Source organism: Vibrio sp. QJM3NY_21 (assembly GCF_057785975.1).
On record NZ_CM173513.1, the window covers coordinates 865070 to 1095755 of the forward strand.

Below are 230686 nucleotides of genomic sequence, written 5' to 3' on the forward strand. Positions count from 1 at the left end.
GGTTATCGACCGAAAAATCCCCTTTCCATGCAGCCAACTTGTCTAGCATGGTATGGCCAAACGAGAGCAGATGGTTATAACTGGTTAATTCCGCTGGTAACTCAATATTCTGTTGTTCAGCGTATGCCTTAAGCTGAAATAGGTACTGTTCTGAGGCGTTTCGTGCACGTTTGCCCGTTAGATGGTAGTAACGCATCACACCGCGTAAAATCAGATTAAATACGCCTCGGCCTAACAAGGTATAAACGGCCAATAACAGTTTGATTCCCAGCACAGTGCCGCGTTCTTGAGTACGTGACCAATGGGGTTGTTCTGAACCTATCTGTTCGGAATTTACCTGTCTTGAATCTGCCGAGGAATCTTGGCTATTTTCAGCCGATAACTTCTTCGCTGAATCCGACTTGAAATGACGCGCGATCAGTTTTGGTGCTCTTGGCAGCATGCCGAAGAACAGTCGCGTGTGCATCCAACTGATTTTTACGTTGTCCCACAGTGCATCGAAATGAGAGATACCATTCTCTGGGTAGATAACACGCGTTTCAACGAAGTCGATATCGCAGCCTTCCCAATACAAGCGAACCAAAATCTCGATATCGAAGTCCATTCTCGACCCAACATCGTATTTGCTCAGTACCGCTTGTGTTTGATTGATCGGGTACGCTCTAAAGCCACACATACTGTCTTTAATAGATAGAGATAGGGTTTCTATCCATACCCAGATATGTGTCGCGTAGCGTCCGTAGAGCCTTGCCTTAGGTACGCTCTCGTCATATATAGGCTGACCTGATATCAAGCGCTGAGGTTTGCCTTGCGAAGCTTGGATTAATGCGGGTAGTGCTTCAAGGTCGTGCTGACCGTCAGCATCAATCTGAATGGCATGACTAAAGCCGAGCTCTTGCGCTCGCTTGATGCCCTCTTTTACTGCGCCGCCTTTGCCTTGGTTCTGATCAAGTGTTACCAAAGTCACGCTTGGGCTATCGGCAAGTGGAGTCAGAAACTGTTTGGTCTCGAGTTCACTGCCATCATCAACAATAATGATCGGAAGTTCGAAATTAAGAAGTGATGAGACCACCGAGGGCATGGTTGCGCCGTGGTTAAAGCACGGAATTAGGAAGCAAGCCTTGTAGTTGCTTTCTTCAAGTGCGTGTTGAGAAACAGCCTCAGCGCTATTCACTTTTCTCTCCCAGCTTCATTTTGCCTGAAGAGTGAGTCTGTTCGCCATTGTTCGACGTGTAACTAAAGCTCAATTTATCTTTGTCAGCATCCCACTTGAGTGACAGCTGAATGGTCGAATCAGGCAGGATCGGCTGTTGGAATTTGATGACTTCCATGCCTTTAAAGTAACCAGGGACACTCAGCTCTTGAACTGCATAGTGAAGTGCCCAATCAATCTGTGTAACACCCGGAAGAATAGGGAAGCTCTTGAAGTGCCCCTTAAAATCGGTGATGTCCCCAGTAACATGGAGTGTCAAAGTCGATTCTTTCTCTACAGAGTCAACAGCAATGACGTTTGGTTTTCTCTTATCCATAGCGCGTGCTTAGAATCCTTGGGCTGAAAATGGGTGTTGTGACAAAAATATAAAAAGACAGTCTCAGTGTAAAACACGATAAGCGATTTCTATGATTTTACGAGCTGCTCTATGTGAGAGGTTAACCGCTTACCTTGGCTGTTGAGGGGAATCTCGTCAACAACACGATATTTTCTTGGGATAGCGATCGGTTCTAACCACTTTCTCAATTCTGAACGCAGCATCAACCAGAATTTACCTTTACTCATGGTTGCGAGTTTCACTTGGCCTTGATCTGATAATACCAAAACCGACGCTAAGATTAAGCGCTCAGGTTCTTCAAATGGAATCACCACGCATTCACTGACCCAAGGGAGTTGCTCTAGTCGTTTTTCGACTTCAACCAGTGATACTCGTTTTTCTTCTATCTTGATCACTCGATCGGTTCGGCCTTTCAATATGAATTGATTGCTCGAGACCATTTCACACTCATCAGCGGTTTGATACCAGTTGTTTTTGTCGATGTACGGCGACAATAACTTAATGCAATTCTCACTGTTGAGACTAGCCTCAATACAGTCAAAAAGCTGCCAAGGTGTTTGAGCGCTCTCTTGCTGACGAAATGCGATACCGCCGGTTTCGGTGCTACCAAAAACTTCGATGGGCAAATGTCCTAACAAGTTAAGAGCTTGGTGAGCCGATTCGGTTGGTAAAGGACCACCAGAAGAGAACACACCAGCTAGCTGTGCAGATTTTGTTTCGTGTTTTAATCGTTTGAGTAGCGCAGGGCTGCTGATCAGCACGCTCTGTTTGTTAGCGTGAGATAGGATTTGTTCTGGGTACTCAAGATTGTGTCGAGCAAATGGAACACCAGAACAAAGTGGCCATAAAATTCGGAACAATAGACCATAGATATGTTGGTGTGAGACTGTACTGTGGACTCGGTTGCCCTTAAGTAAATCGCCCCAGTTTTTATCTAGCTGAGCGATTTCAATATCTAGGTGCTCTAAGGTTTTGTCTATAGCTTTGGGTGTACCACTTGAACCTGAAGTAAACAGGGTCAAGTGGATAGCAGCTAAGTCTATAGAATCTAAGTCGATAGAAGCTAAATCAATAGATACTGGGTCAATAACAGCTAGTTCAATCGCGGCTAGGTCATTCACTAAAAGTGTTGGTGTTTCGGTGTTTGAGCGTTTGGAATTCAAGATCGTTTGAATGTTGCAAACTTCACTAACCTCAACTTCACCAATCGAGTCATCAACTAACAGGCAATCAAAATGTTCACTCAATTCGGCAAGTGCACAAGGTTGATAGTTACCCGGTAAGATGATGTGTTTTTTGCTGACAGCACATGCCAAAAAGGCCACCGAAAATAGGCAGCTGTCTTGGGTACAAATCGCAACTCGTTGAAAAGGGGATGAAGATAAAAGGTTTACGAGTTGAGATAAGTCGTCGTTAAATGTTTGCCAAGTAATCTCACTATTGTCGTCAAAGCAGACAATAGATTCAGGGGCTCGGTTTTGACTGAGGAGTTCAGACAATGAGATGTAAGATACGGTTTGGGTCATAACAATTTAACTCTGACGAATGCGCTGTCTTACCAACCACTCTCCTGCAAAGAGTAACCCGGCGAACAAATAGCTGAGTAAGCCATTGTATAGGGTCCATATTTCAAGAGGTTGGAAGCAGGTGTAAAGGGCGATAGAGCCATTGATAACAAAGAACAGGCACCAAACCTTGGTGACTTTTCGTGTGTAATCAACGCCACTTTGCGGAAGTTCAGGCTCTTGGAGTCGAGCAAGACGTTCGATAATGGTTTGCGGTTGCCATAGGCTTGAAGCGAATACAGCCAACATACAAACGTTAACGATGACGGGATAATAGGTTAACCAGCCATGCTGTTTGAAGGCTAACCCTAATGCCAGTAGAACAATTCCGGCACTTCCACTGATCCAAGCTAGGTGTTTTAGCTCTTTGATCTTAGCCTGACCGCCGGTGAAAATACGGACAGCAAAGATAGCGGCTAAGACGATACCAACGGTTTGTAGGCCAAACTTGTTGAGTCCAAAGTAAACCGCTATTGGATAAGTGAAAAGTATGATTGCCGACAATAAAGTCAGCAGAGGACGCATTAGGCGTCCTTCAATAGTTCAACCACAGACTCCACAACGTCATTAACGGTGCGTACTGCTTTGAACTCTTCAGGTTTGATCTTCTTACCCGTTACGTTCTGTAAATGAACGACCAAATCAACCGCATCAATGCTGTCTAGGTCTAGATCGAGATAAAGGTGTGCTTCAGGCGTGATATCTTCAGCATCAAGCTCAAACAGCTCAATAAGCGCATCTTTAACCTGATTGTATACTTGTTGTTGGTTCGCTTGTGTCATAAAGATCTGTCTAGTTGTTTGTTTGAGAAGAGATGTAGTTCGCTAGATTTTCAACTGACGCAAAGTGCTGTCGAGTGTTTGAATCGTCGGCATCGATAACAATGTTGTACTTTTTCTTGATAGCAAGACCAAGCTCAAGTGCATCGATAGAATCTAGTCCAAGTCCATCACCAAATAGTGGAGCTTCTGTTTCAATCTCATCAATGCTCATGTCTTCAAGGTTCAATGCGTCGATGATCAGTTGTTTCAGTTCGTTGTGTAATGTTTCCACTTTGGCCTACTTAATGCTTTATCTGAATGCTGCTTTAAGGGGGCGATTCTACATTATGCGATGTATTTTCGAAATGCCGATATCGCCGGTTGTTTATTGATGAGCTAAATGTTTTCTTCGGAAGGGAAAATAGTATATGCAAGATGATGATTAAGGCGTCTTGCTGCCGAAGTTAAGTTATTTGCATTCTCAATAAATGGTGCGACTTCTATTTTACCTTTCACCGCGATATGAAAAAAGGGTTTCGTAGCAGGAACTTGATACCATTTTTTCTCTTTCGTTAAGAATGTCGGAGAAACCGTAATATGAATCACGCGTAAATCGGTTTGTGTTCGAGTCGCAATTTGTGCCGCACCACGTTGTAAGGATGGTTCAATTCCCGGCGTTGTGCGAGTGCCTTCTGGAAAAACCAGCAGGACATTGCCACGTGAAAAGCGTGCTTCACAACGTTCTAAAAGATCGTCAGGTGCTTGATTGGGTATGTAACCCGCCGCTTTAACAATCCTCTTCATAAACGGGTTTTCCCAAATGGCCGCTTTGACGAGGCAATCACATTGAGGAAGTTGAGAGGCGATCAGCACATAGTCGATTAAGCTCGGATGGTTGGCAACGATGATGCAGTTGCGATCTTCGCGTAGCAGTTCGGCGCCATCAATTCTGTAATCAATTGCGCCTGTGAATTTCATGATTTGGCAAAAAGCATTGAATGAGAAACGAATCAGTCGCTGAACTTTGAGCTCTCTTTCATTGGTATTGGGTGTCGTTATTGCAATAGAAGGTAAGATTAAGAAGCTTAGTACTAAGCCTCCCAGCCCAAAGGTGGTAAAGCAGAATCCTGTCGCAAACACTCGCCAATATTGCGCTAACTTGCTCATTGCTGTGTTCCTGTCTTGGCGTTATTTATCCACGACCAAGTTTGGTGTTTACCTACAATTGTCCAACGTTGTGTATTCTGAAGAATGTTCTGCAATGTTTGCAGGCCTTGTGGTAAATCAGCCGTTGACCTGTCGCTAGCTATGGGGCTACTAGCTATTGAGCTGCTAGTGGCTGTTCTCGAAATTGAGTATTCATTGCCTGCTGTGATCACTAAACCCAGAGCATAGTCGGCATAGTGTTGTGTTTCGTATTCTTGGTAAAGCTCAGGCAAAGGTTGGTCGAAATCAATGACGAGTACACTATGCGATGGGTATTGGTGAAGATAAAGGTAAGCTTCAATCAGGGCGTTATGAAAGGTGTCTTGCCCCGCAGCGATTGAGGTCAGTGGAATCGGTGCTTTCGCGGCAATGGTGGTTAGGCCCGCTGCGGTATTATGTACCGACTGCGAGAACGCCATTGGAGAGGCATCGTCACCTTCGAGTATCGACTGAATCAATGTGGCGGTTCGGTGTAACTCACCATGTCGGCTGGCAAAAACCAGATAGTCAATCGAGGTGTCTTTTAATAGCGTTAACGCGGTTTGGACGGCAAGCTTACTTTGCAGGCTCATGCGGCGGCGCATCATCGGCGGGATAGCTTTAAATTCAGTTGAGCCATCTTGTGGCCAATCTAAATTCTTGCTCCATGTTTGCCATTCGGCATCAGAATTGAGCCCCGCAGAATTTGCAGACCATTTCTCAATATTAAACGACATTAATTGGGATTGATTTGACATAGAGTATTGATTTGCTTTGGGTCTAACTAAATACTACGCGTGCTTATAAATAAACACAGATAAGGAATTTAAATGAAATTACTAAAAATAGCCGTTTCAATGTTATTCATATTCGTTCTTGCAGGGTGTGGACGTGTCCAACCTGTAATGAATGTTGAGGATACTCCAGTTGCACTTAATCTTCAAAGCAAACAGGTGAAATCAGCTATTTATGAGTCGGCTGAGAATCGAGGCTGGTTGGTTTCAGAAATAAAACCTGGCTTGATCCGTGCGGAACTGTATGTTCGTTCACACCATGCGGTGGTTGAAATTCCTTATAGTGACAAGTTTTACTCTATTCTTTACGTTGAATCAGAGAATTTGAAGTATGACGATGGTGAAATACATCGTAATTACAACCGTTGGGTTAATAACTTAAACGTTGATATTAAACGTAAGCTTGCACAAATGGCAGCTGAGTAACCCTCTATTATTTTAAAGTTAGGTTTTTCGTGTCGGAATATAAATTAGATCCATTCAATGCATTAGAAGCAAAAACAGAAGCGCAAAAGTTGTCTTTCGCTCCAATTGTTTTTCACACTGCTCGTACACTTCGTGATTTAGGTATCTTGAAAGCGTTAGATGACGCGGGTAATGATGGTTTACCTGCAGAGACTCTTTCGGAAATAACGGGCGTATCTGAGTACGGCGTAAAAGTTCTGCTTGATATGGCGTTAAGTGCTCATATTGTTACTTGGGACAAACCTAACTATAAAATGGCCAACCTTGGTTTTTACCTTCTGCACGATGGTATGACCAACGCAAACATGGATTTCACAGCCGATGTTTGTTACGCCGCGATGATGCATCTAACTGAAGCAATTGAAGAAGGTACACCTGCGGGTTTGAAAGAGCTGGGTGGCTGGGAAACTATTTACCAAGGCTTGTCTCAATTGCCAGAAAAAGCAAAAGAGAGCTGGTTCAAGTTTGATCACTTCTATTCAGATCGTTCTTTCCCTATTTTGCTTGAGAAAGTCTTCAGTAAGAAACCTAAATCGCTGGTGGATATTGGCGGTAACACCGGTAAGTGGGCGATGCAGTGCTGCAACCATGATGCTGACGTTGAGGTCACGATTGTTGATTTGCCACAGCAACTAGAAATGGCAATGGCAAACGCGACACAACATGGCCATCGAGACCGAGTGACTCCATTCCCAGCCAACATGCTCGACAAACAGCAAGCCCTGCCAACGGGTGCCGATGTGTGGTGGATGAGCCAGTTCCTTGATTGCTTCTCGCCAATGGAGATTCTGAGCATATTAAAGCGTGTTCGCTCTCATATGTCAGAAGAGGCGACGGTCTATATCCTTGAACTGTTTTGGGATGCACAGAAATACGATGCGGCTTCTTATAGCTTAAACGCGACCTCTCTTTACTTCACTTGCTTGGCCAATGGCAACAGCCGTTTTTACCGCAGTGAAGATTTCCTAGAGATCGTTGAAGAAGCTGGCTTTGAAGTGGTGACCCGTACCGACGATATCGGCCTTGGTCATACGCTTCTTGAATTGAAAGCTGGCGCGCAATAAAAAATAATAAACATGGCTTAAATTAATGAAAAAACTGTCAACTCAAGTAGTGATCATCGGAGCTGGGCCATCAGGGTCTATTGCCGCGTCTTTGCTTCACAAAAAAGGCATCGATGTACGAGTGATTGAAAAGAGCCTTTTCCCGCGCTTTTCTATTGGTGAAAGTTTGTTACCGGCTTGCATGGAAGTGATTGAACAAGCTGGCATGAGCGAAGCGGTGGCTGACGCTAACTTCCAATTTAAAGATGGTGCCGCTTTTCGTAAAAATGGCGTGTACACCGCGTTCAATTTTGAAGATAAGTTCTCTGCTGGGCCGGGAACCACGTTTCAGGTTCAGCGAGGGGCCTTTGATAAGGTGTTAGCAGACACAGCCGAAGCACAAGGCGTTACTATTGATTATCAACATGAGTTGATGGGTATTAACTTCACTGAAGATAGCACCATTTTAGACGTACAAGTGCTTGATGGAGAACGCTATCAGCTAGAAGCTCAATACGTGCTGGATGGCAGTGGCTTTGGTCGCGTGTTACCGAAGATGCTCGATTTAGAAGAGCCATCATCGCTTCCTCCACGCAAAGCTATTTTTACGCACATTAACGATCATATTTCAGCGACGGAGACAGACCTTGAATATGACCGCAACAAAATCCTGATCTCGGTGCACCCAACCAACCCTGATGTTTGGTATTGGTTGATCCCGTTTAGTAACGGTGTGTCTTCGTTTGGTGTAGTCGGGGAGCCTAAGTTCTTTGAATCATACCCACAAGACAAGATTGCCGCGATTAAGCAACTGGTAACGGAAGAGCAGGGTTTGGCTGATATTTTGGCAAATGCAGAGTATCCGAACCCTGCGGGCGAAATCGGTGGTTATTCTGCCAACGTAAAGCACCTAGCAACAGACAAGTATGCGCTGCTGGGTAATGCCGGTGAGTTTCTTGACCCTGTTTTTTCATCAGGCGTGACGATTGCGATGAAGTCGGCTCAGTTTGCCGTTGAGTGCGTAGAAAAACAGCTCAATGGTGAAAGCGTTGATTGGGATCGTGATTATGCAGATCCATTGATGACCGGAGTAAACACCTTTCGAACCTATGTCGAGGGATGGTACTCAGGTACCTTGCAGGATGTGATTTTCTATCAAGACCCCAACCCGAAGATTAAGCAAATGGTGTGCTCAATTTTGGCTGGCTACGCATGGGATCAAACCAATCCTTATGTGAAAGAGTCGAAGCGTCGATTGACGACACTGTCGGAGATATGCCGAAGCTAGGTGGTCGATTAAGGTGTAGCAACATACTAAAGCACCATGATGTATAGCTATAAATAAAAACAGCCGCAATGCGGCTGTTTCTGTATCTGCTTAATATGGGAAGCTGATTCTTAGCTTACTCGCTTTACTGAAGTTGATACTACTTCAGGTCGATGCTGTTGAGTCGTCCCATAAAGATAAGCAGTTCAATCACATCTTTGTGAGCTTCAAGCAACGCTCGTTTGGTTTGGCTGTAGGCCGCGAGTCGACCGTGTTTGCGTATAGAGCATACTTTGGTTCTGTATTTGTATTCACCACTTTCAGAGAATACGCGCCACTTAGCGATGTAGCATTCATCGCGATGTTCAGGATCTGTCTGAGTAGGGTTTGGTTTGAATACTATTTTAGGTTCTAAACTGTGTGGTAAACGTGTCATCAGATAGGGCTCTCTAAGGACTTTTGGCCAAAACTTTCCCCAGAGCTTTCTGCCAAGCTCATCTCTTAACTTGATGGTTTTCTTTAGTGCTTTGTCTTCACCCATACGAACAAAACCGACAGAACGATGTAACACTGTATCTTCGGGAGTATGGATGTGGATTTTAAAAGCGGTTTGGCCTTTCGATATAAATCGATAACCAGTCGCACCAATTAGATTATTCTGGCTCATAGTTTGCTAAATGATGATTATGTTATTAATAAGGTTACGACAAATACGTTAAAACCGAAACTAATCATCATGAAAAAAATAAAGCCTTAACAAAAGTGCTAAGGCTTTATTAGAAACTATGAAGTGAGCTTGTCGCTAACTACATGATTTTCTGCATTACATCACCAATTTGAATGCTTCCAGCAAGGCTAGGTTGATCAATCGTGAGCTCGGCTTCATTTTCATACACGCGAGAAACCGTCAGTGTGATATCGCTTTGAGAGACCTTATTACGTGGCAAGCCTCGTTGGTCGATAAACGAACCGGTGTGCCACAGTTGCAGTTTGTCACCTTGTTGAACGCCATGCATTCGACCTAAATCAATGGTCACAGTGTTGCCAAATACTGCTGCCACCTCTGGAAGCGTGATTTTACATGATACTTCTGATTCCAAGTCCAACATAATATTGCGGCTGACGCGAAGCATCATACTGCCGTAGGTTGATGCCCAAAAACGAGCACTGCGCGTATCAACCTCACTGGTCTTAGCAAAAGGCCATTTTGCCACTTCACGGTAGCTACGGTTATAAACCTGATGACCTGTTTTGCCATCGAAGACTTGCATTTCTAAGGCAAACTGGCGGTTTATAATGTCGTCTTTTAGAAGCTTGGATTCAATGGTAGCAGTTAAATCGGTGATATCACCGCCGATAATGTACTGTGCTCCTGTGTCTTGTGCGATCATTTTGATCACTTCCGGTCGACGTTTGTCGATATCGTAATTGGTTGTGCCAACAGACACAAAGCTTCGAGATTCTTGGGCCAGTTGTCGGTCAACGACATGGCTAAAATCATCACCAATATTATAGATTCTGCCCATTACAGCTTGTTGTGGGGAAGTCACATCAATGTTGCCGACCAAAAATGTCTTCTTATATTGGCTCTCATGGCAAGCATTTGCCGAAGGATAGATGTCGATCCTTGCAGTGACCATTATATTGCCACTGCGTTTTTTCTCTTTTTCTACCAAGATGTAGCGCACTTCATGATTGGTAAATTGAAACTCTTTCTTGTTTGCGTCGAGATAGGGCGTGAGGTTGGAGATACTACCAATATCAGCACCTGAGAACTGGATTGCTTTATATACCGCGTCTTCCAGAGCATGGACCCTTGCCGTTTCCTCTGACGATACGATGGCTGCGGTACCGGTAACTTCATACCATGAGGCATGAGCACTGAAGCTTATGGTTATCAGTGAACTTATTGAAAATAAGTAAGAAATTATTTTTTTCATCTATTCGTTACCAGTTGGGTATAAATATTGCTTAACAAATAACTATAAGCTTGAAGCTGACTTAAGTGCGTTTTTCTTAATCCGAACCATTAATGAAAAGCAAAGACTGTTCCAACATTGTAATCCATTGAAAAGAATAATGGTGAGAACATATTGGAACAGGGAGCACTAAAACTATCTGGAGATAAGATAATGAAAAAATGGCTCGTAGTAATGAGTGTCATGTTATTGACCTCATGTGCTTATTCGCCAATCTATAACGGCAAGTCTGAGTATTCAGGTAGTCAGTTTATGTTGATGGATAGCCCTCGTCATACCATGGACTTTTTCGTGGAAAGTATGACCGAAGATCTGATCATTTCGAATACGAGTATCTCAGCAAGAACTCCGATAGCGATTACTTCGTTTGTTGACCTGCAACACATGGACACAACGAACTGGTTAGGAAACTCGGTATCAGAAGGTTTCATTCATCAGTTTCAGCGTCGTGGCTTTAAGGTGGTTGATTTCAAAACAACAGGTTCTATTCAAGTGACTCACCAAGGTGACTTTGCGTTAAGCCGCGATTGGAAAGACTTAGCTCAAGAGCAAGATGTACAGTACGTACTAACAGGCACTATGCTTCGACAAGAAGGCGGTGTGTTAGTAAATGCTCGTGTTGTTGGCATGCAAACGCGCATTGTGGTTGCTTCCGCGCAAGGCTTTTTGCCAGCGGATCGTATTGGTCGAGATCTAGATACTCTGAATAGCATTCGAACTCAAGATGGTGTCATTATTCGTTCTGATCCAACGATGACTCAGCCTTATACCGTTATTCTTCGCCCTTAGGAGTTCGAAATGAAGAAGTTAATATTTGTTGTTGTTGCCTTACTGCTTGTTGGCTGCCAGCCATTGCAAAGTATGAGGCCAGACGACTTCTTAGTTGCCGTTGGTTACGCAAGTATCAGTGAGCAATCAGGCCGTAATGACGAAGAGAAACGTATCCGTGCCATGAGAGCATCTAAAATTGATGCCTACCGTGAGCTTGCCGAGCAAGTGTATGGTATGCGAGTGAGTGGCCGAGCTGAACTGTCAGATCAGCGATTAGGTACTGAGCGAACGACAGGTGCTGTCGATGGCGTGATCCGTGGCGCAGAAGTGGTGCGCAGTTACCCTGTTGGCGATAGTTACGTGACCGAACTTCAGCTCGATATTCGTAAGATGGAGCAGTTGCGCGATTACGGTGAAGTTCAAGCTGTGCCAGAGAAGAGACAACAAACGCTGTTCTAGTCTTTATGACCATTTAAGTCATATGACCGACGAGTTGTATAAGTTGCTCTCGCTTTCCAGATGGCAGGGCGGCAATAAATAACGACAGTGAATGTAAAAGCGGCAAGTATGAAAATACTTGCCGCTTTTTTGTGTTTATCGTTTATTAGGGGCATTTACAGGTTTAGAGAGACTTTGACGGTGTAGCGAGAAGGGTAGGCTGAGATACAGATACAGATACAAGCAAGAAGGGTGTTGTGCGAAGAAGATCAGCCCAATTAGGCTTTTACATTGGTTCCCAGCGTAGAAATCGTATGCGTTTGGCCACCGGCATTGTAAGTCATACCAATTTTACCATGGCTTTGCTGCATCATATTACTGAGTTTTTTGAAACTGAGGTGTGCTCGATTCAAGGCTTCGCCATTGACTAGGTTCGCTTGGTGGCAGTCGTGCACAATGGACTTGATGGTTGAGACTAGCTGAGCAAGTTCAGGGTTCTCGGTCAATTCTGAGATATTGGTATGGGTAGCAATTCGTTGATCGGTTGATCTTAGCTGTTCAACAAGGACCACTTTTTCTTTGGCGATTCGCTCAATATCGTTTGATTGTCGGCTCGTAATAGCGATTTTCTCTGAACTTAGTAATTCAGATAAGGCTTTGGCATTTTGAAGTTGAAAATTCACTAAATCTGCTAGTGCCGCCATAACGTAAACCTATTCATAACCTCGTGTACTTTAAGACAATAACTTCAATGAAAAGTTAGTGTTTTCTTAAAGGCCTTTTAATTCATCTTCGAACTTGATCATGTTGTCAGCCAGTTTCTCTGGATCGACAGTGTATGAACCGTTCGCAATCGCTTCTTTGATCGCAGCAACTTTTACAGAGTCAAAGCTTGGTTGCGCAGCCATGTCTTGATGGAGCTGACCAATCGCTTTGCCTTGTTGGCTTAGTGAAACCGCGTCTTTGCTTGCTGGTGATTTAGTTGATACATCAGAACGTGATGCCTCAGAGCTAGAATCAGAGCGTACTGCTGGTCGGTTAGTGGTCGTTAGGGTTTGCCCTGAACGAATATTATCAATGCCTGCCATAGTTAAGCCTTTTTTTTCAAAAATGGGAACCTGTACAGTCCATATCGACCAAGGGTTCGAATACTTTAGCAATTTTTAGCTCAATAGTCGAAAAGGGACAAAATACTACAGCCGTTATATTTTGGCGTTAAAGTTGAGAGCAAAATAACTAACGATACCGTCAATTTAGAAGTAAAGAGTTAAAAGTAAACCGTGACTTCAGACATGCTGGTAACAATACCTTCAATTATACGCTGTGATTTATCATTTTTCACCCTTACTTGATCACCCATTGAGCCATCCGTAAGCGCAGTCCCTTTGGTGGTAATGGTCATGCCACCTTTTACTGCCTGTATGATAACCTTCTCGTTTCGGCATACGACACAGATATCGCCTCTTTCGACAACGTCACCTGGCCTCAGGTTCTTTTTTACCTTGGCGCCGATCACTTGTTGGGGTGCGGTGAAACCTTGGCGACGAAACTTGTTAAGCGAAATCATAGCGGTGGTGACATCGTATTGACCAACGATTTCTCCTCTTGCTAGTGAGCGTGTTGTTGTGACTAGTGGTACTGACATTGAAATACGTACCGGCACGTAAACTCGCCACCCATCAGGAACACATTGCACTAAAACCGTAATGCTACTGCGGGTATTACTGGTGGTTGAGGCGCTGGTATCTAGAGGGATAGGGCAATCTGTTGCTTTTATTCTAGAGTCCACATTTGCTGAGTTAACAAAGAGTTCGCCGCCTTGTGGCTGCTCAACTGTCTCTAGGATGTGCTGTTCCGCCGCAGACTGAATCATTTCAATTTGCTCTGGAGTCGCAGCTTGTACAAAAAAACTAAACAATATTGATAAAATGCCGATAAACTTAGCGACAGTTTTAAAAGTAGCTCTACACATTGCTATGGAAAAAAGCGGCAGATTTGTTTTATGATATATCATTCCGTTTCTCTAGTGGTTCGTAGCCTGCAGTAGACTAACACTTTTTATCCAAAAAAGTTTGATATGGAGATGAGCTCATGACGGGTATTCTTGATTCAGTGAATCAGCGTACGCAACTCGTCGGTCAAAACCGATTAGAATTACTAACCTTTCGCCTAATGGGGCGTCAGCGTTACGGCATTAATGTTTTTAAAGTAAAAGAAGTACTTCAGTGCCCTAAACTGACAAAGATGCCAAACTTGAACCCACTGGTTAAAGGTGTAGCACACATTCGTGGCCAAACGATCTCTGTAATCGATTTGAGCTTAGCGATTGGTGGCCGTCCTACAACGGATGTTGAAAAGTGTTTTGTGGTTATTTCTGAGTTTAACCGAACCATTCAAGGTTTCTTGGTCAGCTCAGTAGAACGCATTATTAACATGCACTGGGAGTCGATTCTTCCGCCGCCAGATGGTGCAGGTAAAGCCCACTACCTGACTGCAGTCACCAACATTGATAATGAGCTGGTAGAAATTCTTGATGTAGAAAAAATTCTAGCGGAGATTTCACCTGTTGATGAAACAATGGACAGCAAAATTGCTGAAGAAATCGCAGAAGTAGAACAAGGTAAAGAATTGGTTCGTCGTATCTTGATTGCTGATGATTCAACCGTTGCTCGTAAGCAGGTTCAGCGTGCGATTGAGTCGATTGGTTTTGAAGTTATTTCGGTGAAAGATGGTAAAGAAGCCTATGAGAAGCTGGTGGAGATGTCATCAGAAGGCAGTATTTACGATCAGATTTCATTGGTGATTTCAGATATCGAAATGCCAGAAATGGATGGCTATACGCTAACTGCTGAGATTCGTCGTCACGCCGAACTTAAAGATCTATACGTAATTTTACACTCATCATTGAGTGGTGTATTTAACCAAGCCATGGTTGAGCGTGTAGGAGCTAACTCCTTCATCGCGAAGTTCAACCCCGATGAGCTTGGTGCAGCGGTAAAAGCTGCGTTAACTAACTAAAAGAGACATTAATGACTGCTATAACAATAAGTGATCAAGAGTATCGCGATTTCAGCCGTTTCTTAGAATCTCAATGTGGCATTGTATTAGGTGACAGTAAACAGTACTTAGTACGCAGCCGTCTAAGCCCATTAGTAACGAAGTTTAAGTTAGCTTCGTTGTCTGATTTATTGAGAGATGTAGTAACAGGTCGAAACCGTGAGCTGCGTGTGGCTGCAGTCGATGCCATGACGACGAACGAGACACTTTGGTTCCGTGATACTTACCCGTTTGCTGTGCTTGCGGATAAACTTCTACCGGAAATAGCGGCAAATAAACGTCCTATTAAGATTTGGTCTGCGGCAAGCTCTTCAGGCCAAGAAGCATACTCAATGGCAATGACGATTCTTGAGACTCAAGCTCGTAAGCCTGGTATGTTGCCAAATGTATCGATTACCGCAACTGACATCTCAGCAAGTATGTTGGATATGTGCCGCACTGGCGCGTACGACAACCTTGCATTGGGACGTGGACTTTCTCCTGAGCGTCGTCGTACTTTCTTTGAAGATGCGGGCGATGGCCGTATGAAAGTGAAAGATAACGTTAAGCGCATGGTGAATTTCCGCCCTCAGAACCTGATGGACAGCTATGCATTGTTAGGTAAGTTCGACATCATCTTTTGTCGTAACGTGCTGATTTACTTCTCACCTGATATGAAATCAAAGGTACTTAACCAGATGGCAAACAGCCTGAATCCTGGTGGTTACCTATTATTGGGTGCATCTGAATCGTTAACAGGCTTAACGGATCGTTTTGAAATGGTTCGCTGTAATCCAGGCATCATCTACAAATTAAAGTAATGAGTGGCACCAGTACTAGGTGCAACGTTACTGCCTAATTCCAAAACCCAGCCAAGTGCTGGGTTTTCTTTTTCCGGCTTAACCTATATCTTTAAGTCAGAGTGACATTCCAATTTACTCTATTTTTTGGCTTGTATATTGCAAGTTTACCCACGAGTAACCTGTAAAAGTATTGATAGCCCTCTTTGTTTTAAAAGTTGGTATATATATTGCTTTGGTTATCTCATAACAGTCAGTTCTTGAGTTGAGGTTTACATGGCTATTTCTTTTGACAATGCTTTAGGCATTCACCAGCACACAGTTGGTGTACGTGAACGTAACGCTGAGGTGCTTTCCACCAATATCGCGCAAGCAAACACGCCTGGGTATAAAGCAAAAGGATTAGACTTTAAGAAATCGCTGCAAGCGGCAAGTTCTGGGGCAAGCATTGGTCTTAGCCGTACAGATGGTCGGCACATTTCTGCCTCAACAACGGTGAACGGGGAAACGAAGTATCGAATTCCTACCCAACCTGATACAGGAGATGGCAACACGGTTGATTTGGATTTGGAAAGAAACCTTTTCATGCAAAACCAAATTAGGCATCAAGCCTCTCTCGACTTCCTAGGAAGTAAGTTCAAGAATTTAACTAAAGCGATTAAAGGGGAATAATTAGATGAGTTTATTCAATGTATTCAATGTGACTGGTTCTGCGATGAGTGCTGAATCTGTTCGTCTAAATACGACCTCGAGCAACCTTGCGAACGCGGACAGTGTAAGTAGTTCTGCTGAAGAAACTTACAAGGCTCGTCACGCAGTGTTCGGCGCTGAGTTAAATAAAGCACGCAACAGTGGTCACACTGTGCCTGTGAAAGTATTAGGTATTGTGGAAAGCGATAAGCCGTTGAGCGCGGAGTACAACCCAGATCACCCATTAGCGAATGACGAAGGCTATATCTACAAGCCTAACGTGAACGTTATGGAAGAAATGGCAAACATGATTTCGGCATCACGCGCGTACCAAACAAACGTGCAGGTTGCTGATTCGAGTAAACAAATGCTGCTGCGTACGCTGCAGATGGGTCAATAAGGATAAGGAGGTAGCAAATGGCTGGAATCAACAACAATGTTGGTCAAAGCGGCTTGTCCTATGTTGACCAGCTGAAGAGTCTTCAAGATGGCGCGAAAAAGCCCGACGAAACAACAGGTAAGCAGGATCTTAAACAAGAAGACTTCTTATCTTTGTTGACTAAGCAATTAGCCCAACAAGACCCTTTTAAGCCGGTTAGCAATGACCAGATGATTGCGCAAATGGCTTCATTTGCGACCGTAGATGGCATTGGCAAAATGAATACACAGTTTGAAAGCTTGAATTCATCAATGACTTCTAACCAAGCATTACAGGCATCCTCTTTGGTTGGCCGCGATGTATTGGTTCCTGGTGCGGCAGGTGTGAAACCCGGTGATGGCGGTATGGCGTCAATGGTTAAGCTTCCTCAGGCAATGGACAATGTAATCGTCCGTGTTGAGAACGAAGTTGGCCAATTGATTCGCACTTTTGATATCGGCTCTAAACCATCAGGCGACACACGTGTTGAATGGGATGGAAAAGACGAAGACGGTAACCCATTACCGGCTGGTAAATACAACGTGAAAGCGTCGGGTTTATTGGATGGCGAGAACACAGAGTTCCAAGTTTCCAGTTATGCGAACGTGAACAGTGTGCTTCTTGGTAAGGGTGATGGCAACGTACTACTCAATCTGGCTGGTTTTACATCGCCAGTACGACTTGCTGAAGTACTAGAAGTTGGTAAAGCGTAACTCTTTAAAAGAGTGATTATGCTAGCTAGAGAGATTAGGAGAATATTGGAATGTCATATGTAGCTTTGAGCGGCCTATCCGCTGCACAATTAGACTTGAATACAACCAGTAACAATATTGCGAATGCAAACACGTTTGGCTTTAAAGAGTCTCGAGCAGAGTTCGGCGATGTGTATTCAAGCTCGTTGTTTACTAACGGAAAGACTACCCCTGGTGGTGGTGCTCAAGCAAGTAAAGTTGCGCAACAGTTCCACGAAGGTTCAAGTATTTATACAAATAACCCAATGGACCTGCGTGTCAGTGGTACAGGTTTCTTTGCAGTATCGAAAGACCGCATGGTGCCAGAGATCAACGAACTAACGCGTAACGGTGCTTTTCACTTAAATAAAGACAACTTCATGGTAACCTCGAATGATGAATTTCTTCTTGGCTATGCAGTTGATCCCGAAAGTGGGGAAGTATCCTCATATGCACCCAAACCACTTAGTATTCCTGCTGAATTCGGCAAGCCAAAGCAAACTGGAAATATTGAAGTAGGGGTCAACTTACCTGCAAATGGTGATCTTAAAGATCCGGCTGCGTTTAACTTTAATGATTCTGATACGTATAATCGTTCGACATCTTCGACGGTATACGATTCTATGGGTCAGTCTTACAAGTTAACGACTTACTACCTTAAAGATCAAACTCAACCGAATACTTGGCAGACGTATTACACCATGACAGATGGCGAGGGTGAGAAGCCAGTCAACATCACTGGTGGTGATGCTACAAATGCAGCGGGTCAGGTCGGCCATACAATGCGCTTTAATAATGATGGCACTTTAGCTAGCCTTAATAACGGCCAGCCGATTATATCAGAGCAATTAGGAGCCGGTACTACTCCTATTGATTTAAACGGCGCTGATGTAACTCAAACACTTAATTTCAGTCTTGATTCATCGACTCAATTTGCTGCTCCATTTGAACTAACTAAGTTTAATGAAGATGGTGCGACAACAGGTTTCTTAACAAAAGTAGATTTTGATGAATCAGGTACTGTTTTGGGCACTTACTCAAATGGTGAAAACGTAATGCTTGGTCGTGTTGGCTTGGTTCGTGTACCCAATGAGCAAGGTCTAGATAAGAAAGGCGGCACTCAATGGGACTCTACTAGCTACTCTGGTGATAAGATCTGGGGTGAATCGAACAAAGGTTCATTTGGTAGTATTAATAACGGCTCGTTAGAGCAGTCGAATATTGATATGACTCAGGAACTGGTTGATTTGATTTCTGCTCAACGTAACTTCCAAGCGAACTCGCGTTCTTTAGAAGTACACAACCAACTGCAACAGAATATTCTTCAGATTCGTTAATCGTTTCGAGCGTTTGAATCATCTGCGAATACCCAATTCAATGTTATTGAATTGGGTATTGTTGCTGAATTTGATATGGCTGTTTGCTTTTCTATTTGCCGCCCCTATTGCCGCACGGTAATGCCACTGGCAACAATTCTTCCTCAATGATCCTTTGATGATCACCTTTCCTGTTTGTTTTCTATTTAAATCATTGATAAATAAAAGTTAAAAATATTGGCACAGTGTTTGCTTTATTAGCCTCAGAAGATGATTTTTGGAGCAAAATTATGGATCGCGCACTGTTTCTTGCCATGAGTGGCGCTAAGCAAAATATGCAAGCTTTGCAGCTACGTGCTAACAACCTTGCCAACGTAAGTACAACGGGCTTCCGTGCTGATTTAGCACAAGCACGTTCAATGCAAGCGTACGGTGAAGGCATGCCCACTCGTGTTTTCAGCATGACAGAACGTCCGGGTCATAATTTCGCACAAGGTAGTGTGGTCACCACTGGTCGAGATCTCGATGTTACCGTTCAAGGTGATGGTTGGATTTCGGTAATGGACAACACTGGCCGTGAAGGACTAACGCGTAACGGTAACCTAAAGGTTGACCAAAACGGTTTGCTAACTAACGCAAGCGGTCATTTGGTGTTAGGCGAGAACGACGCACCCATCACACTCCCCATTCCTATCAGTAAAGTCGAAATCGGCACAGACGGTACAATTTCGGTGATTCCTCAAGGCGCTCCAGCTGAAGAATTAGCGATTGTCGACCGTATCAAGCTTGTGCGTCCAGATAACCAAAGCTTATTTAAAGACACGAATGGTTTATTCCGTTCGAAAAACCCAGATCAGGCATACGAAGCCGATGCAGCGGTAACGTTGCTTAAAGGTGCTATCGAAGGCAGTAACGTAAATGCTGTAGGTGAAATGACCAGCCTAATTGACTTACAACGTCAGTTTGAAATGCAGGTCAAGATGATGAGCACGGCAGAGGAAATGGACAAATCGTCTGATTCACTGCTTCGTATGAGCTAATAGAATTTAAAGGAATTTGCTATGCATCCAGCATTATGGGTAAGTAAAACAGGTTTAGACGCACAACAAACCAATATCTCAACGATTTCGAACAACCTTGCCAACGCCTCGACCATTGGTTTCAAAAAGAGTCGTGCGGTATTTGAAGATTTGTTCTACCAGAACATTAACCAACCGGGTGGCCAATCTTCTCAGAATACTGAGTTACCGAGCGGTTTGATGCTGGGTGCCGGTTCAAAAGTCGTCGCAACTCAAAAAGTGCATACTCATGGTAATGCTCAAACCACTACAAACAGCTTAGATATGATGATCGAAGGCGATGGTTTCTTCCAAGTTGAAATGCCAGATGGTGAAACAGGCTACAGCCGAAATGGTCAGTTTACGCTGAACGGTGACGGCGCAATCGTAACCTCAGGCCAAGGTTATGCGCTGCAACCAGAAATCGTGATTCCTGAGGATGCGATCTCTGTGACGGTAGGTAACGACGGTGAAGTATCAGTACGTCTACGTGGTGAGCAAAACAACGTCGTGGTTGGCCAAATCACTATCACTGACTTCGTAAACCCAGGTGGTTTAGAGCCTGTAGGTCAAAACCTTTACTTACCAACCGGTGCTAGTGGCGACCCGCAAGAGGGTGTTCCTGGCTTTGATGGCTTAGGTAATATTCGTCAGTCGATGCTCGAAACATCGAACGTCAACGTAACCGAAGAGCTGGTGAATATGATTGAAGCTCAACGTGTCTACGAAATGAATTCGAAAGTTATCTCGTCGGTAGACAAGATGATGAGCTTTGTTAACCAACAGCTGTAACTGATTTATTAGCCGTTTAATTATTGATAATTAATAGATTATTTCCAATTAATTGACGTGTTTCTACTCATTGATCTATTTACCATTGCCTGCTGAGAGTATATCGCCATGAAACGTATTTTTTGTTTAGCTCTGTTTATGTCTATGACGGGGTGTTCTGTTTTGGATCCTATTGAGACTCCGGCAGAAGAAAACGCAACCACAGTGGTTGATGCAGTGGAAGGTGATAAGTCGGCTCAAGAGAGCTCAGGCATTATTGATACACTTCGTGGTCGAACCGATCCAGTTGCTGGTGACCCAGCGTGGGCGCCAATCAATCCAAAAGAAAAACCAGAACACTACGCAGCAGCAACGGGCTCACTGTTCAATGTTAATCACATTGGCAGTATGTATGACGACTCAAAACCTCGTGGTATTGGTGACATCATTACCGTGGCGTTGGACGAGAATACTCGAGCGACCAAGAAAGCCAACGCAGACATGTCTAAGTCGAATGATGCAACAATGGAGCCGCTGGCAGTTGGTGGTCAAGAGTTGACGATCGACAAGTACAACTTTTCTTATGATCTGAGCAACACCAACACCTTTGCGGGTGACGCGTCAGCCAACCAAAGTAACAGCATCAGCGGCTACATTACCGTTGAAGTTATCGAAGTATTAGCCAATGGTAACCTAGTGGTTCGTGGTGAAAAGTGGATGACACTGAACACGGGTGATGAGTACATCCGCCTAAGCGGTACCATCCGTCCAGACGATATTGACTTCGAAAATACCATCGCTTCAAACCGTGTTTCTAACGCGCGAATTCAGTACTCAGGGACTGGCGTTCAGAAAGATATGCAAGAGCCTGGATTCTTGGCACGATTCTTTAATGTATCACTGTAAAGCTTGAGAGGGTGTCGAGATACTGACAGCCTCTATCACGCGGCCATATTTAGCTAAGCTATTATAAATTAAAGCAATACAGACAGGTTACTCAATGAAAAAACTAACACTCGTACTATTCGGCATGCTATTTCTTGCCACCAGTGCCCATGCTGCGCGTATCAAAGACGTGGCAAAAGTGGCGGGTGTTCGTAGTAACCAACTTGTCGGTTATGGTTTGGTTACGGGTTTGCCGGGGACAGGTGAGACAACTCCCTTTACCGATCAAACGTTTAACGCAATGCTGCAAAACTTTGGCATTCAATTGCCGCCCGGCACCAAGCCAAAAACTAAAAACGTCGCCGCGGTAATTGTTACCGCTGAACTTCCGGCATTCTCTAAGCAGGGCCAGGAAGTTGACGTAACCGTTTCTTCTATCGGATCAGCAAAAAGCCTTCGTGGTGGTACCTTACTGCAGACTTTCCTGAAAGGTCTAGACGGTCAAGTGTATGCTGTGGCTCAAGGTAACTTGGTGGTGAGTGGTTTTAGTGCACAAGGTAACGATGGCTCTAAAATCGTCGGTAACAACCCTAATGTCGGCATCATATCTAGCGGTGCGACGGTTGAGCAAGAAATCCCAACTCCATTTGGCCGTGGTGACTACATCACTTTCAACCTAATCCAATCCGATTTTACAACGGCTCAGCGCTTGGCTGACGCGGTTAATAATTTCCTAGGCCCACAAATGGCTTCAGCGGTCGACGCGACTTCAGTAAAAGTTCGTGCGCCACGTGAAATCAGCCAGCGTGTGGCTTTCTTGTCTGCCATCGAAAACATTGAATTTGACCCAGCAGAAGGTTCTGCAAAGATTATTGTTAACTCTCGTACAGGCACTATTGTTGTTGGTAAACATGTTCGCCTAAAAGCGGCTGCGGTTACGCACGGTGGCATGACGGTAGCAATCAAAGAAAACCTAAACGTGAGCCAACCGAATGCATTCTCTGGTGGTAAAACGGTGGTGGTTCCCGATTCTGATATCGAAGTCACCGAAGCCGATGGCAAGATGTTCAAGTTTGAACCGGGTCTAACGCTGGATGATTTGGTTCGTGCAGTCAACGAAGTGGGCGCAGCGCCTTCTGATTTAATGGCAATCCTTCAAGCACTGAAACAAGCAGGTGCAATTGAAGGCCAATTGATCATTATCTAAGGAGTAAAGCATGATTAAGAATAACAATGACATCGGCTTTATTCACGACATCGGTAGCCTAGATCGTCTTCGTCAACAAGCAGTAAACGGTGAAGAAGGCAGCGAGAAAGAAGCATTAACCGCTGCGGCAAAACAGTTTGAATCCATTTTTACGTCGATGTTGTTTAAGTCGATGCGTGATGCGAACTCTAGCTTTAAATCAGATATGCTGAACAGCCAGAACGAACAGTTTTATCGTCAGATGCAAGATGACCAAATGGCGAGCGAACTCAGTGCATCAGGTTCGCTCGGTCTTGCGGACATGATTGTAGCTCAGTTAAGCGCAGGTCAAGCAAGCGACGCGACAGAAGATAAGGTTCGCAGTGAAGGTTTTGATACCTCGCTGGAAAGACCTCAATATTCAGGTCGTTCAGAAAATAAAGTATCTCAAGTTCAATCTGCTTCCGCTGCAAAACAACCCGCTTCATTTGATTCGCCGGAATCGTTTGTTACGTCGATGAAGCCTTACGCTGAAAAAGCGGCGAGCGCACTCGGTGTTGATTCGTCACTGCTATTAGCACAAGCGGCACTTGAAACAGGTTGGGGCTCTAAGATGATTAAGAACTCTTTGGGTAACAGCAATAACCTATTTAACATCAAAGCAGATAGAAGTTGGAAGGGCGATAAGGTCGCAACCCAAACTCTTGAGTTCCATGGCAAAACAGCCGTTAAAGAGTCAGCTTCTTTCCGTTCTTACTCTAATTTCGAAGATAGCTTTAATGATTACGTGAAGTTCTTGAATGAAAATCCAAGATACGAAACGGCACTACAGCATCAAGGCAATTCAGAGAATTTCATTAAAGGTATTCATCAGGCTGGTTACGCAACTGACCCTAACTATGCAGACAAGGTTTTACGAGTTAAAGCCAAGATTGATGAGATGAACTAGCGTCATAAATCAACATAGAGAGCTTGCTCCTGGCAGGCTCTTTTCTTCTCCGTCCCTTCAGTTCTTACGCGTCATCCATAGTTATCTCCTTACATTTCAATAAATTATTGTCTTTTAACTCTCCATTGTTTTTATTGGCACATATATTGCTATTATCTTAGTAATATGCGGTTGTAGTTAATCAGTTCATTCTGGTTTTGTTAAGTTTTTTGGGGGCATTATGGCGTCGGATCTTCTGAATGTAGGGGCACAAAGTGTTCTTACGGCTCAGAGACAGCTCAACACCACTGGTCATAACATTTCTAACGCCAACACAGAGGGCTATAGCCGCCAGTCTGTGATTCAAGGTGTGAATGACCCGCGCCAGTACGGAGGGCAAACCTACGGTATGGGTGTGCATGTGGAAAATGTTCGCCGCTCTTGGGATCAGTTTGCCGTTAAAGAACTTAACTTATCGACAACTAATGCCGCCAACAAAGGCGATACCGAAGCTAACCTTGATCTGCTATCTGGCATGTTGTCATCGGCTGCTTCGAAGAAGATTCCCGAGAACCTCAATGAGTGGTTTGATTCGATTAAGACACTCGCCGATACCCCGAATGATGTGGGTGCGCGCAAGGTCGTGCTAGAGAAAGCTGGGCTTTTAACTAAAACCTTGAATGAATTTCATGAAACGGTACGTCAACAATCTGATTCTACCAACAAAAAATTAGAAGTCGGCATTGAACGTGTTAACCAAATTGCGGTTGAGATTCGTGACGTTCAGCGTCTGATGATGCGAACACCAGGACCTCACAATGATTTACGAGATCAGCACGAAAAGCTGATCAATGAGCTATCTGGCTACACCAAAGTGACGGTAACGCCGCGATCTAATGCGGAAGGATTTAACGTCCATATTGGTAATGGTCATACCTTAGTTTCTGGTAGTGAAGCAAGTCAACTGAAGCTAGTTGACGGTTTACCTGATACGCATCAGCGTCGACTGGCGATTGTTGAAGGTAAGTCTTTGAAGCCGATTACCAGTAATGATATCGATGGGAAAATCGGTGCCATGCTCGATATGCGAGACGAACACATTCCTGACATCATGGATGAACTTGGGCGTTTGGCGACGGCTTTCTCGGAGAAAGTAAACACACTTCAATCACAAGGTTTAGATCTCAATGGCAACGTTGGCCAAGATATTTTCACCGATGTGAACTCTGAGCGAGTGGCAAAATCACGCGTGACGGCTGGTAGCCAATCAAAGGCTGATGTTGCCGTATATATTGATGACACCTCTGCCTTGAAAGGTGGCGAGTATGGTCTTAAGTATGACGGCAGTGACTATGTCGTGACCAAGCCGGATGGTGAAACGGTAAAAGTCAGCACTAATTCAGCAGGTAATGCTTTTTATCTAGATGGGATGCGAGTCGAAGTTCGAAACCCGCCGGAATTGGGTGAGAAGTTGTTACTGCGTCCAACGCGTAACTTTGCTGCTCAGATTCAGATGGAAACCAAAGACCCTAGAGATATTGCCGCACAAAGTTACGAGGCCTCGACCACGTTCGCGAAGGGCTCTGCGGGGTTCAAGATCTTAGCGGCCGGTCAATTGCGTGAGTTTGAAGTGATTGTTTCACCAAAAGGTGAGCAGTTTGCCGTGACTGACCCGAAAGGCAATATTTTAATGCAGCCTCAGCCGTACCCACCTGAGGGGCCGGTTACGATTAATGGCACGACTTTCGAGTTGACCTCTGGCGCTGTGGCAAACGATAAATTTACGGCAAACCTTGTCCCATCAGAGGGTGACAACGGTAACTTACGTAAACTGCAAGATCTTCAAACTGAAAAAGTTTTGAACGATGGTGAATCTACGATTTTAGAGCTTTACCACAACTTGAATACTAATACGGGGCTGAAGTCATCAACGGCAAATCGTCTGAGTGATATCGCTAGGTTGGAAAAAGAGTCAGCTCAAGAACGTATCGCTTCAGTGTCTGGAGTTAACCTAGATGAAGAAGCGGCAAATATGATGAAATTTCAGCAAGCGTATATGGCTTCTTCGCGAATCATGCAAGCAGCCAATGATACGTTTAACACTATTTTGGCTCTGAGATAGGAAGGTATAAATGTTGAATCGCATCTCTAGCTTCCACAATTATCAGTCAGTACAAAATGACTTGCGCCGTCAAGAGAATAAGGTACATCACAATCAAGCGCAACTTGCTTCCGGTAAGAAGTTGCAGTCGCCAAGTGATGATCCTCTTGCGACCCACTATTTACAAAACATTGGTCAGCAGTCAGAGCAGCTTAAGCAATATGGTGACGCCATTGTCCTGGTCCGCAATCGATTGGAGCACCAAGAAGTAATGATTTCTAATTCGGAGGATTTTGCAGATGAAGCAAAACGTACCGTGATGGAAATGGTAAATGGTTCGTTATCACCAGAAGACCGTCTTGCAAAGAGGCGTGAAATTCAAGAATTAGCGAGTAATTTTTTGCATATGTCTAATTCTCAAGACGAGTCAGGTAACTACACATTTGCTGGCACTAAGCCGAAGAATCAACCCTTTTTTCGAGATAATAAAGGTCATGTCAGCTATGCAGGTGATGATTACCAACGCAAGATGCGTGTTGCAAGTAGTTTTGAAATGGCGATGAATGATCCGGGCAGCAAGCTGTTTATGGAAATCGATAACCCATTTGGTGATTATGAGCCTCAATATGATTTGAAGCCAGCCTCTGCATTGTTACTTGAACGAGCCACAAATGAGTCTTTTCAAGATGATTCAACTTACAAAATTACTTTTGTCGATATGCAAAATGGTCAGTTTGCTTATCAACTCGAAAAAGATGGTAGTACTGTATCTGTGGAAGATTTTGAACCATCTAAAGGTATTGAATATGAAGGTTTGAGTATTCAAATCAAAGGTCAAATCACCAAAGGCGACTCGATTACTTTGGAGCCAAGAAGATCATTTTCAATATTTGACACCTTCCAAGATGCAGCAGAACTTGCAGAGTCATCCGTGTCTGACGCATCAGCGACGGCAAAGTTGCAACAAGCAACCGAAGAGTTCCATGCTGCGTTTATTCATTTGACCAAAGCGAGAACGGATGTCGGTGCGCGATTGAATACGCTTGATATCCAAGAGCAACAACATGAAGATTTTAAGTTGTCTTTAGCCAAAGCAAAAAGCAACTTTGAAGACTTGGATTACTCGAAAGCCATCATTGAATTCAATGAAAACTCACGAGCATTGCAAGCTTCTCAACAAGCGTTTGGTAAAACCAAAGACCTGACCTTGTTTAACTATATTTAATGATCAATCGGTATTTAGTGGTGAATTAACCCTCACCATTGAAGTTAGATTCTTTGCCGTATGTGCTATGCCGTATGAGCGAATCACTTCAACCTTTGCCGGTTTTTTATACAGGATATCATCTGTTTGAAAATAGCGGCAAAAAGCGGCAATGGGTCAACGAAGGTACTTTTTGTTCCCCAGGCTAGTTAAACCAAATCGAGTTAAGTTTTAATTTAAGTGATTGATTTTATGTATATTAAAAATTAATCAAAACAGTATTAAACTTGGCATATAACTTGTATCTGTGTTGGTCATAAAATGATTTATACAGATCTTAAACCCTACATAGGGTTTAGCGAGTAATACACGGTCAGTGCTTATCCATATGAGAGTAAAGCTGGCCGCTTCGCAGAAAGTTTGCGAACTCATAAGGAGAGCAAAATGGCTATTAATGTAAGCACTAACGTTTCTGCTATGACAGCACAACGTTACCTGAATAAAGCGTCTAATGATTTAGCGACCTCTATGGAACGTTTGTCATCAGGGCATAAAATCAACAGCGCGAAAGACGATGCAGCCGGTCTGCAAATCTCTAACCGTTTAACGGCGCAATCACGTGGTTTAGACGTGGCAATGCGTAATGCCAATGATGGTATTTCAATTGCACAAACCGCTGAAGGCGCGATGAATGAATCAACCAACGTACTACAACGTATGCGTGATCTGGCGATTCAATCATCAAACGGAACTAACACCGCAGCTGAACGTACCGCACTCAATGAAGAGTCTTCGGCACTTCAAGATGAGCTTAACCGTATCGCAGAGACAACCTCATTTGGTGGTCGTCGTTTGTTGAATGGTTCATTTGGTGAAGCATCATTCCAGATTGGTTCTAGCTCTGGTGAAGCGATGATTATGGGTCTTACTAGTGTTCGTGCTGATGATTTCCGTATGGGCGGTACTACGTTTGATTCTGAAAACGGTAAAGACAAAAGTTGGGAAGTACCAGCACAAGCTCGCGATCTTAAGCTCGAATTTAAAACAAAGTCAGGTGAAGACATCGTTTTAGATATTAATACCAAAGCGGGTGATGATATCGAAGAGCTTGCTACTTACATTAATGGTCAATCTGATCTTGTGAACGCATCGGTTACCGATGATGGTCGCATTCAACTATTTGTTGCTGAACCTGACCTTGAAGGGGCTATGTCTATTTCTGGTGGCTTAGCTTCTGAGCTAGGAATCAAGAGTGAAGGTCGTGCAACATCGGTTCAAGATATTAGTTTGATGAGCGTAGCAGGATCACAGAATGCTATTAGCGTAATTGATTCTGCAATGAAGTACGTAGATTCACAGCGTGCTGATTTGGGTGCTAAACAGAACCGTCTAAGCCACAGTATTAATAACTTGGCAAACGTTCAAGAGAACGTCGATGCTTCTAACAGCCGAATCAAAGATACGGACTTTGCGAAAGAGACGACGCAAATGACCAAATCACAAATTCTGCAACAAGCAGGTACTTCGATACTTGCTCAAGCAAAACAGTTGCCTAACTCTGCAATGACACTATTGCAATAGTTATTGGTTGAACTTGCTGCTCGTGTTCAGACGTGAGCCATGCAGCAAGGGAAACTGGCAAGCATACTTACTATGAGTGTTTAGCTCTCTCATCTCTCACCTGCTATTCATTTCTACGGTAAGAATGCAACGGCGCGTCAGAAATGTGTTCATTTCTCGATGATCTCCACACAGGCTCTGACCTGCCAACTAGCCCCGGTTCTCTCAAAGGAAAAGGGGCTTTTTCCTTTCTGTTCTTTATCTCTCTGTTTCCTATCTTTCTGCTTTCTGCTTTCTACCTTTTTGTTTTCCTGTCTTTTGCGTTTCCCACTGGTTTCTAACTTTAGTTTTCTGATCCTTAAGTTTCTATTCCCCCCATTTTCTTCGTTACAAATGCTCTCCTTGGCTAGATAAATTGCACAATCTTTATGCCCATCAGTGATCTTTTGGTGATTGATCATTTCTGAGCTTTGACCAACTTGAACGTCAGTTAGCGTGTTTTTTGAACAGGTTGGGATCTTTTCGTAATTAAATTCAAGAGCTGCCTTAGAAAAGCAATGGGTGTAAATTACTGATAAATAAGGGGTTAATATTTTTATTGTTGATTTTTCAAAAGTTTTTCTAAAGCTTCGGGATTTTGAGCCGTTATTAAATGTAACTTTGAGAGAACTACTTGGTTTTCCGAGACGTCGGAAACCGCTATACCGGAAAATCAATTGGAGAAATCACCATGGCAGTGAATGTAAATACAAACGTTTCAGCGATGACAGCGCAACGTTACCTAAACAACGCAAACAGCGCACAACAAACATCAATGGAGCGTCTAGCTTCAGGTTCAAAAATCAACAGCGCTAAAGATGACGCTGCGGGCCTACAAATCTCTAACCGTTTGAACGTTCAGAGTCGTGGTCTTGATGTTGCTGTACGTAATGCGAACGACGGTATATCTATTGCACAAACTGCTGAAGGTGCAATGAACGAGACAACGAACATCCTGCAACGTATGCGTGATTTGTCTCTACAATCTTCAAACGGCTCAAACTCAAAATCTGAGCGTGTAGCGATTCAAGAAGAAGTAACAGCTCTGAACGATGAACTAAACCGTATCGCGGAAACGACGTCTTTTGGTGGCAACAAGCTGCTTAACGGTACTCACGGTACTAAATCATTCCAAATCGGTGCAGACAACGGTGAAGCGGTAATGCTTCAACTGAAAGACATGCGCTCTGATAATGCTCAGATGGGTGGTAAAAGCTACCAAACTGAGAACGCGAAAGATAAAGACTGGAATGTTCAATCTGGCGCAAACGACCTAAAAATGTCGTTCACTGATAATTTCGGTCAAGCACAAGAAATCGATGTGTCTGCGAAAGCGGGCGATGACATCGAAGAGCTAGCAACTTACATCAACGGTCAACAAGATTCTGTTAAAGCGTCTGTAACTGAAGACGGCAACCTACAAATGTTTGCAGGTAATAACAAGGTTGAAGGTAGCGTTGAGTTTTCTGGTTCACTTGCGGGTGAACTAGGTATGCAAGCGGGTAAAGAAGTAACGGTCGATACGATTGATGTAACGTCAGTTGGTGGTGCACAAGAATCTGTTGCAGTAATCGATGCGGCACTTAAGTATGTAGATAGCCACCGTGCTGAACTGGGTGCTTTCCAAAACCGTTTCGACCATGCTATCAGCAACTTAGACAACATTAACGAAAACGTTAATGCATCTAAGAGCCGTATTAAAGATACCGATTTCGCGAAAGAAACGACCCAGATGACTAAGTCTCAGATCCTTTCTCAAGCTTCAAGCTCGATCCTTGCTCAAGCGAAGCAAGCTCCGAACTCGGCACTTAGCCTACTAGGTTAATCGATTGAAAGGCCACGTTGCCACGTTGGTTATAAGCGCTGTTGACTATAAGCGTTGTTGATCATAAGCGTTAACGTTAGGCTTCCACAAATTAGCTCGTGGTGAGAGATGAGCGCTAAACAAACCCAGCTTCGGCTGGGTTTTTTATTGTCTGCTATTTGGCGAAGGTGTATTTGGAAAAAGGTTTTTTTGGTAAATAGAAGTAAAAGCGAGATTTCCTATCATGTTCGTCTCTCGCTGTAGGGAATGACGGAGTGTAAATCAACAAATTAAGCCGTTATTCGTCATCCCAGAATCGAGTTGAACGATATACCAGGAAGCTCTTTTGGTTTTTATATTCAACACCACGCCCATTAATCCAAGCTGAATGGAAACTTTAGCGAATGTCGCTCGATTAATTGAATCCCGATCACACTTTTCTTTGTTGTTGAAAAGAATATGAAAAAAAGCACATTTTTTATTAAAGCTTCTAATTAAGGGGCCGTTAAAGGGATTGAGAGAAATGATATGTACCAATGTAAGGTGAGAGAGACACTGGTGCATAAACAAAATTGACATGTATTTGTGTGAGGTGAGAGTCACATAAGTACATTAAAAAATGCCTAAAGGAGATCAACTATGGCGATTAATGTAAGCACTAATGTGTCTGCAATGACGGCTCAGCGCTACCTAAATAGCGCGGCTGAAGGTACTCAAAAATCAATGGAGCGTTTGTCTTCTGGCTATAAAATCAATAGCGCAAAAGATGATGCTGCAGGCCTACAAATTTCTAACCGCTTAACGTCGCAAAGCCGTGGCCTAGATATGGCTGTGAAAAATGCGAATGACGGTATCTCTATTGCACAGACAGCTGAAGGTGCAATGAATGAGTCAACCAACATTCTGCAACGTATGCGTGACCTTTCTCTTCAATCTTCAAATGGTTCAAACAGCAAATCTGAACGTGTTGCGATCCAGGAAGAAGTCTCTGCTCTAAACACAGAACTTAACCGTATCGCTGAAACGACCTCTTTTGGTGGTAACAAGCTTCTTAACGGTACTTACGGTAGCCAATCTTTCCAAATCGGTGCTGATTCTGGTGAAGCAGTAATGCTGACTATGAATAACATGCGTACTGACACTCAAGACATGGGTGGCAAAAGCTACGGCGTAGAAGAAGGCAAAGATGCTTCTTGGCGTGTAGGCGCAGGTTCTGATCTGACTATCAAATACAACGATAAGTTTGGTGAAGCTCAAGAGCTGTCTATTTCTGCAAAAGAAGGCAACGATATCGAAGAGCTAGCAACGTACATCAATGGCCAAAGTGAAGATGTTAAAGCGTCTGTTGGTGAAGGCGGCAAATTGCAACTTTTCGCTTCAAGTCAAAAAGTTGAAGGTGATGTTGAGTTCGGTGGTAGCCTTGCTGGTGAGCTAGGTATCGGTGCCGCTAAAGACGTTACTGTTAACGATATCGATGTAACCTCGGTTGCTGGTGCGAACGAAGCCGTATCTGTTATTGATGGCGCACTAAAATCAGTGGACAGTAACCGCGCTTCTCTTGGTGCTTTCCAAAACCGTTTTGATCATGCAATCAGCAACTTAGATAACATCAACGAAAACGTTAATGCATCTAAGAGCCGTATCAAAGATACCGATTACGCGAAAGAAACAACGGCAATGACGAAGTCTCAAATCCTGCAACAGGCGAGTACTTCTATCCTAGCTCAAGCGAAGCAGTCACCATCAGCAGCTCTAAGCTTATTGGGCTAAACTTACCTTGGTAAGTAGTGGTAAACTCTACTCTGGGTAGAGTTTTACTGTTTGGCTCATAAAGGAGGGAGGGAGAGTGTTATGGAAATTCCATCCAACGCATCGAACATCCAGCCTTATGGCTCACCTAATGGCATTAAATTTGCAAGCGATGAAGGTAGTAGTGCGTCGAACATTTCACGACTGAAAGAAGCAACATCTTATGGCAAGGTAGAAAAATCGAAAGAGCAAGCTACCGAAGCTGCGATTCAATTAGCTCAAGATAGACAGCAGTTAAACGATGAAGAGCGAGTCAAGATGGTAGAGAAGGTAAACGAGTTTGTCTCCTCTCTCAACAAGGGTGTTGCCTTTAAAGTCGATGAAGAGTCGGGGAGAGATGTGGTCACTATTTATGAGACCACCACTGGTGATATTATTCGCCAGATTCCTGATGAAGAAATGCTTGAGATTCTAAGGCGCCTAGCAGCCCAAAACTCAAATAGTAGACTATTTGAGGTGAAGGTTTAAGTCGTATTATTGAGGTGGTTTAATGAGTTTTGGCCCAATGGGGATTTCGTCTGGCATGGATATCAATTCCATGGTCAGCAAAATTGTTGATTCGGAGCGTGTACCTAAACAGCAACGAATTGATAATGAACGAACGCGAATCGATACCAGCATTAGTGCCTATGGAAGACTCAGAGAATCCCTTGATTCGATGAAAAACCTGATGACAAACTTTCGTCAGGAAAAAGCTTTTGCTGTGCGAACAGTTGAAAGTACCGATGAAGGTCTTGTCTCTGCAACCGCGACTACCGAAGCGATCGCTGGCAAATATGCCATCGATGTGTTGCAGCTTGCCCAGAGTCATAAAGTGGCTTCTGATGTACTGTCAGAGGACATGAAATTTGGCCCAGGTAAGCTGCAGGTTTCGCTTGGTGATGACAGCTTTGATGTGCAAGTTGGCGACAGATCGAAACTTATCGATGTCGTTCGCAGTATAAACGGCGCAGATAGCAATCCAGGCGTTCGTGCATCTATTATCAATGATGTCGAAGGCCCACGACTTATTGTCGCCTCGAACCAGTCTGGTTCAGATCAGCAGATCAGCATTAATGTAGAGTCTGATGCTGCTAATCCTCTAAAAAAACTCGAATACAAAACTCTAGAAGAGCGTGTGAAGGCGCTTGAGAAAGCGCGCCTTGCTGCACAAGATGTTCTTGCTCTAACCCCTGCAGGAAAAGCCGTTGAACTCATCGATGAAGCGATCGCTAACGATGACCCAAATGCGAGTGAAAAACTCGATGAAGACGGCAATGTTATCCCAGCAACCCAAACCGATTCTGCCTCAGATGTTGACGGAGACTCTCAAAGTCTTAGCTACGGCGAACAAGCTGCAGCCGATGGTCAAGCTGCCCTAGACGCAGCTCTTGCGTCAAAGTCTGTGATGCCCGAAGACAATATCCCAGGTTGGACTGAAACAGCCTCAGGAACTCTTTTAGATTCTTACTACACACCAGAACTTGAGCTTGATGAAAAAGCGATAGAGAAGGCGCCTGACGTGCCGGGGTGGTCAAATGCTGCCTCGGGTACTCTGACCGATTCCTACGTGACGCCGAAAGAAGCTCAGCAAAAGCTTGAAGCTGAACAAGCGCGTATCGAAGATAAAATTTCACAAGAAAAAGCCGATTTGGCTGAGAAAGTTCAAAAAGGCGAATTGACCGCCGAACAAGCCAAAAAAATTGAGCGTGCGAAATTAGAACCCGAAGAGCGTGAGCTTTTAGATAAAGTCGATAAAGCGCAAGCTGAGCTCGAACAGGCACAGCAGTCTTTTGATACCTATAGCGGTATGGCTGAAGTTCAGGCAGGGCAAGATTCAATGGTCGTTCTAGACGGCGTTGCACAGCTTTCGAGTAATAACAATGTGATTGAAGATGCCGTAGAAGGTATCGATATTACGGTGAAAGGAAAAACGCCAAAAGATAAGCCACCGGCTGAAATTGGTGTTGAGTACGACCGTAATAGTGTGCGCCAAGACATTGAAGCTTTCGTTAACTCTTACAATCAGTTTTATCAAGTGTCTAAGAATTTGGCGGGCGTTGATCCAACGACTGGCCAAAAAGGGCCGCTTTCTGGCGACAGTACTGTACGTAATGCCGATTCGCGATTGAAAGGGGTGTTCTCATCAAGTATTGAAGGCGCGCCTGATAATCTCAAGTCATTGACTGAATTTGGTATCACTACCACTAGGCAAGGCTCGCTAGAAATCAACTACGACATGCTTGATCGTCAACTTAATAATAACTTCGATAAGTTGGGTGAGTTCTTTGGCGGCAACAACGGTTTCGCCAAAAAAGTGGAAGATGCGATTCAAGGTATCACAGGTATCACAGGTTCGATTCGTACTAGAGAAAAGAGCTTAGTCGAGCAAAACTACCGCTTGGTTGATGACCAAAGCGCACTCGATCGCCGTATGGACAGCCTAGAAAACCGTACACATTCTAAGTTTACTGCCATGCAAGATGCGACTAGCAAGATGCAATCCCAACTGGGCAGTATGATGAATGCGTTGGGCTAATAGATGAACAGTCAGCTGCAAGAGCTTTGTGAACTCGATCAATTAATTATCTCTAAGCTTGAATTTAGTGAAATTAATGCTGAAGAAATAACGCGGCTTGTCGATAACAGAGAACAGTTATTGCAAAACGTGCTTCAAATAATCGACTCACACCCCGACGTTAAGCAAAGTTCTGAATGGTTTGAAGCCATTACCAGAACCAGAAAATTAGTCGAATTGATGCAATCTGAGACGAGTCGAGTAGGTAAGACCCTACACAGATACCGTCACGGCGCTAAATCAGTTCAACAATACAAAAAGTTTTTATAAAAGAGGTTTACTATGCGCGGTTCTTTACAGGCATATAAAAAGGTATCAGTGGATAGTCAGCTAACAGCTGCCTCACCGCATAAGATTGTACAAATGCTAATGGCAGGTGCTATCGAGCGCTTGATTCAAGGTAAAGCGGCAATGCAAGCAGGCAACATCCCAGTGAAAGGCGAGCGACTTGGTAAGGCTCTGGATATCATTATTAGCCTACGTAGTTGCCTGTCTATGGACGATGGTGGTGATATTGCGAAAAACCTAGATCAACTTTATGAGTTCATGATCACGCAAATTTCTGCGGCAAATCACAAAAATGACCCACAGGCTATTGATGATGTTATCGATATTATCCGCGAAATTAAGAGCGCTTGGGACCAAATTCCGAACGAATATCACAACTTGACGTCTGCTGACGTAGGTATTTAAAGAAAAATTGCAGTTTTAACCAATCTCATATCCCTTAATTGGTTGGTTGCCTTATTTTTTTAATCAAATAAAATAGAAGCCATTAGATAGCCTAGTGGCTTTTTTCGTTGCTGATTTCCTAAATTTGTCCACGTAGACCATAATCATTGATACTTTTCTCTGTTTTATCGATTACGTCGCTCACCGTTTTCCGCATCGCACCAAAATAAAGGCAATAATTCCTACTTATGCAAGGTTTGGCAAAACTGCTTGTCGTCGACGATAGCGCTCAAGATCGTCACAATTTAAGCACAATATTAGAGTTTGTAGGAGAGAGCTGCGAAGTAATCAGCTCTGAACAAGCACGTAAAGTTGACTGGTCACTACAGTGGGCCGGCTGCATTATTGGTACCATTAAAGGTAAAGGCTTCAACGCATTACTGAATGAAAAGCTTGTTCACGCCAATCACATCCCTTTACTGGTGATTGGTAAAAACAATCACCCGGTTGACGAGCTAACTAACTATGTTGGCGAGCTTGAACTTCCCCTTAACTACCCGCAATTAAGTGATGCATTAAGGCACTGTAAAGATTTCTTAGGCCGCAAGGGTGTTCAAGTGGTGTCTTCGGCACGCAAGAACACGCTGTTTCGCAGCCTCGTAGGGCAAAGTGCTGGCATTCAAGAAGTACGTCACTTAATTGAACAAGTTTCTTCTACGGAAGCGAACGTGCTGATTCTTGGTGAATCTGGTACCGGTAAAGAAGTCGTAGCGCGTAATATTCACTATCACTCTAAGCGCCGTTCTGGGCCTTTTGTGCCTGTGAATTGTGGTGCTATTCCACCAGACTTACTCGAAAGTGAGTTGTTTGGTCATGAGAAGGGCGCATTTACTGGTGCGATTACCGCACGAAAAGGTCGCTTTGAATTGGCTGAAGGTGGCACACTGTTTCTTGATGAAATTGGCGATATGCCAATGGCAATGCAAGTTAAGTTGTTGCGTGTACTGCAAGAGCGCTGTTTTGAACGCGTAGGTGGCAACAGCACCATTAAAGCTGACGTTCGTGTGATTGCAGCAACACACCGCAATCTTGAAGACATGATCGACGATGACTCGTTCCGTGAAGACCTTTATTACCGCTTGAATGTATTCCCGATTGAAATGCCAGCGCTTCAAGATCGTAAAGAAGATATTCCACTGTTGCTTCAAGAGCTAATGACTCGAATGGAAGCGGAAGGCAGTATGCCTATCTGCTTCACTGCTCGCGCTATTAATTCTTTGATGGAGCACTACTGGCCAGGTAATGTTCGTGAGCTAGCGAACCTCGTTGAGCGAATGGTTATCCTGTATCCGAATAGCTTGGTTGATGTGAACCATCTACCCACTAAATATAGATACAGTGATATCCCTGAATTCCAGCCTGAATTTAATCGCTTTGTGTCGGAAGAAGAGCAAGAACGTGATGCACTTTCTGATTTGTTCTCAGAAGATTTCAGCTTTGACCAGCAAGATGATCTTGCCGATAACGCGAATGCGCCTCAAGAGTTACCACCAGAAGGTGTTAATTTGAAAGAGCTGTTGGCGGATATGGAAGTGAACATGATCAACCAAGCCTTGGAAGCGCAGGGTGGCATTGTTGCCCGTGCTGCAGACATGCTTGGAATGCGCAGAACCACTCTGGTTGAAAAAATGCGTAAGTATAATCTACAGCGATAGAGCTCAGATTCGTGTTCAGCGATATCAAATTAAGACGGGTGTTGAGTTAAAGCATCGTTTTGGTTGAGAGAATAGAGAGGGCATAGTCGAGTTGTTGCTTGCTTAACTATGTGATAAATATAGCAAATAGCCTGACGCGTGTTTTACGTGTCAGGCTGTTTTAGTATTTGAGGCAAATTTTTGACATGCACGGATCTAACGAATCAGAAAATCAGTCACACCTAGATTCAGTTGAACAGCAGGTTGAGCGCTATAAGCAAGTACTTGATGTGATGCCAGCAGGTGTCATCTTGTTAGATACTCATGGTGAAGTAAGGGAAGCGAACCCAGAAGCGCACCGAATTTTAGGTGTGGAACTGGTGGGCGAGAAGTGGTTTTCGGTTATTCAAAGTGCCTTTGACCCAAAAGACGATGATGGACATGAGATCTCATTGAAGAACGGGCGTAAAGTGCGTTTAGCGATTTCAGCCTCGACTACAGGTCAGCTAATCTTGATCACTGACCTGACAGAAACTCGTCTTCTACAGTCTCGCGTGAGTGACCTTCAGCGCTTGTCGTCGTTAGGCAGAATGGTAGCCTCGTTGGCACATCAAGTTCGTACGCCACTTTCTAGCGCCATGCTTTATGCATCAAACCTTGCCGCGCCAAACTTACCGCCGGCAACAAAGACACGTTTTCAATCTAAGCTTATGGATAGATTGCATGACTTAGAGAAGCAAGTGAACGACATGCTGTTGTTTGCCAAAGGTGGCGACAACAAAGTGGTTAAGCCTTTTACTGTGGCTGAATTGATTACCGAGTTTCATCCTATGGTTGAAGCGGCATTAAAATCGAACCAGATTGACTATTGCCAGGAAGTAGAAGATGAAGAGACTCAGATGTTTGGCAATGCTAATGCTATAGCTTCTGCTCTGAGCAACCTAGTTTTGAACGCAGTGCAAATTGCGGGTAAAGAATCGCAGATTGATGTTTTTTTTAGGCCTGTAAACGGCGAGCTTAAGATATCAGTGCAAGACAGTGGCCCCGGCGTGCCGAAAGAGCTTCAAGGTAAAATTATGGAACCCTTCTTTACCACTCGTTCGCAAGGTACAGGTCTAGGTTTAGCCGTTGTACAAATGGTCTGTCGAGCACATGAAGGCCGACTGGAATTGATATCAGAAGAAGGGGACGGCGCATGCTTTACCATGTGTCTACCGCTGGAAAGAAGCGCTTCTTCTGAAGACTAATACGTTTTAACTGAATTTACACTGGAGAATCCTATGGCTCAAAGCAAAGTGTTAATCGTCGAAGATGATGAAGGTCTACGCGAAGCCCTTGTCGACACTCTCGCGCTTGCTGGCTATGAATGGCTGGAAGCGGATTGTGCGGAAGATGCTCTGGTAAAATTGAAATCGAACTCCGTTGATATTGTTGTCTCTGATGTGCAGATGGCAGGTATGGGCGGCTTAGCACTGCTAAGAAATATCAAGCAGCATTGGCCAAATCTACCAGTATTGTTGATGACAGCGTATGCCAACATTGAAGACGCCGTTGCCGCAATGAAAGAGGGCGCTATAGACTATATGGCAAAGCCATTTGCGCCTGAAGTACTGCTTAATATGGTGAGCCGTTATGCTCCGGTAAAATCGGATGATAATGGCGATGCCATCGTTGCCGATGAGAAAAGCATCAAGCTAATGATGTTGGCTGATAAGGTGGCTAGAACCGATGCTAACGTCATGGTTTTGGGGCCAAGTGGTTCTGGTAAAGAGGTCATGTCTCGCTATATTCACAACGCTTCGAGCCGTAAAGACGGTCCGTTTGTTGCGATTAACTGTGCCGCGATTCCAGATAACATGTTGGAAGCAACACTGTTTGGCTACGATAAAGGCGCATTTACTGGTGCTATTCAAGCTTGTCCTGGTAAATTTGAGCAAGCTCAAGGCGGTACTATTTTGTTGGATGAGATCAGTGAAATGGATCTTAGCCTACAAGCGAAACTACTGCGCGTGTTGCAAGAGCGCGAAGTTGAACGTCTTGGTAGCCGTAAGAGTATCAAACTGGATGTCCGTGTTTTGGCAACCAGTAACCGCGACCTAAAGCAGTATGTTTCTGAAGGGAATTTCCGTGAAGATTTATACTATCGTTTGAATGTATTTCCAATTACTTGGCCAGCACTGTGTGAACGTAAAGGCGATATTGAGCCGCTTGCGAAGCATTTGGTTGAGCGCCATTGCACCAAACTTGGTATGCCCGTTCCTATTCTGTCCGAGCAAGCCATCAGTAAGCTCGTCAATTATCCGTGGCCGGGTAATGTGCGTGAACTGGATAATGTCGTTCAGCGCGCTCTAATTCTGAGTGAGCAAGAAAATATTTCAGGTGAGCACATCTTACTTGAAGGTGTCGATTGGCAAGACGCAAGTGGCCTACAGCAAATTGTTGAAGGCAACAGTGTTGCAGCGCCAGAAATTAAGCCGATAGCTGAAGCGAGTCCAATCAATAAACTGGCAGCCAGCAGCGAAGGGTTAGGTAATGAGCTTAGAGATCAAGAGTATGCGATTATTCTTGAGACGCTGATCGCTTGCAATGGCCGACGCAAAGAAATGGCAGAAAAGTTGGGCATTAGTCCTCGTACATTGCGTTATAAGTTGGCAAAGATGCGCGATGCTGGGATAGATATCCCAAACTGAGGATAGGTTAGTAGTGTCAGCTTTCTGACTAGTGTATTACGATATCTAGTCAATTTAATGTGTGGCACGCTAATTGCTCTGTCAATAATACAGCTAAATAGATAGTCATAATTTTGACTCCTGAGGTAGTAGATGAGAATAGATGGTTTACAAGGCGAAATGCAGGCAATGATGGTTGAAGCTGCTAGCGCGCGTCCTGCTGCAACGGGGCAAGCGGTCGGTGCAGATTTTGGCAACATGCTGACGCAGGCCATTAATAACGTGAACTCATTACAAAAAACCTCAGGTGATCTTCAAGCTCGTTTTGATAGTGGCGACCAAAGCGTGTCTCTATCGGACGTGATGATTGCTCGTAATAAATCTAGTGTGGCTTTTGAGGCGACGATCCAAATTAGAAATAGATTGGTCGAATCGTACAAAGAGCTGATGAATATGCCGGTATAAGTTGGGTAATTAAATAGTGGCAGATAATAGTCAAACAACAGATTTAACCGTAAGCGATAGCAATGACCATGCACTCATTGCAGGTTCGGAGCTTGATGGGGAAGGGCAAAATCCCGATCTAGGTGAACGCAGTTCCTCTAAGTTCGATATGGCCGTCGGTGATCTCGATTTACTTCGTCAGGTCGTCTTAGTCCTATCTATTTCTATCTGTGTAGCGCTGATTGTGATGCTGTTTTTCTGGGTGAAAGAGCCAGAAATGCGTCCATTAGGGGCTTATGAAACAGAAGAGTTGATTCCCGTACTTGATTACTTGGATCTACAAAAGATCGAATACACTCTTGAAGGTAACACTATCTCGGTACCGGCTAGTGAGTACAACTCATTAAAGCTTAATATGGTACGAGCGGGTTTGAATCAAGAGCGAAACGCAGGTGATGACATCCTCATGCAAGACATGGGTTTTGGTGTATCACAACGTGTCGAGCAAGAGCGCCTTAAATTAAGTCGTGAAAGACAGCTTGCGAAAGCCATTGAGCAGATGAAACAGGTACGTAAAGCTCAGGTTTTATTAGCCTTGCCAAAGCAGAGTGTCTTTGTTCGTCACAATCAAGAAGCCTCAGCTTCCGTATTCCTGACTCTGAAAACGGGCACTAACCTCAAGCAGCAAGAAGTTGACTCTGTTGTCGACATGGTGGCAAGTGCCGTTCCGGGAATGAAAACCTCGCGTATCACGGTGACCGATCAGCATGGCCGACTGTTGAACTCAGGTTCTCAAGATCCGATGTCAGCTGCGCGTCGTAAAGAACATGAGTTAGAGCGTAATCAAGAGCAAGCGCTGCGTGAAAAAATCGACTCTATCCTAATTCCTATTCTTGGGTTTGGTAACTATACCGCTCAGGTTGATATTCAGCTTGATTTTAGTGCTGTGGAACAAACGAGAAAACGTTTTGATCCGAATACGCCAGCGACTCGAAGTGAATACACGTTAGAAGATTACAACAACGGCAACACTGTGGCCGGTATTCCTGGCGCTTTGAGTAACCAACCCCCTGCAGATGCTTCAATTCCTCAAGATGTCGCTCAGATGAAAGACGGTGCGATGACGGGGCAGGGATCGGTTCACAAAGAAGCGACTCGAAACTTCGAGCTCGATACCACCATCAGTCATGAACGTAAACAGAGCGGCACGGTTAACCGTCAGACGGTATCGGTAGCGATAAAAGACCGTCAATCACTGAACCCTGATACGGGCGAAGTGGTTCATACGCCAATCCCTGCCAGCGAAATTAATGCGATTCGTCAGGTACTGATTGGTACTGTCGGTTTTGATGAAAATCGTGGCGATTTACTCAATGTGTTAAGCATGCAGTTCGCACCACAAGTGACGGATGTTGTCGCTGATGTGCCAATTTGGGAGCATCCAAACTTCAATGATTGGGTACGCTGGTTTGCGAGCGCGTTGGTTATTATTGTCGTGGTATTGGTACTTGTTCGCCCTGCAATGAAGAAACTGCTTAACCCAGCAGCTGACGACGACGACCAAATGTACGGCCCTGATGGTATGCCAATTGGTGCCGACGGCGAAACCAGCTTAATTGGTGGTGATATTGAAGGTGGCGAGTTGTTTGAATTTGGTTCAAGCATCGACTTACCAAACCTTCATAAAGACGAAGACGTGCTGAAAGCAGTACGTGCACTTGTAGCGAATGAACCAGAGCTAGCAGCTCAAGTAGTTAAGAATTGGATGGTAGATGGCTAACGAAATAGTTCCACAACAAACGGAAGGCGGTGAAGTGCTTGATGTCTCTAGCGTGGATATCGATTCTATCTCAGGCGACGAACGTGCTGCGATCTTGTTACTAAGTTTAAATGAAGAAGATGCTGCTGGTATTATTCGTCACCTAGAGCCAAAGCAGGTTCAGCGTGTGGGTAGTGCAATGGCGCGAGCGACTGATCTATCCCAAGAAAAAGTGGGAGCGGTTCACCGTGCTTTCTTAGATGATATTCAGAAGTACACCAACATTGGTATGGGCAGTGAAGACTTCATGCGTAATGCGCTGGTCGCTGCCTTGGGTGAAGACAAGGCGAATAACCTTGTTGACCAAATTCTTCTTGGTACTGGCTCGAAAGGTTTGGACTCACTGAAGTGGATGGATCCTCGTCAGGTGGCGAGTATCATCATCAACGAGCACCCTCAGATTCAAACCATTGTGTTGTCGTACCTCGATTCTGATCAGTCGGCTGAGATTCTGTCTCAATTCCCAGAAAGAGTTCGTCTGGATCTGATGATGCGTATTGCTAACCTTGAAGAAGTTCAACCTTCGGCTCTTGCTGAATTGAATGAAATCATGGAGAAGCAGTTTGCGGGTCAAGCGGGTGCTCAAGCTGCCAAAATTGGTGGCCTGAAAGCCGCGGCTGAGATCATGAACTACATGGACAATAATGTGGAAGGCGTCTTGATGGATCAAATCCGTGATCAAGACGAAGATATGGCAACGCAGATTCAAGATCTTATGTTTGTCTTTGAAAACCTTATTGAAGTTGATGACCAAGGTGTTCAACGACTGCTGCGTGATGTTCCACAAGACGTTCTACAAAAAGCGCTTAAAGGTGCTGATGACGGTCTACGTGAGAAGATCTTCAAGAACATGTCTAAACGTGCTGCCGATATGATGAGAGACGACATTGAGGCGATGCCGCCAGTAAAAGTCTCTGACGTGGAAGCGGCTCAAAAAGAGATATTGGGTATTGCGAGGAAGATGGCAGACAGTGGCGAGATTATGCTGTCTGGTGGCGCCGACGAGTTCCTTTAAAACAGAAACCTCAAGAGCCCCACACTGTTGGGGCTTTTCTTTATCCAATCTCGAACCCAAGATTAACTCCGTTCAACGGCTTGAATTTACAATGCAGCTGGACGCATTTATAGATAGGTACTGATATGTCAGGTGATAGAAAACGCGGCTTCCTTCGCCCTGAAGAAGATAATACGGTTGCCCAACCTCAGAAATGGGGGTTGCCTGACTACACCTCTGATGTGAATAAACAAGCCAAAGAAACGGCCTTTAATTACGATCCTAGTTGGATGCCGACGGTTGAAGAAGCCATTGAAGACGAAGAGCTTGTTCTGACTGAAGAGCAAATCGAACTGATTAAGCAAGGTGCTTATCAGGAAGGGCTTCATCAAGGCCAAGAGGCTGGCTTTAAACAGGGTTACGAAAAAGGTAAAGAAGAAGGGTTTGCTGCAGGCCACGAAGAAGGCAACCAAGCCGGCAAGCTTGAAGGCGTGACTGCTGGTCAAGAGTACATTCAGCAGCAAGTTGCCATCTTTATGGGACTAGCCAACCAGTTTGCTCAACCTTTAGAGCTGATGAACGCTCAGGTAGAGAAGCAATTGGTGGACATGGTACTTACCATGGTCAAAGAAGTGGTTCATGTTGAAGTGCAAACCAACCCACAAATCATATTAGATACCGTCAAAGAGTCGGTCGAGTCGTTGCCGATCTCAGGTCATGCGATCACATTGAAGCTTAATCCCGAAGACGTCGCGATTATTCGTTCTGCGTATGGCGAAACTGAATTGGATTGCCGCAATTGGACGTTAGTTGCAGAGCCGGCACTCAATCGTGGTGACGTACAAATAGAAGCGGGTGAGTCGAGCGTTAACTACCGCATGGAAGACCGTGTGAAAAACGTCATTCAAAACTTCTGTGGTACAAATCGCCATCAGGGCCATGAGTAATGCTTGAATTAGCAAATCGTCTTAGCCAATACAAAGTCGAAGGGCTAAAATCGCGACCAATTGCCTCTGGTAAGTTAGTACGCGTTGTTGGCTTAACGCTTGAAGCGACCGGCTGTAAAGCACCCATCGGCAGCCTGTGTTTAGTAGAAACCATGTCTGGTCAGATGGAAGCCGAAGTCGTCGGCTTCTCTGGCGATAACTTATTTTTGATGCCGAGTGAACAAATTACAGGGATATTACCTGGCGCTCGTGTGACCCCCGTGACCACTGAAAGCGGCATCCCTGTCGGAATGGAATTGCTCGGCCGAGTGATCGACGGTGTGGGTAATCCACTTGATGGGCTAGGTCCCATCTATACCGAACAACGCGCTTCATTTAATGCCGAGCCAATCAACCCGTTAGCTCGAAAACCGATTTCTGAACCACTCGATGTCGGCTTGAAGGCCATAAACGGTTTGCTGACGGTAGGTAAAGGTCAGCGTATTGGTCTATTTGCTGGTTCCGGTGTCGGCAAGTCGGTCACGCTCGGCATGATGACTCGAGGCACAACCGCGCAAGTAGTGGTGGTAGGTCTAATCGGTGAGCGTGGACGAGAAGTTAAAGAATTTATTGAAGAGATTCTTGGCGAAGATGGACGCAAACGATCTGTGGTGGTCGCTGCTCCTGCGGATTCATCGCCACTGATGCGATTGAAAGGTTGCCAAACTGCACTGGCTGTCGCTGAGTACTTCCGCGACCAAGGTTTAGATGTTCTTTTATTAATGGATTCATTAACCCGTTTTGCTCAAGCTCAGCGTGAAATTGCTCTATCTGTGGGTGAGCCGCCAGCAACCAAAGGTTATCCGCCATCAGTATTCGCTAAGCTTCCTGCGCTGGTGGAACGTGCGGGTAACGGCAACGATGAACAAGGTTCTATCACGGCTTTCTTTACCGTTTTAACTGAAGGTGATGATTTACAAGATCCCATTGCCGATGCGTCGCGAGCGATTCTTGATGGTCACATTGTTTTATCGCGTGAGATGGCCGATGCCGGACATTATCCTGCGATTGATGTTGAGAAATCCGTCAGTCGTGTTATGCCGCAAATCACCACCGAAGAACATGTATTGATGTCGAAAGCGGTGCGCCAAGTACTGTCTATCTGTCGTAAAAACCAAGATTTGGTATCGATTGGTGCTTACAAACCGGGGACTGATCCTGCCATTGATAGTGCCTTCACCTTGAAACCGAGGTTGGACGAGTACTTACAGCAAAAAATGAAAGAAACGGTTCCCTATGACATGTGTGTCAACATGTTGAAACATGTATTGGGTGGCTAACGAGTGAATAAGGTTAGTCATGGATAACGCATTAGAATTTTTGCTCGATCAAGCCAAGGATCAAGAGAACCAAGCCGTACTCGCGCTCAACAAAGCGAATTCAGAGCTTCAAGGTTACTATGAACAGGTCGCTCAGATTGAAAAGTACCGACTTGATTACTGTCAGCAACTTATTGACCGCGGAAAAGCTGGACTCACAGCGAGTCAGTATGGTCACTTGAACCGTTTCTTAACTCAATTAGATGAAACATTATCTAAACAGAGAGAGGCGGAGCACCATTTTAAAAACCAAGTCGACAACTGCCAAAACTACTGGATGGAGCTACGTAAAAAGCGTAAATCCTATGAGTGGTTGATGGAGAAAAAACAGAAAGAGAAGGCAAAGCTGCAAGATCAAAGAGAACAAAAGCAAATGGATGAGTTCTCGACACTGATGTATGGCCGAAAGAAGATGTGATCCTAAGCCCTGAATGACGCAGGTGTTGCCGTTCAGATTGTGAGAACAGAACTAATAGGCATGTTTCTTGCTCCGTTTTATATAAAATTGCGCGTTATGCCCAGCAAAGGCATGAAAAGCACCCGACTTTCTTTTTGTTGTCTGATTTATGGCAGCAAAGCTAGTAAATAGAGCTTGTATATATGAATGTTAGCCTTTCCTCAAATTCAGCTACCAACAAAACGTCATCGTTGTTGGATACCGGTTCTGCCTCTTCAAAGGTAGAAGAGACCGGAGACTCTAAAGGGTTCTTAGAGTCTTTTAAAGAAGCGCTAGGCTTTGAAGAAAGTGACAGTAAAGCGGCAGTAAAAGACACTGATGGCGCCTCAAAATTAGACGAAAAACAGACCTCTGCGAAAGACGAAGTATTGGCTGAAAAGACTAAAGGTGATTCAACTGAGTCTAAGAACGCTGATGAGGCTAGCGAAGCTCAAACCAAGCAAGCTACAGCAACGACGGATGTTGAAAAAACGGCTACTAGCAACACCGCCACTGAACGTACGTCTGAACTAAATTCACAGTCGAGCGATAAAGCCTCGTCGAAACCGTCTGATGACGATACCTTGGCTGCGGCTCAGCCCAAAGGTGACCAGTCCCAGAAAGCTCTGGTCAATAATGATTCTGATTCACAATCCGCAGAGCTGAATGCTCAAGGGGCATCTCAAGCTAGTGCTGCGATGAGTGAAGGCAACAAATTGCTTGGTCAGTTGGACGAGGCAAACAAAACACTGAATCAGCCTGACAACGGCAAAGGCTTGCCTCAGCAAGTGAAGGTTGATGAAGCACAAGGCAAGATTGTAGGTGCAACTGCTGTGGGGGTTCTTGCGACTGACACGGTGGGTAAATCGGTACAACAAACCAATACAGCAAACCAAGAAAACAGTCTTGAGGTCGATTCTGAAATTGCCGCACTTACCGGAGGTAAGGGTGTTTCACAGCTGACTGATGATGAAATTCGACAGTTGATGGATAAAGGCGTCACCCCAGAACAAATTGAAGCGAGTATGAGCCGAGAGTTGCGCCAAAAGAACGCGGCCAGTGCGGTTGCTGCCGATCAGAGTCAAGCACTCTCAGCAGCGGATATGGAACTTGCAAAACAGGTTGATGCCCATACCAAAGCGTTAAAGCAATTGAATGGACAAATCGAATCAGAACAGTCTGTTGTCGATGGTCTGGTTCAAAAGCAACAAAGTGGCGCTAAGTTGACGGTCGATGAGCAAGCTGCGCTGGCTCAAGCAACCTCTAACTTAGAAGTATTGAATCAACAGCTAACCAATGTTCAACAGCAAGCAACGGCTTTACTAAGCCAAGCTCCGAACGTGAACAGCACTCCCGGTGAACCCGCCGCTATTGATTGGGACAACACTGATTCAAATGAAGCCAAAGCCTTAGCCGCGGTGGCATCAACAACGGCAGTAGCGACGGCTGCACAACAAGTATCAGCGCAGGCCGCTTCTCAATCAGCAAATAATGCTCTTACGGATAAGGCGGCAATGCTGAACGCCAATAATGCGCATGCGGCTCAACAATTGGCTTCTCAACAAGGGAATGCCGCTCCAATGCAGCAGCAAGCGGCTTTAGACCCAAGCTTAACGGCACAAAGCTTAGCGGTGAATGCAACGCCAGCGGCCACAAAAGCAAGCTCGACTGACGCGCTTCTTAAAGCGGGCGCTGGTGCCGCTGCATTGTCTGGTTTGGGTAAAGCGGGTGCTAAAGAAGATTCTAAAGATTCGACCTTGGCCCAGCAGATCGCTTCTGCGGCTGGCGCACAAGGTACAGCAACGATTGGTTCAGCACCTACGCGAGCTGAAATTCAAGCAGCTCAACAAGCGCCTTTACAGCTCACTAAAGAGCTAGCCAATGAGCAGGTCGCGGAAAAAGTCCAAATGATGATGTCTAAGAACCTCAAGAACTTGGACATTCGTCTCGACCCACCAGAATTGGGTCAGATGAAAATCCGCATGACCATGAATAATGATGTGGCGAACGTGCACTTTACGGTTAGTAATCAACAGGCAAGAGAGGTGATTGAACAAACCTTACCTCGTTTGAGGGAGATGCTTGCTCAACAAGGTCTACAACTAGCCGATTCGTCAGTTCAGCAACAGAGCTCTGGTCAGGGGCAGGATAGATACAACAATGGTGAGCAACAATCCGGCACTAACCGCACAAATGATGGACAAGGTGATGAAAACCTTGATAGTGGCAGCAATCTTGAATTGAATGTCGCATCAAAGCGTGATGGAATTAGTTATTATGCCTAATATCAGGCTAAGAAAGAACGCTTGGTTAATAGAAAGAACCATCAGTTAAGAGAAAGTACTGTTAGTTAATAGAAAAAACCGTCAGTTAATCGAAAGAACAGGAATTTAGAGTAAAGTATGGCAGAAGAACAAGATGCACCTAAAGGGAAGAGCAAGCTCCTTATCATCATTATTGCCGTAGTCGTGTTACTGCTTGGTGTAGGTGGTGCGCTGCTCTTTTTCTTAGGCTCTGATGATAGTGCCCCTGAATCTCCCTCTCAGCCAGCAACTGCTGTGGTCGCTGCAGAGCCAGTTATGTATGTTAATATCCCTCAGCCTTTTTTGTTCAATGTGACAGGTGATAAAAAAGATCGCCTAGTTCAGATAAAAGCACAGATGATGGTTCGGGGCAGTAAGAATGAAGACCTGGCTCGTTACCACTCGCCACTTGTGGAAAGTACGCTCTTGGCGACGTTCGCCTCGGCAACAGTCGATCAATTGCGTTCACCCACTGGGCGAGTTGAACTGCGTAACAAGGCAACGGAAGATATCAAAGCAAGTCTGACTCAAGCTGTTGGCCAGCCTGTTATTGAAAAAGTGCTATTCACTGATTTTGTGATTCAGTAGGTAATTTGTGACCGATTTATTAAGCCAAGACGAAATTGACGCGCTATTACATGGCGTAGATGATGTTGAAGAAGTTGAAGATAGCGTAGAAGCTGATAACGACAGTGCGGTTAATTTCGACTTTTCTTCACAAGATCGAATTGTTCGTGGTCGAATGCCGACCCTTGAACTTATTAACGAGCGCTTTGCGCGTCATTTGCGTATCAGTTTGTTTAACATGTTGCGTAAAACGGCTGAAGTGTCGATCAATGGTGTCCAAATGATGAAGTTTGGTGAGTACCAAAACACATTGTATGTACCCACCAGTTTAAACATGGTTCGCTTCCGTCCATTAAAAGGCACAGCGCTGATCACTATGGAAGCGCGCCTTGTATTTATTCTTGTAGAAAACTTTTTTGGTGGCGATGGACGATTTCACGCCAAGATTGAAGGCCGTGAATTCACGCCTACTGAAAGACGAATTATCCAACTGCTGCTGAAAATTGTTTTTGAAGATTACAAAGAAGCTTGGTCTCCAGTAATGGGGGTTGAGTTTGAATACTTGGATTCTGAAGTGAACCCAAGTATGGCGAACATTGTGAGCCCAACAGAAGTGATTGTTGTTAGTTCATTCCACATTGAAGTAGATGGCGGTGGCGGTGACTTCCACGTCGTGATGCCTTATTCCATGGTTGAGCCGATTCGTGAATTGTTGGACGCTGGTGTTCAATCAGACAAAATGGAAACTGACGTTCGTTGGAGTTCGGCATTGCGTGATGAAATCATGGATGTACCAGTTAACTTTCGTGTGAACTTGTTAGAGCAAGATATTTCTCTGCGTGATCTGATGGAGCTGCGCCCAGGGGATGTCATTCCCATGAACATGCCTGAACACGCGACGATGTTTGTAGAAGAACTACCAACGTATCGTGTGAAAATGGGACGTGCGGGTGAAAAACTCGCGGTCCAGATTTCGGAAAAAATTCGAAGACCAAGTGTGGTCAAAACTGATCTCGCTTTTCTAGGCAAAGACCTAATGTCTGAGCTCGAAAACAGCGATGATGACGAATAGCAAAATAGATAAAAGTATAGGAATTGGTAATGGAACCTAGTGAAGATCAAAAGCTAGCAGACGAATGGGCTGCTGCACTTGGTGAAGACCCTTTAGCACCGTCAATTGATGTTGATGATGTGCTTGCGGCACCACTTGATGAACTAACCGATTCATCGTCTCCGATTTCTGAAGATGAGCGTCGTAAACTGGATACCATCATGGATATCCCAGTGACTATCTCGATGGAAGTTGGCCGTTCTCAGATTAGTATCCGTAACTTACTTCAATTGAACCAAGGTTCGGTTGTAGAGCTCGATAGAATTGCTGGTGAGTCACTAGACGTGATGGTTAACGGTACTCTGATTGCTCACGGAGAAGTGGTTGTGGTGAACGATAAATTTGGTATTCGTCTGACTGACGTAATTAGCCAAACAGAACGAATTAAGAAGCTACGTTAATGCGCTTTTCGCCAAAAAGATTGGTGGGCTCGTCTCGCGGAATATTGGGAATAGGGCTGTTGTCTACGCCTTCTATTGCCTTTGCCGCGCCTCCTTCTCTTGATTTAGCGACCACTTTTGGGTCGCTGATTTTCGTTATCGCCTTCATTTTATTTATTGCTTGGTTACTCAAGCGAATGCAAGTGCCTGCGATGTCGAATCAACAAGGTTTGGCTATTGTTAGGCAAATTCCTGTTGGTACTAAAGAACGTATTGCGATTGTGCAAGCAGGTGATGAACAGTTCTTAGTAGGTATTACCACACAGTCGATTCAGCTGATCTCTAAGCTCGATAAACCTCTTACTCAGGAGATGCTGGAAAAAAGTACATTTTCAAGTCAGCTTTCCCAGCTAATTAAAAAAGATGCAAACAAGTAACGGACTTTTTACCTCATCTTACCTTTGCCAAATCGGATCTTTTCGAGTGGTAAAAGCGTTGTTGGTTCAGCTCATCCTCCTCTGTTCTTTAGTGTTCAGTGTGTCGGTATTTGCACAGGCTGAAGATGGCACCGTCATTCCAGCGAATACAGCAGGCTCAGAGTCGGTTACCATCAGCACGATGGAACAAGACCAAGCTAAATCGCAAACCATGACGACTGGTAGTTTAACGGGTAATGGTGGTGGCATCCCTGCCTTTACCATGACAACCAACGCCAATGGCGGTGAAGACTACTCGATCAATTTACAGATATTGGCCCTAATGACCATGCTTGGCTTCTTGCCGGCAATGGTAATTTTGATGACGTCGTTCACCCGTATTGTGGTGGTGATGTCTATTTTGCGTCAGGCAATGGGTCTCCAACAAACGCCTTCAAACCAAGTGATTATTGGGATCGCGATATTTTTGACCTTTTTCATCATGTCACCAGTGATCAATCAAGTGAATGAGCAAGCGGTTCAGCCTTATCTCAATGAACAAATATCGGCACGACAGGCGTTCGACGTTGCTCAAGGCCCGATCAAGTCTTTCATGCTCAAACAAACCCGAATCAAAGATCTAGAAACCTTTGTTGAGATATCGGGTGCGGAAGTGACTAACCCTGAAGATGTTTCTATGGCGGTTCTGATTCCAGCGTTTATCACATCGGAGTTGAAAACGGCTTTCCAAATTGGCTTTATGCTGTTCTTACCTTTCTTAATCATCGACTTGGTGGTCGCCTCGGTATTGATGGCTATGGGTATGATGATGTTGTCACCGATGATTGTATCGTTACCATTTAAGTTGATGCTGTTCGTTCTTGTTGATGGTTGGAACTTGATACTCTCCACTCTCGCCGGCAGTTTTGCCTTGTAGCTGGGGGAATAATGAATCCTGAAATATTCGTAGAGTTGTTCCGAGATGCACTTTGGATGGTACTGATAATGGTATGTGCCATTATTATTCCTAGCCTATTGATTGGTTTAGTCGTAGCGGTTTTCCAAGCTGCGACGTCTATCAACGAACAAACATTGAGTTTCCTACCGCGTTTGATCGTGACGTTATTGGCGTTGATGATGTTTGCTCACTGGATGACTCAGATGATGATGGAGTTTTTTTTCGAACTCATCGAACGCTTGCCGCAAGTTCTGTATTAAACCAATATGGAATACCCAACGAGCCTTGTATTAGAGTGGTTAGCCAATTATTTTTGGCCATACACTCGCATTTCAGCCATGCTGATGGTGATGACGGTAACAGGGGCACGCTTTGTGTCGCCGCGTATCCGTCTGTATTTAGGTTTGGCGATCACCTTTGCTGTGATGCCCGCAATCCCAGCAGTTCCTAAAGAGATTGAGCTGCTGTCCTTCCAAGGATTCTTGACGGTATTTGAACAAATCGTGATTGGTGTCGCCATGGGGTTTGTTACTCAGTTTTTGATTCAAACTTTTGTTATGCTCGGTCAGATTCTAGGTATGCAATCGAGTTTGGGCTTTGCCTCTATGGTTGACCCTGCGAACGGTCAGAACACGCCAGTACTTGGCCAACTGTTCATGCTGTTGGCGACCATGTTTTTCTTGGCGACCGATGGCCACTTGAAAATGCTGCAATTGGTGGTGTTCAGTTTTAAAACCTTGCCGATTGGCAGTGGCTCTTTAACCGCCGTCGATTTCAGAGAGCTGGCATTGTGGCTTGGAATCATGTTCAAAACAGCATTAGCGATGTCGTTATCGGGTATTATTGCGCTGCTGACGATTAACCTTTCATTTGGTGTAATGACACGTGCGGCACCTCAGCTAAACATATTTTCTTTGGGTTTTGCATTTGCGCTACTCGTGGGTCTGTTACTTTGTTGGTACATCCTTGGCGGATTGTTTAGCCACTATGAGCTATTTTGGATACAAGGCGAGCAACAGATATGTCGTCTAATCCGGTTAGATTGCTAGGAGACTGAAATGGCAGAGTCAGACGGTCAAGAACGCACAGAAGACGCCACGCCCAAACGCTTGCAACAGGCCAAAGAGAAAGGGCAGGTTGCAAGGTCAAAAGAGCTGGCGTCAGCATCGGTATTGATAGTCGGTGCGATTTCTTTAATGTGGTTTGGCGAATCGATGGCGAAGGCTTTGTTCGAGGCTATGCAACGCCTGTTTTCACTCAGTCGTGACGAGATTTTTGATACTAACAAGCTACTGGAAATAGCGGGTGGCGCATTAGTAAACTTGTTGTTTCCACTGTTCTTGATTCTAATCACTTTGTTCGTTGCTGCTGTGATTGGTGCTGCGGGTGTTGGTGGGGTCAATTTCTCAATGCAAGCGGCTATGCCAAAGGCATCTAAGCTCAATCCTTTGAGTGGTATCAAGCGTATGTTTGGCTTACAAAGCTGGGTTGAACTGCTCAAATCTATCTTGAAAGTGGCTTTGGTATCGGGCATGGCCATTTATCTGATTCAAGCTTCTCAACACGATTTGATGCAGTTGAGTATGGATGTGTACCCACAGAATATATTCCATGCCTTAGATATTTTACTTAACTTCATTCTGTTGATCAGTTGTTCTCTACTCATCGTGGTCGCCATTGATATCCCATTCCAGATCTGGCAACACGCCGATCAGCTGAAGATGACCAAGCAAGAAGTCAAAGACGAATTCAAAGACACTGAAGGTAAGCCCGAAGTGAAAGGGCGCATTCGTATGTTGCAGAGAGAAGCGGCTCAGAGACGTATGATGGCTGATGTCCCTCAAGCGGATGTGATTGTGACCAACCCGGAACACTTTTCAGTGGCGCTGCGCTATAAGCAGAATCAAGATAAGGCACCAATTGTGGTTGCTAAAGGTGTCGATCACATGGCGATGAAGATCCGTGAAATCGCACGAGAAAATGACATCTATATTATTCCAGCACCGCCATTGGCTAGGGCGCTTTATCACACCACAGAGCTAGAACAACAAATTCCTGACGGTCTGTTTGCGGCAGTTGCACAAGTGCTTGCATATGTTTTCCAGCTTAAGCAATACCGAAAAAAAGGTGGAGAGAGGCCAAAACTGCAAGATTCTAATATGCCGATCCCACCTGATTTACGACATTAGATCAATTGCTTGAGCTCAGCTTGATGAACCCTGATAATAGCAACTTAGCTACCCCTCTTGTTTCCGAGGTGATGGCGATAATTTGACGTGAGATGTTGGTACAGTGTTTGCTATATCAATTCCGAACATATTAGCCCATAGCAACATAGCTTAGACCTAGGCCTCAATCTGCTTAGTGAGATAGCTACAACATAGCGAAACTGCCTAGATTTATGAAATTCACCCTGCCTTTTGCGGACAAGCTACCTAAAATTCCTAACCGTGCCATGCCTGCGATTGGCGCGCCTGTTATGGTGCTTGCAACGCTAGCTATGGTGGTGTTGCCCATTCCAGCTTTCTTGTTGGATATGTTCTTCACCTTCAACATTGCACTGTCTATGGTTGTGCTATTGGTTTCGGTTTATACCCGTCGGCCTTTAGACTTCGCTGCATTCCCGACCGTACTCCTGATTGCGACTCTGCTCCGCTTGGCCTTGAACGTTGCTTCGACACGTGTGGTATTGCTCCATGGCCATGAGGGTGGTGACGCTGCCGGTAACGTTATCGAAGCCTTTGGTAACGTGGTTATCGGTGGTAACTATGCGGTTGGTTTGGTGGTGTTCTTGATCCTGATGATCATCAACTTCATGGTTGTCACCAAAGGTGCGGGTCGTATCTCGGAAGTAAGTGCACGTTTTACCCTTGATGCTTTACCGGGTAAGCAGATGGCAATCGATGCCGACTTAAATGCAGGTTTGATCGACCAAGATCAGGCTCGTACTCGACGTTTTGAAGTGACCAAAGAAGCCGATTTCTACGGTTCAATGGACGGTGCATCTAAGTTTGTTAAAGGTGATGCGATCGCTGGTATCTTGATCTTGTTCATCAACATTATTGGTGGCCTGAGTATTGGTATGGTTCAGTTTGACCTTGGTTTTGGTGAAGCAATCGAAATCTACACGCTACTGACTATCGGTGATGGTCTGGTTGCTCAAATTCCTTCTCTACTGCTTTCTATCGCTGCTGCGATGATGGTAACGCGTCAAAATACTGATGAAGATATGGGGCAACAGCTCTTCTTCCAATTGTTCGACAATCCTAAGTCCTTGATGATCACCGCCGCTATCCTTGGCATCATGGGTATTGTGCCGGGTATGCCGCATTTCTCGTTCTTGAGCCTTGCTGTCGTTGCAGGTGCAGGTGCCTATTACATTGATAAAAAGAACAAGAAAAAAGCCGAACAACCCAACCTTCCAGCTACGGTTGAAGCGAGTGGGGAGACGGGTTCTCAGAAAGAACTTTCGTGGGATGATGTTCAGCCTGTTGATATTATTGGCTTAGAAGTTGGCTACCGCTTGATTCCTCTAGTTGACAGAGACCAAGGTGGCGAACTGCTTGAACGCGTTAAAGGGGTGCGTAAGAAGCTGTCTCAAGATTTTGGTTTCTTGATCCCAGCAGTACACATCCGCGATAACCTAGAATTGACGCCAAACAGTTACCGACTCACCTTAATGGGGGTTGCGGTTGGTGAGGCTGAGATTAAGCCGGATATGGAATTAGCCATTAACCCAGGCCAAGTGTATGGAATGATCGATGGTGAGCCGACGATTGACCCTGCCTTTGGTCTAGAAGCCGTGTGGATTCGTGAAGAGCAGCGTGAACATGCGCAAGCCTTAGGTTACACGGTTGTTGATTCATCAACCGTGTTGGCCACTCACCTCAGTCAACAGCTAACGAATAACGCATCACAACTTATTGGTCACGAAGAAGTACAAAACTTACTTGAGATGCTTAGCCGTTCAACGCCTAAGCTGGTAGAAGGCTTTGTACCGGACCAATTACAGCTTGGCGTCGTTGTGAAAGTGCTACAGAACCTATTGAATGAAGCCATTCCAATTCGTGATATTCGAACAATAGTCCAAACTTTGTCGGAGTACTCAAGTAAGAGTCAAGAACCTGACATACTTACGGCGGCTGTTCGTATCTCTTTGAAACGACTAATTGTTCAAGAAATCAATGGCATAGAGCCAGAGTTGCCCGTGATAACCTTGATCCCAGAGCTGGAACAAATCTTGCATCAAACCATGCAGGCATCCGGCGGAGAATCTGCTGGTATTGAACCTGGTTTAGCCGAACGTTTACAGACCTCACTCAGCCATGCCACACAAGAGCAAGAGCTGAAAGGTGAGCCAGCAGTGCTACTGACCTCTGGTGTATTGCGTTCAACTCTGGCTAAGTTCGTGAAGAACACGATCCCAAGCTTGAGAGTGTTATCTTACCAAGAGATACCGGACGAAAAGCAGATACGTATAGTACAAGCTGTTGGTAATTAAGCCGCCTAATTAGAACGGACGATCGAATTGAAAATTAAACGATTTTTTGCAAAAGATATGCGAACCGCACTGCTCCAAGTTAAAGAAGAACTTGGCTCAGAAGCGGTGATCATGTCTAACAAAAAGGTCGCAGGTGGCGTGGAAATTGTTGCCGCTATTGATGGCGAATCTAGCCCGTCGACAGCGAGCCAGAGATTAAATAAACCTCAGCAGCCTGCGCAAAGCCAATATACGCAAATGGCCGCGCCCGCAGCACCGGCAGGGCGTCGTCAATTAGACGATGACAAGGTTAGCCTACAGGCAAGTGCTGAAGGTGGACGCTCAATGACCAAACGCTTTGCGAATATGCTAAAGCAATACAGTCATGGTGCCGATGATGAGCCACAACACCGTGCAGAAAACGAAGACTCGTTGTCAGCATTGCTTAATCGCCAATCCAGCACGGGTCATAAGCCACATAGCAATCAGCAGCCGCATAGTAATCGTCAGTCTCTCGGCAACCAGCCGTCTCTTGGCAGTCAACAATCTTCCGGTAATCAGCAGTCTTCCGGTAACCAACAAACTCACGGGAGCCTCGATTCAGCATTTGCTCGTGAAACAGGCTTATCTAAATTGATTGCCGAAGACCGCAGAGTAGAGCGTCCAGCACCTCGTTTGGATCCTACCCGTTATGATCGTGGTCGTGAGAACCCTCAGTCGAAAGGTTCAGATGCAGAAATGGAGACGATGCGTGAAGAGATGACCTCAATTCGTCGTCTATTAGAGCATCAAGTATCAGGGCTAATGTGGCAAGAAGTTGAGCGTCGTGAACCGCTCAGAGCAATGCTTATCAAACGCCTTGAGCGTATGGGTGTATCTGCCGAACTTGCCGATCAAATGGCTTGCTACATCCCTGAAGATACCAAGCCTGCACGTGCATGGAAGGCCTTGTTAGCACTGGTTGCTGACCAGATCTCGGTAACGCAAAAAGATATTTTAAAACGCGGTGGTATTGTGGCCTTATTGGGCCCGACTGGCGTAGGTAAAACAACGACGGTTGCTAAGCTAGCAGCACGCGCAGCCATGGAATATGGCGCCGACAACGTCGCACTAGTGACAACGGACACATATCGTATAGGTGCACATGAGCAGTTATCGATTTATGGTCGAATTATGGGTTGTCCTGTAAGAGTTGCTAAAGATTCTAGTGAATTGGCCGATGTAATATATCAGTTACGTAATCGTCGCCTGATTCTGGTCGATACTGCAGGCATGGGACAACGAGATGTTCGCCTATCTGAGCAGTTAGACACATTGATGCAAGAGAGTGGTTCCGTTATCAATAGTTACCTTGTGTTGCCTGCAACTGCACAACGCAAAGTACTACAAGAAACCATTGAACACTTTAGAAGAATCCCGTTGTCGGGATGTATCCTGACTAAGCTGGATGAATCCCTTAGCTTGGGTGAGTTCATCAGTGTGGTAATACAAAATGCATTACCAGTTGCTTACATAGCAAATGGTCAACGAGTTCCTGAAGATATCGTCATAGCTCAGCCAAAGTATATGATTGCTAAGGCTAATGAGTTATTAGAAAAATCTACAGAGAATGAACCTCATTACTGGAATAGCGATTCTGAAGGGCTCTAGGCGGCGGATAAATATGAATGAGAATATGATACACGATCAAGCTAGCGGCCTCCGTCGCTTAACCAAGCCTTCACTCACAAAAGTTATCGCTGTAACCGGTGGTAAGGGAGGCGTTGGTAAATCGAATGTGACGTTAGGTATGGCTATTTGTATGGCTCGCCAAGGCAAGAAAGTCATGGTACTGGATGCCGACTTAGGGCTGGCTAACGTAGACATCATGCTGGGCATTCGTTCTAAACGAAACCTGGGTCATGTGTTGGCTGGCGAATGTGAACTTAAGGATGCGATTGTCGAAGGGCCGCACGGAATTAGAATTATTCCAGCGACATCTGGCACACAAAGCATGACTGAACTTTCACACGCTCAACACGCTGGGTTGATTCGTGCATTTGGTTCGCTTGAAGATGAGATGGATATCTTGTTGGTTGATACCGCTGCGGGTATTTCAGACATGGTAATTAGCTTCTCAAGAGCGGCGCAAGACGTGGTTGTTGTGGTTTGTGATGAGCCTACCTCAATCACAGATGCATATGCACTGATCAAGCTTTTGAGCCGAGAGCACCAAGTTCAGCGATTCAAAATTGTTGCAAATATGGTCAGAAGCTACCGCGAAGGCCGAGAATTATTTGCAAAGTTGACTTTGGTCACAGAGCGCTTCTTGAATGTGAGCCTCGAACTCGTAGCATGTATTCCTTTAGATGATAAAGTACGTCAATCAGTCAAGAGACAGAAAATCGTAGTAGATGCGTACCCTCGCTCTCCAGCTGCATTGGCAATCAGCTCTTTGGCTAATAAAGCATTGACCTGGCCAATACCAAAAACGCCAAGTGGACACTTGGAGTTCTTTGTTGAAAGGCTGCTGAATCGTACTGAATTTATAGAGGAACCATTTGGTGAATAAAGCGCTTACTTACGATCAACATGCTAATCACAATAGCCAACAGGCTTTTTTTGAGAAGTATTCTGTGTTGGTTAAACGTATCGCTCATCACTTGTTGGGGCGATTACCGCCTAATGTCTTGGTTGATGACTTAATTCAAGCTGGCATGATTGGCTTGATTGAAGCGCAACAAAACTATGATGGTACCAAAGGCGCAAGCTTTGAGACGTATGCAGGTATTCGGATTCGCGGAGCTATGTTGGATGACATTCGCCGTGGTGACTGGGTACCGAGATCGGTTCATAAAAACAATCGAGAAATCAGCAGTGCAATCGCGGAATTAGAGGGTACCCTCAATCGCGACCCAAGTGATGCCGAAGTGGCAAAGCACATGGGGCTGAGTTTAGACCAGTACCACAACGCTTTAACTGATATTAATTGCTCAAGACTTGTCGGGATCGAAGATTTAGGCGTCTCAGATGATGTAATATCTCCGAATGAAGACTCTCAAGATAATACGCCCTTTCAAGGGGTTGCTGATGAGTCATTCCGTCAAGCTTTGATCGATTCGATAAAACAACTTCCGGAAAGGGAAGGCCTTGTGCTTTCGCTTTATTACGACGAAGAACTCAATTTAAAAGAGATTGGGGAAGTACTAGGTGTCAGCGAATCTCGTGTCAGCCAAATACTGAGCCAATCTATGCAGCGTTTACGCACTAAGTTAAGTGCTTGGACACAGAACGACTAACAACACTGATTCTATTCAGTGGAGGCTAATTTGAACAAAAACATGAAAATTCTCATTGTTGATGATTTTTCAACGATGCGCCGAATTGTTAAAAACCTACTTCGCGATTTAGGTTTCAACAACACTCAAGAAGCAGACGATGGCTTAACCGCGTTACCTATGCTGAAAAAAGGCGAATTTGATTTCGTGGTAACTGACTGGAACATGCCAGGCATGCAAGGTATTGACCTGCTTAAACACATTCGCGCAGATGCAGAACTTAAGCACCTTCCAGTGCTTATGATCACTGCGGAAGCGAAGCGTGAGCAGATCATCGAAGCAGCGCAAGCGGGTGTTAATGGTTACATTGTGAAGCCTTTCACTGCTGCAACGCTGAAAGAGAAACTTGATAAGATTTTTGATCGCTTATAAGCATCAATAAGTTTTAGGCACTTCTAGGCAAACACTGACCGATAAGTTCTCTGTTTATCTCGATAGCCTAAGCGCACAAAGTATGCGGAGTAAGGCCGAACTCAGGATGATTTCATTAGAACAAGCAAAAAAATTAGTAGAGCTGCTTGAGAACGATGAGCAGCAAGATGCTGATTCTCTTGTTAGAAGCATTTATGAAGACAATTTTAGTCTTCAAGACAATCCAATGCTTCAAGAAATAGGAAGTTTGACTCGCGACCTCCATGACTCTTTGACTCAATTCAATTTCGATGAGCGCATCAGCGTTATCGCAAATGATGAAATCCCTGACGCAAGGGATCGCCTTCAGTATGTCATTGATAAAACGGAAGTTGCGGCAAATAAGACGATGGACGCTGTCGATCGTTGTATGCCAATTGCAGACAACCTACACGAGTGTTTACTTCAAGTAAGGCCTCAATGGAATGAACTGATGCATGGCCGCATTGAGCTGGCACAATTTAAAGCTTTATGTCACCGCATTGATGGATTGCTTGTCCAAGTAGAAGGCGATAGTACTGAACTACGTGGACAATTGACTGAAATCTTGATGGCTCAGGATTTCCAAGATTTAACTGGGCAGATAATTAGCAAAGTTATTACCTTGGTGAATGAGGTTGAAGGACGTTTGGTCGAGATTCTCACCGTATTCGGTGCGAATCAAACAGAGCCAACTCCAGAGTCAGAGAAGAAAGCATCTATCGCGCCTGAAGGTCCGATTCTGAACCCAGAAGAGCGTGAAGATGCTGTTGCATCTCAAGATGAAGTCGACGATTTGTTATCCAGTCTTGGATTTTAAAGGTAACGTATGAGCTACGATTTAGACGAAGATATTCTTCAGGACTTTTTAGTCGAAGCAGGAGAGATCCTTGAACTCCTATCAGAACAACTGGTAGAGCTTGAGAATAACCCTGACGACAAAGACCTATTAAATGCTATTTTCCGTGGTTTCCATACAGTAAAAGGTGGTGCTGGTTTCCTAGCATTGACTGAGCTGGTGGATACTTGTCATGGTGCTGAGAATGTGTTCGACATTCTACGAAACGGCCAGCGCAGCGTAACATCAGGTTTGATGGATACGATGCTGCAGGCTCTAGATACAGTTAATGTACAGTTTCAAGCCGTGCAAGATCAGGAACCTTTAGTGCCAGCTGATCAAGCTTTATTGGATGAACTTCACCGCCTCTGTAAACCACAGTCGACCGATGAAGCTGATCCAGTAGAAGCCCCAGCACCAGTAATCGCTGAACCCGCTTTTGAAGCGCCTGCTGAACCGATCGTCGAAAGCGCAAGCATTAGTGCATCTTCAGTGGATGATATCTCTGAAGATGAGTTTGAGCGTCTGCTTGATGAGCTTCATGGTAAAGGTGGTTCACCAACAGCATCTTCTGTATCAACACCGCCGCCAGCTCCTGTTGCTCCTCAGTCAGTTGCTGAGAGTGGTGATATTACGGATGACGAATTCGAAAAGTTATTAGATGAACTGCATGGTGCGGGCAAGAGCCCGACGGCAGTAGGTTCAGCGCCTCCTCCTCCAGCACCTTCTTCCGCACCCGTTTCGGCGATGTCTGAAGGTGATGACCTGATGAGCGACGAAGAGTTTGAGAAGCTACTAGACCAGTTACATGGTTCAGGTAATGGACCAACTATTGAAGAGCTAGATGCAGCAACTAAACCTGCTGCAGCGAAGCCTATTGCACCAGTGCCTGCTCCACAAGTAGCTCCTAAGCCTAAGCCATCTGCACCGGTCGCTGTTAAAGAAGCACCAGCGAAAGCTGAAGTTAAAGTACCAGCGAAGAAACAACAAGCCGACGCTACAGTTCGTGTCGACACGTCAACACTGGATACCATCATGAATATGGTGGGTGAGCTGGTGTTGGTTCGTAATCGACTTGTAAGCCTTGGCTTAAACAGTAACGATGAAGAGATGGCAAAAGCTGTCTCGAATTTAGATGTTGTTACCGCAGACCTCCAAGGTGCGGTAATGAAGACTCGTATGCAGCCGATCAAGAAAGTTTTTGGTCGTTTCCCACGAGTTGTCCGCGACCTTGCTCGTAGTTTGAAGAAAGACATTGTTCTTGAAATGCGCGGGGAAGAAACGGATCTTGATAAGAATTTAGTTGAAGCACTTGCCGATCCTCTGATTCACTTAGTGAGAAACTCTGTGGATCACGGTATTGAAATGCCTGAAGCCCGTATTGCGGCTGGCAAATCACAAACGGGTAAAGTGATTCTTTCCGCCTCGCAAGAAGGTGACCACATTGAACTGGCTATCGTTGATGATGGCGGCGGCATGGACCCTGATACGTTGCGTGCTATTGCGGTTAAACGTGGTCTGATGGACGAAGATGCCGCATCTCGTTTATCAAACAAAGAATGTTTCAATCTTATCTTTGCTCCTGGCTTCTCAAGTAAAGAAAAAATCTCGGATATCTCAGGTCGTGGTGTAGGCATGGACGTTGTGAAAACAGCGATCAACACACTGAATGGCTCGATTGATATTGATTCAGAGATGGGACAAGGCACCAAGATCACGATCAAGGTTCCATTGACGCTGGCGATTCTGCCAACCTTGATGGTCGGTGTTGCTGGTCATCCATTTGCATTGCCATTGGCTTCTGTAAACGAGATTTTCCACTTAGACCTCAGCCGCACTAACGTGGTTGATGGCCAGCTGACCATCATCGTTCGCGATAAGTCTATTCCGTTGTTCTACTTGCAAAACTGGCTAGCACCCAAAGCGGGTATTGTGGAATTGCGCAAAGGGCACGGACATGTTGTTATCGTACAGCTTGGTAGTCAACGTGTTGGTTTCGTTGTCGATACGCTTATTGGTCAAGAAGAAGTAGTCATCAAGCCACTTGATAAACTACTACAGGGAACGCCAGGAATGGCAGGCGCGACAATTACAAGTGATGGACACATTGCATTGATTCTAGATGTGCCGGACTTGTTGAAGCAGTACGCAGCTGCGTCAAGAATTTAATTTAAGGATAAATATGGCGATTAAAGTATTAGTCGTTGATGATTCGAGTTTTTTTCGTCGTCGCGTTAGCGAGATCATCAACTCAGAGGCTCGCCTAGAAGTCATTGATGTAGCAGTAAACGGTAAAGAAGCGGTTGAGAAAGCGAAACAGCTGAGACCTGACGTAATCACGATGGACATCGAAATGCCTGTCATGGACGGCATCACCGCCGTTCGTGAAATCATGGCTGCGTCGCCAACGCCTATTTTAATGTTTTCATCGCTAACGCATGATGGTGCGAGAGCAACATTAGATGCGTTAGACGCTGGTGCTCTAGACTTCCTACCTAAGAAGTTTGAAGACATCGCACGTAACCGCGATGATGCTGTCGCATTGCTTCAACAACGTGTGATTCAGATTGCAGCAAAGCGTGCATTTATGCGCCGTGCTCCTATTGCGCCACGAGCTACAGCCACACCGGCAACAACTTCAACACCATTGCGCCAACCGATTTCAGCCGCAGCTTCAGCAGTGAAACCAGCGGTTGCATCAACGGCGAAATTCAGAGCTTCGGGTAAAAAGTATCAATTAACTGCAATTGGTACTTCTACTGGTGGCCCTGTTGCACTACAGAAAATTTTGACGCGCATCCCTGCACACTACCCACATCCGATTGTGTTAGTTCAGCATATGCCAGCAACGTTCACTGCCGCTTTTGCTAGCCGACTGAATACCTTATGTAAGATTGAGGTTCGCGAAGCACAGGACGGAGATGTGTTGAAACCTGGAGTGGCTTATCTTGCTCCTGGTGGTAAACAGATGATGGTTGACGGCCGTGCAGGATCTGCTCGCTTAAGAATTATCGATGGCGGCGACCGAATGAATTACAAACCTTGTGTGGATGTAACCTTCGGCTCTGCAGCGAAGATCTACGGCGACAAAGTCTTGTCTATGATACTGACCGGCATGGGCGCTGATGGTCGAGAAGGTTCGCGTATGTTAAAAACTGCGGGCTCGACAATCTGGGCGCAAGATGAAGATAGCTGTGTTGTATATGGTATGCCTCAAGCTGTAGCAAAAGCTGGCATTTCTACTGAAGACCTCCCTCTAGACCGCATTGCGGAAAGGATTTTGGTTGAAGTTGGGTTAGCTTAGGTAAATCGAAATGATTGTTTGGAGTGTTGCAAACCAAAAAGGTGGTGTTGGTAAAACGACCTCGACCGTGACCCTAGCAGGTTTACTTGCGTTGAAGGGGCACCGTGTTCTGTTGGTTGATACTGACCCGCATGCATCACTAACCACCTATCTGGGTTACGACTCAGATACGGTGGAATCGAGTCTGTTTGATCTATTTCAGTTGCGTGAGTTTAGCGCGCCGACAGTAAGACCTTTGATTTTACAAACTGAAGTCGAAGGTATCGATATTATTCCCGCGCACATGTCTTTGGCAACATTAGACCGTGTGATGGGAAATCGAAGCGGTATGGGGTTGATCTTGAAGCGTGCTTTGGCCGCTTTGAAAGACGACTATGACTATGTGCTTATCGATTGTCCGCCGATCTTGGGTGTGATGATGGTCAACGCATTGGCTGCCAGTGACCGTATTTTGATTCCGGTACAGACTGAGTTTTTGGCAATGAAAGGCTTAGAGCGCATGATTCGCACTTTGGCTATCATGCAGAAGTCTCGCAAAACACCGTTTAAGGTGACGATTGTCCCGACGATGTACGACAAGCGAACTAAAGCATCACTGCAAACATTAACTCAGCTAAAAGAAGATTATCCAAATCAAGTTTGGACATCCGCTGTGCCGATAGACACTAAGTTTCGAGATGCTAGCCTAAAGCGCTTACCAGCATCTCATTTTGCATCGGGTAGTCGTGGTGTATTTGCTTACAAACAGCTGCTTATTTATCTCGAAAGGCTGGCGATAAATGAGCGCGAATAAAGAATCAACAATGGCGCGATCAAGTTTATCAAGTGAACAAGCACTTGATGATTACTTTACTGCGCTGTTAGGTGATGAAATGCTGGATTCTGACGAATTTTTTGTTGACGAGACCAGCGATGAGTCATCATCTGCAGAGCCAGAGCCAGAGCCAGAGCCAGAGCCAGAGCCAGAGCCCAAATATTCGAGTTACTCGACCTATGCCGAGTTGCGAGAAGCTGAATTTGAAGTGCCTAATCTGGAAGACGTTCAAAAATTACTGAGCCGCTTAGAAGCGACGAACGTGGTTGATGAACTGAATCTTGATGAATTAATGGATCAGAACACGCAGAAAATCGCTCAGCAAGCAGACATGCAAATGTTTGATGCTGCGGTGGAATCCGTTCAGCTTTCTGTAGAGTCTGAGATTCAAGACTGGAACCTCCCTGAGTCAGATTCGTCAATGGTTGTTGATCGACCTGTTGAACGACCAATTGAGCAGCAAGCCGAGTCTCCAATAGCGGAAGAGTCACCAATAGCTGAAGAGTCGCACGTTGAAGCTCTGCAAGACGGAACTCACACTGAAGAGTCAGAAATTGAATCTATCAGTGAACCCGAGGTTGAGGTTGAAACTCAATCTGGCGGTATTGAACGGTTTACATCTTGGGAAACTACGGCTCGAAAAGAAGATTTTCAGGTACTGTATTTTGATGTCAACGGGGTAACATTTGCTGTTCCTCTTGATGAGCTTGGTGGTATTCATCGCCTTGAAGAGCTAAGCCATTTGATTGGTAAGCCTGCTTGGTATTTAGGTTTGCAAACAAACCGAGAGAGTCAGTTAGATGTGGTCGACACCGCAAAGTGGGTGATGCCTGAGAAACTAACGAATGATGAATACAAAGAAAACTATCAATATATAGTGATGCTTGGCGAAAGCTTATGGGGGCTTGCGGGAACTGAACTTAAAGGTACCGAGCTTCTTAATACAGATAAAGTTCGTTGGCGAGAAATGGCAGGTAAACGCCCATGGCTCGCTGGTATGGTAAAAGAAAAAATGTGTGCTTTGATTCATGTTGAAGCATTGATCGCCATGCTAAACGCAGGGCTAGATGTAAAAGCATTAAGCTAGTAATAAGCATTAGGCTAACAATAAACGCATCAAGTTAATAATAGTGGTCGGTAACGACGGCAAGAGGATTAAATATGTCTCATATGAGTGAAATTGAAGTAAGAAAAGACCCAACCAATGATGAAGTACTTCAATGGGTGACATTCCAGCTAGAAGAAGAAACTTACGGCATTAATGTTATGCAGGTACGTGAAGTACTTCGCTACAGTGAAATTGCTCCAGTACCGGGTGCTCCAGATTACGTTCTAGGTATTATTAACCTACGTGGTAACGTTGTTACTGTTATCGACACTCGTTCTCGCTTTGGTTTGATGCAAGGTGAAATCACAGACAACACTCGTATCATCGTTATTGAATCTGAGCGTCAAGTCATTGGCATTCTAGTAGACAGCGTTGCTGAAGTGGTTTACCTACGTTCTTCTGAAATCGACACAACTCCAAGTGTTGGTACTGATGAAAGTGCTAAGTTCATCCAAGGTGTTAGTAATCGTGATGGCAAGCTGCTTATCTTGGTAGATCTAAACAAACTACTAAGCGAAGACGAATGGGATGAGATGGCTCACCTGTAATGTTTGAAGCGCTTCCTTTAAGCCCTGTTGCTCTGATTGCCGGAGTCGGGGTTTTTACGTTATTCATCGTGATTTTGATTAGCAAAGTAAAACGTGCGATTCAAAAGCAGCTCGATCAGTCACGCCTGCAAGTTCGTAACTTGGACAAAGAGCTTCAAAAATCGAGCAAGCAATTGCTTGAGGTTCGCTCTGTCGTGGTTGGCCTTGGTCAGAAAGTGACGGAACAGCAAGATCTAATCAAGCACTTGAATGAACGCATTGTAGAGCTGGAACATGTTGATACCGATGGGCGCTTGTACACGCGTGCAACGAAGATGGTTCAGCTTGGTGCAGGGATAAACGAACTGATCGAAGAGTGTGAATTACCTAAAGCTGAAGCTGAGCTGATGATGTCTCTGCAGAATAAGCTCGCGGGTAAGGAAAAAATTCCTTCGCTAAGAAGTAACCCTTCATCGTACGATGAACAACCAGATGCATCTCATAAGCGCAGAGACCCAACTCGACGTCGTTAAATTGAGCGCTCGCTGCGTATTGAGTAATTGATGTTTATCGTGCACTCCTCTTAAAAGAAGCTTCGGCTTCTTTTTTTATGCCTGACAGCTCTATATAGAACGATGTTTATAAGTGCTTGTATCTAAGGCAGTATCTTGTTTGTTGATGAAAATGTGTAAATTGTGATGCGGTGGTAACAGTTTCTTACGGAGTTTGTTCTATCGAAAACGCCTAGTCCTGTTTTGTCACCATATTGGTGTGCTACTATAGCCCTTTCATTACTCGACTAAATTTACCTATGCTTGAAGTCTCAAATTTAACTGCTATTCGTGACGACAGGGTTCTATTTGAATCGTTGTCTTTTCAATTGAAACCCGGTGAGCTGGTTCAAGTTGAAGGTCGTAACGGTACTGGGAAAACGACACTCCTTAGGATTATCACCGGCTTAGGTGATCGTGATGAAGGTACTATCTCTTGGGATGGTGAGTCCATTGAAACGAGTCGAGATGTGTATCACCAAAATTTGCTTTTTCTTGGTCACCAAACTGGCGTAAAACGCGAGCTTAGTGCCTATGAAAACCTGAGCTTCTATCAATCGATTCACAGCAGTGGAACGAGTAAGGAAGAACTTTACAATGCATTGGCTCAAGTCGGCCTTGCTGGACGAGAAGACGTGCCTGCAGGTCAACTTTCGGCGGGTCAACAGCGCCGTGTAGCATTGGCTCGTCTGTGGTTAAGTAAGCAAATGTTGTGGATTCTAGATGAACCGCTGACTGCCATTGATAAGCAGGGCGTTAAAGTTCTAGAGTCTCTTTTTTCTCAGCATGCAGACAACGGTGGCATTGTGTTATTAACCACACACCAAGACATGTTTGCTGATAGCCCGAAACTAAGAAAAATAAAGTTGGGTGAGTAATATGATTTCTTCAATGACAACGATCATTCGACGTGAGCTGTTGATCGCATTTCGTCGCCAAGCCGATATCTTTAACCCTCTGTGGTTTTTTATCATTGTCATCACCCTTTTCCCATTGAGTATCGGCCCTGAGCCAAACCTACTTGCGCGTATCGCAGCGGGCATTGTTTGGGTTGCTGCTTTACTTTCTGCATTACTCTCTCTCGAACGATTATTCCGAGATGATTTCCAAGATGGCGCCCTCGAGCAGATGATGCTGATGCCCATCCCGTTGCAGTTGGTAGTATTGTCCAAGGTCATAGCGCACTGGTTATTGACAGGGTTACCATTAATATTGATCAGTCCGTTGTTAGCGGTACTGCTGTCCTTGGATTTCGATACTTGGTTATCGGTGGTCTTAACGCTATTGGTTGGTACGCCTGCATTAAGCTTTATTGGTGCGATTGGTGTCGCTTTAACCGTTGGATTACAAAAAGGCGGTGTGCTGTTAAGTCTGCTTATTTTGCCGTTGTATATCCCAATTCTTATATTTGCTACATCAGCGATTGATGCGGCAGCACTAGGCGTTGCGTATAACGGTCAATTAGCTGTGTTAGGGGCAATGCTAATGGGCGCAATGACGCTCACCCCATTTGCCATAAGCGCAGCGCTGAGAGTGAGTGTTAACTAGTTAATTATCTGATTAAAACTAGCTAACTAAGCGTTCACTTCCACTTTGTTTGTTCAGAGTGAACTAATTGAAGCTTTTAAACTCATAGAGTCACTGAAAGAGACAGTAAGCCAAATAAATTATAATAATTATAGCTGTAATAGCTGTAAGCAATATGAAGTAAGAGTGAGATTACAACATGTGGAAATGGCTCCATCCCTATGCCAAAGCAGAAACCTCTTATCAGCTTGCTGGTAAACTTCTGCCATGGTTCTCTATCCTAGCGCTATTGTGTCTATCCGCCGGTACTGTGTGGGGGCTTGCATTTGCGCCTTCTGATTACCAACAGGGCGATAGCTTCCGTATCATCTATATCCATGTTCCGTCTGCAATTTGGTCGATGGGTGTATACATGTCGATGGCAATTGCGGCATTCATCGGCTTAGTATGGCAGGTGAGATTATCAGACATGGCTGCATTGGCTATGGCGCCTATTGGTGCTGTATTTACCTTCATAGCGCTGCTAACCGGTGCTGTTTGGGGTAAACCAATGTGGGGTGCTTGGTGGGTTTGGGATGCGCGTTTGACCTCAGAGCTGATTCTTCTATTCCTATACTTGGGTGTGATTGCACTACACCACGCGTTTGACGACCAAAAAACCGCAGCGAAAGCAGCAGGTATTTTGGCGATCGTTGGTGTCATCAACCTACCTATCATTCACTTTTCAGTAGAGTGGTGGAATACACTTCACCAAGGCGCGACGATTACTAAGTTCGATCAGCCTTCTATTTCAAGTGACATGCTATGGCCGCTTCTTCTCAACATCTTCGGCTTCGCCTTTTTCTTTGGTGCTGTGACTATGGTTCGTTTTAGAAACGAAATCATCAGTAAAGAAAGTCACCGTCCGTGGGTTCGTAAACTCGCGGCTGATAAAGCGTAGTAGGGTAGGTAATTATGTATTTTGAATCTCTGAGTGATTTCTTTGCCATGGGTGGCTACGCCTCATATGTATGGAGTGCATTTGGAATCACATTCCTCGCGATGATCATTTTACTGGTCTTAAGCGTTCGTCGTGGTAAGCAATTACTAAATGAAGTACAAGCTAAGATTGATCGTCAAGCTCGTATCGATGCAGCAAAAAATATGGAGAACACTCTATGAACCCAAGACGTAAAAAGAGGCTGGGCATTGTCTTAGCGATCTTTTTTGGTATCAGTGCAACTGTTGGATTAATGGTTTATGCGCTTAACCAGAACATGGATCTGTTCTACACGCCAACTGAGCTTGTTAACGGCAAAGACGGCAAGAAACCTGAAGTTGGCCAACGTCTGCGTATTGGTGGCATGGTTGTAGTCGGTTCTGTAAGCCGTGACAACGAATCACTACGTGTAAGCTTTGACTTGAAAGATGTTGGTCCTAAAGTAACGATTCTATACGATGGCATTCTTCCTGATCTTTTCCGTGAAGGGCAAGGTATTGTTGCTCAAGGCGTTCTGAAAGATGCGACAACAATTGAAGCTTTCGAAGTCTTAGCGAAACACGATGAAGAGTACATGCCTTCTGAAGTTGCTGAAGCAATGAAGAAAACCCATGAGCCAATGCAGTACTCGACAGAACAAAAAGAAGGAAGTGCTCAATGATAGCCGAGATCGGCCACTTTGCCATGATCCTGTCCTTAGGGCTGGGATTGCTATTGAGTGTGCTCCCGCTGTATGGGGCAGCTCGAAATAACACATTATTAATGAATAGTGCACGACCGCTATCATGGGGTATGTTCGGATTCCTAGCGATTTCGTTTTTTATCTTGTGCTACGCGTTCTACACCAATGATTTTACGGTTCAATACGTAGCAAGTAACTCGAATAGCCAACTTCCTTGGTACTACCGAATCACAGCGGTTTGGGGTGCTCATGAAGGTTCATTACTGCTTTGGGTTCTTATCCAAGCGGGTTGGACGGTTGCAGTAGCGACGTTTAGCCGTGGTATGCCTCAAGAGTCAGTGGCTCGCGTACTGGCTATCATGGGTTTGATTACTGTCGGCTTCTTGCTGTTCATTATCGTAACGTCTAACCCGTTCTTACGTACACTGCCTTACTTTCCTGTCGATGGCCGTGACTTGAATCCATTACTGCAAGACCCGGGTTTGATTATTCACCCGCCTATGCTTTACATGGGTTATGTAGGTTTCTCGGTTGCGTTCTCTTTCGCTATTGCTTCTCTAATGAGCGGGCGTCTAGATACGGCTTGGGCTCGTTGGTCTCGTCCTTGGACAATCGCGGCATGGTTATTCCTAACGGTAGGTATCGCACTTGGTTCATGGTGGGCTTACTACGAACTTGGCTGGGGTGGCTGGTGGTTCTGGGATCCAGTAGAAAACGCTTCATTCATGCCTTGGTTGGCTGGTACCGCGCTGATGCACTCGCTTGCGGTAACAGAAAAGCGTGGCACATTTAAAGCCTGGACAGTATTGCTGGCTATCTCTGCATTCTCTTTAAGCTTACTAGGTACATTCTTAGTTCGTTCGGGCATCTTGGTATCGGTTCACGCATTCGCGTCAGATCCTGCTCGTGGTATGTTTATTCTAGGTTTCCTAGTGTTCGTTATCGGTGGTTCACTGCTGTTGTTTGCTGTTAAAGGCGCATCGGTTCGTGTCCGTGGTAACTTTGATTTGGTTTCTCGTGAAAACGCACTACTCGGCAACAATATCTTATTGATTGCTGCGTTAGTGGTTGTGTTAGTGGGTACGTTGCTACCACTTGTTCATAAGCAATTAGGGCTGGGCTCGGTTTCAATCGGTGCACCATTCTTTGATATGTTGTTCTTCTGGTTAATGATCCCGTTCTCGTTCCTATTGGGTATCGGTCCACTGATCCGTTGGAAACGTGACAACCTGTCTAAGCTTATTAAGCCAATGTTAGTTTCGGGTATCTTCTCGTTAGGTTTAAGTGCGCTAATGGTGACCATGCTAGCTGATCGCTTTAGTGGTACTGCTTTTGCTGGTTGGGTGATGGCGTTCTGGATCTTCTTCATGCACGGCTTTGAGCTGCATGAGCGTGCAACACACCGTCATACCTTCATGAAAGGCCTAACTAAGCTGCCTCGTAGCCATTGGGCAATGATCTGTGGTCATATGGGTTTAGCCGTAACAGTGATCGGTATCGCGATGGTGCAAAACTACAGCATCGAACGTGATGTGCGTTTAGCGCCAGGCGAAAGCTACCAACTTGAAGAATACAGCTTCCTGTTTACAGGGGTTCGTGACAAAGATGGCCCTAACTATGATGGTTACATTGCTGACTTTGAAATTACCAAAGAAGGCAAATACATCAACACGCTTCACGCTGAAAAACGTTTCTACACTACAGCTAAGTCTATGATGACTGAAGCGGCGATTGATCGTGGCGTAACACGCGACCTTTATATCGCAATGGGTGAGCGTTTAGACGACAACAAATCTTGGGCTGTACGTATCTACTACAAACCATTTGTACGTTGGATCTGGGCGGGTTCTTTGATCATGTCGATTGGTGGTGTGATTGCCATCAGTGACCGTCGTTACCGTTTCCGTAAGCCAACGAAAAAGTCGGCTCAAGAGCAGGAGGCTTAATTCGAATGAACAAGAAGATTTTATTCATTCCATTGATTGCGTTCATGGTTCTAGCTGGAATCTTTGCAACTCAATTGATGCGTAACCAGTCGGGTGATGACCCGACTAAACTTGAATCGGTATTGATTGGTAAGCAGGTTCCTGAGTTTGGCCTAGAGGATTTGGAACAGCCGGGTAAGTTTCATGATCAAGCTATCTTTAAAGGTGAGCCTCTGCTTCTTAATGTGTGGGCGACTTGGTGTCCTACTTGTTATGCAGAGCACTCTTACCTGAATAAGTTAGCGGATCAAGGCGTTAAGATCATTGGTCTTAACTACAAAGATGATCGCAATAAAGCGGTTGGTTGGTTAAAAGAACTGGGCAACCCGTACTTAATCAGCTTGTTCGATGGCAACGGTATGTTAGGTCTTGACCTTGGCGTATATGGCGCTCCTGAAACCTTCCTCATTGATGCCAGCGGCGTGGTTCGTTACCGCCATGTTGGTGACGTGAACCCGACTAACTGGGCATCGACGCTTCAGCCGATGTACCAAGAGTTATTGGAGGAGGCGAAATGATTAAACAAACACTTGTAGCAATGTTCGCCACGTTCGCTATCTCTGCGTCGGTAACGGCGGCGCCTATCGAATTTCATGAGTTTGATACGGTCGATCAAGAGCAGCAATTTAAAGATTTGAGCAATACGCTTCGTTGCCCAAAATGTCAGAACAACACGATTGGTGATTCGAACGCGGAACTTGCGGTCGACTTGCGTCAAAAAGTGTATGAGATGACAAAAGATGGCAAGTCTGAGCAAGAAATTATTGATTACATGATTGCTCGTTACGGTAACTTTGTAACGTACAACCCGCCACTGACCTTGGCGACATCGATCCTATGGGTTGGTCCGTTTTCGGTTGTTGTATTGGGTTTTGGTTTGATTGTTTTACGAAGCAGAAAGTCAAAATCAAAAGCAGTAGAGTCCAATAAAGACTGGGATGCAGACAAAGAAGCACGTTTAAAAGCGTTACTCGACGAAGAGAACGACGGAGATAAACAGTAATGACTCTATTTTGGATTTCTACAATTGTCCTTTCGCTAGCAGCGATTTTAATGATTGTTCTGCCTTTTTTGAACAAGAAGGAAAACAACGATGAAGTGCTTCGTGATGAGTTGAATAAAGCCTTCTATAAAGATCGCTTAGTTGAATTAGAAGTAGAAGCTGAAGAAGGCCTTGTTGATAACCAGCAAGAACTGATCGCTGACTTAAAACAGTCGCTACTTGATGACGTTCCAACGCAAGAAAAAATCAAGAGAACACAGATATCTACGCTGGGTGTCGTTGTACCGTCAGTGATTCTGGTTCTGGTTGTGACTTATGGTATGTACTTCCAGTTTGGTGCATTAGATAAGGTTCAACACTGGCAAGAAGTGAGTTCGAACCTTCCTGAGTTGTCTAAAAAGTTAATGTCATCAGAAGGTGGAACGCTTACAGATGATGAACTTGAAGATTTGACTCTAGCGCTTCGTACTCGTCTTCACTATCAACCAAAAGATTCAACGGGTTGGTTATTGCTTGGCCGTATTGCATTAGCAAACCGTGACGCTGAAACAGCGAAAGATTCTATGGAAAGAGCTTACAAACTTGAGCCTAAGAATGAAGATGTTCAGCTAGGTTTTGCTCAAGCACTGATGCTTTCACCTGATGAAGCCGATCAAAACCAAGCGCGTTTGATTTTGAGCCGTTTGATCCAAAACGATTATGTCGACCTTCGAGTGTTCTCACTGCTAGCGTTTGATTCTTTTGAACGTCAAGATTACCCGGGAGCGGTGAAGTACTGGAGCATCATGCAACAGATGATTGGCCCACAAGACAGTCGCTACGAGATGTTGTCACGCAGTATTGAAAGTGCTCAGAAGAAAATGGGCGACACCATGGGGGTTGACCAAGGTAAGAGCGTTGCAGTAACACTTGAGCTGTCTGGCGATGTGAACGCTGATCCTAAGTCTGTGTTGGTTGTTTCAGTACATAGAGCTGATGGTTCGCCAATGCCGGTCGCTGCAGCCCGTTACCCATTGGGTTCTTTCCCTCGCACTGTTGTCCTCGATGATGGTAACAGCATGATGGAAGGCTCGAAGTTGTCTAGCCTTGAAACTCTGATGGTTAGAGCTAGGCTTGATACAGATGGTAACGTTTCAACTCGCGATGGTGATTGGTACGGTGAAAGTGAAGTGGTTGAACTGGGCGCTCCAGTGACCATTAATATCAATAAGCAATATTAATCATCATTTTGCATAGGTGTTAGCTATTCCGATTTTGCAACAAACGGTATAGACTTACGCAAAACAATTGAGGCCAGCGATTGCTGGCCTTTTTTTATTATTCCTTATGGAAAAGGTGATATGTCTGTCAGTGTTTTAAGACTCTCGAGTTTACTTTTTATCGCAAGCTTAACGGTGGGCTGTTCTAGCGCGCCAGATGAAAGCACGAACGATAATAATCTCGAAACCTCTGAATACGTAGAAGAGTCCCACCCGAATGACCCTTTCGAAGGGTTCAACCGAGCGATGTGGGATATCAACTACGAATATCTTGATCCTTATTTAGTTCGTCCTGTTTCACTCGCTTATGTTGGCTATACCCCTGTTCCAGTTCGCTCTGGTATCTCAAATTTTTTAGCCAACTTAGACGAACCTGCGAGCATGGTGAACAACATATTCATGGGTAATGGCGAGAAAGCACTCGACCATTTCAACCGTTTTTGGATTAACTCAACCTTTGGTCTGTTGGGCCTAATTGATATTGCCAGTGAAGCGGGTATCACCAAATATGACGACAAATCGTTTTCTGATGCGATTGGTCATTATGGAGTAGGGAATGGGCCGTACTTTATGGTGCCGGGTTATGGTCCTATTACGACTCGTGAAGTGACGGAGCAAGTGGATAGTCTGTATGTACCTTTGTCATTAATTAGCTTCTGGGCGAGCCTAGGAAAGTGGGCGTTCGAAGGCATGGAAACTCGTGCTCAGTTAGTTTCTCAAGAAGCTCTGTTGGATGACTCGCCAGATCCATATGCTCTGACTCGTGAAGTTTACATTCAGCGTCGTGACTTTAAAGCCGAAATCGAACCGGAAGAAGTCGATCTTGAAGAAGAAGATTTCATTGACGGATACCTAGAAGATTACTAGATATTAGGTTTTGAATATCAGATAAAAGAAAGGCTCGATGTTGATAAGAACATTGAGCCTTTTTAATGTTTATTACTTTGATTCAGTAAATAGATTAGAAGCGGTAGTTAGCTTGGATACCCACTAACCAGATGCTACCTGTCACTTCACCTTCGAAGTCGCCACCAAATGGTGCTGATGCTGCATCGTCTTCAAGCATTTTAGCGTCTTTCGCTAGAATGTAAGTGAAACCTGCGTCTAGAGTTAGTTGCTCAGACCATTGGTAGCCAGCACCAATACTTAACCAAGTGCGATCTGTTTCTGGAATCGTCGCAGTACGGTGCTCTTCGCTTACTGCTGAAGTGTCGTATGCGATACCAGAACGTAGAGCCAGTTTAGGTGTCATTTGATAAGTCGTACCGATCGCAAAGCGGTAGTTGTCTTCCCAGTTCTCTGCCTTTATATCTTGAGTTCGATCTGAGCCAAACTCAGGAATGTCCGCTACCAGTTTTTTGAAGCTGCTCCAGTTTGTCCAGTTAATGCTCGCGTGAACTGCAACAGTATCTGTTAGCTGATGGAAACTTGCTAGTTCTGCTGTTGCAGGAAGTGCTAACTCCATAGAGCCGCTATATTGTGGTTTTATAGCACCTAATCCTCCGTGTGCAGCTGCGGCCTTATCGAAAGCTGCGCCTTTAGCATGTCCTTCTAGTGTCAGATCTACCTCTGATTTATAAGTAAAACCTAAGCGGTTGTTTTCATTGATTTGCCAAGCAGTACCCACTTGCCAACCCCATGCAGTATCATCACCTTCCATGTACTTTAAAGTAGTACCTGCTAGAGGATATTGAGGGCTAGCAACAGCACCAAAGCTACCTTCTGCCATGATGTAGCGAATACCACCACCAACAGATACGCTTTCAAGTACTTGATATGCTGCGTTTAGGTTTAGCTCCATTGTGGTAACACTTGCTTCGTTACCGTGGTTCGCACCACCGAAGTCTGTGCCTAGGTCTGTTTCCATACCGTAGTTGGTACCAGCTGCAAAACCTAATGCAAACTTGTCATTGTACTTATGAGAAACGTAAAAGTTTGGAATCACTGCACTATGAGCGAAATCGCTAGAATTTGAAGGTGTAGATGTGCTACCTGATGTTGAAGTACCGTCGATATCAATATTTGGATCAACATAGATAGCGCCAACAGAAACCTGTGTGCCTTCTAGATAAGTAAGAAGGGCTGGGTTGCGCCATTGTGAACCAGCGTTGTCTGCGATTGCAGCTTCACCAGCGTAAGCACGGCCAAGACCTGTTGCTGAGTATTCTGCTAGTTGAAAACCGGCCGCGTGAGTTACGGTAGAAGTCGATAGTAGTCCAAATGCCACTGCAGCAGATAGAAGAGTCTTATTCATTTTCATTATTATGTTCGCTGAATCATAAGTATTTAGTAGCGTGATTCTACGTTTAGAGTTATTACTTTAAAAATGAAATTCGAATAAAACAGTGTTTTAGCGATTTAATTATTAAATGGGTCTGTTTTCTAGATAAATGAACTGAATGTTTCGGGCATGTTGCGGAATTTGAGCGTACACCTGTAGTGTCATATGACCTCTGTGGAGTACACCTGTAAGCCTAAATGTTTAGTTTTGATTTATTTTGGGCAAAGAAAAGGGCCGCAATGCGACCCTTAAATTTTTCTAACTGAAGCTTATATTAGAAGCTACGGCTGTACTGCAGACCTAGAAGGATTGCATCAGCACGAGTAGTTGCTGAAACAGATGTGCCTAGAGGTGTACTTTCACTTACGTTTTTAACGTCTTCACCCAGTAAGTAAGTGAAGCCGAAATCTACGTTAGATGCAGTATCTATGTGGTATGTGAAACCTGCAGAGAACCATTGGCGGTCTGAATCTGGTACAGAAACTGATTTTAGGTCATCTTGAGCTGCGATGTCATACATGTAACCAGCACGTAGATCCCAATCGTTGTTTAGGTAGTAAGTAGTACCAACTGAGATGTGACCGGCATTTTTCCATTCGTATGCTGCATCAGGTGTCGTAGCTGTGCCACCGAACTCAATTTTATCAAATGCTTTCCAACCAACCCACTGTAGAGAGTAGTGAACCGCAAACTTGGTATCTTCAAGTTTGTGGTAACCAGAGAATTCAGCCATGTCTGGTAGCGGAAGTTTGATCTCCTGACCTTTACTATCTTCGGCAGTGATTTCAGGACTGTAGCGGTAAGATAGTCCGAAACGGTTGTTTTCGTCTAGCTCATAAACCGTACCTACGTTGAAGCCAACGCCCCAGCCATCAGCTCCGTCGATATCAACTAAGCTCAACCCATTAAATGGGCTGCTTGGATCTGCTGATAAGTTACTACTCGTCGTACGTTTAAGCGTACCTTTACCGTAGATAATATCAAGACCAGCACCGAAGCTCCATTGGTCGTTCAAGCGGTATGAACCTGCAAGACCGAAGTTAAGGCTCATGATATCCGTTTCGCCACCAAATTCTGAAGCAGCGAAATCGCTACCAAAGTCTGTAGATGTACCGAAATTAGAGTAAGCATTCACACCCCAAGCAAACTTTTCATTTACTGGAACGATAAGGTGGATGTTCGGTGCAACTGATGTACCGCCTGCGTCATCGTAGTTTGATGAGGTTGGAGTACTAATTGGGTTCATTGCTGAAGTGTAAGTAGCGTCAGAAACCTTAATGTCAGTTGTGATAGTTTCGAAACCAAGAGATAACTCAGTTTTATCAAACAGTGCCATTGCTGCAGGGTTACGAGCCATTACTGACGCGTTATCTGCAATTACGGCGTCACCAGCGAAAGCACGGCCAAGACCGGTTGCTGATTGTGCGTTAAGTTGGAAACCTGCTGCCATCGCTTGCGAGGACGCCAGTGTAATGGTTACTGCTAAAAGAGACTTTTTAAACAGACGCGTGTTGTTGGTAGTCATTCATTTATTCCTTTATATATCCGCCTCTACAGGGCGATTAATTTGAGCAATTGCTCAATGGTGGCTGATCCTATTCGCAAGTATACGATATACAAATCCGACCATTGGAAATTTTGAGGGTAAAATTATGGAAATGACGCCTATCTGGCACGAAAATGGTGTGAAATGCTGTTTTTTAGAGTTTTAACTCTAGAGGTATTGGTGTGGTGAATGATTTTGCGGTTTATTGATAAGTAAAGCCCAGCAATATCAGTGATATACTTGCTGGGCCTTTTGTGACGGGGCTTTGAGAGCGAATTAGCTCATCGGTTTAATCATTTCGGTTAGCTTTTCGGCGATTTTAGAGACATCCTCGCCATCTTCGCCGACAAGGATCAAACTGCTGCCATCGATCGGTGTTACTGAGCCTGACATGCCTTTTTCATCAAAGTCGATAGACTTGTCAGTCGGAATTCCAGTTAAAAACAGAGTGACCTTGCCTTTTTCGCCTTGAAAAACCATGTGCATTGCGTTGGACTTACCAAAACCGCAATGGTTTAGGTAATACACATGATAAGGGAAGGCTTCATCAAACTGGTAAGCAAATGGATTCATTTTTGCGTTGATCTGTTGTGATGTAACTTGTTCGTCGATTGAACTAACAAAACTTTTCTCATCAACAACATGTTTCATCGCGGTATCGACCAAACTTGCTTGAGCTGGAGCAACCAGTGCGTTTCCCCAATTAACCTGTCCGACCAATAAGCCTGCAACGAACGCAACTGAAGCGGCCATCGCCATTGCTCGTCGAGCAAAAGTAGGTCTTACGACTTTGCTTTCTTCGCTCGATGTTTGATTGAACAGAATGCGATCAGCAAGATCGTCGGGCACATCAACATTCATTGCTGAATGGATATGCTTATCAAGCGATAGTACATCGTCTAAGAAGTGACTATTGGCTTCACTGCTTGCTACAGCATCGATAATATCTGGTGTTCGTTGTTTAGGTTCCGACAAAACACGACGACGAAATTCTAAATCATCCATTATGTTGCCCCCTCTCTGCCTCTTCTGTATCCAGCATCTCTTTCAACTGATTTCGAGCTCTGAATAAACGTGTCATTACTGTGTTTTTGTTGAGATTGAGGATATCTGCAATCTCTTCACCACTAAATCCACCAATCACTTGTAGGAAGAGTGGTTCACGGTAATCGACTTCAAGTTTCATGATCTGAGCTTGCAACCACAAATGTTGATGGTGCGGGTCATCACTGACACTAGCATCATTACCATGATCGTCGATATCAACTAGATCAAACTGTTTGCGTTCAAAGCGACGTGCGTTCTCGCGCCTCAAGATAGTAATAAGCCAAGACTTAGCGGCTTTTTCATCTTGAAGGCTATCTAATGACTTCCATGCACGAAGGCAAGTTTCTTGCACTAAGTCTTCGGCAATGGTTTTGTCTTTGCATAACCAATAAGCGTAGCGAAAGAGGTCACGATGATAAGCACGCACGAGTGCTTCGTATTTTCTTTGTTTGTCCATATCAGAGTTGACCGGACGCTTGGCAGTTTTCTTTCCAAACATTTTTATTATCGACACACGAGCCTCCATAATTGCTCTGTGTATAGCTGTCTTCTATACGTTGTGCTTTGTTTTTATATTGTGTTTCGTTTTTAGAGCTACCGATTTGCAGGAAATCGTAAAATCACAATGAAAATTGATCTACTTCAAAATCTAAGGCTTCGAACAAGCTATAGTACACCTTGTCGTCTAGTTAGTCATTCGTGGCTAGCATGTTGAGCAAGACGACACTTCCTTTTGAAGGCTGACTTTACTTTCTCCTAATCAGGAAACTGATTATTTCAATTGGCGTTAAGTTAATTGCTTTATATACATTCCGACCACACAGCTTTGTGTGGTTTTTTTTTGCCTCAAGAAAACAATCCTCACACACTGCAATAACAGCGCCTACTCATAATAGTTTAGTCTCTTACGACAACCTTTCCCCCCAAAAGGTTCGCCTGAAGGTGCAGTTAAATTTTCAAACAGTGAGATACTCGTATCACGTTTATTTAAACGCTCGTTTGATTTTATTAACAACTTCTTTACAATGCTTCAGGTCAGACCTCTTAACATTAAGGAGAAACCATGGGCAAACAGGAAGTCAAAACCCGTTCTGGAGAACGTGTTGCCGTTGTCGCTGGATTACGAACCCCATTCGCTCGTCAGAGCACTGAATTTAGTCAAGTGCCTGCGGTTGATCTAGGCAAAATGGTCGTGAGTGAAATGCTTGCGCGAACAGATATCGATCCTGCGCTTATTGAACAAGTCGTGTTCGGTCAAGTAGTACAGATGCCAGAAGCGCCAAACATTGCACGTGAAATTGTGCTTGGTACTGGTATGGATATTAATACCGATGCGTACAGCGTGACACGAGCTTGTGCAACTAGCTTTCAAGCCGCGGTTAACGTGGCCGAGAGTATTATGGCTGGCTCGATTGATGTTGGTATTGCTGGTGGGGCGGATTCTTCTTCTGTATTGCCTATCGGTGTTTCCAAAAAATTGGCTGCAAATTTATTGGCGCTGAGTAAAACGAAAACGTTGGGCCAAAAGCTCAAGATATTAAAAACGTTATCCGTTAAAGATCTTATGCCTGTGCCACCTGCTGTTGCTGAATATTCTACAGGCCTTTCAATGGGTCAAACCGCAGAGCAGATGGCAAAAACTCATGGTATCACTCGTCTAGAACAAGATGCGCTCGCTCATCGATCTCACTCTCTGGCTTCTAAAGCTTGGAAAGAGGGGAAAATCAAAGATGAAGTGATGACGGCATTCCCAGTACCTTATAAAAAGTATTTAGCGGAAGACAACAATATTCGCCACGACTCAACGGTTGAAGGCTACGCTAAATTACGTCCAGCATTTGATAGAAAGTACGGCAGTGTAACGGCAGCCAATGCCACGCCTCTTACCGATGGCGGCGCTGCGGTGATGTTGATGCGCGAAGGTAAAGCTAAAGAGCTAGGCTTAGAAGTGCTTGGCTATATTCGTGGCTATGCATTCTCAGCGATTGGTGTTGAAACGGATATGTTGATGGGGCCAACTTACGCGACCTCTCAAGTATTGAAGAATACCGGTCTAGAATTATCAGATCTAACGCTTATCGAGATGCACGAAGCATTTGCAGCCCAAGTTCTGGCTAACGTTAAAATGTTTGCAAGCGATGAATTTGCTCAGAAAAATCTTGGCCGTGAAAAAGCGCTTGGCGAGATTGATATGGAGAAGTTCAACGTTCTGGGTAGCTCAATTGCTTACGGACACCCGTTTGCAGCGACTGGCGCACGCATGATGACCCAAACACTACGTGAACTGAAACGTCGCGGCGGCGGCTTAGCACTGAATACAGCTTGTGCGGCTGGTGGCTTAGGTGCAGCAATGATCTTGGAGGTGGAATAATGTCTACGACTCTTGATGTGAAAAAAGAAAAGAAAGCAGTCAAAAAAACGGATTCAACTCCAGTGGCTGCATCCAAAAGTGACAAGACAGTTACAAACGATGAAGCCGTAAAACAGGCGACCGCATTTTCTTTAACTATCGATGACCAAGATATTGCATGGCTTGCGATCGATGTGCCAAACGAAAAAATGAACACGCTACAAGCGGCGTTTGCCGAAGAAATGAAAGCCATCTTCGAGCAGTTGAAGGAAAAGCAAAGCCGCGTAAAAGGCTTGATCGTTCACTCACTGAAACCAGATAACTTTATCGCTGGTGCTGATGTGCGAATGCTTGATGCGTGTAAAACCGCTGACGAAGCACAATCTTTGGCTCGCCAAGGGCAGGAGATGTTCCAAACATTGTCTGATTTGCCTTATCCAGTCGTAGCTGCGATCCATGGCCCTTGTTTAGGTGGTGGTTTAGAGCTAGCTCTTGCCTGTGATTATCGCGTATGCACCGATTCAGACAAGACTCGCCTTGGTTTGCCAGAAGTCCAACTAGGTTTGTTGCCCGGATCGGGCGGGACACAACGTCTTCCTCGCCTTATCGGTTTGCTGCCTTCTCTTGACCTTATTCTTACGGGTAAGCAACTGCGCGCTAAGAAAGCGAAATCTTTAGGTGTAGTCGATGCTTGTGTTCCGGAAACTATCTTGCTCGAAGTGGCTAAAAGCTTTGTTGAAAAGAATGCTGGTAGCAAAAAAGGCAAACGTCTAGCGTCTCAAAATCAGGCTTCAACTAAAGAAAAGCTGATTTCACGTAATAGCCTTGGTCGTAAAGTGATTTTCGAACAAGCTTCTAAGAAAACTAATCAGAAAACACGCGGCAATTACCCTGCAGCCGATGCAATTCTAGATGTAATTCGCTATGGCCTAGAGAATGGTTTTGATAAAGGCCTTCAGTATGAAGCGAAGCGTTTCTCTGAGCTGGTAATGACTACGGAATCCAAAGCCCTTCGTTCGATTTTCTTCGCCACCACTGAAATGAAAAAAGAACACGGTGCAGACGCAGAACCTAAAGCCGTTAAGCGTGTTGGTGTATTGGGTGGCGGTCTAATGGGGGCGGGTATTAGCCATGTTAGCGTTGCTAAAGCTAAAGTGCCGGTTCGCATTAAAGACGTATCCAATGAAGGTGTTCTGAACGCACTTAACTACAACTTTAAGTTGTTCGACAAGCAGCGTAAACGTCGCATTTTGAGTAAAGCTGAACTTGAAAGTAAAATGCTGCAGCTTTCTGGTGGTATCGACTTTACGAGCTTTAATCACACCGATGTCGTGATTGAAGCAGTATTTGAAGACCTCGATCTTAAGCAATCGATGATTGCCGACATTGAGGCGAATGCGAAACCTGAGACTATTTTTGCGACCAACACTTCTTCATTGCCAATCCACAAGATTGCAGAGAAGGCACAGCGACCAGAAAACGTTGTCGGTCTTCACTACTTCAGTCCTGCAGATAAAATGCCATTGGTTGAAGTTATTCCTCATGAAACAACGTCAGAAGAGACGATTTCGACAGTTGTTGCATTAGCGAAGAAGCAAGGCAAAACGCCAATTGTTGTTAAAGACACGGCGGGTTTCTACGTGAACCGTATTCTTGCTCCGTACATGAATGAAGCCGCGCACTTATTATTGGCAAATGAGCCGATTGAAAAGCTCGATAGCACGTTATTGGACTTCGGCTTCCCGGTTGGCCCTATCACCTTATTAGATGAGGTGGGTGTTGATATCGGCGCGAAGATTATTCCAATTCTAGTGAATGAGCTTGGCGATCGTTTCCAAGGCCCTGATGTGTTCGATATTCTTTTGAATGACAACCGTAAAGGCCGTAAGAGTGGCAAAGGTTTCTACACTTACAAAGGTAAGAAGAAGGAAGTCGATAAGTCAGTTTACAAGCTGCTTAAGCTGCAACCAGATCCTAAGTTGAGCGATAACGATATCGCGATGCGCTGTGTGTTACCTATGCTAAACGAAGCGGTTCGTTGTTTGGATGACGGTATTATCCGCAGCCCACGTGATGGCGATATTGGTGCTATTTTCGGTATCGGTTTCCCTCCATTCTTAGGAGGTCCGTTCCGCTATATGGATCAAATCGGTGTTAAGTCATTAGTTGAGATGATGAACGACTTCGCTAAAAAGTACGGTGACCGTTTCGCACCATGTGATGGCCTACTGACACGTGCTGGTTTGGATGAGTCTTTTTATAAGTAACTCTCTCTACAAGTAATGTTCTAGTAAATTGATTATCAAGCCCGTATCAAGCGATTGATGCGGGCTTTTTTATTTTTTTGAGTGTGCGAAAGGAAGGAGATTCCCGACTCAGTCGTTCCTCCTTCTCGGGAATGACGAGGAGAGGGATGTGTTCTGCCAGATATTATCGGTGTGTCGGGAGATTCCCAACTCGGTCGTTCCTCCCTCTTGGGAATGACGAAAGAGAGGTTGAAAGTAAGCGATTAGTGTTAATAGTGGGATTGCGGCTAATGCATTGCAATCGAAACTACCGTCATCTCCTAAAGCGACGAAGGAGCGTAATAGGAGATCTGATTTTGTGCTTCATCCAAGAAAAAAGGTTGATGCTTTCACATCAACCTTATGATTTTCATTCCAGTTTTATCAGCCAAGCTCACAGTCTTTAGGGCGTAACTGAAATTCATCAATTGAGCCAATCTCCACACCTGCCGACAACTTCTCTTCCTCATTATGAGCATTGCCGTGTGCATGCATAATCAGACGATTTGCCGTACGAGGTTTAAGCTGGCTGACCACAAAACGCATCATGTCTGAGCGTGTTAGACCTTTGAGGTCTTCCAAGACATGTTCTCTCTGATTGAATTCCAAGTCCTTATTGCCTATCGCAACCCATAAACGTTGAGCGCGACCGCGCAAGGTGGTATCTGGCGTTGAAATCTGATTCCAGAGCCCGCGTTTACTGCTGTGCCATTGATAGTCGTTAAGCTCCAGCAGCACCATGTAAAAGGCATTGAGGAACTCATCTATAGAGGCTAATAAGTCTGCCGGGGCAGCATTCGGTGATTGCACATACAACACAATACCTGGGTGTCGGTTCAACGGCATATTGCCAGTGCCGACCATATAGCCTAGCTGCTGCTTGGTACGAATCTCATGGAAGAAGGTGGCTGACATCAAATGGTTCGCCAATGAATACAGCGCAATATTTTTAGGCGAAATATCTGCACACTGGTAGTAAACCACGATGGCTGAATCATCTTGATTACATACGACTTCACGTTGGAAGCTGCCGTTTTCACCCAACATGATTAACGGGCGTAGTGACTCTTCGTAAGCTTGGTCTTGAACACGTAATGCATCTTTTAGCGTTTCAGCCATATTGTGTGCATCGGCTTTTTTCCAATCACCATACACAAACATTTCTACGTGCAGTTCTGCCAAGATAGCTTGAACAAAGGAAGAAAGCTCATCGACCTCTATTGTTTCTAGCGCTTCTATTAAAACGGAATAGGGCGGGTTGTTTGGCTGAAGTATTCCAGTCATTGCATTAAACAGCTGCGAAATAGGACGATCTTGCGACGCATTATTCCAGTTTCTGAGCAATTGGTGCTTAATAGTTTCAAAGCGTGTTGGACTAAAGTCGCGTGCTTGGAAGCGCTCAAGGATCATATTGAGCAGCTGTGGTTGCTTTTCGCTGAATCCCGAAAGCGTGAGTGTTACACCGCCCTGATGGGTATACATGTTGTAGCCCATACCCGCAATCTCAGCCTGATACGTATCTTTTTCAAGCGAGTCCAAGAACATCTCTACACACAAGCGTGTTTTAACGATGTTTCTCGGGGTGGCGACTGAGTGTGGGCTGTCGATAGCGATATACACCACACCTTTAGGTACTCGAAATTGATGGTCTTGGAGGTGCCATAACTTAAAGCCATCCAGTTCTTCTAACAGTTGTGGGTGCTTAGCATCACCTTCGAGTTCAGCAGGGTCTAAGTCGTAGCAAATAAATGGGTTTTTACTTGGCAGCTCAAACATCCAGCCGGGGTTGATGCACGTAAAGCACTGGGTCTGCTCTGGGCTAAAAGGTGTGACGGAGTAGGGCGTAAAGTACCACTTCGCTTCTCTATCATACTCGAAGCCTTGAGCTACGATGGTGACCCGCATGTTGTCGACAGATAAGTAGGGAAGCAAAGAGCGTTGTAATTCTTCGTCAAAGTGCGACATCTTATAATCGCCATACACTACGTCCTGCTCTTGATAGTGCTGCATGTTGATAACAAGATGACTGACGACATCGAGCGGTCTGGAGGGCTCTTGAAAGCGGAAAGCGGACTCTAAAACGGCGCGCTTTTCAAGATAACGCCACTCTTCGATGCCTTGTTGTTCAATGAGTTTGATGTACTGAAATATTGCTTGAACGACGTTATCGGTTTTGGTTAAGCCTTCGATGGTCATTGAACAACTGATCGTGAAATCACGATAGTTACTGCCACTTGCGCCGCCACCTGCCGAGAGGGAAGTAATCCAACCTTTCTCTTTCAGCTGCATCATCAAACTGCCTTCGCCTTCGTAACCGATAAGGTGTGCAAAGAATGATAATGGCTTAATCCCATAGTGCTCGTCCATGCTTGGCATTGGGAAGGTTAAGATAAGTTTGCGCACTTCTTTTATCGGCTCTACGTGTACCTGTACGCCAGTGCTTAACTCGCCAATAATCGGTACTTTAACCTTTTTACCTTGTAGTTTGTGATTGGTAATCGAGCTAAAACGCTCCTCAACCCAACTTTGCATCTCATCTAATGATTGATTGCCAGACAGTGTCAGCGTCATTAGATCGGCTGAATATTGTTGCTGGTGGAAAGCCAAGATCTCTTGTCGAATCGTTTCACCGTTTCTGTCACCCAACGTCTCGATATTACCGACAGAAAACTTCGAGAATGGGTGATTGTGATTCACCAGTTCTTTGGTAACTTGGTACAAGCGTCGCGAGTCGTCGTTGAGTTTCATCTTGTATTCTGAATCAACGGCTTGGCGTTCTTTGTCTAGTGCTTCTTCGTTAAAAAGTGGTGCTGTGAAAAATTGGCTGAAGCGATCGAGTGCGGTTTCAAAGGCATTCAATTCAACATCAAAAAAGAAGCAGGTGTGTTCGGTTCCGGTCCAAGCATTGTTGCTACCGCCATGTTGGCTGATAAAACTTTGGAACTCTCCGACCTTTGGATACTTTTCAGTTCCCAAAAATAGCATATGCTCTAAGTAGTGCGCTAAACCCTCTCGGTCGGTAGGGTCATCAAAATGCCCGACATTAACGGCGAGTGCGGCTGCAGCTTTTTGAGCGTTCTGATCGTGAACTAACAGTACTCGCAATCCGTTATCCAAGGTTACGTAACGGTATTGATGTTCATCATTAGGGCTTAAATGCACAGAAGCATCTCCAGAGAAGGTGGTTTTTAAATTATGTACGCGATGATTTGAGGTGCAAACCTTGCGATCACATTTTGGGATATGAAGAGCTTTTTGGCGACTTCTAAATCATTTTTATCGATTTTTATCAGTGATTTATTTTCTTTTAATAAGATTGTTAAGAAAGTCGAACTCTTTAGCAAGTGACTTGATATAATTATTTATATAGACTGCGGCTTCTCTAGTTTGAGAGCCAAACGCTAAGTAGCGTATCGCTGATATGGGATATATCGACTTTCGAAATGTTACGTAGACAGGACTGAACATGAAAATATTCATAATGCGCCACGGTGAAGCAGAACATTTTGCGGACTCGGATGCAGAACGAGCGTTAACCAAGCGCGGGAAAATGGCATCTCTTGCAGTGGCTCAAGCTGCAAATGAGCAGGGGATTAGTCAATTCGATAAAGTGCTTGTGAGCCCATATTTAAGGGCACAAGAAACGTGGTTAGAAATATCTCAGGCGTTTTCCGGAAAGAAAGTAGAAACCTGTGATGATATTACGCCTTATGGAATGTCTGACGACGTGTTTGATTTGACTTTAGCGATGGCTGAAGTAGAAAAACTAGAGACCATTTTGTTTGTTTCTCATTTACCTCTAGTTGGCTACTTAACCGCTGAGTTCGCGACAGGCATGGCACCACCAATGTTTCCGACGTCAGGTTTGGCTTGCATTGAATTCGACCTTGAGACACAAAAAGGCGAGTTACTTTGGAACATCAATCCATAGTCGAGGTTTTATCTAACCTGTAGGCTGAAAGATAACAAAGAAAAGGGCACCTCAATGATTTGAGGTGCCCTTTTCTGTTTTTGACGTTGGGGGGAAATAGTGAGTCGGAGTTATTTATCTGGAATAGCAAGCAAAACCAACAATGCCCCGTTACCACCGAACTCTAAAGGTGCTTGGTGAAAAGCCATTACATCCGGGTGCTGTGCTAACCACAAAGGCACTTTCTGTTTTAGAATGTGCTTACCGATACCATGTTGAACACAAGCACACGCGACACTTTCTTTAATGCAATGAGCAATCATTGCACCTAACTCGCGTTTCGCTTCTTGTTGAGTCATACCGTGCATGTCAAGATACACATCAGGTACGTAGACACCACGACGTAAGCGCTTCACCTCATACTTAGAGACATCATCACGCGCATAACGTGTTGGGCCTTCTTCGCTAAGATGCGGAATGAACTCATCCGAGAAATAAAACTCGCTATCACTGGCTTGTCTTGCCGTGCGAGTAATTTCTTTTTGCTTGGCATTTCTTTTTGGCTGCTGGACTATGGTATCCTGTTGCAACTTTTTAACGCCCTTTACTGCATCGTTGAATAGGGCGAAATCGTCATCGAAGTCGGTGTCTTTTTTGCTCATCAGGTTATGAATTCTAATTAGAAACGTAATTAGCAGTATTGTAGCGCTTTTCGGAGACAATTTTGGATAAGATTTTTGTAGAAGAAGCGGTATCAGAACTACACACGCTTCAAGATGTGATTCGTTGGACTGTTAGTCGCTTTAACGCAGCGGGCCTTTTTTATGGTCACGGCACTGATAACGCGTGGGATGAGGCGGTACAACTTATTTTACCTACTCTTTATCTGCCGATTGATGTTCCTTCGCATGTGATGAACTCTCGTCTAACGAGCAGCGAACGTCTGCGTATTGTTGAGCGCGTAATCAAGCGTATCAATGATCGTACACCAACGGCTTACCTAACCAACAAAGCTTGGTTCTGTGGTCTAGAGTTCTTCGTTGATGAACGTGTTCTTGTGCCTCGTTCGCCAATTGGTGAGCTGATCGAAGCTCAATTCCAACCTTGGTTAACTGAAGAGCCAACGCGCATCATGGATATGTGTACGGGTAGTGGTTGTATTGCTATCGCTTGTGCTCACGCTTTCCCTGATGCAGAAGTAGATGCGATCGATATCTCGACTGATGCACTGCAAGTTGCCGAGCAAAACGTTCAAGATCACGGCATGGAGCAACAAGTGTTCCCAATCCGTTCAGACCTTTTCCGTGATTTGCCAAAAGAGAAATACAACCTGATCGTATCGAACCCACCGTACGTGGACGAAGAAGATATGAACAGCCTGCCAGAAGAGTTTACTCATGAGCCGGAACTTGGCCTAGCAGCGGGTACTGATGGCCTTAAACTGGTTCGCCGTATTCTTTCTAACGCACCAGATTACCTAACTGATGATGGTATCTTGATCTGTGAAGTGGGTAACTCAATGGTTCACATGATGGACCAATATCCAGAAATTCCATTTACTTGGATTGAGTTCTCGAATGGCGGTCATGGCGTATTCATGATCACTCGCGAGCAGTTAGTGGCTTGTGCAGATGAGTTCTCTATCTACAAAGACTAAGTTTCTTTGAGTGCTTTTGGTTTCTGTAGTCGATAAAATTATCTCGACGAACAAAAGAAACTTTAGCCGTATTAATTTAAACGCCATGCAGTAATGCATGGCGTTTTTTTATATCTGTGATTAATGCTTTGTCATTATGATTGAGTGAATATTGTTTAATATTTAGTTGATTAATGTGAATAGCTATTACATATTGATGTTCAAAAGTTGTACGTTTTAGTGAGTTAAGGAGAATTCGCGATGAGCTTTGATACATGGATTTATTATTTACTAGCGGTGCTGATACTGACGGCTTCACCCGGGCCGAGTTCTTTGTTGTGCATGACTAAGGGAGTGCAGTCTGGCTTTAAATTATCGATATTTACCGCGCTGGGTAGCTTAACTGCGATTACTGGAATTCTAACGTTATCGTTTACTGGGCTGGGTGTGATTATCGCTTCGTCTGAGGTGGTGTTTAATGTCATTAAATGGACAGGTGCTGCCTATCTTATCTACCTCGGTTTGAAGTCATTGCGATCTAACCAACAAGATTATGACAAGTTATCAAATCAACAAGCCGGTTCTAAATCTGTTAAAGAAAGTGCTGCGCAGCATTACCTCAGTGGCTTTATTGTTGGCGCGAGCAACCCGAAAGCAATCTTGTTTTTTACGGCGTTGTTCCCACAGTTTATTGACCCTTCAATAGCACTTCTTCCTCAGTTTTCGGTGTTTGCTTTGACCTTCGCTGTGATGGAGCTGTCTTGGCTCTTGGTTTACGCATATTTAGGTGCTAAATCATCAAATTGGTTGTTCGCTAAAGGTCGAGCTAAGATATTTAATCGTGTAACAGGTGGTGTATTTATTGGTGCTGGAGCACTGCTTTCGACGACAACCCGAGCATAATTGATGAAGTGATTGATGGCTTGAATAGTTACAGAATATTCTTGATGCTGTAATAAAAGGTTAATATTAATGTGCTTGCTGATATCGGTGTAAAGTCGATATATTGGTGTTACACCATCACGTTCTCAGGAGAGACATATGCAGCATCAAGAAATGATTCAACACAGTAATTTTGGCGTAATCAGTCGTACTTGGATTTTCTCTACCCTTTCTCTTGTGGGTATTCTTGCTCTAATGTAGTCATTTTATGGCTCTATATTTTTAGTTTTTATTATGAATACACTTTTCAAAAAGTCTTCAAAGTTAGAACTCTTCCTCTCGTAAATGTGGCTTTTCTCATCAGGCTAGCCACTTAGCTTTTTCCTAGGAACTATTTTTCTTAGCATCCACTTCCTCTTAAATAGCCACTTTCTAGTTAGTAGCGATTTTCTCTGAGTAAACTTCTTCTTTTAGTAAAGCAACCAAGTCGCCTTCTCTTAACTGGCTAGACATGTAACCTGCTCTGAAGTTGTTACCAAACTGTGATAATCTTAAGTTATCTTTTATCTACAGTGTACCTCTCATGTCTGTCTGGGATTCTATTTCATTTAACAATCGATTTACTGCATTACCTCGATTGTTCTATACCCCAATTCAACCTACACCGCTCAGCAATGTTCAATGGCTTGCATGGAACCATAACCTTGCGAGTGAGCTCGGCTTTCTGTCATTTGAAGATGCTTCTGAGGAATTGCTTGAGACGTTATCTGGCAATGTTGAACCTGAGCAATTCTCACCGGTAGCAATGAAATACGCAGGCCATCAGTTTGGCTCTTATAACCCTGATTTAGGTGATGGAAGAGGGCTGTTATTAGCGCAAATTGTCGCTAAAAATGGCGAAACGTTCGATTTACACCTGAAAGGTGCGGGTAAAACGCCATATTCACGTATGGGCGATGGCCGCGCAGTTATTCGCTCGACGGTTCGTGAGTATCTATGTAGCGAAGCAATGGCGGGGCTTAATATCCCAACCACACGTGCGCTGGCTATGATGACCAGTGACACGCCGGTTTACCGTGAGAAGCAAGAGTGGGGGGCATTATTGGTGCGCGCTGCTGAATCGCATATTCGTTTCGGTCACTTTGAACACCTGTTTTATACCAATCAGTTGGCAGAACATAAATTATTGGCCGACAAAGTCATCGAATGGCACTTCCCAGAATGCCTCGATGAAGAAAAACCCTACGCTGCCATGTTTAATGAGATTGTTGATCGTACTGCTGAGATGGTCGCATTGTGGCAAGCCAATGGGTTTGCTCATGGGGTGATGAACACAGATAACATGTCAATTATCGGGCAAACCTTCGATTATGGCCCATTCGCGTTCCTTGATGAATACGACCCAAGGTTGATCTGTAATCACTCGGATTACCAAGGTCGTTACGCTTTCAATCAACAGCCTAGAATTGGATTGTGGAATCTATCGGCACTGGCTCATTCGCTTTCGCCGCTGGTGGATAAAGCCGATCTTGAGGCAGCACTCGAACAGTATGAGCCACAAATGAACGGTTATTTCAGTCAACTGATGCGTCGTAAGTTGGGGCTACTTTCCAAACACGAAGGTGACACTCGCTTGTTTGAATCTATGTTCGAGCTGATGTCGCAAAACAAAGTCGATTATCCAAGGTTCTTTAGAACGCTGTCGAACCTCGATACCTTGTTGCCGCAGGAAGTGATTGATCTGATTATTGATCGAGACGCAGCAAAATTGTGGGTAGATAACTATTTGCAACGCTGCGAACTTGAAGACAGTTCAGTGACAGAGCGCTGCGAAAAGATGAGACAGGTAAACCCTAAATACATCCTTAGAAACTACCTAGCTCAGCTTGCGATAGATAAAGCCGAGCGTGGTGATAGCAGTGATATTGAAGCATTAATGGTGGTACTGGCTGACCCATACGCAGAACACCCTGACTACGAACACCTTGCTGCGTTGCCTCCTGAGTGGGGTAAAGCGATGGAAATCAGCTGTTCCTCTTAACCTTCGATGATTCTTTGAGTCGCTAAGTACAGGTAGAGGTCACTAAGATGTGATCTTTATCTGTTCGTTCTTCTAACTTTACAAACATGTCAATAATCAAATAATCGGCCAGCCTATACACTATGTGAATAAGTTGTAAATTTAATAGGTTTGGGCGATGCCAACAAATACTCGAATTCTCGTGGTGGATGATGATCAAGAAATCCGCGAGCTGCTGGAAGAGTACCTAACAAAATCGGGTTTCGATGTCTCTTCTGTGGGAGATGGTATTGAATTAGAGACCCACCTGAAAAACCAAGGTTATCCCGATCTGATTCTGCTTGATGTGATGCTACCCGGTGATGATGGTTTTACCTTGTGCCAACGAGTACGTAAGCAATCGAATGTGCCTATCATCATGCTGACTGCAGTCTCGGATGAAACCGACCAGATCATCGGCTTAGAAATTGGTGCCGATGACTACATCGCCAAGCCGTTTAGCCCTCGTCAGTTAATGGCTCGAATCAAAGCGTTATTAAGACGTGTTCAAGTGGTGGATGACAAGCCGAGTGATGCACTACCAAAGCAGATTATTTTTGGTGATTGGACGCTTGATACCCTAGCGCATCGGATCTCCCATAATGAAAACTCAGAAGAGATGGACTTGTCGGGCAGTGACTTTTCTTTGTTAATGCTGTTCTTAACTCGTCCTAACGAAGTTCTCGACCGAGATACTATCTCTTTCGCAACTAGAGGCCGAGAAGCGCTGCCTTTTGAACGAGGCATTGACGTGCAACTTAGTCGTCTGAGAAGCCGATTGGGCGACAGTGGTAAATATCCTCACTACATCAAAACCATGCGCGGCAACGGCTACATTCTTGCTGTGCCGGTTCAGTATGAACACTAATAATCAATTGTTGTTAATGAACACCTTGCCAATGAAGTATTCTGTATGAAGTATCTCGTATGAACTGGTTGAGCCGGTTAAAGCCAAACTCCTTGGTCGCAAGAACCTTGTTGCTGACCTTGTTAGCCGTGGTGATAGCTCAGGGGATCGCAACGTCTATTTGGTATAGCGAATCCAAACACAAAGAATTAGAGGGGATTCGTTCTGCCTCTTCGAGCATGGCGAACATGTTTGCCTCAACGGTAACCTTCTTCCAGTCTCTGCCCGTTAAATATCGTCATATCGTATTAGATCAGATCCGCAATATGGGCGGTACGCGCTTCTTCGTTTCTTTCAATAAAGAGGCTTTGATTGTCGAACCGATCCCCGATACCCGCTTAAAAACCGCCTCGATTGAAGCGATAGAAAGTGTTTTGAGTAGCAAACTCAATAAAGTGGCGTCAGTGCGGGTTGATTTCTCTCGACCTGAACACCTTCGCTTGCTTAAAAACGACATCTACTTAAGCGATCTCCCACGATCGTGGGCACATCATACGTTAACGTTAGAACCTCTTAATCCGCCAATTCTGGTTGTTCAAATAGAATTAGCCAGTCATGAATGGGTGTACATTGCCGCGTTGTTACCAGCGCCATATGTGAAACTCGACGATACGATTCTTGGCAGAGAACAGGTGATTTTCTTAGTTTCTTCAACGCTCATTCTACTGGTGCTGACTTACTTGATGATTCGTCGCCAAGTGAGGCCTCTTAAAAAGCTGGCAAGAGCGGCTAATGAAATGAGCATGGATATTCAGCAGCCTCAATTGAAAGAGGAGGGGGCAACTGAACTGGTCACGGCAACCCGAGCCTTTAACCGCATGCAGCAGCGGATCCGTCGTTATGTTGCTGACCGAGAACACCTATTCTCTGCTATCTCTCATGACTTGAAGACGCCAATCACCCGTTTAAGGCTTCGAGCCGAGCTATTGGAAAGTGAGGTCAAGAAAGACAAGTTCAACAAGGATTTGGATGAGCTTGAGATGATGGTGAAAGGCGCATTACAAGCGGTCAGAGACACCGACCTTCATGAAAATAATGCCATTATCGATCTGAACGAGATGATGCTCTCTGTGATTGAACTACACAATCAATACCAAACTCAGGTCGAGTTTGAACCTGCAGTGATTGAGCCTTTTGTTGCCAAACCGCTAGCGATCAAACGCGTGCTTACTAATCTTATCGATAATGCTGTGAAATATGGACAATCAGCTGAGGTGGATATCAGCAGTGATTCTGTGTGGGTCATTGTGACGATTCAAGACCATGGCAAAGGTATCCCTGAAGACAAGTTAGAGTTGGTTTTCGAACCCTACTTTAGGTTGGCTACGGATGACCAAGGACACGGTTTAGGGCTCGGGATCTGTCGCAATATTCTGCATGGACACGGCGGAGATCTCATTATTCGCAACTCCTCTCAAGGTGGCTTAGAAGCCAAAGTCTATATACCAAGAGGCTTAGAAGTGTAATGTAACAATTGTGTTACATAGGGCTTACCTTTTGTTTCAATCTTATAAATCAGAATAAGTAGACTCTTTATTGAACCGGACGTCGAGTCCGCTAAACATGGAAGATTATAATGAAAATCAATAAAACCCTACTTACTCTATCTCTTCTTGCTGCCTCAACATTTTCTCAAGCTGGTGAAGTGGAAGTGCTTCACTGGTGGACTGCCGGTGGCGAAGCGAAATCCGCAGCGGTACTGAAAGAGATGATTGAAGAACAAGGCCATACTTGGAAAGATTTTGCTGTTGCTGGTGGCGGCGGTGAAAGTGCGATGACTGTTTTGAAAACGCGAGCAGTATCGGGCAATCCTCCATCTGCTGCGCAGATTAAAGGTCATGATATTCAAGAGTGGGGTGGTTTAGGTTTTCTAACGTCTCTCGATGCAACTGCGAAACAAGAACAGTGGGATGAACTACTACCAGAAGTAGTGACTAAAGTGATGAAGTGGGATGGTGAATATGTCGCGGTTCCTGTCAACGTTCACCGTGTTAACTGGCTTTGGGCTAACCCTGTTGTTTTAGAAAAATCAGGCGTTACGGTTCCGACTACATTAGATGAGTTCTTTGTTGCTGCAGACAAGATTAAAGCGGCCGGCTTCATTCCACTTGCTCACGGTGGTCAACCTTGGCAAGACGCGACGGTATTCGAAGCAGTGGCTCTCGACGTACTAGGCAGTGAAGATTACAACAAAGCGTTCGTAGAACTTGATATGGACGTACTATCTGGTGACAAAATGGTGGAAGTATTCACCAAGTTCAAAAAGATGCGTGACTACATCGACAGCAACTCTCCAGGTCGTGATTGGAACGTCGCAACTTCAATGGTTATCAATGGCGAAGCAGCGATGCAGATCATGGGTGACTGGGCGAAAGGTGAATTTACTGCGGCAGGCAAAGTGTCGGGTAAAGATTACATCTGTGCACCAGCTCCAGGTACTGACGGCCAATTTACCTTCAATATCGATAGCTTTGCGTTCTTTGAGTTAAGTGACAAAGAGAACCAAAAAGCGCAGCAAGATCTAGCAAAAACCATTCTTACCAAAGATTTCCAAGAAGTCTTCAACCTTAACAAAGGTTCTATCCCTGTACGTCTAGATATGGACATGTCTAAGTTCGACCAATGTGCGTTGGATTCAATGGCTACCTTCAAAGCGAGTGCTGAATCGGGCGATCTTGTTCCGAGTATGGCTCACGGCCTAGCGACAACAAGCTACGCTCAAGGCGCTATCTATGACGTAGTGACCAACTTCTTCAACGAGAAAGATGCCGATCCTAAACAAGCGGCAGCTAAGTTAGCAAAAGCAGTGAAAGCGGCTATCTAATCTAACTTGATAAGTGACACACAACGCACGTGAGTGACGGGTTGTGTTGCTTTATCGAACCCCCAGGGTGGGTAGGCTCGTAGGGAGCCTATCTACTCTTCACTCCCAATTCTGATATGCGTGATGCTGATGTGGTACCGAGAGGTAAGCCATTGGTTCGATTGTGCAACAAGGATAAGTTATGGAGCATGTTTTGACTGAGTCGACTCCAAAACCCACAAGGAGCCAGCCTGCACCGAAACCAAGTTTTGCTGACAGGTTGCAACATTGGTTACCTAAAATAGTACTGGCGCCCACCGCGTTAGTGACCGTGGTGTGTATCTACGGCTACATTTTTTGGACGGCAGCGTTGTCGTTCACCAACTCTCGATTTCTGCCGAGCTTTAACTTCGTTGGTTTAACCCAATATGAAAAGCTGATGGACAACGATCGCTGGATTACCTCAATCACCAACCTCGGTTTGTTTGGTTTTCTATTCATGGCGATTGCCATCTTGCTTGGTGTTGGTTTAGCTGTATTGCTTGACCAGAATATCCGCCAAGAAGGCGCTATTCGTACCATCTATTTATACCCAATGGCGTTGTCATTCATCGTGACGGGTACGGCGTGGAAATGGATTCTTAATCCGGGTCTTGGCATTGAAAAACTGATGCAAGATTGGGGATTTACTGACTTCAAATTTGATTGGCTAGTCGACTCTGAAATGTCGGTCTATACCTTGGTTATCGCGGCGCTTTGGCAGTCTTCAGGGTTTGTGATGGCGATGTTCTTAGCGGGTCTGCGTGGTATCGATTCTTCAATTATCAAAGCGGCGCAAATTGATGGGGCAAGCTTACCGACCATCTATCTCAAAATCATTCTGCCTTGCTTGCGCCCTGTGGTTTTCAGTGCGGTGATCATTACGTCGCACATTGCGATTAAGAGCTTCGACCTTGTGACCGCAATGACTGCAGGTGGCCCCGGTTATTCATCGGATCTTCCTGCGCTATTTATGTACGCACACTCCTTTACTCGCGGACAAATCGGCCTTGGTGCTGCTAGTGCCATGATGATGCTTGCCGGTATCTTAGCGATTCTCGTGCCTTATCTTTACTCTGAACTTAGGGAGAAAAAGTCATGATGAATAACATCAATTTTGCTCGAATCTTTATTTATTCAGCACTGCTTTTCTTCTGCTTAGTTTATCTAATGCCATTGTTCGTGATGGCGCTGACGTCATTCAAAACTCTGCCTGACATCAAAGCGGGTAACCTGATGAGCCTCCCGAAAGAGTGGGTGTTCGATGCTTGGTATAAAGCGTGGGATACCGCCTGTACGGGTGTGAAATGTGAAGGCATCAAAGGCTACTTCTGGAACTCGTTCCAAATGGTGATTCCTGCGGTTGCGATTTCAACATTGCTCGGTGCATTCAATGGCTATGTCGTGACGAAATGGCAATTCAGAGGTTCAAACCTGTTCTTTAGCTTGTTGTTGTTTGGCTGCTTCATCCCATTCCAAGTGGTGTTGTTACCAATGGCAACCATGCTCGGCAAGATGGGGTTAGCGAATACAACCATCGGCTTAGTGATTGTGCACGTTATCTACGGCATGGCGTTTACGACCCTGTTTTTCCGTAACTTCTACATCTCGATTCCTGATGAATTGATCAAGGCGGCAAAACTCGATGGTGCAGGTTTCTTTACCATCTTCTTCAAGATTTTATTACCGATCTCAACGCCAATTATCATGGTGACGGTGATCTGGCAGTTCACCGCGATTTGGAATGACTTCTTGTTCGGGGTGGTGTATTCGGGCTCTGATACACAACCGATAACTGTGGCATTAAACAACTTAGTTAACACCAGTACTGGCGTTAAGGAATATAACGTCGACATGGCTGCCGCGATAATCGCCGCACTGCCAACGCTGTTGGTGTATGTCTTCGCAGGAAAATATTTTGTTCGTGGCCTAACGGCAGGATCAGTAAAAGGATAATTACCCATGGCAACATTAGATTTAAAACAGATCCGTAAAACCTATCGCAACGCGGACAACGAAACGTTAAAGGGCATCGACATCAGTATCGATTCGGGGGAATTTTTGATACTTGTCGGCCCTTCGGGGTGTGGGAAATCCACTTTAATGAACACCATCGCTGGGCTAGAGAATATTAGTTCGGGTGAGATAGTGATTGATGGTGTAGACGTGGCGCAGGTTGAGCCGAAAGATCGCGATATTGCGATGGTGTTTCAGTCTTACGCGCTTTATCCAAACATGACGGTGCGTGGCAATATCGCCTTTGGTCTGAAGATTCGTAAGATGCCTAAACAAGAGATTGATGCTGAGGTCAATCGAGTGGCAGAAATGCTGCAAATCGAACAGCTGCTTGATCGTAAACCATCGCAGCTTTCTGGTGGCCAGCGTCAACGTGTCGCGATGGGCCGCGCTCTGGCTCGTCGTCCTAAGCTGTATTTATTTGATGAGCCGCTTTCTAACTTGGATGCCAAGCTGCGTGTTGAGATGCGTCATCAGATTAAACGCCTGCATCAGAAGCTCAACACCACGATTGTTTATGTAACTCATGATCAGATCGAAGCAATGACTCTGGCGGATCGCATCGCAGTAATGAAAGACGGTGAACTGCAGCAGTTAGGTACACCTCAAGAGATCTATACCAAGCCAAACAATATGTTTGTGGCGGGCTTTATGGGTTCACCTTCTATGAATTTCATTAAGACCATGGTGGATCTTGATGATGAGCAAAACCCGATCATCAAAGTGGTGGGTACTGCCGAACAAGAACACCACATTCGATTGCCACAGAGCATGCGTGACCAAGATGGCAAGGAATTGGTCATTGGGTTACGTCCTGAACATATTACTGAGCAAGAAGGTGATGATGTGTCGGCAACCACAAAGCTAGATCTGCAATTGGAAGTGTTGGAGCCAACAGGGCCAGATACCATCGCAATGGTTAAAGTGAACGACCAAGAAGTCGCGTGTCGTTTATCGCCAGAATTTGAAGTTTCCGTTGGGCAAATGGCACCACTTCATTTTGATTTATCAAAGGCGGTATTCTTCGATGCTCAAACCGAAGCGAGAATCGATTTCTAACTTCTAACTTCTAGTTGCTGAGTTAGTTTAACAATCAAAGTTCATGTCTAAATTAAAGGCAGTATCACCAACTAGTAATAAGTAATGTGATGCTGTCTTTTTCGTTGTCTATACTTGCTTTTTATTCCTTATAAAAACAGAGGGGTAAACGATATATATGCTTCTACTGCAATAATATCGTGATTTAGTATCCCTTAGCTCTATAAAGCTGACGTAGAAACGCGTAGGATCACACTACTTTAGATCAAAAACTAGGTTGCACTTTGGTGCATAAACAGAAGAATACATGAAACTAACAGCAAAACCAGCGGCGAATAACGCTTTACTTATTTCTATTACGACACCGGATTTTAAAGGTGACGAAGCAAAAGAGTCTCTTGCCGAACTTGCTCGCTTAGTGTCAACCCTAGGGTTTAAAGTCGTTGGTACGCAATCGCAACACCATAATTCATCTCAACGACAGAATGTGTTGGGTGCAGGTAAGCTTGCCGAAATTGCACATCTAACTGGTTACCAAGGCTCTATTGAAGAAGCTGAAGATGAAGATTTTATTGATGAGTCGTTTGATTTTAGTTCTGAAATCGATGAGCTAGATTTTGATGATCTTCCAACGGGCAACTTCCAATACGGTGCCGCTGATGTTGTGGTATTTGACTGTGATTTAAGTCCATCTCAAATGCGTACTGTTGAGGCGAGTTTGGGTGTGGAAGTATTTGACCGTACTGGCATCATCATCGAAATCTTCAGCCGTCACGCTCGTACTCGTACTGCTCGTCTGCAAGTTGATATCGCTCGTCTAAACTATTTAGTTCCACGACTGCGTGAAACGGCTGAGGGTGATAAAGAGCGTCAAATGGGTCAGGGCGCAGGTGAAACTTCACTAGAGCTAGACCGTCGTAACGTACGTGACCAAATTGCTGCGCTTAAGCGTGAGCTAGTAAGCGTACAAGATGAAATGAAGACCAGACGCACAAGGCGCGCGGAGCTTTTCACTGTTGCTTTAGTTGGCTACACCAATGCCGGTAAGTCTTCGATGATGCGTGCAATGACCGCAACCGAAGTGGTGGGTGAAGATAAACTGTTCGCAACGCTAGATACTACGGTTCGTGCACTTCAGCCAATTACTCAGCCACGTATCTTGGTTTCAGACACGGTTGGTTTCATCAAGAAACTGCCACATGATCTGGTTGCTTCATTCCACTCAACGCTAGCAGAAGCGCATGATGCTTCACTGCTTTTGTATGTGGTTGATGCTTCTGACGTTTCGTTCCGAGCTCAGCTTGATGTCGTACACGACGTATTAGCACAAGTGGGCGTTGAAGGTAGCGAAAAACTATTAGTGCTGAATAAGTGCGATAGATTGACTGAAGAACAGCAATTAGAGCTGATCGAAGAATTCCCAGATGCAATGCTAACGTCGACTCGTGATCCGTTAGATATCACGAAACTGCACAAGTACATCGTTGGTGTTGCTGAAGAAGGCATGATCGAAGAAGAGATCACTATCCCTTATTCTGGACAAGGCATCATCGGTGAGATTCGCTCAAACATGAGTGTGGTTAAAGAAGAGTACGATTACGAACACATCAAATTAACGGTTCGTTCAAGCGCTATTGATTTAGCGCGACTGAAAAAGCGTATGCAAAACTCTTAATCGTCTATCAAATTTAGATAAGAACACCTAAAGAAAAAGCGACCTAAGTGGTCGCTTTTTTTATTCGTTGAGCCTAGCTAATTTAAGTTTAGCTAAGTCATGAGTTACTTAAGCCATTCTTTGAGTTGGCTTCCAACGTGCTAGCTCTGGATCAAGCTTGATGCCTTGTGAGGTCAGCAAGTTAACGCGAGCCAAGTAGGCTGCGCCATGCATTAGGTGTTTTGCTAGATCAACGGCATTACGCTGTTGGTAATCGTCTAAGTAGCTGTCTTTTGCCCATGCGTTGAATGCGCCAAGTGCAGGGCCTGCCCATACTTGGTAATCCATTTCACGACCTTGTTCACCTGTGTTTGACCAACGGCTAGAAAGCCCTAAGTACCAACGGAAGATCAACGCCATCTTACGCTTCGGGTTGCCTTCAGCACGTTCGATCTGTTTAGGGTCGCGCTCGTTAAAGTGCGTCACAGTTCCTGCCCAAATGTCATCCAGTGTTGAACGGAATACTTGCTTCTCTAACTTCAGGCGTTCTTCTGCTGGAATCGCTTCAATTGAATCGTAGCGCGTGTATAGCTCATATAGCTTGTTTGCACGCATTGGGAACAAGGTGCCGCGTTTAACCACTTGCAGTTTCACACCCATTTCGAACATGTCGGCCGCCGGTGCCATAGTCACGTCAGCCATTTCAGTTGTCGAAAGCAGCTTACGTGTGTGTTCGCTCGCGCCAGCCTCAATACACGCTTGGTTGATTGAACCAGTAACAATGTAAGCCGCGCCCATGTTAAACGTCGCTAGAGCAGCGTCAGGCGTACCTACGCCACCACCACAACCGACACGTAGCGGAGTTTTGAATTGGTACTGTGCTTGGATTTGCTCTTTCAGGGCCAGAATCGTTGGCAGTAGGGTAACCAGTGGACGGTTATCGGTGTGACCACCAGAATCGGCTTCTGCAGTAATGTCATCAGCCATAGGAACCAACTGTGCCAGTTCCATTTGTTCTGCTGTGATTCGACCTTCATCAACCAAAGCTTGCAGCATTTTCACAGGAGCAGGCTGCATGAACTTACTTGCAACTTCAGTACGGCTTACCTTGGCAATAACCTTGTTGCCAATCTGAATCTCACCTTGTGCATCGCGACTAAGGCCTGCTGCACGGTAGTGAACGATTTGCGGTGTTAAACCTAAGAATGCTGAAGCCTCAACCGTTTTCACTTGGTGCTTCAAAAACAGCTCTACACTGCCACGTTCTAACGCTGGCTCGCTTGGGCTGTGAATCAGGTTAAATGCATAAGGACCGTTTGGCAGTGCTGCTTGAATGCGGTTGATCGCTTGCTCAACGCGAGATGGGATTAAGCCCGCCGCGCCAAATGAACAAAGAATACCCGCTTGACCAAGCGCAATCACCAACTCTTCTGATGAGATACCGTTTGCCATTGCACCTGCATAGTAAGCGTATTTTACGCCATGACAGCGACGGAAATCTTCGTCGCCTAGGCTTTGTGTACCAAGAGCTGGAGCAAATGCGCTAACAGGCTGGCTGTTTGCAGCGCTTGCTGTATCGCCCGATGTAATCTCAGCTTGTTGGCTTACGCCTAAGCCTTTTTCTGGGTGGTTCACTACGTAACAAGCAAGGCTTAAATCTTTCAAGATTGTCGACATTGCTGCGTTATCGAAATGAGTAGTGCTCCCTTCAATCTGCCAAGGCCACGGAGATAGCTTTTCGTTATTGATTGTAGTTTGAGTTGTCATACTAAATTCTTTCCTAATTCTTTGTCTCTAATGGCGGCTTAAGCTTTATTGATACCAGAAGCTTTATCGGTAGCAGGGGCTTCTTCGATACAAATTGCGATGTCTTTCACTTCATAAATACGCAGACCATCTTTGCTCAGGTTTGCGTCGCCAACGATGATGCGTTTACCGTCTTCGTCTTTGATTGCAGTGATGTGTACATCCAGTGACATCTGTTTGTTCAGAGGGTTAATCTGACCACGGTATTTCCATTTCACTTCAGATTGGATTTGGCCAAATTTCGGATTGCGGAAGCCAGCGCCAAGATCTTTGTTTAGTGCGTAGGTTTGCATTAACTCGATGATCGCTTCGACACCTAGAGAGCCGGGCATTACTGGGTCTTGATGGAAGTGGAACTGGAAGAACCAATCACTTGGGTCGATAGTGCGCTCAGCGTATAGGTAACCCAGACCGTCTTTACCACCATCGCTAGTGATCTGCACTGTATCGATGAAGTTCAAACGACCGCCAGCCAGTTGGTAGTGCTCTTGCACTTCACCAGTAGCAGAAACAGGTGCATTAAAGTAACGACTCGTTTTGTCTAGCAAGTTGATGTTTACGTCTGGCGTGCGATTGTTATCAACGTGCCATGCGTGAGTCACTTTACCGTTGTCCAAACCTAATTGGTCTTTCAGTGCTGCGCCTTTGAAATAACCAAATACTGCCGTACCTTGGTAGAAAGGCACACCGTCAGTGCTTAGCTCAAAGCTGAAGCTCTGTACGATGTTGGTGCCCATCATTACGGTTGAAAGCAGACGAGAATCGTTGGTGATGGTTTTGCCACGTAAATCGACATTGCGTAGCATTTTGCCGCTGCCGTCTAGGTTACGGAAAAATAACTCTTCACCCGGGAAGCCCAGTGTTGTGCCCATGTAGCCAGAGATAAAGCCGTTTGGCTGCAGTGAAATCTCCATTAATACCGAGTAAGGCATCAAGGTTTGGTGGCTGTTTTCATCAAAGTACCATGCGTTTTCTGGCACTTCGTATTCTGCGATACATGAAGATGGTTTCTTGAATTCACCACGTTTACCTTCAATCTCAACCACACGTGTAGTTAGCTGCAAGTCGCCACACGGAGTACGTGGTGGGATCATTCCACGGTAGATAGAGAAATCAGGACCGAAACATTTCTCGATATCACCCGTTGCGAACTCGAACATGTGATAAGGCGTGAACGGAACTGTGTCTGGCGTGCGGTTCGGGTAATCAGGCGTTACCGGAGCTTCAACGTGTTGAAGTGGAACTACACCTTTGTTTGGCGCTGTTGCTAGGTCTTCAATTTGAGCCATTAAGGGCGCATTTGCTGAAGCCTGTTGGTTCACTGCTGGTGTATGGCCCAAGTTTTCGATAACAGGAGTCGCGACCGTTGTCTCTGCTACGGTGTCAGCAACTAAGATCTTAGCTGTCTCTAAAGAAGGGAAGTAACGAGTACATTCGTCGTCTTCTTTGATCATCACACCCAAGTTTTGGAAATCAACAATCACTTTGCCGTTCAGCAAAATATCGATGTTAGCTTTCGCGTATGGGCGAGGGCTTAGACCAATCTCAGTTACTTCCATGCGGTACGTCAGTTCTGCCGATTGTGGTAGAACTTGACCACGACAACGCACTTGTTGAGGGGCATTTTCAAGCGGTTGGAAACGACCATTTTGAACAAGCGTGTGCATGCCAAGATGCATCATGAAGAATTGAAGCAGTTGACCACAACCTTCTGCCATCAAAGAGCCAGCCATTACTGAGTCATCTTTGAAGTGACAAGGGAAGTACCAGTGCTCAGGCTCTAGCTGCTTATGACCTTCAATCAGACCAAGTCCCCATGTGCCGCCTTGCGGTTCAACACGGCTAACCTTTTCGATCATCATGAACTTCTCTGAGCTGAAGCATAGAGAAGGCTGGTGGCTATTGGATTGGTGAGTTGGGCCAAAACATTCTGCAATGTTGGCAGTCAGTAGATGACGCAGTTCTTGGTGGTTAAATTGGGTTTTAGGACAGTGCAACATAGGGTTGAAGCGTTGCTTAGTGGCAAGCTTACGCGCCTTGATTTCATCTTCAGTGTGAATCACACCTTTGCCATCTGCTAGCTCTTCATCAGTGAAGAAGCCCGCACAGCCGTTATCCATTTTCAGGATCATCTTGTCGCCAACGAAACATTCGTACGAGAAGAAGAACAGCAGCGTGTCGCCATTGCGAGCAAAGTTGTTGATTGAGATATCGTAACGCAGTGTATCGCCACCACGAGGCAAGTCGCCAAGGAAGGTCAGCGTACAATCTAACAAGCGGTAAACACGCTCGCCTTTGTTTTCAAAATCGATACCTAGGTAGCTGATCAGCATTAGGTCACACTGACCAGATTCTACCGCTACAGCCCAAGGGATCTGACCATCAACAAGATACGGCGCATCAACCGGGATGTCATATTCGGTGGTCATGGTGCTTGGCTTGTACTCGTTAACGGTTGCGTTGAGCTTGGTTACACGAGATACCAATAGGTAGTCGGTAGTTGGCAAGCGAACGCGGCGCGAATAGCTATCGATGATTGCGTAATCAGGACCAAATACGTTGGCGATATCGCCCTCCGCGTATTCAACCAGATCATCGTAATCCCAAATGCATGGCTTACGGATAGGTTTTACTGGTGCTGGCGTCGCTAATACGTTGACTGGTTCTGACTGAACCTGAGCCGGTTGAGCTTGAACAGTCTGAGCTAATGTTTGCTGACCATTCGTTTGTTGACCATTTTTTTGTTGACCATTCGTTTGTTGAATAAGGGCTGAGCTATCTAAACCAGACGTAATTGCGTTTAACTGTGCTTTCAATAGTGCATCAGCCATTTGCATGCCTTGGGCACGAGTGTGCAGGAATGCTTTGTGTACTTGCTGCGCTGCTTGCTGGTTTTGAGCAAAAGCTTGGTTGTGTGGTGTTACAGACGGCTGTAATGCAGCATCCGTATTAGCGTCGATTTGAGACGTGCCATTTTTAGCGGATAGGACATGAGTCATATTGCTGTGGTTACCTGTTAGCTGACTGTGGCGAGTTGGCGCCAGAGTAGGGGATACTGATGTAGGAGTTTCGATGACTGGCTCTACCGCGTTCTGCGCTAATGCATTCTTCTCTAACTCTTTTTGTGCAAGGGCTGCTTGAATGCTTGCTGTCGTTGGAATCGACGCCACTCTTGCTGCTTGTTTACCAGAAGCTTTCTGCTGAATCGCAGCCAAGTTAGTCACTGGGGTTTGAGCAATATGTTGATAAATATCGCGACCACCTAATGTTACTTGCTTAACCAATTGGCGTTTAGCATCGCTCGCCAGTTCACTGTTCAAACGAACCGATAGTGATTGAGATTCAACACTCGATTGGCTTAGTAGCAGCTGTGAACATTGTCCTTCGCTGATGTTGGCAACAATCGCGCTCTTAGAGCTGACATTTGGATTCAGAGACTCAAGGTTCAGGTTGAGTAGACCGTGTAGCAGGCTTGCCATACCAGAGGCTGCAGAGCAGTGACCTACACGCTGACTTGCTTGAGTCGTCTTTGTGTTCCCTAAACTTAGAGATGAAGACTGATGTGATGAAGATTCTGGTGCATGGTTAAGCTCAAGCAGAGAAACACCGTTCGAGCTCATACCGACTTGAGTCAGTAACTCATCAACAACGGCGTTGTTATTCTCGCTTGAACCAAAAGCCAATGCGTTGATGCTGCCGTAAGCCGCATCTTGGTTGCTCGCTACTCGTTTTTCTTCCACAAGAACAATTGCACCTGCGCCTTCGCCGACATTCCAACTGCCGTCTTGCGGTTGTCCGAATTTTGGAGAAAGTGAGACTGGGTTCACGCTGTTCTTCAGAATCACATGTTCTGCACTGCCGCTAAGGTCAACGGCGGCAATCACGACTGCGTCCATGGATTCTTGCGATATTAGGTTTTGCGCGACATCGATACAACGAGCAACCGACTGTTCAGCGGCTGAAATCGTAAAGGCAGGGCCGTTAAAGTCCCACAATGAAGAGATACGCGAAGCCATGATGTTACCGATGAAACTGGTGTATTGGTTCAGCTTGGCTGCGTCCATCACACTGTCCATCGCGATGGTTTCTAGCGCTTGGTATTCGTCTTGAGTCAGTTCGATACCCATGTTGGCAAAGCTGTCAGCCAGTTGGCTATGCAGGTTTACGCGTCCACGGAATTGGTGCATCTCAAGCTCTGTTTCCATCGCAACGAGTACTGCAACCTTTTGGCCTGCTACAAGCTTGGCATCTTTGATGGCTTCGTCTGCAACTTTCATCAGTAGCAACTGCTGAGAGATCAAACGGTCATCTTCGTTTGGCGGCACTTTAAAACGTAGGAAATCGAGATCGAATTGGTCGATGTAGGCTCCGTTTGGAATGCCGCGTAAACCAAACTGATTCAGTAATTCTGGATGTTGGTCTAAGCCTTTCCAGCGTTTCTTAGGTAAAGCAATGAAAGCATCGTTGTTGGTTTCAATCGCAGTGCTCAGCGCATTGATGCTTTGCAGAGAACCGAAGTGAGACGCGAGGCCAGTAATGCTTAAATTAGACGGCTGTAGGCTTGGAGACGCTGACTCTAAAGTCTGGTTTACATGACTCGTGTCTGAATACGCTTCAAGCAGTAAGTGAGCGTTACAGCCACCGAAACCAAAGACAGAAACACCCGCGCAGCGCTCTGAGTTACCCGCTTTACTTGGCCAAGGTTGAACCTGCGTTGGCAGAGTTTGTGAGCCAAATAAACCCTCTGGTGACGATAGTGGCTTGTCCAAATTAATACTTGGAGGAAGCACGCCTTCTTTCATCGCAAAGATCATTTTCATGATCCCCGGCATACCCGCAGCAGTCAGTAAGTGGCCGAGGTTTGACTTCGCAGAGCCAATCGATGGCGGGTTAGAACCATTCAATTTGTCAGCAAAGAAACGCTCCATTGAGGTTAACTCAACCTTGTCACCTAATGGTGTGCCGGTTGCGTGACACTCAATCACTTCAATGCTGTCTGGTGTTAGGTTTGATGCCTCGTAAGCGCGTTCAAAGGCTTGTACTTGTCCTTTACTATTTGGGCTTAATACGAACTGGCCACGGCCATCGTTCGACAAGCCAATACCGCTGACAACTGCGTAAATATTATCGCCATCACGTTCTGCATCAGCTAAGCGTTTTAGGACTAAAACACCGGCACCTTCGCCAGCAAATAGACCTTTACTGTTGCTATCAAACGGAACCGACACGCCGTGGTCAGGGTAAGCGTGGAAGATGGAAAAACCCATATTGATAAAGAATGGGTCAGCACCGGATACCGCGCCTGCCAACATCATGTCGGCTTTGCCCGTGTTCAAGTAATCACACGCTAACTTCAATGAATACACTGAGCTTGCACATGCCGCATCTAGGCTAAGTTGCACGTTGCCTAAACCTAGCGCATCAGCCACTAACTTAGAGGCGTTGTGTGCCGCTGCACCATTGATAGGATTGAGGTCTTGCGCGGTTTCATTGGTTGGTAGCAGTGAAAATTGGTCATTAGCCAATTTAGCTTGTAGTGCTTTCTCGACCACCGAGTGATACATCGGCAGAAACAGGTCGTTTGAACGTGTGGTTGGGAACGAAAGGGCACCCATAATCACGCCTGTGCGCTCTAAAATATTGGCATTTAAATCAATGCCAGCGTCGATTAACGCCTTACGGCTGGTATCCAAAGCCCATAGGAAACTTTGGTCAACACCGTTGAATGACTCTGCTGTTAAGCGGTAGCCATTGCTATCGAAATTGAAATTTTCGATGTAGCCGCCTTTGTCACAGTAAAAGCGGTCTGATTCACCTTGCACGCCCTGATAGCTTTCAGGTTTAGCACCTAACTTTTCAGCGCTTAATGTGGTGCGAGAATCTTTTTTATTCAGCAAGTTTTGCCAAAAGTCTTTTGGTGTATCCGCTTCTGGGTATTGGTTAGCAATACCAACAATCGCGATCTTATTGCACTTCACTTGCTGTTTGTTTTGAGCCTGATATTTATATTGAGATGGTTTCGATTGAGAACTCATACTAGCTCTCCTTGATGATTCACTGCGCTGCCTTGAGACGCACCACTTAATTGCTTAGCGGCGGTGATCTGTTGTTCTAGCCCTTGGATAAGAGGCTCGACAGACAGTGGAATTTGATGAGTAATGAGCTGGCCAATACACTTGATGAGCGTGACAACATCGTCACCGCCTTTGGCATTGGAAGCGATTGTGCAGTACTGGTCGGCTACGTCGTCGCTACGATTGATCTTGTCGATCAATGTGCTGGTTTGACGATCGGCACCTACTTCGACAAACAGACGCGCACCTTGTTGACGCGCACTCTGGATCAACGCGGTGAAATCTAACGTTGAACAGAAAGTGTCGGCAATCGAAAGGGCGATGCTGTCGCTGTCGATATTGATTGGTGCGCCAGTCGGTAGACCTGCTGCGCTGATAAAGCGGATATGCTTTGGCAACTCGTCGAACAGTGGTTGAGTGTAAAACTCCTGCACTTGGCTATGCTGACTTAGCGCTGGTGTGGTGTGCATTGCGGTAACACGGTTCGCGGCAATGCCACGTTTACCCAGTTTCTTGAGCAGAGCACGACAGGTGCTTTCACAGCCTGCCAGTACGCAAGTGTCACCTTGGATGATAGCGAGATAAGCGCGTGGAAACTCTGGTAACAGAGTCTCAATCGCTTGCGCATCACTGCGAACCACAAAGCTGTTCCATTGGATGCTTTCGTCGCCGTTGAGCTGCCAATCTTGACGCACTGCGGTGAGTTCACCAGAAATAGCCGTCGTGAAAATAGGGCTAGTTTGAGTCATCTCAATCAGCGCATGTGGGTTTTTCCAAACATTCAAGCTCGCCCACATGGAGGCTTCACCCTTGGAGTAACCCAAAGCGAAATCTGGCTGTACTTTGAATTCATCACATAGCAGTTGTGTTAATAGATAACTACTGCCCACACCTGCAATGGCCAATTCACTAAGCGACATTTCTTGCGCGTCTTCAGCGTAGGTTTTGTCAGCCTGCAGCATCTCTTTCAAGTTACCTTCGCGTTCTAAACGAGCAAACAACTGTGGGAAATGGTGGTGAAATTCACGCAACATACCGGGATAAACCGTGCCAACACCAGGGTAAACAAATGCAACGCCACCTTTGCTTTGAGGCTTGGGTGAGAAACAACTGCCCGCAGGCGTTTTGTAGTGGCTATTGTCTGCCATTACTTTTGGCAACGCATTTTCTAGCGCTGTGATCTCTTGTATTGCAGCATCAATTGAAGCGGCTTGAATCACGATGTTCGCACCACGGACAACATTGTGCTGAACGCTTTGGAAGTGACTTAGGTTTGAATGCATTAAGCTGGCGATAGTAAGTTCGCTGTCCGCTGAATCACTAACGCATTTAAGCTCTTCTCTTAACGAGATTAACTGAGAAACCAATTCGGCTTGTTCGTTGCCTGAAACCACAAACATCAAACGCTCGCTTGATAGCAAGGGTTTTGGTTCTTGAAAACCGGTCGCTTGAGTCAATATCAGGCTGGTGGCTTTTTGGCTATCGTCACTGAAAGTTAACGCAGCAACACGTGCTTTGTTCGGCTCAGTGAACCAATAGTGGCTCGGTAATGAATAGCTCGGCAATGAACGGCTCGATATCGCATTAACCATATTCAACAATTCATCAAACTGCTGCGAAGCAGAGAGTGCAGAATATTGTTGTTGATGGCTTAAATCTGTCGCGGGGCGGTGTGCAATATCCAGAGCAAGCTGAACGCTATCTCCATTATTTAGATCGAGAGTTTCGGCAAAGCCCGCTAAATTCGCGTGTGGGTGAATCTTATTCTGAGCAGCATTCAACGCACTTAACATCAACAATGATGGTGAGTGAGAATCCAAACAGAGTTTAACAGTAGTGCCTTGATTTACAGTCTCAATCGCACGGCTAAGTGCTTGATTAAAATTGCCATCAACCACAACAGTTATCATGTCTGGGAACGAGGGGAATAAGTCGGCAGAAAGCTCAGCCGCGTTTGCTGGCTGAGCTAAAAGAGCGATGCGCAATGGCATCGCTTTATTAGAAGGAACAGTCACTATGACAATTGCTCCTTTTCTGCGTTCTTAGTAGCCTCTTTCTTCGATACTGCTGAGCTAGACTTCGGCAAAAATGCGTCGTTTAAGCTCTTGCTGATGGTGACTTTTGCACCTTTCATTACTGCGCTTAAACGACCATCTTGGTGGTAAAGCGAGATATCAGCTTGCAGAGAACGAGCCGTGCTTTTTATCACGTTCAGTTCTAGCCAACCTTGGTCACCATTGTGCATCGGTGCGTAACAAACAAACTCACCGATTGCAGACGGTAGGCTTGCCGCACCGTATTTCAATCGAGCCCATACCAGCATTGCTTGCAACAGATAATCTTCAGCAAATGGCTGGCTATCGCCAAAGCCTTGCTTAGGAATAAATGCTCCACAGTCGCTGTTTTCAATCTGAGGCAACTGGCATTGAGCCAATAAACCTAAGTCGTCAAAGCGTTCGACTGAGGTAATACCTTGCAGTCTTGGTCCGTGAAACAGAGTGCCGTCGCTGTATAGAGCTTGTGCCGTTGTTACAGGTGCTGAAGTGTTGGCCTCAAAGCGTTTTACTGACGCTTGTTGAACATCTTCAGACACTTGCACAGAGGCAACTTGCAACTGAGCTTGATACTGTGGTCGCCCTTGGCAACTGATCACCGCTTTTAGCTGATCTTTTGATTTAGCATCAGAAGAAAGAACCAGTTTCAGCTCTTGCACTTCATCAGTATCAAAAATCACACCCTTAAGCAGTTTGTAGTTGTGAACGCTAACGTTCACCCCTAACAGTTGCTCTGCGACTTCACGCATCCATTGGATGGCACACACTGTCGGTAACACAGGGTTACCGGCAATGCAGTGATCTTGAATGAAAGGCAATGCCTTTGGATCAAGATGACGTGTCACAGTGATGCTTGTATTCAGCGGACTCTTTGCAAGATGCACAGACTCCGCATTAAGCTTTTTTACAGCAGCTTCCTTGTTGTCAGAACCTTGCATGCTCGTACCAACCAGCAGTTGAATGCCAGTTTCGTTCAGTAGTTGAGAACTAAACAGCTCTGCACCTGCCTGAAGAGGAATTACGTACACGCCGCGCTCTGTGAACATACGTTTCAGTGCTGCGTTGACCATGCCACCGTCCCACGGTCCCCAGTTGAAGCTCATCACTTTCGCTTGAGGGTTACGCGCAGACAGTTGTAGAGCCGCTTTGTTTAGGATCTCGTTAGACATCGAGTAGTCACTTTGGCCTGTGTTTCCGTAGAAACCCGCCGCCGAAGAGAACATCGCAATCAACTTTAGCTTGCTGCTATCAAGACCACCAAGAACCGCTTCTAGTCCGCCCACTTTCGTGCCGTAAACCATGTTCAGTTCATCAAGTGTTTTATCTTGAATGTGTTTGTCAGCCAGTACACCTGCACCGTGGATAAGACCCGTGATGCCGTCGAAATTCGCCAGTGTTTTCGCTACAGACTCATGGTTCGACACATCTAGGCTTAGGTACTCAGCGCTCGCGCCAATCTCGTTGAAAGCGGCAAGTGCTGCGTTGATTTCAAGGCTGCTCAATACAGGTTTTAGTAAGGCATCAACTTTCTTTGGCGTTGGTTTGTCACCTGTTGCTTGTAGGTGAGCGATAGCCGCTGGTTTTAGCTCTTTCTCTTGCTTGCCTTGTGCCCACTGAGGTAGCTCAGCTGAAGTAATATGCTTACTACGACCTGCAAGAATGAAATGAGACTTACATTGCTTAGCAAGCGTAAGTGCACATTCAAACGTCACGCCTTTAGCGCCACCAGTTACGAGAACTTTGTCGCTCTTGGTGAGTTGAGCACCTGTGTTTTTGGTTTGTGCAGCACCTGGTGTTGCCGCAATCAATGTTGCACGACCCGATTCACCGTTTTCTGCATGGCTAAGACCGATTTCAACCGTGTTGGTATCGATATCGAACAGTTCGCCTGTGATAGCTTCAGCTAGGTGACGAGCATCAATAGAAGCGTCAGCATCCAATGCACGGCAGAACACGTTTGACCATTCATGGCTCAGTGTCTTAGTTAGACCAGACAACGCGGCTTGGTTGAGTTCTGCATTCGCTAATTGCTTAGTATCTAGGTAACCAAAGCCACCATCGATACGGCTTAGCGTGAAGAACACACTGCGACCAGAAACGGTATTCAGCTGACCATTTAGGTGCTTCGCGAATAAGAACGCTGTGGTTAGTGAAGCTCTTGAGTCTGCATTCAAGTTAACTGCTTGCTCGTTGCTTTGTTTCGCATCAACGATAGCTTGTAAATGAATGAAGCCAGCAATCACTTTGTTCGACGTTTTAAGGTCTGCTTCGATGTCGTTAATCACAGCTGTCACACCAGCATCATCGACGCTGTTAAGTGTGTAGCTTGCGATTTCACTGTTTAAAGGTGACGCGGCAGAAAGAGCACTACGCACTACAGCAACTTGAATGCCGTTAGCGGTCAACTTTTCTGCTAGAACACCAGCGTTGTGACCATCATCTGTGATCACGACACAAGCGTCTTTTGAGAAACAATCGACGAGTTTATCTGCCGCTGGTAGCTTTTTTAGCGCTACCTCATTGTGTGGAGGAAGTTCCGCTGTCGCTGTTTCTGCGATAGGCGTTACTGATTCAGCTTTAGCAGTCGCTACGGGTGCAGCAGCGGATAGCTTGCTTTGCATGTAAGTAACGATTTCACCAAGCGTACGACACTCAGCTAGGTCTTCAGGGTTTAGTTCTGGCAGTGTTGGTAGCTGGTCTTGAACTGTACCTAGGATCTCAACGCGTTTGATAGAGTCGATACCAAGGTCTGCTTCCATGTCCATCGCTAGGTCGAGCATTTCTGCGGGGTAGCCAGTTTTATCGGCAACCACTTCCATCATTGTTGATTGAACATGAGCAGGATTTAGGTCATTGCTCGTGCTTTCTACAGCGGCTGTAGCTGCTTCCGAACTAGGAGCTAACTTGCTGTTCATGTAGTCAACGATTTCGCCAAGAGTACGACACTCAGCTAGATCTTCAGGGTTCAGCTCTGGCAATGTTGGTAGCTGGTCTTGAACCGTTCCAAGGATCTCAACACGTTTGATTGAGTCGATACCAAGGTCTGCTTCCATGTCCATTGCTAGGTCGAGCATTTCTGTTGGGTAGCCAGTTTTATCAGCCACTACGCTCAGCATTGTGCTTTGAACTTGCTCTGCGTTTAAACCGTTTGATACTGCTTGCGCTGGTGCAGATGCTTGAGTTGCTACTGGAGCAGAAGCTGGAAGCTTGCTGTTCATGTAGTCAACAATTTCGCCTAGAGTGCGACATTCAGCTAAGTCTTCAGGGTTGAGCTCTGGAAGAGTCGGTAATTCGTCTTGTACCGTACCTAGAATTTCAACACGCTTGATTGAATCGATACCAAGGTCAGCTTCCATGTCCATTGCTAGGTCTAGCATTTCAGTCGGGTAGCCCGTCTTCTCTGCGACTACTTCTAACATGGTTTTTTGAACGACAGCCGCATCTAGACCATTGCTAGCTGTTGCCGGAGCAACTACTGCTGCTTGTGAAGACACGGGAGCCGAAGCTGGAAGCTTGCTGTTCATGTAGGCAACGATTTCGCCAAGAGTGCGACACTCAGCTAAGTCTTCAGGGTTTAGCTCTGGAAGAGTAGGCAGTTCATCTTGAACCGTACCAAGAATCTCAACACGCTTGATTGAATCGATACCAAGGTCTGCTTCCATATCCATTTCTAGATCAAGCATTTCCGTTGGGTAACCTGTCTTCTCAGCAACCACTTCTAGCATGGTTTGTTGAACGACTTTTGCATCAAGACCGTTAGCTGCTTGAACAGGAGCGGTTGCGCTTGGCTGTGCAGCAACAGGCGCAGATGCTGGCATCTTGCTGTTCATGTAGGTAACGATTTCACCAAGAGTACGACACTCAGCTAAATCTTCAGGGTTCAGCTCAGGTAGGTTCGGCATTTCGTCTTGAACGGTACCAAGGATCTCTACGCGCTTGATTGAGTCGATACCAAGGTCTGCTTCCATGTCCATTTCTAGATCAAGCATTTCCGTTGGGTAACCCGTTTTCTCAGCGACCACTTCTAGCATCACTTTTTCAGCATCGGCTGTTTGTACTGCTACAGGTGCAGCTACAGGAGCCGGTTGTGCTTTAACTGGCACAGGCTGAGCTGCAACCGGTGCTGCTGCTTGAGCGGCTACTTGTGGAGCAGGAACGGCTTTCTGTACTGGCGTAACTTGAACAGACTGAGCTTGAACTGGCGCGGCTTGTACAGGAGTCGCTTGTACTTGAGCTACAGGCTGTTGGACGATAGCTGCTGGAGTAGTTGGAGCTTGAATCGCTGGCTGAGTATTTACTGGCGCAACGAAGGTTGGTTGTGCCGTTTGTGCTGAACCTTGCGTCAGCATATTAAGTGCTGAGTTGTTGCTGTGCGCTTGCATCTCTAGGTAATGAGCGTGAGCTTTTAGCGTTTCAGCTTGGTGCTGGTGGAACATTTCCATAGAACGCTGTAGGTTCTCAGGAATGGCTACGCCTGCTGTTGCCATTTTCGCTTGCTCAGACATTAGGGTGTTGAACGTGTCACCGTATTGCTGAGGAATCGCCAAGAATTGCTGATGTACTTCTGCTGCTTGTTGTTGAGCATTGAAGAACGATTGCAGTGAAGATTCATCAACTGTTACTTGAGCTGCTGGCTGAATAGTCGCTGGAGCAGGTTGCGCCACTTGAGGCTTCTGAGCTGCTGTTACTACTTGTGCACTTGGTGCAGGAGCAACTGACTGTTGCACATTTGAAGCTTGAGGAGCAGCCACAGGTACTTCAACGATTTCTGTTTTAATCACTTCTTTTTCCACGATTTTCTCGACTTCAACTTTCACTTCAACAATCTCAGTCTTTTCGGTGACGTTGCCCGAAGCCAATGATTGATCCATTTTCTTACGAGTAGCAGGGCTGATGTAGTTGGTTGCATTCAGCTTGATGTTCATTGGTGATGCCTTTGCAGGTTCAGCAATGTCAGCTTGGTAAGGGTCAATGTTGTCTAATGAAACACCTGCTACGCACAGTTGAACCGCAGCTAAACGAAGCTGTTGGTCACTGTCGCCTTTAGGGCTTGGGTTGATGCTGATTGCGTAAAGCTCTTCGTTCTTATCAGCCAATGTTTTCTCAACCAGCTTTTGAAGAATGTTTTTCGGACCGAACTCAACGAATACGCGCGCGCCTGCTTCATACATCGCTTCAATTTGCTCGCTGAAACGAACCGATTGCAGCATGTGTTGCTTGAATGTTTTCTTGATCGCTTTCGCGTCTTTGCTGTGCAGTTTGCCCGTTGCGTTTGAGTAAAGCGGCAGCGTTGGAGCGCTAAATGAAGCTTTGTCAATTGCAGCAGAAAATGGTTTTTGAGCGTGAGCAACAAGTGGAGTGTGGAACGCGCCAGATACAGGCAGAGCGATTGCTTTGAAGCCTTGTTCTGTCAGCGCTTGTGCTGCTTGTTGAACCGTCGCAGTTGGACCTGCAATAACCAGTTGAGTCGGGGCGTTGTAGTTGGCAATGCTCACGCCTTCGAATTGACTGATGCAGCTTTCAACGGCTGGAAGCTTGTCTGCGTCTAGGATGACCGCAAACATAGTACCGCTGTCGCCTTGTTCAGGTGTCGCAGCCATCGCATCGCCACGAGCGAAAGCTAGCTGGTAGTAATCGTCTTGCGAGATAACACCCGAAGCACATAGTGCGCTTAATTCACCAAAGCTGTGGCCTGCGACCATGTCAGCTTTGAAGCCAGCTTGAGTCATGATGTCGAACTGACCCATAGACACAGTACCAATCGCACTTTGAGCATTGGCCGTATTGGTTAACACCGCTTCTTGAGCTTTGGTTGCTTCTGGTGTGAAAGTTGGAATTGGGAACAGAATTTGCGACAGAGCCGTTTTCTTGTGTTGACCAAATACTTGATCCGCTTGAGCAAGCTGTTGACGCATTTCAGGGTAGTGACATGCAAGCTCGCGACCCATGTTGAGGTATTGAGAACCTTGACCTGCAAATAGCGCTGCCACTTTACCTGCACCGTTTTCAGCAATCAGTGCCGACTCACGGTAACTAGTGCCGTTTGGCATCTGCCAATGTGCTTTGGTTTGGCTATCAAGCATAGAAACTGCTTGAGTCAGTTGCGCTTGAAGGTCTGCTTGGTCAGTGACAACTAAACCAAGACGAGCATGCTTAGCGTCAACTTCACGTAGAGCGTGTTGCTCAGCAAGCGCTTCCAGTTTGAACGCAGCGTCTGCAGCTTGAGTTGAAACCTGCTTGAGCTCATTGATCAGTGCTTGACGAGATTCCGCGCTGAATAACAGAGTTTGCGGTACTTGGCGCTGACGGTATTTGTCACCGCGAGCGTGTTCTGGCGTGTACTCTTCCAATACAACGTGGAAGTTAGTGCCACCAAAACCGAATGAGCTGATACCTGCACGGCGCGGTGTGCCGTCGACACGTTTCATCCAAGGACGCGTTTGTGTGTTTAGGTAGAACGGTGAGTTCTCGATATCCAGCTTAGGATTCGGAGCCGATACGTTGATCGTTGGCGGCAGTACTTTGTGGTGCAGTGCTAATGCAGCTTTGATTAAACCGGCAGTACCCGCAGTTGATTTGGTGTGACCAATTTGAGATTTCACAGAGCCTAACGCAATGTGTTGCTTCTCTTCATTGTTCTCACTGAATACCGAGTTTAAGCCACCAAATTCAGCTACATCACCCGCTGCAGTACCTGTACCGTGCGCTTCTAAAAGACCAAGCGTGTGCGGTGCGAAACCAGCATCATCGTAAGCACGTTTTAGTGCTTTTGCTTGTCCTTCAGGGCGAGGTGCATAAATACTCTTGAACTTACCATCCGAAGAAGAACCCACACCTTTAATCACTGAGTAGATTCTGTCGCCGTCGCGCTCTGCATCTTCAAGACGCTTAAGAGCAACCATGCCGATGCCTTCACCAATCATCATGCCTTTTGAGTCGATATCGAAAGGTTGAATGGTTTCATTGGTGGTAAATGCAGGTGTTTTAGAGAAGCTCATGTACATGGTTGGCGAGTTATCAGTACACACACCACCTGTGATCATCATTTCACTGCGGCCTTCAACCAGCTCACTTAGAGCCATACGCATTGCGGCTAGAGAACCTGCACACGCAGCATCTACTACACAGTTGATGCCACCAAGGTCAAAGCGGTTAGCAATACGACCTGATATTACGTTACCCAATGAACCAGGGAATGAGTTCTCTTCCCAGTGGATGTATTGGTCTTGGAATTTTTTGATCAGCATTTCGCTGTCATCGTCGCTGATACCACTGCTCTTGAAGACTTTTTTCAAAACAGGGTATTGAAGACGAGCATTTAGGCTTTGAGCGATCTTTTGACCACCACCAACACCGAGCGTGATACCGATCTTGTCGCGATCGTAACCTTCTGGAAGTTTTGCATCTTCAAGTACTTCTTTTGCAACGATCAGAGAAAGCAGCTGTGAAGTGTCTGTCAGTTCTAGGATATTTGGCGGAAGGCCGAACTCCATTGGGTTGAAGTCTACTTCTGGGATGAAACCACCGCGCTTACAGTAAGACTTGTCTGGCGTAGTACGATCTGAATCGTAGTAATCTTCTGGACGCCAGTGCGTATCTGGTACTTCAGTAATCGCATCGATCTTTTCGCTGATAAGATCCCAAAATTTATTCAGGTAGCGAGAGTTTGCAAACATGCTCGCCATACCAACGATAGCGACAGGCATATCTTTAAGGCGTTTATTCAGTCGAGTATCGTCGACTGATTCCGGTGTATTTGTCTCGGGTTGGCTCATTATGAGTCTCCACTAGAAATCACAGAAAGTGATGTCGTGTTTTGAGGCTGCGCTTTTAAAGCTATAGAAAGAAAATCTGAAACAGACTTAGGGAAGCGCAGCTGAAAATTCAGGTTGCTGAGTGGCGGCAACCAGATTGAAATTAGTTTTTCGAAGTGCGTTGACTTACGAGAGTAGGGGAGGTGTTTCATGCGCGACGGTGGCATTCAAATGTTGAGGCGATGTCCATTAAAATCCTGTTCAAAGTCTGACTAAACGACAAGTCGGTATCCGCAAAGAAAACGTGTGAATTTGTTTAATGGTTGAGCAGGCTACCCGAGGTGAGTGGTCGATACAATGCTCCCAGAGGCCACTATGATCTGTTCAGACCAGATGAATTTGGCATGGTTTTGATTTTTGTATTTTTAATTTAATTAACTTATTGATAATTAATGGGTATGAGTTGTTTTTTAGTGTTTTTACTCTATATTTCAACTTGGTGAGATCTATGTCATATTTTTGTAAGTAACATTTAATGGCTGCCTCTCGTGTAAGGCTAAGTGTGATCTGTGTTTTAATTTGTTATTATTTGAAAAATTAGTTTTAAGTCCTCATATGAAGGGGGTTTCCCTCCCGTATTCTCTAGGTTCCACTTAATTCATAGGTGAGTTAAATTTGTTCGATTGGGTTGTTCCAATCGTGTTTTGAAGAGTGATTTATAGAAGTGAGTTCGAGTTAAATGAAAACTCCCGTTGTTGATTTGTGGCTATGTTCTCTGAGTAACTTGAATGACCAGCCAGACATTGTATCTCAGCTCAAAAAGAGACTGACGGCCGACGAGATAGCCAAAGTTGAGCGCTATCGAATGCCTTCATCTCAGACTCAAGCTTTGTATGTACGAAATTATCTGAGAGCGATCTTATCTCTCTACTCTTGTTTGTCGGCTGAAGAGTGGCGTTTTGAATATGGTGAGAAAGGGAAGCCAAGATTAATTGAGAAACAACAAATAGAAACCGGCCTGAATTTCAATATCAGTCATAGCAAAGAACATTTGTTAATCGCAGTTTGCCAGAGAGAAGGGAAGTCACTTCAGTTAGGCGTCGATATCGAACATGCCAGAAGCTCGACCAATATCGACTCGATCATGAAGCACTATTTTTCAGATACGGAATTGACGGATTTACTTAAGCTCAACAAAGAAGAACAAAGAGAGCGCTTTTTCGATCTTTGGGCGCTGAAGGAGTCCTATATCAAAGCGACAGGTAAAGGGCTAGCCACATCGTTGCGAAGCTTTTCGTTCGATTTCTCCAATCTGACGGAGCAAACATTGCCAATTCACGCTTCGGATTTTCAACCAAACTTGCAGGATGAAATTAGATTGCATGATGAAATCAGCATATACAGTGGAGTTGGGTTGGATGTTACTGAGAAAACCGAGAGTTCTGCAGATTGGCAATGTTGTTTGGGGCGGTTGGATGAGCAGTATCGCTTTGCGGTTACGCTTGGTGGAAATTTGCTACCGATGAAGATAGAGATGAGAACCTTTTCATCGTCTCATCTCTTTTAAGCTAGTTTGGTGAGACGAAGTTAGCTCGTTTCGCCAAGCATCGCTTTTAAGACTTCAGCAGGCACGGGCTGCAGTTGCTTGTCTTTGTCTAGACAAACCATTTCGATATCACCAATCACCGCGGGTTTGGTTGCATCTTTACGCCACACTTCCTGTCGCCATAGCGTTTTGTATTTGCCATCAAGTTCAAAAGAGGTTCGGATGTCGCAGATCTCAGCGAACTCAACCCCATCTTGAAAAGTCATGTTGGCTTTATATACCGCAAAACCTAATCCATGTTCATTCCACAATGTTGCCAGTTTATCGCTACCCAATACATGTTCGCGTGCACGCTCAAAGTACTTTAGAAAGTTAGGGTGATAAACCACACCTGAGTGATCGGTATCTTCATAGTAAATTTGTACTGGGTGATGGTAGATCTGGCTCATTGATATCAACTCTTATTAAGTAGCGTTGTAGTAAATCTGACTAAGTTGTGCAGCACTCTACAGGATAGGTAGAAATTACTTCAAGGCATCATCGACTATCGAGCTTTTGGTCAGACCTCATTCGGCCTTATTCATTACTAATACGTTGGTCAGCTTCCACCCATTTACAAATATTCTATGTGTCATTTTCCACCCATTAATTTTTGCGGCGAGTTGGTGACTACTACAGGCCGATATCATGAAGCCTTATAGTTAAAGGGTTGTTAATGGCTTGTGTCAATGTGGCGCGCTAATTGCCTTAGTGAAAGCACGCAGTTCCCATTGAAGGGCTGTTTTGTTTACTAAGGAGAATAATAATGTTTAAGCCTCTTACCCTGCTGTCTGTATCTGCTCTGGCGCTCACAAGTTTTAATGCTGCTGCAAACTGTGACCCAGGTGAAATCGTGATTAAATTCAGTCATGTAACCAATACCGATAAGCACCCGAAAGGCATTGCCGCTTCTTTACTGGAAGAGCGAGTAAACACGGAAATGAATGGCAAAGCTTGTATGCAAGTTTTCCCTAACTCAACACTCTACGATGATAATAAAGTACTGGAAGCCCTGTTAAATGGTGATGTTCAAATGGCGGCACCTTCGCTGTCTAAATTTGAGAAGTTCACTAAGAAATACCGCATTTTTGACCTTCCGTTCCTATTTGAAGATGTAGACGCTGTTGACCGTTTCCAAAACTCAGAATCTGGTGAAAAACTGAAGAATGCAATGAAACGTCGTGGCCTACAGGGTCTAGCGTTTTGGCACAATGGCATGAAACAGATGTCAGCAAACAAACCTCTTATCAACCCTGAAGATGCGGAAGGTTTGAAATTCCGTGTTCAAGCATCAGACGTATTGGTTGCTCAGTTTGAACAGCTAGGCGCTAACCCACAGAAGATGTCCTTCAAAGAAGTGTACGGTGGCCTGCAAACTAAGGTTATCGATGGCCAAGAGAACACATGGTCAAACATCTACGGTAAGAAGTTCTTTGAAGTACAAGACGGCGTGACAGAAACTAACCACGGTATCCTTGATTACCTCGTAGTAACGTCGAACGACTTCTGGAAAGACCTACCTGAAGATGTACGTACGCAACTTGGCACAATCGTTCAAGAAGTGTCTGAGACTCGTAACGCAGAATCTTCAAAAGTTAACCTAGCGAACAAAAACAACATCATCGAAGCGGGTGGTGAGGTTCGTACGCTTACGCCTGAACAGCGTGAAGCATGGGTAACTGCGCTTCAACCAGTATGGAAGAAGTTTGAAAAAGACATCGGTTCAGATCTTATCGATGCAGCGTTAGCTTCAAACCAATAACACCGCTAAAGGAGTGGCGTGCATTTCGCCACTCCTTATTAAAATAACTATAAGCGGAGTCAATTATGGATAATCCTCAAATGGAACAACCAAATTCTAGCGAATCAGCACTGGAAACCTCTCTTTTTTCCAAAGTCGGAAGAGTTACGGATGTGATTGAAGAGTCATTAATCGCATTTTTCCTTGGCGCAATGACGCTACTTACTTTTGCCAATGTGGTGTTTCGATACGCATTCAACGACAACATCTTATGGGCACTGGAACTGACCGTGTTCATGTTCGCTTGGATGGTGTTAGTCGGCGCATCTTATGGCGTCAAAAAGCACTTCCACATTGGCGTTGATGTGATCATTAACCTTGCCCCAGAAAAGCTACGTAAAGTGTATGCGTTAATCGCCGTTGCAAGTTGCCTAGCATTCTCAATCTTACTACTTATCGGTTCTTGGAATTATTGGTACCCGTTCGCGACTGAGCGCGCTTGGTATGAAACTGATGATATTCCAATGCCAGAGATGCTTCAGTTTCTTGCCGACTGGCTGAATGAAGGCGAACGATACGAGAAATTGCCACGTTTTATTCCTTACATGGCACTGCCGATTGGTATGGCAATGCTGACGTTCCGATTCATCCAAATCGCTTATCAAGTGGCGACGGGCAAACTTGACCGCATGATTGCGGGCCATGAAGCCGAAGAAGAGCTGGATGCATTGAAAGCTGATGTTTTAGCGGGTTCTGATGAAGACGCGACAGCGGTATTGGATTCGACTAAGCAAAACAAGGCGAATGAGTCGGGTACAAAATCTAACGGTAAGGAAGACTAATCATGGCAATGTTATTTCTATTTTTAATGGTAATTGCTTTCATGTTGGTCGGTGTGCCAATTGCGATTTCCCTCGGTTTATCAAGCGTCATATTCTTATTGATGCATTCAGATGCTTCTTTGGCATCCGTTGCACAAACGCTGTTTAATGCATTTGCAGGCCACTACACACTCTTAGCGATTCCTTTCTTTATCTTGGCCTCTAGCTTTATGTCTACTGGTGGCGTGGCGAAACGTATTATCCGTTTTGCTATCGCAATGGTGGGTTGGTTCCGCGGCGGTTTGGCAATGGCATCGGTTGTGGCGTGTATGATGTTCGCAGCGTTATCTGGGTCGTCTCCAGCAACGGTAGTGGCAATCGGTAGTATTGTTATCGCTGGTATGATCAAAAACGGCTACACAAAAGAGTTCGCGGCAGGGGTTATCTGTAACGCGGGTACGTTGGGTATCTTAATTCCACCATCTATCGTTATGGTGGTTTACGCTGCGGCGACGGATGTATCTGTGGGTCGTATGTTCTTAGGCGGTGTGATTCCTGGACTGTTGGCGGGCGTGATGTTGATGATAGCTATCTACATTGCAGCACGTATTAAGAAAATTCCTGCACAGCCATTTGTGGGCTGGGGTGAGATGTTCGCAGCCGCGAAGGATGCGAGCTGGGGCTTGTTGCTGATTGTTATCATTTTAGGTGGTATCTACGGCGGTATCTTTACTCCGACAGAAGCGGCGGCTGTTGCAGCGGTTTACGCGTTCTTCATTGCTAACTTTATCTATAAAGATATGGGGCCGTTTGCGGACAAGAAAAATACAAAGCCTGCTTTGGTGAAAGTGTTCCAAACGTTTTTCCATAAAGACACCAAAGATACGCTCTATGATGCGGGTAAGCTGACCATCATGCTGTTGTTTATCATTGCCAATGCTCTGATTCTTAAGCATGTACTGACAGAAGAACGTATTCCTCAGATGATCACGGAATCGATGTTGTCTGCAGGTTTAGGTCCAATCACCTTCTTGATTGTGGTGAACGTTCTACTCTTGATTGGTGGGCAGTTCATGGAGCCATCAGGCTTGCTGATCATCGTTGCTCCGTTGGTTTTCCCTATTGCAATTGCACTGGGTATCGACCCAATTCACCTTGGTATCATGATGGTGGTGAACATGGAGATAGGGATGATAACACCGCCTGTGGGGCTCAACTTGTTTGTGACCGCAGGGGTCGCGAAGATGTCGATGATGAACGTAGTAAAAGCCGCACTGCCATGGGTTGGCGTGATGTTCTTATTCTTGATTATCGTAACTTACGTGCCTTGGGTATCAACATGGTTACCAACCACCTTGATGGGGCCGGAGATCATAACCAAATAGCGGTTCGTTCTATGTGATTAGAATTGAAAAAGTCTTATTGGAATAAAAAATGAGGAGGTCACTAGACCTCCTCATCTATATTTTTACCGCGACTCGAATGAGGATTAATCTGCTCATACAGCGCTCGCTTCGCTTCTAATTCTGGTGTGTTTAAGTCGACATGCTGATCGGTGTAGTAGATACCGTCTATCTCAAACGTATCAGTAATCGATGGTACTTTCGTTTTCTCACCCATACTTATTTCCTTATCCCATTTATTGCATAACATCCTGTTATCAAAATAAGTATAGGTGATCTTGCTCCCAAATCTAATCTAGTTTTGTTCTACCTTATAAGACTCTTTCGTGAGCTGGTGTTTTTGCATCTTATCGTAGAGTGTTTTTCGGGGAAGTTGTAGCCTTTCCATTGTCTCTTTTATACTGCCGTTACACTCAATAAGTGCTTGCTTTAACGTGTTTTTTTCAAAATCACAGACCAGCTCGGTGAGTGACATTTCATGTGCGGTGTCAGTGCTGTTTTCTGACATGTGAGAAAGCTTACCTAACAACACAAAACGTTCTGCAGTATTACGTAATTCACGTACATTTCCCGGCCAGTCATGGGCTAGAAGCTCATGTAGCTGCTTTTGTGGAAGCGCAGGGGCTGTTTTCCCATAGCGAGCTGCAGCAACCAGTAAGAAGTGGTGAAATAGTGCAGGGATATCTTCTTGGCGGCTTCTTAACGGCGGTAAATCCAAGGTCACGACATTGAGTCGGTAATAGAGGTCTTGTCGAAAAGTCCCTTCTTCAGCGGCTTTCTTTAGATCGATTTTGGTGGCGGCAATCACACGAATATCGAGAGGCACCAAGCTATTGGATCCAACTCTCTCAATCACGCGTTCCTGTAATACACGCAGTAGGCGAATTTGTGCCTGCATCGGCATGGATTCAATTTCATCTAAGAATAGGGTTCCGCCTTGAGCAAATTCAAATTTACCGACACGTTTGCTTTCTGCGCCAGTAAACGCGCCTTTCTCATGTCCATAGAGTTCGCTTTCAATCAGGTTCTCTGGAACCGCACCGCAATTGACGGCGACAAAGTTTTGTTCTCGTCGGCTGCTTTGCTCATGCAGGGAACGTGCGACTAACTCTTTGCCTGTGCCAGTTTCACCAAAGAGTAAAATGTCAGCGTTAGTGTCTGCCACATGAGTGATGATGGAACGCAGCTCAGTCATGGATTGTGTGTCCCCAATGATTCTTGGTCCAAGTGCTTTACTGGCCTTGAGCGAGCGCTTTAATTCAAGATTCTCAAGAGTGAGTTGACGTTTATCTATCGCACGCTTAGTTGTTTCAATTAAGCGTTCATTTGCGAATGGCTTTTCAATGAAATCATAGGCACCGTCATGGATGGCTTGCACTGCCATGGAGATATCGCCGTGGCCAGTGATCATGATTACGGGGACCTCTTTGTCTTTGTGCATTACGGTGTTGAGCAAGTCATGCCCGGAAATACCCGGTAAACAGATATCAGTGATGATGACGTGGGGTAAGCCGTTCTCTTGAATTGCGAGCAGAGCAGATTCGGCATCGGGAAAGAACTCCGCTTCAATATCGGCGAGCTCAAAGCTCTGTTCAATCGCCATTCTTAGATCGGATTCATCATCAATGAAATAGACGTGACACATAGTGATTCCTTTACTTCTTTGTATTCTGATTATCGCTGAGTTTTTTGCTTGTTGGTTGGCTCGCTTGTTCAATAGCTAGCTTGTTAACGGTTTAATCTCAGTCTGTTGTTTTTGCTTTACGTAATGGTTCTTCTTGCTGTTTTTGTTGCTGCTGCTGTTCAAGAAGGGGCAACTCTATGCTGAATCGAGCACCACCTTGAGGGCTGTGACCGGTAACGAGCTTGCCGTTGATTCCGCGGATTATTTGTTGAGAAATCGATAACCCAAGTCCAAGTCCATTTTTCTTGGTGGTATGGAAAGGTTCAAAAAAATCTCCGCTCGAAGAGGAAGTGAAGCCGGGGCCATTATCATCGACATGAATCAGCAAGGTGCTGGCTTGTTGGTCGGATTCCCTAATCTCTAACAGAATAGCTAATTGCTTGTCGTCTTGTTGTTCCATCGCCTGAATCGCGTTGGTCAGCAAATTAATGATCACTTGTTCCAATTGGATGGCGTTGGCGAGCACGCAAGCATCAAAGGTTTCAGGGAGTTCGTTGACTTTAACTCGCTCACTCTTGAGTTGTGGTTTCATCAGTTCTTTTGACGAGTGCAATACGGGAAGTATCTGCAACGTATGCAATTCTTCCGCGGTGGACTTCTTGGCAAAAGAGCGAAGCTGGTGGCTGATTTTCGCCATGCGATCAGTGAGCGCCGAGATTCGCGAGAGGTTGTCATCGACACGATCGGTCTTTTCTTTGGCAAGAAACAGTCGGCCGTTGTCGGCATAACTGCGAATCGCAGCGAGAGGGTTATTCAACTCATGGCTTATGCTTGCCGACATTTGCCCTAGCACCGCCAGTTTGGCGGCTTGGATGAGTTCGTCTTGTGTTTGCCTCAGTACATGCTCGGTTTCGATACGATGTTTAATCTCGACGTGCAGCTCTGATGTGCGCTCAAGCACTTGAAATTCTAGTTTTTGCTTGGCTTCAGATTGCAGTCTATCAATTTGGGCACGCCTTTGTTGTCGATGGTGATTGAGCTGCATCGTTAGATAAATAATCGCAAAGATAAGGCTCAAAACCACTAGGTAAGCCACCAGGTCCCACCAAACTAAGTGGGTCGGAGAAAATACTCGTATAGTGAGTTTCGGTTCGGCTAAGAAGCGTGAAGAGCTAAAGAATTGCTCTTGGACGAGCTTGTGCGGAGACTCAATATTGCTAGTTGCACTCTCGAAATCACCAGAGAAGTGAAGGCTTTCTATTTTGGTATCGAGATACTGCCTGCTTTCTTGAATTCGAGCTTGCTGTGCTTGGCTCAGCGGCTGAAGGCTTTTGAACAGCCATTCAGGATTACTCGACATGAATACGATTTGGTCTTTATCGTCAGCAACAAAAAAACTCTGCTTGCCTTTCCAACTTGCTTCAATCAGCGATAAATCCATCTTTACGACAATGACACCAATAATCTCAGCGGCATAGGAGACCGGATAAGAATAATAATAGCCTCGCTTCCCAGACGTTGAACCTAGCGCAAAGTATTGATTTTCATTACCTTGAATGGCTTCTTGATAGTAGGGACGGAAAGCAAAGTTTCGACGAATAAAAGAATGCGGTTGATTCCAGTTACTGGCTGCGATAGTGGTGCCAATGCTGTCTAATAAATAAGTGTCGGACGCTTGAATCACCGAATTTACGTGCTCTAGATAGCGATTGGTGAGCTCGATTTGCGCAGAGTTACTTGGAGAGTGAAGGGCATCGACCAGTTCTTTGTCTTTTGAAAGCAGCTCGGGAATGTGCGCGAACTTATCCAATTGACTGGAAATATGAACCGAAAAGCGGTCTAGCTTAGATTGATGATCATTTAACAAACTTTCATGACTAGTACTCCATACCCAATGACCGCCAAAGACCATCAGTAGACTGTATATGGCCATTAATAGTATTGGGATTCTAAAAGCTTGAAACATGAAGGCTCTCCGCTAATTTCTTTGGTAATCAATCAAGCCTGTTTTCTCTCATTTATGGTAGCAAATAGCGGTAGTTTTTGCTGAAAGGAGAAAGTCGACAGGTGGGGGTAGGTTAAGGGTTTGTAACGGGGATTGTTGAAAAAGTTATCGACTCTGAGGGGTAAAACAAGAGCAAGATCTCTTTTTAAGGTTTTTAGCAAAAAAAGCCCTCGATTCCCTTGAAAAAGTCGCTATTGTCCCCATTTCTGTTGTGCTAAGTGATGATTTGATCGTTTTTGTATCATTTAGTTGGACGAATTTAGAGCATTCATCATCATGCAGAGGTGAACGGCTCGACAGAGATTAAACAGATCGCTAGAATGTCGCATCTAAAATTTCTGTCCTGAGGCTAATCGGAGATACCTTTCTTGTTTCCGAAAACAAGCTTCACTGCTTTTTGTAAGTACGTGAGAACGTTTTATAAGTGCGTGAAAACGTTTTATAACTGCGTGAGAACGTTCAATAAGCATGTGAAGAACGAAGATATCGCTGATTAGTCTGGTGTTTGGTTGAATAATCAATTCAGACATCAATGCTCGATTTTAAATTAGGTGTTCGGATAGAGCACTACACAAGAATGCAGCCAACAACGTCGGCTTTTGAATTAAAGCTAAGTTACGGCTCATATGCTCAGATTACTGAGCCAGTTTTGAGGTTTATATAATGCAAGTTACTGTTGAAACGCTAGAAGGCCTAGAGCGCCGTCTTAATATTACTGTTCCTGCTGCTAACATCGAAGATGCAGTTACAGCTGAACTACGCAACATCGCGAAAAACCGTCGTTTCGATGGTTTCCGTAAAGGCAAAGTGCCTATGAAGATGGTTGCTAAAATGTACGGCAAAGCAGTACGTCAAGACGTGATGGGCGAAGTAATGCAACGTCACTTCATCGAAGCGATCGTTAAAGAGAAAATCAACCCAGCTGGCGCACCTACTTTCGCACCAGTTGAAAACAACGAAGGCGCTGACCTAGTATTCAACGCAACTTTTGAAGTTTACCCAGAAGTTGAGCTGAAAGGTCTAGAAAACATCACTGTTGAGAAACCAGCAGTAGAAGTTAAAGAAGCTGACGTTGAAGAGATGATCGAAACTCTACGTAAGCAACAAGCAACTTGGACTGAAGTTGAAGCTGCTGCTGACGCTGGTTCTCGTGCAACTATCGACTTCGTTGGTTCTATCGACGGTGAAGAGTTCGAAGGCGGTAAAGCTGAGAACTTCCCACTAGAGATGGGTGCTGGTCGCATGATCCCTGGTTTTGAAGACGGTATCGTTGGTAAAACAGCAGGTATGGAATTCGAAATCGAAGTAAACTTCCCAGAAGATTACCACGCTGAAAACCTAAAAGGTAAAGCTGCTAAGTTCTCTATCAAGCTGAACAAAGTTGAAGCTCGTGAGCTTCCAGAACTAAACGAAGAATTCGTTTCTAAGTTCGGCGCAGCTGAAGGCGTTGAAGGCCTTAAAGCTGAAGTTCGTAAGAACATGGAGCGTGAGCTTAAGCAAGCTGTTAAGAACCGCATCAAAGAGCAAGCAATCGACGGTCTAGTTAACGAAAACAACATCGACGTACCTTCTGCTCTAATCGATCAAGAGATCGGTGTTCTACGTCAACAAGCTGCTCAACGTTTCGGTGGCAACACTGAAGCTGCTGACCAACTTCCACGTGAGCTGTTCGAAGAGCAAGCTAAACGTCGCGTAGTTGTAGGTCTTCTTCTTGGTGAAGTAATCAAGACTGAAGAGCTAAAAGCTGACGACGAGAAAGTTAAAGCTATCATCGAAGAGATGGCTACAGCATACGAAGATCCAACAGAAGTTATTGCTTACTACGAGCAAAACGAGCAAATGATGAACAACATGCGCAATGTTGCTCTAGAAGAGCAAGCTATTGATGCAATCATCGCTAAAGCTCAAGTTTCTGATAAAGAAGTTAGCTTCAACGAGCTAATGAATCAGCAACCTGCTTAATATAGTAATATCTGACGTAGAAGGTTGACGTACGGTCAACAATTCTGCTAACAATGGTCCGTATGATTTAATCATTCGGGCCATTTATTTTAGGGACATAAGAATATGAGCTACCAAGAAAAAAATACAATGCCATCGATTATGGACGCACTAGTTCCTATGGTGGTTGAACAGACTTCCCGTGGTGAACGTTCTTACGATATTTATTCTCGTCTATTAAAAGAACGTATCATTTTCTTAACAGGTCAAGTGGAAGACCACATGGCAAATCTTGTCGTGGCTCAACTGCTTTTCTTGGAATCAGAAAACCCAGACAAAGATATCTATCTTTACATCAACTCACCTGGCGGTAGCGTAACAGCGGGCATGTCTATCTATGACACAATGCAGTTCATCAAGCCAAACGTGAGCACAGTCTGTATGGGTCAAGCTTGCTCTATGGGTGCATTCTTACTAGCGGGTGGTACTCCTGGTAAGCGTCACGTGCTTCCAAACTCACGTGTAATGATTCACCAGCCACTTGGCGGCTTCCAAGGCCAAGCGTCTGATATTCAAATTCACGCGCAAGAGATCCTAACGATCAAACAAAAGCTAAACAAACTATTGGCAGAGCACACTGGTCAGCCTTTAGAAGTTGTTGAGCGTGATACAGATCGTGATAATTTTATGTCTGCTGATCAAGCAGTAGAATACGGCTTGGTAGATTCAGTTCTTAATCACCGCGGTCAATAATTGCACGGCAATTGTTTAACGCAAAGTGATTCAAATTGATATACACTCAAGCATAGAGAGTAAAGGCTAAGAGGTTAGCGAATGACAGATAAAAGCAAAGAGGGTGGTAGCGGTAAACTGCTTTACTGCTCTTTCTGTGGCAAAAGCCAACACGAAGTTCGCAAGTTAATCGCAGGTCCTTCTGTTTACATTTGTGATGAATGTGTCGATCTTTGTAACGACATTATTCGTGAAGAAATTAAAGATGTTCTTCCTAAGAAAGAATCGGAATCGCTGCCAACGCCGCGTGAGATTCGTGAGCATCTTGACGACTATGTAATCGGTCAAGAATACGCGAAGAAAGTGCTAGCAGTTGCGGTATACAACCACTACAAGCGTTTGCGTAATGGTGACACGACAGCTGAAGGCGTAGAGCTAGGTAAGAGTAACATTCTTCTTATCGGTCCTACTGGTAGTGGTAAAACGCTACTGGCTGAAACACTGGCTCGTTTCCTAGACGTTCCTTTCACAATGGCAGATGCAACAACACTAACCGAAGCCGGTTATGTGGGCGAAGATGTTGAAAACATCATCCAGAAGTTGCTTCAGAAGTGTGATTATGACGTAGCGAAAGCAGAACGCGGCATTGTTTACATCGATGAAATCGACAAGATTTCTCGTAAAGCTGAAAACCCATCAATCACGCGTGACGTGTCTGGTGAAGGTGTACAGCAAGCTCTACTTAAACTTGTTGAAGGTACAGTTGCTTCAGTTCCACCTCAAGGTGGTCGTAAGCATCCACAGCAAGAGTTCTTGCAAGTGGACACGTCTAAGATCCTATTTATTTGTGGCGGAGCGTTCTCTGGCCTAGATAAAGTGATTGAGCAACGTGTAGAAAAAGGTTCGAGCATCGGTTTTGGCGCAGAAGTGCGTTCAAAAGATGAAGCAAAAACTGTGGGTGAACTGTTCACTCAAGTTGAACCTGAAGATCTCGTGAAGTACGGTCTAATTCCGGAATTCATTGGTCGTCTACCCGTGACAACGACATTGACAGAACTTGACGAAGAAGCTCTAGTTCAAATTCTTTGTGAACCGAAGAATGCGCTTACTAAGCAGTACGCAGCATTATTTGAAATCGAAGAGACTGAATTAGAATTCCGCGACGATGCTCTACGTGCAATTGCGAAGAAAGCAATGGAACGTAAAACGGGTGCTCGTGGTCTGCGTTCTATCTTGGAGGGTGTTCTACTAGAAACTATGTACGAACTGCCATCTTCGACAGATGTAAGCAAGGTTGTGATTGATGAGTCGGTAATTAATGGTGAGTCAGAACCACTGTTGATTTACAGCAACTCAGATAACCAAGCAGCGGTTGCAGAGTAGGTCTTTTTTAGACAAGTCACTCAAATTGAAAAAGGAGGTAAGCAATTACCTCCTTTTTTTTATTCTTCCATTGAATCCAGTCGTTTAAGCCCCATATACTGCTTTATAAGTTAAAGCGGAAGAGAGAAATATATGAACTTGGAACGTTCCGAGCGTATCGAAATCCCCGTGCTACCTCTACGTGATGTAGTGGTTTACCCACACATGGTTATTCCATTGTTTGTCGGTCGTGAAAAATCGATTACTTGCCTTGAATCGGCAATGGAAGCTAACAAACAAGTACTACTTGTAGCGCAGAAAGAAGCGGACACTGATGAGCCTTCAATCGACGACCTATTTAACGTAGGTACAGTCGCTACTATTCTTCAGTTGCTAAAGCTGCCTGATGGTACTGTGAAAGTACTTGTCGAAGGTCAGCAGCGTGCAAAAATTCACCAGTTCAAAGAGAGTGAGTTTTTCTTAGCGGATGCCGAATACGTTGTAACCTCAGAACTTGACGAAAAAGAACAAGAAGTGGTTGTTCGCAGCGCGATCAATCAATTCGAAGGCTTTATTAAGCTAAACAAAAAAATCCCACCAGAAGTTCTAACGTCTCTGAACGGTATTGATGAGGCTGCACGCCTAGCCGATACGATTGCAGCGCACATGCCACTTAAATTGGTTGATAAGCAGCACGTTCTAGAAATTGCAGATGTGACTGAACGTCTGGAATTCTTAATGGGCCAAATGGAGTCAGAAATTGACATCCTGCAAGTTGAAAAACGCATTCGTGGCCGCGTTAAGAAGCAGATGGAGAAATCTCAGCGCGAGTACTACCTGAATGAGCAAATGAAAGCGATTCAGAAAGAACTGGGCGAGATGGATGACGCACCTGATGAATTCGAGACTCTGAAGAAGAAGATCGAAGATTCAAAAATGCCTCAAGAAGCTCGTGAAAAAACCGAGCAAGAACTGCAAAAACTGAAAATGATGTCGCCAATGTCTGCTGAAGCAACAGTAGTACGTAGCTACATTGATTGGATGGTTGGTGTTCCTTGGGCTAAGCGTTCAAAAGTTAAAAAGAATTTAGCGAAAGCGGAAGAGGTCTTGAATGAAGACCACTACGGCTTAGAGCGTGTTAAAGAACGTATCCTTGAATACTTGGCAGTACAAAATCGAATTAACAAGCTAAAAGGTCCAATCCTTTGTCTTGTTGGTCCTCCTGGTGTAGGTAAAACCTCGCTAGGTCGTTCGATTGCAGCGGCAACGGGCCGTAAGTACACTCGTATGGCTCTTGGTGGCGTACGTGACGAAGCGGAAATCCGCGGTCACCGTCGTACTTACATCGGTTCACTTCCGGGTAAACTGATCCAGAAGATGTCTAAAGTTGGTGTTAAGAACCCCCTGTTCCTATTAGATGAAATCGATAAGATGTCTTCTGATATGCGTGGCGACCCATCTTCAGCGCTTCTAGAAGTGTTAGATCCAGAGCAAAACGTTGCATTCAACGATCACTACCTAGAAGTAGATTACGATCTGTCAGACGTCATGTTTGTTGCAACGTCTAACTCAATGGACATTCCTGGCCCGTTACTGGACCGTATGGAAGTGATTCGACTGTCGGGTTACACAGAAGATGAAAAGCTAAACATCGCTAAAAGTCACTTACTGGACAAACAAGTTCAACGTAACGGTCTTAAGCCTCACGAGATTAATATCGAAGATTCAGCTATCGTTGGCATTATTCGTTATTACACGCGTGAAGCGGGCGTGCGTAACCTAGAGCGTGAAATCTCTAAGATCTGTCGTAAAGCAGTTAAGAATATCTTGCTAGACAGCAGCCTTAAGTCTGTAACGGTTAACATTGATAACCTGAAAGAGTACTTAGGCGTTCAACGTCATGATTTTGGTAAAGCGGATGAGAGTAACCGTATCGGTCAAGTGACTGGTTTAGCGTGGACTCAAGTGGGTGGTGACCTACTGACTATCGAAACTGAATCAATGCCAGGTAAAGGTAAGCTAACGCAAACCGGTTCTCTTGGCGATGTGATGAAAGAGTCGATTCAAGCAGCCATGACTGTGGTTCGTTCTCGTGCGGAAAATCTGGGTATTAACACAGATTTCTACGAGAAACGTGATATTCACGTTCACGTACCGGAAGGTGCAACACCAAAAGATGGCCCAAGTGCGGGTATCGCAATGTGTACTGCATTGGTCTCTAGCTTAACGGGTAATCCTGTGAAAGCTGAGGTCGGTATGACAGGTGAAATTACCCTTCGTGGTGAAGTTTTACCTATCGGTGGTTTGAAAGAAAAACTGCTTGCAGCACACCGTGGCGGCATCAAAACTGTCTTGATTCCTAAAGACAATGAACGTGATTTGGAAGAGATTCCAGACAATGTAATCGCTGACTTAAAGGTGATTCCGGTCCAATGGATTGATGAAGTACTTAAAGTCGCGCTAGAACGAGATCCGTCAGGGGTCGAGTTTGACGTGAAAAAATAGTGATGCATAGCAAAAATAAGTAAAGAATTACGCTGATAGACCCGAAAAGGCTTGTCAGCGTTTTTTTTGGACGCTAAGTTATTTGACTAAAGCTGCAGCCCTTTTGCAATAAGGCTTGCGGCTAAATTAAAACCAAAATGGAACGTACAGTCATCGAGAAGTAGTCACAGATGACACATAGGGGAAAAACAGTGAATAAAACACAACTAGTAGAATCAATCGCAGAAAACGCAGACATCTCTAAAGCTTCAGCTGGTCGCGCTCTAGACGCTTTCATCGAAGCAGTTGGCACAACGCTACAATCAGGTGACCAAGTGGCACTTGTTGGCTTTGGTACTTTCAGTGTTCGTACTCGTGCTGCTCGTACAGGTCGTAACCCAAAAACTGGTGAAGAGATCCAAATCGCAGAAGCTAAAGTACCTGGCTTCAAAGCAGGTAAAGCACTTAAAGACGCATGTAACTAATTTTCACTGCTGAAACCTCGCTTTTAGAGAGGGGAAGGCAGTAAAATGCGTTTACTGTTTGAAAAATGATGTTTCATTCTTAGACAGTATGTGTGCAAAGCACATTGAACTTATTTAAATTATGCGCATCCTACTGATGCGCATTTCTTTTTCTGATAATATCGCGTGAATAGATTTTTATTTTGAAGCCAATGCTTCATATCCGGAGAGCACTTAAATTATGATGGATCGATTACGCGAAGGCGTGAATAGCATCGCGGTAAAAATTATCCTTGGGTTGATTATCCTGTCATTCGTATTCGCAGGTGTAGGCAGCTACATCACCGGTGGCGGTAACAACGCAGCAGCTAAAGTTGGCAACACAGAAATTGCTCGTGGTGAGTTCGAACAAGCTTACCAAAACGAACGTAATCGTATGCAGTCTCAACTTGGCGATTACTTCGCTCAAATGCTTGCAGACCCTGCATACGTAGAGTCTTTCCGTAAATCAGTACTTGATCGCATGATCAACGATGTTCTACTTGAGCAGCAAGCTGAGTCACTAGGCCTACGAATCAGTGATTCTCAAATCCGTACAATGATTCTAGAAATGCCTCAGTTCCAAACTGCTGGTCAATTTGATCAAGAAGTTTACCAATCAGCACTGCGTCGTGCAGGTTTCAGCGCAGAAAGCTTCGCTGAATACATGCGTCGTGACCTAATGCGTAACCAGCTTGTGACTGCGCTTCAAGGCAGTGAATTTGTTCTTCAAGGCGAAATCGATACGCAAAGCAAACTTATTGCTCAAACTCGTGACATTCGTACAGTGACCTTGTCTGTTGCTGATCTAGCGAAAAACATCAAGCTAACTGACGAGCAAATCGAACAGTACTATTCTGAGAACCCTCAAGCTTACACTCGTCCAGAGCAAGCTAAGGTGTCTTACATCGAGCTTTCAGCTGAAGCCCTTAAGTCTCAGCTTGAAGTAAGCGATGAAGAAGCACAGAAATACTATCAAGAGCACCTAGACAAGTACTCAACTGAAGAGCAACGTAAAGTTAGTCACATCTTAGTTCAAGGCGATGACGAAGCGAAAGCTCAGTCAATCCTAGACGAGCTAAATGCAGGCGCTGATTTTGCTACGCTAGCGGAAGAGAAATCTGACGACTTCGGTAGTGCAGATGTTGGCGGTGACTTAGGTTGGATTGAACGCGATGTTATGGACCCAGCATTCGAAGGCGCGGCTTTCGCTCTTGAGAATATTGGCGATACTACTGGCCTAGTTAAATCTGATTTTGGCTACCACATCATCAAGCTAGACGAAGTAAAAGAGTCTCAAGCTCAGCCTTATACAGAAGTAGCGGCTGAGATTAAGCAAGAACTACTAGACCAGCATGCTGTAGACCAGTTCTACGAACAGCAAACTGAGCTAGAAAAAGTAGCGTTTGAATTCCCAGATTCTTTGGATGATTCTGCTGAAGCTATCAATGCGAAGATCACGACAACTGATTTCATCTCTCAAGTTGACGCTCCGGAAGTTCTGATGACGCCTGCAGTAATGCAAGCTATCTTGAGCCCTGAAGTGAAAGAAGACGGTCTGAACTCTGAAGTTATCGAAGTTGCACCTGAGCACGTGATTGTTGTTCGTGTAGAAGAGACTCGCGACGAGACAGTTCTTCCTCTAGCTGAAGTGAAAGATCAAGTTGTCGCTGCATTGTCTGCTGTACAAGCTGAGCAACAAGCAGTTGAGCTAGGTGTTTCTCTAGTGAACGAGCTTAAGCAAGGTAACGAAGCAGTACTTGCAGATAACAACCTTGAGTTCACTGAACTTGAAACGATTGACCGTAACTCGCCACTAGCGGCGTCTGTATTCGCTCTAGCGAAACCAGAAGCAGGTCAAGCTGTGTTCGGTCAATCTAAAGACCAAGACGGTAACATCGTTGTTGTTGAGCTTTCTAAAGTAACGGCTGAAATCAACCCAGCTTACAGCACTCAAATTGGTGCACAGTTGGAGCGAGTTGGTAATCAGCAAGACCTTACTAATGTACTAAACGTACTGCGTAAAAATGCAGACGTTGAATACTACGTAGTGGGTCAGGGTCAGTAAGCTCAGGTTAGTTTGAGTTAGCTTAGCTCGGTAGTTAAGCCTGTTAGGTGACTGACTACCGAGAATCAACATGCGATGGTTGTTGTTTTGCAAATTAGGTTTATTCGATAAATCAAATTTGTGAGCCAACAAGCAAACTGATGAAAACAAGATGTATAACGAAGCGGGTCACTTAGGTGACCCGCTTTATTTTTGTCTGGTGATTGTGTTATCTAGTGCGGCAAATGCATAAATTACGTTTTTTGTTCAAAGGAACGGTTTATGCGCACGATATATTCAACACTACTTCTTTCATTTCTGATGGCCCTTAGCTCCCCAGCGTTTTCTGATAGTCCAACTAAAGCTGAGCTTTACGATGGCATCGAGATTACGGTAAACATCAATACTGCGACTGCAGAAGAACTCTCAGCGCTATTAGTTGGTGTTGGGGACAAGAAAGCTCAAGAGATCGTCGATTACAGAGATCAAAACGGTGCGTTTACGACTGCTGATGATTTGGTGAGTGTGAAAGGGATAGGTGAAGCCACGGTTGAAAAGAACCGCGAAAGAATTCAACTTTGATCCGTTTTTCTACTTGTTAGAAATGAAGCGATAGATATGAAGCCTCCGGCCAGTGCACCTGCTAGGTGGGCTTCAATCGCGACACGAGCATTAATCAGTTCGCCAGTGGTGCTAGAAGGGCCAACAAGCTGCTCCCAAGCGATTTTAGCGATTAATCCCAATACTAACAGCCAACTTGATCTCCTACCGTTTAAAGCCTCACTGAGCGCGAATAAGCCAAACAACCCATGCAAAGTGCCAGATAGGCCAACATAGATCTGAATACTCGAAAACAACAGAGCGATCCCAGTCACTAAACTAATCATAAGCAGAGCAAGAACAAGCTGTTTTTTACTCGGTTGAAACAGATAGCTGATGATCCATAAGCCTGCTAGATTCATCAGAAGGTGCGAGTAGTTGGTATGTGAAAAGTTTCCTGTTAGGATTCGCCACCATTGCCCCTCGGCAATCGCATTGCTATCCCAAACGACCCAAGCTTGTATTGGCTCAAATTGGAATAAGACGCATAAAAGTGAAGTGAAAATTAAAACAGGGTACACATTAAATCCATGTCTCGTTATTGCCCCCAATGCAGCAAGGCTTTGAAAGCTTGTATTTGTCAGTGGGTTACACCACTCGAATCGAATGTTGAGCTTATCATTCTTCAGCACCCATCAGAAGAGCACCGCCCGATGGGAACTGCGCGTATCCTCTCGTTATCTCTAAATAACAGTGTGACGCTTGTCGGTGAAGATTTTTCAGACAACGAACAATTGAACGCATTGCTGGCCGATGAACAGTACCAACATGTAATTTTATACCCAAGCGAAAACTCTGTTTCAGTTGAGTCGGCAACATCTCCTAATAAGAAGCTGCGTGTGATTTTATTGGATGGGACGTGGAAGAAGGCGTTCAAGATGTGGCAGGTGTCGAGTAACTTGCATGCGCTGAGCACAGTTCACTTACCGAAAGACCTCAAGGGTAATTATCGAATTCGTAAAGCGCCCAGTGAAAACAGCCTTTCTACAGTCGAAGCTGGCTATCATTTGCTTAGCTTGCTAGAGAGTGATGGCGACTTTAGCCCTTTGTTAACGGCATTTGACCAAATGATTCAGTTTCAAATCAATCAAATGCCGCCGGGTGTGTTTGAGAAAAACTACTTAGATTAATCCGAGTCACTGGTACGAGTCAGGAATTAAAACTCGGTATGAGCTGAGAACAATTGCTGATGCATTTTCTGCGCAAGGTCATCAGTCATTGATGAGATGTAATCGGCAATCACGCGCATCTTTCTAGATTCATCTTGATGCTGTAGCCATTGCTTCTTGATGGGCAGTGGCAGCAAGCGTTCAGGATCTGCGCTGAATGCTTCAAACATGTCCATGATGATCTGTTGGCCCTTGTATTCGATGACCTGAACCTGAGGGACTTGAATCACGAACTCGCTGACAAAGTGCTTCAGTTTATCGAGTGTGCCATCCATGCTCGGTTCAAGCACGGCATTGTAAGCCAACAGCACATTCTCAAAGCTAGCATTCACTCGTTCAATCGAAATACTGGTCAACAGAGCGTTAACTATCCCACCAATCGCATCTTTTCGACGATACTGCTCACCAGAGAAAAGCATCTCTGTAATTGAATCTAGGTGTTCACAAATCCAAGGATCGGCCATCTCTTCAAGTTGAGGGTAAGCTGAATCTACCCATTGAGCTTTGGTCACAGAGCCGAGCACAATCGCATCTTCTAAATCATGCACGCCATACGCGATGTCATCAGCCAACTCCATGATTGAACAATCAAGTGACTTATATTTGGTCTTATTGTGCTCAAGTGGCTCGGTATGCGTTTTTCTTTTCTGTTTTAGAAGCTGTTGGTCGCTACTTGAAAGCGGCTCCAGTACCCAGTTAAAAAGTTCTTCATCATGATCGTAGATGCCTTTTGCAGGCATCCAGTCTTTGGCTCGGAGTTGTCGTTGGTGCTTAACAGGCTCAGACTGTAATTTAGCTTGAACTTCGCTAAGAAGTGAAGGGTATTTAATCAGCCCCAACAGAGTGCGTCGAGATAGATTCATCCCGTGATGTTCGGTGTAAGGTTCTAGCTGGGTGACAATGCGAAACGTTTGCGCGTTGCCTTCAAAGCCACCGTGGTCGCGCATCATGTAGTTGAGTGCAACTTCACCACCATGGCCATAAGGCGGATGGCCGATGTCGTGAGCTAAACACAGTGAATCAATCAAGCTATCTGAGGGGAGAAGATCTCGAAACTCGGGCTGCTTTTTCTTGAGTTGAGCGACAATGCCAGTACCAAGTTGTGCGGCTTCTAGCGAATGGGTAAGGCGAGTTCGGTGGAAATCGTTTACCGTGGTGCCATGAACTTGAGTTTTTGCTTGGAGGCGACGAAAAGCCGCAGAGTGAAGCACACGCGCACGATCGCGTTGATACGGGCTACGATGGTCATCACGCCTTATTTTATGTTCATCGTCATTTCGATGTTGCCATTCTTGTTCGAGTTCAAATGGTGGTTCGAGTGGAGAAGTCAAAATAGCACCTATCAATCTGATTTATTTAGCTAATTACACTCAAGTTATACCCAGCTAGCTTATCTCGTCTAGTGATAATTCAAAGCTTGGCGCAAATGTGGTGAGAAAGTAGTCCATTTCTGGGCTTTTACGCTGTTCGAGTGTTTCTTCCAGTCGGCGTTTCGCTTGCTCGTATTCATGATTGCCCGCACTGAGTTCTTCCAAGCATTTTAGGTAAGCGCAGATCGTGTCGGCTTGCTTAACGATGCTTTGTTCTTCTTTGCTTGCTGTTCCAGATATCAAAAACGGGGAGAAGTCGTCTCGGAATTCTTCTGGCAGCATTGAAAGCAGTCTTTGCTCTGCTGCCGCTTCTATCTTTTTATACTCTTGTGCGATGTCTGGATTGTAGTATTTAACTGGCGTCGGTAAATCACCCGTTAGCACTTCACTGGTATCGTGGTACATACCAAGCAGCGCAATGTGCTCGGGGTTGAGCTGGCCATCAAACTTCTTATTTTTAATTAATGCCAAGGCGTGTGCGACGAAAGCAACTTGCAGGCTATGTTCTGAAATGTTCTCACTTGAGACTGATCGCATGAGGGGCCAGCGTTGAATCAGCTTCATACGGGCAAGATGGGCAAAGAAATGGCTTTGTTTCATACGCGTCCTTTTAGTACCAATCGTAGTAAATAACTGGTCATCCTAGCTTGTTAAAAAACTCGATAACTTTGTTAGAATTTTTGATTGTAGAATAACTACTTACCAAAAAATCCTGCCTTGTTCTCAAGTTTTTTTCCTACGCTATTTCTGAACACTTACTTACTGTGATTGGTATAAGCAATGCTCCACTCGTATCATGTGTTCAACATAGTAATACGAGACAGCGGATACAAAAAAGGCTCCCAAACAGGAGCCCTTTAAGCATAGAAGTGATTGATTACAAGTTAAAGTCTTTTAAAACAGCAAATTGTAGTCATCTTTCTTTGTGCTAATTAACCTTCGATGAGGTCGTCTTGGCTGTAGGTCTGTAAGAAGCGCTCTAGACGACCAATCGCGATTTCTAGGTCTTCGATATGTGGCAGAGTCACGATGCGGAAGTGATCCGGTTTTGGCCAGTTGAAGCCAGTACCTTGAACCAATAGCACCTTCTCTTGCTTAAGGAAATCGAGCACGAATTTCTGATCGTCTTTGATGTTGTACATATTGGTGTCGATCTTAGGGAACAGGTACATCGCGCCTTTTGGTTTCACACAAGAAACGCCAGGGATTTTGTTGATCAGTTCCCATGCACGGTCACGTTGCTCAAGCAGTCGACCACCAGGAAGAATCAGTTCGTTGATACTCTGATAACCACCCAGTGCTGTTTGGATGGCGTGCTGCATTGGTACGTTGGCACACAAACGCATCGAGGCCAGCATTTCTAGCCCTTCAACGTAGCCTTTCGCTATGTGCTTCGGACCCGTTAAGAACATCCAGCCACCACGGAAACCACACACGCGGTAAGCCTTAGATAGACCATTGAATGTGACCATTAGTACGTCTTCAGCAAGCGTTGCGACTGAAGTATGTACGGCACCGTCGTAAAGCACTTTGTCGTAGATTTCATCAGCGAAGATGATCAAACCGTGTTCACGAGCAATCTCAACAACTTGTAATAGGAAATCACGGCTGTATACCGCGCCCGTTGGGTTGTTCGGGTTGATAAGAACGATGCCGCGAGTCTTTGGTGAGATCTTCGCACGCATGTCGTCTAGATCTGGATACCAATCAGCATCTTCATCACACATGTAGTGAACCGGTGTACCACCAGAAAGCGCAACAGACGCTGTCCATAGTGGGTAGTCCGGAGCGGGAACTAAGATTTCATCACCATTATCCAGTAGCGCCTGCATAGACATAACGATAAGCTCTGATGCGCCGTTACCAATGTAAACGTCTTCTACATCAAGGTTACGTAGGCCTTTTTTCTGGTAGTGCTGAACAACCGCTTTGCGGGCTGAATAGATGCCTTTTGAGTCACAGTAACCTTGAGATGTCGGTAGGTTACGGATTACATCAACAAGGATTTCATCAGGGGCGTCAAAACCAAATGGGGCGGGGTTACCAATATTAAGCTTCAGTATTTTATGCCCTTCTTCTTCCATGCGCTTAGCATGTTTGAGTACAGGCCCCCTGATTTCGTAGCATACGCTGTTGAGTTTTGACGACATCCCGATATTTTGCATTGCCGATTTCCTGAAATTAATTTAAATACTTTATTAAAGTACCGCAAAATGGGGTTTGATAGAATAAAAATCTGATGAATGTCGCATTTCAGTGTCACGTTTGGTCTTTTTGTTGTCACTCTTTTCTAAATTTTAATTAATCGCTTTCTTTGTTGTTGTCTAAGATGAATAAAGAGGCTGGATCGCTTAAAATCACAGGAATGTTCAAAAGATATAGTAGATTCTTGATCTAAGTGGGTGCTGCCCATAAAGTATCAAACTAATATAATAATAATTTAGATGTGAACGAGGTCGATTTGTCACATTTCCAGCAAACTATCTCCGCTTTGATTGAGCGAGTACAAAATGCCCAAGCAAGTGAAGTTCGTTGTGTTGAAGTTCTAACGCAAAAACCATCGTTTGCATTTATAGAATGGCTTCATGCTCAACCGCTCTTTCCAAAGTTCTACTGGCAGTCACGTGATACTCGTGAAGAGGTTGTCGCGCTCGGTCAACTGCACACTTTTTCTGATCCCGCTCCCGCGTACGCGATTCTTGGTGAAGACCAACGAATTTGGGGTGGACGTTCATTTGATGGGCATACCGCAAAGAACCGTCGTTGCATGGAATCGTTTTTCTTCCTTCCTCAGGTTGAATTAATCCGCTTTGACGACACTTGGTCGCTAGCGGTTAACTTGTCTCCTGATCGCGTTGCCTCCATTAACGCTTTGAATAAGCTTTCTGTAGAAGCGGCGATATTGGCACCTTTGTCGGCTCACATTGAACAGATTAACCACGTTCCAGAACGAGAACAGTGGGGTAATTTGGTCGATAAAGTGCTTCAGGGCATTAGCGACGAAGAGTACAAGAAAGTTGTTTTAGCGCGTAAAACCACACTGCAGCTCGATGCGCCAATCTGCGCGGCTCAATTACTCAAGGCCAGCTACCTGCAAAACCATCACAGCTTTCACTTTATGTTGGTATTGGATTCTAAACACAGCTTTATTGGCTCAACGCCAGAGCGTTTGTATAGCCGGTATGGGACAGAGCTGGATACTGAAGCTCTAGCGGGAACCATTGGTCGCGGAGAAAACGCGACAGAAGATATGGAGTTAGCGAACTGGCTTTCTCAAGACAGTAAAAACCTCAATGAGAACCAGTATGTGGTTGACGACATCATTGAGCGCCTCACTCCTCATTCTCAAACGGTCCATGTTGAAAAGGATACGCGTCTTGTGCGCTTGCGTAAGGTGCAGCATCTTAAGCGTAATATCCACGCCCAGCTTAATAATGGCGTTAACGGTGTGCAGTTGCTTGCTGCATTACAGCCGACTGCTGCGGTGGCGGGTTTGCCGCGTAAAGAGGCGATGGACTTCATTCTTGAACACGAACCGTTTGCGCGAGGCTGGTATGCAGGCTCTGTTGGCTATATCAGTCATCAGAGAGCAGAGTTTTGTGTCGCGATTCGAAGCGCGTTAGTTGTAAACGATCAAGTACAGCTGTTTGCTGGCGCAGGGATCGTGCCGGGATCGGTTGCCGAGCATGAATGGCAAGAATTGAACAAGAAGATGTCAACCTTACTCAGCTTGATTTCGGATCACCCGCCGTTGGGTGTGGCGTCATGAATCACGACCAAGCCGTATTAAATAGAGTTTGGAGTCACACATTACTTGAAGAGCTAGCACGCAACGGTGTTGAACATGTTTGTGTTGCACCGGGCTCTCGCTCAACGCCGTTAACTCTCGAAGCTGAAGCCAACTCCAAGTTAACCTTACACACGCACTTTGATGAGCGTGGTCTTGGATTCTTAGCTTTAGGTTTAGCTAAAGCCAGTGATAAGCCAGTTGCCGTGATTGTTACCTCTGGTACTGCTGTCGCTAACCTTCTTCCTGCGACGGCTGAATCTGGGCTGACACGAGAGAAGCTGATTTTGCTGACCTCTGATAGACCCATCGACTTGGTCGACTGTGGTGCCAATCAAGCGATTCAGCAACAGGGTATCTTTTCTTCCCATGTTGAAAGTGCTTTAAACTTACCAAGCCCTAGTACACAAGTTTCTCTGAATTGGTTACTGACATCGGTTGATCACGCCCTAGTGAAACAACGCAATGTTGGTGGTGCGATTCATATCAACTGTCCGTTCCCAGAACCTCTATATTCTGCAAATAGCGTGGAAATGTATGCGGAATACACATCCAGTGTCGCTGGGTGGAAATCGGGAACAGGTAGTTACAGCCAAACGTTTTTACCTAATCAAGTGAACACACAACCTATTGCTCCAGGTGAGTATCTTGGACATAAGGGTGTGGTTATTCTCGGTTCGCTAGATATTGAACAGGCGACAAAAGCTCAGCAGTTTGCCACTGCATTAGGCTGGCCGGTTTTTTGTGACCCTCAATCAGGTGTCACAAGTGATTGGAAACATTATGATCTTTGGATGCAGAGTGACGTAGCGAAAGAACAACTTAACCAATGTGATTTCATCCTTCAGTTCGGTGAGCGCATTGTTTCTAAGCGCCTTAATCATTGGATAAAGTCGCAAGCATCATCATTCTGCTCATCACAATATATTGTTGTGTCACCAGATACGCACCGAATCAACCAAGATCATCTGCCTCAAACTCATATCGTTGCTGCTATCGAGTCATGGGTATCAGAGCAGCATTTACCCACCTTGTTAGGCCAGCATGCAGGTTGGGCGGCTCCTTTAATCGAGGTCGCAAATACTGTTCAGCAACTCGCCCTCGCGCAAATATCCAACAATGACCAATTGACGGAACTCAGTGTTGCCGTTGACTTGTCGTCTAGACTTAAAGGCAGAGAGCTATTTGTGGGAAATAGCTTGATGGTAAGGCTGGTGGATATGCTGTCATCAATATCTGCGAATCAAGTTTACAGTAACCGTGGTGCATCGGGCATTGACGGCTTGGTGGCGACGGCTGCGGGCGTGGTGAAAGCCAACCAGAATCCTTTGTTGATGTTGATTGGTGATACCTCTTTGTTGTACGACCTCAATTCACTGGCTCTGCTGACTCATAATTTAACGCCGATGGTTATTGTTGTGACCAACAATGACGGTGGTGCAATCTTTGACTTGTTGCCGGTACCAGAGCAGCAAAAACAGTCACTTTATCAAATGCCTCATGGTTTCAGTTTTGAACACGCTGCTGCGCAGTTCCAACTTGGTTACGCTGCACCAGAAACCTTGAATTGCTATCAAAACATTATCGAACAACATTTCGAACAGGGTCAGGGTACCTTGCTCGTTGAAGTTAAGACGCCTCCCGAACAAGCGTCTACTTTGCTGAAACAATTCAGTTCAATGCTCACCGAGGCATTAGCCTAAGGACTTTACATGCTTTACTCCAATTATTACCCAGCTGTACAAGAACCTTCCGACAAACCTTTGCTTGTTTTTTTACATGGTTTACTCGGAAGCGGGGATGATTGGAGTGCATGTCATCCATATCTAGAGGATTTTCCTCGTCTTTGCATAGATTTGCCCGGGCACGGACAAAGCCGCTTTATCGATCCGGTAGGCTTTGATCATTGCTGCAAGAAAATCGTTCAGTGCATTACTTCTCAACTTGCCCTCAACGATCTTCCTGCGGATTCCCCTATCGTGGTAATTGGCTACTCTATGGGAGGAAGGCTCGCCATGTATGGGGTGACAAGCCCTTGCTTCGAAACGCTCAATCTAGAGAAAGTCATTATTGAAGGTGGCAACTTTGGTCTAGAGCGTGATGAAGAACGAGCACAAAGGTTAGTACATGATACGCAGTGGGCTGTCCGCTTTGCGCAGCAGTCGATTGAAGATGTTTTAGACGATTGGTATCAACAAAGCGTCTTTTCTTCACTAAATCATGAGCAAAGACAAACTTTGGTCATAAAGCGTAGTGGTAACCTTGGAGTATCCGTAGCAAATATGTTGTTATCTACTTCGTTAGCTAAGCAACCGGATTTACGTGCTACATTGAAATCTCATGAGCATTTATTGCATTATGTGTGTGGAGAAAAAGATCGTAAATTCATGGAGCTAGCTGAGAATAGTGGCTTTGAATATAGTCAGGTTGATTACGCGGGTCATAATGTTCATTTTGAGCAACCAGAGTTGTTTTCAAACTTGATAATCCAATGTATCGCCAGTCGTCGCTAATCTGACTGAGCGGATCTCTAGTCTCAAGCACTATCAAAAGCAGAGCAACACCGTCACGACTACTTGTTAGTCGTGGTCTCTAATAGAACAATGGGAATCACCATGGCTAAAACAGTAGGCATCACAGAAGAAGAACTTTACGCGGCAGTTAACTGGAGCGATGAAAGCAGTCAATTCGAAGATATTCAGTACCACAAGTCTGACGACGGTATTGCGAAAATCACGATTGCGCGTCCTCAAGTCCACAATGCGTTCCGTCCACAAACCGTAAAAGAGATGATCAATGCGCTGGCTGATGCTCGTTATGACGAGAAGGTTGGCGTAATCATTTTGACGGGTCTTGGTGAGAAGGCGTTCTGTTCTGGTGGTGACCAAAGTATTCGTGGTGACTACGGCGGCTATCAAGATGATTCAGGTACACATCACCTGAACGTACTTGATTTCCAACGTCAAATTCGTACTTGTCCAAAACCAGTAATCGCAGCGGTATCGGGTTGGGCAGTCGGTGGTGGTCATGTTCTTCACATGATGGCAGACCTTACCATCGCAGCTGAAAACGCTCAGTTCGGTCAGACAGGTCCTAAAGTCGGTTCATTCGATGGCGGTTGGGGTGCTTCTTACATGGCTCGTATCGTTGGCCAAAAGAAAGCGCGTGAAATCTGGTTCTTGTGTCGTTTCTACGATGCTCAAGAAGCATTGGACATGGGCCTAGTAAACACAGTGGTCCCTGTTGCTGATCTAGAAAAAGAAACCGTTCGTTGGTGTCGTGAAGTTCTTCAACACAGCCCAATGGCGCTGCGTTGCTTGAAAGCCGCACTAAACGCAGACTGTGATGGTCAAGCCGGTCTACAAGAGTTGGCGGGTAACGCAACCATGATGTTCTACATGACAGAAGAAGGCCAAGAAGGCCGAAACGCATTTAACGAGAAGCGTCGACCTGATTTCGACAAGTTCCCGCGTAACCCATAGTCTTTCTCTTCTTTAAAATGAGTCGCTAATAGCGGCTCGTTTTGTTTTGATGTTCCCCGTTTTTTAGGAAACTTTATGAACTCAGTGAATTCTCAGCGTCACGCTAAACTCTACCGTTATCAACTACCTATGGATAGTGGTGTGATTCTTCGTGACAATAAGCTGAACGAACGCGTTGGCTATGTCATCCAACTTGAGTGTGACGGTAAAACTGGTTTTGGCGAAGTTGCGCCTTTGCCAGGCTTTAGCCAAGAAGATGCCGAACAAGCTGGCATTCAGCTTCAACACGAATTAGAGCTTTGGAGCCACAACAACCCTCAAACGCCTTTTGATGAGCTATATCCTTCTGTCGCGTTTGGCTTTTCGATGGCGATAATGGAATTACGAGGCGAGCTCAACGCAGAAGGTAACTACCAAGCGGCGCCCTTGTGTACAGGCGATCCCGATGAGTTGATCCCTGTGCTGAATGAGATGAAAGGCGAGAAGGTCGCCAAAGTGAAAGTCGGTCTCTACGAAGCGATTCGCGATGGCATGTTGGTTAGCTTATTTCTTGAGTCGATTCCTGATTTGACCCTAAGGCTTGATGCCAACCGCGCGTGGAAGCCAGAGAAAGCGAAGCAGTTCATTAAGTACATTTCGCCGTCACTGCGTCAGCGTATTAGCTTTATTGAAGAGCCTTGCCAAAAACCAGAAGACAGCTTGGCATTTGCCATTGACCATGGCGTAGCGATTGCGTGGGACGAAACATTGCAAGAAGCGGTGCGAAGCCCAGAATTTGATCTTAGCGACCTTACTGGTGTTAAAGCTGTCGTGATCAAGCCAACTCTTATTGGTTCTGTAGAGCGTTGTGTGGCAATCATTGAGCGTGCACAGCAGCTTGGCATTAAGCCTGTATTAAGCTCAAGCATAGAGTCGAGCCTTGGCTTAACTCAGATTGCACGATTAGCGCAACAATACTTACCAAATGAAGTGCCGGGGCTTGATACTATTGGTTTGTATCAACAACAACTCGAAGTCTCTTGGCCAGGTTGTCAGCTTCCGGCTTCTACTCTTGAACAGCAACAATTGATTTGGTCTTCTTAAGTTGATCGTTCGATTGGCTTAGACCGTTTTCAATCTATAATTTGGTTATCTTATGATGCGCCCACAATCTAATCATCACCCGCTTTGGGTACAGTGGGCGCAGAAAAACCCACATCAAACAGCGTTAGTGACTACTCACCACACTTATACTTGGCAGCAAGTGTCTGTGCTAGTGAGTGAGTACCAACAACAGTTATCTCAGCAAGGCCTATCTGAAGGTGACGTCCTGACGATTGTTGGTAAGAATCAAGCTGAAGTGACCCCTGTTTACCTTGCCGCACTCAATTTGGGTGTAGTTTGTGCGTTTACGATGCCTCAGCCTAGCTTACGCCTGAAGCAAAAGCTCGATTCCTTAAATCAAGTAGGTCAACAAAGCTACCTTTGGCTTTTGGACAGTAGCGGGATAGAGCAATCAGAGACTGTCGATTTGAATACTCAGTTGGTGACCTTGTCTTGCTTAAATGAAGTGAAGGTCGATGGTGATGATAATCGGATAACGACATCTCAAGACTCCAACTTCAATCCGCAAAATCTAGCGAGCATCGTATTCACTTCTGGCTCTACCGGAAACCCGAAAGCGGTGGCTCACACGTTGCAGCAACACTTATGTTCAGCTCAGGGGTTACTAGATGTTTTCAACTTTGAACAAGGTGACACTTGGTTACTGAGTTTACCTATGTACCATGTGTCGGGGCTGGCGATAGTTCATCGTTGGTTAGCGGCAGGTGGTTGCATCAAAATAGGCACAGGTAAGCTTGAGTCAGACATCGAAGGTTGCAGTCATGCCTCTTTAGTGGCTACTCAACTACATAGGTTATTGCAGAGTAAGCAAGCACTTACTCTAACTCATGTGCTTTTAGGCGGTAGCCATATCCCAGAAGCGCTAGGGCTTGAAGCTCAACAAATGGGCATTGAAACTTGGCTTGGATACGGCATGACAGAAGCGGCTTCAACAGTGACCGCGAAGCAAGTCGATTCTAGTAATACTGCAGGTTTTGTTCTCGACCAACGCCAGTTGAAAATTGAAGATCAACGTATCTATATTGGCGGTAATACACTTGCTTCTGGTTATTACTATCAAGGTGACTTTACGCCACTGGTGGATGACCAAGGTTGGTTTGACAGTAAAGACCTCGGTGAATGGGATGGCGAACAAGTATCGATTATTGGCCGAGCGGATAACCAGTTTATTTCCGGTGGTGAAAACATCCACTGTGAAGAAATTGAGCGAGCACTCAACCAATTACCTGAAGTTAAACAAGCCTTTGTGGTCCCTGTTGAAGACAGTGAATTTGGCTTTAGACCGATTGCGATTGTCGACTGCGATGAACTACCTACCAAAGAGTGGTTTGCAGAACAGTTACAAGGAAGCCTAGAGCGATTTAAGTTTCCTATCGAGTATTATCAGATGCCTGAGCAAGAACAGCAGGGGATCAAAGTCTCGAGAGCAGGCTTGGCATCTTGGTTGTTGAAGCATAGAAACTAAAAGCCGAAGAACACTGGAAGATGTGTGTCGTTTGCTAGATTGAGAGGCGGTTAGTTAATTTAGCAATTAGATAGTTCAAAACAGAATTTATTATCTTTATAACCATCCATCATAATAAGCCCTATAAATAACGGATTATAGAATAAGGTCTTATTATGAAAATTGCCCTCATCATTGCGGTTTTACTGCAGATAGGCCAAGCAGTGACGTCGTCTGGGCTAACTCGATCGTTGGCTGAACTCACCGCATTTGTATTGGTTGTGGTACTTGTTTTGATGAAAAGGGAGAGCCAAAAGAGTGAAAAGCCCCTGTTTGACTAGTGACTGTTGTAACAATGAATATATACGATAAAGGCAAAGCCCATTTGAGCTTTGCCTTTTTGTTTTGTTGCTCGCTAATCTGAGTGTCTAGGTAACCGAACAACCAGTTAAAGCGTTTCTTTGCGAACTAAGCAAGAGTTAACCACGCCAAAGAACCTGTCGAAATCATCGTCCACATCGTAATACCAAACATCAATGGCTTCGGCCCTGCTGCTTTTAACTTCTCTACAGAAATACCACAGCCAATTAAGAACAGACACACAACCAACGCGCGTTTGGACACATCAAAGATCCCTTGGTAGACCATCTCAAATTGTGGCAGCAAGTCACTAATAGCAATGGCAGCGCAGTAGAAGAAAATGAAGTAAGGAATCGTAATCTTCTTTTGATCGTTCTTGAAGATCATCGCGCTGACTAAAGCGATTGGGATGATCCAAAGTGCACGAGCGAGCTTCAATGTTGTCGCTGTCGTCAGTGCTTCTTCACCGTAAGCCGAAGCTGCACCTACCACAGAAGATGTATCGTGAATCGCAATGGCGGCCCAAGTCCCAAATGTTTGTTGGCTTAACTCAAGCGCGTGGCCAATCATCGGGAATAAGAATAGAGCTACCGAGTTCAACACAAATACCGTAGCTAACGCCAAGCCAATCTGTTCATCGTCCGCTTTAATCGCAGGTGCTACAGCTGCTATCGCGCTACCACCACAAATAGCGGTACCTGAAGAGATAAGGTAGCCCGTGGTGCGATCCAATCCCATTCGTTTGGCTAAGAACCAACCAATGACTAACGTACCAATGATGGTCGTGACAATTAAACCAATACCGTCGCCTGTTACCGCCAATGCTTTTTCAAACTGAATGCCAAAGCCTAAGCCGACAATCGAGTAGGCCAGTAACTTCTTTGTGAGTTTGCCTACTTCTAGATGCTCAGGGACTAAACCTAAACTAGCAAGCAGGAAGCCAATAACGAGGGCCGTCGGTGAGCTTACCCAAGGTGTTAAGCAAAACAGTGCAGCAAGATAAAATGGAGCAGACTTTTTTAGGTTCATTGTATTTAGAGTCTTGTTGTGTTGTCACGTTATTGTAATGAGACCACTATACGTTCAATAAAATGATAAGTAAGTCTAAATGAATTGAACAAACGTTAAGGAAAACTTAACGCTTGTTCAGCTGATATGAATAAAGGGCTGGTTAGCTAGCGTAGTGTTCCGCGAAGGTCTGAAACTGACTGCCGAAGAGTTTTGCATGAGGCATCTTTAGCGAGAATTGGCTTGCCAGCTTCTATCTCTAACTTGGTCCAGAAGCGGGTTGGTAGTCCTTTGCAGGCACTGCCTTTGTAACGACTGAAGTAGCTGCCCCATAGCCCTTTGAGAGCCATTGGAATGACAGACACAGGAGATCGTTTGATAATCAGCTCCATTCCACGCATGAACTCTGCGACTTCACCATCAGAGGTTAGCTTTCCTTCTGGAAAAATACAGACGATGTGGCCTTCATGCAGGGCGCGTTCTACTTCTTTAAAAGCATTTCGAATAGAGCTACGGTTGGTTGCGGAGATTGGAATAACCCCAGCTCTTTTCAAGAAACGTCGAATAGGCGGCAACTTGGTGTAATCTTCTTCCATCACAAAGCGGATCAAGCGAGGGCAAACGGCGCTCAGCAATAATGCATCCATATAACTCACATGGTTGCAGATAATCAATGCGCCGCCTTTTTCTGGAAGGTGATGTAAATTTTTATGTTTAACTCGGTACATGGTGTGAGTGACCACCCACGTAAAGAAACGGAAAGCGTAAATAGGCACCTGATAAAACAGATACAGCATAACCAAAGTGTTTCCTATCGCGAGCAGTACAAATAGCTGTGGAATTGAAAGCTCCAGAATACTAAGGCAAACAATACCTAAAACAGCGCTCCCGACCATGAATAGCGAGTTGTAGATATTGAGCCCGGCGATTACTTGAGCTCGCTCATTTGGCTTTGCCCGTAGCTGCATTAGAGAGTAAAGCGGAACAATAAAGATACCGCCAGAGATCCCCAGTAGTAGAAGATAAGCAAACAGCGGCCATAGTTCTGAATACGTCACAAACTGATGGAAAGAGTTAAAGTCAGGCAAAGACTCTGGAATGGATATCGCCATCAACAGGCCGAAGATCGAAATACCTAGGCTGCCCATTGGCACGATGCCGATTTCAATGCGGTGATTAGATAACTTATCGCAAGCCAACGAGCCAATCGCAATGCCTACCGAGAACAGTGCCAATAAAAACGCGACAGCGCTTTCAGTACCGTTTAGGTAAACCTTGGTGAAGTTGGGAAACTGAGTGAGGTAAGCTGCACCGAGGAACCAGAACCAGCTGATCGACATCAGTGCTTGAAAGGTTGGGCGGTCTTTTTTGGCAATAGCGAGTGTTGCGCGGGTTAGTTTTACTGGCTGCCACTTTACTTTCAGATCTGGTGCGTTACTTGGCGCTTCTGGGATAAAGTAACTTGATACATACCCAAGTACGGCAAAAGAAACAATACACACAGCAGCAATGAGTTTTGCGCTTTCTTCTGACGCAATAATACCAGCACCTAGAGTACCGATTAGGATGGCTAAGAATGTGCCTGTTTCAACCAGAGCATTTCCGGACACAAGCTCTTTGGTTTCTAACTGTTGCGGAAGTAGGGCGTACTTAACGGGGCCAAAGAAGGCACTTTGTGTCCCCATCAAAAACAGAAGCAGTAGTAATATTTCGTAGCTTTCGTAGATAAACCCGACCGCACCCAGTGACATTATCACCACTTCAAGAAGCTTAACTTTACGGATAAACCACGATTTTTCATATTTGTCTGCCAGCACACCAGCCAAAGCAGAAAATAGGAAGAAGGGCAGAATAAAAAGGCCAGCGGCCAAATTAATGAATAAATTGCTGGAAATAGGTAGCGTGTCTACGCTTGCGAAAGCAACAAACAGTAACAGAACATTTTTGAATATGTTGTCATTAAAGGCTCCCAGAAATTGGGTAATAAAGTAGGGTAGGAACCTTTTTTGCGTTAACAGCGAAGATTGGCTGCTGTTGTTCATTGTCTTTCCTTGGATGATTACCAGTTGGTTAAGTAGTTTGAGACTAGGTTATTGATCAACTCTTTACCATCGATAGGCTCAGAGGCGAAAAATTTATCATCAACGCTAAGTAGAGTAATTCCATGTACTCCAGACCATAATACACGGCTGGCTTTAACGACTTCGCTTTCAGTATGTTCAGGAGCAATCGCGATTAATAGTTGCTCTAGCATACCTGTCATTCTATCGATACGGTTCGATTGCCATTCAGGAAGGTTTTCACCGTTCATGTTGTGCTCAAAGATAAGCTGCCAACGGTGAGGGTGTTTTTGTGCAAAATCGTGGTAGCAGTAGGCAAGGTTGAATAGAGCTTGCTGAGGATTGCTCGATTGTTCAACTGCTACAGCAGATTCTGACGCCAGTTCATCTAATGTTTGAGCAACAACATGCAATAGCAATAGGTTGTAGTTGCCGAATACATTCACCAAGGTACTTGGAACATAACCAATCATATTGGCGATTTTGCGTAGACTTAACTCGTGATAAGAGTGCTCTTCTAAGAAGTCGGTCACCGTTTTTAAGGTTAATTTCACTAATTGTTCGCGAGTGTGATCGTTTCGTCTTGCCATGGGTACTTTCTATTAAATGAACATCGTTCAATATTTTAATGCTGCCCCAGAGTGCCGTCAATCCCTTCGCTAGTTTAGTAATCAATTAATAGCCGCAATATTATGATACATGTGTAAACGTCGTGAATATTTCATTGTTCTTTGTTAACGAGTATGATTAAGGTGTCGAAAGATAAAAAACCTATAAAGGATAATAATGAAACGATTTTTCTCACTAGTCGCGATCCTGTTGGTAACAGTCGCGGTGACGCCAATCGCGGAAGCGAAAAAGTTTGGTGGTGGTAAGTCATTTGGCAAAAGCTTTAAAACGGCTCCAGCACCAAAACAACAAAACACGAATTCGATCCGTCAAGATCAAACAGGTAAGAACACAGCAGCTAACTCTAGCAAGAAAGGCCTTATGGGCGGTCTGCTAGGTGGTTTACTTGCTGGTGGTCTTTTAGCTGCATTCTTTGGTGGCGCATTTGAAGGTATCCAGTTCATGGATATTCTGATTATGGGCCTGATTGCTTTCCTAGCGTTTAAATTCCTACGCGGAATGTTGGGTGCGAAGCAGGGCTCAATGAATCAGCAGAATGCACGTGGCCAACAGCCAGCATTCGGCGGCATGGGTCAGAACAAGTTTGAACAACCTAAGCAACAACCAAATGTTCATAACTTCGAGCAAGCACAACCTCAATCACAAGGCACTGCTGGTGGCTTCGGTTTTGGTGCACAAAGCGATGTTCCACATAACTACCCACCGGGCTTTGATCAAGCGGCATTCATCAATGGTTCTCGTGAGCACTACCGTACACTGCAAGGTGCATGGAACCACAACGAGCTAAACACGATTGAAGAATACGTATCTCCAAGCCTATTTGAAGACCTAAAAGCTGAGCGTAATAAGCTAGACGGTGATCAGCACACAGACGTAATGTACGTTGATGCTGAAATCGTTCGTGCAGACCACGATGGTAGCAAAGCACAGCTAAGCCTTCAGTTTAGTGGTCGTTACCGTGACACTGCGGATGGCGTTGAAGAAGATATCACAGATATCTGGCACCTAGAGCGTGACCTAACAACTGACAATGCACCTTGGTTAATTGTTGGTATTCAAGGCTAATTCCAATATTTAACTCAACATCAATATGATGTAGTTATTCGGAATGACACCAAATAATTGAAAGCCCCTGCTGAGAAATCAGCAGGGGCTTTTTTGTGTCTAATGATATGTATCTGTAAGTTGCTGTTGGGAAATTGGCTTTGAGCTTTTTTTGGGGAGGAGAGGGAGCTTTAGATTCACGGAGCAATACCAATATGACGAAACATGCGGAACAGACAAATAACATGAGTGAAGGAAGAGTGTCATCACGACAAATATTGAGAGATGTATCTTATTCAAAGATTGGATTAACCTGAGACTAACTAACTAACTAACTAACTAACTAACTAACTGATTTTATTTGGATGTAATGAGTAATGACAAAGTTTTTTGAACCCGTATTGGAGCCTGAGATTAGTTTGCAGCAGAAACAGATAATTGCGAATGAATGCGAAGAACATATATCGACCAATTGCTTAGGCTGCGCTGCTTATCTGGTTTGTGAACGTCATGCTGAAATATGGGATCACTGATGTTTGAATGAGTCAGATCGATTAAGTTTTTTGTAGTAGCGGGTAAGTGTTTAGGAAGTTGAGGGCAGTGTTTAGAAAGCAACGTTTAGAAAGATATAAAGCTCGGAAACGAAAAAAGCCAACTCAATGAGTTGGCTTTTCGATTTTCCAATTAAGGAGAATATGGTGGAGGGAGACGGATTCGAACCATCGAAGGCAGTGCCGGCAGATTTACAGTCTGCTCCCTTTGGCCACTCGGGAACCCCTCCAGGGTGTGTCTTACTCTTCACAAAGTAAGCCTAAATTGATGTTTTCCCATAAGCCCATCAATCAGGTTGTTCTCTTAACTCTTAAAAGAGGTAAGAAGAATATGGTGGAGGGAGACGGATTCGAACCATCGAAGGCAGTGCCGGCAGATTTACAGTCTGCTCCCTTTGGCCACTCGGGAACCCCTCCAGGGTGTGTCTTACTTTTCACAAAGTAAGCCTAAATTGATGTTTTCCCATAAGCCCATCAACTAGGTTGTTCTCTTAACTCTTAAAAGAGGTAAGAAGAATATGGTGGAGGGAGACGGATTCGAACCATCGAAGGCAGTGCCGGCAGATTTACAGTCTGCTCCCTTTGGCCACTCGGGAACCCCTCCAGGGTGTGTCTTACTTTTCACAAAGTAAGCCTAAATTGATGTTTTCCCATAAGCCCATCAATCAGGTTGTTCTCTTAACTCTTAAAAGAGGTAAGAAGAATATGGTGGAGGGAGACGGATTCGAACCATCGAAGGCAGTGCCGGCAGATTTACAGTCTGCTCCCTTTGGCCACTCGGGAACCCCTCCAGGGTGTGTCTTACTTTTCACAAAGTAAGCCTAAATTGATGTTTTCCCATAAGCCCATCAACTAGGTTGTTCTCTTAACTCTTAAAAGAGGTAAGAAGAATATGGTGGAGGGAGACGGATTCGAACCATCGAAGGCAGTGCCGGCAGATTTACAGTCTGCTCCCTTTGGCCACTCGGGAACCCCTCCAGGGTGTGTCTTACTCTTCACAAAGTAAGCCTAAATTGATGTTTTCCCATAAGCCCATCAATCAGGTTGTTCTCTTAACTCTCGAAAGAGGTAAGGAGAATATGGTGGAGGGAGACGGATTCGAACCATCGAAGGCAGTGCCGGCAGATTTACAGTCTGCTCCCTTTGGCCACTCGGGAACCCCTCCAGGGTGTGTCTTACTTTTCACAAAGTAAGCCTAAATTGATGTTTTCCCATAAGCCCATCAATCAGGTTGTTCTCTTAACTCTTAAAAGAGGTAAGAAGAATATGGTGGAGGGAGACGGATTCGAACCATCGAAGGCGGAGCCGGCAGATTTACAGTCTGCTCCCTTTGGCCACTCGGGAACCCCTCCAGGGTGTTTTTCCTAACTCATAATGGATAGGCTAAAGAGATGTTTTTCCCAACGCATCTCTCAAGTGCGGAGCGCATCATAGCAAACACGTTAAACCTGTAAAGAGTTTTTCTTATGGTTTTGTGTTGAATGCTGCCTTTTTGGGCAAAGATGGCGAAAAGTACGCATATTGCTCGGGAAGTGAACATCTGTACTAAGGTTTACGTATCAATAGGTAACACCTTGAGGTGATTGGCTTTCTGTATTGTGTTCAATGTGTCTAAGACGTGATGAAACGTAAATGGAATTTAATCTAGATTTACACTTCTTGACGTTACAGTATTCATTAGTTGATAGAATACGGTTAATTTCATTTATAGATAATAAATCTTACTTGCAGACCATCATTATGAAGCGTAAATCTGTTTTAACCCTGCTTAGCTTGTCTATTCTTATGGCGTCTCCAGCCGTACTTGCAAAACGTCAGGGGCCTAGCACTGTAACGGTTGTTACTGAGCAGGTTGATATTCACCAAGTTAGCCAATCTCTTTCTTTGGTTGGTAAGTTAGAAGCCGAGCAATCTGTGATCATTACTTCTGAAGTAGCGGGCAGAGTTGACTCTATCAACATCAAAGCCAATCAAGATGTCACTAAAGGGCAGATGTTGGTTCAACTAGATGACGACAAAGCCAAGGCCGCGGTTGCAGAAGCGCAAGCGTACCTAAAAGATGAGAAACGTAAGCTCGCGGAATTCCAACGACTAGTGAAACGTAATGCGATTACGCAAACTGAAATTGACGCTCAGAAAACCAATGTTGAAATCGCCAATGCTCGATTGGCGGCTGCAAATGCCAATCTGAAAGATCTTCACATCAGCGCGCCATTCTCTGGCACCGTTGGTTTTATTGATTTTAGTCGCGGTAAAATGGTCACAGCAGGCACTGAACTCGTGACCTTAGATGATTTGTCAGTGATGCAGTTAGATCTTCAAATTCCTGAGCGTTACCTTTCGAAATTGTCTAAAGGCATGACAGTAACGGCTCGCACCAGTGCGTGGGGTGAGACTCAGTTTACGGGTACTGTGGTTGGTATTGATTCTCGTATCAACGCTGAAACCTTGAACTTACGAGTTCGTATCCACTTTGATAACAACAATGATTACTTGAAGCCAGGCATGTTAGTGGCCGCTGATATGGACTTCCCACCAGTGGAAGCACCGATTATCCCTGTTCAAGCGTTGGAGTACTCAGGTACGAAACGTTTTGTTTATGTGATTGGCGAAGATAACAAGGCAACTCGAACAGAAGTGTTCTTGGGTGCACGTATCGATAACGAAGTCGTGATTGATAAAGGCATCGAGATTGGCCAGAAGATCGTGGTGCAAGGTATCGTGAATATGCGTGATGGTGTGTTGGTTCAAGAACTTGCCGTTAATCGCCCCGCTAAACCTGAAAGCGATGCCGCTAAACTTGATGGTAATACAGCAACACAAGAAGGTGCGAACTAATGTTGTTATCTGATGTTTCTGTAAAGAGACCAGTAGCGGCTATCGTATTGAGCTTGCTCTTGGTTGTATTTGGTATTGTCTCATTTAACAAGCTTGCTGTTCGTGAGATGCCTGACATCGAAAGCCCAGTAGTATCGATCAGTACTCGCTATGAAGGTGCATCAGCCACCATCATTGAAAGCCAAATAACCTCCAATCTTGAAGACCAGTTATCCGGCATCAGTGGTATCGATGAGATCGAATCTACGACGCGTAACGGCATGTCGCGTATCACGATTACCTTTGAGCTTGGTTACGACCTCAATACGGGGGTGAGTGATGTGCGTGATGCAGTAGCTCGTGCGCAGCGCTCATTGCCAGATGAAGCAGATGATCCGATTGTTTATAAGAACAATGGTAGTGGCGAAGCCTCGGTCTACATTAACTTAAGCTCGACTGAGATGGACCGAACGCAGTTAACCGACTACACCGAACGTGTGTTGATTGACCGCTTTAGTTTGATCTCAGGTGTGAGCTCGGTGGATATCTCGGGTGGCTTGTACAAAGTAATGTATGTGAAGCTGAAACCTGCTCAGATGGCTGGCCGTGGTGTTACTACTTCGGACATCACTTCTGCGCTAAAAAGTGAGAACATTGAAAGCCCGGGTGGTGAAGTACGTAACGATGCGATTGTGATGTCGGTTCGTACCGCTCGTTCTTACACTGAAGCGGAAGATTTCGAATACTTAGTGGTAAAACGAGCTTCTGATAACACGCCAATCTACTTGAAAGACGTAGCGGATGTGTATATTGGCGCAGAAAACGAGAACTCGACCTTTAAGAGTGACGGCGTTGTTAACGTTAGTATGGGTATTGTGCCTCAGTCAGATGCGAACCCACTTGAGGTTGCTGACTTAGTCCATAAAGAAGTTGAGGCGATTCAGAAGTTCCTGCCTGACGGGACTCGACTGGCGGTCGACTATGACTCAACGGTATTTATCGATCGTTCGATCTCAGAGGTTTACAGCACACTCTTTATTACGGGTGGTTTAGTTATCCTCGTGCTTTACGTCTTCATAGGTCAAGCGCGTGCAACGCTGATTCCAGCGGTAACCGTTCCAGTATCTCTGATTTCGTCGTTTATTGCGGCTTACTACTTTGGTTTCTCTATTAACCTAATCACCTTGATGGCACTGATCCTGTCTATTGGTTTGGTGGTCGATGACGCCATCGTGGTGGTTGAGAATATTTTCCATCACATTGAACGTGGTGAATCGCCATTGCTTGCGGCTTATAAAGGGACGCGTGAAGTAGGATTCGCGGTAATCGCAACAACGCTTGTACTGGTGATGGTATTCCTACCAATCTCGTTTATGGATGGCATGGTCGGTCTCTTATTTACGGAGTTCTCGGTACTGTTGGCGATGTCGGTGATCTTCTCGTCGGTGGTGGCACTGACGCTAACACCAGTGTTAGGCAGTAAAATCCTGAAAGCGAATGTTAAACCGAATCGTTTCAACCTATTTATCGAACGTGTGTTTGGCAAGTTAGAACTTGGCTATAAAGCGGTACTGCGTCGTGCTTTGAATTGGCGTTGGGCTGCTCCTGTTATTATTCTCGCGTGTATGGGCGGTAGCTACGGTTTAATGCAACAAGTGCCGTCGCAACTGACTCCACAAGAAGACCGCGGCGTTATATTTGCGTTTGTTCGTGGCGCCGATGCAACCAGTTATAACCGCATGTCTGCCAACATGGACATCGTTGAAGAGCGCCTAATGCCGCTGCTTGGTCAAGGCTTCTTGAAGTCATTCAGTATTCAATCACCAGCGTTTGGTGGTAATGCGGGTGACCAAACGGGCTTCGTTATCATGATCCTGGAAGATTGGGATGAACGTGAAGAGACCGCTCAGGAAGCGTTGAACGAAGTTCGTAAATCTTTAAATGGCATTCCTGATGTACGTGTATTCCCGTTCATGCCGGGCTTCAAAGGTGGTTCAAGTGAGCCTGTGCAATTCGTACTGGGTGGCTCTGATTACTCTGAGCTTCAGAAATGGGGCGAACTGTTAAAGCAAGCGGCTGAAGATTCACCAATGATGGAAGGTGCGGACATCGATTACTCGGAGAAAACACCAGAGTTATTGGTAACCGTAGATAAGCAACGTGCAGCCGAGTTAGGCGTTAGCGTTTCGGATATTTCAGATACGTTAGAAATCATGCTTGGCGGGCGCAGCGAAACTACGTTCGTTGACCGTGGTGAAGAGTACGATGTTTACCTTCGTGGTGATGAAAATAGCTTCAATAACGCTAACGACTTAAGTCAAATCTATATGCGTACTCAATCTGGTGAGCTAGTGACACTAGATACGCTGACGCACATTGAAGAAGTCGCGTCGTCGATTCGTTTATCGCACTACAACAAGCAAAAATCGGTGACCATCAAAGCCAACCTAATGGAAGGTTACACGCTGGGTGATGCACTGGATTTCCTTGACGAGCAAGCGATTGAGCAACTGCCAGGTGATATTTCGGTAAGCTACTCTGGCGAGTCAAAAGACTTCAAAGAGAACCAATCGAGTATCCTAGTGGTGTTTGCGCTAGCGATGTTGGTCGCGTACTTGGTATTGGCCGCGCAGTTTGAGAGCTTCATCAACCCGCTAGTCGTGATGTTCACGGTTCCTATGGGTATCTTCGGTGGATTCTTAGGCCTAGTACTGATGAGCCAAGGTCTTAACGTGTACAGCCAAATCGGTATGATCATGTTGATCGGTATGGTGACCAAAAACGGTATCTTGATTGTGGAGTTTGCTAACCAACTTCGTGACCGTGGTATTGAATTTGAAAAAGCGATCATCGACGCTTCAGCGCGACGTTTACGCCCAATCTTAATGACGGCGTTTACAACGCTAGCCGGTGCGATTCCATTGATTACCTCGACAGGTGCTGGCTATGAAAGCCGAGTCGCTGTGGGTACGGTTATCTTCTTTGGTATGGGCTTTGCGACCTTAGTTACTCTGTTCGTTATCCCTGCGATGTATCGACTGGTTTCGGGTACGACGCGTTCACCTGGCCATGTGGAAGCGGTTCTAAATAAAGAGCTGAGCCATGACAACGTGGGTAGAAGCTCTCACGGCTAATGAACACGCACGGCTAATGAACATGGAATAGTGTAACAATATTGAAAAGCCTGCGTTTGCTCCTAGCGAATTGCAGGCTTTTTTTGTATAACGAGTACAGCTCAACGAATGAATACAAGAAAATAAATATAAAAGGAAAGTAAAGTGGCTGAATTTAAATACAAAGATCTTTCTCAAGAAGAACAAGATAAACTAGACGCAGCAACCTTTCGTCGCCTGTTAGCACATTTAGATAGCAACAAAGATGTGCAAAATATCGACCTGATGATCTTGGCGGGCTTCTGCCGCAACTGTTTCAGCAAGTGGTACAAAGCTGAAGCTGAGCAACAAGGCCTAGACTTGGATATCGATGACGCTCGTGAGCGCGTTTATGGCATGACTTACGATGAGTGGAAACAAAACCATCAGCCAAAGGCGACGCCTGAACAGCTAGCAGCATTTGAAGCGAAGCAGAAGCCAGAATAATTGTTCTCGCTAGAGATTGATTAATAGAACAAACCAAAAAAGAGCCCATCAGGGCTCTTTTTTAATTTTGTACATTGTCTTAGCTTTGAATGCTAACTTCGATCTTAAGCTAGCTCACCTGTTTGCGAGAAAGCTTCTAGCTTCGCTGCATAAGGTTGTAGGTCACCGATATTCAGATTTACCCACTCGTCGTTGAAGTAAGTGTCTAGGTAACGCTCACCACTGTCACATAGCAAAGTCACGATAGAACCTTTCTCTCCACGTGCTTTCATTTCACTGGCTAGTTGAAGCACACCGTACATATTGGTACCGGTTGATGCACCAACTTTTCGGCCAAGAATGTCAGATAACCAATGCGTAGTTGCAATACTTGCGGCATCTGGGATTTTACGCATTTCGTCAACCACACCGGGAATGAAGCTTGGCTCTGCTCGTGGGCGACCAATACCTTCAATCTTGCTGAATGTGTTGCCTTTGACATCCGCGTTGCCTGTCTTGAAAAATTCATGGAATACAGAATTCTCAGGGTCGACAACACAAAGTTTAGTTTCATGCTGTTGGTAGCGAATGAAACGACCAATGGTCGCTGATGTACCACCTGTACCTGGGCTCATTACCACCCAAGCTGGAACTGGGTGATCTTCCATCTGCATTTGATTGAAAATTGAGTTGGCAATGTTGTTGTTACCACGCCAGTCGGTTGCGCGCTCAGCGTAAGTAAATTGATCCATATAATGCCCATTCAACTCTTCAGCCAAACGACGAGACTCTGCGTAGATTTCGTCAGAACGCTCAACAAGGTGCGCTTGACCGCCGTAGAATTCAATCTGTTCAATTTTCTTTTTCGCTGTGCATTTTGGCATTACCGCAATAAACGGAAGGCCAAGCAGGCGAGCAAAGTACGCTTCAGACACCGCTGTACTGCCTGATGAAGATTCAATGATCGTGGTTTCTGGGCCAACCCAACCATTACAAATCGCATAGAGGAAAAGGGAACGCGCTAAACGATGCTTCAAAGAGCCTGTTGGGTGTGTACTTTCATCTTTAAGATAAATATCAATGCCTTCTACGCTAGGTAGATCGAGCTTGATCAGGTGCGTATCCGCTGAGCGTTGGTAATCGGCTTCAATTTTACGAATCGCGTTGTTAATCCATTGATGGTCAGTACACATAGGCGTTCTCCTGAGACTAAGTAGGAATTCTTTGTAATTGGTATGGTTATAATTTAGCGATATCCAAGGAGAAAAACTTTGCCATATTTCCTTTGTTTTGCTTAAATTGTAGAAAATTATTCTCTTTAAAACTGATTTGGTGAAAGTGTGATAGATGCCGTAGATAAAAAGATATTAAGGTTGTTACAAGAAGACAGCACGCTGTCGTTGAATGACATATCTGAAGCGGTCAACCTGACGACCACGCCTTGTTGGAAAAGACTTAAGCGGCTTGAAGAGAATGGAGTTATTGAGAAAAGAGTCGCGTTGTTGAACCCTGAAAAGCTCGATCTTTCCTTTACCTCGTTCGTATTGATTAAAACCAGTGATCATTCTCATGAGTGGTATGGTCGTTTTGTGAATACTGTGTCTGAATTTCCAGAAGTGATGGAGTTCTATCGTATGGCGGGCGAGTATGATTATATGATGAAGGTTCAGGTGAAAGACATGAAGTGCTTTGACGACTTTTACAAACGCTTAGTGAATAGCATTGATGGTATATCTAATGTGACGTCGACTTTTGCGATGGAACCACTGAAGTACACGACAGCATTGCCGCTTTAAGCTCAACCTAATCTTATGCTACCTCTCGTTTCAGTTTAGACATCGCCTTTGCGATAAAGAAAAGGATTATTCATGTTTGCAAAAGTATCTACCGCAATCCAGTTGGTATTAGCGGTCGCCATTTTTTTCTTGGGCTACACCATCTATTCATTTACCAATAAAGTCGGGGAGATCGTCGATACTTATCCGCAAGTTATTGAAGACTTATCGGGTCTTACCAAGGGACTAAAAGTGGAAGAGCTTTTGGCGTTTGCTGAGCATGTTAATGAACTGGCTCCTCAGGTGTTGGATACTGTAGAAGATGTCCGTAAAACCATCGATGAAGTTAATCAAACTGTTTCATCGGTCGATAGCAAAATTCCCGCTATCTTAGATGAAGTTAAGAGTGTTCGAACCGAAGTAGAGCAAGTAAGAACCGATGTTATTCCCCCAGCACTGACGGAATTAAAACGATACCGTGTCGATGTAATGCCGCCAATGCTCGCTGAAAGTAAATCTTATCGAGAGCAAACCATTCCAGTGATTGTCACTGAATCCGAAATGCTTAGAGCTGAAGTGCCTGATATTTTGGTACAAGCTAATTTGCTAGCCGATAAGAGTAGAGAGTTAGCTCAGGGAGCTGCAGAAGGTGCGGTGAAAGGGGTGGTGCTATCACCATTTAATTTACTGCGAGACGCTGGAGATGGAATTAAAATGCGAGTACAAAGTGAATTCGAGCCGACGTTAGAGGTTGAATAGACTTTACTGTTTTTGTGTGACGTTCTTTCGTCAGCGTTACTAAAAAGGGGCTAGGTATGATACCTAGCCCCTTTTGGGTTTGAACGTGCTTGTTCGCCGTTTCTAAAAATGTACGTCGCTTTTAAAAAATGCTCACAGTTATAAAAAGTGTTTGCTCGTTACTTGGTAAAGCGCATCACACCTTCTTGAACGGCTGTCGCGACTAGCTCACCTTTTTGGTTGTAAATCTCACCACGTACTAAGCCGCGAGTGTTGGCCGCGGTCGGGCTTTCAATCGCATATAGCAGCCATTCATCCATTTTGAATGGACGGTGGAACCAAATAGAGTGGTCAATCGTCGCAACTTGGAAGTTTGGCGTCATGATCGATACTTCATGAGGGTGAAGCGCTGTCACCAAGAAACCCCAATCAGACGCGTATGCCAACAAATATTGGTGAATAAGCTGGTTGTCTGGCAACGCACCATTTGCTCTTACCCACAGGTATTGTTTCGCTTCGGCTTTTTTAGGGTTTAGTGGATTAACGACCGTAACAGGGCGCATCTCAATCGGTTTTTCTCCACAGAAGGTTTTGCGTAGCTTCTCTGGTAAGAATTCAGCGATATGGCTCGCTAACTCGGTTTCTGATGCAAAGTTCTCTGGCCCTGGAATATCAGGCATTGCAATTTGGTGTTCAAAGCCTGGAGCATCGCCATGATAAGAAGCTGTGAGATAGAAAATAGGGCGGCCATTTTGAATTGCTTTAACACGACGAGTGCTAAAGCTGCGTCCATCTCTTAGGTTTTCAACATCGTAAATAATTGGCTTTTCAGGATCACCAGGGTACAGAAAGTAACTATGGAACGAGTGAACACTGCGGTCGTCTTGAACGGTATAGCGAGCCGCAGAAAGCGCTTGTCCCAATACCTGACCGCCATAAACCTGGGGAAGACCTAGGTTCTCACTTTGCCCTCGGAATAAACCTTCTTCCAGCTTTTCTAGCTGAAGTAAACTGAGTAATTCTTGTAAAGGTTGACTCATCGCCAGCATTCCTCTTCGTAAAATGGGTGTCAGATTAGTGTGCTAATCATTTAGCTTAGTCAAATATCTGTCAATAAATCATAGGGTTTCGAGACAGAATATGAAAGCTCTCTTATAATTAGGCCGTAGATTTGTCGATTCCGACAAACATGTTGAGAGAAATTGAATATGAAAAAGGCTCTAATTTTTATTACGTCTTTATTATCGTTTGGCCTATTGGTTGGTTGCCAAGCAACATCAGAAACGAATGCTTCTCAAGAAGCCGTTGCAGAGAATACCCAAGTGATTTCAGGTACAGTAAGCTATCGTGAACGAATTGCATTGCCAGAGAATGCAATGATTACCGTAACGCTAGAAGATATTTCACTTGCTGACGCACCATCAACGGTGATTGCGACTCAAGAATTCACAGCTGATGGTAAGCAAGTGCCTTTCGCATTCGAATTGAGCTACGACAACAACAAAATTCAAGCTAACCACCGTTACAATATGCGCGCAACGATTCATGTCGACGGTAAGTTACGTTTTACAACAGACACAATTAAGTCTGTAATTACTGATGTAGAAAACACGCAACAAGCAGACTTGCGCTTGGTTGGTGTTCGTTAACTAGGAATGGATGCCATATCAAGGCATCTTGATTAGCTTATTAACTAGTTATGTAATTGATGGCAGCTCTAGGGCTGCCATTTGTATATTCTGAGTTTTACCTTTCCTGCGTCACTCACTTCAACCCCTTCTTCGACCAGATGCTTCTTTTGGCGATCAAACGAATCACCCTTCAAAGAGATCTCACCTTTGCTGTTAATCACCCTATACCAAGGTAGTTTACTTCCTTCAGGCAAGTTGCCTAATGCTCTACCTACATGTCGTGCATAGCCCGGAAAACCTGAAAAACGTGCTATGTCTCCATAAGTTGTTACTTTCCCATATGGAATTTGGTGAATCACAGCAAAGATTTGGGGCAAAAATTGGTCCATACTAAAAGTTCCTAGTTCATTAATACCACGGATCGGTAGAAGGAGAGGGCTATGGTATTTTCAACGTTTCAGTTCTTGATAACCACATTATTAGCGGTTGTTTGCGCGAGAGCAATCAGTTTAAGTGAGGGAGACATCCCAGTACTTGCAATGGTTATTCCTGCTTTATGGATCTTACCGCAGGGAGGCATCGCAGGGTTAGCTTTGCTCGCATCCATGACTGCCTATGGTTTAACCCTGCCTTTACAACCCATCACGCTGTCTGTCAGTGCGTGGGTATTATTCCCACTGCTTATGGTGGTCTTTTCAAAACGCAGTAGTTTATCCGTCGTGATTATTTCTGGCTTGATTGTAGCAACTTTGCAAGTCGGGATTATGGTAACGCAGTCAGCAGGTAAGCTTGATGGCGCTCCCTGGATTACCACACTACAGACTTTGTCGATCATTGTGATTTGGTGGGCAGCGAATCACCTTAAACCAGCCAGCCGACACAGCTGGTGGTCATTAGGTTTGATTCTTCCATTGTGGATAGCCGACTTACCTTATGCAGCTTTGGTTGCCTTGTGTGTTACAGGCATTATGGCATCGATGGAAACACTGACGCGTTTGAAAACCTTCCGATGGAATAAGCTATTGTGTTGGACATTACCAACGGTCGGTTTTGCTGCTCTGGTGATTACCCCAAGCATTGAGGTTCCAAGCCCGGTATTTGTGGTTTGGTTGTGCCTGTTAGGCACGGCATGGATGACAGATTACATCCTTCGCACCGAAGATAACGAAGACATCGATATCTAGCACCACAGAAACTCAAGCCCTTAGAACGCAGGTAAATGGTGAATTTACCTGCGATTTTCTAGTGGTTTGAATAAAGGATAAGCACTTAGACAGCAATTGTTCAAAAATAGGGTCGAAGAGCTTGCAATGGTTGCTGCGATGCTTAATAATCCAATCACTCTTTGAGGCAAGCCTCTTAGAAAAAGAATCTATGGAGGCTCTGGTCCTCCCGCAACACTAACTTGTGAACTCGGTCAGGCCTGGAAGGGAGCAGCCGCAGCAGGCGACGTGTGTGCCGGGATGTGGCTGGGGCTTCCACCCATATAAAAAGCCGCTCTTAATGAGCGGCTTTTTGCTATCTGAAGCTTTTTAATTGTAGTTTTAAATAACGTCTTTAAATCTATTGATTAGCTACTTTAGCGCTTACTTGTCTTGTACTAGTCGCTCTTTATCTAATAACGCGCGTTTACGTTCCAATCCCCAACGGTATCCACCTAGCTCCCCATTACTTCTCAGAACGCGATGGCAAGGTATCAGTACGCCAATCCGGTTTTTACCACAAGCTGATGCTACCGCTCGAACGGCTTTTGGTTTGTCGATCTCATCGGCTACTTCACTGTAGCTCACAATATCGCCTTCTTTGATGCTCAATAAAAACTGCCATACCTTAATCTGAAATGCAGTTCCTCGAATATCCAGTGGCAAATCAGGTCTTGGGGCGCCTTGACTGATGTGCTGATCGAGTGCTTCTATCCAGAAATCCAACTCGGGCGTATCTAGTGACGCAGAAATTGTCAGTTCGGCTTTTGGGAACTCGCTACTCAATTGCTCTAATAGTGCTTGTTCATTGTCACCAAATTGCACGAAACAGACGCCTTTATCGGTCGCGGCCATCATCATGAAACCGAGTGAGGTTTGGCGGCATGCATAATTGATTGTTTCGCCAGCGCCTCCTGCTCGATAGGCTTTTGGTGCCATACCGATGTTGCGAGTTGCTTCTCCATAGACACGACTGATTGAGCCAAAACCAGAGGCGTAGATGGCGTCGGTTACGCCATCTCCTTGTTTTAGAGAGCTCTTAAAGTGACGCATTCGAACGGCATCTTGATACGCTTTAGGTGACACTCCGAATGCTTCCTTGAACAGCCTTTGTAATCGTGAGGGAGATAATTCCGCAATTTCACCTAAGCGAGAAAGTGTGAGTTTCTCATCAGCGTGCGCTTCAATGTGGCGTGCAACTTCTACCAATTTTGCCACTCGAGAGTTTCCCGGAAAAGGGTGGCAGCGTTTGCATGGCCTGAAGCCTGCCAACATCGCCATTTCAATGCTTTCAAAGAACCTCAAGTTCTCAGGTTTTGCAGGCCTCGCAGAACACGATGGCAAGCAATAAACACCCGTAGTGATAACACCATAGAAAAATTGCCCGTCGAAAGACTTGTCTCTGACGGCTATCGCTTTTCTCATTTCGAGTTCTGGTGGCATTGGCATGGCTTAATCTCTACTTAATTACTGGTCTATCATTATCTAACCGCATGTTCGGTGATGGTTCCATCCGTTTCTTGCTGACTAATTTTATTATAAGCACTTGAGGTTCAATCGCTCTTGGATTGAACAATATAGATATAACGCAAAAATCGGATGTTTTGTATTTCTGTGGGTCGCTAAGATTGATCACATACCAATTATTCAAGAGTGAACTGAACCATGACATCGACTATTAATATCTCAATGAATGCCCGCGTGTGGGCAATGCTGATTGTTCTTTCCATGCTATGGGGAGGATCGTTCTTCTTCGTTGGTGTTGTGGTTACTGATCTTCCTCCGTTAACCATAGTCGCGCTTAGAGTGGGAATTGCTGCCATCACTTTGTGGATTATTGCTTTGATGATAGGGCTTCGCCCGCCTAAAGAGTTGCGTGTTTGGGGGGCCTTTTTAGGAATGGGTTTACTTAATAATATCGTCCCGTTCGCGCTTATCGTATGGGGGCAAACTCAAATCGCGTCTGGGCTAGCGTCGATCCTAAACGCAGCGACACCGATCTTCGCGGTTGTGGTGGCAGGAATACTATTACCTGATGAGCGTGTAACACCGCTAAAACTCGTGGGTGTCGGCATTGGTTTTGTTGGTGTGGTTGTGATGATAGGGTTGCCTGCTCTGAGCGGAGGTGGCAGTTTTATTGCTCAGTTGGCAATCATCGCGGCTGCTTTGTCATACGCTTTTGCAGGCGTGTACGGTCGTCGATTCAAAGCTATGAAGATCAATCCGATTATCACAGCGGCAGGGCAAGTAACAGCATCAACGATTGTTTTAACCCCTGTTGCGTTAATGGTGGATGGCCCACTTGGTGTTGTAGCAATGAGTGGAGATACATGGGCGGCTATCGCTGGGCTTGCAGTTTTATCGACAGCGGTCGCTTATGTTCTGTACTTTAAAATTCTAGAACTGGCAGGGGCGACCAATGTTTTACTCGTTACCTTGTTAGTGCCTGTTTCCGCCATCTTGCTTGGTTCTCTGTTCCTCAATGAGTCGTTAGAAGTTATTCACTTTGTTGGCATGTTGTTGATCGCTATTGGCTTGTCGGCCATCGATGGAAGATTGTGGCGCCGTATTAAACTGGCAAAGGTTTGAGTGGTATATCGCCCCCAATCTTCATCACAAAGCCGTTTTTAGTAAACGGCGTTAATTCGCAGGCAACACAACAGCAGACGCTTCTTCGTCTGAATCTTCTTTGTCTTCTACTTGGTCAGCAACCCAATCAATTGTCTTTGTTAAGTAGAGCTTGTTGGTTTCTATATCACACCAACTTTTTGACAGCCCTCGGCGATTAAACTCACTGCCAATCGCTGCGAGTGTTTGGTTGCTTGAGCGCCCGTAATACAAGGTGTCGCACAGTTGCAGGTTCGACATCGATTGAGGATACGTATTGACTGACGAGGCGTTCATACTTAAAGCTTTGGATTGATTGTGTGTGCACCCAGTTAGGCTCAGGAAAAAGAAAAGGATTAGCGTATTTTTCATGGTGTATCAGGTCTGTTGCCGATGATTAGAAGAGAGTATTGCCATGATTGCCACACTAATTTGTCAATTTCTCGCCAACTAGTTATAGACCAAGACTTTCCTCCCAGTTAGAAAGCGTTATTAAGCCTACGACCAAAAACGGTATTAACGACCAAATGCGCAATTTTGTACAAAAGTTGTGAGAGCCTATAGAGTAGACTGATAAGTCGCTCGATAATTAAAAGGCTTGGGGATGGTTATGGATAACAAAAAGCGTTCTAAAGAGAAAGCCGAATACAAGATCACAGAAGAACTCGGTGGCCTTGAAATCCTCAATGCAGAATATGAAAAGCAAAACTTCTCACGTCACAGCCATGAAGGTTACACTCTCGGTGTGATTGAGCAGGGTGCTCAGCGCTTCTATCGAACGGGAGGGCATCATGTCGCGCCTCAAGATGCCATCATTCTGGTTAACGCTGATGAAGTTCATAGCGGTCATTCTGCTACCGAAGGTGGTTGGGCGTATCGTGCAATGTATCCACTGCCAGAACAACTTGCCAAAATCACGCAGGAACTCAATCTGCCGAATTACGGGGCTCCTTACTTCCCTAGAGCGGTGGTTGAAGATCCTGAACTCGCCAATCAACTCAGATTAGTTTTCAACACGATTGATGAATCAGATAATCGCCTGCTAAGAGAAACCTTAATGTACGGGATGTTGGTTAAACTGATTAGCCGACATGGTAAATCGAGCCTTAAACCTCAATTAGATGGAAAAACTCAACGGCAACTTATTCTAGTGAAAGAGTTTTTAGACGATTTTCCACAAGCGGATGTGTCATTGGAAGAATTGTCGAAGCTTGCGGCTTTAAGCCCATTTCACTTGGTGCGCTCCTTTCAAAAAGAATTTGGTCTTCCGCCACATGCATATCAAATTCAATCCCGACTCAGGCTTTCGCGTAAGTTGCTAAAGCAAGGGCATTCGATCTCGGACACTGCTCAAGAGTGTGGCTTTCACGATCAAAGCCATTTTCATCGACATTTTAAGAAAGCCAACGGTTACACCCCAGGTCAGTATATTAAGATGCGTTGATTTGATCGCTTTTAACTTTGTGCTTTGGCGATAAAGCAAATTTGTACAATCGAATAAGTGAGTGCTCTTTTACAGTGGAAAACCAATGTAACGAGAACTAGGAAAATATGGATAACAACACAATGGATAAACGTACGCAGTTTTGGAAAGGCGTTATGGCAGCGATGCCGTTAAGTATTGCCGTCATACCGTGGGGCATATTAGCGGGCTCGTATGCGATAGATGCTGGACTGAATCAGCTTCAAGCTCAGGCTATGTCTGCCATTTTATTTGCGGGTTCAGCTCAGCTGGTGGCTGCGGGTATGTTTAAAGCGGGCATTGGTTTAGGGACTATGTTGTTAACCACGCTGTTTATTACGTCAAGACACTTTCTTTATAGTGTCTCTATGCGTGACAAAATTAGTCATCTGCCAGCTCGTTGGCGTTTATTGCTTGGTTTTTGGCTCACTGATGAGCTGTTCGCGATTTGCAGTGGGCAATCCCAACAAGAGTTTAATCGTTGGTATGCCGCAGGCGTGGGCGGCGGATTTTACCTCGTTTGGAATATTGCGAGCTTTGTCGGCATTGTCGCAGGTAGTCAAATTCCATCACTTAACGAGATTGGCCTCGATTTTGCGGTCGCCGCGACTTTCATTGCTTTGGTTTTTCCTTTGATTCGAACACTGCCAACGGTGGTGTGTGTTGTGGTGTCATTGGTGATCTCTGTGGCAATGGCGGTCAATCAGGTTGAAGGAGGGCTGATGATTGCTGCGATTTCAGGTATGTTGGCGGGCTTCATTAGTGAATCATTTGTTGAACGTAACAATGGTCAGAAACAAGCCAATGAAGGAGAGTCTGCATGATTTGGTTATCGATCGTACTCATGACAGCGATTGTTTTTTTCAGTCGATATGTGTTTCTAGAACCTACAATTCCTCTTCGACTTAATAGCACGGCAAGGCGCCTACTGCGATATTCAAGCCCCGCTGTATTAACGGCTATTTGGGGACCGATTGTATTCGCTCCTGAGCAATCATTCTGGCCAAGCCTCGAGAATCCATATTTGATCGGTGCTCTTGTGACTGGGTTGTTGATATGGAAAACAGGCAATGTGCTGTTAACGATTGGAGTCAGTATGGCCGTGTTTTTGTTCTATAACCTAGTCGCGGTGGATTACCTTTTCTCTTGAGCTTCTACTTAGGTTTTATGTTTCTCCCATGATTTAAGGGCTGTATAGATATGATTACTTGTTATGTTCGATATGTGATTGATCCTAAGAAAACAAAGGAGTTCGAAACCTACGCTAAAATGTGGATTCCTTTGGTCGCTAAATTTGGTGGCCAACACAATGGTTATTTCTTGCCGTCGGAAGGGGCGAGCAATATTGCTTTGGCATTGTTTTCCTTTGAAAGCTTGGCTGCCTATGAAGAGTATCGGATTAAATCGCTGAGCGATGCTGAGTGTATTAAAGCGTTTGAATTTGCAGATGAAGTTGATTGCATCGTGAGTTATGAGCGAAGCTTTTTTAGACCTATTTTTGACTGATTGACCTTGCAACGTATGACATGGTGGCATCTAATGTACCGATTCACTGTTTGTGTTTTAAGGTTCTGGTAAGGAGTTAGTTTGGCTAAGAAATATTATGTGGTTTGGAAAGGTCGTACACCGGGTATTTTTACCACTTGGAATGAGTGTAAATCGCAAGTTGATGGCTTTGCTGGTGCGAGATACAAATCGTTTCCTACATTAGGTGAGGCTGAATCTGCTTTCGGTGGTAAAACGTCGTCTGCGTCAGGTTCTTCGGCTACAAAGCCAAGCTCTGCGGGTAAGGCGACTAAAGCGAAGGTTCCGCCTCTCTCTCAACAACAAATCACTGATATGCCTTTTGATATCAAGATCTTTACTGATGGCGGTTGTGAGCCAAACCCAGGTGAAGCCGGTACAGGCTTAGCGGTGTACCTGAACAACGATTTAACTGAGTTGTGGTATGGTCTTTATCAGCCAATGGGTACTAACAATACCGCCGAGCTACAAGGTTTGAAGCAAGCATTTATAATTGCAAAAGAGAAACTGCAAGCTGGCTTGTCTGTTGCGATTTATAGTGACTCAAAATACTCGATTGACTGTATTACTAAGTGGGCAACGGGCTGGGAGAAAAAAGGTTGGACGAAGTCGGGTGGTGAAATCAAAAACCTCGATATCATCAAGCCAGCTTATGCGATGTACCAAGAGCTCGCTTCTCAAATCACTATCCACCATGTTAACGGTCATGTTGGTATTGAAGGTAATGAACTTGCAGACCGAATGTCTATCGTTGCGATTGCTTCTAAAGAACAAGATCTGAATCGATATACAGAGACAGACGATCTTACTGAGATATTAGCGTTGCGAGCGGGTTAAGAAAGCTCGGCGAGCTGTTTTTTAATCACGGAAGCAAGTCTAGCCCTGCGTAGGGCTAGTTTTATCCAAACTAATACCATATTAAGCGTTACAGTGCGCATCAATGTAACGCTATGGTTTGTGTCTTTCTCTTCTAATTTTTAGTTTCTAATTCATTTCACATCTATCTGCGTGTTTTTAGATAGTCTTAAACTGGGTTTTCTATCCAATGAGACAGTTGTTGAGCTTGTTTAAGAGAGTTAAATCGCTTCTCTACTCTGGTTCTTGCCATCATTCCCATTTCTGTTTTGTCCTCGCTACTTAATTGCGCAAAACGCTCAATGCTTTCTCTTAACTCTTCGACGTTTTTTTCATTCACTAAAAATCCGGTATCAGGTGTGACAATTTCCTTACAGCCCATAATGTTGGTTGTAATCACGGGTGTCCCGACTGCCATGGCTTCTTTTAGTACTAACGGTCCAGTATCGACACAACCTGTTTCTGAAAAGCAGAAAGGAGCGACTAAACAATCGTAGCTCGGTAAGTGCTCTTTTACCCACCCATGAGGCTTTGAACCAAGAAAGCTGACATTTCGAATTAGCCCTTGTTGTTCGACTTGCGCTTTTAACTGGGACTCTAGATCTCCAGTACCGACGATATCGAGATGAATGTCGAGAGGCTCGGCTATGGGTGCCAAGGCATCAATGAGAAAGTGGATACCTTTTTGTTCAACTAATCTTCCAAGGAAAACAAAGCGAAGCTGCTTGGTTTCGGTCTTTGGGTGTAGTTGAAATTGCTTGGTATTTACACCGCAATGCAGGAGCTTAATATTACCTTTTGCCATGTGATTAAAGTCGGTGAGCATGTCTTTACAGACCGCGACCACAAAATCGCTCGATGTAATCTTATGTTCAATATCGTAAGCGAATTCGTAAACATCATGGCCATGGGCGACAAACGAGCAAGTGATGTTGAGAAGCTTAGCGGCGACAATAGCGTGGGCAGTGGTGTGTTGGCAGAAGTGAGCATGGACATGGTTAACGTCTTTTTCTGCGAGTTGTAACGCCAACTTAAATCCATAAGCGAAAAGTGACTTCTTCGGCATGCTAGTTTGCTTAGATACAAACGAAAGCGCTTTGACAAAACCCACCCAGTTGATGCTAGTTATCTTGCCCGCCCGAACATCCTTGCCAATTTTCACAATGTCATAGTCGAAATCTTTTTCACTTTCTTCTACTTCGAATGCCATTACGCATACCTGATGCCCACACGCTTTCACGGAGTCGACTTCTGTCTGAATGAATGTCTCGCTCAGTACAGGGTAGGTAGGCGCTACAAATGCTACTTTTTTCATTTTTATGCTCCTTTTACTGGCCACTAAAATGGATTAAGCAAGATACGAACCAAGATGAAAGGGTGTTTTTTCGGCGCTTTTTAATGGTTTTCTTGTGGTTATCGTTAGGTTGCTACTGGTTTTCTCAAAATGGCATTCAAATTGGAAATTTGAGTATTTCTGCAGACTGCGCTTGGTCGTCATTTTGCGAACAAGCACGTAGGCTGCTGATATAAAGCCAGTTTAATAGTGAGGAATGCTCGGCACAGGATATGCAGAAGTAGCTGTACAACGTATAAATTTGAGAGCGTCACTATGGCTAAAGTTAGTATTGTTATTCCTACTTATAATTGTTTGGACTATCTTCCGAAGGCAATCGGCAGCGTACTCAAACAGACTCATCAAGATATCGAATTAATCATTATTGACGATAACAGCAATGATGGAACGTCAACTTATCTCGCATCCATACACGACGAACGTATAGTTAAAATAGCGACTCTGGGTGTAGGTGCACCTCAAGCCAGAAACCTAGGGATTGAAAGGGCGACTGGTGAATTCATCGCTTTTTTAGATGCTGACGATTTCTGGTATCCAGAGAAAATCGAGCGACAGATCGAGTTCCATCAACGAAACCCTGAGTTGGCGATGAGTTTTACCAATTACGAACATCTCACTGAAGACTACCAAGTGATTATCGACTGCTTTAGCTATTGGTCACAGTTCCAAGAGAAAGATGAGTTGTTCTTCAATATTGAAAAGCCACTAGAGTTCATTATTGAAAACAACGTGATTGGTACATCGACAGTGATGGTTAGAGCTGATGTGTTCTCTCAAACAGACAGTTTTAATGCTGATATAAAGTATGGGGAAGATTGGGAGTTATGGCTTCGACTCAGTGAGAATCATCAGATTGGTGTGCTGAATTCAGTGCAGGTTGGTTATTTAATGAGGTCGAGTTCTGTCACTCAAACTGAAAGCTTCAAATTGAGGAATTTGCAGTCTATAGAGACTATTCTTCAGCGTTACCAAAATGGCAGTGAACGTTGGAACCTGCCTTCTTCTAGCTTTAAAATCGCAAAGGCGAGAATACTAGAAGGCTACGCTGATTATTATCGAAGTCTACACCACAACAAACAGGCGGTTGCTTATAGCTTTCGATCTTTGGTTATGGCCCCTCAAAAGCGAACGTTACGACACCTAATCGGTGACTGTAAGAGTTTCCTAACACCCGCATGGTAAGGAACAGGTGATTGCTATGGGGTCTTTAAAACAGTCAGCCTATTACGCCATTGGTATTGTGATGATGAAAGGAATATCACTAGTGATGATTCCTTACATTACTCACAAAATGACGCTAGCAGAATACGGTTCTCTAGAAGCGATTGTTTTGTTAGCCGATATTGGAACGATATTGTTTAGCTTTGGTATCGTTGAGGCAATGTACCGTTATGTGGGCGTGGCTGATGGCGATGAAAAACGGGAACTCATCTCGAACTGTTTTACGTTAAGTGTTTTGGTGTGTGTACTAGGAGGGCTATTAATTGCGCTCAGTATGCCGTTGTTACTCTTAATGTTGCCCGTCGAATTTCAACCCTACCAAATTTTACTACTGCTTATTCCTACGATGCTTGATGGGGCAATCTCTATTCCTCTTACCCTAATGCGAATGAACGCGATGGCGAAGCGATTCTGCCTGCTTAATGTATTGAAAGCGGGTGTTCAAGCCTTCATGACTTTTGCGTTGCTTGAGGCCGGATATGGTATAGATGGTGTGTTGATTTCGGCTGCAGTCTCTAGTGTGCTGCTAATGATCTGTTTAGTCCGCTATCAATGGCAAGAGATGGGAACATTTGGTTGTTTTAAATACTCCACTAAGATCTTGAAGTTTGGGTTACCCGCTTTGGTCGGGGGGGCATCAATGTACATGATCACGGGTTTAGATCGTTGGGTCATGGCAAGTTTCGTTGGAGTCGAAGAGCTGGCGATTTATGCAGTCAGTGGTAAATTTGCGTTGATTCTTGGATTGTTATTACAACCCTATGCACTTTGGTGGTTCCCAAACCGTGTCGCCATTCTTCAACAAACAGGCGGCAGTAAACATTGTGCTGATAAAGCCTTAGTCGGCGTTAATTTTGCCATCGTATTGGGTGCTTTGATGATTCTAACTGTTCCAGGTTTTATCGCTCTAATTTTGCCTAGTAGCTATCAATATGCGGGTACGATTGTTGTCGCATTACTTGCCATTAGTGTTATCAAGAACGCAGGTGACTATTTGAATCTTGGCTGTTTCAGTGGAAACTCAAGTCAATCACAAATGTGGATTCAAGGCGGATGCGCGATCTTAGCCGCTATTGGTTATGTCACCGTAACGCCCATTTATGGCGTGTGGGGTGTTATTGTTGTTCTCTGTGGCACTTACATATTGCGATTACTACTTTTATATTTCGTTAGTCAAACAATGGAGCCGTTACCTTATCAGCACAGTAAGTGGATTGTAGCGCTCAGTATTGCGGTAGTTGCGGTCACTTGTGATCGATTGCTCGGGTTGGTGCTCGTTGATGTTCATGACTTTATTTTAGGAAGCTTTATGGCAGTGATGACGCTTGTGGCCTTTATAAAATATTCGGTCATCATGATCCCTCAGGCGGTACTTGATAGGTTCACGTCAAACAAACATTCACAAGTAAGTTGATATTACCTCCTATTCAGAACTCGAATGTTTCTAAGTCAGTGAATCAAAAGTCTTAGAAGTTTTAAATAAAACACTGTTCATAATGTTTATGATTAGATAGTATTTATAAGTTTGATGAATATTAACTATGGAAAGAATTATGAATAAGTGGATTGTACTTTCAGCTCTGTTTTCGACCTTCTCTTACGGTGCTTTAGACCTTTCTAACTCTGATTTATCAGCGGGAGGCTTTGATGTACCAGAAGCCATCTCGTTGGAACGACAAAACATCGTATGTGAAAGTGTTGTTTGTAATTCTGTCTCTGAACCTAAATCTGTTCCGGTTGTTGGCGACATACCTGAACGCGAGCCGAATCAAACGTTAGAAACTCTCGCGAGTGCGATTTATATCGTCGGTGAGATTGGGGTTGCGGAAAACCTGTCGACTCCAGAATACGAGCAATTCTTCGAAAACTAATTCAAGGGGTGTGGCAGAGTATTGGCACAGCTTTCAAGTGTTACTATAAAAGATTTCAAATGCTGTTATAAAAGGTAATATTGCGTTAAACGATTCAATAACCTTGGCATATTGTAACTAGGAAGTCTCAATGGAAATATGGAAGTTACTGCTGTTTATCCCGGCCTGTTTTGCGCTCAACATGACGCCGGGCCCAAATAATCTATTGTCGATGAACAACGCTCGCTGTTATGGAATTCAAGCTGCTTTAGTTGCTGGGTTAGGAAGAATCCTCGCTTTTTCTGGCATGATTGCTTTGGCTGCATCCGGCTTGGCTGTCGTGCTTTATACCTCTGAAACTTTGTTTTTCCTTATCAAGCTATTTGGCGCGATGTATCTATTGTGGATTGCGTTTAACTTATGGCGCTCACAAGCCAGCCCTATTGTTGGAATTGATCGTAACAAAAATTGGTTCGGCCTAGTCAAACAAGAGTTCACACTCGCAGCTGGCAACCCTAAAGCCATTCTTATCTTCACCGCATTCCTACCTCAATTCGTTGATGTTTCAGCGAACGTTAACACTCAGTTTTTTATCTTGGGAAGCACGTTCCTTGTGTTAGAAATGCTCGCTATTTCTATCTATGCTGCTTTTGGTTTATATCTACGAAATTGGTTCTCACAGCCTAAAATGGCCAAGCGCTTCAATAAAGCATGTTCTGTGTTTCTTGCCTTATCTGGTGCGAATTTGTTATTGAGCCGTCAGTAGCTCTCATTTTGCTTGTTTAGTTTATCGTTAATCTATTAAGGTCTATGTATGAATGTGGTCTGTGCGGAAAAACAAGAATTGGCTGATATCTACCAGCTTGAACATGCTTTGTTTGGCGACCACGCCTATCCGCAGTTTTTCTTTCGTCAGGCCTTTGATTGCTGGGGAAAAGGCTTGTTGGTGGCGAAACAGGATTCGCAAGTTGCGGGTTATGTGTTGATGACACCAACAGACAAGCCACAAGAATATTGGATTTTGTCACTGGCCGTTGATGGTCAATTTCGAGGTATGGGAGTGGGACGTTCGTTGATGGAACAGGCGATAACGACGCTGCCTGAAGAATCCAAGGTGTTGCTTACCGTTGATCCAAATAATGCGTCGGCTTGGGCGCTTTATGTGTCTATGGGTTTTGCCACTATCAAAGAAGAGTCGAACTATTTTGGCGATGATGAGCCAAGGTTAGTGATGCAGCTCATCGTCTAGTTTCTTGCTAACGTTGTTTATTCAAAGGCGCACACTTTAATTAAGGGTTCACAGAGCTAGGTCAACATCACGATACCGTGCATCAACACCACACTAGAAGTTAGCCGAGTTCTCATATCAAAGTAGCCATCCGGGCCTTCGCTTTGGTTTTCTTCTCTCATCGACCTTTCCGCCCGCCAAACCGCAATATAGCCGATGATAAGAATCAGGGTGGTGAGAAACTCTTTTTGTTCCCCAAGTAGCACCGCTACCCACGCGACTAACACAATCACGTTACTTAGAACCAGAGCCTTATTGCTAGATTGGCTTTCGAAATTTTCGATGCCATTTCCCCACAAAATACCCGACAAAAAACTTAATATGACGACGCTGTAGGTGATGAAGAGCGTTTCGCCGCTCAAGCCTAGGAATTGGCTGTCGGTCAGAGACAACAATAGGCTAAATAGAAACGGGATTAGCCCCATGTAACCCAGCTTGGCCATGGTATTGCGGGTTTGAGTTGTCGCCATGTAATCAGACCTCATAACTGCTGCTCAATCGCATTTTTGAGTGTCGTACTCACCGGTGATGTCGAGCTAGGGAAAGTCGCCACCACTTTACCTTCTTTGTTGATGAGAAATTTATAGAAGTTCCACTTGGGTGTGACACCTGCTTGATGCTGTATTTCAGCAAACACAGGATTGGCGCTACTGCCAGATAACGTAGCTCTCGCCATCATTGGAAAGGTAACGCCGTAGTCTAGGTAACAGATTTTAGCTGATTTTTCTTCGCTTCCTCTGTCTTGACGAAAATCATTGCTCGGAAAGCCGACAACCGTGAAACCTTGGTCTTTATAGGTTTGATGCAATTGCTCGAGTTGTTCGAATTGAGGAGTGAAACCACATTGGCTGGCTGTGTTTACAACCAAAAGGGTTTTGCCTTGAAACTCTTCACACAGCTCTATCTCTTCGTTCGAATTTAGTAACCGTTGTTTACCGTTGAGTATCTCAGGGCAACTCGCTGCAAAAGCGATAGAGCTCGTTAGGCTTGCAATCAGGGCGGTGGAGCAAAGCAGTGAAGATTTCATGGGTTTGGCTCATTTTAGTTGGCGTAACTGTTAGTACTCTTGCGCAGCGCGAAATGATCACTTTTCTGGTCATTAACCGTCACTATTTATGAACTAATCAAGTGTCATCGCTGATGAGATACGGAGCGACCAAACGACTTATGTTCACCCTTGCGCCAAGGCGAGCGGCTAACAGATACATGCCTCCGATTTTACGGTGTAGGAACAGGGCGTCTGCTGGTGGTGTGTGCCAATACTCTTGTTCCATGCTGAGTATAGTTCCGGCTTCGCGTAGCTTTTGAGCGAGTCCACTGGCTTTAAAATCGTACTCTTCGTCGACCAACATAGGTTCACACGCCATTGTCACTAAGTTGAGAATGGCTTGGCGCTGATCGGGGAGAATCGTCTCGCTAAAGAACCCAATCTGCTTTAGCGCCTTGTTGAGGCCTTGTTCATCGTGATTAATCACAGAGGTAAAAGCCAAGCGATAGCCATCACTGAAGCGGTCGGTGTATTCACGGGTTGCTCCAAAATCTAACAGCCCAATCTGCCGCGTGTTTTCAACGTAGAGGTAGTTGGCAAAATTAGGGTCGGTCTGCACCATCTGCAAGTCGAACAACTCCCTGAACATGAGTTCGAGCAAGCTGCGCATGACAAAATCACGAGTACTTTGATCGTAACCTTCTATTTTCTCAATCGAGACGCCTTCAATGAAGTCCATCGCAAGCACTGATTCTGAAGACATTTGAGGGTGAATCTTAGGTACAACGAAGTGAGCGTGTTCTTTCAGTGCATGATAGTAACGAGTCGCGTAGTCAGCTTCGCGAGCATAATCTGCTTCATCATGGAGCTGTTTCTTTGCTTCTTCTAATAAGCTTTTGTAATCGACAGACTTGGGTATCAAACCGACGATGTTAAGCAATGTACCTACGTTGTCCACATCACTGTCGATGCTTTTTCGAATGCCTGGATATTGGACTTTGATGGCAAGTTTGTCCCCCGCATCACTGTAGGCTTGGTGAACTTGTCCGATGGACGCACTGGCGATAGGTTTAAAGTTGAAGGAAAGGAATTCGGCTTTCCAGTTGATGCCGAGTGAGCTTTCTAACACTTGGTTGAGTTGCTTTGTTGGTAGTGGGTCGGCGTCTGAGCGCAGGCGAGAAAGAATGTCGGCGAGTTCCGGTTCGAGGACATCGCCCGCGTCCATTGATAACATCTGCCCAAGCTTCATGGCAGCACCGCGCAGGTGGGCGAGTTGATCAGTCAGGCGTGCAATGTTCTGCGGGGTGAGTAATAAGTCTTTTGCTTTGGGCCTGTTGCCTTGTGCAATCTGCTTGGTGCCTTCCGTTATCACGTTGCCCGCGACCCTTGTTGCCAGCGAGGCAAACTTGCTGAATCTAGAAATTCGATGTGTAGGAAGGTTTCTCTCTTTTGCCGACATAAAGGTTCTCACTTAGTTATCAAGACTCACTACAAAGTTCTATCAATCATTACCCAACCGAATGTTTTGTTGTGGTAACTTGTCTCGCGAAACAGTAAACAGAATTTAAAGGACAAAACATGAAGTTTATTTGGTTAAAAGTCGCGGTTACCGTTTTAGTTTTTGCTGCGCTGTTTGGTGTGGTGTATTACAAAGTCGCAAGTGGTATGTCTTAACCAAGTACTATTTTGTGCAGCTGTTACCATCGCAGCGTGACTTTCCAGTTAGCCAGAAAGAGACTTTGTATCGGTTCTTGGCAAACCGAAGATAACACCAGTCGGCCACTGGCTTGAATATCGCCCAACGTAAAGGGGCGTATAGCCAACCTTTTCCTACTAAGCGCCACGCTTGGTAGGTCACGTCTAAGCCCAGCAGCAGTTTTCCATTCTCATCCAGTGCATGCAAAATGGTGTTGGCTGCGTCGGCATCAATCTGCGGGTAGTCTGAAAAGGCTTCACTGTAGATATCGATGGTTTGAATCTTATTCTCGGCATCATGCTTTGCAAGTGCCGCCATCTCCTTTGCGCACAACGGGCATGTCCCATCGTAAAATATCGTAAGTTGTGTCATCGTCTGTTCGCCTATCATTTCACGAGTGAACCTTCAGTTACCCGTTAAGTCGGCACCCGTCAATTCAATCACTTGTTATTCAATAATCTAGCAATGGCTACGTTATTGCACCTTTTAAAGATCACTTACCTTGTATCCAAAGCTCTAAGAATGTCTGACGTAGACACTTTGTTCATCCTTTCAAGTCCTTGATTGTTTGGTCAAATCTCGGGTTTATGGACAAATGATAACAAAGCGTCCAATAAAGGTGTGCCTTCAATATATAAACATCAATCAATTCAATAAGTTGAAATTGGCTTGGAATATGCTCTATCGAACCTACGAATTGCTAAAGGATTTTCTCTAATTTGGGCATGGCAGAAAACCCTAAAAGCATAAGTATGGATAAATGGAGAGAGAACATGAAGGTTATAAATTATTTACTTAGTGTGCTTTTGTTGTTTAGTAGCCCCCAGTTGGCATGGGCTACGGTTGATGTTATGGAACTCGATGGTAACGCGACCAGCGATAATAGTGGTATTGATTGGGACGATGTAAATAATCCCAACAGCATGGTCGGGATTGCGGAGTTTTTCCAAAAAGACCGTAACGGTGTGGATCAAATCTTTTGGAAGGGTGGATCGAAAGATGATTCCGACATTACGGATTGGGCATTTCGAAGTGCGTCGCCACAACCGAAAGATGACTTTACCAATGCGTATGCCGCTGCCTTTGAAAGCGAAGGTGACTTACTGATTTACTTTGGTGCAGACCGATATGCGAACAATGGTGATATGTATATTGGCTTCTGGTTCTTACAAGACCAGGTTGGATTGCCGGATGGGAAAACTAAAGGCGACTTTGTTGGGCAACATGTCAATGGAGACATCCTTGTGCTGATTTCATTCCCACAAGCAAGTGGCGGTAATCCGTACATAGAAGTGTTGCAGTGGGATTTGAATAATGGTGATGTCACCGACAACATGACGAGAATTTTCCAAACTGACGGTGACCCTAAATCGAATGATTTTGTGGGGGCAAGATGTGGCAGTGGCGCAGTCGGCGTAGAGAAGATCTGTGCGATTTCAAATGATGATTCTATCGGTGCAATTGCTCTACCCAATGTACAAGGTTGGGACTATCTAGCTAAAACGGGTGAAACAACCTCTATTCCAACCGAGAGCTTTGTGGAAGGTCGATTAAACTTGTCAGCTCTGTTGAATGATGAGTTCGGTATTGAGGATATTCCTTGTTTCAGTAGTTTCTTAGTGGAGTCTCGAGCTTCTCGTTCGATTGATGCATCTTTGGCTGACTTCGTTGTCGGTTCATTCAGTTTATGTAGCATCAATATAGCGGCGACTTGTAACACAACCAGCTTTACGGTTGATGGCATGTTCAACATCGATTACACCGTGACGGTAACCAATACCGGCCCTGGTTCGTTAGGCACCAATGGTGATTACGAAGTGGCCTTTTTATCTGAGTCACCAATCTTAGGTGCGCTTCCTGTCGTGGGTAACGGTGATGAAGTGTGGAGTGTCGGCGAGTCATTCTCATTCATGGGGAATTATCTGTCTGTAAATAACGGAGCCGTCGGCGTGATAGATGGTGCGGTGGATCTTGATGGGCTTATCGTGAATGCTCAAGCGCCAGTGGCTTACAATTGTCCACCAATAGACTTGAGCCCGATGGTTGAGATTTCTAAGGTGTGTAATAGCTTCTTAGAGGTTGATGGCGGCCAAGTTGTGCTTAAGAAAACCTATGATGTTGAAATATGTAATACCGGTGATATCCCATTGGCCATTGAATCGCTGGTGGATTCTAAGGATGACTCTTTGAGCCGTTCTGATTTACCTACTGAAGTAGTCAACAGCAGTTATTACCTCGACTTTGCGTTACCTTGTGATGATCTTGAGGATGTGACCACATGTGGTGCTGGTAATATGTGTAGTGCATTAAGTGCCGACCCTGAGCTGTTTGCTTGTAAAACGGGTGAAGGAGAGTGGATACCGAACTTCGGCGATGCGATTGGCCAAGTGTGTACACAAGTAAGCAAAACTTATGCGCCAAATGTGTTACCAACCGGAACCACAGGAATGCTATCTAATCAAGTGACAGCAACGTTTGACTCGTTGTTCTTGCAACAAGCATTTATGGAAACATCGAACATTGCAACCTGTGATGTTTGTCCATTTACTGTACCTGAGCCTTAAGTACTTTCATTAATTGAGTACAACTAAACTCCAAAGCAGCCTAGTTCGTTAGGCTGCTTTATTAGTTTATTAGTTTATTAGTTTATTAGTTTATTAGTTTATTAGTTAGTTGGTTAGTTGGTTAGTTGGTTAGTTGGTTAGTTGGTTAGTTGGTTAGTTAGCTTAGTTAGGCGACTTAAATTACTATCTGATGTTTTTTTATCAGCTTATATAAGGTCGTCCGAGAAATAGACAACGCTTTGGCAGATTGGGAAATATTGTAGTGGTGCTGCTGAATCACTCGACGAACATTTTTTGAAGAAAGTCGAGTATCATTTTCTACGTCGGGCGACGCGTCTTTCAATTGAATTCCCATATGACGAGTAGAGAGGGCGCTTGAATTAGAAAGAACGATCGCCCTTTTTATGCAGTTGAATAACTCTCTAACATTGCCCGGCCAATGGTACTGTTTCATTTGCTCAAGGGTGTCACTAGGCAGTTTGGTTTTGGATGCGTAATTGTGCTTCAGCTCAAATCGAACCAAATCTTCAATGTCTTCTTTGTGATCATTGAGTGGCACTAGGTCCAATGGAAGTACATTGATCCGATGAAAGAGATCCTTTCGAAATTTACCTGCAGCAACGGCTTGTTCGATATTGACGTTGGTGGCGAAAATCACACGGCAATCTATGGGTAATTGGTTGTTACTGCCTAATCGCTCTATCAAGTTATTTTCTAGAAAGTGGAGTAAGTAGGTTTGCAGCGACAGTTCAAGGTCGCCGATCTCATCCAAAAATAGCGTGCCACCATTCGCTCTTTCCACGTGTCCGACGTAGCGTTTGTTTGCTCCCGTGAACGAGCCTTTTTCAAAGCCAAATAACTCTGAGTGAATCAAGGATTGTGGAATTGCGCCACAATTTACAGCGATGAAAGGTTTCTGACTGCGGGCAGAGGCTTCATGTATCAAACGTGCGCATAGGCTTTTTCCTGTACCGGTTTCCCCTTGAATCAGCACTGGGAAATCGTTGTTAGCGATCTTGGCTATCTTCTTTTTAAGTTGCTGGATGGTTCTGGATTGCCCCACCAATTGACATTCATTGCACGAGACAGGCTTAGGTTTAGTTTGCTTGGTGTCTACCATGCCATACGCATGCCCTAAATTTCGACAAAGCCATTCTGTATCAATAGGGAGGTGGTAATAATCCCAAAAGGTTTGCTTAATGAGTGATAAGTTACGGCTTGGTGGTTGGCTGCAGATAGCAATTGCTTTTAAACTTGGAAAGCGAGCCTTCAGCATTGATATTTGCTCACATTGCTTGTCTATTGAGGATGATGCTAGACAAGAAACCACAATTGGTGCGTAGCTGTCGCTGCGTTTATCGAGTAAGTGAATGGCCTGTTCGGTCGTTTCTGCAATTTGAGCTTCCCAGTTATGGAGACGCAGTTCTCCCACCCACTGATTATGGTGCGGGCATGCGGTGTTGCATAACAAAATCACAGAACGAGTTATTGGCTCAGGTGATACTCTTTTTGATGGCATTGTGCTCACTCTTCATGCTTCGATTCCACGATGAAACCTTCAGTAAGCCCCCTAAATGTCCCATAAGCTTAGAAGCAAAATTCAATTAATTCGAGTACACAAATCTGATGGCGTTTGGCTGACAAGTGCCATTCTCTCAAGCGGGAAAGCCAATCTGGTGCTTTACTTACTGATATTTATGCTTATTAGTAAAGGTATTCACGAATATCGTGTTTTTACTGTTTTGTTTATTGATGATCACACAGTAAACTCCGCGCTAGTCACTAACGATAAAGAGCTGATATTGATGATAATTAACGTAGCAAAAAAGTTCATTTTGGCAGCGTCTGCGCTGGTGCTAAGTGGTTGTGTGAGCTATAGCGTGACTGAACAAGAAATGACGAACTACCTACAAGATTCAGTGATGTTAGATCAAGAAGTCGGTGTGCAAAACGTTATGTATGCGCAAGTGGCTGTCGATGACTTAGCGGTGAAAATTGGCCGAGCTGATGCCGAGCGCGTTTCTGTTCTGGCGAATACCAATGCACAAGTTCAGGTGTTTAACGTGCCGAACATGAGGTTGGATCTTGATATCGAGTTCAGTGCGATTCCTGAATATGACAAAGAGAGTGGCGAGATTTATTTGAAATCACTGCGTTTAGAGCGCTTTGAAGAAAAAGATAAACAGCTTTCGCCTGAGGTCGCCAAACTACTTAAGCCTGCCGTTTCTATGATTGGCTTTGCTTTGTCCCAGTCACCGGTTTACAAACTGGACAGCAATAAGGTTCAAGAGTCATTGATCAAGTCATCGGAACCTAATCTTGTGATTAAAGACAACAAGCTGGTCATCGAGTTATTCGATTAACCATTAACCATTAGCATTTAGCTTAGACTTAGATTTAAAACACAATGGCTGCCGATTTAGTGGCCATTTTTGTTTGCGTTGAACAAGTAATGCTTCTGTTTTTGGGCTGTCTATTAAGCTTGTTTTCTCAGGCCCATTTATTGAATTCGCTGCGTATCTAATCTTTACTTTACTCTTGTGAGCAAGTCATCGCTTCAGTCATCAAATCATAAGAAAGAAAAGGTGAGCGAACTATGAAGAATCCAGTGATAGCGGATACCAAGCCAGTCAAAGTAGAGCTAACAGAAGGGGAGGAGTATTACTTCTGTACCTGTGGTAAATCGAAAAACCAACCTTACTGCGACGGCTCTCATGCAGGAACCGGCTTCAAACCGAAGAGTTTCGTGGCCGAGGAAAACGGCGACGCTTACCTGTGCCGCTGTAAGTATTCAAACAATCTCCCTTTTTGTGATGGCACCCATAAACAGTTTACGGCTGAGCAAGTGGGTCAAGAAGGCCCTGATGTTCATATCCAAGCAGCAACGCCCGATCTCTCGCCAGCAGCTTCTGCAACCAAAGAAGAACCCACGGTTGAGTTCATTCATCAATTAGCACGAGATGGTTTATCTAAGGTCGGGCATCACGGTCCAATGACCTCAATGGGCGTGCCTAGGTACTTGTTACCTCACTGGGACGATATTCAAGTGATGGTTGCACAAATGGCGACTAAGCCTTTGTTGGAGAATGTGCCAGTCGGTACTGAGCTTATTATTGGGCCAAAAGCGAAAAAGCCGCTTAAATTGAACATCTCCTTGTTTGTATCTGACATGAGTTTTGGGTCTTTGTCTGAAGAGGCGAAAGTGTCCTTGGCGACGGGCGCGGAGCTTGCGGGAACGGGGATCTGCTCGGGAGAGGGCGGAATGTTGCCCGAAGAGCAAGCCGCGAATTCTCGCTACTTTTATGAATTAGCTAGCGCACAATTTGGTTACGACGAATCTAAGCTCAAAAACGTTCAAGCCTTCCATTTTAAAGGCGGGCAAGGTGCCAAAACCGGAACAGGCGGTCACCTACCGGGGGTGAAAAACATTGGCAAGATAGCAGAGGTGCGCGGCATTGAAGCGGGTACAGCGGCGATTTCTCCACCCACCTTTGTTGATCTAAAAACGGTCGAAGATTTCAAAAAGTTCGCCGACCGAGTTCGAGAAGTGACGGGCGGAATCCCAATTGGCTTCAAGTTGAGTGCCAATCATATTGAAGAGGATATTCAGTTCGCACTCGATGCCAGTGCCGATTACATCATTTTGGATGGTCGAGGCGGTGGTACTGGGGCGGCGCCAGAAATGTTCCGTGACCATATTAGCGTGCCCACTATTCCAGCACTTGCTCGTGCCAGAGCCTATCTAGACAAGCAAGGCGTAAGTGACAGAGTCACCTTAATCATTACTGGTGGGCTTCGTGTTCCAATGGACTTTGTAAAAGCGATGGCGCTTGGCGCAGATGGTGTCGCTATCTCAAACAGTGCCATGCAGTCGATAGGGTGTGTTGCTGCCCGAATGTGTAACACCAACAATTGCCCGGCGGGTATCGCGACTCAAAAAGCCGATTTACGCCAACGGTTAAATGTCGAAAAGGCATCGAACCAATTGAAAAACTTCTTCGAAGCCTCGACTGAGTTGATGCAAGTGATGGCAAGGGCGTGTGGGCATGATCATTTGAATCAATTCAACCCTCATGATTTGGCAACATGGAATCGCGAGATGGCAGAGCTATCGGGCGTTGCTTATTCGGGTATCGGTTCATTAAATCAACTTAAGTAAACAGCATTTCGATACAGCACACCTACTGCATTTGTGGGTGTGCTTATTTTTGCCTGTGTCATACAACGCCATACTTCACCCGTCGTAATTTTCTGATTTATAGGTTCTTTTGAATTATTTTCTATTTTTTGAAAATATCGCTTTACCTTAAGTTAACTTGAGGTTTTATCATCCTCCCCAATCTAAATACACAGACAATCGCCTCTGAAACCATGAATGTGGAAGGTGATACAAATGAATTAGGAACCAACAATGAAAGTACTAGCGATTGGCGCGACCAACAGTAAAGCATCGATTAACCAACAATTAGCAGCGTACACTGCAAGCTTAGCCGAGGGCGCGCGAGTAGAGGTGCTCGATCTTAATGATTTCGAGATGCCTATTTACAGTGAAGACAGAGAAAAAGAGTCCGGCGTTCATCAACACGCGCAGCGTTTTTTTAGCAAGATTGGCGAAGCAGATGCTGTGGTCATCTCTTTTGCAGAATACAACGGTTCATACACTGCAGCCTTTAAGAATGTGTTTGACTGGACATCACGAATCGACATGAAAGTGTACCAAGGCAAGCCTGTTGTTATGCTCTCCACATCACCAGGCCCAGGCGGCGCAAGCTCTGTGTTGTCGTCTGCAGTAAGTTCTGCACCTTACTTTGATGCTGATGTGAAGGGGTCGATGTCAGTGCCGAGTTTCTACGACAACTTTAATGTAGAAACCGGTGAGATCATCAATGCCGAAATGGCGGAGAACTTGAAATCGATCATGAGTCAGATTTAGAAATCGAATGACATCTGATTCAACAAATCAGTTATGATCGTGGCTGATTTTCGTTGAGCTCTCTGTCAAAGTTTAAGGTTAATCATCGGTGAGGGCTGGAATAGGCCGCTATTCTAAAGTTAAAGTAAGCTTTAAATATTTATGATCTCAAGGATAGTGTAACAATGAGAAACATTGTATACCTCACCATAGGCCAGTTGGCAGAGCGCAGTGGCGTGGCTCCTTCTGCCTTACGTTTTTATGAAACTAAAGGGTTGATTGCTTCGATTCGTACTAACGGAAATCAACGCCGTTATCAGTCGGCGATGTTGAGACGAATAGCGTTGATACAAGTGGCGCAGTCGATAGGTTTCACGTTGGAAGAGATTACCGAAGAGTTATCGACACTGCCGATGAACCATACCGCGACTAAGCGAGATTGGGAGCGAGTTGCGAAGAAGTGGCAGGGGCAGCTCGACAGCAAAATGGCGCAGATTAAATCGCTACAAGAAAACCTAACCGGCTGTATCGGTTGCGGATGTTTGAGTATGCAGAAATGCCACTTGTTGAACCCTGAAGATATTTTGCATGATCAAGGGCAGGGCGCACAACGGATCGTTGAGTAGCCCTGACTTAAGGTTCCCTATTTGAGATCGTCGAATCCAATGCACTCAATCTGATGGTCAGCTAGCCACTGTTTTAGCTCTGGGCTAGTGAGAAGCTGATGCTCTTCGACGCGTTTATCACTGTAGCCTGATAGTGATTTTAGCTCTTCATCAACACTAAGTGATGGATGACACATCAACTCGACAGTACCGTTAGGCATGGCAGTTTGGTAGCTCAACAGAATATCTTGCAAGTTGCTAAGAGAGACCCCGTCATCAAAAAAGCGCATGTCAAAAGCATTAGGTGTCGGTACTAAGAGAGAATCTTGCCCGTTCACAATGTTGTCGATGCGTCTTACAGGCAGGCCAATCGTATTAGCTGATCGAGTAAACGCCGCTTTGAGAGGTTTAAATACGCCCCCAAAATGATGGCTATCGATATGGTTGATCTTTAAATCTGCATTGATAGCCGCTTGGTATTGCGCGTTAAGTTCAAGCACAACTTCGCCTTCGACCACATCGACTTTGTTGAACAAGGCTGCTTTGTCTAAGAAATTACCTTGATCATCAACCAAACTTGGTACTAATTCAGGTGCGCTAAGAGGTTTTCCCGCAGTAACCGTAAAGTGCAAGCCTACTTCCGGAACCAAACCTTGGTGATAAAGCTCAATGGCGTGTTGGGTTCCAGGTTGGTTCATCATGATGGTGGTTGACTTCACTACGCCTGCTTTGAAGCACTCAACAATGCCATGATTTACCGTTTCAGTGAGGCCGAAATCATCGGCGTTCAGTATTAGTTTCATCGTGACCTCTGGTGACTAAAATGGATTGTGAACAACTTGAATTAATCTAATTTCGACTGAGTTAATGTACATAAGGTTACTGCTCACTTTGTGTTAATCGATGAGCGAACGCAGGCATAAAGTCTAAGTTTTCTCGAATCGTTTCTAATAACGCCTCATCAATGTGTGAGCCGCTATCAACAATAGGATTAAGGATCAAAGCGCGTTTAGCTAATGCAATATCCCCCGTCATCGCGGCCTTCACTGTTAAGGTTTCAAACTCTTTCATTTGTTGGATTAGGCGTAACGTATCGTTATCAAAAGGTTCGACATTCAATGGAAGGATCGCGCTGTTAGTAATAACTGAGCTGACTTCTACCGCGCAGTCATCAGGAAGCCCTTGAATCGCCCCATTATTGCGAGTGTTGACGTGCATGATAGAACGCTTGTTGTTGTGAATACTGCTCATTAGTTCACAAGCTGCTTCAGAATAATGGGCACCACCTCGTTCTTCTAATAATTTCGGTTTGGTATCCAGCATTGGGTCTCTGTAGATTTCGAGCAATTGTTGTTCAACTTTTGCAACCAAGTCGGCGCGATTAGTGCTGTTTTCAGACGCAGCAAACTCTTTGTCTAAGATGTCTCTGGATTGGTAGTAGTAACGTAGGTAAGCACAAGGAACGATGTTCAGAGAACGAATCAGTTCAGCGTCCCATTCAAAGGGAGGGATGTTTTGAGGCATCATTTGGTCATTGCCTCCGAGGAGTTGGTCTATCACTTCTTGGAGCTTGTCTTCGCCGTTATGAAGTACTTTTCGGGCCCACACTAGATGATTCAAACCTGCGATTTGCATGGTGATGTCTTCGCGTACAGCGCCAAGCATTTTTGCTGCTCCGCGCTCCATGTTCACGGGGATATTGCACAAGCCGACCGTCTTGATGGTTGAGTGCTTAATCAAGGCCTCGGTCACCATACCTGATGGATTGGTAAAGTTGAGCAGCCACGCATTGGGGCAAAGTGTTTCCATCTCTTTGGCGATCTTTAATGCAATTGGTATGGTTCGACAAGCATTAGAGAAACCACCCAATCCGTTAGTTTCTTGCCCTATCATGCGATACTTTAAAGCAATTCTTTCATCACGTAGCCTTGCTTCTAATCGACCTGCCCTAAACTGAGAACAGACAAAATTCGCGTCCACAAGCGCTGCTTTTCGGTCTGTCGTGAGGTGCACTGTGATGTCACAGTTCGCTTTTCTAATCATTCGCTGCGTCAAATCTGCAATCACTTGAGCTTTTTCCATACCTTCTTCGATATCGACAAGCCAAAGATCAGAAATAGGTAATTCGTGATAGCGTTTTAGTAAGCCTTCGATCAGCTCAGGGGTGTAACTTGATCCACCACCAATGACCGTAACTTTGAGTTTTTGTGCTTGCTTCATTTGACTCACCATTATTATGTAGATTATATGGTTTAATCTATATGATGAGTCAGTACGTCTACAAACCAGTATTGATGATTTATGAATTAATGAGGTTAATCTATGGGGCTGTTTGAAAATCGCCAACAAACATTGTCGTTGCTGCACACCTTCAGTGTGGCGGCTAAACATTTAAGCTTCACCCTTGCCGCCGATGAACTATTTCTGACTCAAGGTGGAGTCAGTCATCGCATCAAGAAACTTGAGCAGCAGCTTAAATTTAATCTATTTGTGCGTAAAACGAGAAAGCTAGAATTGACCCCAGAAGGACAACGCGTTCTCTCGATGCTGAGTGTCTCATTCGAATCTATTTTCTCTGAACTGATGGACATTCAAACTGGAGAGTTAAGTGGCGAATTGTACATAGCAACCTCTCCTTATTTTGCGTCGTCTTGGTTAATGCCGCGCCTACCAGAGTTTAGACAGTTATACCCGAATTTAAGTATTAAATTACAAACCAAACAGAACCAATCTGACTTTCAGTTTGAACCTTATGACGTGGCAATTTTCTACAGCGAGGGTCACTATCCGAATCATTATAGTGAGCGACTATTTTCAGGGATTAGAACGCCTGTATGCAGTCCTGAATATGCGAAGAGGTTCAATCTTGAGAAGGGCTTGCAACAATTGGATAGTGTGCAGTTTATTCATAGTGGAGACGTGACGGCTTGGCAGCGTTGGTTGGAAGCGGCTCAAAGTGAGGTTGATTGTACTCTAAAGTGTGATTACTACAGTGACAACCGTATAGCGATGGACGCGGCAAGGTTATCGATGGGTGTAGCACTAGGAAGACTCGAGTTTGCGACAACTCAAATTGAACAGGGTGGGTTGGTTGCTCCTTTTATGAGTATTGAGTCGGGTAAAGGTTACGATCTTGTATGTCCGAAAGGGATGGAGCAACGGACTAAGTTTCAAGTGTTTACTCAATGGGTTAAGCAGCAGTTATGACAGAATAGCATGCCTAGACAAAAGCGAATTTAAGGTCTAGTTTGGGTGGTTCTTTCTTTCAATAAAAAGAGGTGAGTTATGTTCAGCCATGTTTTTCTCGGAACCGAAGATATTGAACGTGCGAAGTCGTTCTATGATCCAATTATGAAGATGCTTGGTTACAACGAAGGCTCAATCGATCCTAAAGGGCGTTGTGTTTACGTGAGCAAAACGGGTGTACTAGGTTTAACCAAACCGATTGATGGTCAGCCAGCGACTTATGGCAATGGTATGACGGTAGGATTCTTGGCGAGTTCACCAGAAATGGTGGATGAATGGCATCGCATCGGCGTCGAAAATGGTGGTACTAGCATTGAAGGTGGCCCCGGAGCGAGAGGTTCTGACGAGCGTCGCTTGTACATGGCTTACTTGCGAGACCCTGATGGAAACAAGATTTGTGCAACTCACTTTATGCCATAGTTTACGTTATGCCACAGTTCACCTTATGTCATAGTTAACTTTATGCCACAGTGGCGTATAATTAAGTCATATTGATTGTTCAGGGTTAGTTTATGATGCTCTGAACTAACCCGTTATTTTAAAGACTGGCTGACTATTGCAAAGGACTTGCTAGATGAAACCGAATGAACTGTTTTATGAAAGCTTCGAGCGTTGCCGGATTGATCAAGAATTCTTGGAAAGCTTTCTGGCAGACTTCTGCGAGCATAACCCAAGGTTTTCAGAACGTTTTGAAAAGATAGGGTTAGAGCAGCAAACTAAGATGCTTAAGGCCTCGATCATTCTTATTTATAATTCCTCTGGTCTGCCAAGTGTGCGGAACTCGGTCAAGAAACTGGGTAAAAGGCACAAAGATTTGGGGTTGGACATTTCAGAAATTGAATTAAACGAATGGTTTAATTCGTTGCTCAATACGGTTAAAAAGTACGATCCTCATTATGATGAGAACGTAGAACGAGCTTGGGCAGAAACGCTGGATGCTGGTCTAACGATCATGAAAAAAGAGTGTGTTGAAAAATAAGATAAGCTTCGCATAACAACACGAGGTTTATCTTATTTTTAAATTATGGCTTTTAATTCATTGCCCTAAATGGTTTTTATTCAGGGTAATGAATATGTTGGCTTAAAAGGTAAAGCCAGTTTGAATACCTAAAGTTGTTTCCTTGGTATACCAATCATTTGAACCTCCGAGCTCATACCAATCAAACCCTACACGAGTCAACAGCTTGGAGTTGCCAAACAATGGTTTTGATGACTTGTACTCTGCGCCGATACCGTAAGTTAAGCCAAAATTACCATGAGAACCTTTATGAACTTCATTTCCTTTGCTAGAGCTATACACCAACTTTGTATCTGAGTGTGAATAGAAAGCACCAAACTTGCCCAAAATAGCAAAATTTTCACTGAAACTGTGTTTGTACACAGGCGTCAACGAGAGCATTAAGGTGTCGAACTCTTCCTTTCGTTGTACTGTCTCGTTGTTGCTGTAATCAACGTAACTGTCTTTGTCATCGACGCTGGTAATAAACAATGTTGATTCTACATACCAGTTGCTTTGTGCGATCTGGCTACCCAGTGTGAACTGGCCACCGACATCATCACTATCCATACCAACACCACCTAAAGCATACATTTCATTTGCTGCGAATGCTGAAGAGCCCGTAACTGATGCAATGGCAAGCGCCGCTAAGACTAATTTTTTCATTTTATTCTCTAAGGTTCGTAAATTTCGGGAGAGGATTCTAGCGATATTTTCAAAATAAAAAACACTGTTCGAATGAGTGGAGAGACGATTAAATAAAGATTAAATATATCAATAATGAGGAGGGTAGGTTTGAAGGCTCGGATTATATTTTTTTAGGTATGATAGGGAGTGTTGAACCTCAATTTAATTATTGATTTTTAGCATTTTTATTGGCTTTCGGATTATTTGTACCTCAATGAAAAAGCCCTAGCGGTGAATCTTCGCTAGAGCTTCATTTAGATTGAATTAGAGAGCAATTTAATAGAGATTAAATACTAGGGATGACTAGTCTTTCCGCTTGTGCGTAAGGGTAAAGTAACCAGTGGCTTAAAAGTGAGCAGCCCAGCCAACCAGGAAGCCTTGTGAAGCGGTATCGTATTCAAAGGTACCTTTGTTTTCGTAATCAACCCAGGTCGATTTGTAGGCGACATTTAAGTCAGACCAATTGTTTATCTGGTATCGCACGCCAGTTAATAGAGATGAGGTAAAGTCGGTGTCACTGCCAAGCCCTGCATCAATAGTTGCGTGAAACTTCCAATCCTTATTGATCTGCGTTATCCATCTCACACCTATTTGGTAGTCAACCCAATCTTCATCGAGTGATCGGTCTGCACTTAGATTACCACCTGAACCGTAAAGCTTGGCATCAATGTCGTTATCCCACCAACGAAGCCCAAACAGATAATCAATCGTGCCAAAATCGTACTGGTAGCGCTTAAAACCCTTCACATCTAAAACACCTTGTCGGATATCAAGGTTGCCCCTCAATACCTCTAGGTTGCTACCTAACACTGAGTTTGTTTTTCCGCTTAGCTTCATGAAGCTATAGTCAATGTAATAGCCCCACTGATTGTCATAGATACCCTCTAAACGCACCATTGCGGTCATATCAAGGTGATCCATGATGAATGCAGGATCAACATCGACATCTGCAGACAAATCACCAATGGTGCTGTCTCCGCGGATGTTGAGTGCGAGCGCGTAAATTTCGAAGCTATGTTGCCACTTTTTTGTATCCGCTTGTGCGCTTGCTTCCTGAGCATTTACGGTTGAACTCGCAGCCAACACTGATGCGATTAGATAATGCCATTTAGCCATATTGATATCCTTATCTGGTTTGAAGAGTGCACACTATAAATGTATGTATTAATTAGCCATTTTCTATATATGCAACTTGTATATTGCTGATTGTAGACTATGTTTTTTAAAAAGAGCCAAATTTAAAGAGTAGGAATATGAAGCTACAAAGTGTTTTCTTGTTGGTAGCGGTTTTAGGCTTAACGCCTATTGCGTTGTCTTACGGCTACGCCCCCGTTATTTCTATGGATTATCTTTTCGGAATTGATGCTAGTTCTATCAACGTGACTCATATTTTTCGAGCCGTGATGGGGCTGTATTTGGCACTGGCTCTGTTTTGGGTTCGTGGCGCATTGATAAAAAAGTATCGACTGCCAGCGCTTTATAGCTTGGTGGTTTTTATGTTGGGTTTGGCTGCAGGCCGAGTCATCAGTTTAGTCTTAGATGGAATGCCGCACTGGCTGCTTTTTGTCTATCTAATTTTGGAGCTTGGCTTTGGTTTGGTCGGAATAAAAATGATTCACAAAGAACAATCTGAAACAATATAAGGACATTATATGAAAGGGATTTTTCACCTTCTTACCTTGAGCGTGTTGAGTAGCTTTTCGCTATCGGCATGGTCGGCACAAGAACAACCTAATATCTTCGTCATTTTCACCGATGATATTGGCATCTCAAACCTGAGCGCTTATCACAATGGCGTGATGAGTAGCGAAACACCAAACATCGATAGTATTGCTGAGAAGGGAATGCTTCTGACAGACTACTATGCGCAGCCATCTTGTACCGCGGGTCGTTCTGCTTTCTTAACCGGGCAATTACCAGTTAGAACCGGAATGCACTCTGTTGGGTTACCTGGCGGTCCCGTTGGTTTAAGTGCGGATACGCCAACGCTTCCTGAGATGCTCAAAACGATGGGGTATGTGACTGGGCAATTTGGTAAAAACCACCTTGGTGATAGAGATGAATTTTTACCGACAATGCACGGTTTTGATGAGTATTGGGGTTGGTTGTATCACTTGAATGCGATGGAATATACCGAAGATCCAGATTGGCCAAAAGATGGATCTTTGGATGCCTTTGCACCTCGTAATGTTATTTACGCAAAATCAGATGGCAAAGGTGGCCAAACGATCGAAGACGATGGTGCATTGTCGATTGAGCGTATGCGTACACTCGACGATGAAGTAAATAAGCATGCTATCAACTTCATTGAACGAGCCGTAGAAGCGGATAAACCATTCTTTACTTGGTACTGCCCATCTCGTGGCCATGTATGGACGCACCTTTCTCCTGAATATGAAGCGATGCTTGGCCAAAACGGTTGGGGGCTGCAAGAAGTGGTCATGAAAGATCTTGATGACCACGTTGGGGAAATGATGGCGAAAATGGAAGAGTTAGGCATTGCCGATAACACCATTATCATTTTCACTGCAGACAACGGCCCTGAGATCATGACTTGGCCTGATGGCGGCATGACGCCTTTCCATGGTGAAAAAGGTACGACTTGGGAAGGTGGCGTAAGAGCGCCTGCACTGGTGAGTTGGCCGGGTAAAATCCCTGCAGGTAGCGTAGGCAATGGCATCTTTGATGGTATGGACTGGTTACCAACATTGGTTGCAGCCGCGGGTGGTCCAACGGATCTAAAAGAGAAAATGCTCAAGGGTCACGATGGCTTTAAAGCGCACCTTGATGGTTACAACCAAGTGGACATGCTGACAGAGAAAGGCGATTCAAATCGTAAAGAGATTTACTATTACGAGCGAGATAAGCTACAAGCGGTTCGTATTGGTGATTGGAAGGCGCACTTTGTGGTTCAAAATCACGGTTGGAGTGGTCCGAAAGAAGAGCTTAACGCACCGTTACTCTTTAACTTACGTCGTGACCCATATGAGCGAGCGGCAGAAGAGTCGGGCATGTACTTGAAGTGGATGGGGCAGAAAATGTGGGCATTTGGTCCTGCACAAGCTGCTGTTCAACAACATCTAGCGACCTTCCAAGAGTGGCCCCCAGTGACACCAGATTTACCAGCTGAGAAAACAGGTGGTGTGGGTAACTAATACGCACTTGTCTCAAGTAGCTGGGACAGTAAAGGCTGAGTAGAAATACAAAATCCCGTTGGAGACTCTAATCGTCGCCAACGGGATTTTTTTCCGTATTCACGCTACTATTTTGTTTCTACTTTGAACGAGTTTACTTAATCTTCAGCGTGGTATTGCGCTCTATAAATTGAACAGGAACCATTAATTTTACTAAGCTGGTGTCTTGTTCTTGAATTTGGTTAACCACAATTTTCACTGATTCACGCGCAAGGCGTCTAAAATCCTGCTTGAAGGTGGTCAGTTGGTAGTTGAGCCATTGAGTCTGCGGGATATCATCAAAACCAATCACTTGCAGGTCTTCTGGGATACGAAGCCCAAACTCTAAACGAGCTACATCCATTACCGCCATCGCAAGGTTATCTGTCGCACAAAACACCGCTTGCGGATGCGTTGCTTCGTTGAACATGTCGCGGATGATCTCTAACGAATCAAGGTAGTCGTAATCAGCTTCAATAACTCGAGCCTGTTTGCCTGTTAAGTCTTCAAATTCTGTGCAGAAACCGACTTGGCGCTCGCCATTAGTAAACGTTGGCACATTACCCGTCACATAAGTCGCAGTCTTGATACCAAGTTTATGAAAGTGTTGCGCTGCAAATTGCCCTGCCGCGTAGTTATCACTCACAACATGGCTACTCTTCGTCCCTTCAACAACACGCGCGAACTGAACGATAGGGATGTCAAACTCTTCACACTCTTCATAAAGTGACTTATTGAATGTCGCAGAAGCAGCAATCACACCATCAACACGATATTGGAAGATGTTCGGAATCGAGTGGATGTCGTTACCGTCGATTTGCCAAGGGATAAGCACAGCAGAATAGCCCTGTTTTTGTAACTCAGTAGAGATGAGTTGCAGGGTTTTCATGTGAATTGGGTAATCAGCATCAGGGAAGACCAAACCAATCAACTTAGATTCATTTGTCGTTAGGCTACGAGCAAAGGCATTCGGGCGATAGTTGAGTGCTTTTGCGGCTTCGAATACTTTCTGTTTGGTCTTTTCAGATACCGAACTGCCCGGAACAAATACACGAGAAACGGTAGATTGAGAAACGCCAGCCAGCTTAGCGACATCTTTTGAAGTAACGGTTGGTTTTGACGCCGTGGAGTGTTTTGGAGAGCTCATAGAAGATACTTTTGAACTAAATTGACAGTGCACAGAGTACCATAATTAGGTACGTATTCAAAAATACAATATGCCATGATGGGATGAAAAATAAGGGTTAATAGAGAATGTTGGATATTATTCTGGGTATGACCCAAAAAAAGCTCTGCATTAAGAGCAGAGCTTTGTTTAGCGAATTTGTGACTCGATTAACTGGGCGTTAGAAGTAGTAACGAATACCCGCAGCGAATTGGTCATCGCTGTTTTCGTAATGGTTACCTACGGACTTGTCGTTACCATTATCGAATTGGTATTCAGTCCATACTAAGAACTTGTTCTTCTTAAAGTGGTATTCAAGACCAGGGATAATCAACTGACGATCGTAGCCATTAGCGTTGTCGTCTGTGTCCGTTAAGTAGTTAACGTTAAAGGTTGGACGCAGACCGTTTTCAAAGTGGTAGTAAGTGAAGAATTCAGCACCACGGTGGTCGTAAAATTCGGCTTTGCTGGTGGTTTCCCAATTTGAACCTTGGCTGTAGGTGAAACCAACGAATAGGCCATTATTGGTGTAGTTCACACCCAATAAACCAATACGTTGTGTATCGCCATCTTTGATGTTTTGAACGCCAGCATCGACATCGTCAAATTCATTCTGATGGTAAGCTAAACCAATGGTTAGGCCGTCAGTGATGGTGTAAAGCGTTGAAGCGCCCATACCGTTTTTCAGTGTTGCGGTTAAACCGTCAGCAAGGCCAACATCTTCACGAGTTGTCTGATAAGTGAAGCCGTATTTCCAGTTATCGTTGATGTTGTTGCGGTAAGTGATCGAGTTTTCCGCGCGGCCTGTACCAGAAGCAATACCCCAGTCAGAAAGGTTGTAGTAACCAGAACCACGTGAACCAAACACACGACCCATATCGGTAAACCAAGCTACATCGTAGAAGGTAGACCACTGTTTAGTACCCGCAGCGATCTTGCCGTATTTGTTGTGCTCTATACCTGCGTATAGAAGTCGGTCGTAAATATTGTCGCCGTTAGCACCAGAGTTGTAACCCCATTCGGCATGGCCAAAGCCAGTCCAGCCGTTGTCTAACCCCATTTGACCTTTAAGGCCGAAACGAGAACTACCGCTGTTCCATTCGCCATTATGATCGCCACCTTTATCTTGGTAACGAACGTCGAAACGGCCATCTAGAGTGAGGCTGTCGCCTGCGTCATTGGTAAAAGTATGTGCAGCAAAAGCTGAACCTGATGTAAGTGCCGTCAGGATCACTGCAGAAAGTATCGACTTGTTCATTGTTGTTCTCTTTATTCAGGCCGTAGAAAGCCACCGTGCTTTCAAGCCCGTTATTAGTATTGGTTTGGCAGGATGTACCCCATCCATGAGGCACTATTTGATTCAATTATTGGTGGAGCAATTATTGATTGGTGGAACATTGATTAGTTGGTGGAGCACTTACTAGGCGCGAGAAGGAACGCCTAGCAAGTCATAGCAACCCAAATTAGATGTCGGCTTGGGTTGCTATTGTTTGGTTTCTATCTTTTGGCTTTTATCGCTAGGATTAAGGCGTTTTTATTAAAGCACCTGTATTAAAGCATTAGGATTACAGCGTTGGGTTCATGATAGATGAAGTGCGTTCGAACACGTCTAGACCTTGCTGCTGTAGCCAGTAAGGAAGGTCAATAAGAACCCAGTTCTCAGACAGCTTGTCACCGTCACGGTAGTAAACGTCAACCACTTGCATGTTTGCGCGTACTTCGCCGCCAGTCATACCTAGGAAGCCACCTGTAGGGGTGTTTGATAGGTTTGGCCAACCGAAGAAACAAGAGAAGTTACCTTCAGCGAAACGACAAACATGACCGTTGAATTTCTTGTCTTTCAGGTTGTTACGGAAAGGAAGTTGGTGCTGTTGTTGGTAACGAGGAATCGTGTAAGACGCGCCGATACCACAAGGGCCGTACCAAATCATGTCTTTTGACCAGCTCTTCGCTAGCACTTCTGGTGGGCAACCCATTGCGCCACTGTCGTTAAGTGCAGAAAGGTCATCTACCATCTTGTTCACTAGAGCTAGTGTCGCAACGCCTTCTTCTGGAGCCGCATCTTCAAACAACAGACCGTCGTGGTTACGTGGGCCAGGGTAAACGAAGTGCTTACCTGTTGATGGTGGAAGTGGGTAGCAGCCCGCTTGGTCCATCATGCCTAGTAGATCTAGGAACAGGCCAGTTTTTGTGATTTTGCCGTCAACAACACAGTTAAATTCTGCATAGCGAACGTTCATGATCTTGCCAGTAGGGCGCATGCCTAGGTATTCAGCGTCGAATAGACCCATGAAGTGACCCATGCTCATTACCCAAATTTCATCTGGGTTAACTTCGTTGTTACCGCCGATGAAGATATCTTGACGACGCTGCATGCGTGTCATTGATTTCATCATTGGTGCCCAGAATACGTCAGCCGCTGCTTGTGCGCCTTCTTGCTCACGGAATGGGTAAACACCACGCCACAAGTAATCTTCAGAAGTGTGTGCTTTTAAAACTTCAGCCACGTTCTCGTGAGTAGCGTTTTCGATAGCGTCAAAGTAATCGCGAACAATGCGTTTAGCTTCTTGATATTTAGACATAGTAAATTCTCTTTTTTGTTGTCGAGCCAACATTCGGAACAGGACTCGATTTGGATTTTGTTACCGGCTGATTTCTCAGCCGGATTGATGTTTATTTCGTGTCTTTAGAGGTTTTCAACTTTTAAAGGTTTTCAACTAAAGGGGATTAAGCTTTTGCTGTTTCCGCTTTTTTGCTCTTGTCGAAAATGCCGCCTTTCAATGTTTCTGGTAGAGATAGCCACAGTAGACCAGCCAGAATCCATACGATTGGTGAACCCCACATTGCTGTTGCTAGGTCTGAACGCTCTTGGATGAATACCAACACCATTGGGGCCCACATGCCGATGATACGACCACCGTGGAACAGCGCTGCACCGAAGCTACGTAAGTGAGCTGGGAACAATTCAGAGAAGTAACCACCCCATACCGCTGAAGCAGACAAACCGAAGTTGTAGATAAGGCCTAGGATAGCCAGCATGTTTAGGCTGCCGATCATCACGTCGCTTGGTGCCACGAAGAATACTGAAGCCATTACACCCGCAAGGATGAAACCAAACGCGTTCACTTTACGACCGTATTTGTCAGCGATTGCACCCCATACCCAAGCACCGAATAGCGAACCGAATGCAGAGATAGAGAAGATGATGCCGATAGTTGCACCGTCGAATTGACGCACGTCTTTTAGGTACGTTGTCACAAAACCAGAGAAGAATTGGTAACCGTAGAAATTAAGACCAGCCAGCAATAGACAAGTAATCGTTAGCTTGCGGTATGGTGCGCTTAGCATTTCACCCCAAGAACCTTTCTTCGCTGGTTTATTCGATGCTTCAGCAGCGGCTTGCTCTTCTTCACCGTAGGCGATCACTTTCTTGTCGCTAGGTAGGATGAAGATCATTAATGCAGCAGCAACGAGAGGGGGAATACCACCTACCCACATTAGGCTCTGCCAAGGCGCATCAACACTAGATATGAATGCTGCATACGCGCCCATTGCCATTAGAGCCACAGAGAACATAGAAGAGGCGAATGCTGTCAACTTACCGCGAACCGATGGCGTGAATAGGCCGATCATCAAGCTCACAGCTACTGTGAAGTAACCACCTAAAGAAATACCGATGATGAAACGCATTGCTGCCCACATCGCGTAGTCAGTAAACATCATATTGATGATGGTTGCGCCACCGTTCAGTGCAGTGATGACAATAAGAGTCGATTTCTTACCAAAGTTTGATGCCACCCATGCACAGCTTAAGGCACCAATAAGTGCGCCAACCGACTGCCATGTATAGAACTGAGCGGTATCCGCTAAGTTAATACCATCATACGCATCAACGATGTATGGGCGTACGTAGTCAATAATTACAAAGTTATAACAATAGAAAAAATAGCCAACTAGAATTGCAAGATAAGCAGCTACCCTTTGAATCATAGGAACTTCGCTCATGTGTTTTTTAGTAGTCATGACCGATAAACCTTTATTTTTTATAGGGTGTTTTTAGTTTCGATTATTGTGTGGCGGTTATTGAATATCACCACACCATCTTCATTTCGGGAGAGATAATAGAATTTTTGTGGTTATTAGATCCGTGATCAAAGTCAATTTTAAAATGAGTGCGTACCCATTTTGTGCATTTTAGTGATCTTGATCTCATTAGATCGTTGTTTTGGGACTTTTTGAGCATTTAGAGTGTTTAATCATCTATCTTAGTGACAATACTCACACTTACTGTGGGTTTTTGAGGGAAAATATCGATTTTTGAGTACTATTGGCGGCGAATGAATTGCGAAATATAATAAACGGAATCTAAAAATGGTTACGTACTCAAGTTTTGTGGTTATTGCTTTATATGTGCTAACTACATTATTTATCAGTTACTTAGTGAATAAGCGTTATAGCGTTGGTGGCGATTTCTCAACGGGCGGAAAACAATTTGGTTGGTTTACGGCAGGTGTGTCGATTCTTGCAACCTACATCAGTGCGATGACGTTCGTGGGCATGCCGGGCTGGGTTTATAGCTCAGGCATGGAAGCAATGAGCGTCCATTTGAATTACCCAATAGTGATCTTTTTCGCTGTGGTTTTCTTTGTCCCGGTGTTTTACAAACTCGGCCTGACTTCGATTTATGAATACCTAGAGCACCGCTTTGGCGTTGTTGCTCGCACGATCAACTCAATCGTGTTTATTGTGGTTCAGTGTATTTCGGCTGGGGTAATTTTGTATGCAGTTGCACTGATCTTGGTGCAAGTGTTGCCGGTGAGTATCTCCGAGGCGATCATCTACATCAGCTTATTTACGGCTTTGTATACCTATGCGGGCGGTATTTCGACCGTCATATGGACAGACATGCTGCAGTCGGCGGTGCTGATCATTGGCAGCATTGCGATCTTTACCTTATTGCTGATCAAGATTGATGCGGGCGAGGTGTTGTCTCCTGAACATCTGAATATCATCAATCTCGATTTCGACTTGGGAGTTGATACTACATTGTGGGCGGGTGTGGTTGCCGTGAGTTTCTTACATCTGAGTGTGTATGGCACTAACCAATTGATTATTCAAAGAACATTGGCAACAAAAAACGTTGAAACGGCACAGAAATCGATGCTGCTTTGTGGTTACGGCGCCTTCTTTATCTACCTGTTTTTCTCTGTAATGGGCGTTCTTCTGAGTGTCTTTTATCAAGACCAAAGCTTTGAAAACAGCAATGAAGTGATTCTCGATTTTGTATTCAATCATACCAACCCAATCATTGTTGGACTGGTGATTTCAGCTCTGTCGGCAGCGGCAATGTCGACCTTGGATTCAACCTATAACTCAATGGCAACGGTCGCTACGTTCGATTTCTACAAGCGATTTTTCCGTAAAAAAGCCTCTGATGCACACTATGAATCGGTGGCAAGAAAAATGAGCCTTGTCGCGGCGGCTTCGGTTGTTGTGCCCGCTTTATTGGCCGTTTCAAATGAATCAGTGCTCAAGACTATCGCTAGCCTGACTTCCATTTTTGTCGGTATTCGTCTTGGCTCTTTCATCTTGGGTTTGTTCTTTAAACGAGCTAACGAGAGCGGCGTAATTGCGGGCAGTATTGGCAGTGTGGTTGTGGTGTTCATTGCAAAATACTATGGCATATCTTGGCCTTGGTTCGCCTTAATCGGCACTGTGGTTTTCTTAGTGCTAGGTGTTGTCGTTAGCCATTTCTATGGGCAAGTAACTGAACAACAAAACGAATTTATCGCCAAGCAAAAACACTTGTTTGCAAAACCTACGGCGAGTCATTACGGCTTGCTAGTGTTCGCTGTCGTCACGATTGCGGCTTGTACTGTTATTCCTGATTGGCTTTATGCCGCTCTTTCTTAATGAGTAAATCTTCTCAACTGGCTAATTTTTAATAGGTAAATGTATGCTGTCCATTTTTGATATCTATAAAATTGGTGTTGGGCCATCAAGCTCACACACTAACGGCCCAATGATTGCGGGTTTCCATTTCACTCAATTAGTCGCGGATAAAATCACGGAAGTGGTTCGTGTTCAAGTCGATCTTTATGGTTCGTTATCGTTAACCGGAATAGGGCACCATACCGACAGAGCAACCATCTTGGGTTTGCTTGGCAATAAGCCAGACACGATTAAGATCACCAGCGCTAATGAAGCGATGCGTCTTGCTATCGATAGTGGTGAAATGCAGTTGAATGGCCATCACACCATTGGCTTCAATTATCAAACCGACATGCTATTCCACGAAGATAATCTGCCTTTGCATGAGAACGGTATGATGATTACCGCGCTTGACCAAAGTGGAAATGTGATTGTTGATGAAACCTATTACTCCATTGGTGGTGGCTTTATAGCAACCGCGGATGAACTACAGAATGGCACTAAAACTCAAGTAGTAGAAGTCCCTTTCCCATTCAAACATGCCGATGAAATGCTGAGAAAAGCAGAAGACAGCGGCATGAGCTTGGGTGGCATGATTCTGAAAAATGAAGCGGCTTTCCAAGGCGATGATGTTATTTCAGAAAAGGCCGATCAAATCTGGCGAGTAATGACTCGCTGCATGGAACGCGGATTTGAAACCGAAGGCATTCTTGATGGCGGTTTGAACGTGACACGTCGTGCACCGAACCTGCTGAAAAAGCTGGAAGCAAATGCGGCCGTTGAAAACGACCCAATGGAGATCATGGACTGGATTAACTTGTTTGCTTTTGCGGTGAGTGAAGAAAATGCAGCCGGCGGTCAAGTGGTGACATCACCCACTAATGGTGCAGCGGGCGTTATCCCTGCGGTGTTGATGTATTACCATCGCTTCATTAAAGAACTCGACACTAAGCAACTGAAAGACTTTTTGGCAGTATCGGGTGCGATTGGTATTTTGTACAAAACCAACGCTTCTATTTCCGGTGCGGAAGTGGGCTGCCAAGGTGAAGTAGGCGTGTCGTCTTCTATGGCGGCGGCGGGTTTAACCGCTTTACGCGGTGGCAGTAATGAGCAGATTTGCATTGCGGCAGAAATTGCGATGGAGCACTCATTGGGTATGACATGTGACCCGATTGGTGGCCTAGTACAAGTGCCATGTATTGAACGTAATGCGATGGGCTCGATGAAAGCGATTAATGCTTCACGAATGGCACTCAAACGTAACAGCAAAAGCCTGATCTCATTGGATAAGGTTATCGCGACCATGTATCAAACGGGTAAGGACATGAATAAGAAATACCGAGAAACCTCACTCGGTGGCCTTGCCCTAATTCACCTTGCAGCGCCATGTGAGTAGCCATCAAACCGATTAATTAGGCTCAATATCAAAGCCCAGCATCGTTAGATTTTAAGACTCTAAGGTGGCTGGGCTTTTAAGTATCAATTTTTGTTGCAAGACGACTGCTTATCAACTGGGAGTAAGATTATTCTCCAAGAGGGAGCTTATAGCTGTTTTTCAACTCTTTAACCGAGATATTGGACTGAATCGCACTCACGCCTTTTACTCGTCTGATCGAGCTAATACGCTCAAAGTACTCTTCTAAATCTTTCGCTAGCACTTGAATCATATAGTCGGCGCCGCCTGCAATACAGTGACACATAGGAATCCAATCGGTTACTTCGACAAACTCTTCAAACGGTTCCGTGTTTTCAACTTCATGGTTACCCAAGGTCACAAGAGTAAAGCCAGCTACATGAAAACCAAGCTTTTTGCGGTTTAGCTTCGCTGCGTAACCATCGATATAGCCCGTCTCTTCCATGCGTTTCCAACGGCGCCAGCATGGGGTTTCGCTGAGGTTGACCTTCTCTGCGAGCTTACTGTTGCTCATGCGTCCGTCTTGTTGGATATGTTCTAAGATGGCGATATCTGTGTCATCTAACACTTCTTTGGTGGATTCTTTCTGTTTCATGGCTATTTTAGAAAAGTCTTGCTCAAATTTGGATTAATATTAGCCTATATAGCAATTTAATTCCTAGTCGAATCTGTAAACTCTCTCCGTATAAATACTTTACTTATTAGGAGTGAGAGGAAATGAGCTCTCAATTAATGCTGGCGTTCTTGCTATTTTCAACATCAATTGCAATTACACCTGGGGCAGGCAATATCGCATTACTTGGGATTTCAAGTCGTTATGGGTTTGCTGCGACTTTACCTTTTATCTCTGGAAACGCTGTTGGCATCATCATCGTACTGGCGGGTTCCAGTGTCGGTTTGGTGAGCTTATTTACCCTTTACCCTGAGCTATACAACATTTTGAAATACGCGGGTGCGGCTTATTTGCTGTTCATGGCGTGGTCGATTGCGAATATGCAAATCGAAGAAAGCACCACCGACAATCGCTCGGGTTTTATGTCTGGCGTGCTGGTGCAGGTGTTAAACCCTAAAGGTTGGATTGCTTCATTAACTGTGTTTTCGCAGTTTATCACCCCGAATGCCGATTACTTGATTCAAGTGGTGACCATTATCGCGGGTATGGTGATCACGGGCGTACCGTGCATGTTGGTGTGGGCGTATTGCGGCACCATGCTTAAAAAGTTGCTGCAATCGCCAAAACAGATGATGTTTGTGAACCGTTGCTTGGGTGGAAGTCTCGCGCTTGTTGTTGCTTTTATGCTTTATCAACCGGCATAAATCACAAAGAAAAAAACCACTCCTAAATCCATAGGAGTGGTGTCTAAATGTCGACTAAGTCGTTAACAGTAAAGAATTAAGTTAACAAATATTTAAGGAACTTGAGTTAAAAGCTTTTATGCCTAGAAGCTTTTAAGTTTTAGGTTTAAAGATTAAGCGGTTTCAGCCTCTTTAACCGGAGCTGAGTTACGGATTAGATGGTCAAAGGCACCTAAACTTGCTTTTGCACCTTCACCCATCGCAATGATGATCTGTTTGTAAGGTACTGTCGTTACATCACCCGCCGCAAATACACCTTTCATTGATGTTGCACCATGAGCGTTAATCTCAATCTCACCGCGTGGTGACAGCTCAACTTTTGAACCCTTCAACCATTCGCTGTTTGGCATCAGGCCGATTTGAACAAAGATACCCGCTAGTTCGATCTGTTTAAGTTCGTCGGTGTTGCGATCTTTGTATTCCAGACCGGTTACGCGATTGCCATCACCAATCACGCGCGTTGTTTGCGCCATCTTGATGATTTCGATGTTTGGTGTTGTGTTTGCTTTGTCGATAAGTACTTGGTCGGCACGCAGTGTGTCTGCGAATTCAAGTACGGTTACATGTTCCACAATGCCTGCTAGGTCGATAGCGGCTTCGATACCTGAGTTACCGCCACCAATAACCGCTGTTTTCTTACCTTTGAACAGTGGGCCATCACAGTGTGGGCAGTAAGCAACGCCTTTATTGCGGTACTCTTGCTCACCCGGAACGTTCATTTCACGCCAGCGTGCACCCGTACTTGTGATGACTGTGCGAGCTCGCAGTGTTGCGCCGCTTTCAAGTTCAACGTGGATGTAGCCGTCTTTTGTATCTTCCGCCGCGATGATGTTCGCCGCGCGCTGCTCGGTTATTACCTCAACGCCGTACTCTTTTACGTGTTCTTCTAGGCTAGCCACTAGCTTAGGGCCCGTTGTCGCTTTCACTGAGATAAAGTTCTCAATCGCCATGGTATCCATCACTTGGCCACCGAATCGGTCAGCAACCACACCGGTGCGAATGCCTTTACGTGCTGCGTAGATAGCTGCTGAAGAACCCGCAGGGCCACCACCGACAACCAATACATCAAACGGTGCTTGTTCGTTTAGGTTGGCCGCTTTCTTTTCTGCTGCGCCTGAATCGACTTTGTTAAGGATTTCAGCCAGTGACATGCGGCCTTGACCAAATAGCTCACCGTTAATGAATACGCTTGGTACTGCCATGATGTCGCGAGACTTCACTTCATCTTGGAACGCTGCGCCATCTATCATGGTTGTCTTAATAAGCGGGTTAATCGCTGACATCATGTTGAATGCCTGAACCACTTCTGGACAGTTTTGGCACGATAGCGAGATAAAGATCTCCAAATTAAGCTCTTGATCGAGTTGTTTAATTTGCTCGATTACGTCAGCTTCAAGCTTAATAGGGTGACCACCACTGTGAAGCAGTGCCAGTACCAGTGACGTGAACTCGTGACCCATTGGCAAGCCAGCGAAACCGATCGCAGTGCCTTTTTCTTTGTTCACTACCTGCATGATAGGGCTTCGAGTGCTTGCGCTGTCATCTCGAACTACTTCAATTTTGTCAGTGAGAGAGGCGATATCATTCGCTAGGTCTTGAAGTTTGTTTGCGGTATCGCTGTCATCAAGGCTCAGCACTAACTGAACATTGGTTTTTAGGTTTTCTAGGTATGCTTTTAGCTGCTGCTTCATTGCTTGATCTAACATAATCGTGCCTGCTCTTAAATTCTGTGTCTTGGTATTGACCAATACCTTCTTGCTGAAAAAGGAAAAATAAAAAGGGGGCGCAAGTCGGCAAATATTGTGGTGTTGATGGTTTGAAAGGGTGGCGCGCAACTGCCCTTTAGGAGGGAGGCCGAAGCGCGCCTGTAGAACCGTTTAACTGTTCTGTTTTACTTGTTCTTTCTTAGCCAGTTCTTGTTTAGCTAGGCTTTGATTAAATCTTGCCTACTAGGTCTAGAGATGGCGCTAGAGTCTCTTCGCCTTCTTTCCATTTAGCTGGGCAAACTTCACCTGGGTGAGCGGCTACGTATTGTGCTGCTTTAACCTTGCGTAGTAAGTCTTCAGCGTCACGGCCAATACCTTCAGCAGTGATTTCCATTGCTTGGATAACGCCTTCTGGGTCGATTAGGAAAGTTGCACGGTCTGCAAGGCCTTGACCTTCACGCATAACGTTGAAGTTGTTTGTGATGTTGCCTGTTTGGTCGCCTACCATGAAATATTCGATAGTGCCGATTTTGTCAGAAGTATCGTGCCATGCTTTGTGAGAGAAGTGAGTGTCAGTTGATACTGAGAAAACTTCTACGCCGCGAGATTGAAGCTCTGCGTATTTGTCTTGTAGGTCAACTAGCTCAGTTGGACATACAAACGTGAAGTCTGCTGGGTAGAAGAAGAATACAGCCCACTTGCCTTTAACGTCTTGCTCAGTGATTTCTACGAACTCGCCGCTTTTGAATGCTGTTGCGTTGAATGGTTTGATTTCTGTGTTGATCATGATTCGACTCTCTTTCTAATTTGTAGTGTTTAACGCTATCCCGCGTCGATGGAGATATATTGCATTCGCACCGGAAATTAGTGAAATCGGACATTTCTATAGATTCAATAGGCAAATCCTATCTTTGAAAGAACAAGGCTATCGATAAAAGCTATCAACAAGAATTATCAACAGAACTTATCAACAAAAACTATCAAAGTGGGCAGGGCTCTATTTGGGTAGCTATGCTCTTTAGGTTGTTATCTATTTAGGCTTATCTCTATTCGCGCAAACATCTATTCACGTAAATATCTATGTAGGCATGGCTTCTTTAAGTGAGAGGAGGTTTCATGCTAATCGGTAAATAACAAAATATTATCATTAATATAATTTATGATAATTTCAGTTAATCACGGTCTCTCCCTATACTCTCTTCATCGAAACGAAACATCGAAGCCAGTCTTCGAAACGCACAGAATTAAAAACGAATTTGGAGCAAGTTATGAAAATGAACCACGTAGGCCTAATGGTTGGCGATATGGACAAAGCAGTTGAGTTTTACACGAAAGCTTTAGGTCTAAGAATCGTAATGAACAACACCAAAGTGATGGAAGAGCGCGAATCAGCAATCGGCCGCATGTGTATCGCCGTATTCGGTGAAGGCTTCAAAGGCTTCAACATTGCACACCTAGTCACATCTGATGGCATTGGTGTTGAGCTGTTCGAAATGAAAGATCGCCAAGAGCGTCATGAAGTTGATTTCTCTCGCTTAGGCATCTTCCACTTCTGTCTACAGCTTCCAAAAGAGCAGTTTCATTCAGCTATTAAGCGCGTTGAAGAGTATGGCGGAAAGGTTCGTATGGACATCATGCGTTACCACCCAGAAGACGAACTAAAACAAGCACAAATGGTTTACCTAGAAGACCCGTTTGGCAACCTATTCGAATTTTACTCGCACACATACGAAGATACGTACGCGACTGATTACGAGTAATAGCGTTATTGCCTTCTATAGGTAGAAAAATTGAAACACCCCCTAAAGAGGATTGGTAGAGATACCAATCCTTTTTTGTGTCTGCGGTATAGGGTTAGAAGTTACAGATAAGCCAGAGCAAGTGAGTGCTTTGTATGTTCTCGGTTGCACTAAAACAAACCGACAGTGTTGCTCTATAGTGCAGCATTGGCTTGAGCGAAAGCTTAACTGATTGATAAGTATAATGTTAAATCATTGGCATATATGTTGCTCTATTGCCTTTATGTAAATTGTATACAATAAAAAATACATAAAGGAAGTCACATGGAACAGAACAGTGAATTGATCTACGGATTAGACGATCGACCATCAGTCAAAGCAGCCAGTTACGCGGCGCTGCAGCATGTATTAGCCAGCTTTGTCGGCATTATCACACCCACGCTCATTATTGGCGGTGTTTTAGGGTTGGGTGAGCACATTCCTTATTTGATCAGCATGGCACTGATGGTGTCTGGGGTCGGTACCTTTATCCAAGCTAGAAAAATAGGGCCAGTTGGCGCAGGGATGATCTGTGTTCAAGGAACCAGCTTTGCGTTCTTAGGTTCCGTACTAGGCGCGGGTTTTCTTGTGAAAGCGAATGGAGGCGGGCCGGATGAAATGCTCGCCACAATTTTCGGTGTCTGCTTCTTTGGTGCATTTGTCGAAATCGTCCTATCGCGCTTTATCGAAAAACTCAAAGTCGTTATCACGCCTGTTGTGACCGGCATCGTTATCACGACGATTGGTGTCTCTTTGATTAAAGTTGGCGTCACTGATATTGCTGGTGGCGTTGGTGCAGAAGATTTTGGATCAGGAAGCAACCTGATGTTGGGTGCGATTGTGCTCGGAACTATAGTGGCACTTAACCTAAGCAACAATACCATGGTAAGGCTGTCGTCGATTTTAGTCGGTCTGGTTGTCGGGTGGGGCGTTGCTATTCTGATGGGCAAAGCGCCAATGGTTTCTTTTGCATTGCAGCCGCTATTGAGTATTCCTGTTCCGTTTAAATATGGTTTCGCTTTTGATTGGCAAGCCTTCCTGCCGATTGCTTTTATCTACTTGATTACAGTTATTGAAACGACGGGTGACCTGACCGCTAACAGCATGTTTTCAGGGCAGCCAGTTAAGGGGCCAAAATACATCAATCGACTCAAGGCTGGCGTGCTAGGTGACGGTGTGAACTCGCTTATCGCCGCGGTATTCAATACTTTTCCGAACACGACTTTCAGCCAGAACAATGGTGTGATCCATTTTACCGGGATTGCGAGTCGCTACATCGGCTACTTCATCGCGGCCATTCTTTTTCTGTTAGGGCTATTTCCCATCTTAGGCGCGGTATTAATGACGATTCCAAAGCCAGTATTAGGCGGGGCGACATTGGTGATGTTCGGTACGGTTGCCGCAGCGGGCATCAAGATCATCGCTAGTGAGATGCTGGATCGTCGCAGAATCATGACGATTGCCATTTCATTAGGTTTAGGGCTTGGGGTCATGCTGGTACCGGATTTATTGAAAGAAGCACCTAAGCTAGTGCAAAGCATATTTGGCTCACCAGTCACGATGTCGGGTGTTGCTGCTCTGGTTATTACTGGGCTGATGTCTCTGGTTCCAGAAAACAAAACCAAGCCTGTGGCAAGTTCGGTACAAACCAGTAAAGCATGATTGTTTTTAGAACCTAGAACGACTTGGCGATGCTAGAGCGTCGCTAAGTCGTTAAATAACGGTGTCTTGTGTTCCCTCATCAAGAGATACACACCACTTCTATACCCCAGATATTGAAACTAAACAGCCGTTCCGAAATGTTCCGCAAGGAAATCCAAAAAGACTCGAACCTTGCTTGGCACCAGCTGGCGATTTTGATAAATCGCGTATGTGCTGGTTTCATAGTTACACGGGCTAAAAGTAAACTCGGGAAGTAATTGCACCAATTTCCCCGTATTAAGTTCTTGTTCAATCGCCCATTGTGGGAGCAGGGCAATACCACCACCGTTCAGTATCAATTGCTTTTGCCCGTTCACAGAATCGACTTCCATGTAATAAGAGAGGTCGATTTTTTGCGGTTTACTATCCAATACAAACCAATCGTGCCAACCCTTATAGCCATAAACCAAGCAGTCGTGTTTTGCCAAATCTTCAACGTGTTGAGGAACCTTGTTTCTTCTTAAATAGTCAGGGCTGGCGCAAAGTGCAAAGTTGTTTTGGACGAGCTTCTTAGCGATCAAATTAGAATCAGGCAATCGGCCACTGCGGATAGCGATATCCACATTTTCCTCGATTAAATCGACCACTCTTTCTGTTATTTCAATTTCAACGTTTACCTCAGGAAAAGCAGCCCGAAAGATAGGAATAAGTGGCAAGATTTTGCTCTCTCCAAACGCAACGGTCGTGCTTATCTTGAGGCTTCCTCTTGGTGAGTGATGCAATGCGCTGACGGCTCGTTTCGCTTCATCAAATTCGCCTGTAATACGCTTGGAGTATTGATAGAACAATTGACCAGCCTCAGTGACGCCTACGTTGCGTGTCGAACGCTCTAACAGTCGCACATTGAGTTCCTCTTCCAATGCGGAGAGCTGCCTTGAAATAGAAGAAGGCTGAATATCAAATATCCGACTGGCTTTGGAGATACTGCCCTGTTCAACCACACAGTTGAAATAGGCAAGACGATTGAAAAGGCTCATGTGTATTACTCATTAAACGATGGTTTCGATTCTTCCAAAGCGGAGCTTTCTGATGAGTCCAGTTGATGCCCGAAGTGAAAGTGATATTGATGTCTTTTCTGTTCTTTAATTATAGATTAATTGCTTTTAAAGCAAAACTGAATTGCCTCTCGGCAGATTCAAACCTCTGGTTGTTGTCTCTATGATTCCTCACATCATCACTAACAACGAGCAATAACCATGAATACAATTAGAACAGCCACTATTGCAGCCTGCTTTTCGGTAACAGCCCAACACCTGATTGAAAAGCTCATTACGAGCGGAACCCGCGTCGTGGCCTTTGGGCGCATCGGTGATGAAGTAAGAGCAAAAAGCCTAGAAGAAAAATACTCGGGTCATCTAACCGTGTTATTGGGAGATCTTACTGATGAAAAGCAAAGCCAAGAACTTGCTGCCAAGGCATCTGAAATCTTAGGTCATATAGATGCTCACTTTCATTGTTCTGGCATTTATACCTGGAGCCATTGGACTGACGTGGAAGTGAGTAAAATGTCTGACTTGTGGAATGCGAACTTTATGACGGCGTTTGTCTTCGGAAGAGAAATATTCAAATTAATGGAATCGCAGGGAGGTGGTTCACTGATGTTTGTTTCTGCCCGTGATACCGCGCGGAATATACCCGCAGGGTTTGGCCCTTACATGGCGTCTAAAATGGCATTAAACGCGTTGGTAGAGAGCCTCGCGGCAGAGGGATCTTCATCCAATGTTCAAGTGAATGCGGTATTGCCGACCATTGTTGATACTGAAGTGAATCGACAAGCACTTCCTGAGGCTGACCACTCTACATGGGTAGATCCAGCCGATTTGGCAGAGTTAATGATTGAGCTGACTCAACCGAGTAAAACCTATCTAAGTGGCTCGCTAATAACCGTCAACAACAAGATGCATTAACAGTAGATTTGGATAGCTGAAATAAGCTAGAAAACGAAACACCCCTAAAGAGGATTGGTAGAGATACCAATCCTCTTTTGTTTGGATGTTTTTGTTTGGATGTTTTTGGTTGAGTGGCTATATCTATATGAGGTGATTGAGAAATATACAATTTTAAGGCTTTGTTAAAGTTGACGTTTTGACGATAAAACCTTTCAGGAATATGACGGAAGAAATCATCATCCATGAAAACATTGGTAAATCATACCGAATGGCAGCCTTGACTGAGTAGCGACTATACTCAGAAACATACAGCTGAACCAACAACAACGAAAACAGAGAAACATGCAGAGATTAGCTCACCCAAATCACATGAAAAAATCACATATTATCTTTACCGCTCTTATTCTTATGATACTAGCCGGATGTACTTCAACGTCGGCTGTCGGCAGTTCTAAAACAAAGGAATATGCCAAGTCACATGCTCTTGCTGGTAAAGCTTCTTGGTATGGCGATAAATTCCATGGAAGGCTTACAGCAAGTGGTGAGACGTATAATATGAATGCAAATACTGCGGCTCATAAAACCTTGCCCTTCGGCACTATCGTGAGAGTGACCAATACAAACAATAATAAGTCTGTTGATGTGAAAATTAACGATCGAGGCCCTTACGTCAAAGGCCGAGTGATCGACCTTTCGCACAAGGCATTTGCAAGAATCGGCAATGTTAAGCAAGGAACCGTGCCTGTCAAAATCGAGATTATTGATGACAGCAATACCTTTAGGTACAAGCACTAGAATCCCCTCCTAGCCTCCCCTTGGTTTACATCTCCGATCCCTTACCAGCAATGGAAAGGGGAGGAACTGACCGTCGACCTTGATGAACGTACAGTACATTTATGCTTACTTGATTAGGCTGCGTTTGCAGCCTTTTTTGATCCTTCCTAGTCTCATTTTAATTAGATTAACTAATTCTTATAGTTTGAGCTGGGTCTTTTATATCTCCATAATTCAGTAGCTTAAATTTCGGTTCACTAAGCTTCATTAAAATTCATTATGAAATAATGAAAAGCTGACCTAATCCAAAGTGAGTTGTAATTTGGCCAGTAAGGGAAAGGGTAGGGAAATTACATTTCGTTACTCATTGAAGTAAATCTGAAACATCGCTGAAACGGTTATGAAATTTTTGATGGCTAGCTTATGGGGTTCTAAAACGAATCCAAATAAGGAAATATCCGTGAAGCTAACACCTGTCGTTGCCGCTGTAATCATGTCTTTCAGTTCTGCAAGTTTTTCTTTCAGCCTGCAGCAATCTGCCAATGAAAACAGTGAAGATCTCGTATGGACGGGGCACCTTAGCCCAGACAGCGACACGGTAATGTCTGCGATGCTCGCGGCTCATATTTATGGTGGTACGGCGACAGTGCCTGAGCCTATCAACCCTGAATCGACGTTTATCTTGAACTATTGTAATGCAGAATCGCCACGAGTAGAGACAGATTACTCTCCATATAGAGTAGGGCTGGTGGACTTCAACCAAGTGACTCAACTAGCGCCAACCATCGACCAAGCATCTATTGTTGCTGTGGTTGATCACCATGCGATTGGTGGTTCACCGATTAATACGCCACAAATTGTTGAGATGGATATTCGAGGCTGGGGTTCAGCTGCAACTATTCTGGCTGGCAACGCTGAAAAGCTTGATGTGACCTTACCTAAACACCTTGCTTGTGTCGGCTTAGGCGCAATTCTTTCTGATACCGTGGTATTCCAATCATCAAGCACCACTGAACACGATCGTGAATACGCAGAGAAACTGGCAAAAATTGCAGGCATTTCTGATGTCGAAGACTTCGGCCAACAAATGTTGATTGCTAAATCAGACCTTAGCCACCTTTCATCTGAAACCATTGTGACGTTGGATTACAAAAACTTTAAATACAGTGGCAAACAGGTGGGCATCGCTGTTGCTGAAACGCTAACGGCTCAACAACTGATTGACCGTAAAGACGAGCTTTTGGCAACGATGAAGTCTTATAAAGAAGAGAACGGCTTAGACTATCTTTTCTTCTCAATCACCGACACTAAGAATAAAGAAGCGAACCTATTGTGGGTGGACGAAAGCGACTATCAAGTCATTAAATCGGCTTTCAACGCTGAACCTACAAGCGACATGTTAACTCTGGAAGGTGTCACCACGCGCAAGCGTCAGATTGGCCCTGCGGTACAAAAGGCAATTGAGAGTTTGTAGAGAGTAAGAGCCGTTATTTTATAAATAAGTTCTGAAAGGGATTGGTAGAGATACCAATCCCTTTTTTGTGAAGTTATAATTATTTTAGTGTATTGGTCACAAATTTAGTAATTTTGATATACGACACTTTCAGTCGTCATGGCTAAACTTTTTATTGGCTCCTCAAAACCACCGCCTAGGGTGGTGGTGATTGTTTGAGGCTATAGCCTGAAGAAGTGCCCATGTTAGAAGTAACCTCTTATTCACCATAAGTAAGAGGAAACAACCACATGGGCGATTACAGAAGTTCATCACATGTCTATTGGCGTTGCAAATACCATATAGTTTGGACTCCAAAGTATAGATATAAGATTTGAAAGATAAGGTAGGAAAGGAGCTTTATCGTTCAATCTATATTTTGTGCAATATGAAAGACTGCGAGGCTTTAGAGTTAAATGTTCAACCAGATCATGTCCATCTTGTTGTGATTGTTCCTCCCAAGTTATCAGTATCGAGTTTGTTAGGAATTTTAAAAGGTCGGACAGCAATTCGACTTTTTAATAAATTCCCACACATACGTAAGAAACTATTGGGAAATCATTTTTGGGCTAGAGGGTACTTTGTAGATACGGTCGGTGTGAATGAAGAAGTCATTCGACGATATGTACGACACCAAGATAAGCAGGACATAGAGTATGAACAGCAATTGCAGTTATTGAAGAACTGATAGTGCGGGCGCCCTCTTTTAGGGGGTTATAAAGCAAAACCGCCTTCTTAGAAGGCGGATATTTTTTGATAGAACAATGGAGATTAATTTATTTTCGAGAAAATACATTATAAATGGCCCGCCCCACCCCAACTTAGAATGAGTATGAAATTAAAAGATGATAGGATTATTCTTATTTTGTTAATGTCTACTTGGTAAACATAGGAGGTCGATTGAGAGATTTTATCTACTCATTGTTTTGGATTGGTTTGTCATTGTTCTTAGGTCGTGGAATCGGTATCTTCTGGGACGTTGCTGTACCAACGAGTATCCTTGGGCTGCTCGTACTACTTACATTCATGCTTACTGGTGTATGTAAAGCAATAAGGGTATCAACAGTGAGTCAATTGTTGATAAAAAACATCCCATTATTGATTATTCCCGTGTCTGTTGGACTAATGGTCAAATTGGATGTTTTACAGTCTAATCTATTAATATTGATTATTAGTGTCGTAGGAGGGACTGTACTAACCATTTTAGTATTGGCTTCTACATTGAAAACTTTGTTAAGAGAGTAGATGGAATGTGGCTTTTTTTAACATTTTCGACGTATTTTACGTCAAGGTTTTTTTGTTCGAAATTTAGAAGTCCATTATGTAATCCTCTGCTTTTTAGTATTTCTATTATTATTTTTACATTGACAGTATTGGACGTTCCATATGGTGAATATTATGATGACAATAAGCTACTAAGTTATTTTCTTGAGCCTGCTATTATAGCCATGGCATCGCCTATATACACTCAATTACCAAACATAAAGAAAAATATGAAGCTTATATTGGGAGCTTGTATATTTGGTTCTATTTTTTCGATGATATCAGGAGGCTTTATAGCTCTTTATTTGGGTGCTGATTCTCTATTGATAGCCAGTGTACTAACCAAGTCAGTAACAGTTCCTATTGCTATGGCATCTACGTCTCAATTGGGTGGTGATGTATCTGTTACTGCTGTACTTGTGCTATTTGCCGGACTAGCTGGTGCTATCATTGCCTATCCTGTTTATACGTTGATGCGGATCAACAATAAAATAATCAGAGGATTAACTATAGGGGCTTCTTCACATGCATTAGGAACAGCACAGGCAATAGCAAATAATCCTGACGATGCTGCGTATAGTTCATTAGCTCTTGTCTTATGTGGTATCTTTACCTCAATATTGGCGCCGCTGATATACCCAATCATTCTTTGGTTTATATGAGAACTCCCCCCGTTCGTGATTTATTTGGTTATTCTGTATTTCTTGTTGACGTATCTTTATCTTGAAAAGAATCAGAGCACACCAATCAAGTTTTCGATAACAACGACCTCAATTCAGAAAAGCATTACGCTTAACCAAAACAAAAATGGAACGCCCGAGCGTTCCATTTTTTGTATCTGATTTACCTTAAACCTGTTCGTTTGGGTGTCCCCACATAAGCTCGCTTGCGTAAGGGCCAGTGACGCTTGAAGTAGATTCCCCCACGCCGTCTAGTGCGCCAGGGGTAAGTGCTTTAGCGAACCAGCACTCTAAAGGTGCAAGTGTTCTTACTGGTGGAAGCACGTTGTGTGGCGTGTTGTAACGGTTGCCGTAGTGGATCGGTTCGCCCATCACGAAGATAACGTCAGCGTCGAGTTGCTTCTCGGCTTGTTCCATTAATCGAGTCGCGTAGCCTTTGCCTTGGTACTCAGGCAGCACCGATAAAGGTGCCAATATATAACATTTCAGGTGTGGTGCTGCGTCTATTGTGATTGGTGTGTAGCATGCGTGTGCTACGCCTTCATGCACGATAGAAAAGCTGCCATCGGCAATAAGATCGTCGGCAAATTCTGCGTACAGTTTTGCATGGCGTTCGTCGTAAAGCCCGCCTGCAGCGGCGAAAGCTTGGTATTGAATTTCATAAGGGGTTTTCATTTGAAAAATTCCTAACTTAAATTATTTGTTGCTAGCGTTCTCTGATAGATATCTTTAGATAGAGAGTTACTTTAGATAGCCAACAACGTTCTATTGAGCTTTAAGCGAGGTACTTATAAATCCAGCAGCAGTAAGTACTTAGCTATGAAGCGCTCTTTAATTTGTTCTAACGGGTAATCACCATCCGAGAACAAGTAATTGAGTGCGATACCATCGATATCGGCGATTAACATGTGGCCGTCGACAATGCTGTTGGCATTTGGGATGTCACATAGAATAACTTCAAAAGAATCCATCATCAGTTGGTAGCGTTCGTCCAACAGGTCTTTTAATATCAGCCTTAACGACGGCTGACATTTCACTTGGTAATCAAGTTGATAAAACAGTTTCTGTTGTGGGTCGGCCATCGACAAGAAGATGTGCTCGATAAGGTTAATAAACCTCTCTTTTACCGACATTCCCTCACTAGACAAGTCAACACTTTCGCCGACTTCATTAATGATCTCTGCCATGCGAACAAACACCTGTCTTAGTAGGTCATCTTTGTTTTTGAAATGATGAAAAACTAAGCCCTTCGATACTTTCGCCGTTTCACACACCTGTGCGATAGACGTTTTTTCAAAGCCTTGTGTCGCGAATAATTCAATCGCGGCTTGGATTGCTTGCTGCTTCTTGTCCATGGATATCACTCAATTATTTTACAGACCGACTATCCGGTCTGTAATTTATAGTGCGGATAATATACAACAACAATGAGGATCGCAAGATCTTTAAAGATCGTTGAATTTGAGTAGGTATAGGTTTGGGAGTAGTAGGCTCAAGATAGGCAATTGTCTTGAGCCTAGGTGTTCAGCGTACCCATCAGTGATATTGGCATCATCAGCACTGTAAGCCTACGACCTTAGTTCGGTAGGAGAGTGCCCAGTCCAATTCTTGAATGCTCGGCTGAATGCGCTTGAGTCTGAAAAGCCAAGTTCGTGAGCTACATAGGTAATATTGCCGCCGTTTTGATTCAGTAACGTCATGCTCAGTTCAAGTCGGTATTTATCGAACAAGCGACGAAAACTCACACCTTGTTGTTTAAGTTTACGATTCAGGGTTCGAGGACTGATGTGAAGATTGCTTGCGACGCTATCTAGGTTAGTATCTTTCACCGCAAGCACTTTGAACGTTTCATTCACTTTGTAGATTAAGTTGGTTTTTAACGTTTTTTCCATCTGTTGGTCGGCGATTCTTACTAGCTCTGTATGAAAGTCGGCTTGGTATTGGCGAGGTTTTGTTTGGACAAGGTTGTTAGGAAAAAGGAGGTAGCGGGCGGGGAAGCCTTCCTTCATCTCTACATTAAAGACACGCTCATAGATGCTCAAGAACTCATCACCGATGGTGTTCTTGTGGATGTGAATGGCGAGCTTTTGATTCGGCGCATTAAGGTATCTGCGAACGAGCTTGATCATAATACTGAAATAGAGCCCCAAGCTGATGTGTGTCATCAGTGTGGTTTCGTCAATGTATTCGGGTGTGACGCCCCAAAGCTCAATTTCGCCACTCTCTGTTTCACGACTGAATATTTTCAGTAGCGGATGTATATGAATGGAGTAGCGACTCAGCAGTTGGCAAAAGCTGGCGAGATCTGGCGCGGTGAGCATGGCCATTACCGGCGCGCCCATTTCAAGCTCATCGAAGTAGCGAGCCGATTCATCAAATAAGTCGATCAGCTCATGATCAAAATGTTGGTAGATATTGTTGATGGCGGTTTGAAGCTGATAAGCCGAGATCGATTCGGCGGAGCAAAGTTGTTTATAGGCCTCTGTTCCCGACCAGATGTCGCTGCTGTCTCCAATTCTAGCCTGAATAGCAGAATCTAAAGTTTTAAACCAGAATATGGGCAATTGAGTACTGAAACTTTCCACCATAACTCCCTGTTATTACTGGTGATTGAAGAGTGTTCTTCTCGTTAATATGCCCAAATTAAAGGATTTGTTTACGGGTTACAAGCAATGAAACTCTCTGTTCAACTTTAGAATTTGTAATCAACACCTACTGAAACCACGTATTGCGATGATTGGTAATACTCAATATTCGAATTTGTTGTCTTGGCGCCAAGTAGTGATACCAAAGACCAGTTTTTTGTACCAAAGATATTGGTGTATTCATAAGCAACGAAGGCTCCAAAGTCTTTGTCTTCTCGAGTCTTATTAAAGATTGGGTTCTCTTTATCATAGCTGCGTTTTGCTGCATTGAGTGTAAAAGCAAGGCCATGATTTCCAAATCTTTTCGCTAGGTTGATTTCAGCGCCAAGGCTTAAAAATGATAGTGCATCACCCTCAGAGTCTGATGAGAAAACATTCATTGAAGGTGTGAGAATGCCAGAGCCATCTTTCAAGAAATACTGGTAACCAGACTTGAGATAAAAGTATTTTCGTTCTCGAATCATTAGTGCGCGTTCTTCTTCAGTTAAACCAAGGCCCTTTAGGCCGGTGTTTTCTTTTTTAACGTCGGACTCACCAGAGGCGACATCGAGATTAAAGTTCGAGCCCATTATTCTTGAAAGCTGCATTCGAACGACATTACCAGTGAGGTCGGTTTCTTTTCTATTTGAGTCAACGGCATAAGGGTCATCCCATACTTCACCTGATATCAGAGTTGGTAAGATAGAAAATTCAACCACCATACCGTTCTCGACTTGCTGCCTATATCCAATTTCAAATGCCAACGTACCTGTGATGATGTCGTCTCTTGAGGTACCTAAGAAAAACTGTTTGTGATTCAAAGCGCCAAAGGTGTATTGCATTGAACCCAAAACAGCGACCATTCCCTCTGCTTCGGTATTACCCGACGACATTAAATCGGCTTGAGATTGATGATTGCTTTGCCCAACATCTAGGTTGCTTGAGTTTGCGGTGAAGCCTGTTAAGAAGGTCATGTTGCCACTGAAGCCTTCGCTTGGTGCTAGAGCTGCGTATGAGTAAGGTGCAAGCGTCAGACTCGCCAAAAATAGGAAAATAATATGTTTCATCAATAGACTCGTACTTGAATGATTTTCTAAATTGAATTGCTTCGAAAGTGAATTGCTTGTTAAAGCGCAATCGGGGCCTTTCTGTTTGCCCAAGGTTTGGCGTTTTCTAGTTGATAGGCCAATTCAAATAACAGGCGGTCGTTGCCCCTTGCTGCAGAAAAGTGGCTACCGACTGGAAGGTTCTGCTTGTTCCAATACAAGGGAACCGACATGGCGGGATTACCTGCCACGTTTTCGATAGGCGTGTAGGACATTAACTTTTCTGAACGTGTCCATATCTCTTTCCCTGATTGTGCTTTCTGGTCGAAATATTCGGTCTCCAAAGGCACGTGGTTTGCACAAGGAGTCAGCCAAATATCTATGCTTTTAAAGAACTCTCGGTTGTGACTGAGTGCGAAATTTCGGCATCGCTCTTGAGAGTCGGTATACAAGCTAGGAGCGGCTTTCAAGCGCGCTTGCATCGTACGAGCTAGATAGACGATGTTATCGCTTACTTTGTCGGGCATCGATTCTAGCGGCATGCCTAGGCGGTCGAACTGCTCAGCAAAGCTTGCCATCTTGTTGCCAAATACGCCCATGTAGTTGTGCATGAATACATCGCCATCTTGGATCGGTTGCTCAACTTCGATAACGATATGTCCAAGGCTCTCGAGCAAAGAGACCGTCGAACGAATAGCTGCGAGCGTATCTTCATCGGGAAGCCTGCCGTGGATATCTTTGAGGGTGACGCCAATTTTTACCTGACGGTTAAGAGAAGCATTAACCATTCCTATAGGGGTTCGAGGAAAAGGCGTCTCAAAGTCATTTTTTGTATGATGCTCTGTGACTGATACAGCCAAAGCTGCATCACGAACGGTTCTCGACATAAACGATTGATGAGTAAAATCTTCGTTTGTTGAGCCGTCAGTTAGCCCTGAAATCAAAGACTCTCGACTTGGCTTAAAGCCAAAAATACCTGTCGCTGAAGCGGGCATGCGCGAAGAGCCGCCACCATCAGTGGAATGCACTAATGGTACATAGCCAGCAGCAATCGCCGCTGCGCCACCACCAGTCGATGAGTGAACACCTCGGCTTAGATCCCATGGGTTACGCGTCGCGCCATAAAGGGGATTCTGCGTGCAGCCTAGTGCCATCATCTCGGGGATATTCGTCATACCAATGGTGTTTAGCCCTGCATTCTGTGTTGCACGAATAAACCAAGAGGTAGCGTTGGGCTTTCTACCTTGGTTTAGCTTCGATCCCATGGTGCATTCAAGCCCGACAACATCAACGCAGTCTTTCGCTAAGAAAGGCACGCCTGCAAAAGGGGAGTTCGGGTTAAATGAGTTGGCTCGCTCTAGCGCTAAGTCAAAGCACTCAGAAACAACCGCATTCACTTTATCGTTTGTCTGGCGAATTTTATAGATGGCTTCTTGTACGAATTCTTTTGGCGAGGCTTTTTTGTCTCTTATCAGATTTGCCATCTCAGTCGCATCCAGTGGCGAGTCAACGGTTTGGTGATCTGAAGGTAAATTTGTTGGTGAAGTTGGCGTTGCATTCGCTAAGGTCGGCAGAGAGAGAGCCGCAGCAGAAACAGCACCTTTCCCCATAACTTTGAAAAAATCTCTGCGTTTTAATTCATTGATAGTCATCGTTTCTATCCCAAGTTAGAAAGTCACTATCCTTGTTTCGAAACCTAGCTCGCTAGGCTTAGCGTCACTCCGTGTGCTTATTTATGGGATTAGAATAAAGATTAGCGTGTTGGCTTGCAGTGCAAATACCGCCAATGTTCATACCATTCACGCCAACTGGTTTGTCGGGTTATGTATAGGGAGAGGTTATCGCTCAGCTCTTAACCAAAAATCAGACATATCTTCAAACAGGTCATCGTTGTTCAAAATGCTTAAATGGTTTTCGTTATAACCGCGAATTTGGTCGGCGCTCAATTGAGCGGGGCGTGATAATTGGCTCGAAAGGTTGATTACTCCATCGTTACTGCTGGTATTAAATAGCTCGCCCGAGTTATAACCAAAGGCCAAAAAGTGGGGTATGTGAATCTCACTGCTATCAATGAATAAGTCAGCGATAAATTTTCCGTCTGGATTTAAATCAACCCATGCAGGCATTACCACGGGGGAGTACTCCATTCCTTGTTTAGCAGACTCAACACCACCAAACGGTGAAGAGATGGTGGTTACGCTGCTTACAAAGTCGCATAGCTGTCCGATTCGGCATTGACGAATACTGTTGGTTACGATCAAGCCGCCCATGCTGTGGGCAACAATATGTAATTGTTGGATCTTATATTCAGTCACCACCGTGTGTAACAGGTTATTTAAGCCTCTCGAGTTCAAAGATAGAGATAAACCTGAAGGGTAGTTAAACACCCATATTTGGTATTTAGATTGGTCTATTTTTCCAATGAGAGGGGAGAAATCTAAAGCCGTTGCATTGATCCCATGCACAAATAAGATCGGGATTTTAGCTGGGTCATATTCAGATAAAAAATAGAGACCTGCATTACCTTCGATCAAAAATGTCAGCGGTTGCCACATACCGAGCTTTGCGTTCCCTTTCTCAAAAGGAGGATCGGTTAAATTTGCCACGGTGCCTATGTCAACGAGGTCTAATTCTATTTTCAATAGCGAAGATAACGAACGATCAACAAACGCACTTGGGGCTTCATTTTCATTAACGGATAATGAGACTTCTATTGTTGATTTGTCTTTATGAGAACGAAGTTTTACCACACTGAAAGCTTCATTGGCTTGTAGGGTAAGATCTTGATTTTTATCTTCAAAGATAAGTAGGTAGTGGACGTTATTTGATACGTGCAAGTGAATGCTGTCACTGTCTATGATGCCATCGTAGCCATCCACTTCGCTTTTATTGATGTCTTTGATTTGTTCAATCACCACGGCAGAGCCGGAGGCAGGTTGACTCAAGGTAACCATGTATTGATTGGTTATGGAGTCGATAGCTTCTATCTCATTAGACAGGTTTCTAAAGTTACTGCACCCTGATAACACTGAACTGAGTAACAATGCTGAACTGAAAAATAGTGCAGTAAGTAATCGCCTCATTCTAATTTCATCCTTAAATCAACCCGATTCATCCATAAATCAAAAACCTGTGTTTAATAGTAGCAATAAAGCAGAGAGTCATCTTATCCATTATGTTTGAGCGTATCTTGTCTTGAAGCCCCGCTGATTTCGGCTGTTGGAACATTTGATATCGTTGCTTTGTTGCTCCTACTCAGAAGCGAAACATTCTTGGTTCGGGTTGCGTAGCTTGATGATGGTATTGCTTGGGTCTACTCGATTCAACGCGTCATCATTGAGATTAGCGTGACTGAAATCGGTGCGGAATAGATCCGCGCGATACAAATCAACGTTGAGCATTTGTGCGTGGCTCATGTCTGAGTTTCGTAAATCGGCATCGCGGAAAGCTGTGTTGTTTAGGTTGGCGTGGCTAAAATTGGCATGGGTGATATCAGCCTCACTCATGTCAGTGCCTGATAAGTCGGCGCCACTAAAATTGGTACGAATTAGGTTAGCGCAACGCAGGTCGATGTTTTGAAGTACTAGGTTACTTAGGTCGGCATTACGTAATTGTGCACGTTCACCACCTTGGTTTTCTAGCCATAGTTTGTGTTGTTCAAGAATAGAATAAAGTTCTTGTTGAGTGTATTTGTTCATACTTCACACCATCATTTTATTGAGCCCGCTGTTCTAGTCACCAGAGGGCTCTCATTAACTGAAAGCTTTGTTTAGTCGTTAGCCTTATTTAATAGACAGTTCTATTAAATCGGAATTTCAATGTCACCTGATTGCTCCGCCCAAGCAGCAAAACCACCTGCGAGGTTTTTAACGGGTTTTAACCCCATCTCCGCGGCCATCTTGGCAGCGTAAAGAGAACGCAAACCGTGGGCACAATAGAACACGTAGGTTTTGTCTTGGTTGAACACCTTATTGTGAAAGGGGCATTCAGGGTCAATCAAGAACTCCAGCGTGCCTCTTGGGCAAGTGAATGCGCCGGGAATAATGCCGAGCTTGTTTCTTTCTTCGGCTTCCCTCACATCGACAAACACGTAGTCATCAAGTGTGTTTTGTTTGTCGTCGCTGCCGTTGAATAGCGCTATTGCTTCTTCTACCGACATATCTTCAACGACTTGGTAGGCTTCTTCTTTTAGGGCTTTAATGCCTTTGGTAATGGTTTGTGCCATGGTTTTCTCTCTTATTAAAATTGGATGACGGTTCTGTGCCTATTTGGCATTGTTGTTTAATTCGTTATTTAGCTTGGTTGCTCCGAGACAGCTATTTCGTTTGGTTATTTCGAGACGGCTATTTCGCAACATTGCCCGCCACATTCAGCGCGTCCCATGTTCGTGCAAAAGGAGGAGCGTAGCTGAAATCAAGATAACCCAATTGCTGAGTCGTCATGCCTGCGGTAATCGCAACGCTTAATGCATGTAGCCGACCTACAGCGCCTTTCTTGCCGACAATTTCTCCACCTAAAAGGCGTTTAGATTTAGGGTCGTAAGCAAGTTTTATCTTGATGTCTTCTTGGCCGGGATAATAATCCGTTTGGTTCTTGTCATTAATGACTGAGGTACTGGTTGGCACTGCGTATTGGTTTGCCATCCAATGAGAAATACCTGTGCTAGCAAGCTCGTAATCCAACACTTTCAATGAAGATGAACCTAAGAAACCATCAAGGAAGGCCTCTTTGCCTGCCAATTTGTCGGCCATCATTCGAGCCTGTTTATTCGCTGTGGTGGCGAGTGGCAAATACACGGGTTCATCAAGCGTTAAATGATGAACCGTCGCGCAGTCGCCCACCGCGTAAATATTCGGTACTGACGTTGCACCAAACTTATCGACTAATAACGCACCGTTGCCCATTTTTGGCAGGTCAAACAACTCGGTGTTAGGTTTGAAACCAAGCGCCAGAATCACAATGTCGGCTTGAATGGTGATGTATTCCGGTTCTACCGAATGGCTGGTGGCTTCGTTAGTGTTATTGGTCGCGGATCGAGTTTTGCTCACTGTAAGCAGATAACTCGCTTTCTCACTATTCCCTTCGTCGCTGTCTTTTGAAGCAAAACGTTCAATGTGTTCGACTTGGGTATTGGTCAGCAGGTTGGTTCCTGTGTCACGAATGGCATCTTCGACGTCGGAGATCATCTCTGGGCTGAATTGGCGGCTCATGATGTGCGCTTCGCGCTCAATAATGGTGATGTCTTTTCCTAAGTCATGTGCCGCATCGAACATCTCTAATCCAATAAAACCTGCACCAATGATTGCAACGCGAGGTTTATCTACTGCGAGCATGGCTTGTTTCATGGCAACGCCATCTTCCATGCTAGTGAGTGTGTAAACATGCTCGGTGCTATTCGAATCAGCACGATCATGATTACCCACACGAAAAGAGGTCGCGAAGTCTGGAATTAAAGGGCGCGCACCTGTCGCGATGATTAACTTATCAAACGGAATATCTTGTGATTCGCCTTGCGTGTTGACTGTGATGATTTGCTCAGCAGCGTTCACTGCGACCACCTCAGTATTGATACGAACATCGAGTCCGGAATCGATGGCTTGCTGCGGCGTGCGAGAGATCATGCGATCTGTATTTGGGAACTTGTCGCCAACAAAGTAGGGCAAACCGCAGGCACCAAACGAAAGGTAGCTGCGTTTTTCAATGACAATAACGTCATCTGTGGGTTGGTTTCTTTTGTATTTGGCAGCAAAGCTCATACCAGCAGCACTGCCACCTAAAATTACGATTTTCATAGTGGTACTTCTTCTTATAAGGACGCGGCATTCGCGCCCTGTGTTTATTGGGATGATTCTGAGTGACTTGAAGCGACTGACGTTAAGTTAAAAACTTAAGCTGGAATCTCGCCATTGGTCGTATTCGACAGGGCTTGTGCTTTGTACTGTTCTGTATTCAATGAGCCGTTAGTCTTAGCAGTAAGAACACCAGACAACATCGACCCAGAGATATTGAGAGCGGTGCGTGCCATATCAATCAAGGCTTCAATAGATACCAGTATCGCTACAATCGTGATGTCCAATCCCATGATGGTTAGCACGGCAACCGCTGCAAAGGTCGCACCGCCGCCTACACCCGCAATACCGAATGAAGCAATGGCAATCACGGCAATAAGTTGTAGAACAAAGCTCAAATCAATCGGGATACCCATCACTTGTGCAGCCATGATGGCAAGCATTGCAGGGTAAATACCGGCACAACCGTTTTGGCCAATGCTGGTCCCGAATGTTGCCGACATATTGGCTGTCTCTTCATCTACACCAAGGCGCTGAGTTTGTGTTTCAACGTTTAGCGGAATGGCTGCCATGCTTGAGCGAGAACCAAATCCGAACACCAGTACGGGCCAAGATTTTTTAGCGAATGTCTTCGGAGACAAACCAAACAAGCCAACAAGTACAAGGTGAACAATGAACATCGCTGCGATCGCCGCGTAGCTTGCAATAACGAATCGGCCCATTTCAGAGAGTGCGAACAAATCGTTGCTCATCATGAACTTGGTCATTAAAGCAAATACGCCATAAGGGGTGAGCTTAAGTATTTCTCGCACCATCGATAGCACGACTTCTTTTGCTGCATTGATGAAATCAACAAAGCTTTGCACTTTCTCTGGCTTACGCTTTTTCACTTGGAGAATGCTAAAACCAAGGAACATACCGAATAGAACCGTCGATAGTGTTGAGGTTCTTTCTGCGCCAGTCAGCATTTCAAAAATATTGGTCGGGATGATAGACAACACCAAGCTTGTGAAGGTGTTGTTCGACATCAGCTCTTGAGTCGATAGCAGGCTATCGCTGCGCGCTTCAATGGCAGTGCTAGTTCCCATTGCATTGACTAAGCTGTTCGCGTCGATGTTGAACAAGTAGATACTCGCAATTCCGATTACTGCAGAAATAGCCACGGTGAAAATCAACACGCCAATCACTTTAGGTGCGATTTTCGAGAGTGCACTGGTGCCTTCTACATTCATGATGGAAGCTGTCATGGCAACAAACACTAACGGTATTACTATCATCTGGAGTAGCTTGACGTAGCCATTACCGAACAAAGAGATAAGCTCTGAGAACTGCAAGCCAGCCGCGCTGTCGGTGCCCAGTACTACTTGGATAATGCCACCAAACAGAAGGCCGCCAACCAGTGCGCTAAGAACGCGGAAGTTGAAGCTTTTTTTCTGTTTTTTAAAGCGAGATAACACGACGTAAAAGCCGAGAAAAATGGCACTCAGTGCCAGTAACGTAAAGCTCATTTTAAGCTCCTATATCTACATCAAATAAAAGCACTGGAGTGGGGCACATAACGTGTGTGAGGTGGTGTTTTACCAAAGGCGCACAAGGTTTGAAGCGTTGTCCAGTGAAGGAATATCTGTAAGACGAAGCTTGATTAAAAAAGACGGTAAAAAATCACAATTAATTTTCAAATAAGAAAACGGTGCTATGACGAATCCGCCATAGCACCGTTGTTTATTCTAATCTTTAGGTTCTTAATTAGAGGTTATTTTTATATACCTTGCCGTCTTTCATGATCAGCTTTTGTGTCTCTGTGTTGGCAACACACGCTACGCCTTCCAGTGGGTTGCCATCGATAATCAATAGATCGGCATACGCGCCTTCAACGATCTGACCTAACTTGCCTTCTTGGTATGGGTGTTGGTAAGTCGACATCTCGAACAAGCGTCCACAGTTTGATGTCGCCATGCGAAGTGCTGTGATGGTGTCGAATGTTTTCTCAATCGCACCAAGTTCATTCAATTGTGTTGCATGAACGTTGGTTTCACCCACGCAGTCAGTGCCAAAAGCAATGTTCTG

The 230686-nt window shown here is 44.8% G+C and carries 206 protein-coding genes, 7 tRNA genes, 1 other RNA gene and 2 pseudogenes (2 of these 216 cut by a window edge); 139 read left to right on the top strand and 77 right to left on the bottom strand.

What is annotated here, in order from left to right:
- From AC3CID_RS03910 to AC3CID_RS03945, 8 genes are all read right to left on the bottom strand, one after another.
- Positions 1-1174, bottom strand: partial view of an LpxL/LpxP family acyltransferase gene (locus AC3CID_RS03910; protein WP_372311318.1) — the 5' portion only. 650 nt of this gene lie to the left of the window's left edge; 1174 of the gene's 1824 nt are visible here — the first part of the coding sequence; the start codon lies at positions 1172-1174; its stop codon lies beyond the left edge, outside the window.
- The gene (locus tag AC3CID_RS03915) at positions 1167-1529 is read right to left on the bottom strand and encodes an ApeI family dehydratase (protein WP_102449225.1); all 363 of its coding nucleotides are present in this window, start codon (positions 1527-1529) and stop codon (positions 1167-1169) included. Before AC3CID_RS03915 ends, AC3CID_RS03910 begins: the two co-directional genes overlap by 8 nt.
- 89 nt (positions 1530-1618) lie before the next feature.
- Complete coding sequence (locus tag AC3CID_RS03920) at positions 1619-3076, bottom strand: AMP-binding protein (protein WP_488526979.1); 1458 nt, start codon at positions 3074-3076, stop codon at positions 1619-1621.
- Positions 3077-3082: 6 nt separating this feature from the next.
- On the bottom strand, positions 3083-3640 hold the full coding sequence (locus AC3CID_RS03925; protein ID WP_488526980.1) for a COG4648 family protein: 558 nt from the start codon (positions 3638-3640) through the stop codon (positions 3083-3085).
- A complete protein-coding gene (locus tag AC3CID_RS03930; RefSeq protein WP_488526981.1) occupies positions 3640-3897 on the bottom strand; it encodes an acyl carrier protein in 258 nt (85 codons plus the stop codon). The genes AC3CID_RS03925 and AC3CID_RS03930 overlap by 1 nt, the downstream gene beginning before the upstream one ends.
- A gap of 10 nt (positions 3898-3907) precedes the next feature.
- Positions 3908-4168, bottom strand: a complete 261-nt coding sequence (locus AC3CID_RS03935; protein ID WP_004736154.1) for a phosphopantetheine-binding protein — start codon at positions 4166-4168, stop codon at positions 3908-3910.
- A 104-nt stretch (positions 4169-4272) separates the two neighbouring features.
- Positions 4273-5043, bottom strand: a complete 771-nt coding sequence (locus AC3CID_RS03940; protein ID WP_488526982.1) for a lysophospholipid acyltransferase family protein — start codon at positions 5041-5043, stop codon at positions 4273-4275.
- On the bottom strand, positions 5040-5819 hold the full coding sequence (locus AC3CID_RS03945) for a beta-ketoacyl synthase chain length factor (protein ID WP_488526983.1): 780 nt from the start codon (positions 5817-5819) through the stop codon (positions 5040-5042). Before AC3CID_RS03945 ends, AC3CID_RS03940 begins: the two co-directional genes overlap by 4 nt.
- Positions 5820-5891: 72 nt before the next feature.
- Between AC3CID_RS03945 and AC3CID_RS03950 the strand changes: the two genes are divergently transcribed.
- Genes AC3CID_RS03950 through AC3CID_RS03960 form a run of 3 tightly spaced genes read left to right on the top strand, consistent with a single transcriptional unit; the run spans position 5892 to position 8651 of the window.
- Positions 5892-6281 (top strand): hypothetical protein, encoded by a 390-nt coding sequence (locus AC3CID_RS03950; protein WP_019824137.1) that lies wholly within the window; start codon positions 5892-5894, stop codon positions 6279-6281.
- 29 nt (positions 6282-6310) lie between these two features.
- The gene (locus AC3CID_RS03955; protein ID WP_054548146.1) at positions 6311-7384 is read left to right on the top strand and encodes a methyltransferase; all 1074 of its coding nucleotides are present in this window, start codon (positions 6311-6313) and stop codon (positions 7382-7384) included.
- Positions 7385-7409: 25 nt separating this feature from the next.
- Positions 7410-8651, top strand: coding sequence for an NAD(P)/FAD-dependent oxidoreductase (locus AC3CID_RS03960; RefSeq protein ID WP_488526984.1), 1242 nt, complete (start codon positions 7410-7412; stop codon positions 8649-8651).
- A 139-nt stretch (positions 8652-8790) separates the two neighbouring features.
- Here the strand turns inward: AC3CID_RS03960 and AC3CID_RS03965 are convergent, their stop codons facing one another.
- Complete coding sequence (locus AC3CID_RS03965; protein WP_017084506.1) at positions 8791-9297, bottom strand: hypothetical protein; 507 nt, start codon at positions 9295-9297, stop codon at positions 8791-8793.
- A 139-nt stretch (positions 9298-9436) separates the two neighbouring features.
- Positions 9437-10570 carry a flagellar assembly protein FlgT gene (locus AC3CID_RS03970; protein ID WP_017095995.1) on the bottom strand — a complete coding sequence of 378 codons (1134 nt, stop codon included), beginning with the start codon at positions 10568-10570 and terminating at the stop codon, positions 9437-9439.
- Between the two features lie 192 nt (positions 10571-10762).
- Here AC3CID_RS03970 and AC3CID_RS03975 point away from each other — a divergent pair, with 192 nt between their 5' ends.
- Together AC3CID_RS03975 and flgP are read left to right on the top strand one after the other, a co-directional pair.
- Positions 10763-11398 (top strand): FlgO family outer membrane protein, encoded by a 636-nt coding sequence (locus AC3CID_RS03975; RefSeq protein ID WP_004736167.1) that lies wholly within the window; start codon positions 10763-10765, stop codon positions 11396-11398.
- A 9-nt stretch (positions 11399-11407) separates the two neighbouring features.
- Positions 11408-11839 carry a flagellar assembly lipoprotein FlgP gene (flgP, locus tag AC3CID_RS03980; RefSeq protein WP_146454446.1) on the top strand — a complete coding sequence of 144 codons (432 nt, stop codon included), beginning with the start codon at positions 11408-11410 and terminating at the stop codon, positions 11837-11839.
- Between the two features lie 257 nt (positions 11840-12096).
- Here the strand turns inward: flgP and AC3CID_RS03985 are convergent, their stop codons facing one another.
- From AC3CID_RS03985 to flgA, 3 genes are all read right to left on the bottom strand, one after another.
- Positions 12097-12522 carry a flagella synthesis protein FlgN gene (locus tag AC3CID_RS03985; RefSeq protein WP_146454448.1) on the bottom strand — a complete coding sequence of 142 codons (426 nt, stop codon included), beginning with the start codon at positions 12520-12522 and terminating at the stop codon, positions 12097-12099.
- A 66-nt stretch (positions 12523-12588) separates the two neighbouring features.
- Positions 12589-12906, bottom strand: a complete 318-nt coding sequence (gene flgM, locus AC3CID_RS03990; RefSeq protein ID WP_032546011.1) for a flagellar biosynthesis anti-sigma factor FlgM — start codon at positions 12904-12906, stop codon at positions 12589-12591.
- Between the two features lie 179 nt (positions 12907-13085).
- The gene (gene flgA, locus AC3CID_RS03995) at positions 13086-13832 is read right to left on the bottom strand and encodes a flagellar basal body P-ring formation chaperone FlgA (protein WP_146454450.1); all 747 of its coding nucleotides are present in this window, start codon (positions 13830-13832) and stop codon (positions 13086-13088) included.
- A gap of 77 nt (positions 13833-13909) precedes the next feature.
- Here flgA and AC3CID_RS04000 point away from each other — a divergent pair, with 77 nt between their 5' ends.
- From AC3CID_RS04000 to AC3CID_RS04065, 14 genes are all read left to right on the top strand, one after another.
- The gene (locus tag AC3CID_RS04000) at positions 13910-14836 is read left to right on the top strand and encodes a chemotaxis protein CheV (RefSeq protein WP_004736173.1); all 927 of its coding nucleotides are present in this window, start codon (positions 13910-13912) and stop codon (positions 14834-14836) included.
- An 11-nt stretch (positions 14837-14847) separates the two neighbouring features.
- The gene (locus AC3CID_RS04005; RefSeq protein ID WP_004736174.1) at positions 14848-15675 is read left to right on the top strand and encodes a protein-glutamate O-methyltransferase; all 828 of its coding nucleotides are present in this window, start codon (positions 14848-14850) and stop codon (positions 15673-15675) included.
- Positions 15676-15930: 255 nt separating this feature from the next.
- A complete protein-coding gene (flgB, locus tag AC3CID_RS04010; RefSeq protein WP_004736175.1) occupies positions 15931-16326 on the top strand; it encodes a flagellar basal body rod protein FlgB in 396 nt (131 codons plus the stop codon).
- Positions 16327-16330: 4 nt separating this feature from the next.
- Positions 16331-16744, top strand: coding sequence for a flagellar basal body rod protein FlgC (flgC, locus tag AC3CID_RS04015; protein WP_114633099.1), 414 nt, complete (start codon positions 16331-16333; stop codon positions 16742-16744).
- A 17-nt stretch (positions 16745-16761) separates the two neighbouring features.
- Complete coding sequence (flgD, locus tag AC3CID_RS04020) at positions 16762-17475, top strand: flagellar hook assembly protein FlgD (protein WP_017085299.1); 714 nt, start codon at positions 16762-16764, stop codon at positions 17473-17475.
- Between the two features lie 50 nt (positions 17476-17525).
- Positions 17526-18830: a flagellar hook protein FlgE gene (gene flgE, locus AC3CID_RS04025; RefSeq protein WP_017085298.1), complete on the top strand. Its 1305-nt coding sequence runs from the start codon at positions 17526-17528 to the stop codon at positions 18828-18830.
- Between the two features lie 269 nt (positions 18831-19099).
- A complete protein-coding gene (locus AC3CID_RS04030; protein WP_017073281.1) occupies positions 19100-19849 on the top strand; it encodes a flagellar basal body rod protein FlgF in 750 nt (249 codons plus the stop codon).
- A gap of 21 nt (positions 19850-19870) precedes the next feature.
- Positions 19871-20659: a flagellar basal-body rod protein FlgG gene (flgG, locus tag AC3CID_RS04035; protein ID WP_017073282.1), complete on the top strand. Its 789-nt coding sequence runs from the start codon at positions 19871-19873 to the stop codon at positions 20657-20659.
- A 108-nt stretch (positions 20660-20767) separates the two neighbouring features.
- The gene (gene flgH, locus AC3CID_RS04040; protein WP_017076829.1) at positions 20768-21544 is read left to right on the top strand and encodes a flagellar basal body L-ring protein FlgH; all 777 of its coding nucleotides are present in this window, start codon (positions 20768-20770) and stop codon (positions 21542-21544) included.
- Positions 21545-21638: 94 nt separating this feature from the next.
- Positions 21639-22730 (top strand): flagellar basal body P-ring protein FlgI, encoded by a 1092-nt coding sequence (locus AC3CID_RS04045; protein WP_488526985.1) that lies wholly within the window; start codon positions 21639-21641, stop codon positions 22728-22730.
- A gap of 10 nt (positions 22731-22740) precedes the next feature.
- Positions 22741-23658 carry a flagellar assembly peptidoglycan hydrolase FlgJ gene (gene flgJ / locus AC3CID_RS04050; RefSeq protein ID WP_265121784.1) on the top strand — a complete coding sequence of 306 codons (918 nt, stop codon included), beginning with the start codon at positions 22741-22743 and terminating at the stop codon, positions 23656-23658.
- A gap of 220 nt (positions 23659-23878) precedes the next feature.
- On the top strand, positions 23879-25759 hold the full coding sequence (gene flgK, locus AC3CID_RS04055; RefSeq protein ID WP_488526986.1) for a flagellar hook-associated protein FlgK: 1881 nt from the start codon (positions 23879-23881) through the stop codon (positions 25757-25759).
- Positions 25760-25769: 10 nt separating this feature from the next.
- Positions 25770-26963 carry a flagellar hook-associated protein FlgL gene (flgL, locus tag AC3CID_RS04060; RefSeq protein ID WP_372244224.1) on the top strand — a complete coding sequence of 398 codons (1194 nt, stop codon included), beginning with the start codon at positions 25770-25772 and terminating at the stop codon, positions 26961-26963.
- A 423-nt stretch (positions 26964-27386) separates the two neighbouring features.
- Positions 27387-28523 carry a flagellin gene (locus AC3CID_RS04065; RefSeq protein ID WP_017085293.1) on the top strand — a complete coding sequence of 379 codons (1137 nt, stop codon included), beginning with the start codon at positions 27387-27389 and terminating at the stop codon, positions 28521-28523.
- Between the two features lie 149 nt (positions 28524-28672).
- Here AC3CID_RS04065 and AC3CID_RS04070 read toward each other — a convergent pair whose 3' ends face one another.
- Positions 28673-29218, bottom strand: coding sequence for a hypothetical protein (locus AC3CID_RS04070; protein ID WP_488526987.1), 546 nt, complete (start codon positions 29216-29218; stop codon positions 28673-28675).
- A 14-nt stretch (positions 29219-29232) separates the two neighbouring features.
- Here AC3CID_RS04070 and AC3CID_RS04075 point away from each other — a divergent pair, with 14 nt between their 5' ends.
- From AC3CID_RS04075 to AC3CID_RS04300, 46 genes are all read left to right on the top strand, one after another.
- Entirely contained in the window at positions 29233-30366 is a 1134-nt protein-coding gene (locus tag AC3CID_RS04075) for a flagellin (protein WP_488526988.1), read from the top strand.
- Positions 30367-30984: 618 nt separating this feature from the next.
- Positions 30985-32115 carry a flagellin gene (locus AC3CID_RS04080; RefSeq protein ID WP_017087934.1) on the top strand — a complete coding sequence of 377 codons (1131 nt, stop codon included), beginning with the start codon at positions 30985-30987 and terminating at the stop codon, positions 32113-32115.
- Between the two features lie 81 nt (positions 32116-32196).
- Positions 32197-32622 (top strand): flagellar protein FlaG, encoded by a 426-nt coding sequence (gene flaG / locus AC3CID_RS04085; protein ID WP_428783680.1) that lies wholly within the window; start codon positions 32197-32199, stop codon positions 32620-32622.
- Between the two features lie 22 nt (positions 32623-32644).
- On the top strand, positions 32645-34672 hold the full coding sequence (fliD, locus tag AC3CID_RS04090) for a flagellar filament capping protein FliD (RefSeq protein WP_146457871.1): 2028 nt from the start codon (positions 32645-32647) through the stop codon (positions 34670-34672).
- Positions 34673-34675: 3 nt separating this feature from the next.
- Positions 34676-34981, top strand: coding sequence for a flagellar protein FliT (fliT, locus tag AC3CID_RS04095; RefSeq protein ID WP_146457869.1), 306 nt, complete (start codon positions 34676-34678; stop codon positions 34979-34981).
- Positions 34982-34993: 12 nt separating this feature from the next.
- Positions 34994-35404, top strand: coding sequence for a flagellar export chaperone FliS (gene fliS / locus AC3CID_RS04100; protein ID WP_017087931.1), 411 nt, complete (start codon positions 34994-34996; stop codon positions 35402-35404).
- Positions 35405-35631: 227 nt separating this feature from the next.
- On the top strand, positions 35632-37098 hold the full coding sequence (locus AC3CID_RS04105; protein WP_004736195.1) for a sigma-54 dependent transcriptional regulator: 1467 nt from the start codon (positions 35632-35634) through the stop codon (positions 37096-37098).
- Positions 37099-37283: 185 nt separating this feature from the next.
- Positions 37284-38324, top strand: a complete 1041-nt coding sequence (locus AC3CID_RS04110) for a sensor histidine kinase (RefSeq protein ID WP_146457867.1) — start codon at positions 37284-37286, stop codon at positions 38322-38324.
- 33 nt (positions 38325-38357) lie between these two features.
- On the top strand, positions 38358-39767 hold the full coding sequence (locus tag AC3CID_RS04115) for a sigma-54-dependent transcriptional regulator (protein WP_146457865.1): 1410 nt from the start codon (positions 38358-38360) through the stop codon (positions 39765-39767).
- A gap of 132 nt (positions 39768-39899) precedes the next feature.
- On the top strand, positions 39900-40211 hold the full coding sequence (gene fliE, locus AC3CID_RS04120; protein ID WP_004736198.1) for a flagellar hook-basal body complex protein FliE: 312 nt from the start codon (positions 39900-39902) through the stop codon (positions 40209-40211).
- Between the two features lie 16 nt (positions 40212-40227).
- Positions 40228-41970 carry a flagellar basal-body MS-ring/collar protein FliF gene (gene fliF, locus AC3CID_RS04125; protein WP_102440870.1) on the top strand — a complete coding sequence of 581 codons (1743 nt, stop codon included), beginning with the start codon at positions 40228-40230 and terminating at the stop codon, positions 41968-41970.
- Entirely contained in the window at positions 41963-43024 is a 1062-nt protein-coding gene (gene fliG, locus AC3CID_RS04130) for a flagellar motor switch protein FliG (protein WP_004736200.1), read from the top strand. The genes fliF and fliG overlap by 8 nt, the downstream gene beginning before the upstream one ends.
- A gap of 125 nt (positions 43025-43149) precedes the next feature.
- Positions 43150-43950, top strand: coding sequence for a flagellar assembly protein FliH (gene fliH / locus AC3CID_RS04135; protein ID WP_017087928.1), 801 nt, complete (start codon positions 43150-43152; stop codon positions 43948-43950).
- Positions 43950-45269, top strand: a complete 1320-nt coding sequence (gene fliI, locus AC3CID_RS04140; protein ID WP_010439337.1) for a flagellar protein export ATPase FliI — start codon at positions 43950-43952, stop codon at positions 45267-45269. The genes fliH and fliI overlap by 1 nt, the downstream gene beginning before the upstream one ends.
- Positions 45270-45288: 19 nt before the next feature.
- A complete protein-coding gene (fliJ, locus tag AC3CID_RS04145) occupies positions 45289-45726 on the top strand; it encodes a flagellar export protein FliJ (protein WP_017076818.1) in 438 nt (145 codons plus the stop codon).
- 182 nt (positions 45727-45908) lie between these two features.
- Entirely contained in the window at positions 45909-48029 is a 2121-nt protein-coding gene (locus AC3CID_RS04150) for a flagellar hook-length control protein FliK (RefSeq protein WP_473576999.1), read from the top strand.
- A gap of 117 nt (positions 48030-48146) precedes the next feature.
- Complete coding sequence (fliL, locus tag AC3CID_RS04155; protein WP_146457859.1) at positions 48147-48635, top strand: flagellar basal body-associated protein FliL; 489 nt, start codon at positions 48147-48149, stop codon at positions 48633-48635.
- 7 nt (positions 48636-48642) lie between these two features.
- Positions 48643-49686: a flagellar motor switch protein FliM gene (gene fliM, locus AC3CID_RS04160; RefSeq protein WP_017087925.1), complete on the top strand. Its 1044-nt coding sequence runs from the start codon at positions 48643-48645 to the stop codon at positions 49684-49686.
- Positions 49687-49715: 29 nt separating this feature from the next.
- Positions 49716-50126, top strand: a complete 411-nt coding sequence (fliN, locus tag AC3CID_RS04165) for a flagellar motor switch protein FliN (RefSeq protein WP_004736208.1) — start codon at positions 49716-49718, stop codon at positions 50124-50126.
- A complete protein-coding gene (gene fliO / locus AC3CID_RS04170; RefSeq protein WP_102503988.1) occupies positions 50126-50542 on the top strand; it encodes a flagellar biosynthetic protein FliO in 417 nt (138 codons plus the stop codon). The genes fliN and fliO overlap by 1 nt, the downstream gene beginning before the upstream one ends.
- A complete protein-coding gene (gene fliP / locus AC3CID_RS04175) occupies positions 50529-51458 on the top strand; it encodes a flagellar type III secretion system pore protein FliP (RefSeq protein ID WP_081009018.1) in 930 nt (309 codons plus the stop codon). The genes fliO and fliP overlap by 14 nt, the downstream gene beginning before the upstream one ends.
- A gap of 11 nt (positions 51459-51469) precedes the next feature.
- Complete coding sequence (gene fliQ / locus AC3CID_RS04180; protein ID WP_004736211.1) at positions 51470-51739, top strand: flagellar biosynthesis protein FliQ; 270 nt, start codon at positions 51470-51472, stop codon at positions 51737-51739.
- A 6-nt stretch (positions 51740-51745) separates the two neighbouring features.
- Complete coding sequence (gene fliR / locus AC3CID_RS04185; RefSeq protein WP_004736212.1) at positions 51746-52528, top strand: flagellar biosynthetic protein FliR; 783 nt, start codon at positions 51746-51748, stop codon at positions 52526-52528.
- A gap of 9 nt (positions 52529-52537) precedes the next feature.
- A complete protein-coding gene (flhB, locus tag AC3CID_RS04190; protein ID WP_004736213.1) occupies positions 52538-53668 on the top strand; it encodes a flagellar biosynthesis protein FlhB in 1131 nt (376 codons plus the stop codon).
- 212 nt (positions 53669-53880) lie between these two features.
- Positions 53881-55980 carry a flagellar biosynthesis protein FlhA gene (gene flhA / locus AC3CID_RS04195; protein ID WP_004736214.1) on the top strand — a complete coding sequence of 700 codons (2100 nt, stop codon included), beginning with the start codon at positions 53881-53883 and terminating at the stop codon, positions 55978-55980.
- 27 nt (positions 55981-56007) lie between these two features.
- Positions 56008-57609, top strand: coding sequence for a flagellar biosynthesis GTPase FlhF (gene flhF / locus AC3CID_RS04200; RefSeq protein WP_114633110.1), 1602 nt, complete (start codon positions 56008-56010; stop codon positions 57607-57609).
- A 13-nt stretch (positions 57610-57622) separates the two neighbouring features.
- The gene (locus AC3CID_RS04205; RefSeq protein WP_004736216.1) at positions 57623-58510 is read left to right on the top strand and encodes a MinD/ParA family protein; all 888 of its coding nucleotides are present in this window, start codon (positions 57623-57625) and stop codon (positions 58508-58510) included.
- Positions 58503-59237, top strand: a complete 735-nt coding sequence (locus AC3CID_RS04210; protein ID WP_017076812.1) for an RNA polymerase sigma factor FliA — start codon at positions 58503-58505, stop codon at positions 59235-59237. The genes AC3CID_RS04205 and AC3CID_RS04210 overlap by 8 nt, the downstream gene beginning before the upstream one ends.
- Positions 59238-59279: 42 nt before the next feature.
- Positions 59280-59648 (top strand): chemotaxis response regulator CheY, encoded by a 369-nt coding sequence (gene cheY / locus AC3CID_RS04215; protein WP_016767062.1) that lies wholly within the window; start codon positions 59280-59282, stop codon positions 59646-59648.
- A gap of 106 nt (positions 59649-59754) precedes the next feature.
- Complete coding sequence (locus AC3CID_RS04220; protein WP_017076811.1) at positions 59755-60486, top strand: protein phosphatase CheZ; 732 nt, start codon at positions 59755-59757, stop codon at positions 60484-60486.
- A gap of 9 nt (positions 60487-60495) precedes the next feature.
- Positions 60496-62673 (top strand): chemotaxis protein CheA, encoded by a 2178-nt coding sequence (locus tag AC3CID_RS04225; protein ID WP_488526989.1) that lies wholly within the window; start codon positions 60496-60498, stop codon positions 62671-62673.
- A gap of 13 nt (positions 62674-62686) precedes the next feature.
- Positions 62687-63808, top strand: a complete 1122-nt coding sequence (locus AC3CID_RS04230; RefSeq protein ID WP_017076809.1) for a protein-glutamate methylesterase/protein-glutamine glutaminase — start codon at positions 62687-62689, stop codon at positions 63806-63808.
- A 10-nt stretch (positions 63809-63818) separates the two neighbouring features.
- On the top strand, positions 63819-64601 hold the full coding sequence (locus AC3CID_RS04235) for a ParA family protein (RefSeq protein WP_004736223.1): 783 nt from the start codon (positions 63819-63821) through the stop codon (positions 64599-64601).
- Entirely contained in the window at positions 64588-65709 is a 1122-nt protein-coding gene (locus AC3CID_RS04240) for a chemotaxis protein CheW (RefSeq protein WP_488526990.1), read from the top strand. The genes AC3CID_RS04235 and AC3CID_RS04240 overlap by 14 nt, the downstream gene beginning before the upstream one ends.
- Before the next feature lie 74 nt (positions 65710-65783).
- Positions 65784-66278, top strand: coding sequence for a chemotaxis protein CheW (locus AC3CID_RS04245; RefSeq protein WP_004736225.1), 495 nt, complete (start codon positions 65784-65786; stop codon positions 66276-66278).
- Positions 66278-66790: a DUF2802 domain-containing protein gene (locus AC3CID_RS04250; RefSeq protein WP_017090989.1), complete on the top strand. Its 513-nt coding sequence runs from the start codon at positions 66278-66280 to the stop codon at positions 66788-66790. Before AC3CID_RS04245 ends, AC3CID_RS04250 begins: the two co-directional genes overlap by 1 nt.
- Positions 66791-67068: 278 nt before the next feature.
- Positions 67069-67686 (top strand): cytochrome c biogenesis heme-transporting ATPase CcmA, encoded by a 618-nt coding sequence (gene ccmA, locus AC3CID_RS04255; RefSeq protein WP_012603450.1) that lies wholly within the window; start codon positions 67069-67071, stop codon positions 67684-67686.
- A 1-nt stretch (position 67687) separates the two neighbouring features.
- The gene (gene ccmB, locus AC3CID_RS04260) at positions 67688-68356 is read left to right on the top strand and encodes a heme exporter protein CcmB (protein ID WP_004736228.1); all 669 of its coding nucleotides are present in this window, start codon (positions 67688-67690) and stop codon (positions 68354-68356) included.
- Positions 68357-68534: 178 nt separating this feature from the next.
- The gene (locus AC3CID_RS04265; RefSeq protein ID WP_054548164.1) at positions 68535-69275 is read left to right on the top strand and encodes a heme ABC transporter permease; all 741 of its coding nucleotides are present in this window, start codon (positions 68535-68537) and stop codon (positions 69273-69275) included.
- Between the two features lie 14 nt (positions 69276-69289).
- Entirely contained in the window at positions 69290-69496 is a 207-nt protein-coding gene (gene ccmD / locus AC3CID_RS04270; protein ID WP_004736230.1) for a heme exporter protein CcmD, read from the top strand.
- A complete protein-coding gene (ccmE, locus tag AC3CID_RS04275; RefSeq protein ID WP_017076805.1) occupies positions 69493-69975 on the top strand; it encodes a cytochrome c maturation protein CcmE in 483 nt (160 codons plus the stop codon). Before ccmD ends, ccmE begins: the two co-directional genes overlap by 4 nt.
- Positions 69972-71942, top strand: coding sequence for a heme lyase CcmF/NrfE family subunit (locus tag AC3CID_RS04280; RefSeq protein ID WP_017084525.1), 1971 nt, complete (start codon positions 69972-69974; stop codon positions 71940-71942). Before ccmE ends, AC3CID_RS04280 begins: the two co-directional genes overlap by 4 nt.
- Before the next feature lie 5 nt (positions 71943-71947).
- Entirely contained in the window at positions 71948-72499 is a 552-nt protein-coding gene (locus AC3CID_RS04285) for a DsbE family thiol:disulfide interchange protein (RefSeq protein ID WP_017076803.1), read from the top strand.
- Positions 72496-72984 carry a cytochrome c-type biogenesis protein gene (locus tag AC3CID_RS04290; protein WP_017084526.1) on the top strand — a complete coding sequence of 163 codons (489 nt, stop codon included), beginning with the start codon at positions 72496-72498 and terminating at the stop codon, positions 72982-72984. Before AC3CID_RS04285 ends, AC3CID_RS04290 begins: the two co-directional genes overlap by 4 nt.
- A complete protein-coding gene (gene ccmI, locus AC3CID_RS04295) occupies positions 72984-74204 on the top strand; it encodes a c-type cytochrome biogenesis protein CcmI (protein ID WP_146456876.1) in 1221 nt (406 codons plus the stop codon). Before AC3CID_RS04290 ends, ccmI begins: the two co-directional genes overlap by 1 nt.
- A 120-nt stretch (positions 74205-74324) precedes the next feature.
- The gene (locus tag AC3CID_RS04300; RefSeq protein WP_016790906.1) at positions 74325-75110 is read left to right on the top strand and encodes an MlaA family lipoprotein; all 786 of its coding nucleotides are present in this window, start codon (positions 74325-74327) and stop codon (positions 75108-75110) included.
- Positions 75111-75204: 94 nt separating this feature from the next.
- Here the strand turns inward: AC3CID_RS04300 and AC3CID_RS04305 are convergent, their stop codons facing one another.
- From AC3CID_RS04305 to AC3CID_RS04320, 4 genes are all read right to left on the bottom strand, one after another.
- Positions 75205-76503, bottom strand: coding sequence for an outer membrane protein transport protein (locus AC3CID_RS04305; RefSeq protein WP_146456874.1), 1299 nt, complete (start codon positions 76501-76503; stop codon positions 75205-75207).
- Positions 76504-76798: 295 nt separating this feature from the next.
- Complete coding sequence (locus tag AC3CID_RS04310) at positions 76799-78049, bottom strand: outer membrane protein transport protein (protein ID WP_146456872.1); 1251 nt, start codon at positions 78047-78049, stop codon at positions 76799-76801.
- 297 nt (positions 78050-78346) lie between these two features.
- A complete protein-coding gene (locus AC3CID_RS04315) occupies positions 78347-79075 on the bottom strand; it encodes a DUF3379 domain-containing protein (RefSeq protein WP_146456870.1) in 729 nt (242 codons plus the stop codon).
- The gene (locus tag AC3CID_RS04320; RefSeq protein WP_029224857.1) at positions 79068-79616 is read right to left on the bottom strand and encodes a sigma-70 family RNA polymerase sigma factor; all 549 of its coding nucleotides are present in this window, start codon (positions 79614-79616) and stop codon (positions 79068-79070) included. The genes AC3CID_RS04315 and AC3CID_RS04320 overlap by 8 nt, the downstream gene beginning before the upstream one ends.
- A gap of 564 nt (positions 79617-80180) precedes the next feature.
- Between AC3CID_RS04320 and fadI the strand changes: the two genes are divergently transcribed.
- Entirely contained in the window at positions 80181-81488 is a 1308-nt protein-coding gene (fadI, locus tag AC3CID_RS04325; protein WP_488526991.1) for an acetyl-CoA C-acyltransferase FadI, read from the top strand.
- Positions 81488-83734, top strand: coding sequence for a fatty acid oxidation complex subunit alpha FadJ (gene fadJ, locus AC3CID_RS04330; protein ID WP_186733101.1), 2247 nt, complete (start codon positions 81488-81490; stop codon positions 83732-83734). The genes fadI and fadJ overlap by 1 nt, the downstream gene beginning before the upstream one ends.
- 402 nt (positions 83735-84136) lie before the next feature.
- On the opposite strand, the gene AC3CID_RS04335 is transcribed toward fadJ, so the two are convergent.
- Entirely contained in the window at positions 84137-86914 is a 2778-nt protein-coding gene (locus tag AC3CID_RS04335) for an insulinase family protein (RefSeq protein WP_146456866.1), read from the bottom strand.
- Between the two features lie 304 nt (positions 86915-87218).
- Here AC3CID_RS04335 and sixA point away from each other — a divergent pair, with 304 nt between their 5' ends.
- Entirely contained in the window at positions 87219-87683 is a 465-nt protein-coding gene (gene sixA / locus AC3CID_RS04340) for a phosphohistidine phosphatase SixA (RefSeq protein WP_054548175.1), read from the top strand.
- 110 nt (positions 87684-87793) lie between these two features.
- On the opposite strand, the gene smrB is transcribed toward sixA, so the two are convergent.
- Positions 87794-88324 (bottom strand): endonuclease SmrB, encoded by a 531-nt coding sequence (smrB, locus tag AC3CID_RS04345; protein ID WP_076678070.1) that lies wholly within the window; start codon positions 88322-88324, stop codon positions 87794-87796.
- Between the two features lie 62 nt (positions 88325-88386).
- On the opposite strand from smrB, the gene prmB reads away from it, so the two are divergent.
- The 10 genes from prmB to hflX all read left to right on the top strand — a co-directional run bounded on the left by prmB (position 88387) and on the right by hflX (position 100717).
- Positions 88387-89319 (top strand): 50S ribosomal protein L3 N(5)-glutamine methyltransferase, encoded by a 933-nt coding sequence (prmB, locus tag AC3CID_RS04350; protein WP_146456864.1) that lies wholly within the window; start codon positions 88387-88389, stop codon positions 89317-89319.
- 240 nt (positions 89320-89559) lie between these two features.
- Positions 89560-90201, top strand: a complete 642-nt coding sequence (locus AC3CID_RS04355; RefSeq protein ID WP_146456862.1) for a LysE family translocator — start codon at positions 89560-89562, stop codon at positions 90199-90201.
- 562 nt (positions 90202-90763) lie between these two features.
- Positions 90764-92221, top strand: a complete 1458-nt coding sequence (locus AC3CID_RS04360; protein ID WP_146456860.1) for a protein adenylyltransferase SelO — start codon at positions 90764-90766, stop codon at positions 92219-92221.
- A gap of 157 nt (positions 92222-92378) precedes the next feature.
- Positions 92379-93107, top strand: a complete 729-nt coding sequence (locus AC3CID_RS04365; protein ID WP_146456858.1) for a response regulator — start codon at positions 92379-92381, stop codon at positions 93105-93107.
- A 59-nt stretch (positions 93108-93166) separates the two neighbouring features.
- Positions 93167-94612, top strand: a complete 1446-nt coding sequence (locus tag AC3CID_RS04370) for an ATP-binding protein (protein ID WP_146456856.1) — start codon at positions 93167-93169, stop codon at positions 94610-94612.
- Between the two features lie 110 nt (positions 94613-94722).
- Entirely contained in the window at positions 94723-95970 is a 1248-nt protein-coding gene (locus AC3CID_RS04375; RefSeq protein WP_146456854.1) for an ABC transporter substrate-binding protein, read from the top strand.
- Between the two features lie 181 nt (positions 95971-96151).
- Positions 96152-97090: a carbohydrate ABC transporter permease gene (locus AC3CID_RS04380; protein WP_099166264.1), complete on the top strand. Its 939-nt coding sequence runs from the start codon at positions 96152-96154 to the stop codon at positions 97088-97090.
- On the top strand, positions 97087-97944 hold the full coding sequence (locus AC3CID_RS04385; RefSeq protein WP_004736059.1) for a carbohydrate ABC transporter permease: 858 nt from the start codon (positions 97087-97089) through the stop codon (positions 97942-97944). The genes AC3CID_RS04380 and AC3CID_RS04385 overlap by 4 nt, the downstream gene beginning before the upstream one ends.
- A 6-nt stretch (positions 97945-97950) precedes the next feature.
- Positions 97951-99063: an ABC transporter ATP-binding protein gene (locus AC3CID_RS04390; RefSeq protein WP_146456852.1), complete on the top strand. Its 1113-nt coding sequence runs from the start codon at positions 97951-97953 to the stop codon at positions 99061-99063.
- A 286-nt stretch (positions 99064-99349) separates the two neighbouring features.
- Positions 99350-100717, top strand: coding sequence for a GTPase HflX (hflX, locus tag AC3CID_RS04395; protein WP_017073597.1), 1368 nt, complete (start codon positions 99350-99352; stop codon positions 100715-100717).
- Between the two features lie 108 nt (positions 100718-100825).
- Here hflX and pfaD read toward each other — a convergent pair whose 3' ends face one another.
- Genes pfaD through AC3CID_RS04420 form a run of 5 tightly spaced genes read right to left on the bottom strand, consistent with a single transcriptional unit; the run spans position 100826 to position 118596 of the window.
- Positions 100826-102463 carry an eicosapentaenoate synthase subunit PfaD gene (pfaD, locus tag AC3CID_RS04400; protein WP_146456849.1) on the bottom strand — a complete coding sequence of 546 codons (1638 nt, stop codon included), beginning with the start codon at positions 102461-102463 and terminating at the stop codon, positions 100826-100828.
- Between the two features lie 38 nt (positions 102464-102501).
- The gene (locus AC3CID_RS04405) at positions 102502-108537 is read right to left on the bottom strand and encodes a hotdog fold thioesterase (RefSeq protein ID WP_488526992.1); all 6036 of its coding nucleotides are present in this window, start codon (positions 108535-108537) and stop codon (positions 102502-102504) included.
- Positions 108534-110591 carry a PfaB family protein gene (locus tag AC3CID_RS04410; RefSeq protein WP_488526993.1) on the bottom strand — a complete coding sequence of 686 codons (2058 nt, stop codon included), beginning with the start codon at positions 110589-110591 and terminating at the stop codon, positions 108534-108536. Before AC3CID_RS04410 ends, AC3CID_RS04405 begins: the two co-directional genes overlap by 4 nt.
- The gene (locus tag AC3CID_RS04415) at positions 110591-118405 is read right to left on the bottom strand and encodes a phosphopantetheine-binding protein (RefSeq protein ID WP_488526994.1); all 7815 of its coding nucleotides are present in this window, start codon (positions 118403-118405) and stop codon (positions 110591-110593) included. The genes AC3CID_RS04410 and AC3CID_RS04415 overlap by 1 nt, the downstream gene beginning before the upstream one ends.
- A complete protein-coding gene (locus AC3CID_RS04420) occupies positions 118405-118596 on the bottom strand; it encodes a hypothetical protein (protein ID WP_017098773.1) in 192 nt (63 codons plus the stop codon). Before AC3CID_RS04420 ends, AC3CID_RS04415 begins: the two co-directional genes overlap by 1 nt.
- Before the next feature lie 527 nt (positions 118597-119123).
- Between AC3CID_RS04420 and AC3CID_RS04425 the strand changes: the two genes are divergently transcribed.
- On the top strand, positions 119124-119951 hold the full coding sequence (locus AC3CID_RS04425) for a 4'-phosphopantetheinyl transferase family protein (protein ID WP_488526995.1): 828 nt from the start codon (positions 119124-119126) through the stop codon (positions 119949-119951).
- Between the two features lie 20 nt (positions 119952-119971).
- Here the strand turns inward: AC3CID_RS04425 and AC3CID_RS04430 are convergent, their stop codons facing one another.
- Positions 119972-120379: a thioesterase family protein gene (locus AC3CID_RS04430; RefSeq protein ID WP_009847292.1), complete on the bottom strand. Its 408-nt coding sequence runs from the start codon at positions 120377-120379 to the stop codon at positions 119972-119974.
- A gap of 356 nt (positions 120380-120735) precedes the next feature.
- Between AC3CID_RS04430 and AC3CID_RS04435 the strand changes: the two genes are divergently transcribed.
- From AC3CID_RS04435 to AC3CID_RS04445, 3 genes are all read left to right on the top strand, one after another.
- On the top strand, positions 120736-121731 hold the full coding sequence (locus tag AC3CID_RS04435) for a TRAP transporter substrate-binding protein (protein ID WP_017631410.1): 996 nt from the start codon (positions 120736-120738) through the stop codon (positions 121729-121731).
- Positions 121732-121796: 65 nt separating this feature from the next.
- Positions 121797-122552, top strand: coding sequence for a TRAP transporter small permease (locus AC3CID_RS04440; RefSeq protein ID WP_102340199.1), 756 nt, complete (start codon positions 121797-121799; stop codon positions 122550-122552).
- A gap of 2 nt (positions 122553-122554) precedes the next feature.
- Positions 122555-123916, top strand: coding sequence for a TRAP transporter large permease (locus tag AC3CID_RS04445; protein WP_004736074.1), 1362 nt, complete (start codon positions 122555-122557; stop codon positions 123914-123916).
- A gap of 61 nt (positions 123917-123977) precedes the next feature.
- Here AC3CID_RS04445 and AC3CID_RS04450 read toward each other — a convergent pair whose 3' ends face one another.
- From AC3CID_RS04450 to AC3CID_RS04460, 3 genes are all read right to left on the bottom strand, one after another.
- Positions 123978-124151 carry a hypothetical protein gene (locus AC3CID_RS04450; protein WP_488526996.1) on the bottom strand — a complete coding sequence of 58 codons (174 nt, stop codon included), beginning with the start codon at positions 124149-124151 and terminating at the stop codon, positions 123978-123980.
- A 78-nt stretch (positions 124152-124229) separates the two neighbouring features.
- Positions 124230-125579, bottom strand: a complete 1350-nt coding sequence (locus AC3CID_RS04455; protein ID WP_488526997.1) for a sigma-54-dependent transcriptional regulator — start codon at positions 125577-125579, stop codon at positions 124230-124232.
- 97 nt (positions 125580-125676) lie between these two features.
- Positions 125677-127524: a sensor histidine kinase gene (locus AC3CID_RS04460; RefSeq protein ID WP_146456839.1), complete on the bottom strand. Its 1848-nt coding sequence runs from the start codon at positions 127522-127524 to the stop codon at positions 125677-125679.
- A gap of 163 nt (positions 127525-127687) precedes the next feature.
- Between AC3CID_RS04460 and AC3CID_RS04465 the strand changes: the two are divergent.
- The 8 genes and pseudogenes from AC3CID_RS04465 to AC3CID_RS04500 all read left to right on the top strand — a co-directional run.
- A pseudogene (locus tag AC3CID_RS04465) lies at positions 127688-127870 on the top strand (hypothetical protein); the annotation flags it as partial.
- 356 nt (positions 127871-128226) lie between these two features.
- A complete protein-coding gene (gene tig / locus AC3CID_RS04470) occupies positions 128227-129525 on the top strand; it encodes a trigger factor (protein WP_004736079.1) in 1299 nt (432 codons plus the stop codon).
- A 105-nt stretch (positions 129526-129630) separates the two neighbouring features.
- Positions 129631-130257: an ATP-dependent Clp endopeptidase proteolytic subunit ClpP gene (clpP, locus tag AC3CID_RS04475; protein ID WP_004736080.1), complete on the top strand. Its 627-nt coding sequence runs from the start codon at positions 129631-129633 to the stop codon at positions 130255-130257.
- An 81-nt stretch (positions 130258-130338) separates the two neighbouring features.
- Positions 130339-131619: an ATP-dependent protease ATP-binding subunit ClpX gene (clpX, locus tag AC3CID_RS04480; protein ID WP_004736081.1), complete on the top strand. Its 1281-nt coding sequence runs from the start codon at positions 130339-130341 to the stop codon at positions 131617-131619.
- A gap of 132 nt (positions 131620-131751) precedes the next feature.
- Positions 131752-134103: an endopeptidase La gene (lon, locus tag AC3CID_RS04485; protein WP_017076773.1), complete on the top strand. Its 2352-nt coding sequence runs from the start codon at positions 131752-131754 to the stop codon at positions 134101-134103.
- Positions 134104-134294: 191 nt separating this feature from the next.
- Entirely contained in the window at positions 134295-134567 is a 273-nt protein-coding gene (locus tag AC3CID_RS04490) for an HU family DNA-binding protein (RefSeq protein ID WP_004736083.1), read from the top strand.
- 220 nt (positions 134568-134787) lie between these two features.
- Positions 134788-136653 carry a peptidylprolyl isomerase gene (gene ppiD, locus AC3CID_RS04495; RefSeq protein WP_146456837.1) on the top strand — a complete coding sequence of 622 codons (1866 nt, stop codon included), beginning with the start codon at positions 134788-134790 and terminating at the stop codon, positions 136651-136653.
- 261 nt (positions 136654-136914) lie between these two features.
- Positions 136915-137214, top strand: a complete 300-nt coding sequence (locus AC3CID_RS04500; protein ID WP_004736087.1) for a ComEA family DNA-binding protein — start codon at positions 136915-136917, stop codon at positions 137212-137214.
- Here the strand turns inward: AC3CID_RS04500 and rrtA are convergent.
- Positions 137205-137753 (bottom strand): rhombosortase, encoded by a 549-nt coding sequence (gene rrtA / locus AC3CID_RS04505; RefSeq protein ID WP_146456835.1) that lies wholly within the window; start codon positions 137751-137753, stop codon positions 137205-137207. The genes AC3CID_RS04500 and rrtA overlap by 10 nt on opposite strands.
- A 9-nt stretch (positions 137754-137762) precedes the next feature.
- On the opposite strand from rrtA, the gene AC3CID_RS04510 reads away from it, so the two are divergent.
- The gene (locus tag AC3CID_RS04510; protein WP_146456834.1) at positions 137763-138362 is read left to right on the top strand and encodes a tRNA-uridine aminocarboxypropyltransferase; all 600 of its coding nucleotides are present in this window, start codon (positions 137763-137765) and stop codon (positions 138360-138362) included.
- Positions 138363-138388: 26 nt separating this feature from the next.
- Here AC3CID_RS04510 and AC3CID_RS04515 read toward each other — a convergent pair whose 3' ends face one another.
- The 3 genes from AC3CID_RS04515 to AC3CID_RS04525 form a co-directional block, all read right to left on the bottom strand.
- Positions 138389-139732, bottom strand: coding sequence for an anti-phage deoxyguanosine triphosphatase (locus AC3CID_RS04515; protein WP_146456832.1), 1344 nt, complete (start codon positions 139730-139732; stop codon positions 138389-138391).
- Positions 139733-139786: 54 nt separating this feature from the next.
- Positions 139787-140371, bottom strand: coding sequence for a 5'-deoxynucleotidase (yfbR, locus tag AC3CID_RS04520; protein ID WP_017080360.1), 585 nt, complete (start codon positions 140369-140371; stop codon positions 139787-139789).
- Positions 140372-140703: 332 nt separating this feature from the next.
- Complete coding sequence (locus AC3CID_RS04525) at positions 140704-141936, bottom strand: pyridoxal phosphate-dependent aminotransferase (RefSeq protein ID WP_004736094.1); 1233 nt, start codon at positions 141934-141936, stop codon at positions 140704-140706.
- A 296-nt stretch (positions 141937-142232) separates the two neighbouring features.
- On the opposite strand from AC3CID_RS04525, the gene AC3CID_RS04530 reads away from it, so the two are divergent.
- From AC3CID_RS04530 to AC3CID_RS04560, 7 genes are all read left to right on the top strand, one after another.
- Positions 142233-143540 (top strand): isochorismate synthase, encoded by a 1308-nt coding sequence (locus tag AC3CID_RS04530; protein ID WP_004736095.1) that lies wholly within the window; start codon positions 142233-142235, stop codon positions 143538-143540.
- Positions 143537-145261: a 2-succinyl-5-enolpyruvyl-6-hydroxy-3-cyclohexene-1-carboxylic-acid synthase gene (gene menD, locus AC3CID_RS04535; protein ID WP_146456830.1), complete on the top strand. Its 1725-nt coding sequence runs from the start codon at positions 143537-143539 to the stop codon at positions 145259-145261. Before AC3CID_RS04530 ends, menD begins: the two co-directional genes overlap by 4 nt.
- 9 nt (positions 145262-145270) lie before the next feature.
- On the top strand, positions 145271-146071 hold the full coding sequence (gene menH / locus AC3CID_RS04540; RefSeq protein ID WP_146456828.1) for a 2-succinyl-6-hydroxy-2,4-cyclohexadiene-1-carboxylate synthase: 801 nt from the start codon (positions 145271-145273) through the stop codon (positions 146069-146071).
- 102 nt (positions 146072-146173) lie between these two features.
- Entirely contained in the window at positions 146174-147040 is an 867-nt protein-coding gene (gene menB / locus AC3CID_RS04545; RefSeq protein ID WP_029222208.1) for a 1,4-dihydroxy-2-naphthoyl-CoA synthase, read from the top strand.
- A 75-nt stretch (positions 147041-147115) separates the two neighbouring features.
- Entirely contained in the window at positions 147116-148123 is a 1008-nt protein-coding gene (gene menC / locus AC3CID_RS04550; RefSeq protein ID WP_488526998.1) for an o-succinylbenzoate synthase, read from the top strand.
- Positions 148124-148175: 52 nt separating this feature from the next.
- Complete coding sequence (gene menE / locus AC3CID_RS04555) at positions 148176-149609, top strand: o-succinylbenzoate--CoA ligase (RefSeq protein ID WP_488526999.1); 1434 nt, start codon at positions 148176-148178, stop codon at positions 149607-149609.
- 155 nt (positions 149610-149764) lie between these two features.
- Positions 149765-149929, top strand: a complete 165-nt coding sequence (locus AC3CID_RS04560) for a hypothetical protein (RefSeq protein ID WP_171311987.1) — start codon at positions 149765-149767, stop codon at positions 149927-149929.
- Positions 149930-150056: 127 nt separating this feature from the next.
- Here the strand turns inward: AC3CID_RS04560 and AC3CID_RS04565 are convergent, their stop codons facing one another.
- The 3 genes from AC3CID_RS04565 to AC3CID_RS04575 form a co-directional block, all read right to left on the bottom strand.
- Positions 150057-150977, bottom strand: coding sequence for a YeiH family protein (locus AC3CID_RS04565; RefSeq protein WP_004736106.1), 921 nt, complete (start codon positions 150975-150977; stop codon positions 150057-150059).
- Positions 150978-151123: 146 nt separating this feature from the next.
- A complete protein-coding gene (locus tag AC3CID_RS04570) occupies positions 151124-152998 on the bottom strand; it encodes an MFS transporter (RefSeq protein ID WP_488524587.1) in 1875 nt (624 codons plus the stop codon).
- Positions 152999-153015: 17 nt separating this feature from the next.
- Positions 153016-153606: a WHG domain-containing protein gene (locus tag AC3CID_RS04575; RefSeq protein WP_372244248.1), complete on the bottom strand. Its 591-nt coding sequence runs from the start codon at positions 153604-153606 to the stop codon at positions 153016-153018.
- A 196-nt stretch (positions 153607-153802) separates the two neighbouring features.
- On the opposite strand from AC3CID_RS04575, the gene AC3CID_RS04580 reads away from it, so the two are divergent.
- Positions 153803-154711 (top strand): Tim44 domain-containing protein, encoded by a 909-nt coding sequence (locus AC3CID_RS04580; RefSeq protein WP_054548202.1) that lies wholly within the window; start codon positions 153803-153805, stop codon positions 154709-154711.
- Between the two features lie 675 nt (positions 154712-155386).
- Here AC3CID_RS04580 and AC3CID_RS04585 read toward each other — a convergent pair.
- The 7 genes from AC3CID_RS04585 to AC3CID_RS04615 all read right to left on the bottom strand — a co-directional run bounded on the left by AC3CID_RS04585 (position 155387) and on the right by AC3CID_RS04615 (position 156593).
- Positions 155387-155471, bottom strand: a tRNA-Tyr gene (locus AC3CID_RS04585).
- Between the two features lie 102 nt (positions 155472-155573).
- Positions 155574-155658: transfer RNA gene (locus AC3CID_RS04590), tRNA-Tyr, on the bottom strand.
- A 102-nt stretch (positions 155659-155760) separates the two neighbouring features.
- Positions 155761-155845, bottom strand: a tRNA-Tyr gene (locus AC3CID_RS04595).
- Between the two features lie 102 nt (positions 155846-155947).
- Positions 155948-156032: transfer RNA gene (locus AC3CID_RS04600), tRNA-Tyr, on the bottom strand.
- A 102-nt stretch (positions 156033-156134) separates the two neighbouring features.
- Positions 156135-156219, bottom strand: a tRNA-Tyr gene (locus AC3CID_RS04605).
- 102 nt (positions 156220-156321) lie between these two features.
- Positions 156322-156406 (bottom strand) — tRNA-Tyr (locus AC3CID_RS04610).
- Positions 156407-156508: 102 nt separating this feature from the next.
- A tRNA-Tyr gene (locus AC3CID_RS04615) sits at positions 156509-156593 on the bottom strand.
- Positions 156594-156981: 388 nt separating this feature from the next.
- On the opposite strand from AC3CID_RS04615, the gene AC3CID_RS04620 reads away from it, so the two are divergent.
- From AC3CID_RS04620 to AC3CID_RS04630, 3 genes are all read left to right on the top strand, one after another.
- Entirely contained in the window at positions 156982-158079 is a 1098-nt protein-coding gene (locus AC3CID_RS04620; protein ID WP_488527000.1) for an efflux RND transporter periplasmic adaptor subunit, read from the top strand.
- Complete coding sequence (vexH, locus tag AC3CID_RS04625; RefSeq protein ID WP_488527001.1) at positions 158079-161192, top strand: vibriobactin export RND transporter permease subunit VexH; 3114 nt, start codon at positions 158079-158081, stop codon at positions 161190-161192. Before AC3CID_RS04620 ends, vexH begins: the two co-directional genes overlap by 1 nt.
- Positions 161193-161336: 144 nt before the next feature.
- A complete protein-coding gene (locus AC3CID_RS04630; protein WP_010439576.1) occupies positions 161337-161657 on the top strand; it encodes a DUF1244 domain-containing protein in 321 nt (106 codons plus the stop codon).
- Positions 161658-161761: 104 nt separating this feature from the next.
- Here the strand turns inward: AC3CID_RS04630 and AC3CID_RS04635 are convergent, their stop codons facing one another.
- The gene (locus tag AC3CID_RS04635) at positions 161762-162829 is read right to left on the bottom strand and encodes a PLP-dependent cysteine synthase family protein (RefSeq protein ID WP_146457145.1); all 1068 of its coding nucleotides are present in this window, start codon (positions 162827-162829) and stop codon (positions 161762-161764) included.
- A gap of 147 nt (positions 162830-162976) precedes the next feature.
- Between AC3CID_RS04635 and AC3CID_RS04640 the strand changes: the two genes are divergently transcribed.
- Positions 162977-163432, top strand: coding sequence for an Lrp/AsnC family transcriptional regulator (locus tag AC3CID_RS04640; RefSeq protein ID WP_488527002.1), 456 nt, complete (start codon positions 162977-162979; stop codon positions 163430-163432).
- A 72-nt stretch (positions 163433-163504) separates the two neighbouring features.
- On the top strand, positions 163505-164170 hold the full coding sequence (locus AC3CID_RS04645; protein WP_145563501.1) for a hypothetical protein: 666 nt from the start codon (positions 163505-163507) through the stop codon (positions 164168-164170).
- A gap of 158 nt (positions 164171-164328) precedes the next feature.
- Here AC3CID_RS04645 and tesB read toward each other — a convergent pair whose 3' ends face one another.
- The gene (gene tesB, locus AC3CID_RS04650) at positions 164329-165189 is read right to left on the bottom strand and encodes an acyl-CoA thioesterase II (protein ID WP_029224851.1); all 861 of its coding nucleotides are present in this window, start codon (positions 165187-165189) and stop codon (positions 164329-164331) included.
- A 168-nt stretch (positions 165190-165357) separates the two neighbouring features.
- Here tesB and AC3CID_RS04655 point away from each other — a divergent pair, with 168 nt between their 5' ends.
- A complete protein-coding gene (locus AC3CID_RS04655; RefSeq protein ID WP_488527003.1) occupies positions 165358-165798 on the top strand; it encodes a YbaY family lipoprotein in 441 nt (146 codons plus the stop codon).
- A 68-nt stretch (positions 165799-165866) separates the two neighbouring features.
- On the opposite strand, the gene AC3CID_RS04660 is transcribed toward AC3CID_RS04655, so the two are convergent.
- The gene (locus AC3CID_RS04660; protein ID WP_017073557.1) at positions 165867-166169 is read right to left on the bottom strand and encodes an MGMT family protein; all 303 of its coding nucleotides are present in this window, start codon (positions 166167-166169) and stop codon (positions 165867-165869) included.
- 51 nt (positions 166170-166220) lie between these two features.
- Here AC3CID_RS04660 and AC3CID_RS04665 point away from each other — a divergent pair, with 51 nt between their 5' ends.
- Together AC3CID_RS04665 and ffs are read left to right on the top strand one after the other, a co-directional pair.
- On the top strand, positions 166221-166964 hold the full coding sequence (locus tag AC3CID_RS04665; RefSeq protein ID WP_017073556.1) for a VP0952 family biofilm-associated protein: 744 nt from the start codon (positions 166221-166223) through the stop codon (positions 166962-166964).
- Between the two features lie 197 nt (positions 166965-167161).
- Positions 167162-167258, top strand: an RNA gene (gene ffs / locus AC3CID_RS04670) — signal recognition particle sRNA small type.
- Between the two features lie 108 nt (positions 167259-167366).
- Here the strand turns inward: ffs and AC3CID_RS04675 are convergent.
- Positions 167367-168431 (bottom strand): bifunctional transcriptional activator/DNA repair enzyme AdaA, encoded by a 1065-nt coding sequence (locus AC3CID_RS04675; RefSeq protein ID WP_488527004.1) that lies wholly within the window; start codon positions 168429-168431, stop codon positions 167367-167369.
- A 216-nt stretch (positions 168432-168647) separates the two neighbouring features.
- On the opposite strand from AC3CID_RS04675, the gene AC3CID_RS04680 reads away from it, so the two are divergent.
- The gene (locus AC3CID_RS04680) at positions 168648-169571 is read left to right on the top strand and encodes a DMT family transporter (RefSeq protein WP_237299598.1); all 924 of its coding nucleotides are present in this window, start codon (positions 168648-168650) and stop codon (positions 169569-169571) included.
- A 51-nt stretch (positions 169572-169622) separates the two neighbouring features.
- Here AC3CID_RS04680 and AC3CID_RS04685 read toward each other — a convergent pair whose 3' ends face one another.
- Positions 169623-169961 carry a hypothetical protein gene (locus AC3CID_RS04685; protein ID WP_488527005.1) on the bottom strand — a complete coding sequence of 113 codons (339 nt, stop codon included), beginning with the start codon at positions 169959-169961 and terminating at the stop codon, positions 169623-169625.
- Positions 169962-170199: 238 nt separating this feature from the next.
- Here AC3CID_RS04685 and AC3CID_RS04690 point away from each other — a divergent pair, with 238 nt between their 5' ends.
- The 5 genes from AC3CID_RS04690 to AC3CID_RS04710 all read left to right on the top strand — a co-directional run bounded on the left by AC3CID_RS04690 (position 170200) and on the right by AC3CID_RS04710 (position 173412).
- Complete coding sequence (locus AC3CID_RS04690; RefSeq protein ID WP_029189447.1) at positions 170200-171033, top strand: AraC family transcriptional regulator; 834 nt, start codon at positions 170200-170202, stop codon at positions 171031-171033.
- A gap of 107 nt (positions 171034-171140) precedes the next feature.
- Positions 171141-171875: an AzlC family ABC transporter permease gene (locus tag AC3CID_RS04695; RefSeq protein WP_488527006.1), complete on the top strand. Its 735-nt coding sequence runs from the start codon at positions 171141-171143 to the stop codon at positions 171873-171875.
- A complete protein-coding gene (locus AC3CID_RS04700) occupies positions 171872-172201 on the top strand; it encodes an AzlD domain-containing protein (protein ID WP_016785726.1) in 330 nt (109 codons plus the stop codon). Before AC3CID_RS04695 ends, AC3CID_RS04700 begins: the two co-directional genes overlap by 4 nt.
- A 50-nt stretch (positions 172202-172251) precedes the next feature.
- Positions 172252-172557 (top strand): NIPSNAP family protein, encoded by a 306-nt coding sequence (locus AC3CID_RS04705; protein ID WP_114633149.1) that lies wholly within the window; start codon positions 172252-172254, stop codon positions 172555-172557.
- Between the two features lie 81 nt (positions 172558-172638).
- Positions 172639-173412 carry a ribonuclease H family protein gene (locus AC3CID_RS04710; RefSeq protein ID WP_017073550.1) on the top strand — a complete coding sequence of 258 codons (774 nt, stop codon included), beginning with the start codon at positions 172639-172641 and terminating at the stop codon, positions 173410-173412.
- A 187-nt stretch (positions 173413-173599) separates the two neighbouring features.
- Here AC3CID_RS04710 and AC3CID_RS04715 read toward each other — a convergent pair whose 3' ends face one another.
- Positions 173600-174745, bottom strand: coding sequence for a glycosyltransferase (locus AC3CID_RS04715; RefSeq protein ID WP_114633150.1), 1146 nt, complete (start codon positions 174743-174745; stop codon positions 173600-173602).
- Between the two features lie 294 nt (positions 174746-175039).
- Here AC3CID_RS04715 and AC3CID_RS04720 point away from each other — a divergent pair, with 294 nt between their 5' ends.
- From AC3CID_RS04720 to AC3CID_RS04740, 5 genes are all read left to right on the top strand, one after another.
- Complete coding sequence (locus AC3CID_RS04720) at positions 175040-175966, top strand: glycosyltransferase family 2 protein (protein WP_065205633.1); 927 nt, start codon at positions 175040-175042, stop codon at positions 175964-175966.
- A 16-nt stretch (positions 175967-175982) separates the two neighbouring features.
- On the top strand, positions 175983-177419 hold the full coding sequence (locus tag AC3CID_RS04725; protein WP_054546757.1) for a lipopolysaccharide biosynthesis protein: 1437 nt from the start codon (positions 175983-175985) through the stop codon (positions 177417-177419).
- 139 nt (positions 177420-177558) lie between these two features.
- Positions 177559-177876: a hypothetical protein gene (locus AC3CID_RS04730; protein ID WP_017073547.1), complete on the top strand. Its 318-nt coding sequence runs from the start codon at positions 177559-177561 to the stop codon at positions 177874-177876.
- Between the two features lie 130 nt (positions 177877-178006).
- The gene (locus AC3CID_RS04735; RefSeq protein WP_488527007.1) at positions 178007-178621 is read left to right on the top strand and encodes a LysE family translocator; all 615 of its coding nucleotides are present in this window, start codon (positions 178007-178009) and stop codon (positions 178619-178621) included.
- A gap of 48 nt (positions 178622-178669) precedes the next feature.
- Positions 178670-179104 (top strand): GNAT family N-acetyltransferase, encoded by a 435-nt coding sequence (locus AC3CID_RS04740; RefSeq protein WP_488527008.1) that lies wholly within the window; start codon positions 178670-178672, stop codon positions 179102-179104.
- Positions 179105-179160: 56 nt separating this feature from the next.
- Here the strand turns inward: AC3CID_RS04740 and AC3CID_RS04745 are convergent, their stop codons facing one another.
- The 4 genes from AC3CID_RS04745 to AC3CID_RS04760 all read right to left on the bottom strand — a co-directional run bounded on the left by AC3CID_RS04745 (position 179161) and on the right by AC3CID_RS04760 (position 182199).
- Positions 179161-179628, bottom strand: a complete 468-nt coding sequence (locus tag AC3CID_RS04745; RefSeq protein WP_171309366.1) for a DUF3429 domain-containing protein — start codon at positions 179626-179628, stop codon at positions 179161-179163.
- Complete coding sequence (locus tag AC3CID_RS04750; protein WP_171309367.1) at positions 179625-180170, bottom strand: glutathione peroxidase; 546 nt, start codon at positions 180168-180170, stop codon at positions 179625-179627. The genes AC3CID_RS04745 and AC3CID_RS04750 overlap by 4 nt, the downstream gene beginning before the upstream one ends.
- A 97-nt stretch (positions 180171-180267) precedes the next feature.
- Complete coding sequence (locus tag AC3CID_RS04755; RefSeq protein ID WP_488527009.1) at positions 180268-181590, bottom strand: ABC1 kinase family protein; 1323 nt, start codon at positions 181588-181590, stop codon at positions 180268-180270.
- Between the two features lie 222 nt (positions 181591-181812).
- The gene (locus tag AC3CID_RS04760; RefSeq protein ID WP_428786238.1) at positions 181813-182199 is read right to left on the bottom strand and encodes a thiol-disulfide oxidoreductase DCC family protein; all 387 of its coding nucleotides are present in this window, start codon (positions 182197-182199) and stop codon (positions 181813-181815) included.
- Between the two features lie 401 nt (positions 182200-182600).
- Between AC3CID_RS04760 and AC3CID_RS04765 the strand changes: the two genes are divergently transcribed.
- On the top strand, positions 182601-184391 hold the full coding sequence (locus tag AC3CID_RS04765; RefSeq protein ID WP_171314682.1) for a hypothetical protein: 1791 nt from the start codon (positions 182601-182603) through the stop codon (positions 184389-184391).
- Positions 184392-184566: 175 nt separating this feature from the next.
- Here AC3CID_RS04765 and AC3CID_RS04770 read toward each other — a convergent pair whose 3' ends face one another.
- Positions 184567-185910 carry a sigma-54 interaction domain-containing protein gene (locus AC3CID_RS04770; RefSeq protein ID WP_146457174.1) on the bottom strand — a complete coding sequence of 448 codons (1344 nt, stop codon included), beginning with the start codon at positions 185908-185910 and terminating at the stop codon, positions 184567-184569.
- A gap of 286 nt (positions 185911-186196) precedes the next feature.
- On the opposite strand from AC3CID_RS04770, the gene AC3CID_RS04775 reads away from it, so the two are divergent.
- From AC3CID_RS04775 to soxR, 4 genes are all read left to right on the top strand, one after another.
- Entirely contained in the window at positions 186197-186754 is a 558-nt protein-coding gene (locus tag AC3CID_RS04775) for a YceB family lipoprotein (protein ID WP_029189613.1), read from the top strand.
- 233 nt (positions 186755-186987) lie between these two features.
- A complete protein-coding gene (locus tag AC3CID_RS04780; protein WP_065205621.1) occupies positions 186988-188550 on the top strand; it encodes a glutamate synthase-related protein in 1563 nt (520 codons plus the stop codon).
- A gap of 252 nt (positions 188551-188802) precedes the next feature.
- Positions 188803-189324, top strand: coding sequence for an NADPH-dependent FMN reductase (locus AC3CID_RS04785; protein WP_488527010.1), 522 nt, complete (start codon positions 188803-188805; stop codon positions 189322-189324).
- Positions 189325-189488: 164 nt separating this feature from the next.
- Positions 189489-189929 (top strand): redox-sensitive transcriptional activator SoxR, encoded by a 441-nt coding sequence (gene soxR / locus AC3CID_RS04790; RefSeq protein WP_004736387.1) that lies wholly within the window; start codon positions 189489-189491, stop codon positions 189927-189929.
- Between the two features lie 17 nt (positions 189930-189946).
- On the opposite strand, the gene AC3CID_RS04795 is transcribed toward soxR, so the two are convergent.
- Positions 189947-190711, bottom strand: coding sequence for a carbohydrate deacetylase (locus tag AC3CID_RS04795; protein WP_016785707.1), 765 nt, complete (start codon positions 190709-190711; stop codon positions 189947-189949).
- Between the two features lie 76 nt (positions 190712-190787).
- Positions 190788-192128: a 6-phospho-beta-glucosidase gene (locus tag AC3CID_RS04800; protein ID WP_171311318.1), complete on the bottom strand. Its 1341-nt coding sequence runs from the start codon at positions 192126-192128 to the stop codon at positions 190788-190790.
- A gap of 102 nt (positions 192129-192230) precedes the next feature.
- Between AC3CID_RS04800 and AC3CID_RS04805 the strand changes: the two genes are divergently transcribed.
- The 3 genes from AC3CID_RS04805 to AC3CID_RS04815 all read left to right on the top strand — a co-directional run bounded on the left by AC3CID_RS04805 (position 192231) and on the right by AC3CID_RS04815 (position 194133).
- Positions 192231-193115 carry a LysR substrate-binding domain-containing protein gene (locus AC3CID_RS04805; RefSeq protein ID WP_065205619.1) on the top strand — a complete coding sequence of 295 codons (885 nt, stop codon included), beginning with the start codon at positions 192231-192233 and terminating at the stop codon, positions 193113-193115.
- A 78-nt stretch (positions 193116-193193) separates the two neighbouring features.
- A complete protein-coding gene (locus AC3CID_RS04810; protein ID WP_016768512.1) occupies positions 193194-193574 on the top strand; it encodes a VOC family protein in 381 nt (126 codons plus the stop codon).
- 154 nt (positions 193575-193728) lie between these two features.
- The gene (locus tag AC3CID_RS04815) at positions 193729-194133 is read left to right on the top strand and encodes a globin family protein (protein WP_010439685.1); all 405 of its coding nucleotides are present in this window, start codon (positions 193729-193731) and stop codon (positions 194131-194133) included.
- 102 nt (positions 194134-194235) lie between these two features.
- Here AC3CID_RS04815 and AC3CID_RS04820 read toward each other — a convergent pair whose 3' ends face one another.
- Entirely contained in the window at positions 194236-194817 is a 582-nt protein-coding gene (locus AC3CID_RS04820) for a hypothetical protein (RefSeq protein WP_016785703.1), read from the bottom strand.
- A 366-nt stretch (positions 194818-195183) separates the two neighbouring features.
- The gene (locus tag AC3CID_RS04825; RefSeq protein WP_016785702.1) at positions 195184-195954 is read right to left on the bottom strand and encodes a DUF481 domain-containing protein; all 771 of its coding nucleotides are present in this window, start codon (positions 195952-195954) and stop codon (positions 195184-195186) included.
- A 137-nt stretch (positions 195955-196091) separates the two neighbouring features.
- Between AC3CID_RS04825 and AC3CID_RS04830 the strand changes: the two genes are divergently transcribed.
- Together AC3CID_RS04830 and AC3CID_RS04835 are read left to right on the top strand one after the other, a co-directional pair.
- A complete protein-coding gene (locus tag AC3CID_RS04830) occupies positions 196092-196481 on the top strand; it encodes a DUF4345 domain-containing protein (protein ID WP_473577100.1) in 390 nt (129 codons plus the stop codon).
- A gap of 9 nt (positions 196482-196490) precedes the next feature.
- Positions 196491-197993 (top strand): arylsulfatase, encoded by a 1503-nt coding sequence (locus AC3CID_RS04835; protein ID WP_016768516.1) that lies wholly within the window; start codon positions 196491-196493, stop codon positions 197991-197993.
- Positions 197994-198126: 133 nt separating this feature from the next.
- Here the strand turns inward: AC3CID_RS04835 and AC3CID_RS04840 are convergent, their stop codons facing one another.
- The 4 genes from AC3CID_RS04840 to AC3CID_RS04855 all read right to left on the bottom strand — a co-directional run bounded on the left by AC3CID_RS04840 (position 198127) and on the right by AC3CID_RS04855 (position 203199).
- The gene (locus AC3CID_RS04840; RefSeq protein ID WP_237299571.1) at positions 198127-199158 is read right to left on the bottom strand and encodes a LacI family DNA-binding transcriptional regulator; all 1032 of its coding nucleotides are present in this window, start codon (positions 199156-199158) and stop codon (positions 198127-198129) included.
- A 199-nt stretch (positions 199159-199357) separates the two neighbouring features.
- The gene (locus tag AC3CID_RS04845) at positions 199358-200434 is read right to left on the bottom strand and encodes a porin (protein WP_488527011.1); all 1077 of its coding nucleotides are present in this window, start codon (positions 200432-200434) and stop codon (positions 199358-199360) included.
- A 307-nt stretch (positions 200435-200741) separates the two neighbouring features.
- Positions 200742-201758, bottom strand: coding sequence for a nuclear transport factor 2 family protein (locus AC3CID_RS04850; protein WP_004736372.1), 1017 nt, complete (start codon positions 201756-201758; stop codon positions 200742-200744).
- Between the two features lie 145 nt (positions 201759-201903).
- Positions 201904-203199, bottom strand: coding sequence for an MFS transporter (locus AC3CID_RS04855; RefSeq protein ID WP_017073526.1), 1296 nt, complete (start codon positions 203197-203199; stop codon positions 201904-201906).
- A gap of 348 nt (positions 203200-203547) precedes the next feature.
- Between AC3CID_RS04855 and AC3CID_RS04860 the strand changes: the two genes are divergently transcribed.
- Together AC3CID_RS04860 and AC3CID_RS04865 are read left to right on the top strand one after the other, a co-directional pair.
- A complete protein-coding gene (locus AC3CID_RS04860) occupies positions 203548-205089 on the top strand; it encodes a sodium:solute symporter family transporter (protein ID WP_114633165.1) in 1542 nt (513 codons plus the stop codon).
- Positions 205090-205132: 43 nt separating this feature from the next.
- Positions 205133-206503 (top strand): L-serine ammonia-lyase, encoded by a 1371-nt coding sequence (locus tag AC3CID_RS04865; protein ID WP_473577107.1) that lies wholly within the window; start codon positions 205133-205135, stop codon positions 206501-206503.
- Positions 206504-206630: 127 nt separating this feature from the next.
- Here the strand turns inward: AC3CID_RS04865 and AC3CID_RS04870 are convergent, their stop codons facing one another.
- The gene (locus AC3CID_RS04870) at positions 206631-207116 is read right to left on the bottom strand and encodes an Lrp/AsnC family transcriptional regulator (protein ID WP_017110015.1); all 486 of its coding nucleotides are present in this window, start codon (positions 207114-207116) and stop codon (positions 206631-206633) included.
- A 122-nt stretch (positions 207117-207238) separates the two neighbouring features.
- Between AC3CID_RS04870 and AC3CID_RS04875 the strand changes: the two genes are divergently transcribed.
- Positions 207239-207838 carry a LysE family translocator gene (locus AC3CID_RS04875; RefSeq protein WP_017056995.1) on the top strand — a complete coding sequence of 200 codons (600 nt, stop codon included), beginning with the start codon at positions 207239-207241 and terminating at the stop codon, positions 207836-207838.
- Positions 207839-207990: 152 nt separating this feature from the next.
- Here the strand turns inward: AC3CID_RS04875 and ahpF are convergent, their stop codons facing one another.
- Together ahpF and ahpC are read right to left on the bottom strand one after the other, a co-directional pair.
- Positions 207991-209583: an alkyl hydroperoxide reductase subunit F gene (gene ahpF / locus AC3CID_RS04880; RefSeq protein ID WP_488527012.1), complete on the bottom strand. Its 1593-nt coding sequence runs from the start codon at positions 209581-209583 to the stop codon at positions 207991-207993.
- 229 nt (positions 209584-209812) lie between these two features.
- Positions 209813-210370 (bottom strand): alkyl hydroperoxide reductase subunit C, encoded by a 558-nt coding sequence (gene ahpC / locus AC3CID_RS04885; protein WP_017073520.1) that lies wholly within the window; start codon positions 210368-210370, stop codon positions 209813-209815.
- A gap of 481 nt (positions 210371-210851) precedes the next feature.
- Between ahpC and AC3CID_RS04890 the strand changes: the two genes are divergently transcribed.
- Both AC3CID_RS04890 and AC3CID_RS04895 read left to right on the top strand, forming a co-directional pair.
- Positions 210852-211343 (top strand): VOC family protein, encoded by a 492-nt coding sequence (locus AC3CID_RS04890; RefSeq protein ID WP_054546732.1) that lies wholly within the window; start codon positions 210852-210854, stop codon positions 211341-211343.
- A gap of 303 nt (positions 211344-211646) precedes the next feature.
- Positions 211647-213023, top strand: a complete 1377-nt coding sequence (locus AC3CID_RS04895; protein WP_428783627.1) for a uracil-xanthine permease family protein — start codon at positions 211647-211649, stop codon at positions 213021-213023.
- Between the two features lie 119 nt (positions 213024-213142).
- On the opposite strand, the gene AC3CID_RS04900 is transcribed toward AC3CID_RS04895, so the two are convergent.
- Positions 213143-214039 (bottom strand): LysR family transcriptional regulator, encoded by an 897-nt coding sequence (locus AC3CID_RS04900; protein WP_428783626.1) that lies wholly within the window; start codon positions 214037-214039, stop codon positions 213143-213145.
- 219 nt (positions 214040-214258) lie between these two features.
- Between AC3CID_RS04900 and AC3CID_RS04905 the strand changes: the two genes are divergently transcribed.
- From AC3CID_RS04905 to AC3CID_RS04930, 6 genes and pseudogenes are all read left to right on the top strand, one after another.
- On the top strand, positions 214259-214969 hold the full coding sequence (locus AC3CID_RS04905) for an SDR family oxidoreductase (protein WP_237290738.1): 711 nt from the start codon (positions 214259-214261) through the stop codon (positions 214967-214969).
- 324 nt (positions 214970-215293) lie between these two features.
- Positions 215294-215746 (top strand): septal ring lytic transglycosylase RlpA family protein, encoded by a 453-nt coding sequence (locus AC3CID_RS04910; RefSeq protein ID WP_171309382.1) that lies wholly within the window; start codon positions 215294-215296, stop codon positions 215744-215746.
- A 439-nt stretch (positions 215747-216185) separates the two neighbouring features.
- On the top strand, positions 216186-217199 hold the full coding sequence (locus AC3CID_RS04915; protein WP_488527013.1) for a manganese-dependent inorganic pyrophosphatase: 1014 nt from the start codon (positions 216186-216188) through the stop codon (positions 217197-217199).
- Positions 217200-217468: 269 nt separating this feature from the next.
- Positions 217469-217905, top strand: a pseudogene (gene tnpA, locus AC3CID_RS04920) (IS200/IS605 family transposase).
- Positions 217906-218159: 254 nt separating this feature from the next.
- Positions 218160-218462 (top strand): CidA/LrgA family protein, encoded by a 303-nt coding sequence (locus AC3CID_RS04925; protein WP_488527271.1) that lies wholly within the window; start codon positions 218160-218162, stop codon positions 218460-218462.
- A 5-nt stretch (positions 218463-218467) separates the two neighbouring features.
- Positions 218468-219142 carry an LrgB family protein gene (locus AC3CID_RS04930; RefSeq protein WP_488527014.1) on the top strand — a complete coding sequence of 225 codons (675 nt, stop codon included), beginning with the start codon at positions 218468-218470 and terminating at the stop codon, positions 219140-219142.
- Positions 219143-219328: 186 nt separating this feature from the next.
- On the opposite strand, the gene AC3CID_RS04935 is transcribed toward AC3CID_RS04930, so the two are convergent.
- From AC3CID_RS04935 to AC3CID_RS04985, 11 genes are all read right to left on the bottom strand, one after another.
- Positions 219329-219835, bottom strand: coding sequence for a GNAT family N-acetyltransferase (locus tag AC3CID_RS04935; RefSeq protein ID WP_488527015.1), 507 nt, complete (start codon positions 219833-219835; stop codon positions 219329-219331).
- Positions 219836-219948: 113 nt separating this feature from the next.
- Positions 219949-220434: a TetR/AcrR family transcriptional regulator gene (locus tag AC3CID_RS04940; protein WP_318276419.1), complete on the bottom strand. Its 486-nt coding sequence runs from the start codon at positions 220432-220434 to the stop codon at positions 219949-219951.
- A 294-nt stretch (positions 220435-220728) separates the two neighbouring features.
- Positions 220729-221748: a helix-turn-helix domain-containing protein gene (locus tag AC3CID_RS04945; RefSeq protein WP_488527016.1), complete on the bottom strand. Its 1020-nt coding sequence runs from the start codon at positions 221746-221748 to the stop codon at positions 220729-220731.
- Between the two features lie 104 nt (positions 221749-221852).
- On the bottom strand, positions 221853-222851 hold the full coding sequence (locus AC3CID_RS04950; RefSeq protein WP_372244279.1) for a DUF2860 family protein: 999 nt from the start codon (positions 222849-222851) through the stop codon (positions 221853-221855).
- A 59-nt stretch (positions 222852-222910) separates the two neighbouring features.
- Complete coding sequence (locus AC3CID_RS04955) at positions 222911-224482, bottom strand: amidase (RefSeq protein ID WP_488527017.1); 1572 nt, start codon at positions 224480-224482, stop codon at positions 222911-222913.
- Between the two features lie 186 nt (positions 224483-224668).
- Positions 224669-225913 (bottom strand): esterase/lipase family protein, encoded by a 1245-nt coding sequence (locus AC3CID_RS04960; RefSeq protein ID WP_488527018.1) that lies wholly within the window; start codon positions 225911-225913, stop codon positions 224669-224671.
- 168 nt (positions 225914-226081) lie between these two features.
- A complete protein-coding gene (locus tag AC3CID_RS04965; RefSeq protein ID WP_054546715.1) occupies positions 226082-226528 on the bottom strand; it encodes a pentapeptide repeat-containing protein in 447 nt (148 codons plus the stop codon).
- A gap of 104 nt (positions 226529-226632) precedes the next feature.
- Positions 226633-227055, bottom strand: coding sequence for a rhodanese-like domain-containing protein (locus AC3CID_RS04970; protein WP_488527019.1), 423 nt, complete (start codon positions 227053-227055; stop codon positions 226633-226635).
- Positions 227056-227173: 118 nt separating this feature from the next.
- A complete protein-coding gene (locus tag AC3CID_RS04975) occupies positions 227174-228622 on the bottom strand; it encodes an FAD-dependent oxidoreductase (protein WP_488527020.1) in 1449 nt (482 codons plus the stop codon).
- A gap of 95 nt (positions 228623-228717) precedes the next feature.
- Positions 228718-230127, bottom strand: a complete 1410-nt coding sequence (locus tag AC3CID_RS04980; protein WP_054546712.1) for a cation:dicarboxylate symporter family transporter — start codon at positions 230125-230127, stop codon at positions 228718-228720.
- A 238-nt stretch (positions 230128-230365) separates the two neighbouring features.
- Positions 230366-230686 carry the 3' portion of a metal-dependent hydrolase family protein gene (locus tag AC3CID_RS04985; protein ID WP_054546711.1) on the bottom strand. The gene runs 942 nt beyond the window's last position, so the window shows 321 of its 1263 coding nt (coding positions 943-1263); its start codon lies beyond the right edge, outside the window; it ends in the stop codon at positions 230366-230368.

Bases quoted from the DNA above. Each gene is read 5' to 3' on its own strand.
- AC3CID_RS04950 (WP_372244279.1), bottom strand. From the start codon at position 222,851: ATGAAACATATTATTTTCCTATTTTTGGCGAGTCTGACGCTTGCACCT.
- AC3CID_RS04655 (WP_488527003.1), top strand. From the start codon at position 165,358: ATGAAAAAGGCTCTAATTTTTATTACGTCTTTATTATCGTTTGGCCTA.
- ahpC (WP_017073520.1), bottom strand. From the start codon at position 210,370: ATGATCAACACAGAAATCAAACCATTCAACGCAACAGCATTCAAAAGC.
- AC3CID_RS04815 (WP_010439685.1), top strand. From the start codon at position 193,729: ATGAAACCGAATGAACTGTTTTATGAAAGCTTCGAGCGTTGCCGGATT.
- AC3CID_RS04375 (WP_146456854.1), top strand. From the start codon at position 94,723: ATGAAAATCAATAAAACCCTACTTACTCTATCTCTTCTTGCTGCCTCA.
- ahpF (WP_488527012.1), bottom strand. From the start codon at position 209,583: ATGTTAGATCAAGCAATGAAGCAGCAGCTAAAAGCATACCTAGAAAAC.
- fliT (WP_146457869.1), top strand. From the start codon at position 34,676: ATGAACAGTCAGCTGCAAGAGCTTTGTGAACTCGATCAATTAATTATC.
- AC3CID_RS04700 (WP_016785726.1), top strand. From the start codon at position 171,872: ATGATTTGGTTATCGATCGTACTCATGACAGCGATTGTTTTTTTCAGT.
- AC3CID_RS04770 (WP_146457174.1), bottom strand. From the start codon at position 185,910: ATGCCATCAAAAAGAGTATCACCTGAGCCAATAACTCGTTCTGTGATT.
- AC3CID_RS04965 (WP_054546715.1), bottom strand. From the start codon at position 226,528: ATGAACAAATACACTCAACAAGAACTTTATTCTATTCTTGAACAACAC.
- AC3CID_RS04030 (WP_017073281.1), top strand. From the start codon at position 19,100: ATGGATCGCGCACTGTTTCTTGCCATGAGTGGCGCTAAGCAAAATATG.
- AC3CID_RS04690 (WP_029189447.1), top strand. From the start codon at position 170,200: ATGGATAACAAAAAGCGTTCTAAAGAGAAAGCCGAATACAAGATCACA.
- AC3CID_RS04445 (WP_004736074.1), top strand. From the start codon at position 122,555: ATGGCAATGTTATTTCTATTTTTAATGGTAATTGCTTTCATGTTGGTC.
- AC3CID_RS03950 (WP_019824137.1), top strand. From the start codon at position 5,892: ATGAAATTACTAAAAATAGCCGTTTCAATGTTATTCATATTCGTTCTT.
- AC3CID_RS04785 (WP_488527010.1), top strand. From the start codon at position 188,803: ATGAAAGTACTAGCGATTGGCGCGACCAACAGTAAAGCATCGATTAAC.
- AC3CID_RS04150 (WP_473576999.1), top strand. From the start codon at position 45,909: ATGAATGTTAGCCTTTCCTCAAATTCAGCTACCAACAAAACGTCATCG.
- AC3CID_RS04810 (WP_016768512.1), top strand. From the start codon at position 193,194: ATGTTCAGCCATGTTTTTCTCGGAACCGAAGATATTGAACGTGCGAAG.
- AC3CID_RS04805 (WP_065205619.1), top strand. From the start codon at position 192,231: ATGGGGCTGTTTGAAAATCGCCAACAAACATTGTCGTTGCTGCACACC.
- fliG (WP_004736200.1), top strand. From the start codon at position 41,963: ATGGCTAACGAAATAGTTCCACAACAAACGGAAGGCGGTGAAGTGCTT.
- flgE (WP_017085298.1), top strand. From the start codon at position 17,526: ATGTCATATGTAGCTTTGAGCGGCCTATCCGCTGCACAATTAGACTTG.
- AC3CID_RS04575 (WP_372244248.1), bottom strand. From the start codon at position 153,606: ATGGCAAGACGAAACGATCACACTCGCGAACAATTAGTGAAATTAACC.
- AC3CID_RS04720 (WP_065205633.1), top strand. From the start codon at position 175,040: ATGGCTAAAGTTAGTATTGTTATTCCTACTTATAATTGTTTGGACTAT.
- AC3CID_RS04960 (WP_488527018.1), bottom strand. From the start codon at position 225,913: ATGAGGCGATTACTTACTGCACTATTTTTCAGTTCAGCATTGTTACTC.
- fliN (WP_004736208.1), top strand. From the start codon at position 49,716: ATGGAACCTAGTGAAGATCAAAAGCTAGCAGACGAATGGGCTGCTGCA.
- AC3CID_RS04945 (WP_488527016.1), bottom strand. From the start codon at position 221,748: ATGGTGGAAAGTTTCAGTACTCAATTGCCCATATTCTGGTTTAAAACT.
- AC3CID_RS04635 (WP_146457145.1), bottom strand. From the start codon at position 162,829: ATGTGTACTGACCATCAATGGATTAACAACGCGATTCGTAAAATTGAA.
- AC3CID_RS04695 (WP_488527006.1), top strand. From the start codon at position 171,141: ATGGATAACAACACAATGGATAAACGTACGCAGTTTTGGAAAGGCGTT.
- AC3CID_RS04105 (WP_004736195.1), top strand. From the start codon at position 35,632: ATGCAAGGTTTGGCAAAACTGCTTGTCGTCGACGATAGCGCTCAAGAT.
- menE (WP_488526999.1), top strand. From the start codon at position 148,176: ATGATGCGCCCACAATCTAATCATCACCCGCTTTGGGTACAGTGGGCG.
- menD (WP_146456830.1), top strand. From the start codon at position 143,537: ATGAATCACGACCAAGCCGTATTAAATAGAGTTTGGAGTCACACATTA.
- flgP (WP_146454446.1), top strand. From the start codon at position 11,408: ATGAAGAAGTTAATATTTGTTGTTGTTGCCTTACTGCTTGTTGGCTGC.
- AC3CID_RS04390 (WP_146456852.1), top strand. From the start codon at position 97,951: ATGGCAACATTAGATTTAAAACAGATCCGTAAAACCTATCGCAACGCG.
- AC3CID_RS04780 (WP_065205621.1), top strand. From the start codon at position 186,988: ATGAAGAATCCAGTGATAGCGGATACCAAGCCAGTCAAAGTAGAGCTA.
- ccmB (WP_004736228.1), top strand. From the start codon at position 67,688: ATGATTTCTTCAATGACAACGATCATTCGACGTGAGCTGTTGATCGCA.
- tig (WP_004736079.1), top strand. From the start codon at position 128,227: ATGCAAGTTACTGTTGAAACGCTAGAAGGCCTAGAGCGCCGTCTTAAT.
- AC3CID_RS04745 (WP_171309366.1), bottom strand. From the start codon at position 179,628: ATGAGGTCTGATTACATGGCGACAACTCAAACCCGCAATACCATGGCC.
- flgK (WP_488526986.1), top strand. From the start codon at position 23,879: ATGGCGTCGGATCTTCTGAATGTAGGGGCACAAAGTGTTCTTACGGCT.
- AC3CID_RS04230 (WP_017076809.1), top strand. From the start codon at position 62,687: ATGGCGATTAAAGTATTAGTCGTTGATGATTCGAGTTTTTTTCGTCGT.
- AC3CID_RS04315 (WP_146456870.1), bottom strand. From the start codon at position 79,075: ATGGATGATTTAGAATTTCGTCGTCGTGTTTTGTCGGAACCTAAACAA.
- clpX (WP_004736081.1), top strand. From the start codon at position 130,339: ATGACAGATAAAAGCAAAGAGGGTGGTAGCGGTAAACTGCTTTACTGC.
- AC3CID_RS03985 (WP_146454448.1), bottom strand. From the start codon at position 12,522: ATGGCGGCACTAGCAGATTTAGTGAATTTTCAACTTCAAAATGCCAAA.
- AC3CID_RS04765 (WP_171314682.1), top strand. From the start codon at position 182,601: ATGAAGGTTATAAATTATTTACTTAGTGTGCTTTTGTTGTTTAGTAGC.
- AC3CID_RS04290 (WP_017084526.1), top strand. From the start codon at position 72,496: ATGATTAAACAAACACTTGTAGCAATGTTCGCCACGTTCGCTATCTCT.
- AC3CID_RS04980 (WP_054546712.1), bottom strand. From the start codon at position 230,127: ATGAGCTTTACGTTACTGGCACTGAGTGCCATTTTTCTCGGCTTTTAC.
- sixA (WP_054548175.1), top strand. From the start codon at position 87,219: ATGAAAATATTCATAATGCGCCACGGTGAAGCAGAACATTTTGCGGAC.
- AC3CID_RS04240 (WP_488526990.1), top strand. From the start codon at position 64,588: ATGAGCGCGAATAAAGAATCAACAATGGCGCGATCAAGTTTATCAAGT.
- AC3CID_RS04900 (WP_428783626.1), bottom strand. From the start codon at position 214,039: ATGAGCCTTTTCAATCGTCTTGCCTATTTCAACTGTGTGGTTGAACAG.
- AC3CID_RS04840 (WP_237299571.1), bottom strand. From the start codon at position 199,158: ATGAGCTCTCCAAAACACTCCACGGCGTCAAAACCAACCGTTACTTCA.
- AC3CID_RS04685 (WP_488527005.1), bottom strand. From the start codon at position 169,961: ATGAAAAATACGCTAATCCTTTTCTTTTTCCTGAGCCTAACTGGGTGC.
- AC3CID_RS04660 (WP_017073557.1), bottom strand. From the start codon at position 166,169: ATGGACCAATTTTTGCCCCAAATCTTTGCTGTGATTCACCAAATTCCA.
- AC3CID_RS04560 (WP_171311987.1), top strand. From the start codon at position 149,765: ATGAAAATTGCCCTCATCATTGCGGTTTTACTGCAGATAGGCCAAGCA.
- AC3CID_RS04645 (WP_145563501.1), top strand. From the start codon at position 163,505: ATGTTTGCAAAAGTATCTACCGCAATCCAGTTGGTATTAGCGGTCGCC.
- AC3CID_RS04220 (WP_017076811.1), top strand. From the start codon at position 59,755: ATGATTTCATTAGAACAAGCAAAAAAATTAGTAGAGCTGCTTGAGAAC.
- AC3CID_RS04080 (WP_017087934.1), top strand. From the start codon at position 30,985: ATGGCGATTAATGTAAGCACTAATGTGTCTGCAATGACGGCTCAGCGC.
- fliS (WP_017087931.1), top strand. From the start codon at position 34,994: ATGCGCGGTTCTTTACAGGCATATAAAAAGGTATCAGTGGATAGTCAG.
- AC3CID_RS03925 (WP_488526980.1), bottom strand. From the start codon at position 3,640: ATGCGTCCTCTGCTGACTTTATTGTCGGCAATCATACTTTTCACTTAT.
- AC3CID_RS03975 (WP_004736167.1), top strand. From the start codon at position 10,763: ATGAAAAAATGGCTCGTAGTAATGAGTGTCATGTTATTGACCTCATGT.
- AC3CID_RS04795 (WP_016785707.1), bottom strand. From the start codon at position 190,711: ATGAAACTAATACTGAACGCCGATGATTTCGGCCTCACTGAAACGGTA.
- AC3CID_RS04730 (WP_017073547.1), top strand. From the start codon at position 177,559: ATGAATAAGTGGATTGTACTTTCAGCTCTGTTTTCGACCTTCTCTTAC.
- AC3CID_RS04455 (WP_488526997.1), bottom strand. From the start codon at position 125,579: ATGTGTCACGTCTATTTCATTGATGATGAATCCGATCTAAGAATGGCG.
- fadI (WP_488526991.1), top strand. From the start codon at position 80,181: ATGGGCAAACAGGAAGTCAAAACCCGTTCTGGAGAACGTGTTGCCGTT.
- AC3CID_RS04870 (WP_017110015.1), bottom strand. From the start codon at position 207,116: ATGAAACAGAAAGAATCCACCAAAGAAGTGTTAGATGACACAGATATC.
- AC3CID_RS03970 (WP_017095995.1), bottom strand. From the start codon at position 10,570: ATGAAAAAAATAATTTCTTACTTATTTTCAATAAGTTCACTGATAACC.
- flgD (WP_017085299.1), top strand. From the start codon at position 16,762: ATGGCTGGAATCAACAACAATGTTGGTCAAAGCGGCTTGTCCTATGTT.
- AC3CID_RS04975 (WP_488527020.1), bottom strand. From the start codon at position 228,622: ATGAAAATCGTAATTTTAGGTGGCAGTGCTGCTGGTATGAGCTTTGCT.
- AC3CID_RS03915 (WP_102449225.1), bottom strand. From the start codon at position 1,529: ATGGATAAGAGAAAACCAAACGTCATTGCTGTTGACTCTGTAGAGAAA.
- fliI (WP_010439337.1), top strand. From the start codon at position 43,950: ATGCTTGAATTAGCAAATCGTCTTAGCCAATACAAAGTCGAAGGGCTA.
- fliP (WP_081009018.1), top strand. From the start codon at position 50,529: ATGCAAACAAGTAACGGACTTTTTACCTCATCTTACCTTTGCCAAATC.
- AC3CID_RS04835 (WP_016768516.1), top strand. From the start codon at position 196,491: ATGAAAGGGATTTTTCACCTTCTTACCTTGAGCGTGTTGAGTAGCTTT.
- ppiD (WP_146456837.1), top strand. From the start codon at position 134,788: ATGATGGATCGATTACGCGAAGGCGTGAATAGCATCGCGGTAAAAATT.
- AC3CID_RS03965 (WP_017084506.1), bottom strand. From the start codon at position 9,297: ATGAGCCAGAATAATCTAATTGGTGCGACTGGTTATCGATTTATATCG.
- AC3CID_RS04800 (WP_171311318.1), bottom strand. From the start codon at position 192,128: ATGAAGCAAGCACAAAAACTCAAAGTTACGGTCATTGGTGGTGGATCA.
- AC3CID_RS04235 (WP_004736223.1), top strand. From the start codon at position 63,819: ATGATTGTTTGGAGTGTTGCAAACCAAAAAGGTGGTGTTGGTAAAACG.
- fliR (WP_004736212.1), top strand. From the start codon at position 51,746: ATGGAATACCCAACGAGCCTTGTATTAGAGTGGTTAGCCAATTATTTT.
- AC3CID_RS04500 (WP_004736087.1), top strand. From the start codon at position 136,915: ATGCGCACGATATATTCAACACTACTTCTTTCATTTCTGATGGCCCTT.
- AC3CID_RS04970 (WP_488527019.1), bottom strand. From the start codon at position 227,055: ATGGCACAAACCATTACCAAAGGCATTAAAGCCCTAAAAGAAGAAGCC.
- AC3CID_RS04045 (WP_488526985.1), top strand. From the start codon at position 21,639: ATGAAAAAACTAACACTCGTACTATTCGGCATGCTATTTCTTGCCACC.
- hflX (WP_017073597.1), top strand. From the start codon at position 99,350: ATGAAACTAACAGCAAAACCAGCGGCGAATAACGCTTTACTTATTTCT.
- AC3CID_RS04355 (WP_146456862.1), top strand. From the start codon at position 89,560: ATGAGCTTTGATACATGGATTTATTATTTACTAGCGGTGCTGATACTG.
- AC3CID_RS04775 (WP_029189613.1), top strand. From the start codon at position 186,197: ATGATAATTAACGTAGCAAAAAAGTTCATTTTGGCAGCGTCTGCGCTG.
- AC3CID_RS04750 (WP_171309367.1), bottom strand. From the start codon at position 180,170: ATGAAATCTTCACTGCTTTGCTCCACCGCCCTGATTGCAAGCCTAACG.
- ccmA (WP_012603450.1), top strand. From the start codon at position 67,069: ATGCTTGAAGTCTCAAATTTAACTGCTATTCGTGACGACAGGGTTCTA.
- AC3CID_RS04075 (WP_488526988.1), top strand. From the start codon at position 29,233: ATGGCAGTGAATGTAAATACAAACGTTTCAGCGATGACAGCGCAACGT.
- AC3CID_RS04825 (WP_016785702.1), bottom strand. From the start codon at position 195,954: ATGGCTAAATGGCATTATCTAATCGCATCAGTGTTGGCTGCGAGTTCA.
- cheY (WP_016767062.1), top strand. From the start codon at position 59,280: ATGAAAATTCTCATTGTTGATGATTTTTCAACGATGCGCCGAATTGTT.
- AC3CID_RS03945 (WP_488526983.1), bottom strand. From the start codon at position 5,819: ATGTCAAATCAATCCCAATTAATGTCGTTTAATATTGAGAAATGGTCT.
- AC3CID_RS04250 (WP_017090989.1), top strand. From the start codon at position 66,278: ATGTTTGAAGCGCTTCCTTTAAGCCCTGTTGCTCTGATTGCCGGAGTC.
- AC3CID_RS03960 (WP_488526984.1), top strand. From the start codon at position 7,410: ATGAAAAAACTGTCAACTCAAGTAGTGATCATCGGAGCTGGGCCATCA.
- AC3CID_RS04460 (WP_146456839.1), bottom strand. From the start codon at position 127,524: ATGTTTCAAGCTTTTAGAATCCCAATACTATTAATGGCCATATACAGT.
- fliJ (WP_017076818.1), top strand. From the start codon at position 45,289: ATGGATAACGCATTAGAATTTTTGCTCGATCAAGCCAAGGATCAAGAG.
- AC3CID_RS04305 (WP_146456874.1), bottom strand. From the start codon at position 76,503: ATGAAAATGAATAAGACTCTTCTATCTGCTGCAGTGGCATTTGGACTA.
- flaG (WP_428783680.1), top strand. From the start codon at position 32,197: ATGGAAATTCCATCCAACGCATCGAACATCCAGCCTTATGGCTCACCT.
- AC3CID_RS04510 (WP_146456834.1), top strand. From the start codon at position 137,763: ATGTCTCGTTATTGCCCCCAATGCAGCAAGGCTTTGAAAGCTTGTATT.
- vexH (WP_488527001.1), top strand. From the start codon at position 158,079: ATGTTGTTATCTGATGTTTCTGTAAAGAGACCAGTAGCGGCTATCGTA.
- AC3CID_RS04860 (WP_114633165.1), top strand. From the start codon at position 203,548: ATGGTTACGTACTCAAGTTTTGTGGTTATTGCTTTATATGTGCTAACT.
- AC3CID_RS04265 (WP_054548164.1), top strand. From the start codon at position 68,535: ATGTGGAAATGGCTCCATCCCTATGCCAAAGCAGAAACCTCTTATCAG.
- AC3CID_RS04115 (WP_146457865.1), top strand. From the start codon at position 38,358: ATGGCTCAAAGCAAAGTGTTAATCGTCGAAGATGATGAAGGTCTACGC.
- AC3CID_RS04755 (WP_488527009.1), bottom strand. From the start codon at position 181,590: ATGTCGGCAAAAGAGAGAAACCTTCCTACACATCGAATTTCTAGATTC.
- AC3CID_RS04715 (WP_114633150.1), bottom strand. From the start codon at position 174,745: ATGAAAAAAGTAGCATTTGTAGCGCCTACCTACCCTGTACTGAGCGAG.
- AC3CID_RS04675 (WP_488527004.1), bottom strand. From the start codon at position 168,431: ATGCCAATGCCACCAGAACTCGAAATGAGAAAAGCGATAGCCGTCAGA.
- AC3CID_RS04110 (WP_146457867.1), top strand. From the start codon at position 37,284: ATGCACGGATCTAACGAATCAGAAAATCAGTCACACCTAGATTCAGTT.
- fliH (WP_017087928.1), top strand. From the start codon at position 43,150: ATGTCAGGTGATAGAAAACGCGGCTTCCTTCGCCCTGAAGAAGATAAT.
- AC3CID_RS04570 (WP_488524587.1), bottom strand. From the start codon at position 152,998: ATGAACAACAGCAGCCAATCTTCGCTGTTAACGCAAAAAAGGTTCCTA.
- AC3CID_RS04435 (WP_017631410.1), top strand. From the start codon at position 120,736: ATGTTTAAGCCTCTTACCCTGCTGTCTGTATCTGCTCTGGCGCTCACA.
- AC3CID_RS04385 (WP_004736059.1), top strand. From the start codon at position 97,087: ATGATGAATAACATCAATTTTGCTCGAATCTTTATTTATTCAGCACTG.
- AC3CID_RS04420 (WP_017098773.1), bottom strand. From the start codon at position 118,596: ATGAAACACCTCCCCTACTCTCGTAAGTCAACGCACTTCGAAAAACTA.
- AC3CID_RS04370 (WP_146456856.1), top strand. From the start codon at position 93,167: ATGAACTGGTTGAGCCGGTTAAAGCCAAACTCCTTGGTCGCAAGAACC.
- AC3CID_RS04850 (WP_004736372.1), bottom strand. From the start codon at position 201,758: ATGTCTAAATATCAAGAAGCTAAACGCATTGTTCGCGATTACTTTGAC.
- flhB (WP_004736213.1), top strand. From the start codon at position 52,538: ATGGCAGAGTCAGACGGTCAAGAACGCACAGAAGACGCCACGCCCAAA.
- AC3CID_RS04830 (WP_473577100.1), top strand. From the start codon at position 196,092: ATGAAGCTACAAAGTGTTTTCTTGTTGGTAGCGGTTTTAGGCTTAACG.
- AC3CID_RS04425 (WP_488526995.1), top strand. From the start codon at position 119,124: ATGAAAACTCCCGTTGTTGATTTGTGGCTATGTTCTCTGAGTAACTTG.
- AC3CID_RS04890 (WP_054546732.1), top strand. From the start codon at position 210,852: ATGAAAATGAACCACGTAGGCCTAATGGTTGGCGATATGGACAAAGCA.
- lon (WP_017076773.1), top strand. From the start codon at position 131,752: ATGAACTTGGAACGTTCCGAGCGTATCGAAATCCCCGTGCTACCTCTA.
- AC3CID_RS04665 (WP_017073556.1), top strand. From the start codon at position 166,221: ATGGTATTTTCAACGTTTCAGTTCTTGATAACCACATTATTAGCGGTT.
- AC3CID_RS04450 (WP_488526996.1), bottom strand. From the start codon at position 124,151: ATGGGTGAGAAAACGAAAGTACCATCGATTACTGATACGTTTGAGATA.
- AC3CID_RS04285 (WP_017076803.1), top strand. From the start codon at position 71,948: ATGAACAAGAAGATTTTATTCATTCCATTGATTGCGTTCATGGTTCTA.
- AC3CID_RS04855 (WP_017073526.1), bottom strand. From the start codon at position 203,199: ATGACTACTAAAAAACACATGAGCGAAGTTCCTATGATTCAAAGGGTA.
- AC3CID_RS04865 (WP_473577107.1), top strand. From the start codon at position 205,133: ATGCTGTCCATTTTTGATATCTATAAAATTGGTGTTGGGCCATCAAGC.
- AC3CID_RS04005 (WP_004736174.1), top strand. From the start codon at position 14,848: ATGACTGCTATAACAATAAGTGATCAAGAGTATCGCGATTTCAGCCGT.
- AC3CID_RS04365 (WP_146456858.1), top strand. From the start codon at position 92,379: ATGCCAACAAATACTCGAATTCTCGTGGTGGATGATGATCAAGAAATC.
- AC3CID_RS03930 (WP_488526981.1), bottom strand. From the start codon at position 3,897: ATGACACAAGCGAACCAACAACAAGTATACAATCAGGTTAAAGATGCG.
- clpP (WP_004736080.1), top strand. From the start codon at position 129,631: ATGAGCTACCAAGAAAAAAATACAATGCCATCGATTATGGACGCACTA.
- AC3CID_RS04620 (WP_488527000.1), top strand. From the start codon at position 156,982: ATGAAGCGTAAATCTGTTTTAACCCTGCTTAGCTTGTCTATTCTTATG.
- AC3CID_RS04205 (WP_004736216.1), top strand. From the start codon at position 57,623: ATGAATGAGAATATGATACACGATCAAGCTAGCGGCCTCCGTCGCTTA.
- AC3CID_RS04310 (WP_146456872.1), bottom strand. From the start codon at position 78,049: ATGACTACCAACAACACGCGTCTGTTTAAAAAGTCTCTTTTAGCAGTA.
- menC (WP_488526998.1), top strand. From the start codon at position 147,116: ATGAACTCAGTGAATTCTCAGCGTCACGCTAAACTCTACCGTTATCAA.
- flgH (WP_017076829.1), top strand. From the start codon at position 20,768: ATGAAACGTATTTTTTGTTTAGCTCTGTTTATGTCTATGACGGGGTGT.
- fliD (WP_146457871.1), top strand. From the start codon at position 32,645: ATGAGTTTTGGCCCAATGGGGATTTCGTCTGGCATGGATATCAATTCC.
- flhA (WP_004736214.1), top strand. From the start codon at position 53,881: ATGAAATTCACCCTGCCTTTTGCGGACAAGCTACCTAAAATTCCTAAC.
- AC3CID_RS04725 (WP_054546757.1), top strand. From the start codon at position 175,983: ATGGGGTCTTTAAAACAGTCAGCCTATTACGCCATTGGTATTGTGATG.
- smrB (WP_076678070.1), bottom strand. From the start codon at position 88,324: ATGAGCAAAAAAGACACCGACTTCGATGACGATTTCGCCCTATTCAAC.
- menH (WP_146456828.1), top strand. From the start codon at position 145,271: ATGCTTTACTCCAATTATTACCCAGCTGTACAAGAACCTTCCGACAAA.
- AC3CID_RS03920 (WP_488526979.1), bottom strand. From the start codon at position 3,076: ATGACCCAAACCGTATCTTACATCTCATTGTCTGAACTCCTCAGTCAA.
- menB (WP_029222208.1), top strand. From the start codon at position 146,174: ATGGCTAAAACAGTAGGCATCACAGAAGAAGAACTTTACGCGGCAGTT.
- AC3CID_RS04405 (WP_488526992.1), bottom strand. From the start codon at position 108,537: ATGAGTTCTCAATCGAAACCATCTCAATATAAATATCAGGCTCAAAAC.
- fliL (WP_146457859.1), top strand. From the start codon at position 48,147: ATGGCAGAAGAACAAGATGCACCTAAAGGGAAGAGCAAGCTCCTTATC.
- AC3CID_RS04000 (WP_004736173.1), top strand. From the start codon at position 13,910: ATGACGGGTATTCTTGATTCAGTGAATCAGCGTACGCAACTCGTCGGT.
- AC3CID_RS04320 (WP_029224857.1), bottom strand. From the start codon at position 79,616: ATGTTTGGAAAGAAAACTGCCAAGCGTCCGGTCAACTCTGATATGGAC.
- AC3CID_RS04300 (WP_016790906.1), top strand. From the start codon at position 74,325: ATGTCTGTCAGTGTTTTAAGACTCTCGAGTTTACTTTTTATCGCAAGC.
- flgG (WP_017073282.1), top strand. From the start codon at position 19,871: ATGCATCCAGCATTATGGGTAAGTAAAACAGGTTTAGACGCACAACAA.
- AC3CID_RS04845 (WP_488527011.1), bottom strand. From the start codon at position 200,434: ATGAACAAGTCGATACTTTCTGCAGTGATCCTGACGGCACTTACATCA.
- fliO (WP_102503988.1), top strand. From the start codon at position 50,126: ATGCGCTTTTCGCCAAAAAGATTGGTGGGCTCGTCTCGCGGAATATTG.
- fliE (WP_004736198.1), top strand. From the start codon at position 39,900: ATGAGAATAGATGGTTTACAAGGCGAAATGCAGGCAATGATGGTTGAA.
- fadJ (WP_186733101.1), top strand. From the start codon at position 81,488: ATGTCTACGACTCTTGATGTGAAAAAAGAAAAGAAAGCAGTCAAAAAA.
- flgB (WP_004736175.1), top strand. From the start codon at position 15,931: ATGGCTATTTCTTTTGACAATGCTTTAGGCATTCACCAGCACACAGTT.
- AC3CID_RS03940 (WP_488526982.1), bottom strand. From the start codon at position 5,043: ATGAGCAAGTTAGCGCAATATTGGCGAGTGTTTGCGACAGGATTCTGC.
- fliQ (WP_004736211.1), top strand. From the start codon at position 51,470: ATGAATCCTGAAATATTCGTAGAGTTGTTCCGAGATGCACTTTGGATG.
- AC3CID_RS04225 (WP_488526989.1), top strand. From the start codon at position 60,496: ATGAGCTACGATTTAGACGAAGATATTCTTCAGGACTTTTTAGTCGAA.
- AC3CID_RS04380 (WP_099166264.1), top strand. From the start codon at position 96,152: ATGGAGCATGTTTTGACTGAGTCGACTCCAAAACCCACAAGGAGCCAG.
- AC3CID_RS04875 (WP_017056995.1), top strand. From the start codon at position 207,239: ATGAGCTCTCAATTAATGCTGGCGTTCTTGCTATTTTCAACATCAATT.
- AC3CID_RS04705 (WP_114633149.1), top strand. From the start codon at position 172,252: ATGATTACTTGTTATGTTCGATATGTGATTGATCCTAAGAAAACAAAG.
- AC3CID_RS04820 (WP_016785703.1), bottom strand. From the start codon at position 194,817: ATGAAAAAATTAGTCTTAGCGGCGCTTGCCATTGCATCAGTTACGGGC.
- AC3CID_RS04065 (WP_017085293.1), top strand. From the start codon at position 27,387: ATGGCTATTAATGTAAGCACTAACGTTTCTGCTATGACAGCACAACGT.
- AC3CID_RS04680 (WP_237299598.1), top strand. From the start codon at position 168,648: ATGACATCGACTATTAATATCTCAATGAATGCCCGCGTGTGGGCAATG.
- AC3CID_RS04430 (WP_009847292.1), bottom strand. From the start codon at position 120,379: ATGAGCCAGATCTACCATCACCCAGTACAAATTTACTATGAAGATACC.
- pfaD (WP_146456849.1), bottom strand. From the start codon at position 102,463: ATGACAACTCAAACTACAATCAATAACGAAAAGCTATCTCCGTGGCCT.
- AC3CID_RS04280 (WP_017084525.1), top strand. From the start codon at position 69,972: ATGATAGCCGAGATCGGCCACTTTGCCATGATCCTGTCCTTAGGGCTG.
- AC3CID_RS04760 (WP_428786238.1), bottom strand. From the start codon at position 182,199: ATGACACAACTTACGATATTTTACGATGGGACATGCCCGTTGTGCGCA.
- AC3CID_RS04735 (WP_488527007.1), top strand. From the start codon at position 178,007: ATGGAAATATGGAAGTTACTGCTGTTTATCCCGGCCTGTTTTGCGCTC.
- AC3CID_RS04440 (WP_102340199.1), top strand. From the start codon at position 121,797: ATGGATAATCCTCAAATGGAACAACCAAATTCTAGCGAATCAGCACTG.
- flgL (WP_372244224.1), top strand. From the start codon at position 25,770: ATGTTGAATCGCATCTCTAGCTTCCACAATTATCAGTCAGTACAAAAT.
- AC3CID_RS04930 (WP_488527014.1), top strand. From the start codon at position 218,468: ATGTGGCTTTTTTTAACATTTTCGACGTATTTTACGTCAAGGTTTTTT.
- flgM (WP_032546011.1), bottom strand. From the start codon at position 12,906: ATGGCAGGCATTGATAATATTCGTTCAGGGCAAACCCTAACGACCACT.
- AC3CID_RS04740 (WP_488527008.1), top strand. From the start codon at position 178,670: ATGAATGTGGTCTGTGCGGAAAAACAAGAATTGGCTGATATCTACCAG.
- AC3CID_RS04360 (WP_146456860.1), top strand. From the start codon at position 90,764: ATGTCTGTCTGGGATTCTATTTCATTTAACAATCGATTTACTGCATTA.
- AC3CID_RS04905 (WP_237290738.1), top strand. From the start codon at position 214,259: ATGAATACAATTAGAACAGCCACTATTGCAGCCTGCTTTTCGGTAACA.
- ccmE (WP_017076805.1), top strand. From the start codon at position 69,493: ATGAACCCAAGACGTAAAAAGAGGCTGGGCATTGTCTTAGCGATCTTT.
- AC3CID_RS04580 (WP_054548202.1), top strand. From the start codon at position 153,803: ATGAAACGATTTTTCTCACTAGTCGCGATCCTGTTGGTAACAGTCGCG.
- AC3CID_RS04935 (WP_488527015.1), bottom strand. From the start codon at position 219,835: ATGAAAACCCCTTATGAAATTCAATACCAAGCTTTCGCCGCTGCAGGC.
- ccmI (WP_146456876.1), top strand. From the start codon at position 72,984: ATGACTCTATTTTGGATTTCTACAATTGTCCTTTCGCTAGCAGCGATT.
- AC3CID_RS04955 (WP_488527017.1), bottom strand. From the start codon at position 224,482: ATGACTATCAATGAATTAAAACGCAGAGATTTTTTCAAAGTTATGGGG.
- tesB (WP_029224851.1), bottom strand. From the start codon at position 165,189: ATGAGTCAACCTTTACAAGAATTACTCAGTTTACTTCAGCTAGAAAAG.
- yfbR (WP_017080360.1), bottom strand. From the start codon at position 140,371: ATGAAACAAAGCCATTTCTTTGCCCATCTTGCCCGTATGAAGCTGATT.
- ccmD (WP_004736230.1), top strand. From the start codon at position 69,290: ATGTATTTTGAATCTCTGAGTGATTTCTTTGCCATGGGTGGCTACGCC.
- AC3CID_RS04910 (WP_171309382.1), top strand. From the start codon at position 215,294: ATGCAGAGATTAGCTCACCCAAATCACATGAAAAAATCACATATTATC.
- AC3CID_RS04525 (WP_004736094.1), bottom strand. From the start codon at position 141,936: ATGCAAAATATCGGGATGTCGTCAAAACTCAACAGCGTATGCTACGAA.
- flgJ (WP_265121784.1), top strand. From the start codon at position 22,741: ATGATTAAGAATAACAATGACATCGGCTTTATTCACGACATCGGTAGC.
- AC3CID_RS04895 (WP_428783627.1), top strand. From the start codon at position 211,647: ATGGAACAGAACAGTGAATTGATCTACGGATTAGACGATCGACCATCA.
- flgC (WP_114633099.1), top strand. From the start codon at position 16,331: ATGAGTTTATTCAATGTATTCAATGTGACTGGTTCTGCGATGAGTGCT.
- AC3CID_RS04245 (WP_004736225.1), top strand. From the start codon at position 65,784: ATGTCTCATATGAGTGAAATTGAAGTAAGAAAAGACCCAACCAATGAT.
- AC3CID_RS04415 (WP_488526994.1), bottom strand. From the start codon at position 118,405: ATGAGCCAACCCGAGACAAATACACCGGAATCAGTCGACGATACTCGA.
- flgA (WP_146454450.1), bottom strand. From the start codon at position 13,832: ATGATATATCATAAAACAAATCTGCCGCTTTTTTCCATAGCAATGTGT.
- soxR (WP_004736387.1), top strand. From the start codon at position 189,489: ATGAGAAACATTGTATACCTCACCATAGGCCAGTTGGCAGAGCGCAGT.
- AC3CID_RS04565 (WP_004736106.1), bottom strand. From the start codon at position 150,977: ATGAACCTAAAAAAGTCTGCTCCATTTTATCTTGCTGCACTGTTTTGC.